205 protein-coding genes and 2 pseudogenes are annotated in these 209,367 nt (G+C 70.2%); 121 read left to right on the top strand and 86 right to left on the bottom strand.

Annotated elements, in window-relative coordinates; translation table 11 throughout:
- Positions 1-104 precede the first annotated feature (104 nt).
- The 3 genes from ACWCWD_RS23385 to ACWCWD_RS23375 all read right to left on the bottom strand — a co-directional run bounded on the left by ACWCWD_RS23385 (position 105) and on the right by ACWCWD_RS23375 (position 3,800).
- A complete protein-coding gene (locus tag ACWCWD_RS23385) occupies positions 105-1,244 on the bottom strand; it encodes an acyltransferase family protein (protein ID WP_450775212.1) in 1,140 nt (379 codons plus the stop codon).
- A gap of 223 nt (positions 1,245-1,467) precedes the next feature.
- Complete coding sequence (locus ACWCWD_RS23380; protein WP_450775178.1) at positions 1,468-2,820, bottom strand: alpha-2,8-polysialyltransferase family protein; 1,353 nt, start codon at positions 2,818-2,820, stop codon at positions 1,468-1,470.
- On the bottom strand, positions 2,817-3,800 hold the full coding sequence (locus tag ACWCWD_RS23375; protein WP_450775176.1) for a glycosyltransferase family 2 protein: 984 nt from the start codon (positions 3,798-3,800) through the stop codon (positions 2,817-2,819). The genes ACWCWD_RS23380 and ACWCWD_RS23375 overlap by 4 nt, the downstream gene beginning before the upstream one ends.
- A gap of 206 nt (positions 3,801-4,006) precedes the next feature.
- Between ACWCWD_RS23375 and ACWCWD_RS23370 the strand changes: the two genes are divergently transcribed.
- The 12 genes from ACWCWD_RS23370 to ACWCWD_RS23315 all read left to right on the top strand — a co-directional run bounded on the left by ACWCWD_RS23370 (position 4,007) and on the right by ACWCWD_RS23315 (position 18,214).
- Positions 4,007-5,389, top strand: a complete 1,383-nt coding sequence (locus ACWCWD_RS23370) for a DUF6716 putative glycosyltransferase (RefSeq protein WP_450775174.1) — start codon at positions 4,007-4,009, stop codon at positions 5,387-5,389.
- A gap of 20 nt (positions 5,390-5,409) precedes the next feature.
- A complete protein-coding gene (locus tag ACWCWD_RS23365; protein WP_450775172.1) occupies positions 5,410-6,696 on the top strand; it encodes a cytidylyltransferase domain-containing protein in 1,287 nt (428 codons plus the stop codon).
- 14 nt (positions 6,697-6,710) lie between these two features.
- Complete coding sequence (locus ACWCWD_RS23360) at positions 6,711-7,643, top strand: N-acetylneuraminate synthase family protein (RefSeq protein ID WP_450775170.1); 933 nt, start codon at positions 6,711-6,713, stop codon at positions 7,641-7,643.
- 11 nt (positions 7,644-7,654) lie between these two features.
- Positions 7,655-8,695 (top strand): hypothetical protein, encoded by a 1,041-nt coding sequence (locus ACWCWD_RS23355; RefSeq protein ID WP_450775168.1) that lies wholly within the window; start codon positions 7,655-7,657, stop codon positions 8,693-8,695.
- 289 nt (positions 8,696-8,984) lie between these two features.
- Positions 8,985-10,235 (top strand): amidohydrolase, encoded by a 1,251-nt coding sequence (locus ACWCWD_RS23350; protein ID WP_450775210.1) that lies wholly within the window; start codon positions 8,985-8,987, stop codon positions 10,233-10,235.
- Between the two features lie 371 nt (positions 10,236-10,606).
- Positions 10,607-11,674, top strand: coding sequence for a BMP family lipoprotein (locus tag ACWCWD_RS23345; RefSeq protein ID WP_450775166.1), 1,068 nt, complete (start codon positions 10,607-10,609; stop codon positions 11,672-11,674).
- A 268-nt stretch (positions 11,675-11,942) separates the two neighbouring features.
- Complete coding sequence (locus ACWCWD_RS23340; RefSeq protein WP_450775208.1) at positions 11,943-13,568, top strand: ABC transporter ATP-binding protein; 1,626 nt, start codon at positions 11,943-11,945, stop codon at positions 13,566-13,568.
- Positions 13,565-14,677, top strand: coding sequence for an ABC transporter permease (locus tag ACWCWD_RS23335; RefSeq protein ID WP_390960433.1), 1,113 nt, complete (start codon positions 13,565-13,567; stop codon positions 14,675-14,677). Before ACWCWD_RS23340 ends, ACWCWD_RS23335 begins: the two co-directional genes overlap by 4 nt.
- Complete coding sequence (locus tag ACWCWD_RS23330; RefSeq protein ID WP_450775164.1) at positions 14,674-15,942, top strand: ABC transporter permease; 1,269 nt, start codon at positions 14,674-14,676, stop codon at positions 15,940-15,942. Before ACWCWD_RS23335 ends, ACWCWD_RS23330 begins: the two co-directional genes overlap by 4 nt.
- Positions 15,939-16,340, top strand: a complete 402-nt coding sequence (locus tag ACWCWD_RS23325) for a cytidine deaminase (protein WP_266708370.1) — start codon at positions 15,939-15,941, stop codon at positions 16,338-16,340. The genes ACWCWD_RS23330 and ACWCWD_RS23325 overlap by 4 nt, the downstream gene beginning before the upstream one ends.
- A gap of 152 nt (positions 16,341-16,492) precedes the next feature.
- Entirely contained in the window at positions 16,493-17,770 is a 1,278-nt protein-coding gene (locus ACWCWD_RS23320; RefSeq protein ID WP_450775162.1) for a thymidine phosphorylase, read from the top strand.
- A 129-nt stretch (positions 17,771-17,899) separates the two neighbouring features.
- Positions 17,900-18,214, top strand: a complete 315-nt coding sequence (locus ACWCWD_RS23315) for an STAS domain-containing protein (protein WP_450775160.1) — start codon at positions 17,900-17,902, stop codon at positions 18,212-18,214.
- A gap of 59 nt (positions 18,215-18,273) precedes the next feature.
- Here the strand turns inward: ACWCWD_RS23315 and ACWCWD_RS23310 are convergent, their stop codons facing one another.
- From ACWCWD_RS23310 to ACWCWD_RS23300, 3 genes are all read right to left on the bottom strand, one after another.
- On the bottom strand, positions 18,274-19,350 hold the full coding sequence (locus ACWCWD_RS23310; protein ID WP_450775158.1) for a sigma-70 family RNA polymerase sigma factor: 1,077 nt from the start codon (positions 19,348-19,350) through the stop codon (positions 18,274-18,276).
- Between the two features lie 89 nt (positions 19,351-19,439).
- Positions 19,440-20,123: a L,D-transpeptidase family protein gene (locus tag ACWCWD_RS23305; protein ID WP_450775206.1), complete on the bottom strand. Its 684-nt coding sequence runs from the start codon at positions 20,121-20,123 to the stop codon at positions 19,440-19,442.
- Between the two features lie 271 nt (positions 20,124-20,394).
- Complete coding sequence (locus ACWCWD_RS23300; protein ID WP_450775156.1) at positions 20,395-21,780, bottom strand: MFS transporter; 1,386 nt, start codon at positions 21,778-21,780, stop codon at positions 20,395-20,397.
- A gap of 63 nt (positions 21,781-21,843) precedes the next feature.
- Here ACWCWD_RS23300 and ACWCWD_RS23295 point away from each other — a divergent pair, with 63 nt between their 5' ends.
- Positions 21,844-22,797 carry a LysR family transcriptional regulator gene (locus tag ACWCWD_RS23295; protein ID WP_450775154.1) on the top strand — a complete coding sequence of 318 codons (954 nt, stop codon included), beginning with the start codon at positions 21,844-21,846 and terminating at the stop codon, positions 22,795-22,797.
- Between the two features lie 161 nt (positions 22,798-22,958).
- Positions 22,959-23,639, top strand: coding sequence for a DUF2238 domain-containing protein (locus ACWCWD_RS23290; RefSeq protein WP_450775152.1), 681 nt, complete (start codon positions 22,959-22,961; stop codon positions 23,637-23,639).
- A gap of 25 nt (positions 23,640-23,664) precedes the next feature.
- On the opposite strand, the gene ACWCWD_RS23285 is transcribed toward ACWCWD_RS23290, so the two are convergent.
- Positions 23,665-24,450, bottom strand: a complete 786-nt coding sequence (locus ACWCWD_RS23285; protein ID WP_450775150.1) for an alpha/beta hydrolase — start codon at positions 24,448-24,450, stop codon at positions 23,665-23,667.
- Between the two features lie 103 nt (positions 24,451-24,553).
- Between ACWCWD_RS23285 and ACWCWD_RS23280 the strand changes: the two genes are divergently transcribed.
- Positions 24,554-25,708, top strand: a complete 1,155-nt coding sequence (locus ACWCWD_RS23280; protein WP_450775148.1) for an adenosine deaminase — start codon at positions 24,554-24,556, stop codon at positions 25,706-25,708.
- Positions 25,709-25,842: 134 nt separating this feature from the next.
- Entirely contained in the window at positions 25,843-26,142 is a 300-nt protein-coding gene (locus ACWCWD_RS23275; RefSeq protein ID WP_390960444.1) for a hypothetical protein, read from the top strand.
- A gap of 151 nt (positions 26,143-26,293) precedes the next feature.
- On the opposite strand, the gene ACWCWD_RS23270 is transcribed toward ACWCWD_RS23275, so the two are convergent.
- The 5 genes from ACWCWD_RS23270 to afsQ1 all read right to left on the bottom strand — a co-directional run bounded on the left by ACWCWD_RS23270 (position 26,294) and on the right by afsQ1 (position 30,163).
- Positions 26,294-26,509, bottom strand: a complete 216-nt coding sequence (locus tag ACWCWD_RS23270; protein WP_386891908.1) for a PspC domain-containing protein — start codon at positions 26,507-26,509, stop codon at positions 26,294-26,296.
- A gap of 92 nt (positions 26,510-26,601) precedes the next feature.
- Positions 26,602-27,153 carry a VanZ family protein gene (locus ACWCWD_RS23265; protein ID WP_450775146.1) on the bottom strand — a complete coding sequence of 184 codons (552 nt, stop codon included), beginning with the start codon at positions 27,151-27,153 and terminating at the stop codon, positions 26,602-26,604.
- 138 nt (positions 27,154-27,291) lie between these two features.
- Positions 27,292-27,936: a hypothetical protein gene (locus tag ACWCWD_RS23260; protein WP_450775144.1), complete on the bottom strand. Its 645-nt coding sequence runs from the start codon at positions 27,934-27,936 to the stop codon at positions 27,292-27,294.
- A gap of 20 nt (positions 27,937-27,956) precedes the next feature.
- Positions 27,957-29,489, bottom strand: a complete 1,533-nt coding sequence (locus ACWCWD_RS23255; protein WP_450775142.1) for an ATP-binding protein — start codon at positions 29,487-29,489, stop codon at positions 27,957-27,959.
- Positions 29,486-30,163 (bottom strand): two-component system response regulator AfsQ1, encoded by a 678-nt coding sequence (afsQ1, locus tag ACWCWD_RS23250; protein ID WP_266708396.1) that lies wholly within the window; start codon positions 30,161-30,163, stop codon positions 29,486-29,488. Before afsQ1 ends, ACWCWD_RS23255 begins: the two co-directional genes overlap by 4 nt.
- 201 nt (positions 30,164-30,364) lie before the next feature.
- Between afsQ1 and ACWCWD_RS23245 the strand changes: the two genes are divergently transcribed.
- The gene (locus ACWCWD_RS23245; RefSeq protein WP_450775140.1) at positions 30,365-31,153 is read left to right on the top strand and encodes a SigE family RNA polymerase sigma factor; all 789 of its coding nucleotides are present in this window, start codon (positions 30,365-30,367) and stop codon (positions 31,151-31,153) included.
- 220 nt (positions 31,154-31,373) lie between these two features.
- Here the strand turns inward: ACWCWD_RS23245 and ACWCWD_RS23240 are convergent, their stop codons facing one another.
- Complete coding sequence (locus ACWCWD_RS23240) at positions 31,374-32,015, bottom strand: uridine kinase family protein (RefSeq protein ID WP_450775138.1); 642 nt, start codon at positions 32,013-32,015, stop codon at positions 31,374-31,376.
- Positions 32,016-32,142: 127 nt separating this feature from the next.
- On the opposite strand from ACWCWD_RS23240, the gene ACWCWD_RS23235 reads away from it, so the two are divergent.
- Positions 32,143-32,559 carry a hypothetical protein gene (locus ACWCWD_RS23235; protein ID WP_450775137.1) on the top strand — a complete coding sequence of 139 codons (417 nt, stop codon included), beginning with the start codon at positions 32,143-32,145 and terminating at the stop codon, positions 32,557-32,559.
- Between the two features lie 93 nt (positions 32,560-32,652).
- Here ACWCWD_RS23235 and ACWCWD_RS23230 read toward each other — a convergent pair whose 3' ends face one another.
- From ACWCWD_RS23230 to deoC, 3 genes are read right to left on the bottom strand one after another with little or no spacing between them, the layout of a single operon-like run.
- Positions 32,653-33,594, bottom strand: a complete 942-nt coding sequence (locus tag ACWCWD_RS23230) for an aldehyde dehydrogenase family protein (protein ID WP_450775136.1) — start codon at positions 33,592-33,594, stop codon at positions 32,653-32,655.
- Complete coding sequence (locus ACWCWD_RS23225; RefSeq protein WP_450775134.1) at positions 33,587-35,023, bottom strand: aldehyde dehydrogenase family protein; 1,437 nt, start codon at positions 35,021-35,023, stop codon at positions 33,587-33,589. The genes ACWCWD_RS23230 and ACWCWD_RS23225 overlap by 8 nt, the downstream gene beginning before the upstream one ends.
- 5 nt (positions 35,024-35,028) lie before the next feature.
- Positions 35,029-35,976: a deoxyribose-phosphate aldolase gene (gene deoC, locus ACWCWD_RS23220; protein ID WP_390960522.1), complete on the bottom strand. Its 948-nt coding sequence runs from the start codon at positions 35,974-35,976 to the stop codon at positions 35,029-35,031.
- A gap of 246 nt (positions 35,977-36,222) precedes the next feature.
- On the opposite strand from deoC, the gene ACWCWD_RS23215 reads away from it, so the two are divergent.
- Positions 36,223-36,849 (top strand): PH domain-containing protein, encoded by a 627-nt coding sequence (locus ACWCWD_RS23215; RefSeq protein ID WP_450775132.1) that lies wholly within the window; start codon positions 36,223-36,225, stop codon positions 36,847-36,849.
- Positions 36,850-36,944: 95 nt separating this feature from the next.
- On the opposite strand, the gene ACWCWD_RS23210 is transcribed toward ACWCWD_RS23215, so the two are convergent.
- From ACWCWD_RS23210 to ACWCWD_RS23200, 3 genes are all read right to left on the bottom strand, one after another.
- A complete protein-coding gene (locus ACWCWD_RS23210) occupies positions 36,945-38,597 on the bottom strand; it encodes a phospho-sugar mutase (protein ID WP_450775131.1) in 1,653 nt (550 codons plus the stop codon).
- Between the two features lie 158 nt (positions 38,598-38,755).
- Entirely contained in the window at positions 38,756-39,580 is an 825-nt protein-coding gene (locus ACWCWD_RS23205) for a purine-nucleoside phosphorylase (protein WP_327177648.1), read from the bottom strand.
- 159 nt (positions 39,581-39,739) lie between these two features.
- Positions 39,740-40,177 carry a gamma-glutamylcyclotransferase gene (locus ACWCWD_RS23200; RefSeq protein ID WP_275492381.1) on the bottom strand — a complete coding sequence of 146 codons (438 nt, stop codon included), beginning with the start codon at positions 40,175-40,177 and terminating at the stop codon, positions 39,740-39,742.
- Positions 40,178-40,451: 274 nt separating this feature from the next.
- Here ACWCWD_RS23200 and ACWCWD_RS23195 point away from each other — a divergent pair, with 274 nt between their 5' ends.
- Positions 40,452-41,891: an NAD(P)H-quinone dehydrogenase gene (locus tag ACWCWD_RS23195; RefSeq protein WP_450775128.1), complete on the top strand. Its 1,440-nt coding sequence runs from the start codon at positions 40,452-40,454 to the stop codon at positions 41,889-41,891.
- A 261-nt stretch (positions 41,892-42,152) separates the two neighbouring features.
- Positions 42,153-43,121, top strand: coding sequence for a DeoR/GlpR family DNA-binding transcription regulator (locus ACWCWD_RS23190; protein WP_450775126.1), 969 nt, complete (start codon positions 42,153-42,155; stop codon positions 43,119-43,121).
- Positions 43,122-43,139: 18 nt separating this feature from the next.
- Here the strand turns inward: ACWCWD_RS23190 and ACWCWD_RS23185 are convergent, their stop codons facing one another.
- A complete protein-coding gene (locus ACWCWD_RS23185; protein WP_450775203.1) occupies positions 43,140-43,718 on the bottom strand; it encodes a TetR/AcrR family transcriptional regulator in 579 nt (192 codons plus the stop codon).
- 292 nt (positions 43,719-44,010) lie between these two features.
- Positions 44,011-45,762: an acetyl/propionyl/methylcrotonyl-CoA carboxylase subunit alpha gene (locus tag ACWCWD_RS23180; RefSeq protein WP_450775124.1), complete on the bottom strand. Its 1,752-nt coding sequence runs from the start codon at positions 45,760-45,762 to the stop codon at positions 44,011-44,013.
- Between the two features lie 366 nt (positions 45,763-46,128).
- On the opposite strand from ACWCWD_RS23180, the gene ACWCWD_RS23175 reads away from it, so the two are divergent.
- Positions 46,129-46,647 (top strand): hypothetical protein, encoded by a 519-nt coding sequence (locus ACWCWD_RS23175; protein WP_450775201.1) that lies wholly within the window; start codon positions 46,129-46,131, stop codon positions 46,645-46,647.
- Here ACWCWD_RS23175 and ACWCWD_RS23170 read toward each other — a convergent pair.
- Complete coding sequence (locus ACWCWD_RS23170; protein WP_450775122.1) at positions 46,628-47,239, bottom strand: nucleoside triphosphate pyrophosphatase; 612 nt, start codon at positions 47,237-47,239, stop codon at positions 46,628-46,630. The two genes, ACWCWD_RS23175 and ACWCWD_RS23170, sit on opposite strands and share 20 nt — an antisense overlap.
- 191 nt (positions 47,240-47,430) lie before the next feature.
- Here ACWCWD_RS23170 and ACWCWD_RS23165 point away from each other — a divergent pair, with 191 nt between their 5' ends.
- The 4 genes from ACWCWD_RS23165 to ACWCWD_RS23150 all read left to right on the top strand — a co-directional run bounded on the left by ACWCWD_RS23165 (position 47,431) and on the right by ACWCWD_RS23150 (position 50,240).
- Complete coding sequence (locus ACWCWD_RS23165; protein ID WP_450775120.1) at positions 47,431-47,844, top strand: GntR family transcriptional regulator; 414 nt, start codon at positions 47,431-47,433, stop codon at positions 47,842-47,844.
- Positions 47,819-48,724: an ABC transporter ATP-binding protein gene (locus ACWCWD_RS23160; RefSeq protein ID WP_450775118.1), complete on the top strand. Its 906-nt coding sequence runs from the start codon at positions 47,819-47,821 to the stop codon at positions 48,722-48,724. The genes ACWCWD_RS23165 and ACWCWD_RS23160 overlap by 26 nt, the downstream gene beginning before the upstream one ends.
- Complete coding sequence (locus ACWCWD_RS23155) at positions 48,721-49,638, top strand: hypothetical protein (RefSeq protein WP_450775116.1); 918 nt, start codon at positions 48,721-48,723, stop codon at positions 49,636-49,638. The genes ACWCWD_RS23160 and ACWCWD_RS23155 overlap by 4 nt, the downstream gene beginning before the upstream one ends.
- Before the next feature lie 68 nt (positions 49,639-49,706).
- Positions 49,707-50,240 carry a hypothetical protein gene (locus ACWCWD_RS23150; protein WP_450775114.1) on the top strand — a complete coding sequence of 178 codons (534 nt, stop codon included), beginning with the start codon at positions 49,707-49,709 and terminating at the stop codon, positions 50,238-50,240.
- Between the two features lie 61 nt (positions 50,241-50,301).
- On the opposite strand, the gene mmpB is transcribed toward ACWCWD_RS23150, so the two are convergent.
- From mmpB to ACWCWD_RS23135, 3 genes are all read right to left on the bottom strand, one after another.
- Positions 50,302-50,430, bottom strand: a complete 129-nt coding sequence (gene mmpB, locus ACWCWD_RS23145) for a morphogenic membrane protein MmpB (RefSeq protein WP_450775112.1) — start codon at positions 50,428-50,430, stop codon at positions 50,302-50,304.
- A 102-nt stretch (positions 50,431-50,532) separates the two neighbouring features.
- Positions 50,533-50,742: an acyl-CoA carboxylase epsilon subunit gene (locus ACWCWD_RS23140; RefSeq protein WP_450775110.1), complete on the bottom strand. Its 210-nt coding sequence runs from the start codon at positions 50,740-50,742 to the stop codon at positions 50,533-50,535.
- Between the two features lie 40 nt (positions 50,743-50,782).
- Positions 50,783-52,363, bottom strand: coding sequence for an acyl-CoA carboxylase subunit beta (locus tag ACWCWD_RS23135; RefSeq protein ID WP_450775108.1), 1,581 nt, complete (start codon positions 52,361-52,363; stop codon positions 50,783-50,785).
- A 170-nt stretch (positions 52,364-52,533) separates the two neighbouring features.
- Between ACWCWD_RS23135 and ACWCWD_RS23130 the strand changes: the two genes are divergently transcribed.
- The 5 genes from ACWCWD_RS23130 (at position 52,534) to hutH (ending at position 58,790) form a co-directional block, all read left to right on the top strand.
- Positions 52,534-53,415 carry a biotin--[acetyl-CoA-carboxylase] ligase gene (locus ACWCWD_RS23130; RefSeq protein WP_450775106.1) on the top strand — a complete coding sequence of 294 codons (882 nt, stop codon included), beginning with the start codon at positions 52,534-52,536 and terminating at the stop codon, positions 53,413-53,415.
- Positions 53,416-53,726: 311 nt separating this feature from the next.
- Positions 53,727-54,932: an adenylate/guanylate cyclase domain-containing protein gene (locus tag ACWCWD_RS23125; protein WP_390960470.1), complete on the top strand. Its 1,206-nt coding sequence runs from the start codon at positions 53,727-53,729 to the stop codon at positions 54,930-54,932.
- A gap of 97 nt (positions 54,933-55,029) precedes the next feature.
- Positions 55,030-55,845 (top strand): enoyl-CoA hydratase/isomerase family protein, encoded by an 816-nt coding sequence (locus ACWCWD_RS23120; RefSeq protein ID WP_450775104.1) that lies wholly within the window; start codon positions 55,030-55,032, stop codon positions 55,843-55,845.
- 129 nt (positions 55,846-55,974) lie between these two features.
- The gene (locus ACWCWD_RS23115) at positions 55,975-57,129 is read left to right on the top strand and encodes a diguanylate cyclase domain-containing protein (protein ID WP_450775102.1); all 1,155 of its coding nucleotides are present in this window, start codon (positions 55,975-55,977) and stop codon (positions 57,127-57,129) included.
- 116 nt (positions 57,130-57,245) lie between these two features.
- A complete protein-coding gene (gene hutH, locus ACWCWD_RS23110) occupies positions 57,246-58,790 on the top strand; it encodes a histidine ammonia-lyase (protein WP_450775199.1) in 1,545 nt (514 codons plus the stop codon).
- 69 nt (positions 58,791-58,859) lie between these two features.
- On the opposite strand, the gene ACWCWD_RS23105 is transcribed toward hutH, so the two are convergent.
- Positions 58,860-59,168 carry a hypothetical protein gene (locus tag ACWCWD_RS23105; protein ID WP_450775100.1) on the bottom strand — a complete coding sequence of 103 codons (309 nt, stop codon included), beginning with the start codon at positions 59,166-59,168 and terminating at the stop codon, positions 58,860-58,862.
- A 244-nt stretch (positions 59,169-59,412) separates the two neighbouring features.
- On the opposite strand from ACWCWD_RS23105, the gene ACWCWD_RS23100 reads away from it, so the two are divergent.
- The 7 genes from ACWCWD_RS23100 (at position 59,413) to ACWCWD_RS23070 (ending at position 66,938) form a co-directional block, all read left to right on the top strand.
- The gene (locus ACWCWD_RS23100; protein ID WP_450775098.1) at positions 59,413-59,871 is read left to right on the top strand and encodes a hypothetical protein; all 459 of its coding nucleotides are present in this window, start codon (positions 59,413-59,415) and stop codon (positions 59,869-59,871) included.
- Positions 59,872-60,203: 332 nt separating this feature from the next.
- Entirely contained in the window at positions 60,204-61,472 is a 1,269-nt protein-coding gene (locus ACWCWD_RS23095; protein ID WP_450775096.1) for a L,D-transpeptidase, read from the top strand.
- Between the two features lie 210 nt (positions 61,473-61,682).
- Positions 61,683-63,167 carry an ABC transporter permease gene (locus ACWCWD_RS23090; RefSeq protein WP_450775094.1) on the top strand — a complete coding sequence of 495 codons (1,485 nt, stop codon included), beginning with the start codon at positions 61,683-61,685 and terminating at the stop codon, positions 63,165-63,167.
- Between the two features lie 49 nt (positions 63,168-63,216).
- Positions 63,217-63,900, top strand: a complete 684-nt coding sequence (locus ACWCWD_RS23085) for an ABC transporter ATP-binding protein (protein WP_450775092.1) — start codon at positions 63,217-63,219, stop codon at positions 63,898-63,900.
- Positions 63,901-64,297: 397 nt separating this feature from the next.
- Positions 64,298-65,677, top strand: coding sequence for an NADP-specific glutamate dehydrogenase (gdhA, locus tag ACWCWD_RS23080; RefSeq protein WP_450775090.1), 1,380 nt, complete (start codon positions 64,298-64,300; stop codon positions 65,675-65,677).
- A 241-nt stretch (positions 65,678-65,918) separates the two neighbouring features.
- Positions 65,919-66,389 (top strand): helix-turn-helix domain-containing protein, encoded by a 471-nt coding sequence (locus ACWCWD_RS23075; protein ID WP_450775088.1) that lies wholly within the window; start codon positions 65,919-65,921, stop codon positions 66,387-66,389.
- Positions 66,390-66,575: 186 nt separating this feature from the next.
- Positions 66,576-66,938 carry a DUF4190 domain-containing protein gene (locus ACWCWD_RS23070; RefSeq protein WP_450775086.1) on the top strand — a complete coding sequence of 121 codons (363 nt, stop codon included), beginning with the start codon at positions 66,576-66,578 and terminating at the stop codon, positions 66,936-66,938.
- A gap of 106 nt (positions 66,939-67,044) precedes the next feature.
- Here the strand turns inward: ACWCWD_RS23070 and msrA are convergent, their stop codons facing one another.
- The 4 genes from msrA to ACWCWD_RS23050 all read right to left on the bottom strand — a co-directional run bounded on the left by msrA (position 67,045) and on the right by ACWCWD_RS23050 (position 72,035).
- Entirely contained in the window at positions 67,045-67,710 is a 666-nt protein-coding gene (msrA, locus tag ACWCWD_RS23065) for a peptide-methionine (S)-S-oxide reductase MsrA (protein WP_450775197.1), read from the bottom strand.
- Between the two features lie 73 nt (positions 67,711-67,783).
- Complete coding sequence (locus ACWCWD_RS23060; RefSeq protein WP_450775084.1) at positions 67,784-68,908, bottom strand: hypothetical protein; 1,125 nt, start codon at positions 68,906-68,908, stop codon at positions 67,784-67,786.
- A 98-nt stretch (positions 68,909-69,006) separates the two neighbouring features.
- Complete coding sequence (locus ACWCWD_RS23055) at positions 69,007-70,758, bottom strand: M48 family metalloprotease (RefSeq protein ID WP_450775082.1); 1,752 nt, start codon at positions 70,756-70,758, stop codon at positions 69,007-69,009.
- A gap of 170 nt (positions 70,759-70,928) precedes the next feature.
- The gene (locus ACWCWD_RS23050; protein ID WP_450775080.1) at positions 70,929-72,035 is read right to left on the bottom strand and encodes a hypothetical protein; all 1,107 of its coding nucleotides are present in this window, start codon (positions 72,033-72,035) and stop codon (positions 70,929-70,931) included.
- A gap of 67 nt (positions 72,036-72,102) precedes the next feature.
- Here ACWCWD_RS23050 and ACWCWD_RS23045 point away from each other — a divergent pair, with 67 nt between their 5' ends.
- Positions 72,103-73,248 carry a cystathionine gamma-synthase gene (locus ACWCWD_RS23045; RefSeq protein ID WP_450775078.1) on the top strand — a complete coding sequence of 382 codons (1,146 nt, stop codon included), beginning with the start codon at positions 72,103-72,105 and terminating at the stop codon, positions 73,246-73,248.
- 210 nt (positions 73,249-73,458) lie between these two features.
- Here ACWCWD_RS23045 and ACWCWD_RS23040 read toward each other — a convergent pair whose 3' ends face one another.
- Together ACWCWD_RS23040 and ACWCWD_RS23035 are read right to left on the bottom strand one after the other, a co-directional pair.
- Complete coding sequence (locus ACWCWD_RS23040) at positions 73,459-73,656, bottom strand: DUF1059 domain-containing protein (protein ID WP_450775076.1); 198 nt, start codon at positions 73,654-73,656, stop codon at positions 73,459-73,461.
- Between the two features lie 51 nt (positions 73,657-73,707).
- Entirely contained in the window at positions 73,708-74,238 is a 531-nt protein-coding gene (locus ACWCWD_RS23035) for a MarR family winged helix-turn-helix transcriptional regulator (protein WP_450775074.1), read from the bottom strand.
- Positions 74,239-74,416: 178 nt separating this feature from the next.
- Here ACWCWD_RS23035 and ilvA point away from each other — a divergent pair, with 178 nt between their 5' ends.
- The 3 genes from ilvA (at position 74,417) to ACWCWD_RS23020 (ending at position 77,704) form a co-directional block, all read left to right on the top strand.
- Entirely contained in the window at positions 74,417-75,649 is a 1,233-nt protein-coding gene (gene ilvA / locus ACWCWD_RS23030; RefSeq protein WP_450775072.1) for a threonine ammonia-lyase, read from the top strand.
- Between the two features lie 151 nt (positions 75,650-75,800).
- Entirely contained in the window at positions 75,801-76,853 is a 1,053-nt protein-coding gene (locus ACWCWD_RS23025) for an ATP-binding cassette domain-containing protein (protein WP_450775070.1), read from the top strand.
- A 29-nt stretch (positions 76,854-76,882) separates the two neighbouring features.
- Positions 76,883-77,704 carry an ABC transporter permease gene (locus tag ACWCWD_RS23020; RefSeq protein WP_450775196.1) on the top strand — a complete coding sequence of 274 codons (822 nt, stop codon included), beginning with the start codon at positions 76,883-76,885 and terminating at the stop codon, positions 77,702-77,704.
- Between the two features lie 109 nt (positions 77,705-77,813).
- On the opposite strand, the gene greA is transcribed toward ACWCWD_RS23020, so the two are convergent.
- Together greA and ACWCWD_RS23010 are read right to left on the bottom strand one after the other, a co-directional pair.
- On the bottom strand, positions 77,814-78,311 hold the full coding sequence (gene greA / locus ACWCWD_RS23015) for a transcription elongation factor GreA (RefSeq protein WP_266708446.1): 498 nt from the start codon (positions 78,309-78,311) through the stop codon (positions 77,814-77,816).
- Positions 78,312-78,519: 208 nt separating this feature from the next.
- On the bottom strand, positions 78,520-78,933 hold the full coding sequence (locus ACWCWD_RS23010) for a DUF4307 domain-containing protein (protein ID WP_450775068.1): 414 nt from the start codon (positions 78,931-78,933) through the stop codon (positions 78,520-78,522).
- A gap of 118 nt (positions 78,934-79,051) precedes the next feature.
- On the opposite strand from ACWCWD_RS23010, the gene mca reads away from it, so the two are divergent.
- Together mca and ACWCWD_RS23000 are read left to right on the top strand one after the other, a co-directional pair.
- Positions 79,052-79,912 (top strand): mycothiol conjugate amidase Mca, encoded by an 861-nt coding sequence (mca, locus tag ACWCWD_RS23005; RefSeq protein WP_450775194.1) that lies wholly within the window; start codon positions 79,052-79,054, stop codon positions 79,910-79,912.
- Position 79,913: 1 nt separating this feature from the next.
- On the top strand, positions 79,914-80,180 hold the full coding sequence (locus ACWCWD_RS23000; RefSeq protein ID WP_450775066.1) for a hypothetical protein: 267 nt from the start codon (positions 79,914-79,916) through the stop codon (positions 80,178-80,180).
- Positions 80,181-80,346: 166 nt separating this feature from the next.
- On the opposite strand, the gene ACWCWD_RS22995 is transcribed toward ACWCWD_RS23000, so the two are convergent.
- The 7 genes from ACWCWD_RS22995 to ACWCWD_RS22965 form a co-directional block, all read right to left on the bottom strand.
- Positions 80,347-81,783, bottom strand: coding sequence for a hydrolase (locus tag ACWCWD_RS22995; RefSeq protein WP_450775064.1), 1,437 nt, complete (start codon positions 81,781-81,783; stop codon positions 80,347-80,349).
- A 318-nt stretch (positions 81,784-82,101) separates the two neighbouring features.
- The gene (locus ACWCWD_RS22990; RefSeq protein ID WP_450775192.1) at positions 82,102-82,545 is read right to left on the bottom strand and encodes a flavin reductase family protein; all 444 of its coding nucleotides are present in this window, start codon (positions 82,543-82,545) and stop codon (positions 82,102-82,104) included.
- A gap of 227 nt (positions 82,546-82,772) precedes the next feature.
- Entirely contained in the window at positions 82,773-83,996 is a 1,224-nt protein-coding gene (locus tag ACWCWD_RS22985; RefSeq protein ID WP_450775062.1) for an acyl-CoA dehydrogenase family protein, read from the bottom strand.
- Positions 83,997-85,058 carry a class I SAM-dependent methyltransferase gene (locus ACWCWD_RS22980; RefSeq protein WP_450775060.1) on the bottom strand — a complete coding sequence of 354 codons (1,062 nt, stop codon included), beginning with the start codon at positions 85,056-85,058 and terminating at the stop codon, positions 83,997-83,999.
- A 3-nt stretch (positions 85,059-85,061) separates the two neighbouring features.
- Entirely contained in the window at positions 85,062-86,264 is a 1,203-nt protein-coding gene (locus ACWCWD_RS22975; RefSeq protein WP_450775058.1) for a hypothetical protein, read from the bottom strand.
- A complete protein-coding gene (locus tag ACWCWD_RS22970) occupies positions 86,240-87,367 on the bottom strand; it encodes a hypothetical protein (RefSeq protein WP_450775056.1) in 1,128 nt (375 codons plus the stop codon). The genes ACWCWD_RS22975 and ACWCWD_RS22970 overlap by 25 nt, the downstream gene beginning before the upstream one ends.
- A gap of 39 nt (positions 87,368-87,406) precedes the next feature.
- Entirely contained in the window at positions 87,407-88,654 is a 1,248-nt protein-coding gene (locus ACWCWD_RS22965; RefSeq protein WP_450775054.1) for an ATP-grasp domain-containing protein, read from the bottom strand.
- An 817-nt stretch (positions 88,655-89,471) separates the two neighbouring features.
- Here ACWCWD_RS22965 and ACWCWD_RS22960 point away from each other — a divergent pair.
- From ACWCWD_RS22960 to ACWCWD_RS22935, 6 genes are all read left to right on the top strand, one after another.
- Complete coding sequence (locus ACWCWD_RS22960; RefSeq protein ID WP_450775052.1) at positions 89,472-90,161, top strand: iron-containing redox enzyme family protein; 690 nt, start codon at positions 89,472-89,474, stop codon at positions 90,159-90,161.
- 71 nt (positions 90,162-90,232) lie between these two features.
- Positions 90,233-91,516, top strand: a complete 1,284-nt coding sequence (locus tag ACWCWD_RS22955) for an ATP-grasp domain-containing protein (RefSeq protein ID WP_450775050.1) — start codon at positions 90,233-90,235, stop codon at positions 91,514-91,516.
- A gap of 270 nt (positions 91,517-91,786) precedes the next feature.
- Positions 91,787-91,966, top strand: a complete 180-nt coding sequence (locus tag ACWCWD_RS22950) for a hypothetical protein (protein WP_450775048.1) — start codon at positions 91,787-91,789, stop codon at positions 91,964-91,966.
- Positions 91,954-93,147: an ATP-grasp domain-containing protein gene (locus tag ACWCWD_RS22945; RefSeq protein ID WP_450775046.1), complete on the top strand. Its 1,194-nt coding sequence runs from the start codon at positions 91,954-91,956 to the stop codon at positions 93,145-93,147. The genes ACWCWD_RS22950 and ACWCWD_RS22945 overlap by 13 nt, the downstream gene beginning before the upstream one ends.
- Positions 93,144-94,262, top strand: a complete 1,119-nt coding sequence (locus ACWCWD_RS22940) for an arginine deiminase family protein (protein ID WP_450775044.1) — start codon at positions 93,144-93,146, stop codon at positions 94,260-94,262. Before ACWCWD_RS22945 ends, ACWCWD_RS22940 begins: the two co-directional genes overlap by 4 nt.
- Positions 94,259-95,296: a DMT family transporter gene (locus ACWCWD_RS22935; protein ID WP_450775042.1), complete on the top strand. Its 1,038-nt coding sequence runs from the start codon at positions 94,259-94,261 to the stop codon at positions 95,294-95,296. Before ACWCWD_RS22940 ends, ACWCWD_RS22935 begins: the two co-directional genes overlap by 4 nt.
- A gap of 241 nt (positions 95,297-95,537) precedes the next feature.
- On the opposite strand, the gene ACWCWD_RS22930 is transcribed toward ACWCWD_RS22935, so the two are convergent.
- Positions 95,538-96,104: a Uma2 family endonuclease gene (locus ACWCWD_RS22930; protein ID WP_450775040.1), complete on the bottom strand. Its 567-nt coding sequence runs from the start codon at positions 96,102-96,104 to the stop codon at positions 95,538-95,540.
- A gap of 171 nt (positions 96,105-96,275) precedes the next feature.
- On the opposite strand from ACWCWD_RS22930, the pseudogene ACWCWD_RS22925 reads away from it, so the two are divergent.
- Both ACWCWD_RS22925 and ACWCWD_RS22920 read left to right on the top strand, forming a co-directional pair.
- Positions 96,276-96,434: pseudogene (locus ACWCWD_RS22925) on the top strand (DUF255 domain-containing protein); the annotation flags it as partial.
- A gap of 57 nt (positions 96,435-96,491) precedes the next feature.
- A complete protein-coding gene (locus ACWCWD_RS22920) occupies positions 96,492-96,641 on the top strand; it encodes a hypothetical protein (protein ID WP_450775038.1) in 150 nt (49 codons plus the stop codon).
- 18 nt (positions 96,642-96,659) lie between these two features.
- Here the strand turns inward: ACWCWD_RS22920 and ACWCWD_RS22915 are convergent, their stop codons facing one another.
- Entirely contained in the window at positions 96,660-97,019 is a 360-nt protein-coding gene (locus ACWCWD_RS22915) for a hypothetical protein (protein WP_450775036.1), read from the bottom strand.
- A 725-nt stretch (positions 97,020-97,744) separates the two neighbouring features.
- Positions 97,745-98,194, bottom strand: a complete 450-nt coding sequence (locus tag ACWCWD_RS22910) for a hypothetical protein (protein WP_450775034.1) — start codon at positions 98,192-98,194, stop codon at positions 97,745-97,747.
- Positions 98,195-98,545: 351 nt separating this feature from the next.
- Here ACWCWD_RS22910 and ACWCWD_RS22905 point away from each other — a divergent pair, with 351 nt between their 5' ends.
- The 19 genes from ACWCWD_RS22905 (at position 98,546) to ACWCWD_RS22815 (ending at position 115,753) form a co-directional block, all read left to right on the top strand.
- A complete protein-coding gene (locus tag ACWCWD_RS22905; RefSeq protein ID WP_450775032.1) occupies positions 98,546-99,784 on the top strand; it encodes a hypothetical protein in 1,239 nt (412 codons plus the stop codon).
- Positions 99,785-100,249: 465 nt separating this feature from the next.
- Positions 100,250-100,987, top strand: coding sequence for a DUF2786 domain-containing protein (locus ACWCWD_RS22900; protein ID WP_450775030.1), 738 nt, complete (start codon positions 100,250-100,252; stop codon positions 100,985-100,987).
- 202 nt (positions 100,988-101,189) lie between these two features.
- Positions 101,190-101,654, top strand: coding sequence for a DUF6197 family protein (locus tag ACWCWD_RS22895; protein WP_450775028.1), 465 nt, complete (start codon positions 101,190-101,192; stop codon positions 101,652-101,654).
- A 93-nt stretch (positions 101,655-101,747) separates the two neighbouring features.
- The gene (locus tag ACWCWD_RS22890; RefSeq protein WP_450775026.1) at positions 101,748-103,523 is read left to right on the top strand and encodes a ParB N-terminal domain-containing protein; all 1,776 of its coding nucleotides are present in this window, start codon (positions 101,748-101,750) and stop codon (positions 103,521-103,523) included.
- Positions 103,524-103,589: 66 nt separating this feature from the next.
- A complete protein-coding gene (locus tag ACWCWD_RS22885) occupies positions 103,590-104,012 on the top strand; it encodes a hypothetical protein (RefSeq protein WP_450775024.1) in 423 nt (140 codons plus the stop codon).
- Positions 104,013-104,147: 135 nt separating this feature from the next.
- Positions 104,148-105,365 carry a hypothetical protein gene (locus ACWCWD_RS22880; protein WP_450775022.1) on the top strand — a complete coding sequence of 406 codons (1,218 nt, stop codon included), beginning with the start codon at positions 104,148-104,150 and terminating at the stop codon, positions 105,363-105,365.
- A gap of 539 nt (positions 105,366-105,904) precedes the next feature.
- Positions 105,905-106,759, top strand: a complete 855-nt coding sequence (locus tag ACWCWD_RS22875) for a hypothetical protein (RefSeq protein WP_450775020.1) — start codon at positions 105,905-105,907, stop codon at positions 106,757-106,759.
- 184 nt (positions 106,760-106,943) lie between these two features.
- Complete coding sequence (locus ACWCWD_RS22870) at positions 106,944-107,504, top strand: hypothetical protein (RefSeq protein ID WP_450775018.1); 561 nt, start codon at positions 106,944-106,946, stop codon at positions 107,502-107,504.
- A gap of 464 nt (positions 107,505-107,968) precedes the next feature.
- A complete protein-coding gene (locus ACWCWD_RS22865; RefSeq protein WP_450775016.1) occupies positions 107,969-108,601 on the top strand; it encodes a hypothetical protein in 633 nt (210 codons plus the stop codon).
- A gap of 61 nt (positions 108,602-108,662) precedes the next feature.
- Positions 108,663-109,025, top strand: a complete 363-nt coding sequence (locus ACWCWD_RS22860; protein ID WP_450775014.1) for a hypothetical protein — start codon at positions 108,663-108,665, stop codon at positions 109,023-109,025.
- A 126-nt stretch (positions 109,026-109,151) separates the two neighbouring features.
- Positions 109,152-110,042, top strand: coding sequence for a hypothetical protein (locus ACWCWD_RS22855; RefSeq protein WP_450775012.1), 891 nt, complete (start codon positions 109,152-109,154; stop codon positions 110,040-110,042).
- A gap of 120 nt (positions 110,043-110,162) precedes the next feature.
- Positions 110,163-110,585 carry a DUF6409 family protein gene (locus tag ACWCWD_RS22850; RefSeq protein ID WP_450775010.1) on the top strand — a complete coding sequence of 141 codons (423 nt, stop codon included), beginning with the start codon at positions 110,163-110,165 and terminating at the stop codon, positions 110,583-110,585.
- Positions 110,586-110,915: 330 nt separating this feature from the next.
- Entirely contained in the window at positions 110,916-112,316 is a 1,401-nt protein-coding gene (locus ACWCWD_RS22845; protein WP_450775008.1) for a DUF3560 domain-containing protein, read from the top strand.
- A gap of 72 nt (positions 112,317-112,388) precedes the next feature.
- Entirely contained in the window at positions 112,389-113,039 is a 651-nt protein-coding gene (locus ACWCWD_RS22840) for a hypothetical protein (protein WP_450775007.1), read from the top strand.
- Between the two features lie 60 nt (positions 113,040-113,099).
- Positions 113,100-113,528 (top strand): DUF6197 family protein, encoded by a 429-nt coding sequence (locus ACWCWD_RS22835; RefSeq protein WP_450775005.1) that lies wholly within the window; start codon positions 113,100-113,102, stop codon positions 113,526-113,528.
- Between the two features lie 44 nt (positions 113,529-113,572).
- Positions 113,573-113,971, top strand: a complete 399-nt coding sequence (locus tag ACWCWD_RS22830; RefSeq protein WP_450775003.1) for a DUF6181 family protein — start codon at positions 113,573-113,575, stop codon at positions 113,969-113,971.
- Positions 113,968-114,576: a DUF6349 family protein gene (locus tag ACWCWD_RS22825; protein WP_450775001.1), complete on the top strand. Its 609-nt coding sequence runs from the start codon at positions 113,968-113,970 to the stop codon at positions 114,574-114,576. Before ACWCWD_RS22830 ends, ACWCWD_RS22825 begins: the two co-directional genes overlap by 4 nt.
- 200 nt (positions 114,577-114,776) lie before the next feature.
- Positions 114,777-115,055, top strand: coding sequence for a DUF6211 family protein (locus tag ACWCWD_RS22820; RefSeq protein WP_450774999.1), 279 nt, complete (start codon positions 114,777-114,779; stop codon positions 115,053-115,055).
- Between the two features lie 44 nt (positions 115,056-115,099).
- Positions 115,100-115,753, top strand: coding sequence for a hypothetical protein (locus ACWCWD_RS22815; RefSeq protein WP_450774997.1), 654 nt, complete (start codon positions 115,100-115,102; stop codon positions 115,751-115,753).
- A 530-nt stretch (positions 115,754-116,283) separates the two neighbouring features.
- Here the strand turns inward: ACWCWD_RS22815 and ACWCWD_RS22810 are convergent.
- The 4 genes from ACWCWD_RS22810 to ACWCWD_RS22795 all read right to left on the bottom strand — a co-directional run bounded on the left by ACWCWD_RS22810 (position 116,284) and on the right by ACWCWD_RS22795 (position 119,205).
- Positions 116,284-117,030, bottom strand: coding sequence for a hypothetical protein (locus tag ACWCWD_RS22810; RefSeq protein WP_450774995.1), 747 nt, complete (start codon positions 117,028-117,030; stop codon positions 116,284-116,286).
- A 326-nt stretch (positions 117,031-117,356) separates the two neighbouring features.
- Complete coding sequence (locus tag ACWCWD_RS22805) at positions 117,357-117,812, bottom strand: PaaI family thioesterase (RefSeq protein WP_450774993.1); 456 nt, start codon at positions 117,810-117,812, stop codon at positions 117,357-117,359.
- Between the two features lie 54 nt (positions 117,813-117,866).
- Positions 117,867-118,538, bottom strand: coding sequence for an enoyl-CoA hydratase-related protein (locus ACWCWD_RS22800; protein ID WP_450774991.1), 672 nt, complete (start codon positions 118,536-118,538; stop codon positions 117,867-117,869).
- 55 nt (positions 118,539-118,593) lie between these two features.
- On the bottom strand, positions 118,594-119,205 hold the full coding sequence (locus tag ACWCWD_RS22795; protein WP_450774989.1) for a TetR/AcrR family transcriptional regulator: 612 nt from the start codon (positions 119,203-119,205) through the stop codon (positions 118,594-118,596).
- Positions 119,206-119,384: 179 nt separating this feature from the next.
- On the opposite strand from ACWCWD_RS22795, the gene ACWCWD_RS22790 reads away from it, so the two are divergent.
- The 3 genes from ACWCWD_RS22790 to ACWCWD_RS22780 are packed head-to-tail and all read left to right on the top strand — an operon-like array spanning position 119,385 to position 122,370.
- Positions 119,385-120,206 carry an MBL fold metallo-hydrolase gene (locus ACWCWD_RS22790; protein ID WP_450774987.1) on the top strand — a complete coding sequence of 274 codons (822 nt, stop codon included), beginning with the start codon at positions 119,385-119,387 and terminating at the stop codon, positions 120,204-120,206.
- Positions 120,207-120,253: 47 nt separating this feature from the next.
- A complete protein-coding gene (locus ACWCWD_RS22785; RefSeq protein WP_450774985.1) occupies positions 120,254-121,687 on the top strand; it encodes an aldehyde dehydrogenase family protein in 1,434 nt (477 codons plus the stop codon).
- A 47-nt stretch (positions 121,688-121,734) separates the two neighbouring features.
- On the top strand, positions 121,735-122,370 hold the full coding sequence (locus tag ACWCWD_RS22780; RefSeq protein ID WP_450774983.1) for an NAD(P)-dependent oxidoreductase: 636 nt from the start codon (positions 121,735-121,737) through the stop codon (positions 122,368-122,370).
- A gap of 69 nt (positions 122,371-122,439) precedes the next feature.
- On the opposite strand, the gene ACWCWD_RS22775 is transcribed toward ACWCWD_RS22780, so the two are convergent.
- Genes ACWCWD_RS22775 through ACWCWD_RS22760 form a run of 4 tightly spaced genes read right to left on the bottom strand, consistent with a single transcriptional unit; the run spans position 122,440 to position 127,527 of the window.
- Positions 122,440-123,687, bottom strand: coding sequence for a hypothetical protein (locus tag ACWCWD_RS22775; protein ID WP_450774981.1), 1,248 nt, complete (start codon positions 123,685-123,687; stop codon positions 122,440-122,442).
- Complete coding sequence (locus ACWCWD_RS22770) at positions 123,687-124,769, bottom strand: TniB family NTP-binding protein (protein ID WP_450774979.1); 1,083 nt, start codon at positions 124,767-124,769, stop codon at positions 123,687-123,689. Before ACWCWD_RS22770 ends, ACWCWD_RS22775 begins: the two co-directional genes overlap by 1 nt.
- Positions 124,766-126,790: a Mu transposase C-terminal domain-containing protein gene (locus ACWCWD_RS22765; protein WP_450774977.1), complete on the bottom strand. Its 2,025-nt coding sequence runs from the start codon at positions 126,788-126,790 to the stop codon at positions 124,766-124,768. The genes ACWCWD_RS22770 and ACWCWD_RS22765 overlap by 4 nt, the downstream gene beginning before the upstream one ends.
- Positions 126,787-127,527: a TnsA-like heteromeric transposase endonuclease subunit gene (locus ACWCWD_RS22760; protein WP_450774975.1), complete on the bottom strand. Its 741-nt coding sequence runs from the start codon at positions 127,525-127,527 to the stop codon at positions 126,787-126,789. The genes ACWCWD_RS22765 and ACWCWD_RS22760 overlap by 4 nt, the downstream gene beginning before the upstream one ends.
- Before the next feature lie 253 nt (positions 127,528-127,780).
- On the opposite strand from ACWCWD_RS22760, the gene mobF reads away from it, so the two are divergent.
- Positions 127,781-132,220: a MobF family relaxase gene (mobF, locus tag ACWCWD_RS22755; RefSeq protein ID WP_450774973.1), complete on the top strand. Its 4,440-nt coding sequence runs from the start codon at positions 127,781-127,783 to the stop codon at positions 132,218-132,220.
- Between the two features lie 318 nt (positions 132,221-132,538).
- Entirely contained in the window at positions 132,539-133,828 is a 1,290-nt protein-coding gene (locus tag ACWCWD_RS22750; RefSeq protein WP_450774971.1) for a helix-turn-helix domain-containing protein, read from the top strand.
- 149 nt (positions 133,829-133,977) lie between these two features.
- Here the strand turns inward: ACWCWD_RS22750 and ACWCWD_RS22745 are convergent, their stop codons facing one another.
- Positions 133,978-134,190, bottom strand: coding sequence for a DUF397 domain-containing protein (locus ACWCWD_RS22745; RefSeq protein ID WP_450774969.1), 213 nt, complete (start codon positions 134,188-134,190; stop codon positions 133,978-133,980).
- Entirely contained in the window at positions 134,187-135,056 is an 870-nt protein-coding gene (locus tag ACWCWD_RS22740; RefSeq protein ID WP_450774967.1) for a DUF5753 domain-containing protein, read from the bottom strand. Before ACWCWD_RS22740 ends, ACWCWD_RS22745 begins: the two co-directional genes overlap by 4 nt.
- Before the next feature lie 275 nt (positions 135,057-135,331).
- Here ACWCWD_RS22740 and ACWCWD_RS22735 point away from each other — a divergent pair, with 275 nt between their 5' ends.
- From ACWCWD_RS22735 to ACWCWD_RS22655, 17 genes are all read left to right on the top strand, one after another.
- A complete protein-coding gene (locus tag ACWCWD_RS22735; RefSeq protein WP_450774965.1) occupies positions 135,332-135,805 on the top strand; it encodes a hypothetical protein in 474 nt (157 codons plus the stop codon).
- Positions 135,802-136,248, top strand: a complete 447-nt coding sequence (locus ACWCWD_RS22730; protein ID WP_450774963.1) for an ATP-binding protein — start codon at positions 135,802-135,804, stop codon at positions 136,246-136,248. The genes ACWCWD_RS22735 and ACWCWD_RS22730 overlap by 4 nt, the downstream gene beginning before the upstream one ends.
- Before the next feature lie 17 nt (positions 136,249-136,265).
- A complete protein-coding gene (locus ACWCWD_RS22725; RefSeq protein WP_450774961.1) occupies positions 136,266-136,643 on the top strand; it encodes a hypothetical protein in 378 nt (125 codons plus the stop codon).
- A 165-nt stretch (positions 136,644-136,808) separates the two neighbouring features.
- The gene (locus tag ACWCWD_RS22720) at positions 136,809-137,666 is read left to right on the top strand and encodes a hypothetical protein (RefSeq protein WP_450774959.1); all 858 of its coding nucleotides are present in this window, start codon (positions 136,809-136,811) and stop codon (positions 137,664-137,666) included.
- A 104-nt stretch (positions 137,667-137,770) separates the two neighbouring features.
- A complete protein-coding gene (locus tag ACWCWD_RS22715; protein WP_450774957.1) occupies positions 137,771-138,388 on the top strand; it encodes a GntR family transcriptional regulator in 618 nt (205 codons plus the stop codon).
- Positions 138,389-138,459: 71 nt separating this feature from the next.
- Complete coding sequence (locus ACWCWD_RS22710) at positions 138,460-138,828, top strand: DUF6415 family natural product biosynthesis protein (protein ID WP_450774955.1); 369 nt, start codon at positions 138,460-138,462, stop codon at positions 138,826-138,828.
- Positions 138,825-139,307: a DUF6082 family protein gene (locus ACWCWD_RS22705; RefSeq protein WP_450774953.1), complete on the top strand. Its 483-nt coding sequence runs from the start codon at positions 138,825-138,827 to the stop codon at positions 139,305-139,307. The genes ACWCWD_RS22710 and ACWCWD_RS22705 overlap by 4 nt, the downstream gene beginning before the upstream one ends.
- A 256-nt stretch (positions 139,308-139,563) precedes the next feature.
- Positions 139,564-140,289, top strand: a complete 726-nt coding sequence (locus ACWCWD_RS22700; RefSeq protein ID WP_450774951.1) for a hypothetical protein — start codon at positions 139,564-139,566, stop codon at positions 140,287-140,289.
- 3 nt (positions 140,290-140,292) lie between these two features.
- Positions 140,293-141,225 (top strand): SAM-dependent methyltransferase, encoded by a 933-nt coding sequence (locus tag ACWCWD_RS22695; RefSeq protein ID WP_450774949.1) that lies wholly within the window; start codon positions 140,293-140,295, stop codon positions 141,223-141,225.
- Entirely contained in the window at positions 141,222-142,097 is an 876-nt protein-coding gene (locus ACWCWD_RS22690; RefSeq protein WP_450774947.1) for an SAM-dependent methyltransferase, read from the top strand. The genes ACWCWD_RS22695 and ACWCWD_RS22690 overlap by 4 nt, the downstream gene beginning before the upstream one ends.
- Positions 142,094-142,405: a hypothetical protein gene (locus tag ACWCWD_RS22685; RefSeq protein ID WP_450774945.1), complete on the top strand. Its 312-nt coding sequence runs from the start codon at positions 142,094-142,096 to the stop codon at positions 142,403-142,405. The genes ACWCWD_RS22690 and ACWCWD_RS22685 overlap by 4 nt, the downstream gene beginning before the upstream one ends.
- Before the next feature lie 29 nt (positions 142,406-142,434).
- The gene (locus ACWCWD_RS22680) at positions 142,435-143,073 is read left to right on the top strand and encodes a hypothetical protein (protein ID WP_450774943.1); all 639 of its coding nucleotides are present in this window, start codon (positions 142,435-142,437) and stop codon (positions 143,071-143,073) included.
- Positions 143,074-143,101: 28 nt separating this feature from the next.
- Positions 143,102-144,157: a GntR family transcriptional regulator gene (locus ACWCWD_RS22675; protein WP_450774941.1), complete on the top strand. Its 1,056-nt coding sequence runs from the start codon at positions 143,102-143,104 to the stop codon at positions 144,155-144,157.
- A gap of 63 nt (positions 144,158-144,220) precedes the next feature.
- Positions 144,221-145,528 carry an aminotransferase class III-fold pyridoxal phosphate-dependent enzyme gene (locus ACWCWD_RS22670; RefSeq protein ID WP_450774940.1) on the top strand — a complete coding sequence of 436 codons (1,308 nt, stop codon included), beginning with the start codon at positions 144,221-144,223 and terminating at the stop codon, positions 145,526-145,528.
- Positions 145,529-146,045: 517 nt separating this feature from the next.
- Positions 146,046-146,228, top strand: coding sequence for a hypothetical protein (locus ACWCWD_RS22665; protein ID WP_450774938.1), 183 nt, complete (start codon positions 146,046-146,048; stop codon positions 146,226-146,228).
- A 115-nt stretch (positions 146,229-146,343) separates the two neighbouring features.
- Positions 146,344-147,261 (top strand): hypothetical protein, encoded by a 918-nt coding sequence (locus tag ACWCWD_RS22660; protein WP_450774937.1) that lies wholly within the window; start codon positions 146,344-146,346, stop codon positions 147,259-147,261.
- A 26-nt stretch (positions 147,262-147,287) separates the two neighbouring features.
- On the top strand, positions 147,288-148,547 hold the full coding sequence (locus tag ACWCWD_RS22655) for a tetratricopeptide repeat protein (RefSeq protein ID WP_450774935.1): 1,260 nt from the start codon (positions 147,288-147,290) through the stop codon (positions 148,545-148,547).
- A 200-nt stretch (positions 148,548-148,747) separates the two neighbouring features.
- Here ACWCWD_RS22655 and ACWCWD_RS22650 read toward each other — a convergent pair whose 3' ends face one another.
- The 20 genes from ACWCWD_RS22650 to ACWCWD_RS22555 form a co-directional block, all read right to left on the bottom strand.
- The gene (locus ACWCWD_RS22650) at positions 148,748-149,200 is read right to left on the bottom strand and encodes a hypothetical protein (RefSeq protein WP_450774933.1); all 453 of its coding nucleotides are present in this window, start codon (positions 149,198-149,200) and stop codon (positions 148,748-148,750) included.
- On the bottom strand, positions 149,197-150,645 hold the full coding sequence (locus ACWCWD_RS22645; protein ID WP_450774931.1) for a type IV secretory system conjugative DNA transfer family protein: 1,449 nt from the start codon (positions 150,643-150,645) through the stop codon (positions 149,197-149,199). Before ACWCWD_RS22645 ends, ACWCWD_RS22650 begins: the two co-directional genes overlap by 4 nt.
- Positions 150,646-150,669: 24 nt before the next feature.
- Positions 150,670-150,936: a hypothetical protein gene (locus ACWCWD_RS22640; protein WP_450774929.1), complete on the bottom strand. Its 267-nt coding sequence runs from the start codon at positions 150,934-150,936 to the stop codon at positions 150,670-150,672.
- Positions 150,933-151,253, bottom strand: coding sequence for a DUF6238 family protein (locus ACWCWD_RS22635; protein WP_450774927.1), 321 nt, complete (start codon positions 151,251-151,253; stop codon positions 150,933-150,935). The genes ACWCWD_RS22640 and ACWCWD_RS22635 overlap by 4 nt, the downstream gene beginning before the upstream one ends.
- A 59-nt stretch (positions 151,254-151,312) precedes the next feature.
- The gene (locus ACWCWD_RS22630; RefSeq protein ID WP_450774925.1) at positions 151,313-152,749 is read right to left on the bottom strand and encodes an ATP/GTP-binding protein; all 1,437 of its coding nucleotides are present in this window, start codon (positions 152,747-152,749) and stop codon (positions 151,313-151,315) included.
- Complete coding sequence (locus ACWCWD_RS22625; RefSeq protein ID WP_450774923.1) at positions 152,746-154,272, bottom strand: SCO6880 family protein; 1,527 nt, start codon at positions 154,270-154,272, stop codon at positions 152,746-152,748. Before ACWCWD_RS22625 ends, ACWCWD_RS22630 begins: the two co-directional genes overlap by 4 nt.
- Positions 154,273-154,278: 6 nt before the next feature.
- Positions 154,279-155,907: a hypothetical protein gene (locus ACWCWD_RS22620; RefSeq protein ID WP_450774922.1), complete on the bottom strand. Its 1,629-nt coding sequence runs from the start codon at positions 155,905-155,907 to the stop codon at positions 154,279-154,281.
- A complete protein-coding gene (locus tag ACWCWD_RS22615) occupies positions 155,888-156,988 on the bottom strand; it encodes a hypothetical protein (protein ID WP_450774920.1) in 1,101 nt (366 codons plus the stop codon). The genes ACWCWD_RS22620 and ACWCWD_RS22615 overlap by 20 nt, the downstream gene beginning before the upstream one ends.
- A 192-nt stretch (positions 156,989-157,180) precedes the next feature.
- Positions 157,181-157,519, bottom strand: a complete 339-nt coding sequence (locus tag ACWCWD_RS22610; protein WP_450774918.1) for a hypothetical protein — start codon at positions 157,517-157,519, stop codon at positions 157,181-157,183.
- Positions 157,520-157,557: 38 nt separating this feature from the next.
- Positions 157,558-158,535 (bottom strand): C40 family peptidase, encoded by a 978-nt coding sequence (locus ACWCWD_RS22605; RefSeq protein WP_450774916.1) that lies wholly within the window; start codon positions 158,533-158,535, stop codon positions 157,558-157,560.
- A 10-nt stretch (positions 158,536-158,545) separates the two neighbouring features.
- A complete protein-coding gene (locus ACWCWD_RS22600) occupies positions 158,546-158,668 on the bottom strand; it encodes a hypothetical protein (protein WP_450774914.1) in 123 nt (40 codons plus the stop codon).
- A gap of 870 nt (positions 158,669-159,538) precedes the next feature.
- A complete protein-coding gene (locus ACWCWD_RS22595; protein WP_450774912.1) occupies positions 159,539-160,087 on the bottom strand; it encodes a hypothetical protein in 549 nt (182 codons plus the stop codon).
- Between the two features lie 72 nt (positions 160,088-160,159).
- Positions 160,160-161,263, bottom strand: a complete 1,104-nt coding sequence (locus tag ACWCWD_RS22590; protein WP_450774910.1) for a DUF2637 domain-containing protein — start codon at positions 161,261-161,263, stop codon at positions 160,160-160,162.
- Positions 161,263-161,649, bottom strand: coding sequence for a DUF6195 family protein (locus ACWCWD_RS22585; RefSeq protein ID WP_450775190.1), 387 nt, complete (start codon positions 161,647-161,649; stop codon positions 161,263-161,265). Before ACWCWD_RS22585 ends, ACWCWD_RS22590 begins: the two co-directional genes overlap by 1 nt.
- 11 nt (positions 161,650-161,660) lie before the next feature.
- Positions 161,661-162,011, bottom strand: a complete 351-nt coding sequence (locus ACWCWD_RS22580; protein ID WP_450775188.1) for a DUF4326 domain-containing protein — start codon at positions 162,009-162,011, stop codon at positions 161,661-161,663.
- Positions 162,011-162,694 carry an ATP-binding protein gene (locus tag ACWCWD_RS22575; RefSeq protein WP_450774908.1) on the bottom strand — a complete coding sequence of 228 codons (684 nt, stop codon included), beginning with the start codon at positions 162,692-162,694 and terminating at the stop codon, positions 162,011-162,013. Before ACWCWD_RS22575 ends, ACWCWD_RS22580 begins: the two co-directional genes overlap by 1 nt.
- Positions 162,695-162,741: 47 nt before the next feature.
- Entirely contained in the window at positions 162,742-163,587 is an 846-nt protein-coding gene (locus tag ACWCWD_RS22570; protein ID WP_450774906.1) for a hypothetical protein, read from the bottom strand.
- The gene (locus ACWCWD_RS22565; protein ID WP_450774904.1) at positions 163,584-163,946 is read right to left on the bottom strand and encodes a hypothetical protein; all 363 of its coding nucleotides are present in this window, start codon (positions 163,944-163,946) and stop codon (positions 163,584-163,586) included. Before ACWCWD_RS22565 ends, ACWCWD_RS22570 begins: the two co-directional genes overlap by 4 nt.
- 56 nt (positions 163,947-164,002) lie before the next feature.
- Positions 164,003-164,587 carry a WhiB family transcriptional regulator gene (locus ACWCWD_RS22560; protein ID WP_450774902.1) on the bottom strand — a complete coding sequence of 195 codons (585 nt, stop codon included), beginning with the start codon at positions 164,585-164,587 and terminating at the stop codon, positions 164,003-164,005.
- A 98-nt stretch (positions 164,588-164,685) separates the two neighbouring features.
- The gene (locus tag ACWCWD_RS22555; RefSeq protein ID WP_450774900.1) at positions 164,686-164,886 is read right to left on the bottom strand and encodes a hypothetical protein; all 201 of its coding nucleotides are present in this window, start codon (positions 164,884-164,886) and stop codon (positions 164,686-164,688) included.
- Between the two features lie 507 nt (positions 164,887-165,393).
- On the opposite strand from ACWCWD_RS22555, the gene ACWCWD_RS22550 reads away from it, so the two are divergent.
- Positions 165,394-166,266 (top strand): helix-turn-helix domain-containing protein, encoded by an 873-nt coding sequence (locus ACWCWD_RS22550; protein WP_450774898.1) that lies wholly within the window; start codon positions 165,394-165,396, stop codon positions 166,264-166,266.
- Positions 166,267-166,360: 94 nt separating this feature from the next.
- On the opposite strand, the gene ACWCWD_RS22545 is transcribed toward ACWCWD_RS22550, so the two are convergent.
- From ACWCWD_RS22545 to ACWCWD_RS22530, 4 genes are all read right to left on the bottom strand, one after another.
- Positions 166,361-166,987: an HAD-IA family hydrolase gene (locus ACWCWD_RS22545; RefSeq protein WP_450774896.1), complete on the bottom strand. Its 627-nt coding sequence runs from the start codon at positions 166,985-166,987 to the stop codon at positions 166,361-166,363.
- Positions 166,988-167,205: 218 nt separating this feature from the next.
- A complete protein-coding gene (locus tag ACWCWD_RS22540) occupies positions 167,206-168,429 on the bottom strand; it encodes an MAB_1171c family putative transporter (RefSeq protein WP_450774894.1) in 1,224 nt (407 codons plus the stop codon).
- Positions 168,430-168,569: 140 nt separating this feature from the next.
- Entirely contained in the window at positions 168,570-169,088 is a 519-nt protein-coding gene (locus ACWCWD_RS22535) for a hypothetical protein (protein ID WP_450774892.1), read from the bottom strand.
- Positions 169,089-170,270: 1,182 nt separating this feature from the next.
- Positions 170,271-171,914 carry a recombinase family protein gene (locus tag ACWCWD_RS22530; RefSeq protein ID WP_450774890.1) on the bottom strand — a complete coding sequence of 548 codons (1,644 nt, stop codon included), beginning with the start codon at positions 171,912-171,914 and terminating at the stop codon, positions 170,271-170,273.
- Between the two features lie 69 nt (positions 171,915-171,983).
- Between ACWCWD_RS22530 and ACWCWD_RS22525 the strand changes: the two are divergent.
- Positions 171,984-174,061: pseudogene (locus tag ACWCWD_RS22525) on the top strand (thioredoxin domain-containing protein).
- Positions 174,062-174,142: 81 nt separating this feature from the next.
- Here ACWCWD_RS22525 and trhA read toward each other — a convergent pair.
- The gene (trhA, locus tag ACWCWD_RS22520; RefSeq protein WP_450774888.1) at positions 174,143-174,829 is read right to left on the bottom strand and encodes a PAQR family membrane homeostasis protein TrhA; all 687 of its coding nucleotides are present in this window, start codon (positions 174,827-174,829) and stop codon (positions 174,143-174,145) included.
- Between the two features lie 372 nt (positions 174,830-175,201).
- On the opposite strand from trhA, the gene ACWCWD_RS22515 reads away from it, so the two are divergent.
- The 3 genes from ACWCWD_RS22515 to ACWCWD_RS22505 all read left to right on the top strand — a co-directional run bounded on the left by ACWCWD_RS22515 (position 175,202) and on the right by ACWCWD_RS22505 (position 179,637).
- A complete protein-coding gene (locus tag ACWCWD_RS22515; protein ID WP_450774886.1) occupies positions 175,202-177,028 on the top strand; it encodes a phosphoenolpyruvate carboxykinase (GTP) in 1,827 nt (608 codons plus the stop codon).
- A 297-nt stretch (positions 177,029-177,325) separates the two neighbouring features.
- A complete protein-coding gene (locus ACWCWD_RS22510; protein WP_450774884.1) occupies positions 177,326-179,083 on the top strand; it encodes an Ig-like domain repeat protein in 1,758 nt (585 codons plus the stop codon).
- A 155-nt stretch (positions 179,084-179,238) separates the two neighbouring features.
- Positions 179,239-179,637 (top strand): SCO4983 family protein, encoded by a 399-nt coding sequence (locus tag ACWCWD_RS22505; RefSeq protein ID WP_450774882.1) that lies wholly within the window; start codon positions 179,239-179,241, stop codon positions 179,635-179,637.
- Between the two features lie 102 nt (positions 179,638-179,739).
- Here ACWCWD_RS22505 and ACWCWD_RS22500 read toward each other — a convergent pair whose 3' ends face one another.
- Entirely contained in the window at positions 179,740-180,951 is a 1,212-nt protein-coding gene (locus tag ACWCWD_RS22500) for a pyridoxal phosphate-dependent aminotransferase (protein WP_450774881.1), read from the bottom strand.
- A gap of 418 nt (positions 180,952-181,369) precedes the next feature.
- Complete coding sequence (locus tag ACWCWD_RS22495; RefSeq protein WP_450774879.1) at positions 181,370-181,696, bottom strand: hypothetical protein; 327 nt, start codon at positions 181,694-181,696, stop codon at positions 181,370-181,372.
- Between the two features lie 198 nt (positions 181,697-181,894).
- Here ACWCWD_RS22495 and ACWCWD_RS22490 point away from each other — a divergent pair, with 198 nt between their 5' ends.
- Positions 181,895-182,827: a S1 family peptidase gene (locus ACWCWD_RS22490; protein WP_450774877.1), complete on the top strand. Its 933-nt coding sequence runs from the start codon at positions 181,895-181,897 to the stop codon at positions 182,825-182,827.
- Positions 182,828-182,991: 164 nt separating this feature from the next.
- Here ACWCWD_RS22490 and ACWCWD_RS22485 read toward each other — a convergent pair whose 3' ends face one another.
- Both ACWCWD_RS22485 and ACWCWD_RS22480 read right to left on the bottom strand, forming a co-directional pair.
- A complete protein-coding gene (locus tag ACWCWD_RS22485; protein WP_450774875.1) occupies positions 182,992-184,608 on the bottom strand; it encodes an N-acyl-D-amino-acid deacylase family protein in 1,617 nt (538 codons plus the stop codon).
- Positions 184,609-184,732: 124 nt separating this feature from the next.
- A complete protein-coding gene (locus ACWCWD_RS22480) occupies positions 184,733-186,094 on the bottom strand; it encodes an alanine racemase (protein WP_450774873.1) in 1,362 nt (453 codons plus the stop codon).
- A 278-nt stretch (positions 186,095-186,372) separates the two neighbouring features.
- Between ACWCWD_RS22480 and ACWCWD_RS22475 the strand changes: the two genes are divergently transcribed.
- From ACWCWD_RS22475 to ACWCWD_RS22465, 3 genes are read left to right on the top strand one after another with little or no spacing between them, the layout of a single operon-like run.
- Positions 186,373-187,413, top strand: coding sequence for a sugar kinase (locus ACWCWD_RS22475; RefSeq protein WP_450775186.1), 1,041 nt, complete (start codon positions 186,373-186,375; stop codon positions 187,411-187,413).
- Entirely contained in the window at positions 187,410-188,240 is an 831-nt protein-coding gene (locus tag ACWCWD_RS22470; RefSeq protein WP_450774871.1) for an IclR family transcriptional regulator, read from the top strand. The genes ACWCWD_RS22475 and ACWCWD_RS22470 overlap by 4 nt, the downstream gene beginning before the upstream one ends.
- Entirely contained in the window at positions 188,237-188,647 is a 411-nt protein-coding gene (locus ACWCWD_RS22465; RefSeq protein ID WP_386887679.1) for a RidA family protein, read from the top strand. The genes ACWCWD_RS22470 and ACWCWD_RS22465 overlap by 4 nt, the downstream gene beginning before the upstream one ends.
- A 148-nt stretch (positions 188,648-188,795) precedes the next feature.
- Here ACWCWD_RS22465 and ACWCWD_RS22460 read toward each other — a convergent pair whose 3' ends face one another.
- Positions 188,796-190,526, bottom strand: a complete 1,731-nt coding sequence (locus ACWCWD_RS22460) for a chitinase (RefSeq protein WP_450774870.1) — start codon at positions 190,524-190,526, stop codon at positions 188,796-188,798.
- A gap of 910 nt (positions 190,527-191,436) precedes the next feature.
- On the opposite strand from ACWCWD_RS22460, the gene ACWCWD_RS22455 reads away from it, so the two are divergent.
- The 14 genes from ACWCWD_RS22455 to ACWCWD_RS22390 all read left to right on the top strand — a co-directional run bounded on the left by ACWCWD_RS22455 (position 191,437) and on the right by ACWCWD_RS22390 (position 203,502).
- Positions 191,437-192,303, top strand: coding sequence for a hypothetical protein (locus tag ACWCWD_RS22455; protein WP_450774868.1), 867 nt, complete (start codon positions 191,437-191,439; stop codon positions 192,301-192,303).
- A gap of 105 nt (positions 192,304-192,408) precedes the next feature.
- A complete protein-coding gene (gene cpaB, locus ACWCWD_RS22450; RefSeq protein WP_450774866.1) occupies positions 192,409-193,116 on the top strand; it encodes a Flp pilus assembly protein CpaB in 708 nt (235 codons plus the stop codon).
- A gap of 6 nt (positions 193,117-193,122) precedes the next feature.
- Positions 193,123-194,406, top strand: coding sequence for an AAA family ATPase (locus ACWCWD_RS22445; RefSeq protein ID WP_450774864.1), 1,284 nt, complete (start codon positions 193,123-193,125; stop codon positions 194,404-194,406).
- Between the two features lie 249 nt (positions 194,407-194,655).
- Positions 194,656-194,991 (top strand): septum formation initiator, encoded by a 336-nt coding sequence (locus ACWCWD_RS22440; RefSeq protein WP_450775184.1) that lies wholly within the window; start codon positions 194,656-194,658, stop codon positions 194,989-194,991.
- A gap of 3 nt (positions 194,992-194,994) precedes the next feature.
- Positions 194,995-195,402, top strand: coding sequence for a TadE/TadG family type IV pilus assembly protein (locus ACWCWD_RS22435; RefSeq protein WP_450774862.1), 408 nt, complete (start codon positions 194,995-194,997; stop codon positions 195,400-195,402).
- Positions 195,403-195,478: 76 nt separating this feature from the next.
- Positions 195,479-196,816 (top strand): CpaF family protein, encoded by a 1,338-nt coding sequence (locus ACWCWD_RS22430; RefSeq protein ID WP_390963593.1) that lies wholly within the window; start codon positions 195,479-195,481, stop codon positions 196,814-196,816.
- A gap of 11 nt (positions 196,817-196,827) precedes the next feature.
- A complete protein-coding gene (locus ACWCWD_RS22425; protein ID WP_450774860.1) occupies positions 196,828-197,760 on the top strand; it encodes a type II secretion system F family protein in 933 nt (310 codons plus the stop codon).
- A gap of 13 nt (positions 197,761-197,773) precedes the next feature.
- Entirely contained in the window at positions 197,774-198,661 is an 888-nt protein-coding gene (locus tag ACWCWD_RS22420; protein ID WP_450774858.1) for a DUF5936 domain-containing protein, read from the top strand.
- Between the two features lie 62 nt (positions 198,662-198,723).
- A complete protein-coding gene (locus ACWCWD_RS22415; RefSeq protein ID WP_450775182.1) occupies positions 198,724-200,073 on the top strand; it encodes a sensor histidine kinase in 1,350 nt (449 codons plus the stop codon).
- Between the two features lie 14 nt (positions 200,074-200,087).
- Entirely contained in the window at positions 200,088-201,113 is a 1,026-nt protein-coding gene (locus ACWCWD_RS22410) for a response regulator (RefSeq protein ID WP_450774856.1), read from the top strand.
- A gap of 253 nt (positions 201,114-201,366) precedes the next feature.
- Positions 201,367-201,597, top strand: a complete 231-nt coding sequence (locus ACWCWD_RS22405) for a hypothetical protein (RefSeq protein ID WP_450774854.1) — start codon at positions 201,367-201,369, stop codon at positions 201,595-201,597.
- Positions 201,594-202,199 (top strand): pilus assembly protein TadG-related protein, encoded by a 606-nt coding sequence (locus tag ACWCWD_RS22400; RefSeq protein WP_450774852.1) that lies wholly within the window; start codon positions 201,594-201,596, stop codon positions 202,197-202,199. Before ACWCWD_RS22405 ends, ACWCWD_RS22400 begins: the two co-directional genes overlap by 4 nt.
- 29 nt (positions 202,200-202,228) lie before the next feature.
- Positions 202,229-202,843 carry a hypothetical protein gene (locus tag ACWCWD_RS22395; protein ID WP_450774850.1) on the top strand — a complete coding sequence of 205 codons (615 nt, stop codon included), beginning with the start codon at positions 202,229-202,231 and terminating at the stop codon, positions 202,841-202,843.
- 8 nt (positions 202,844-202,851) lie between these two features.
- Positions 202,852-203,502 carry an OmpA family protein gene (locus ACWCWD_RS22390; RefSeq protein WP_450774848.1) on the top strand — a complete coding sequence of 217 codons (651 nt, stop codon included), beginning with the start codon at positions 202,852-202,854 and terminating at the stop codon, positions 203,500-203,502.
- Positions 203,503-203,598: 96 nt separating this feature from the next.
- Here the strand turns inward: ACWCWD_RS22390 and ACWCWD_RS22385 are convergent, their stop codons facing one another.
- Complete coding sequence (locus tag ACWCWD_RS22385) at positions 203,599-204,147, bottom strand: hypothetical protein (RefSeq protein ID WP_450774846.1); 549 nt, start codon at positions 204,145-204,147, stop codon at positions 203,599-203,601.
- A 326-nt stretch (positions 204,148-204,473) separates the two neighbouring features.
- Between ACWCWD_RS22385 and ACWCWD_RS22380 the strand changes: the two genes are divergently transcribed.
- Together ACWCWD_RS22380 and ACWCWD_RS22375 are read left to right on the top strand one after the other, a co-directional pair.
- A complete protein-coding gene (locus ACWCWD_RS22380) occupies positions 204,474-205,145 on the top strand; it encodes a hypothetical protein (protein ID WP_450774844.1) in 672 nt (223 codons plus the stop codon).
- Positions 205,146-205,510: 365 nt separating this feature from the next.
- Positions 205,511-206,140, top strand: a complete 630-nt coding sequence (locus ACWCWD_RS22375) for a hypothetical protein (RefSeq protein WP_450774842.1) — start codon at positions 205,511-205,513, stop codon at positions 206,138-206,140.
- A gap of 30 nt (positions 206,141-206,170) precedes the next feature.
- Here ACWCWD_RS22375 and ACWCWD_RS22370 read toward each other — a convergent pair whose 3' ends face one another.
- Positions 206,171-206,548 (bottom strand): DUF192 domain-containing protein, encoded by a 378-nt coding sequence (locus tag ACWCWD_RS22370; protein WP_450774840.1) that lies wholly within the window; start codon positions 206,546-206,548, stop codon positions 206,171-206,173.
- Positions 206,549-206,678: 130 nt separating this feature from the next.
- On the opposite strand from ACWCWD_RS22370, the gene ACWCWD_RS22365 reads away from it, so the two are divergent.
- From ACWCWD_RS22365 to ACWCWD_RS22355, 3 genes are all read left to right on the top strand, one after another.
- The gene (locus ACWCWD_RS22365) at positions 206,679-207,551 is read left to right on the top strand and encodes a prepilin peptidase (RefSeq protein WP_450775180.1); all 873 of its coding nucleotides are present in this window, start codon (positions 206,679-206,681) and stop codon (positions 207,549-207,551) included.
- Positions 207,552-207,673: 122 nt separating this feature from the next.
- Positions 207,674-208,495 (top strand): class I SAM-dependent methyltransferase, encoded by an 822-nt coding sequence (locus tag ACWCWD_RS22360; RefSeq protein WP_450774838.1) that lies wholly within the window; start codon positions 207,674-207,676, stop codon positions 208,493-208,495.
- Between the two features lie 101 nt (positions 208,496-208,596).
- Entirely contained in the window at positions 208,597-209,034 is a 438-nt protein-coding gene (locus ACWCWD_RS22355) for a hypothetical protein (RefSeq protein WP_390963579.1), read from the top strand.
- The last annotated feature ends 333 nt before the right edge of the window (positions 209,035-209,367 follow it).

The raw sequence follows: 209,367 nt of genomic DNA, 5'->3' as shown, positions 1-209,367 counted from the left end.
CCTGATGCCCGGACTCCGCGACCCGCGCGAGATGTTCGCGAGCTGGACCCGGACATCATCCGGGTGCGCGAACGGCCCGCCGCGCGGGACGACTTCGAAAGGCCCTACAGCTTCGTCAGCAGCACCTTGCGCAGCTTCGGGGTGAACGGCCGCTCGATCAGGCGGTGGATCACCCACGCCAGGACGAGCATGCAGACCGTGGTCAGCGCCATCGTGGCCCAGGACGGAATGTCGAGCTTGCGGTGCAGCACGGTCACCACCACCCAGCCCAGGTGCTCGTGGACCAGGTAGAACGGGTACGTCAACGCGCCCGCCACCGTCAGCCACTTCCAGTTCATCCAGTTCAGCAGGCCCACCGCGATGGCCGCCACGGCGGCGAAGCCGAGTGTCACGATCAGGATGATGACCAGCGCCGACCGGTTGGAGAAGGCGTCGGCGCTGTACGGGCGCCAGAGGTCCGCCACCGCGTAGTGCTGGCCGAGCAGCAGGCTCACGCCCGCGATGCCCCAGCCCAGGGCGTCCCGGCGGTCGCGGTGGACGAGGTAGAGGCCCACGCCGCCGATGAAGAACGGGGCGTACTCCGGCATCAGCACCACGTCGAGGAGCTTGCTGTCGGCCGCGTCCGTCATCACCGCGGCGATCGTCCACACCGCGCTGAAGAGCACCACCCTGCGCCGGGTGGCTCCGGGCAGTACGACGCAGAGCGCGAACAGCGCGTAGAAGCGGATCTCCGCCCAGAGGGTCCAGCACACGCCGAGCACCCGGTCCGCGCCCAGCGGCAGCTGCATCAGCGTCAGGTTGAGCAGGCCGTCGCTGGGGGAGACGGCCTCGTACGTCACCATCGGCAGCGCCATGACGGCCGTCACCAGGATCACGGCGACCCAGTAGGCCGGCATCAGGCGGGACACGCGGGACGCGAAGAACGAGGCGAGCGGCCGTCCCCAGCCGCTCATGCAGATCACGAACCCGCTGATCACGAAGAAGATCTGCACACCGAGGCAGCCGTAGGCGAACCAGTTGTGCGCGGTGGGGAACTGCCAGTGCGGCGAACTGCCCCACGCCCTGGTGATGTCACCGCCGCGCCCGCCGTAGTGGTAGCCCGCGACCATCAGCGCGGCCACCAGGCGCAGCCCGTCCAGGGCGCGCAGCCGGACCTTCGGCGCGGGCCGGGAACCGGCGGGTCCCTCGGGCTCCGCCGCCGGGGACAGCGGACCGGTTTCGGCGGGGAGCGACGGGAAGGGTATCGAGGGGGCGCGGGAGGTGTGATCCGCGTCCGCGGGGGTAATGGTCAAGGCCACTCCAATTCAGCGTGTGCGCCGCGTCAGCGTAGGTGCGGAAATCCCGGACAGGGGCCCGGCCGTGCGGTGTTCACGCGGGCTTCGGGGTGAGTTCACCGACCGGGTGCCGCCGTTTCCCGTCAGGACGCCGGTCCGTAACCGGGGCGGCGTCCTGACCGGCCGGGACGGTTCAGCGGCGGGTGCCCCGCCGCAGCGCGCGCGCCCGCTTCGCCACGCGTCGCACCGTCGTGTTGCGGGGCAGGAAGGCCAGTTGGGACGGCACGCCGCCCGGCAGCGCGAGCGCGGTCAGCCGGCGGCGCTTGAAGTACCGCGAGGTCTCCTGCTTCAGGTGGGCGGAGAGATAGGCCGCCGCCTGGGGACGCAACTCGGCGTAGATCTCCGGCTGCATGGCGAAGCCCACCGCGCGGGTCAGCCCGAAGACCTCGGATCCGGTCCGCTCCCCGCCCCCTTCCCCGTCCCCGGGGGCTGTCGTGGACGGGGCGTCCTCGACGTCGGGCAGCAGCGCGTCCGCCAGGGTCACCGGGATGCGGTTGCTGTTCTGGTACGGCGCGAGGCGTTCCAGCAGCAGTTCGGTGCCGGTACGGGCGGTGGTCAGGCCGTAGAAGGTCTTCGCGGTGAACAGGGCGGTCGAGAAGCAGCCCACCACCAGGGCCGGACGGATCCGCTCGAAGAGCACCTCGGCGAGGACGGGAACGTCCAGGACGGTCAGTTCCGCCCCGAGCCGCTCGGCCTCCTCCTCCAGTGCCCGGCCGTAGCGCGCGGGAGCGGTCGGATGCGGCTTGAAGACCACCGCGCGGTGGCCCCGCCCGACGGCGCCCCGCAACATCCGCACGTGCAGGTCCTCCTCCTCCTCGGGCGTGAGGATGGAGAGCGCCGACAGGTACTGGCCGAGCAGCAGGGCGCAGTCGGAGGGCAGCGCGGGCAGCTCCGCGTCGGCGGTGCCGACCGTGCCGAGGACCTTCAGGAAGTCCGCCGCCGGGACGATCTCCGGCTCGACGCCGAACTCCGTCAGCAGCAGCGGCTCCAGACCGGGCACCAGGTCCAGGTGGAGCAGCCGGCGGACCCGGGTGCCGACCAGCGGATCGATCTTGAAGCGGGTGGGCCCGTAGCTCATCAGGCCGTCCGCGTACACGTCGACGGGGGCGACGGAGAAGATCTGGCAGACGGCGAGGGCCGGGTTGACCTGGATGGACTCCACGGCGAGCTCGACGTCGTCGTCACCGAGCTTCCACAGCAGCCGCAGATGGCGTTCCCACAGGGGGATGTCGTCCGGGCGCGGCGACCAGCCGCCGGGGTGGAAGGGCTCGATCGCCTCGTTCCAGGAGAGCACCTCGTCGAAGCGGTCCCGCAGGCGCTCGAAGCCCGGCATCCGGTCGAGCGGGGTGCTGACCTCGGGGTTGGCCGCGTTGTTGGAGACCAGCAGGATGCGCCGGTCCACCGGGGTGAACCGGTCGGCGTCCAGGGCGGCGGCGAGGGTGGCGACTCCGTACAGGGTGGAGGCGCAGAAGATCTGGGTGGTCATGCGGGTGCGGCCTCCGAGAGGGGGGCGGGCCGGCGGCGGAGCCGGCGCAGCCGGGACGAGCGCTCCAGGTCCATCGAGTCGAGTGCTTCGTCGAGGACGTCCTGGGGCAGTCGGCGCAGGGCCGCCGCGCTCATGGAGCGCAGTCTGCGTGCGACCGCGGGCTCGAACTTGTCGATGGTGTTCAGGTGGTGCGCGATGATCGCGCAGTAGGTGCGGACGGCCTTCGGGAGGAACAGCGCGGCATCCCGGTCCGCCTGGGTCTCCGCCACGACCTGGTCGAACGCGGGGATGAAGTCGAGCTGCCGGACGTCGCCGATCTGGGTGAGTGACGAGGTGACCCCGCGCCGGTAGAAGATGCCGAGCAACCGGCCGGCCACCGCGAAGGACTCGGCCTCCCGGTGCAGCCGCCAGATCCACGGCCGGTCCTCGGCGGTGTGCAGGTTCTCGGGGAAGTGCAGGAGACCCCGCTCGACGAGCCGGCGGTGATAGACGCCCGCCCACGAGTACGGATAGTCCACCGGCGTCGAACGGTTGCCCGGCAGGATCACGTCGCGCGGCGAGAGGACGGTGTCCCGTCTGCCGTACGGAACCCGGTGGACGACGCGTTCGGTGCCCGTGCACCGGACGTGATCGGTGCGCACGAAATCGCAGCCCAGTTCCTCGATGGACGACACGAGCCGCGCGAAATAGCCGGGCGCCACCCAGTCGTCGCCGTCGAGGAAAGTGAGGTATTCGCCGCGCGCGGCGTCGATCCCGGTATTGCGCGCGGCGGACACCCCGCTCTCCTCGCGCCGGATGAGGACGGCACCCGGCAGGTCTTCCGCGGCGCGTTCCAGGATTTCGCGCGTTCCGTCGCTCGAACAGTCGTCGACGAGGATGAATTCGAAGTCGTCACGCGCGTTCGCACGCAGACTCTTCAGGGCTTCGGGGGCATATCGCTGCACATTGAAGAAAGGCAGGATGACGGAGAGCTTGACCACGGCTGCACGCTAGATGCGGACCCGTCCCATTCCCCGTCCAGTGGGAAGACAGCGGGTGAACTCCGTGTGTCGGTACCGCGAACGGCCCCGAATTGACGGTGGGTTCGAGGCTATTCGAATCGCGACCCCAAGCGGCAGCGGGCTGTTAACCCTTTGTTGCCGTCGTGTTGGGCCGCTCAACGAAATGGCTTCCTACCTTCTAGGACGTGCCCCCACGTACCAATGACCAGGCCGAACCCGCAGCAGCCGCCGCGCACCCCGCGGCGCTCCGGGTGGCCGTCCTCGCCGACTCCGACACCCGGTGGAAATGGGGCGCGCTCACCGCGCGCCGCCTGACCGCCGCGGGCGACACCTCCGTCACGGAGCGCCCGGTCGAGATCAGCGGGCTGCTGCTGCGCGGCCGGGCCACCCCCACCGCACGCCAGCTCGCCGAGGTCGGCGACGTCGGCGTCGACGCCGGGCGGGTCCGCGAGGTCACCGCCGTCGAGTTCCTGCACACCGTGCGCGAGGAGGGGTACGACGTCGTCGTGCTCGCCCTCGTCGGCGGCGGCGTCCAGGCGATGCTGCACGGCCTCGCCGCCCTCGGCCTGCCCCGCAGGCCCGTGGTCGTCACCGGCTACGTCGGGGTCGTGTACGAGAAGCTCGCCGACGGGCTCCTGCTCCGCCACGGCGCCGACGTCGTGCTCGCCAACTCGGCCCACGACGCCGAGCGCTTCCGCGCCGTGTACGAAGGGGTGGGCGCCGACGCCGGCGCCGTCACCGAGGCGGCCCTGCCGTTCCTCGGCGGCGCCCCGCACGCCCCCGAACCCGGGCGCGACACCGTGGTGTTCGCCGCGCAGCCCTCCGTACCGGCGTCCCGCGCCGACCGTACGTACCTGCTGCGGCGGCTCGTCGAGCACGCCCGCAAGCACCCCGACCGCGAGGTGCTGCTCAAACTCCGCTCCAAGCCGGGCGAGCACACCACGCACATCGAGGAGCTGCCCTACCAGCGGCTCGCCGAGCGGCTGCCCGGCGGACTGCCCCCCAACTTCCGGCTGGTGTACGGGCACATGGGCGAGGTCCTCGACCGCACCGACCTGCTCGTCACCGTCTCCTCCACCGCCGCGCTGGAATCGCTGCACCGGTCCATTCCGACCGCGATCCTCAGCGACCTCGGCGTCCGCGAGACGCTCGGCAACCACCACTTCGTCGGCTCCGGGCTCATCACCTCCTGGGACATGCTCGACGAGGGCCTGCACCCCGTCCCGGACCCCGAGTGGCTCGCGGGCCAGGGCGTCGCCGCCGACGGCACGTACGCCACCGCGTACGACGGCGCCCGCGACAAGGTCGGCGCGCTGCTCGCCGCCGGTGAACTGCCGCCGCTCGCCCCCTACTACACCCCCGCCACCGCGCCGGGATACCTCCCCGGCATCCTCGCCCGCCACCACCTCGGCCCCGACGGCCGGCCGCTGCCCGGTGCGGCGGCCCCCGTCGCCACCGGCCGCATCAGGGGCGCGGTGCGCGAGACCGTCCGCAACGCGGCGCGCGGCGCCTACCGGCAGGGCGTCCAGCGCGTCGCCCCCGTGATCCGGCGGATGGGCGAACTGTGACCACCACTTCAGGAGCATCCATGACGACACCCACCGTCCTCGCGGTGATCCCCGCCCGGGGCGGATCCAAGGGCGTCCCCGCCAAGAACCTCGCCCAGGTCGGCGGCGTCCCCCTGGTGTCCCGCGCGGTCCGCGCCTGCCTCGGCTCCACCGAGGTCACGGACGTGGTCGTCTCCACCGACGACCCCGCCATCGCCGAGGCCGCCCGGATCGCCGGCGAGACCGCCGGTGCGTCCGGCCGGGTGCACGTGGTGCAGCGCCCCGCGGACATCTCCGGGGACACCGCGACGAGCGAGGCCGCCGTGCTGCACGCGCTCGACGCCTTCGAGGCGCTCGGCGGCCGCGCCGCCGACGTGGTGCTGCTCGTCCAATGCACCAGCCCGTTCGTCTCCCGCGAGGACGTCGACGGAGTGGCCCGCGCGGTCGCCCGGGAAGGCGCCGACACGGCCGTCACCGTCGCCCCGTTCCACGGCTTCGTCTGGCGCGACGGGGAAGCGGTCGAGGAGAGCAGCTACGGCGTCAACCACGACAAGGCCGTCCGCCCCCGCCGCCAGGACCGTCCGCAGGACCTCCTGGAGACCGGCGCCGCGTACGCCATGGACGTGGCCGGATTCCGTACCCACCGCCACCGCTTCTTCGGCCACACCGCGCTGGTCCGCACGGACCCGGCGCGGGTGCTGGAGATCGACGACCCGCACGACCTGGCCCGCGCCCGCGCGCTCGCCCCGCTGCTGGACCCGTCGCCGCTGCCGACCCTCGCGGACGTGGACGCCGTCGTGCTCGACTTCGACGGCACCCAGACCGACGACCGGGTCATGGTCGACCAGGACGGCCACGAGACGGTCGCCGTCCACCGCGGCGACGGCCTCGGCATCGCGGCCCTGCGCCGCGCCGGGCTGGACGTCCTCATCCTGTCGACCGAGCAGAACCCGGTCGTCGCTGCCCGCGCCCGCAAGCTCCAGGTCCCCGTACTGCACGGCATCGACCGCAAGGACCTCGCGCTCAAGCAGTGGTGCGACGAGCGGGGCGTCAGCCCCGACCGGGTCCTCTACGCCGGCAACGACGTCAACGACCTCGCCTGCTTCGCCCTGGCGGGCTGGCCCGTCGCGGTCGCGAGCGCCCACGACTCGGTACGGACCGCGGCACGCGCCGTCACCCGGACCCCCGGCGGCCAGGGGGCGGTGCGCGAGATCGCGGGCTGGCTCCTCGGCCCCGAACTGGCCCTCACCCGGGCCGGTGCACGCACTGCCACCACCCCCACAGGCACCACCCCCACCGTCAACACCCCCACGATCACCACCAAGTAAGGAACACCCTCACCATGAGCGACTCCCGTCTGCGCAGCTTCGGTACCCGCACCGCCGGCCCCGGCCGGCCCGTGTACATCACCGGCGAGATCGGTATCAACCACAACGGCGAGCTGGACAACGCCCTGGCCCTGATCGACGTGGCCGCCGACGCCGGCTGCGACGCCGTCAAGTTCCAGAAGCGCACCCCGGAGATCTGCACCCCGCGCGACCAGTGGGACATCGAGCGCGACACCCCCTGGGGCCGGATGACGTACATCGACTACCGCCACCGCGTCGAGTTCGGCGAGGCCGAGTACCACGCCATCGCCGAGCACTGCGCCAAGCGCGGCATCGACTGGTTCGCCTCCCCGTGGGACACCGAGGCCGTCGCCTTCCTGGAGAAGTTCGACGTCCCCGCCCACAAGGTCGCCTCCGCCTCCCTCACCGACGACGAGCTGCTCCGCGCCCTGCGCGCCACCGGCCGCACCGTCATCCTCTCCACCGGCATGTCGACCCCGAAGCAGATCCGCCACGCGGTCGAGGTCCTCGGCAGCGACAACATCCTCATGTGCCACGCCACGTCGACGTACCCGTCGGTCGCCGAGGAGCTCAACCTCCGCGTCATCAACACCCTGCAGGCCGAGTACCCGAACGTCCCGATCGGCTACAGCGGCCACGAGACCGGCCTCCAGACCACGCTGGCCGCCGTCGCGCTGGGCGCCACCTTCGTCGAGCGCCACATCACCCTGGACCGCGCCATGTGGGGCTCCGACCAGGCCGCGTCCGTCGAGCCGCAGGGCCTGGCCCGCCTCGTCCGCGACATCCGCACCATCGAGGCGTCCCTCGGTGACGGCGTCAAGAAGGTCTACGAGTCGGAGCTCGGCCCGATGAAGAAGCTCCGCCGCGTCGCGGGCGTCGTCGCCGAGGCCGAGAACGCGACGGCCGCCGAGCCGGCCGCGGTCTGAGACGACCTCCGGTGAATCTCGCCTTCGTCGAGAGCCCGGTCCAGCTCCTGAACGTCCTGGAGTGGACCCACGCCATGGGGGAGGAGGCGCCGGCCGTCACCACGGTCGTCGTCCTCCCCCCGGTCGACCCGATGTCGCGCGGCCAGCTGCGCAGGATGGCCGACCTGGCCCGCGACGAGGGCATCACCGTGCGCTGGCAGGAGGCGCGCGGCGAACAGGGCACCCCGCTCAAGACGCTGCGCGCCCTCGTCGGGCTGGTGCGCAGGGCCGACCACGTCGTCATCGGTGACCCGTTCTCCCGTTACGTACAGCTCCTGCTGAGCATCGTGCGGACGGAGCGGCTCACGGTGGTCGACGACGGCACCGCCACGATGGAGTTCGTGGCGCAGCTCGCCCGCGGCGAGCGGCTGGTGCGCTGGCACCGCAAGGGGAGCAAGGGACCGCGCGAGCTGCTGCTCGCGCCGGTCACCGCCTCCGCGCGCCGCCGGTTCGTCCCCTCGGACCGGCACCGCGTCGAGGTGTTCACCGCGATGCCGGTCGAGGCCCCCGACGGGGTCGAGGTCACCGCCAACACCTTCTCCTGGACCCGCGCCCGCTTCGGCCCGCCGCGACTGACCAAGGGGGCCGACATCGTGGGCACCTCCCTGGTGGAGACCGGTGTGGTCGACGCGGTGCCGTACCAGGAGGCGGTGGCGGCCCTCGCCCGTACGCACGGCGCCACCCGTTACTTCGCCCACCGCCGCGAGGCGACGGCCAAGCTCCACGCCCTGGAAGCCGCCACCGGCCTGGAGATCGTCCGCCCGGACCTGCCGCTGGAGCTCATCGCCCGGCGCGGCCCCATCGGCCGTACCGTGCTGAGCTTCCCGTCCACCGTGGTGCACACGCTGCCCCTGGCGCTGGCGGGAACCGGGGTCAGGGTCGCGGTCTGCGACATCGACCCCCGGTGGCTGCGGGACACGGCGTCCCCGCGTGCGCAGGGCTTCCTCTCGGGCGTCACCGAGACCGCCCGGGACGTGCACCGGCTGGCCTTCGCCCCGCCGGCGGGCACCTGACCCCGGCCCACCGACGCTCCCCGGCGCGGGAGATCCGGCCCCACGGCGTACGAGGCTCACCGCTCGTACGCCGTTCGTCGTACGGGCTCCCGGGCCCGGGCCCGTACGTACGCCGTACGGGCCCGCGGGCCCACCCGTACGGCGCAAACAGGAAAAACGGCGGAGTCTACCCACCGGGCGTGCGTCCCACACGTTTCCGCACCGTTTCATATTCATCCGAGGTGCTGAAGTTTTGTTGATCCACGTCCGATCGGGGGTCCGTAGGCATACCCTTCGATGGGTGAACCAGTTGAAGTCCCGCGCGTCCTTCGTCCACCCCGACGGTGAACCGGCCGGTGGCTCACCGGTCCGGGCAGCCTCTCTGCCCGGCACGCTCTCCGAAGAGCTCCGGGCCGAGCTGATCGCCTTCCGCCGCGATCTCCACATGCACCCCGAGCTCGGCAACCAGGAGTTCCGCACCACCGCCGCCATCAAGGCCCGGCTGGAGCAGGCCGGGCTCGCCCCCCGCGTGCTCACCACCGGCACCGGCCTGATGTGCGACGTCGGGCGGTGGGACGGCGAGACGCCGATGCTGGCCCTGCGCGCGGACATCGACGCGCTGCCCATCCCAGACGTCAAGACGGGCGTCCCCTACCGCTCGACCGTCCCCGACCGCGCGCACGCCTGCGGCCACGACGTGCACACCACCACCGTCCTCGGCGCCGGTCTGGTCCTCGCCGAACTCGACCGCCGGGGCGAACTCCCGCACGCGGTACGGCTGATCTTCCAGCCCGCCGAGGAGGTGCTGCCCGGCGGCGCCCCCGACGCCATCGAGTCCGGGGTCCTGGAGGGCGTCGGCCGGATCATCGGCGTGCACTGCGACCCCAAGGTGGACGTCGGCAAGATCGGGCTGCGGATCGGGGCCATCACCTCCGCCTGCGACCGGCTGGAAGTCACCCTGGACGGCGCGGGCGGACACACCGCGCGCCCGCACCTCACCACCGACCTGGTCACCGCCGCCGCCCGCGTCGCCGTCGACGTGCCCGCGCTGCTCGCCCGCCGGGTCGACGCCCGCTCCGGTCTCGCCGTCACCTGGGGCCGGCTGCACACCGGGCACGCCTGCAACGTGATCCCGCAGCACGCGGAGCTCTCCGGGACGGTCCGCTGCCTCGACCTCAAGGCATGGCGGGACGCCCCCGACCTGGTGCACGCGGCCGTCGACGAGATCGCGACGACGCACGGCGCCAAGACCGTCATCAACTACGTCCGGGGCGTGCCGCCCGTCGTCAACGACGCCGCCTCCATCGGGCTGCTCGACGCCGCGATGACCGAGCGCCGCGGACCGTACGCGATCGAGGACACCGAGCAGAGCCTCGGCGGCGAGGACTTCTCCTGGTACCTGGAGCACGTGCCGGGCGCCATGGCCCGCCTCGGCGTCCGGGCGCACGGCGACACCCGCGGCCTCGACCTGCACCGCGGCGACTTCGACGTGGACGAGGAGGCGATCACCGTCGGGGTCGAGCTGTTCACCGCCGCCGCCCTGCTCAACGGCGCGAGGTAGGGACCCGGGGCACCGGCCCCGGGTCCGACCGGCGGAGGGCGTGAGGTCCGCGTCGCCTCGCGTCCCCTTTCCGGGCGTTCCCGGCATGTTTCCCCCCGATGTCTCCCCGATGTCCACCGATGTCCCGATAGGGGGCCATCGGTGCTCGTCGGGGTCCGTCGGGAGCCCGCAGGTGCCCGCAGGAGTCCGCCGGGAGGGACATCCGTCCGAAATGTGTCGGAGTGTCAGGTGGTGCGATGTGACCAAAACTCTTCACGACGATCCGATAACGACCGGTGAACGTGTCTTTAACTGACATCTACGCGCGTTACGATCGCGGCGAACCCAGCGCCGGAGTGGCGCTTTCGGTCAGGTTTTTAAGGAGCCTCCCAGTGCGCCGGATCACCAGGATCGCCACCGTGGGCATTGCGTCCGCGGCTTTCGCGCTGTCCGTCACGGCTTGTGGCGGTAAGACGTCTTCCGAGGGCAGCAGCAGCAACAGCAGCAGCGGCTCGTCCTCCAGCGGCAAGACCGCCCTCGCCTACGACATCGGTGGCCGCGGCGACCAGTCGTTCAACGACGCCGCCTACGCGGGCCTGGAGAAGGCCACGAAGGAGCTCGGCTTCAAGGGCGTCGAGGCCGAGCCCTCCGAGGGCGAGAGCGACGCGGACAAGATCCAGCGCCTGACCGAGCTCGCGCGCGGCGGCAACAACCCGGTCATCGGTGTCGGCTTCGTCTACGCCAACGCCATCGCCGAGGTCGCCGCGAAGTTCCCGAACACCACGTTCGGGATCATCGACGACAGCTCGAAGCCCACCAAGAACACCGCGAACCTGGTCTTCAGCGAGGAGCAGGGCTCCTACCTCGCCGGCGTCGCCGCCGCCAAGGTCACCAAGACGAACACGGTCGGCTTCATCGGTGGTGTCGAGACCCCGCTGATCAAGAAGTTCGAGGCCGGTTACGTCCAGGGCGTCAAGGACACCAAGGCGGGCGTCAACGTCAAGGTCCAGTACCTGACCCAGCCGCCGGACTTCACGGGCTTCTCCAAGCCGGACCTCGGCAAGGCCGCCGCGCAGGGCCAGCTCGACGCCGGCGCCGACGTGATCTACTCCGCCGCCGGCCTCGCCGGTTCCGGCGCGATCGAGGTCACCTCGAAGGCCAAGAAGTGGTCCATCGGCGTCGACTCCGACCAGTACAACCAGGCGGGCCTCGCCGACTACAAGGACTACATCCTGACGTCGGTCACCAAGGACGTCGCCGACTCGGTCTTCAACCTGATCAAGTCGGTCAAGGACGGCAAGCCGGAGACCGGCGAGATCCGCGCCGGCCTGGACACGGACGGCGTGGGCCTGGCGGCCTCCAACCCGGCCTTCACCGCGATGACGGACGTCGCCACCGCGATCGACAAGGCGAAGGCCGACATCATCGCCGGCAAGATCACGGTCAAGACCACCCCGTAACGCTCCCACCCGTGACGGGGCGGCGGCCTCCGCCGCCCCGTCACGGGTGTGCCCGTACGTACGCGGGCGTGCCCGTCACGGGTGCGCCCGTCAGTGCCCGGGCGCGGAACCCTATGATTCCGGGACCGGGGAGAACGGTGCACGCCAACCTCCCCGGCCCCGGATCGCGTTCCGCCGTCCGGGATCTTTCTATTCGGCAACGCTACGCGTGTAGAGCACCCTCGGGCGCGGTAGCTTCGCCCCCGGCCCCTGCTCGTACGGCCCCGTCATCCCCGGCAGCCGTGCTCCGCTCCTTCCCCGCCAAGGAGAGTGCGTCATCAACGCGTCCAGCCCTCCTGCCGTAGAAATCCGCGGCATCACCAAGCGTTTCCCCGGCGTCGTCGCCAACCACGACATCGACATCACCGTCGCCAAGGGCACCGTGCACGCGCTCATCGGCGAGAACGGCGCCGGCAAGTCGACCCTGATGAAGATCCTCTACGGCATGCAGAAGCCGGACGAGGGCACCATCGCGATCGACGGCGAGACCGTCACCTTCAGCAGCCCCGCCGACGCCATCGCGCGCGGGGTCGGCATGGTGCACCAGCACTTCATGCTCGCCGACAACCTCTCCGTCCTGGAGAACGTCGTCCTCGGTGCCGAGAAGCTGCACGGCATCGGCGGCGCGGCCCGGAAGAAGATCCTGGAGATCTCCGACGCCTACGGTCTCAGCGTCCGCCCCGACGTCCTCGTCGAGGACCTCGGCGTCGCCGACCGCCAGCGGGTGGAGATCCTCAAGGTCCTCTACCGCGGCGCCCGCACCCTCATCCTCGACGAGCCCACCGCGGTGCTCGTCCCGCAGGAGGTCGACGCGCTCTTCGCCAACCTCCGCGAGCTCAAGGCCGAGGGCCTGACCGTCATCTTCATCTCGCACAAGCTCGGTGAAGTGCTCTCCGTCGCCGACGAGATCACCGTCATCCGCCGGGGCACCACCGTCGGCACCGCCGACCCGCGCACCGCGACGACCAAGCAGCTCGCCGAGCTGATGGTCGGCAGCGAACTGCCCTCGCCGGAGACCCGCGAGTCGACCGTCACCGACGTGCCCATGCTCACCGTCGACGCGCTGCGGCTCACCGCCACCGACTCCGACGGCGTGATCCGCGAGGTCCTCGACGGCATCGGCTTCACCATCCACAAGGGCGAGGTCCTGGGCATCGCCGGGGTCGAGGGCAACGGCCAGAGCGAGCTGATCGACGCGCTCACCGGCCTGCGCGACCCGGACGCCGGGACCATCACCCTGGACGGCGCCGACATCTCGCACGTCTCGACCCGCAAGCGCCGCGAGGGCGGCCTCGGCGTCATCCCCGAGGACCGGCACCGCCACGGGCTGCTGCTGGAGTCCCCGCTCTGGGAGAACCGCATCCTCGGCCACGTCACCGAGAAGCCCAACAGCCGGGGCGTGTTCCTCGACCTGAAGGCCGCCCGCACCGACACCGAGCGGATCGTGCGCGAGTACGACGTACGCACCCCCGGGATCGACGTCACCGCGGCCTCCCTCTCCGGCGGCAACCAGCAGAAGCTGATCGTCGGCCGCGAGATGAGCCACCGGCCGAAGCTCCTCATCGCCGCCCACCCCACCCGCGGTGTGGACGTCGGCGCGCAGGCGCAGATCTGGGACCAGATCCGCGAAGCGCGCCGCGAGGGCCTCGCGGTGCTGCTCATCTCGGCCGACCTGGACGAGCTGATCGGCCTGTCCGACACGCTGCGCGTCATGTACCGGGGCCGGCTGGTCGCGGACGCCGACCCCGCGAGCATCACGCCGGAGGAGCTGGGCACCGCCATGACCGGCGCGGCCTCCGGCCACATCGCGCACGACGACACCATCGCGCACGACGAGAACGGTGAGAGCCGATGAAGAAGTTCGACAGGGACCGGCTGCTCCTGGGCGTCGCCGGTCCGGCGCTCGCCCTGGTGGTGGCGTTCCTGCTCACCGCGCTGGTGCTGCTGCTCTCCGGCAACAGCCCCTTCGAGCCGTTCCGGCTGATGTTCGACAACGCCCAGTACGTCGACGTACAGGTGCTGATCGTCAACCAGACCGGCACCTACTACCTCGCCGCGCTCGCCGTCGCCGTCGGGTTCCGGATGAACCTCTTCAACATCGGCGTCGACGGCCAGTACCGGCTCGCCGCGATGATCGCGGCCGTGGTCGGCGCCTCGGTGACCCTGCCGGGACCGCTGCACATCCTGCTGATCCTCGTCACCGCGATGGCGGTCGGCGCGTTCTGGTCCGGCATCGCCGGCCTCCTCAAGACCCTCCGGGGCGTGAGCGAGGTCGTCTCCACGATCATGCTGAACGCCATCGCGACCAGCCTGATCGCCTGGCTGATCCTGACGGACAACTTCGGTGTCCAGGCGGCCGGCTCGAACGACCTCAACACCGGCGAGATCGCCTCCTCCGGCTGGTTCCCCGGCCTGGACGCGGGCGACGGCGGCACGATCTACGGCTTCACCTTCGTCGCCTTCGCGCTCGGCGTCGTCTACTGGTTCGTCCTCGGCCGCACCCGCTTCGGCTTCGACCTGCGCGCCACCGGCGCCAGCGAGAGCGCCGCCCGGGCCAGCGGTGTCGACGCCAAGCGGATGGTGCTGACGGCCATGCTGATCTCCGGCGCGGTCGCCGGTCTGGTCGGCATGCCGATCCTGCTCGGCCAGAGCCACACGTACAACCTCAGCTTCCCCGCCGGGGTCGGCTTCATGGGCATCACCGTCGCCCTGCTCGGCCGCAACAACCCGGTGGGCATGTTCTTCGCCGCCCTGCTGATGTCCTTCCTGGAGAAGACCTCCGCCTCCCTGGACCAGTACGGGTACCCGCAGGAGATCGCCATGATCATGCAGGGGCTGATCGTGATCTCCGTCGTCGTCTCCTACGAACTTGTCCGCCAGTACGGGCTCCGCCGACAGCAGCAGAAGGTCGGCGAGGAACTCGCCGCCCAGGCCCGCGAGAACCGTGAGGGAGCAGCGGCATGAGCACCGTCCCGACGACGTCCACCGCCACCACCGCGCCCGGCAAGAACGGCGGCCGGCGCAGGCTGAGCCTGCCGGTCGTCCTCCTGATCGCCGCGGCCGGTCTGGCGCTCTTCTCCCTGACCCGCGTCATCAGCGGCGCGAACGACCTGACCTCCGTCGGTCAGGTGTCCGGCGCGCTCCAGCTCGCCGTGCCGATCGGCCTCGCCGGACTCGGCGGCCTGTGGGCCGAACGCGCCGGTGTCGTCAACATCGGCCTCGAAGGCATGATGATCCTCGGCACCTGGTTCGGTGCCTGGGCCGGCTACCAGTGGGGCCCGTGGACCGGTGTCCTGATGGGCATCGTGGGCGGCGCCCTCGGCGGCCTGCTGCACGCCGTGATGACCGTGACGTTCAAGGTCAACCACATCGTCTCCGGTGTGGCGATCAACATCCTCGCGGTGGGCGTCACCCGCTACCTGTCGAACTACACCTTCGCCGAGGCGGAGGGCGGCTCCTCGAAGCAGTCCCCGCGCATCGGCGAGATCACCGACATCACGATCCCGGGGCTCTCGGACTGGATGGCCGACCTCCAGGCCAAGCACTGGTTCTTCGTCTCGGACCTCGCCGGGGTCATCGGCGGTGTGGTCACCAACCTGTCGCTGCTGACCGTGGTGGCGCTGCTGCTGGTCCCGGCCACCTGGTGGGTGCTCTGGCGCACCGCCTTCGGCCTGCGGCTGCGCTCCTGCGGAGAGAACCCGGTGGCCGCCGAGTCGCTCGGCGTCAACGTGTACACGTACAAGTACATCGCCGTCGCCGTCTCCGGCGGACTCGCGGGTCTGGCGGGCGCGTTCCTCGCGATCGTCTCCACCGGCATCTACCAGGAGGGCCAGACCGGCGGGCGCGGCTACATCGGCCTCGCCGCGATGATCTTCGGCAACTGGATGCCCGGCGGCATGGCGCTCGGCGCCGGACTCTTCGGCTTCACCGACAGCCTCAAGCTGCGCGGCGGCGCCGAGAACGTCCACGCGGTGCTGCTCTTCCTGGCGATCCTGCTGGTGGCCGCGGTGATCTGGCAGCTGGTGCGGCGCAAGTACATCGGCGCGGCGGTCTCGGCGGTCTTCTCCGCCGGGCTCTTCGTCTGGTACGCGCTCACCGACGAGGTGCCCAGCCAGTTCGTGGACGCCGCCCCGTACGTGGCGACGCTGCTGGTCCTCGCGCTCTCCGCGCAGCGGCTGCGGATGCCCAAGGCGGACGGCATGCCGTACTTCAAGGGCCAGGGCAAGTGACGACCCCGGCGGCCGCGGCCGACTGGGAAGGGCTGCGGAAGGTGGCCCGGGAGGCGATGTCCCGGGCGTACGCCCCGTACTCCGGCTACCCGGTCGGTGCCGCCGCCCTGGTCGACGACGGCCGCACCGTCGCCGGCTGCAACGTCGAGAACGCCTCGTACGGCATCGGCCTCTGCGCCGAGTGCGGGCTGGTCTCCGAGCTCGTCGCCACCGGCGGCGGCAGGCTGACCCACTTCACCTGCGTGGACGGCTCGGGCGAGATCCTGGTGCCGTGCGGCCGGTGCCGCCAGCTGCTGTACGAGTTCGGGGGCCCGGACCTCGTCCTGGAGACCCCGGACGGGCTGCGCACCCTCGACGAGATGCTGCCCCAGGCCTTCGGTCCGCAGAACCTGGCCTGAGGTCTCACCGCCTCAACTCCGGTGGCCCTCCCGTACGTCGGGAGGGCCATCTCCGTGTCTCACCTCTATGCGCGTAGAGTCGGGCGGGTCCGTCCTCTTGCCCCGCGCGACCCGCGCCCTCATGATCGAGCTCCCCTGCCGGAAGGAATCCCATGGACGCCATCTCCGTCATCCGCACCAAGCGGGACCGCGGCGAACTGACCCCCGAACAGATCGACTGGGTCATCGACGCGTACACCCGCGGCGAGGTCGCGGACGAGCAGATGTCCGCCCTGGCCATGGCGATCCTGCTGAACGGCATGAACCGTACGGAGATCGCCCGCTGGACCGCCGCGATGATCGCCTCCGGCGAGCGGATGGACTTCGCCGCGCTCTCCCGCCCCACCAGCGACAAGCACTCCACCGGCGGCGTCGGCGACAAGATCACCCTGCCGCTCGCCCCGCTGGTCGCCGCCTGCGGCGCGGCCGTCCCGCAGCTCAGCGGCCGGGGCCTCGGCCACACCGGTGGCACCCTCGACAAGCTGGAGTCCATCCCCGGCTGGCGCGCCCACCTCTCCAACGAGGAGATGCTGAGCGTCCTCGACACCACCGGCGCCGTGATCTGCGCGGCGGGCGACGGCCTCGCCCCCGCCGACAAGAAGCTCTACGCGCTCCGCGACGTCACCGGCACCGTCGAGTCGATCCCGCTGATCGCCAGCTCGATCATGTCGAAGAAGATCGCCGAGGGCACCGGGGCGCTCGTCCTCGACGTGAAGGTCGGCAGCGGCGCCTTCATGAAGACCATCGAGGACGCCCGCGAGCTGGCCTCCACCATGGTCGCCCTCGGCACCGACAGCGGCGTCCGCACGGTCGCCCTGCTCACCGACATGTCCACCCCCCTCGGCCTCACCGCGGGCAACGCCCTGGAGGTCCGCGAGTCCGTCGAGGTGCTGGCCGGCGGCGGTCCCAAGGACGTCGTCGCCCTCACCCTGGCGCTCGCCCGCGAGATGCTCGACGCGGCGGGCCTCAAGGACGCCGACCCCGAGAAGGCGCTCGCCGACGGCTCCGCGATGGACGTCTGGCGACGCATGATCTCCGCCCAGGGCGGCGACCCGGACGCGGCCCTCCCGGTCGCCCGCGAGCGGCACATCGTCACCGCCCCCGCCTCCGGCGTGCTGACCCGGCTCGACGCGTACGACATCGGCATCGCCGCATGGCGCCTCGGCGCCGGCCGCGCCCGCAAGGAGGACGCGGTGCAGGCGGGAGCCGGCGTCGAGCTGCACGCCAAGCCCGGCGACACCGTCACCGCGGGCCAGCCGCTGCTGACCCTGCACACGGACACCCCGGAGAAGTTCTCCTACGCCCTCGACGCGCTGCCGGGCGCCTACGACATCGCCCCGGCCGGTACGGACTTCACCGCGTCCCCCGTGGTGCGCGAGCGCATCGCGTAACGCGGGCCGGTTCACGGTACGGCGGCCCGCCGGCACGGATCTCCCCGTGCCGGCGGGCCGCCGTTCTCGTCGTGCGCGGGGGAGTCGGTCCGCCGCGCACCGATGAGTTGTGGCGGCGGGAACGGTCTCATGGGTGTGGAAGCCACACCCCCGATCACCCTCGTCGTCACGGGCCGGATCGCCCGCGCCGACGTACCCGCGCTCTGCGCCGCACTCGACCGGCTGCTGGCCGCCCCCGGGCGGGCGGCCGCCCCGGTGGAGTGCGACCTGACGGGCGTGGTCCGCCCCGGCCTCACCGTCGTGGAGGCGCTCGCCCGGCTCTCCCTCACCGTCCGCCGGGCGGGCCGGGGCCCGCTGCGGCTGCGCGGCGTGCCGCCCGAACTGCGCACCCTGCTGGACCTGGTGGGGCTGGCCGACCTGGCGGGCATCACCGACGCGCCCTGAGGCGCGCGGTCACTCCCCGGCCGGCCCGCGTTCCGGTCGCGGCCCGCTCTCGCGTCGGCTCACTTCCCGTCGGCGGCCTTTCCGTCGGCAGTGGTCCCGTCGGCGGCCTTCCCGTCGGCCGCCTTTCCGTCGGCGTCCAGGGTGTCCGGCAGCCCGAACAGCGGGAACCAGCGCGGGGTGTCCAGGAAGCAGTGCATCCCCGTGATCGCGCCGTCCTGGATGTCGATGATCTGCACCGCCCACGGCACGAACCCGGGCCCGTCCGGGTTCGGCTTGTAGTGGGCGAAGGCCGGAGTGCCGTTGGCGGCGGTCGCCACCAGCCGGGAGCCCGCGCAGCCCGCGCCGATGGAGAGCATGAAGCCGGTGATGTCGTCGTGCCCCCGGAGCCAGAGGTCGAACGGCGGCATGGTCATCACGGCGTCCTCGTGGAGGAGCGCGGTGAGCGCCTTCATGTCGTACCCCTCGAAGGCGGCGACGTACCGCTCCAGCAGTTTGCGCTGCTCCTCGTCGAGCGGGTCGGCGGTGTCCGGTCCGCGCTCCCCGGCCTCGGCCAGCGTGGCGCGGGCCCGCTGGAGGGCGCTGTTCACCGAGGCGACGGAGGTGTCGAGGAGCTCCGCGACCTCGGCCGCCTTCCACGCGAGCACCTCGCGCAGGATCAGCACCACCCGCTGCTTCGGGGGCAGGTGCTGGAGCGCCGCGACGAAGGCGAGCCGGACGGACTCGCGTGCCACGGCCGCCTCCGCCGGGTCGGCGGGGGACGGGAGGACGCGGCCGTCCGGCATCGGCTCCAGCCAGGTGTTCTCCGGCAGCGGGTTGAGAGCGGCCTGCGCGAGCGGGGTCGGGTCGGACAGGTCGACGGGCCGGGCCCGCTTGTTGCCCGCCGTCAGCATGTCCAGACAGACGTTGGTCGCGATCCGGTACAGCCACGAGCGCAGCGACGAACGCCCCTCGAACTTCTCGAAGTTGCGCCAGGCGCGGACCATGGTGTCCTGGACCGCGTCCTCGGCCTCGAACGCCGAGCCGAGCATCCGGTAGCAGTACCCGGTCAGTTCGACCCGGTGTCCCTCCAGCCGGCTCTCGACGCTCCCGGCCTCCGCGTCCCCGGTCGCGCTCTCCGCCACGTTGAGATCACTCATCGCCCTACCCCTGTCGCGCTGTGACACCGCCCCCGCCGTCAGGAAGCTACCGCAGCGCACGGACAGGCGGGCGGGAAGCGCACAAACGCTCAGGTCCCGGGCTTGCGCCCGTACACGTAGACGTCGTCGCCGTTCCTCAGCAGCTTCCAGTATGCCTTCGCGTCGGTGGGCCGCATGTTGACGCAACCACCCGATCCGGGCGGGTTCCACATGGACTTGGTCACCGAGTGGAACGCCTGGCCGCCGTCGAAGAACTGCGAGTACGGCATCCACACGTGGTAGATCGTCGACCAGTGCTGTTGATGCCGCCAGTAGATCTTCTTGGCGCCGGTGCGCGTCTCCGCGCCGTCGCGACCGGTCCGCACCGGCACCGGTCCGTAGACGAGCTTGGCCCCGTCCTGGATCCAGCTCAGCTGCCGGGTGAGGTCCACGCAGGCGATGCGCCCCTTGTTGGTGGGGCACTTCTTCGCCTTGTTCGGGTTCTTCCCCGCCGCCTTCTGGGCCAGCATGGTGCTCATCGTGCGCCAGGTGATGGGTCCGGCGTAGCCGATGGTGGGCGTGATCCCGTGCGTCCTCTGGAACTTCTGGATCGCCTTGCAGTCGGTGGCGGACTGCTTGCCGTCGACCGGCCGCCCGAGGAACTTCTCGACCTGCTTCTGGTAAGGCCCCTTCGACGTGGTGCACGAGGCGGCCTCGGCGGCCGTCCCCGTCGTGAGCACCAGCGCGGGGGCGGCCACCAGTCCGGCGACCGAGAGCGCCCCCACGCGCCGCAGCCGACTTCTTCCCCGCACGGCCACCGACGCCACCACCGGTACGGCGGCGGTACTCGTGGTGGGTGTGGTTCCTGATGTCTCCGTGCTCTCCATGTACGCCAACTCCCCTTCGCGCGCAACATGTTGGTCACTTGCTGGACGTTCGAAGGGGAGTCGGGGTTGTTCGCGGGACGGTCTCTTTACGGGAACGGCCTCTGGGAGAGGTGCTCTTGACGGGAACGGCCCCGGGGAGCCGGTCTCTTGACGAGAACGGCCCCGGGGGCAAGCCGGTTCAGCGCGCGACTGCCATCCCCGCGTGCTGCGGGTGGGCCTTCCGCTCGGCCCGCGCGCACTTCGATCCGTACAGCGTCACGGAGACGACACCGAGTACCGCGAGCAGTCCGAGCCCGACCGTGCCGGTCCAGCCGCCCGCGTGGAAGGCGACCGCGCCGAGCGTGCCGCCCGCGCTGGAGCCGAGGTAGTACGAGGACTGGTAGAGCGCCGACGCCTGGGCGCGGCCCGTGGTGGCCGTACGGCTCACCGAGGAGGAGGCGACCGCGTGGCCGGCGAAGAACCCGGCGGTGATCAGGACCAGGCCCAGCAGCACGGCGGCCAGCTGGTCGGCGAGCGAGAGCAGCAGCCCGGCGGCGGTGGTGGAGACCGCGAGGTAGAGCGCGCCCCGGCGGCCGAACCGGCCGACCAGACGGCCCGCCGCGGCGGAGGAGACCGTACCGACCAGGTAGACGAGGAAGATCGAACCGACCACGCCCTGCGGGAGGTTGAACGGAGCCGCCACCAGCCGGTAGCCGACGACCGTGTAGACGGCGCCGAACACCGTCATGAAGAGCCCGCCGATGAGGAAGAGCCGGCGCAGCAGCGGATCGGCCAGGTGCCCGCCGGCGGTCCGTACCAGCGCCTTCGGGTTGAGCGAGCCGGGGACGAAGTGCCGCGCCCGGGGCATCAGCAGGTGGAACGCGACCGCGCAGCCCACCGCCAGCAGACCGACCGCGCCGAGCGCGGCCCGCCAGCCCCAGAGCTGGGCGATCCAGCCGGTCAGGATGCGGCCGCTCATGCCGCCGATGCTGTTGCCCGCCACGAACAGCCCGATCGCGGCGACCAGCGCCTTGGGTCGGACCTCCTCCGCGAGGAAGGCCATCGCGGAGGCGGGCAGCCCGGCCAGTGCCGCACCCTGCACCGCGCGCAGGGCGATCAGCCAGCCGAGCGAGGGGGCGAACGGCACCAGCATGCCGATGGTGACGGCGATGGTCAGCGAGGCGGTCATCATCTGACGGCGGCCGAAGCGCTCGGAGAGCGCGCTCAGCGGCAGCACCGCGAGCGCCAGCGCCCCCGTCGCGGCGGAGACCGTCCAGCTCGCCTGCCCGGCCGTGGCCCCGAACGACGCGGAGACCGAAGGCAGCAGGGCCTGGGTGGAGTAGAGGAGGGCGAACGTCGCGACACCGGCGGCGAAGAGCCCGAAGCTCATACGGCGGTAGCCGGGGCGGCCGGGGTCGAGTCGCGTGTCGCCCGCCGTGGCGGTCGCGGCGGACGCCGAGGCGGACATCGCGGGCGAGGGCGACGCGGCGGCCGGGGTGGTGGCGGCCGGGGCGGTGGCGTGCGGAGCGGGCTGTGCGGAGGCACCCACCATGACGGTGGATGCCCCGGTATCGGCAGGAGGCATAGCAGCGACGGTAGGCCGGTGCGTTTGATGCGTCCAATGCATGAAACCGCGATAATCGTTCCCATGGTGCATGACCGCAGCTCACAGCCCCGACTGTCACCGAGCAGTTACGAAGAAGACATCCGCGCGGTCCTCGCGCCCCGGCTCGCGTACTTCGAGGCGGTCGCCCGCCACGAGCACGTCACCCGGGCCGCCCACGAGCTCGGGGTGCCCCAGTCCACGCTGTCGCGGGCCATGGTCCGCCTCGAAGAGGACCTCGGCGTGGCCCTGTTCGCGCGCCGGGGCAGGACCGTCTCCCTCACCCCCGCCGGGCGCACCTTCCTCGGCTCGGCGGAACGCGCCCTCGCCGAGGTGGAGAAGGCCGCCGACTCCGTACGGGCCGACGCCGACCCGGCCTCCGGCAAGGTCGCGTTCGGGTTCCTGCACACCATGGGCTCGGAGACCGTACCCGCCCTCATCCGCGCCTTCCGCGTCGACCACCCGGGGGTCCGCTTCCAGCTGGTGCAGAACTACGGCGAGGCGATGATCGAGCGGCTGCGCGCGGGGAAGCTGGACCTCTGCCTCACCTCACCGGTCCCGGACGCGCCCGATCTGGTGGCCCGCCGGCTGGACGAGCAGCGGCTGCGGCTGGTCGTCCCCGACGACCACCGGCTGGCGGGCCGCCGCCGGGTCCGGCTCGCGGAGGCCGCCGACGAGACCTTCGTGACCCTGGAACCGGGGTACGGCCTGCGGCGGATCACCGACGACCTCTGCGCGGAGGCCGGGTTCGTGCCCAGGGTCGCGTTCGAGGGCGAGGAGGCGGAGACCCTGCGCGGGCTGGTCGCCGCCGGGCTCGGCGTCGCCCTGCTGCCACCGCCCGCCGTCGCCCGCCCGGGGGTCGTCGAGCTGACGGTCACCGCGCCGCGCGCGGTCCGCGAGATCGGCGTCGCCTGGCTGGACGGCCACCCGGACACCCCGCCGGTCGCCGCCTTCAAGCAGTTCCTGATCTCCCGGCGCGGACACCTGCTGCCGGACTGAACCCCGGCGCGCCGGAAGCGACTTGGGGTGCCGCGTCGTGCGGTGACACCCTCCGCCCGCTCAACCAGGTAGAAAAGCAGAGCCGTTGAGTAGCCGCACTCAGGTGCGGGCCTCGCGTGGCGCCCAGGATGGCGGTACCGCCCAGACACGAGGAGCCCTTGATGTCCGCCACCCATCCGTCCGAGGACCTTTCGCCGGAGATCCTTTCGCCCGCCGGCCGCACCGGCCGCCTGCTGCCCGCCGTTCTCGCGCCCGCCGTCGCCGTGGCGCTCGCGGTGTCCGCCTGGGGCGCCAAGGAATCCGGCACCTGGGTGCTGGAAACGGTGTGGGTGATGCTGGGGCTGCCGGTCCTGTTCCTGCTGCGCCGGCGGTTCCCGCTGAGCGGACTGCTCTGCGGACTGCTGGCCGTCCACGCCCTCGTCCTCATGGTGGGCGGGCACTACACGTACGCCGAGGTCCCCGCCGGTGACTGGGTACGCGACTGGTTCGGCCTGGAACGCAACCCGTACGACCGCCTCGGCCACCTCATGCAGGGATTCGTGCCCGCGATCCTGGTCCGGGAACTCCTCGTCCGCACCTCGCCCCTGCGCGGCAGCCGCTGGCTCCCGGCGCTGACCGTGTGCGCCTGCCTCGCCTTCAGCGCCGTCTTCGAGATGCTCGAATGGCTGGCCGCCGTGGTCGGAGGGCAGGCCGCCGACTCGTTCCTCGCCACCCAGGGCGACGTGTGGGACACCCAGTGGGACATGTTCTGCGCGCTGATCGGCGCCGTCTGCTCCCTGCTCCTCCTCAGCCGCCTGCACGACCGCAGCCTCGCCCGCCTCGCGGTGCACCAGAAGCTCTGACGGCCGCGGCATCCCGCAACCCGCCTCAGTGCCGCAGCGATTGCCCGAAACCGGCGGCCAGCGGCATCCGCAGCCCCAGCGGCGGCGGCGCGGCCAGCGCGTCCTCGACCGGACGGGCGTAGGAGCGGTCGAAGAGCGAGCCCTGGACGAAGTCGGCGGCCAGCGCCACCACTTCGGCCCGGTGCTGGCGGAGCGCGTGCCCGTCCGAGTGGACCTCGAAGCGGCAGATGTCCCGGTTGGCCTTCTTGGCCCGGGAGGCCAGCCGGAAGGAGAGCTCGGGGTCGGTGCGGGTGTCGTTGGTGCCGTGCACGATCAGCACCCGGCGCCCGGCGAGCTGCTTCACCGGCTCGGCCGCCGTCTCCGGCCCGGTGTGCGCCGGGGGCCCGGCCTGCCCCGGCAGCCAGGGGGCCATCGCCAGTACGGCGGAGACCGCCGGGTGCCCGGCCGCCCGCAGGGCCGCCCGGCCGCCCATGCCGTGGCCGACGAGGCAGACCGGCACGTCGCCGTAGCGGCGTACCACCTCGTCCGCCGCCCACCCGGCGTCCGCCGCCGGGTCGGCGTCCTGGGCGTTCCAGCCGCGGTGGCGGTAGTGCAGGACGTGCACCGTCAGCCCGTCGTCCCGGCCGGCCCGCGCCAGCGCCCGCGCGAACGGAAGCTGGCCGGCGTAGGTGAACGGGGACGGTTTACGACGGGATTCGGCGGCTCCGTCCGGGAGCAGCAGGACGACACCACCGACCTCCGAGGACGGTCCCGCGGCCCGGACGGAGCGTCCGAGCCGTGCGGTGGGCAGGGGAAGCGCGCGCATGGCCATAACGGAACATTGTCAGAAGCGCGGGTGTACACCACCTGTCCTCACCATCACTGTTACGTATCTTCACTCGGTCATCTACGCGCGTAGGCGTTAGAGTGCGCAGATGACGAGCCAGCTCCGTGACGTCCCCGACGCCGACCAGATCCGCCGCGCCCCGAAGGTGCTGCTGCACGACCATCTCGACGGCGGCCTGCGCCCCGGCACCATCGTCGAACTCGCCCTGGCCCAGGGGTACGAGGACCTGCCGGAGGCCGACCCCGACAAGCTGGGCACCTGGTTCCGCGAGGCGGCCGACTCCGGTTCGCTGGAGCGCTACCTGGAGACCTTCGCCCACACCTGCGCCGTCATGCAGACCCGCGACGCGCTCTTCCGGGTCGCCTCCGAGTGCGCCCAGGACCTCGCCGAGGACGGCGTCGTCTACGCCGAGGTGCGGTACGCCCCCGAGCAGCACCTGACCGGCGGGCTCACCCTCGAAGAGGTCGTGGCGGCGGTCAACGACGGCTTCCGCGAAGGGGAGCGGCTGGCCCGCGAGGACGGCCGGCGCATCCGGGTCGGCGCCCTGCTCACCGCGATGCGGCACGCCGCCCGCTCGCTGGAGATCGCCGAACTCGCCAACCGCCACCGGGACTCCGGGGTCGTGGGCTTCGACATCGCGGGCGCCGAGGCCGGTTTCCCTCCCACCCGCCACCTGGACGCCTTCGAGTACCTCAAGCGGGAGAACAACCACTTCACCATCCACGCGGGCGAGGCGTTCGGCCTCCCGTCGATCTGGCAGGCCCTCCAGTGGTGCGGCGCCGACCGGCTCGGCCACGGGGTCCGGATCATCGACGACATCGAGGTCGCCGAGGACGGCACGGTCAAGCTCGGCCGCCTGGCCAGTTACGTCCGGGACAAGCGCATCCCGCTGGAGCTCTGCCCCACCTCGAACCTCCAGACCGGCGCCGCCCCCTCCTACGCGGAGCACCCGATCGGGCTGCTGCGCACCCTGCACTTCCGCGCCACGGTGAATACCGACAACCGCCTGATGAGCGGGACCAGCATGAGCCAGGAATTCGAGCGGCTGACCGAGACTTTCGGATACACGCTCGACGACATGCAGTGGTTCACCGTCAATGCGATGAAATCAGCATTCATTCCTTTCGATGAACGTCTCGCGATGATCAACGACGTGATCAAGCCGGGATACGCCGAACTGAAGTCCGCATGGCTGTTCAATCAGACCGCCGCGACCAGCGTCTCCTCGGTCGAACAGAGCTGAACGAGCGCGTTCCGAAAAGGGCCGGGGAACACATTTCCCGGCCCTTTTCCGTGTGTCGCGCCGTTTGCGGAGCGGGGAGCGGGGTGGCTAGTTTGCAGAGCCGCTCGCATCCCCATTCCCCAAGGATGAATGTCATGAAGCTCTCCTCCGCCCGCATCATCGGTGCCGCCGCTCTCGGCGCCGCCTTCGCCGCTGCCGCCGCCGGCAGCGCGTCGGCCGCCACGGCCCTCCCGCTCGACGCGGGCAGCTCCCTGCCCATCTCCACCGACGCGCTGGCGAACCTCGGTCACACCGCCCAGACCCTCCCGGTCAAGGAGACCACCGGCAGCCTCCTCGGCGGCAAGGCCACCGACGCCGCCAAGCCCGTCACCCAGCTGCTCGGCGGGCTGCCGACCAAGGGCCTGACCGCGAACGGTCTCCCGATCGGCGGCTGACCCGCCCGGCCTCCCCCGAGGGACGCCCGTACGCCAGTGGGGCACCCGGCCTGTCAGGCCGGGTGCCCCACCGCGTGCTCCGTGCTGTCCGTCGACGCAAAGGTCCGTCGACGTAGATACCGACCCCCGTTGTACCCCCGTCGTACCCGCGTCACCAGGCCGTCGCGGACGTGGTGCCCGACGAGGACTTCTCCCCGGGCAGCAGGATCCACAGCGCCAGATAGACCAGGAACTGCGGACCGGGCAGCAGGCACGAGACCAGGAAGATGACGCGCATCGTCGTCGCGGAGGTACCGAAGCGCTGTGCCAGCGCCGCGCACACTCCGCCGATCATGCGTCCGTCAATGGGGCGGACCAATCCGGCCATGGTGGGCTCCTCGGTGAACCGTCGGGGGAGCAGCCGCTGCGGCGCTCCCGATGTATCCATGGTCGCTCCACCGGCGCCGAAGGGGCCTCCCTCTACGGTGCGACCCCGACCCTGGTAATCGTCGGGGTCGCGCCCTGAGGGGTCCCACCGGCCGCGTCCACGCCCTCCGGCGCGGGGGCCCGGTGCCGCCGGCGGCGCAGCCGCGCCCGTACGAACGGCACCACCAGCAGGTGCGCCAGCAGCACCCCCACGGTGTTCAGCAGCAGCGAGTCGATGTCGACCACCTGCCCGGGCACCCCGGTCTGCCCGAGCTCGATGGCGAGGGATATCAGCGCCCCGGCGGCGGTCGTACGGACCAGCGACGCCCACGGGGAGACGGTGAGGCGCGCGTCGGCCATCGGCAGCAGGAACCCGAGCGGCGCGAGCAGCAGCAGCCCCGCGCCGATGCGCCGTACCGCGGCCCCCGGGCCGAGTGCGAGGTCCGCCTTGATGCCGTCCAGCGGGGTGAAGTTCGCGGCGCTGATCCAGGGGACGTCCAGGGGGCGCAGCGTCAGCCACCCGACGAGCACGAGATGCGCGAGGAGAAGCGTGAACCCCACCACGCGGAACAGGGTGACGGCCTTACCGCCGGGACCTTGACGCACGCCCCCGTAGACGCCCGGCCCTGAGGGAACGGTTCCGGGCAAACGGCTGGAAGTGGCGCAGACCACGGGACGCGCGCCCCCTGCGCGCCCCACCCGCCACGCGTCCACCGGCAGCACCAGCACTCCCGACCGTCGGGCTCAACGGGACGACGGCGACGGTGTGCTCACGGTCGGTACGTTCTGCGGCCGGGCCCTCGTCTCCGCCGTGCAGAGGTAACCGCGGGGGGCGTAGTCGTCGCTCGGCCCGCCCAGCAGCACCGCGCCGCCGGTGACGAGCGTGGTCTCCTCGGCGAACGTGCAGACCACCTGGGCCAGCGCCTCGGAGGAGAGGTCCTCCGGCTGGGCGCTCAGCCGCAGGGCGCCCGCCGGATCGTCCGGGGCGCCCTCCCCGACGCTCAGGTCCGAGGGGACGGCGGTGGTGAAACCGGCCCGCCGCTCCGAGGCGAGCGGCGACTGCCGGATCTGTGCGAGCAGCGCCCGCGCCAGGCCCAGGCGGCCGCTGCCCCGGTCGGTGCCGGCGATCGTCCGGTCGGCCGTCACCAGCTCCGACGCGCAGACCAGGTACACCCGCACCCGCTCGTCGGCGTCCCGCGCCCCGGAGTCCGTACCGCTGGTGCGGCACGGCACCCGGGAGGGCGCCGCCCCCGCGTCGACCGGCACCGAGGTGGGCCGGATGCCGCACCCGGCGGCCAGCGCGGCGGCGGCCACGGCGAGGACCACCCCGGTGAGCGGGCGCCGCGCGCCCACCCGGGTCCGCCGCCCGCCGGCCGGGTTCCGTCGCATGCCCGCCGGGCTCGTCCTCCTCACGACTCCTCGCCGTCCGCGCCGTCACCGGCGTCGTTCGCGTCGTGCGTGGCGCTCTCGTCCTCGGCGTGCGGGAGCCGCAGGACGAACACCGCACCGTCGCCGTCCGGGGAGTTGGCCGCCGAGATGGTGCCGCCGTGGATCAGCGCGTTCTCCATGGCGATCGACAGCCCGAGGCCGCTGCCCTCGGAGCGCGGGCGGGACGCGCTCGCCTTGTAGAACCGGTCGAAGACGTGCGGCAGCACGTCCTCGGGAATCCCCGGCCCGTGATCGCGTACCTCGATGACCAGTTCCTCGCCCTCGGTGCGTACGCGTACCCGCACGGGTGAACCGCCGTGCTTCAGCGCGTTGCCGATCAGATTCGCCAGGATCACGTCGAGCCGCCGCGGGTCGAGCCGCACCATCATGCCGCGCTCCGCGTCGAGTTCCACCGCGTCCAGCCAGGCCCGTGCGTCGATGCAGGCGGTGACCTGGTCGGCGACGTCCACCGTGTCCAGGACCAGCCGGGCCGTGCCCGCGTCGAAGCGGGTGACCTCCATGAGGTTCTCCACCAGGTCGTTGAGCCGCCGGGTCTCGCTCACCACCAGATGGACGGCCGGCGCGATCATCGGGTCGAGGCTGTCGGCCTCGTCCTCCAGCACCTCGGCCACCGCGGTGATCGCGGTGAGGGGGGTGCGCAGCTCGTGCGACATGTCGGCGACGAACCGGCGGCTGGACTCCTCCCGCGCGCTCATGTCCGCGACCTTCTTCTCCAGCGAACCGGCCGCCCGGTTGAACGTCCGGGAGAGCTCGGCGAGTTCGTCCGTACCGGAGACCACGAGCCGGGTGTCGAGCTTCCCCTCGCCCAGCTTGCGCGCCGCCTCGCCGAGCCGCTGCACCGGCCGCAGCACGGTCGTCGCCGCCGCCTGCGCGAGCAGCGCCGCGCCGATCAGCGCCAGCGTGGTGGCGATCCCCAGCGACCAGGCGAGGGAGTTGAGGTCCTGGCGCTCCTGGTCGAGCGACTTCAGCATGTACCCGGTCGGGCCGCCGCCGATGATCCGTGTCCCGGCCACCAGGTACGGGGTGCCGTCGATGCTCGTACGCTGCCAGAACAGGTGGTACTCGTACGTGTTGCCCGAGGTCAGCCGCTGCTGCGCGGAGACCTGGCGCTCCAGCGAGTTGGGCACGTCCACCTTGGTGAAGGAGTCCAGGTCGGAGTAGCCGACGATCGGCTTACCGCCGTCCCGCTCGTCCTCCAGCAGCACCGCGTACCCCGGCCCGCTGTCCGCCATCTGCACGGCGGCGGACTGGAGATCGTCCTTGGTCGGCTGCAACGGCAGCGACGCCGCCCGGTTCTGCATCTGCCGCCGGAAGTCCCCGAGCGCCGCGTCCTGCGTACGCGTCAGCACCGCCTCGCGGTTGAGCCAGTACGCGATCCCCGACGCGGACACCGCCGCCGTCAGGGCCACCAGGCCGAACACCACGACCAGCCGCAGCCGCAGGCTGCTCCAGCGGAGTCCCGCACGGACCCCGTGCCCGGCACGTCCACTCACTGAGGCGAGTCCAGCCGGTAGCCCACACCGCGGACCGTACGGATCAGCGTCGGCGAGGACGGCACGTCCTCCACCTTCGCCCGCAGCCGCTGGACGCACGCGTCCACGAGCCGCGAGTCGCCCAGGTAGTCGTGCTCCCACACCAGCCGCAGCAACTGCTGCCGGGACAGGGCCTGTCCGGGCCTGCGGCTCAGCTCCAGGAGCAGCCGCAGCTCGGTCGGGGTCAGCTGGAGATCCGCCCCGTCCTTGGTGACCGTCATCGCGGAACGGTCGATGACCACGTTCCCGAAGGTCGCCGAGTCCGTCGACTCCCGCTCCCCGCGCCGGAGTACGGCCCGGATGCGGGCGTCCAGCACCCGGCCCTGCACGGGCTTCACCACGTAGTCGTCGGCACCCGACTCCAGGCCCACCACGACGTCGATGTCGTCGCTGCGCGCCGTCAGCAGGATGATCGGCAACTGGTCGGTGCGGCGGATGCGGCGGCAGACCTCGAAACCGTCGATCCCGGGCAGCATCACGTCCAGCACGACCAGGTCGGGCCGCTGCTCCCGGAGGAGGTTCAGGCCGTCCTCTCCCGTCGCCGCGGTGGCCACTCGGTGGCCCTGGCGTGACAGCGAGAGTTCGAGGGCCGTGCGGATGGCGTCGTCGTCCTCGATCAGCAACAGGAAAGGCACGCGAGCCATTCTGTCCCATGGTGGTGCCCCAGTTCGACCGCCGGGGGCCACTTCCTGTGCGTGAGCGGCCCCAGTTGTGACGGTTACGACCCCACGGGGCCTGTGACAGCTCTGTGACAGTCGGCGGACAGTGCCATGAAACTGCCCCGCCAGACTCAATGGCACACGGTTCGAACGGACTCCACGACGGGGAGGCGCACGATGAACGCACTGCAACTGCAGCGCACCGGCTCAAGCGCGGTTGTCACGCGTCTCCACGACATCGGCCGGGGTTCCGAGAAGTCCGGTGCTGTGAACGGACGGGGGTGCGTTCGCGGCACCGGGCGTCAGCACCCGGCTCAGGCGCCGGTCACCGACGCCACGGGGGACGGACCGGGTACGTACGGGGGAACGTACGGGGGACACGGGGGAAGCGCGTACGGGGAGGGCATCACGGGGGAGCGGACGCCCCAGGCGCCGGTCGAGGACGCCGAAGCGGCGTTCACGGCCTACGTCCAGGAGCGCCGCGCCTCCCTGTACGCGACCGCCTACCACCTGACCGGCGACCGGTACGAGGCCGAGGACCTGCTGCAGAGCGCCCTCTTCTCGACCTACCGGGCGTGGGACAGGATCAGCGACAAGGCGGCCGTCGGCGGCTACCTGCGCCGCACGATGACCAACCTGCACATCAGCGCCTGGCGGCGCCGCAAGCTCAACGAGTACCCGACCGAGGAACTGCCGGAGACGGGCGGCGACTCGGACGCCATGCGCGGCACGGAGCTGCGCGCGGTGCTCTGGCAGGCGCTCGCCCGGCTGCCCGAACTCCAGCGCACCATGCTGGTCCTGCGCTACTACGAGGGGCGCACCGACCCGGAGATCGCGGCCATCCTCGACATCAGTGTCGGCACGGTGAAGTCCAGCATCTGGCGGTCGCTCCGCCGGCTGCGCGAGGACGAGGTCCTCAGCTTCGGACGTGACGAGAAGGAGTCCTTCGGCGAGCTGGTGGCCTGAGGCTACGGGGGAAACAACGGGGGCCCACGGGGGAAACGGGGCCCACGGGGGGAAACGGGGGAACGACGGAGCTCGCCGCTCCGGGGGGAAACGGCGAGCGACGGGGGAACGGCGGGGTCGTACGGGCTGGGGGGCCCGGTACGGCCCCGTTCGTCGTTCCCGCGGCGGGGTCGGGTCGGGCCCCGTTCGTCGTACCTCCGCGACCCGTCCGCCCGCCGTACTACGCCGCGCCGCTCCCCGCCGGGGTGCGGCGGCAGCGGCCCGCGGCCGCGGCGGCCAGGCGGCCGAGCGCCTCCTCCTTGCCGCACGGGTGGGCGCCGAGCGCCGCCTGGCGGGCCACGATCCGGCGCTCCGCGCGCATCAGCCGCCAGCCGCGCCGCAGCAGGAACGGCACCGACTTGCGGCCCTCGCGCAGATCCCGCAGCAGCCGCCGGCGGAACGTGGTCGACGGGCGCCCGCGCAGGCAGATCGCGTCGGCGAGCAGCCCCAGCTCCTGGCAGCGCGCGACGATGTCCGCCGCGAAGATCCCCTCGGCCACGAAGAGCGGCGAACGGTCGATGTGCAGCGCCTCGGTGCCCGTACGGGAGCTGGTGGCCAGGTCGTAGACCGGTATGCGGGTGCGGCCGGAGCGGCAGAGGTCCGCGATGGCGGCCACGGCGGCCTCGGCGTCCCAGGACTCCGGGGAGTCCCAGTCGATGTCCGTGCTGCCGGTGACCTGGGGCAGGGTCGGGTCGTTGCCCTCCTTGTAGAAGTCGTCCAGCCGCAGCATCGGAAGACCGGTGCGGGCGGCGAGGGAGGACTTCCCGGAGCCGGAGGGGCCTGTCAGCAGGACGACGCGCGTCGGGATCGGTTGGGAACTCACAGAACAAAAGTGTGAGGCATGACCCGAGCAGGGGACCCCTCGGAAGTCCTGTTGGTATCGAGCATCACATCTCCACTACTCTGCGCGCACGTACGACTACCGATACGAAGTCGATCAGGTGGGAAAAATGGCACGTCATGCACGAATCAAGCCCTCGCGGCACGTCCTGCTGCGCGCCGGGCTGACCGTCACCGCCCTGGGTGCCGCCCTCGGTGCGGGCGCCGCGTCCGCGCAGGCGGCCACGCCCGAGGCCGTGACCGAGGCGAGCGACAGCGCGCAGGCCGCCGTGTCGGCGGTGACGGACGCCGCCCTGCCCGCGGTGACCGGCGCGCTGTCGAACAGCCTTGCCCCCGTAACCGCGCTCCAGCTCGACCCGCTGGCCAAGACCGGGACCGACCCGCTGGACAACGCCGTCGGCACGCAGGTCGCCGACTTCAAGCCGGTCTCCACCGCCCTGGTCACCGACCACCTCACGGACGGCGGCGCGCTCCGCGACCTGCCCGTGGTGGGCCAGGTCACCGGGCTGATCACCGGGGCGCGTTGATCCGCTGACACACCGGCGGGGCCGGTCCTCCCGTCGTGGTGAGGACCGGCCCCGCCGGTGTGCGTACGCTCCGCCGCCCGTGGTGCGGGACCGTCAGTAGGACGATCCGGAGACGCCCAGCGCGCCCGTGGGGTGCCAGACCGTCTTGGTCTCCAGGAACGCCGTCAGGCGGTGCGTGCCCGGGTCGGCGGTCCAGTCGGGTTCGGCCGGGCCCGCTTCGCCGTCCACAGGCTGTGGACGCAGGACGCGCTTCAGATTGTCGGCCGCCGCGATCTCCAGCTCCTTCGCCAGTGCGGCGTCCGCGCCGGTGAGGTCGATGGCGTTGACGTCCTGGTGCGCGGCGAGCGGGGCCGCCAGCTCGGCGGTGGCGCCGGAGAGCACGTTCACCACACCGCCCGGCAGGTCCGAGGTGGCCAGCACCTCGCCCAGCGAGAGCGCGGGCAGCGGCGCGTCGGCGGAGGCGACCACCACGGCGGTGTTCCCGGTGGCGATCACCGGGGCGATCACCGAGACCAGCCCGAGGAACGACGAGCGCTGCGGCGCCAGTACCGCGACCACACCGGTCGGCTCCGGCGTCGACAGGTTGAAGAAGGGCCCGGCGACCGGGTTGGCCCCGCCCACGACCTGGCCGATCTTGTCCGTCCACCCCGCGTACCAGACCCAGCGGTCCACCGCGGCGTCCACCACGGCGGCGGCCTTGGACTTCGACAGCCCCTCCGCGTCCGCGACTTCGCGGACGAACTGCTCCCGGCGGCCCTCCAGCATCTCGGCGACGCGGTAGAGGATCTGGCCCCGGTTGTAGGCGGTCGCGCCGGACCAGCCGCCGAAGGCCTTGCGGGCGGCGACGACCGCGTCCCGCGCGTCCTTGCGGGACGACTGCGGGGCGTTCGCCAGCCACGTGCCCTTGGAGTCGGTCACCTCGTACACCCGGCCGCTCTCGGAACGGGGGAACTTGCCCCCGACGTACAGCTTGTAGGTCTTGAAGACGCTCAGGCGCCGCGGTGCGGAGCCGTTGGTCGATCCGTGCTCAGACATCGAGGTACGCCTCCAGGCCGTGGCGGCCGCCCTCGCGGCCGTAGCCCGACTCCTTGTATCCGCCGAACGGCGAGGTGGGGTCGAACTTGTTGAACGTGTTGGCCCAGACGACGCCCGCCCGGAGCTTGTTCGCCACCGCGAGGATGCGGGAGCCCTTCTCCGTCCAGATGCCCGCCGACAGGCCGTACTGGGTGTTGTTGGCCTTCGCGACGGCCTCGTCCGGGGTACGGAAGGTCAGCACGGAGAGCACCGGGCCGAAGATCTCGTCCCGGGCGACCGTGTGGGCCTGGGTGACACCGGTGAAGAGCGTCGGGGCGAACCAGTAGCCGGAGGACGGCAGTTCGCACGGCGCGGTCCAGCGCTCGGCACCCTCCGCCTCGCCCGTCTCCGCCAGCGCGGTGATCCGGGCGAGCTGCTCGGCGGAGTTGATCGCGCCGATGTCGGTGTTCTTGTCCAGCGGGTCGCCGAGGCGCAGCGTGGACAGCCGCCGCTTCAGCGCGTCCAGCACCTCGTCGTGCACCGACTCCTGCACCAGCAGGCGGGAGCCCGCGCAGCAGACCTGGCCCTGGTTGAAGAAGATGCCGGTGACGATCCCCTCGACCGCCTGGTCGACCGGGGCGTCGTCGAAGACGATGTTGGCACCCTTGCCGCCCAGTTCCAGGGTGACCTTCTTGTCCGTACCCGCGACCTGCCGGGCGATGGCCTTGCCCACGGCGGTCGAGCCGGTGAAGGCGACCTTGTTCACGTCCGGGTGCGCGACGAGGGCCGCGCCCGCGTCGCCGTACCCCGTCAGGATGTTGACGACGCCCTTCGGCAGACCCGCCTGGCGGCAGATGTCCGCGAAGAACAGGGCGGAGAGCGGGGTCGTCTCGGCGGGCTTGAGGACCACCGTGTTGCCGGCCGCGAGCGCCGGGGCGATCTTCCACGCCAGCATCAGCAGCGGGAAGTTCCACGGGATGACCTGGCCGGCCACGCCCAGCGGGCGCGGGTCCGTACCGAAACCGGCGTGGCCGAGCTTGTCGGCCCAGCCCGCGTAGTAGAAGAAGTGCGCCGCGACCAGCGGGAGGTCCGCGTCGCGGGTCTCCCGGATCGGCTTGCCGTTGTCCAGCGTCTCCAGGACCGCCAGCTCACGGCTGCGCTCCTGGATGATCCGGGCGATCCGGAAGAGGTACTTGGCGCGCTCGGAGCCCGGCAGCGCCGACCACTTCTCGAACGCCTTCCTGGCCGCCCGGACCGCGCGGTCCACGTCCGCCTCGCCCGCGCGGGCGACCTCGGAGAGGACCTCCTCGCTGCTCGGCGAGACGGTCTTGAAGACCTTGCCGTCGGCGGCCTCGGTGAACTCGCCGTCGATGAACAGGCCGTACGAGGGCGCGATGTCGACGACCGACCGCGACTCGGGGGCGGGCGCGTACTCGAATGCAGATGCCATGGGGATCAGTCCACCGTCACGTAATCGGGGCCGGAGTAACGGCCGGTGCTGAGCTTCTGGCGCTGCATCAGCAGGTCGTTCAGCAGGCCGGAGGCGCCGAACCGGAACCAGTGGTTGTCCAGCCAGTCCTCGCCCGCGGTCTCGTTGACCAGGACCAGGAACTTGACCGCGTCCTTGGTCGTACGGATGCCGCCCGCGGGCTTCACCCCGACCTGTACGCCGGTCTGGAGCCGGAAGTCGCGGACGGCCTCCAGCATCAGCAGGGTGTTCGCGGGGGTGGCGTTGGTCGCGACCTTGCCGGTCGACGTCTTGATGAAGTCGGCCCCGGCCAGCATCCCCAGCCAGGAGGCGCGGCGGATGTTGTCGTACGTGGAGAGCTCGCCGGTCTCGAAGATGACCTTGAGGCGGGCGGTGCCGCACTCGGCCTTCACGGCCGTGATCTCCTCGTACACCTTGAGGTAGTGGCCCGCCAGGAACGCGCCCCGGTCGATCACCATGTCGATCTCGTCGGCCCCGGCCGCCACCGCGTCGCGGACGTCCGCGAGCTTGACGTCGAGCGCCGCACGGCCGGCCGGGAAGGCCGTCGCCACGGACGCCACCTTCACGTCGGAGCCGGCCAGTGCGGCGACGGCGGTCGCCGCCATGTCGGGGTAGACGCAGACCGCGGCGGTGCGCGGGGTCGTCCGGTCGGTCGGGTCGGGATGCAGGGCCTTGGCGCACAGCGCCCGGACCTTGCCCGGGGTGTCCGCGCCTTCCAGCGTCGTCAGGTCGATCATCGAGATGGCGAGATCGATGGCGTACGCCTTGGCCGTCGTCTTGATCGACCGGGTGCCGAGCGAGGCGGCGCGCGCTTCCAGGCCGACGGCGTCGACGCCGGGCAGCCCGTGCAGGAAGCGGCGCAGCGCACCGTCGGACGCGGTCGCGCCGGAGAATGCGGGTGCAGTGGTGGGCATGGTCACCAGAGGAGCATATCTACGCGCGTAGCAGCCTGTACAGGGGGGTAAGGACCACCACACGCCCCGCGCGGGCGCCCCGCACGCCCGGTACGCGCGGTACGCCCCTCGGGCCGTGGGCCGTTGGGCCCTGGGCCGTGCGCCGCGACCCGGGCGGCCGCCCCGTACCTGAGCCACCCCGTACTTGAGCCACTCCGCACCTGAGCCACTCCGCGCCCGCCCCCGGGCGTCAGGCACAATCGGGCCATGACGAGCTCCACGCCCCCGGACGAGCCCACCTACGCCGACCGGACCTACCGGTCCACCCCCGCGGCGGTGGCAGGCGTCCTGCTGCTCCTGCTCATCGCCTGGCTGCTCGGCGACGCGCTCGTCTCCGGCGAGGGCCGTGCGCCCTGGCTGGCGCTCGCCGGAGCGGTGCTGGTGGCACCGCTGGTCGTCGCCTTCACCCTGCGCCCCGCCGTACTCGCCGGAGCCCGCCGCATCCTGATCCGCAACCCGTTCCGCACCATCGTGCTGCCGTGGTCGCGGATGGCGGACGTCCGCGCCGCGTACTCCACCGAGCTGTTCACCACGGACGGGAAGAAGTACCAGGTGTGGGCGCTGCCCGTCTCGCTGCGCGACCGCAAGCGGGCGGTGCGCCAGTCGTCCGCCGCCCGGCGCGAAGGCGCCGCGGCGAAGCAGGTGCGCCCCGCGGTGGCCGACCAGGCGGTCGGCGAGCTGCGCACGCTTGCCGAGGAGGACGCCGCCAACGCCGCCGGCCGGGCCGCCGCCGGTGCCCAGGAGGTGACCGCCTCGGTGCGCTGGGCGTGGGAGATCATCGGCCCCGCCGTCGCGGGCGGAATCGCTCTGGTGGTGCTCTTCGCCACGAAGTGACGCCCGCGCGTCACGCACGTACGAAGAAGAGCGGGCCGGCGCCTCCCACGGAGGTACCGGCCCGCTCTTCTCGTGCGTACGCCAGGGGCGGCGGGTCAGATGCCGGCCGCGGTGGAGAGGTCCCGCCTGATCCCGGCCAGCAGCTCGGCCGCCCGGGCCCGCGCGGCCGGCAGCCCGTCGGCCGAGGCGACCGGCACGACGACCTCCAGGTAGCACTTGAGCTTCGGCTCGGTCCCGCTCGGGCGGACGATCACCCGGGCGCCGTCGAGCCGGTAGCGCAGGCCGTCCGTGGGCGGAAGGTCGGCAGAGCCCTTGGCGAGGTCCTCGGCCGAGGTGACCGCCAGCCCCGCCAGCGCGGCCGGCGGCCGCTCGCGGAGCCGGTGCATGGCGTCGGCGATGACCGAGAGGTCCTCCACCCGGACCGACAGCTGGTCGGTGGCGTGCAGCCCGTGCGCGAGGGCCAGGTCGTCCAGCAGGTCGAGCAGGGTCCGGCCGCGCTCCTTGAGCACCGAGGCCAGCTCGGTGACGAGCAGCGCGGCGGTGATGCCGTCCTTGTCCCGTACGCCGTCCGGGTCGACGCAGTAGCCGAGCGCCTCCTCGTAGCCGTACCGCAGTCCGTCCACGCGGGCGATCCACTTGAAGCCGGTGAGCGTCTCCTCGTACCCGAGACCGGCGCGTTCGGCGATCCGGCCGAGCAGCGAGGAGGAGACGATCGAGGCGGCGAGGACACCCTCGGCGCCCCGGTCCACCAGGTGCGCGGCGAGCAGCGCGCCGACCTCGTCGCCACGCAGCATCCGCCAGCCGCCCCCGGCCGCCGGGTCCGGGACGGCGACGGCGCAGCGGTCCGCGTCCGGGTCGTTGGCGATGATCAGATCGGGGTCCGTCCGGCGCGCGGTCGCGAAGGCGAGGTCCATCGCGCCCGGCTCCTCCGGGTTGGGGAACGCGACGGTCGGGAACGCCGGGTCGGGCTCGGCCTGCTCGGCGACGAGCACCGGCGCGGGGAACCCGGCCCGCTCGAACGCGGCGGTCAGCACCGAGGTGCCGACGCCGTGCATCGCCGTGTAGACGGTCCGGGCGGTGCGCGGGGAGCCGGTGGAGAGCACGGCGTCGGTACGCGCGAGGTAGGCGTCCAGGACCTCGTCGCCGAGGACCTCCCAGCCGTCCTCGGGCCGGTCCACCCCGGCGAGCGGGCCGACCGCGGCGATGGCGGCGGCGATCTCCGCGTCGGCCGGGGGCACGATCTGCGAGCCGTCGCCGAGGTAGACCTTGTAGCCGTTGTCGCGCGGCGGGTTGTGGCTCGCGGTGACCTCGACACCCGCGACGGCACCCAGATGCCGTATGGCGAACGCCAGCACCGGGGTGGGCAGCGGGCGCGGCAGGACGGCGGCGCGGAGCCCGGCGCCGGTCATCACGGCGGCGGTGTCCCGGGCGAAGTCCTCCGAGCGGTAGCGGGCGTCGTACCCGACGACGACGAGCCCGTCGGTGTTCCCTTCGGCCTTGAGGTAAGCCGCCAGCCCCGCGGCGGCGCGGATCACGACGGCGCGGTTCATCCGCATCGGACCGGCGCCCAGCTCCCCGCGCAGACCGGCGGTGCCGAACTGGAGGGTGCCGGCGAAGCGCGCGGCGAGTTCGGCGCGGGCCTCGGGGCCGTCCGTGGCGATCAGCCGCCCCAGCTCCTCCCGCGTCTCGGGGTCCGGGTCCTCGGCCTGCCAGGCCCTGGCCCGTTCGAGGAGGTCGTCGTGGTGCACGGGGTCCACCTTTCGGGGATGACGGGGGTGACGGGGGTGCCGGTGGTGCGGGGAGTGCCGGGGAGCGGGTGGTGCCGGGGGAGCGGTTGGTGCGGGTGGCGGCCCGGCCGGGGCGGCCCGTCCCGTCGTGCGGGGCGGACCGCCACCGGACCGGCCGGTCAGATGCGTTCGAGCACGCGGGCCAGCAGGTCGCCCATGCGCGCGGCCGAGTCCCGGCCGGCCTGCAGGACCTCTTCGTGGTTGAGCGGTTCGCCGGACAGGCCCGCGGCGAGGTTGGTCACCAGCGAGATGCCGAGCACCTCCGCGCCCGCCTCGCGCGCGGCGATGGCCTCCAGCACGGTGGACATGCCGACCAGGTCGCCGCCCATCGCGCGGACCATGCCGATCTCGGCCGGGGTCTCGTAGTGCGGGCCGGGGAACTGCACGTACACGCCCTCTTCCAGCGAGGGGTCGATCTCCTGGCAGAGCGCCCGCAGCCGGGGGGAGTACAGGTCCGTCAGGTCGACGAAGTTGGCGCCGATGATCGGGGAGGTGGCCGTGAGGTTGATGTGGTCACCGATCAGCACCGGCTGGCCGGGGCGCATGCCCTCGCGCAGACCGCCGCAGCCGTTGGTCAGCACGACGGTCCGGCAGCCCGCGGCCACGGCCGTACGGACGCCGTGGGCGACGGCGGCGACGCCGCGTCCCTCGTAGAAGTGGGTGCGGCCGAGGAAGACCAGCACGCGCTTCTCGCCGATGCGGTACGAGCGGACCGTGCCGCCGTGTCCCTCGACCGCCGGGGGCGGGAATCCGGGCAGGTGCGTCACCGGGAACTCGGCGTCCGGGGTACCGAGCGCATCGCCCGCCGGCCCCCAGCCGGACCCCATCACGAGGACCACGTCGTGGGTCTCGGCGCCGGTCAGCTCCCGCAGCCTGGCGGCGGCCTCGGCGGCCACCGCGTGCGGGTCGTCCTGGATGTTGTCCGGAATAACAGATGCGTTCACCGGACGAGGGTAACCGCTGAATCCCTACGCGCGTAGATGGACCGGCACACCATCTGTCCGATCCTTTCGTATTTTCGTACGACGAGGGGGTCGGTGGGCCGGGAACCGGAGGGTGCCCGAGGGGCGCGTGAGACTCCTGGGGCAGGTGTGACCGCAGGGTCAGCAGGGGCGCTTGCGCAGCTCCATCACGTAGTCGTGCGGGGCCCCGGCGGACTCCGCCGCGTCGGCCACCTCGCCGAGGTAGCGGGCGGAGGGCAGCCCGCCCTCGTAGCCGTTGAGCACGTACATCCAGGCCGGCTCCTCGCCGTCCAGGGTGTGCACGCGCACCCGCATCCGCCGGTAGATGTCGAGGCCGACGCCCTCCCAGCGGTCCAGCGAGTCCTCGTCCATCGGCGCGACGTCGTACAGCGCGACGAACACCTGGGAACGCGGCGCTTCGACGACCGTCGCCAGCGCCCCTTCCCAGCCCATCTGCTCCCCGCCGAAGGTCAGCCGCCAGCCGTTGAGCCAGCCGGTACCGCGCAGCGGGGAATGCGGTGCGCGGCGCGTCATCAGCCGCGCGTCGAGGTTGCCGGCGTACGCGGCGTAGAGCGACATGAGTCCGAGGGTACGGGAGATGCGCGGCGACGCGCCGAACTCCTCGCAGGAACAGCCCGGGAGAGCGAACGGCGCACGGCCGCTCGGATGCCTCCCGGCCACCCCGCCCGAGCTGCGAGGACGGCCCCGCCGCCCGGATGGAGGGCCCCGGGGCGAAGCAGTTTGGCGGGTGCGGGACAATGGAGTACGTACTGCATTCCCCCGGGGCGATCCCCCGGACCCCGGCCGGGACGGCAGACGGCCGCGGGATGACACCACGCGAGGCGGACATTTCGTGACCAGGATCGTGATCATCGGCGGCGGCCCCGGCGGCTACGAGGCGGCACTGGTCGGCACCCAGCTCGGGGCAGAGGTCACCGTCGTCGACTGCGACGGCCTCGGCGGCGCGTCCGTGCTCACCGACTGCGTCCCCTCGAAAACCCTGATCGCCACCGCCGAGGTCATGACGACCTTCGACTCCTCCTACGAGGAGCTGGGCATCATCGTCGCCGACGACACCCCGGCCCTGGAGCAGGCCGCCCGGGTGGTCGGGGTCGACCTCGGCAAGGTCAACCGCCGTGTCAAGCGCCTCGCGCTCGCCCAGTCCCACGACATCACCGCCTCCGTCACCCGGGCCGGTGCCCGCGTGATGCGCGGCCGCGGCCGCCTGGAGGGCCTGCAGGCCGCCGACGGCTCCCGCCAGGTCGTGGTGACCGCCGCCGACGGCAGCGAGGAGCGCCTCACCGCCGACGCGGTGCTGATCGCCACCGGCGGCCACCCCCGCGAGATCCCGGACGCGCAGCCCGACGGCGAGCGCATCCTCAACTGGACCCAGGTCTACGACCTCGACGAGCTCCCCGAGGAGCTCATCGTGGTCGGCTCCGGCGTCACCGGCGCCGAGTTCGCCGGCGCCTACCAGGCGCTCGGCTCCCGGGTCACCCTCGTCTCCTCCCGCGACCGGGTGCTGCCGGGCGAGGACCCGGACGCCGCCGCCGTGCTGGAGGACGTGTTCCGCCGCCGCGGCATGAACGTCATGGCCCGCTCCCGCGCCCAGGCCGCCAAGCGCGTCGGCGACCGGGTCGAGGTCACCCTCGCGGACGGCCGGGTCATCTCCGGCACGCACTGCCTGATGGCGGTCGGCGCGATCCCGAACACCGAGGGCATGGGCCTGGAGGAGGCGGGCGTCCGCCTCAAGGAGTCCGGCCACATCAAGACCGACAAGGTCTCCCGCACCAGCGCCCCCGGCGTCTACGCCGCCGGTGACGTCACGGGCGTCTTCGCGCTGGCCTCGGTCGCCGCGATGCAGGGCCGGATCGCGATGTACCACTTCCTCGGCGACGCGGTGGCCCCGCTGAACCTCAAGACCGTCTCCTCCAACGTCTTCACCGACCCGGAGATCGCCACCGTCGGCTACACCCAGGCCGACGTGGACGCGGGCAAGATCGAGGCCCGGGTCGTCAAGCTCCCGCTGCTGCGCAACCCGCGCGCCAAGATGCTCGGCATCCGCGACGGCTTCGTCAAGATCTTCTGCCGCCCCGGCACCGGCATCGTGGTCGGCGGCTGTGTCGTCGCGCCGCGCGCCAGCGAGCTGATTCATCCGATTTCGGTCGCGGTCGACAACAACTTGACGGTGGAACAGATCGCGAACGCGTTCACCGTGTACCCGTCCCTGTCGGGTTCGATCGCCGAGGTCGCCCGCCAGCTGCACACCCGGAAGCTCGACGGCGAGATCTAGTCACCCCGCGCGACCGCCCCCGCGCGACGGCAACTGCCGTCGTGGCGGGGGCTGTTGGGATACGGGCGGATCGCATCTGACCGCTCCCCGACCAGTTGTGTGCGCGTTCCAGTCAATCCGGCGGCGACGGACGGCGACTCTGCGGGCAAGTCTGACAACATCGGGTTCGCGTATATCACTTGGTGACCCACTTCGTTGCCAACTTCTGCAATTCGGCCCAATGCGCTGAAAACGCGCGCGGGTCAGGTTACTGTCAGTTCTGTGTTCGCTGCAGAACGTCGTCAATTGATCCTCGAAATGGTGCGCGCCAACGGGGCGGTATCGCTCCGTGAGCTCGCCCGCGTCGTCCAGACCTCCGAAGTGACCGTACGGCGGGACGTGCGGGCACTGGAGGCAGAAGGACTCCTCGACCGCCGGCACGGCGGTGCGGTCTTGCCGGGCGGTTTTACGCGGGAGTCCGGCTTTCCGCAGAAATCCCATCTCTCGTCCGCGGAGAAGACGGCCATCGCCGACGCGGCGGCCGCACTGGTCGGTGAGGGCGAGGCCATCGTCGTCGGCGCCGGTACGACCACCCAGGAGCTGGCCCGCCGGCTCGCGCGGGTGCCCGGCCTCACCGTCGTGACCAACTCCCTGCTGGTCGCCCAGGCCTTGGCCCACGCCAACCGGGTGGAGGTCGTGATGACCGGCGGCACCCTGCGCGGGAGCAACTACGCCCTGGTGGGCAGCGGGGCCGAGCAGTCCCTCCAGGGACTGCGGGTCTCCCGGGCCTTCCTCTCCGGGAGCGGGCTGACGGCCGAGCGCGGACTCTCCACCTCCAACATGCTCTCGGCCAGCGTCGACCGGGCCCTGGTGCAGGCCGCCGCCGAGGTGGTCGTCCTCGCCGACCACACCAAGCTGGGCGCCGACACCATGTTCCAGACGGTGCCGACGGAGCTGGTCACCCGGCTGGTCACGGACGAACCCCCGCTGGGTGACGAGCGGGCCGCCGCCGAGATCCAGGCCCTGGCCGACCAGGGCGTGGAGATCACCCTCGCGGGTGGCGACGCCGGCTCCGGCCCCACCGGCGTGGAGAGCGCCCCGCCGAACGGCAGACCCCGGCGCGACATGCCGCTGCCGGGCCAGCGCCGCACCCAGAACGGCGGCCTGGGGCAGCAACTGCGCGGCGCCGCGGTGCTCGCCGACCCCGGCCCCCCGGAGCGCGCCCGCGTCGCGGACCTGCGGCGGCGCTGAGGACGACCGGGCCGGGGCTCAGGTCCCGGGCGCCGTCTCCGCCGTCTCCGGCCTGCTCTTGAGCCCCTGGAGCGTCAGCAGGAGCAGCCGGTCGGCCAGCTCCGGGTCCTCGGGGTTCTGCTCGGCGGCGAGCGCGATGGCGTTGGTCAGCCGCATCAGATCGTCGATCGACGCGTCCGCCCGCACGGCCCCGCTCTCCTGCGCCCGTGCCAGCAGCCGGGCCCCCGCCTCGCGCAGCGGTACGTGACAGGGGGCCAGGGCCGAGGTGTCGTCCCGCGAGGCGGTGAGCAGCGCCCGGGCCAGTCCCCGGTATTCGCCCGCGTGCCGGACGATGCAGCCGAGCCACTCCACCAGGGCATGGCAGGGCCGCTCGGCGCGCGCCAGGGCGTACGAGCGTTCGAGCAGGTCCGCCAGCGCGTCCTGGAAGACCGCGTTCATCAGCGCGGGCCGGGTGGGGAAGTGCCGGTACAGCGTGCCGATCCCGACGCCCGCGCGCCGGGCGAGGTCCTCCAGCGAGGCGTCGGTGCCCTGTTCGGCGAAGAGGGTGCGGGCCTCGCCGACCAGCCGGTCGTGGTTGCGGCGGGCGTCGGCGCGCATCGGCCGTCCGGGCGCGGGGGCGGGCACGGTCGAACCCGGACCGGCCCCGTCGGGGTCCGGATTCGGTGCCGTGCTCGGCGGCGTCACGCTGGCCATGGTGGGTCGTCCTCCCGGGTCTCCTCGGCTCCAGGATGCCACCGCCCCCCGGCGGGCCCGTCCCCGGACCGGGTTCCGGCCCTCGGGTGGTGTCCGGCCCCCGCGTCCGGGGCCGGTACGCACAAGGGCCCCGCCCGGTCCGTACGCGGTGGGCGTACGGACCGGGCGGGGCCCCGGCGGGAGCCTGTCCCGCAGGTCAGTCCTTGATCTCGCAGATCGCGGCGCCGGACGACAGCGAGCTGCCGACCTGGGCGGTGAGGCCCTTGATCGTGCCGGAGCGGTGCGCGTTGAGCGGCTGCTCCATCTTCATGGCCTCCAGGACGACGACGAGGTCGCCCTCCTTGACCTCCTGGCCCTCCTCCACGGCCACCTTGACGATGGTGCCCTGCATCGGGGAGGCGAGGGTGTCGCCCGAGGCCGCGGAGCCGGCCTTCTTCGCCGCGCGGCGCTTCGGCTTCGCACCGGCCGCCAGGCCCGTACGCGCGAGGCTCATGCCCAGCGACGAGGGGAGCGAGACCTCCAGGCGGCGGCCGCCGACCTCGACGACGACGATCTCCCGGTTGCCCTCGTCCTCGTCCGCCTCGGCGGGAGTGGTGAAGGGCTTGATCTCGTTGACGAACTCGGTCTCGATCCAGCGGGTGTGGATGCGGAACGGGTTCGAGGTGAACGCCGGGTCCACCACGACCGCGCGGTGGAACGGGATGGCGGTGGCCATGCCCTCGACGGTGAACTCGCCGAGCGCGCGGGCGGCGCGCTGGAGCGCCTGCTCACGGGTGGCGCCGGTGACGATCAGCTTCGCCAGGAGCGAGTCCCAGGCGGGGCCGATGACGCTGCCGGACTCGACACCCGCGTCGAGCCGGACACCGGGGCCGGTCGGCGCGTTGAAGGTGGTGACGGTGCCCGGGGCGGGCAGGAAGCCCCGGCCCGGGTCCTCGCCGTTGATACGGAACTCGAAGGAGTGACCGCGTACGGCCGGGTCGCCGTATCCCAGCTCCTCGCCGTCGGCGATCCGGAACATCTCGCGGACCAGGTCGAGGCCGGTGACCTCTTCGGTGACCGGGTGCTCCACCTGGAGGCGGGTGTTGACCTCCAGGAAGGAGATCGTGCCGTCGGTGCCGACGAGGAACTCGACCGTGCCGGCGCCGACGTAGCCGGCCTCCTTCAGGATCGCCTTCGACGCCGCGTACAGCTGGGCGTTCTGCTCCTCGGTGAGGAAGGGGGCCGGGGCCTCCTCGACCAGCTTCTGGTGGCGGCGCTGGAGCGAGCAGTCGCGGGTGGAGACGACGACGACGTTGCCGTGCTGGTCGGCCAGGCACTGGGTCTCGACGTGGCGCGGCTTGTCGAGGTAGCGCTCGACGAAGCACTCGCCCCGGCCGAACGCCGCGACGGCCTCACGGACGGCGGAGTCGTACAGCTCCGGGACTTCTTCGAGGGTGCGGGCGACCTTCAGGCCGCGTCCGCCACCGCCGAAGGCGGCCTTGATGGCGATGGGCAGACCGTGCTCCCGCGCGAACGCCACGACCTCGTCGGCGCCCGAGACCGGGTCCGGGGTACCGGCGACGAGCGGGGCACCGGCGCGCTGGGCGATGTGCCGGGCGGCGACCTTGTCGCCGAGGTCGCGGATCGCGTGCGGCGGCGGGCCGATCCAGGTCAGCCCGGCGTCCAGCACCGCCTGCGCGAACTCCGCGTTCTCGGACAGGAATCCGTACCCCGGGTGGATCGCGTCCGCGCCCGAGTCGGCGGCGGCGCGCAGCACCTTGGCGATGTCCAGGTAGCTGGCCGCCGGGGTGTCACCGCCCAGCGCGAACGCCTCGTCGGCGGCGCGGACGTGCAGAGCGTCCCGGTCCGGATCGGCGTAGACGGCGACGCTGGCGATCCCGGCGTCCCGGCAGGCCCGAGCGACGCGGACAGCGATTTCGCCACGGTTGGCGATGAGCACCTTGCGCACGATGACTCCCTCCTAGGAACAAGCTGAGTTTAGGGACTACCAACACGGCCGTACGACCCGTCCCCATTGGTGAGCTTGCCCACACGGAGCGTGATTCCGTGGCCTCCGGAGTCGCAAAATCCCTTGTCGGACCACGGTACGCCGCGATCCTTAACCGCACAGTAGCCACGAGGTGTGGTCCAGGTCTCTGTCCGTAGGCGCAACGACCGGTGGCTTTTCTTTGTCGGGTCCCCACGAATGAATGAAGAATTCCTTGCCGTACGGCCGAAGCGTGCCGACCGTGCGCATGCCCTTGTCCAGATGATTACCGATTAGTAAGGTCCGCGGTGTCGGACGTAACTAGGGGTAACAGGGGGTGGCGCCGTGGTGCGCAGACCGGTGGCCGTCGTGACCGCGCTCGTGCTCCTCGCCGAGGCCGCGGGGGTGGCGATCGTCAACACCGTCCTCGCCACCGTGGCGGAGAACCAGAACATGTCCCTGGCCGGACTGGAGCCCGGGGCCATGAGTACCGGCGCCTGGGTGATGGGCGGCGTCTCGGCGGCCCTGCTGGTGGTCGTCGCCCTCGTCGCGCTGACCGCCGCGATACGCGACCGCTCCCCGGGCCGGGTGGGCCGGTTCGCGCTGATCCTCACCGCGGTCGCGCACGGGGTGCTCGGGGCCCTGGCGGTGGGCCTGGTCGGCTGGTTCGCCTTCGGCTGCCTGATGGTCGCGCTGGCGCTGCTCGTCGGCACGCTGATCGGGTACGGCCCCGGGCGCCGGGCCCGCGGCGCCGAGGGTGACGGCGTCGACGGCTCCGGCGGTCTCGGCGGCCCGGGTGGCTTCGAGGGCCGGGCCCCTGTCGCGGGGCCCCCGGCTCCGCCTGTGATCAGTCCCACAACTCCGTGACGGAGACGCCCAGTTCGCCGAGGAGTCGACGCAGCAGCGGCAACGAGAGCCCGATCACGTTGGAGTGGTCGCCCTCGATGGAATCGATGAACGGGCCCGAGAGTCCGTCCAGGGTGAACGCCCCCGCGACGTAGAGCGGTTCGCCCGTGGCCACGTAGGCGGCGATCTCGGCGTCGGTGGGCTCGCCGAAGCGGACGACGGTGGACGCGGTCGCGGACGCCGTACGGCCGCTCGCCCTGTCGATCACGCTGTGGCCGGTCCGCAGCACCCCCGCGCGCCCACGCATCGCTCGCCAGCGGGCCGTGGCCTCCTCGGCGTCGGCGGGCTTGCCCAGTGCCTCCCCGTCCAGGTCCAGCACCGAGTCGCACCCCACGACCAGGGCCCCGGCCGTCTCCGGGAGCGCCGCCACCGCGTCGGCCTTCGCCCGCGCCAGTACGAGCGCCAGTTCGCCGGGGGTCGGTGCGGAGAGCGCGTCCTCGTCCACCCCGCTGACGATCTTCTCGGGGGCGAAGCCCGCCTGCCGCAGCAGGCCGAGACGGGCGGGGGAGGCGGAGGCGAGCACGAGCCGGCGCTGAGCAGTCATGCGGGACATCGTAGGTCCCGGGGCGGGGAGGGTCCCTGGTGCCGGGGCCTCCTCCGTGCGGCGGGTGGCGGGTCGCCGGGCCGTACTTCCTTACGTGCATGGGCACTTCCGCCATCCAGTCGTGGAGGAGGCGCCTTGACGTGCCCGGACCATTCAATGCATCATTCCACTAGTTCATTGGTCATACGGGAGGTGAGGCCATGGGGTTCGCCTTCCGGATCGACCGGCGCAGCGGCGTGCCGAACTACGTCCAGATCATCCAGCAGGTCCAGCAGGCGCTCCGGCTGGGCCTGCTGAAGCCGGGAGACCGGCTGCCCACCGCCCGGGCGGTGGTGGAGGCGACCGCGCTCAACCCCAACACCGTGCTCAAGGCCTACCGCGAGCTGGAGTCCCAGGGGCTGGTCGAGACCCGGCGCAGACACGGGACCTTCGTCACCGGCACCCTCGGCGCGTCCTCGGCCGACTCGCCCTGGCGGGCGGAGCTCGCGGACGTGGCCGCCCGGGCCGCCGCCGAGGGCGCCGAACGCGACGACCTCGCCGCCCTGTTCGCCGACGTGCTGGACGACCTCTACCCTCCGAAGGAATCCGATGCCCTGCCCCACCAGCAGCCCTGACACAGCGCTCGCCGCCCACGGGGTCACCCGGAGATTCGGGCGCAAGGGGCGCGACGTCCTCGACGGCTGCACCTTCGACGTCCCCGCAGGCGTCGTGTCCGCCCTGGTGGGCCCCAACGGTGCCGGGAAATCAACCCTGTTGGAGCTGGTGGCCGGTATGCGGCGGCCCACGTCGGGCACGCTCGACGTCCTGGGCGGGCCGCCGGGAGCCGGGCACCCCCGGGTCGCGTACCTGGCCCAACACCGGCCCCTGTTGCCCCGGTTCACGGTCGGCGAGATGCTGCGCCTGGGTGCCGTGACCAACGAGGCCAACTGGGACGCGGAGTTGGCCGGACGGATCGCGGAGCCCTTGGGCGACGACCGGGTCGGGACCCTCTCCGGCGGACAGCGCACCCGTCTGGCCCTGGCCCTCGCCCTCGGCAAGCGCGCCGACCTGCTGCTGCTGGACGAGCCGATGGCCGACCTCGACGTGCTGGCGCGCCAGGAGGTGATGGGGCTGCTCATGGCGCACGTCGCCGACACCGGCACCACCGTGGTGATGTCCTCGCACATCATCTCCGAGCTGGCCGACGTCTGCGACCACCTGCTCCTGCTCGACCGGGGCGCCGTCCGGCTCTGCGGCGACATCGACGAACTGACCTCCTCCCACGCGGTGGTGGCCGTACCCGGCGGCGTCGACCAGCTCGGCGGCCACACCGTCGTCGAGGCCCGCCCGGCCGGACGCGGCACCAGCGCGCTGATCCGCCCCGCCGGGCCGCTGCCCGCCGGGTGGGACGCGCGGACCCCCTCGCTGGAGGAGCTGGTCCTCGCCCACCTCACCCCCGCCGCCCCCGGCCACGCCGCCACCCCGACCGCCCTCAGCAAGGAAACCGCCGCATGAGCGCCACCACCGCCCCGACCGCCCGGCCCACCCGCCCCGCGTCCGGACGCCGCCTGCCGCTCGTGTACATCGCCCTGCGGCAGTACCGGTGGGTCGCGCTCGTCATCGCGCTCCTTGCCGCCCGCGTCTGCGCCGTGCTCCTGTCCCACTACGGCAGTTGGGCCGACGCCCTGGCCCTGCGCGACCGTGTCGGCGGCCAGGAGTACCACTTCGGGCGCTATGCGCACGACGCCCACCAGGTGACCGAGCAGCTCGTGAACGACGGCTCGTCCCTCGCCTTCCAGCCGGCCCTGCTCGCCGCGCTCGTCACCGCCGTGCTGACCGCGCGGGAGTGGGAGAGCCGGCGCGTCGTCCTCGCGCTGACCCAGTCGGTCACGCCCCGGGGGTGGTTCACCGTCCGCTGGGCGGTCCTGGCGGCGGTCCTCGCGGCGGTGACCATCCCCCCGGTGGTGCTCTACCGGATCAGCGTCGTGCACGGCTTCGGCCGGAACCTGCTCACCTTCGGCGCCGAGCGGCAGAACGCGTACTACACGATCGGCCCGGTGACCGTCGCCCACGTCGTCCTCGGGGTCGCTGCGGGTGCGCTCGCAGGAACGCTCCTGCGCCGCACCCTGCCCGCCCTCGTCGCGGCGCCCGTCCTCACCTGGGTGGTCGCCGGAGCGTTGGTCCGCTCCCGGGCCGTACTGCTGGTCGACTTCCCGCTCTTCTCCCAGGTCGACGGCTTCCACCCGGGCGGCATCGTCGGCCTCCAGTTCTACGACGCCCTCCCGCAGGACAGCTACCTCATGAACGCCCTGAAGCCCGGCGACTACTGGGGCTACCAGATCGCCTCCAGCGTGCTGGTGCTCGCCGCCGCGGCCCTGCTCACGGCTGCCGCACTCCGCGTACTGCGCCGCCGCACCGCCGCGTACTGACCGCGCCCGGCCGCGCGTCGCCGCCCGGCACCTCCGACTTCCGTCCACTTCCACCGAAAGCAGTCGCCATGAAGGCCCATGCCGCCGACCACCAGCTCGACCCGGCCGAACCGGGTGCCCCGGATGCCGTGGCGGGTGACCGGACGGACGGGGAGGCCCCCTGGTGGAGCAGCCCCGGCCCGATCGTGGGGGGTCTGGCGGCGGGCAGCCTGGTGACCGTCCTCAGCCGGCTCGCGTCGGGTGACGAGATCGCCGCCGTCGCCACGCTCCCCGTCTTCCTCCTGACCTTCGGCTCCGGCGTCGCGCTGTGCCTGTCGCCGTGGTGGAGCCGGACCCGCAGGGGGATCGCCCTCGCCTGGCTCCTGCTGCCGAACCTGTTCCTCGCCCTCGCGATCGGGGCCACCGACAACCGGGCCGTCCACATCACGCTGAGCGTCGTCTCGCTCGCCGTACGCGCCGGAACGCTCTGGTGGATGTGGCACAGCCGGACCGCCCCCGCCCCCGACCGCCACCGCTTCCCGCGCTGGGCCCGGGTGCTGAGCTGGATCGCGGTGGTGGCGGTGGCCGCGGGCGAGACCGTCCTGTGGGCCGTCACGCTGTAAGCACGGGAGGCCGTGCGTCACGCTCCGAGCGCGGTGCGAGGGCTCAGCGCGGTCCGACGGCTCAGCGCAGGCCGATCACGAACATCCCGATCACCATGGCCAGCGCGAGCAGGACCCCCGCGCGCCGCAGCATCTCCTGGGCGTCGCGCAGTTCCTTCGGCGGGCGGTCGTCGGGGTCGGACCAGAGCATGCGTCCGATCCTGCTCCGCCCGCCGCGGTCCTGCCTGAGTACGGGTACTCAACCACCCGTTTGCCGGGTCCGGTCACCCTCGGCGACCGGCCCCCTGGCCGCTCAGGCGGGCCAGTACGTGCGCGCCCAGGCCCCCGGCCCCGGCGACGGCCGGGCGGCGCGGGCGATCCGCGCCGGGTCGGACCACGGCGCGTGCGGGGCCGGGGCCCCGGCGTCCGGCACCGCCGCCGCCGAAGCGGCGCGCGCCCGGACCACCGCGAGGGCGGCGGCGAGTTCTTCGGGGGTCGGGTTGCCCCGTACGACCCTGATCATGGTCGGGCTCCTTCCGTGCGGCGGATGGCGTGCGTACGCCCTACAGCGGGATGTTGCCGTGCTTCTTCGGCGGCAGGGACTCGCGCTTGGTGCGCAGCTGCCGGAGCGCCTTCACCACGTGCTTGCGGGTGTCCGAGGGCATGATCACCGCGTCCACGTAACCGCGTTCGGCCGCGACGTACGGGTTGAGCAGCGCGTCCTCGTACTCCGCCATCAGCTGCGCGCGGGCCGCCTCGGGGTCCTCGGCGGCGGCGATGGTGCGGCGGTGCAGGATGTTCACCGCGCCCTGCGCGCCCATGACGGCGATCTGGGCGGTCGGCCAGGCGAGGTTGACGTCGGCGCCCAGGTGCTTGGAGCCCATCACGTCGTACGCCCCGCCGAACGCCTTGCGGGTGATGACCGTGATCAGCGGGACGGTCGCCTCCGCGTAGGCGTAGATCAGCTTGGCGCCGCGGCGGATGATGCCGCCGTACTCCTGGTCCACGCCCGGCAGGAAGCCCGGCACGTCGACGAAGGTCAGCACCGGCACGTTGAACGCGTCGCAGGTACGGACGAACCGCGCCGCCTTCTCGCTGGCGTTGATGTCCAGGCAACCGGCGAACTGCATCGGCTGGTTGGCGACCACGCCGACCGGGTGACCCTCCACGCGGCCGAAGCCGGTGATGATGTTCGGCGCGAACAGCGCCTGGGTCTCCAGGAATTCGGCGTCGTCCAGCACATGCTCGATGGCGGTGTGCATGTCGTACGGCTGGTTCGCCGAGTCCGGGATCAGCGTGTCGAGCTCGCGGTCCTCGTCCGTCGTCTCCAGGTCCGCCTCCTCCGGGAAGGCCGGCGGCTCGGAGAGGTTGTTCGAAGGGAGGTACGACAGAAGGGACTTGACGTACTCGATGGCGTCCTTCTCGTCGCCCGCGAGGTGGTGCGCCACACCGGAGGTGGTGTTGTGGGTACGGGCGCCGCCCAGCTCCTCGAAGCCCACGTCCTCGCCGGTGACGGTCTTGATGACGTCGGGTCCGGTGATGAACATGTGCGAGGTCTGGTCGACCATCACCGTGAAGTCGGTGATCGCGGGGGAGTAGACCGCGCCGCCCGCGCAGGGGCCGACGATCAGTGAGATCTGCGGCACCACGCCGGAGGCGTGCACGTTGCGCCGGAAGATCTCGGCGAACAGCCCGAGCGCCGCCACCCCTTCCTGGATGCGGGCGCCACCGCCGTCGTTGATGCCGATGACCGGGCAGCCGGTCTTCAGCGCGAAGTCCATGACCTTCACGATCTTCTCGCCGTACACCTCGCCCAGCGAGCCGCCGAAGATCGTGAAGTCCTGCGAGTACACGCACACCGGACGGCCGTCGACCGTGCCGTACCCGGTCACCACCCCGTCCCCGTACGGGCGGTTCTTCTCGATCCCGAAGTTGGTGGACCGGTGACGGGCGAACTCGTCCAGTTCCACGAAGGAACCCTCGTCCAGCAGCAGGTCCACCCGCTCCCGCGCGGTGAGCTTGCCCTTCGCGTGCTGCTTCTCGACCGCGCGCTCGGAACCCGCGTGCGTGGCTTCGCCGATACGGCGCTGCAGGTCCGCGATCTTGCCCGCGGTGGTGTGGATGTCGGTCTGCGGCTCGGACATCGGGTGGCGGCTCCCTGCCTGGTGACGGGACATGACGGGGGCCAGGTCCCGGGGACGGGCCCGGCACGCGCCCTCGGGAAGCCCTCGTTCCTGTACAGCTACTGCCCCGTAGCGTATCGGCGGCCCCACGGATCGGCAGTGCGTCCTTTGCCACACCTAGGGTTACTTGCATGACACCTCCGGATGCGCCTTCGAACCGCTGGTCGGACCTGGACCGGCCGCCCCTGAACACCACCGCGCTCCGCCGCGGACTCCTGCGGCCGGGCGCGCTGTGGACCTCGCTCGACGTGGTCGAGGAGACCGGCTCCACCAACACCGACCTCGCCGCCCGGGCCGCCGCCCCGGCTTCGGGGAGTCCGCTCGCCGAGGGCGCGGTGCTCGTCGCCGAGGTGCAGAACGCCGGACGCGGCCGGCTCGACCGGGTCTGGACCGCGCCGCCGCGCTCCGGGCTCTTCCTCTCCGTCTACCTCGCACCCACCGACGTACCCGTGGAGCGCTGGGGGTGGCTGCCGCTGCTCACCGGGGTCGCCGCCGCGACCGGCCTGGCCCGCGCCGCCGGGGTGGACATGGCGCTGAAGTGGCCCAACGACCTGCTGGTGACCGTCGACGGCGTGGAGCGCAAGACCGGCGGCATCCTCGCCGAACGCGCCGGGGACGGCGTCGTCGTCGGCCTCGGCATCAACGTCTCGCTCCGCGCCGACGAACTCCCCGCCCCCACCGCCGGCTCCCTCGCCCTCGCCAAGGCCGTCTCGCTCGACCGCGAGACCCTGCTGCGGGGCGTCCTGCGCTCGCTGGAGCAGTGGTACGGCGAGTGGCGCGCGGCGGGCGGCGACGCGGCCCGCAGCGGGCTCCAGGCCGCGTACGCGGCCGGCTGCGCCACGCTCGACCGCACCGTGCGGGCCGAGCTGCCGGGCGGCCGCTCGGTGGTCGGGCAGGCCGTCGCGGTCGACGGCGACGGCCGTCTCGTCCTCTCCACCGGCGACGGGCTCCAGCAGCCGGTCTCCGCGGGCGACATCGTGCACCTGCGCGGCGCGGCGGGCGGACTCGTCTGACGGCGTAGGCCCCGAAGGGGGGTGGGCGCGTGCGCGTGCTGGGGCGGACGTCCGGAGCGGGGGTGGGCGCGTGCCCGTGCGGGGTTCGTTCAGGTGTGCGTAAGGGGGCGCGCGGAGAGTGAACACGCGCCGCCCGGAAGGGTGAACGCGGCGCGCGCCGGAGTGCGAAAGCGTGAGTTGTCACGTCCGACGCACCCGTACCGGGCCATCGGGGACGTGAGCCAGGGCACACCTGCCGTATCGTTGAGGCGATCCAGCGACAGATCACAGATGGGCAGGGCAGTGCGCAGGGAACGGGCAGGAGGCGGGCAGTGACCGTCGGCGACACGGGTTCGGACGCGGGCGCGAGACCGCCGTCGGACCCCTCGGTCCATGCCACGCCCCATCACGAGGTCGATCACACGGCCGAACCGACCGACGACCCGCTGGCGATCCGGCTGGAACAGCTGATCCTCGGCGCCGAGCGCCAGTACACCCCCTTCCAGGCGGCCCGCACCGCCGGTGTCTCCATGGACCTGGCGTCGCGGTTCTGGCGCGCCATGGGCTTCGCCGACATCGGCCAGGCCAAGGCGCTCACCGAGGCCGACGTGCTGGCGCTGCGCCGCCTCGCCGGTCTCGTCGAGGCCGGGCTGCTCAGCGAGCCGATGGCCATCCAGGTGGCCCGCTCCACCGGCCAGACCACCGCCCGCCTCGCCGAATGGCAGATCGACTCCTTCCTGGAGGGCCTCACCGAGCCGCCCGAGCCCGGGATGACCCGCACCGAGGTCACGTACCCCCTGGTCGAACTGCTGCTGCCGGAGCTCCAGGAGTTCCTCGTCTACGTGTGGCGTCGCCAGCTGGCCGCCTCCACCGGGCGGGTCGTGCAGGCGCAGGACGACGAGGAGATGGTCGACCGGCGGCTCGCGGTGGGCTTCGCCGACCTGGTCGGGTTCACCCGGCTCACCCGGCGGCTGGAGGAGGAGGAGCTCGGCGAACTCGTCGAGGCCTTCGAGACGACCGCCGCCGACCTGGTGGCCGCGCACGGCGGCCGGCTGGTGAAGACCCTCGGCGACGAGGTGCTCTTCGCCGCCGACGACGCCGGTACGGCCGCCGAGATCGCGCTCCGGCTCATCGAGGCGATGTCCGCCGACACGACGATGCCCGCGCTGCGCGTGGGCATCGCCTTCGGCACCGTCACCACCCGGATGGGCGATGTCTTCGGCACCACCGTCAACCTGGCCAGCCGGCTCACCTCGATAGCCGCGAAGGACGCCGTCCTGGTGGACGGGGCGTTCGCCGAAGAGCTGATCCGTACGGGCGACTCGCCGGAGTCCGAGGCGAGGGCCGCCGAGGAGATCGCCGCGGCGGCCGAGCGGGCCCGGATCGCCGAGAAGGAGGGCCGGACGCTCACCGACGAGCCGCCGCTGCCCGCCTACCGCTTCCAGCTGCAGCCCATGTGGCAGCGGCCGGTACGCGGGCTCGGTGTGGTCGAGCCGTGGATGCTGACCCGGCGCGCCCCGCGCGAGGGCGGTCGCTGACCGGGCTCCCGTCCTGCCGGCCTCCCGCCGGACAGGTGGGACGTTCGGCGCAGCCCCTAAGCTCCCCCGGAACGCCACCACCGGAGGGATGGAACCCATGAGTGTCACGTCCGAGCAGCGGTTCGGGGAGTTCGTCGTCGTACGGCGCCACACGGAGTCCGGGTACGTCGCGGAGCTGGTGCTCGACCGCCCGAAGGCCATGAACGCGGTCTCCTCGGAGATGGCCCGGTCCGTCGCCGCCGCCTGCGAGGCGCTCGGCGCCGACCCGGACGTACGCGTCACCGTCGTCTCCTCCAGCAGCCCGCGCGCCTTCTGCGTGGGCGCGGACCTCAAGGAGCGCAACTCCCTCAGCGACGCCGAGCTGGGGCGGCAGCGGCCGGTCTCGCGCGCCGCGTACACCGGGGTGCTGGAGCTGCCGATGCCGGCCGTGGCCGCCGTGCACGGTTACGCGCTCGGCGGCGGCTTCGAGCTGGCGCTCTCCTGCGACGTGATCGTGGCCGACCGCACCGCCGTGGTGGGGCTGCCCGAGGTGTCGGTCGGGGTGATCCCGGGCGGCGGCGGCACCCAGCTGCTGCCCCGCCGGGTCGGCGCGGCCCGGGCGGCCGAGCTGATCTTCACCGCGCGCCGGGTGGAGGCGGCCGAGGCCCTGGCCCTGGGGCTGGTGGACGAGCTGGTGGCGGAGGGTACGGACCGGGACGCGGCGCTGGCGCTGGCCGGCCGGATGGCCGCCAACTCCCCGGTCGGGCTGCGGGCGGCGAAGCGCGCCCTGCGGCTCGGCCACGGGCTCGACCTGCGGACGGGTCTTGAGGTGGAGGACGCGGCCTGGCGGTCGGTGGCCTTCTCCGGCGACCGCGCGGAGGGCGTGGCCGCGTTCAACGAGAAGCGCACGCCCCGGTGGCCCGGGCTGGGGTGACCCGGCCGCGCCGCTCCCTACCGGGTGGGTGACGCAGCGTGACGGCGGCGCGGGCGGTTGGGACGTTCACCGACCCGGCCGGGACTTCTCGGGTGATCGCACCAGCTCATACGTACATAAGCTGGTGTGATGGATGGTGACGATGTGCGACTGCGAGCGGTGGTGTCGCTGGCGCAGACCATGGCGGCGGCCTACACCGCGAAGGAGTCGTGGCGGGCCGCGGCCCTGGGCGCCTGCGAGGCGCTGGGCGGCTCCTTCGCCGCGCTCTCCGTGTGGGAGCGCGACCGGGGCAGGCTCCGCGTCCTGGTGAACGCGGGGGAGCGGGCCGAAGGGGAGGAGGAGTTCCCCGAGGAGGAGGCCTACCCCGTCCACCGGTTCCCGGAGATCACCGAGTTCCTGCACGAGCGCTGGGCGGGCGGCGGTGAACCCGACGCCTGGGTGGAGACCGCGGAGGGGCATCCCGGCGGCGACGCACCGGCCCGGGGCGCCCGCCCGTTCTGCCACCAGCGGGTGGCCGCGCTCCAGCGGCGCGGCCGGGGATGCTGCGTGGTCGCGCCGATCGTGCTGCACGGCCGGGCCTGGGGAGAGCTGTACGTGGCCCGTCCGGCAGGGGCGCCCGTCTTCGGCCGGGACGACGCCGACTTCGCGACGGTGCTCGCGGCCGTGGTCGCGGCGGGCATCGCGCAGACCGAGCGGCTGGAGGAGGTGCGCAAGCTCGCCTTCACCGACCCGCTGACCGGCCTCGCCAACCGCAGGGCCGTGGACATCCGGCTGGACGAGGCGGTGGAGCGGCACCGGGCCGAGGACGTCGTGGTCAGCCTGGTGGTCTGCGACCTCAACGGGCTCAAGGCGGTCAACGACACCCACGGCCACGCGGTCGGCGACCGCCTGCTGGAACGTTTCGGCTCGGTGCTCTCGCGGTGCGGGGCCATACTGCCGGACGCCCTCGCCGCCCGGCTCGGCGGCGACGAGTTCTGCCTGATCTCCGTGGGCCCCGGGGCGGACGAGGTGATCCGGGTCGCCGGGGAACTGTGCGAGCGCGCCGCCGCCCTGGAGCTGGGCGACGGAGTGGCCTGCGGGGTCGCCTCGACCGGCGACCCGATCGGGCCGGTCCACTCGGCCCGGCGGCTCTTCCGGCTCGCCGACGCCGCGCAGTACCGAGCCAAGGCCGACCGCGCGGTGGGCCCGGTGGTGGCCGGGCGGGACGGCGAGGTGATGCGGCTCGCCGACTCGCCGCCCACCCCGGCCCACGACCGCCGGAGGCTGCGGGGGAACCTGCCGTGAGGAGGGCCGGGGGGAGAGCCGGATCGGTGACGGGCCGGTAAGGGGTCGGTAAGGGGTCAACCCGTCGAGCACTGGTGACACAGTAAGTTTCACTGCGTAGGGTCCTGAATATGGATATGCACACTGTCGTGGTGGGGACCTCCGGAACCACCGCCGAGGACGTCCTGGCCGTGGCCCGTGAGGGTGCGCGCGTGGTCCTGTCCCCGGAGGCCCTGGACGCCCTCGCCGCCGCCCGCAGGACCGTCGACGCGCTCGCCGCGCGCCCCGAACCCGTCTACGGCGTCTCCACCGGGTTCGGTGCCCTCGCCACCCGCCACATCAGCCCCGAGCTGCGCGGACGCCTCCAGCGCAACATCGTCCGCTCGCACGCCGCGGGCATGGGCCCGCACGTGGAGCGCGAGGTGGTGCGCGCGCTGATGTTCCTCCGGCTCAAGACGGTCGCCTCCGGCCACACCGGCGTACGCCCCGAGGTCGCGCAGACCATGGCCGACCTCCTCAACGCCGGCATCACCCCGGTCGTCCACGAGTTCGGCTCGCTCGGCTGCTCCGGCGACCTCGCCCCGCTCTCGCACTGCGCCCTCGCGCTGATGGGCGAGGGGGAGGCCGAGGGACCGGACGGCACCGTGCGCCCCGCCGCCGAACTCCTCGCCGAGCACGGCATCGCCCCCGTGGAGCTGCGCGAGAAGGAGGGCCTCGCCCTGCTCAACGGCACCGACGGCATGCTCGGCATGCTGGTGATGGCCCTCGCCGACCTGCGCGCCCTCTACACCAGCGCCGACATCACCGCCGCGCTCTCGCTGGAGGCGCTGCTCGGCACCGAGAAGGTCCTCGCCCCCGAGCTGCACGCCATCCGCCCGCACCCGGGCCAGGGCGTCAGTGCCGCCAACATGCTGCGGGTACTGGAGGGGTCCGGCCTCACCGGCCACCACCAGGACGACGCGCCCCGGGTCCAGGACGCCTACTCCGTACGCTGCGCGCCCCAGGTCAACGGCGCGGGCCGGGACACCCTCGCGTACGCCGCCACGGTCGCGGACCGGGAGCTCGCCTCCGCCGTCGACAACCCGGTGGTGCTGCCGGACGGGCGGGTGGAGTCCAACGGCAACTTCCACGGCGCCCCGGTGGCGTACGTCCTCGACTTCCTGGCGATCGTCGCCGCCGACCTCGGCTCCATCTGCGAGCGCCGCACCGACCGGCTGCTGGACAAGAACCGCTCGCACGGGCTGCCGCCGTTCCTCGCCGACGACGCCGGGGTGGACTCCGGTCTGATGATCGCTCAGTACACCCAGGCGGCCCTGGTCAGCGAGATGAAGCGGCTGGCCGTGCCCGCGTCCGCCGACTCGATCCCGTCCTCCGCGATGCAGGAGGACCACGTCTCGATGGGCTGGTCGGCCGCGCGCAAGCTCCGTACCGCCGTGGACGACCTCTCCCGGATCGTCGCGGTCGAGCTGTACGCGGCGGCGCGCGCCGTCGAACTCCGCGCCGCCGGAGGGCTGTTCCCCGCCCTCGCCTCCCGCGCCGCCGTGGAGGCGCTGCGCGAGGCGGGCGCCGAGGGGCCGGGGCCGGACCGTTTCCTCGCCCCCGACCTGGCCGCTGCCGACGCGTTCGTCCGTAGCGGCGGGCTGGTCCGGGCCGTGGAACGGGTCACCGGACCACTGGACTGACGCACCCGGCCCGCCCGGCCCGCCCGTCCTCCGGAACCGGAGGGCGGCGGCCGGGCGGCGGCCGTCATGTCACGCGGGCGAGGAGGACCGGCGGTCCGAGCGCGCGACGTACCCCGCGCCGAGTCCCAGCAGGACCGTGCCGCCGATCAGATACGGCGTGGCGTCCGTACCGGAGCCGGAGCCCGCCTGGGCGAACTCCCGGCTCGACGAGCCGTACGACTCGTCCGTCCGCCGCACCGGAACGGTGGCCGCGGTTCTCGCCGACGCGGCGTCCGTGTGCGTGTCGGCCGTGGTCTTCGCCGACGGTACGAAGCAGAGCGCGCCCAGCACGATGCCCGCGGCGGAGACGGTCAGCAGTGTGCGACGAGTGATGGTCACAGATTCGATCCCCTGACGACGACCTTGAGTTGACCCCCGTGGGCCGATGGTACGACCTTCATCAAGGAGCCCCGACCGGCCCCGGCGCGTCCGGCCCCCCGGGCACGTAACCGCTCGCGCGAACGGGGTCGTACCGCTCGCGCGAACGCGGGGCCTCCCCGAGCGCGCGGACCTCCCCGCGAACGGGAGCCGCCCGCAGCGGGTCGCTGGAACCCGCGGGAACCGGAGCCCTACGCTCCGGCCTATGAGCACTTCCGAGAGCACGTCCGAGAGCACGTCACAGAACATTTCCCGGGGCCTGGCCCGGGACGCGCGGGAGTCGGCCGCCGAGGACGCTCCGCAGCCCGCGTACGTCCGCCTCCAGGTGGAGCTGGTGGTGGAGGTCACCGACCTGGAAGCCCTCACCGGCACCGCCCTGGAAGCGGTCGCCGCCGAGTACGAGGACGCCCTCCCCGACCCCGACGACGACGGGGCGGACCAGGAGCGCAGGCATGCCGAGTCCCTTGTCCGGGCAGACGCCGCAGAGGCGCTCGCTTCGCTGATCGACCCGTTCGACCTGGTCAGCGCCGTACCCGGGATCGAGCTCGCGCAGGCATCGTGGAGCAGCGAGGCCGTCGAGCACGACGCGTACGACGGTGAGGACGACGACGCGGACGCCTACGAGTACTACGACGAGGACGACGAGGAGAGCGGGAGGGAGTAGCCGGTGCCCGGCCCCGGCTCCGCACCGGGGCCGGGGCCGGGGGCGGCCGCAGCCGAGGAGAATGGAAGGGACGACCACGCGGGCAGCCGTCCGCCGCGACCGTTCCGACCAGTGAGGACGCCGTTTCCGGGCCGCGCGCCGGCCCGGACCGGAACCGCACCGGGCCGGACACGCGGAGGCGGGAACCAAGGCCGCCGGGGACGCGTCGATGAGTGGTGTTCCCCACATCCCGTACGGATGTGGAACGGATCGCCACCGACCGGGGTTCTGGAACATTGACGGGGACCCGCATCTGGCGGCGCCGTTACGGGGATTTTGGGGAATTGGCAACGATGGAGAAGCGTGTGATCACGGACAGCAAGCGGCGCAAGGGCCTCATGGCCGCGTCCGCCCTGCTCGGCGGCGTGCTGGTGCTCTCGGCGTGCAGCGGCGGCGACGATTCGAGTCCCACGGGTGCCGGCAGCTCTCAGAAGTCCCAGACCGCGGTCGACGAGGCCGCCGCCCAGGACGTGTCCGAGGCCCAGATATCGATCGAGCCGAAGAACGGCTCCACCAACGCCAGCATCAACAACGCGGCCAAGGTCACCGTCGCCAAGGGGACGCTGACCACCGTCACCATGACGACCGCCGCCGGGGACCCCGTCGAGGGCACGCTCGCCGCGGACGGGAAGAGCTGGAAGCCCTCCGCCCAGCTGGAGCGCTCGACCACGTACAAGGTCATCGCCTCGGCGAAGGACTCCCAGGGCCGTGAGGCGCACGAGAACGGTTCCTTCACGACCGTCTCGCCCGACAACAGCTTCATCGGGAACTTCACCCCCGAGGACGGCTCCACCGTCGGCGTCGGCATGCCGGTCTCGATCAACTTCAACAAGGCGATCACCGACAAGGCGGCCGTCCAGGCCGGTATCACGGTCACGTCGAGCAGCGGCCAGGAAGTCGAAGGCCACTGGTTCAACTCGCAGCGCCTCGACCTCCGCCCCGAGGACTACTGGACGAGCGGCTCCACCGTCACGCTGAAGCTCGCGCTGGACGGTGTCGAGGGCGCGGACGGCGTCTACGGCGTGCAGCAGAAGACGGTCACGTTCAAGGTGGGCCGCAACCAGGTCTCCACCGTCGACGCCAAGGCGCACACCATGACCGTCACCCAGGACGGGAAGACGATCAAGACGATCCCGATCTCCGCCGGTTCGCCCGACAACCCCACGTACAACGGCCAGATGGTGATCTCCGAGAAGTACAAGGAGACCCGGATGGACGGCGCCACCGTCGGCTTCACCGACGACGACGGCAAGGGCGAGTACGACATCAAGGACGTCCCGCACGCCATGCGGCTCTCCAGCTCCGGCACCTTCGTGCACGGCAACTACTGGGGCAGCTCCAGCATCTTCGGCTCGGCCAACACCAGCCACGGCTGCGTCGGCCTCCAGGACGTCAAGGGCGCCGGCGACGCCGACCAGCCCGCCGCGTGGTTCTACAACCACTCGATCATCGGCGACGTCGTCATCGTGAAGAACTCCCCGGACAAGACCATCGCCCCCGACAACGGTCTCAACGGCTGGAACATGAGCTGGTCGGAGTGGACCGCCGACTCGGCGGCCTGATCCCCGGCCCCCCGCTTCTCCCCCCACCCGAGGGCGGTGGCACCCCGGTCCGCACGGACCGCCAGTGCCACCGCCCTCGGGCGTTGGTGGGGGTTCCTGATGCTTCGCGAAGCTTGCGTACCGGCCCCGGAGTTCCCGGCCCGACAGGTTCTCATCCTGCTCTCATGATGGCCTTAACTCACCATCACGCCCGGTCCATAGGTTCGCGGCATGTTCTTCACCTACCTCCGGCGCGAGCTGCGCCGTCGCAGAAAGGCGGCGCTCGTCGTCGCCTCGGGGCTCGCCCTCGGCATTGCGCTGGTCATCGTCGTCAGCTCGGTCACCGCCGGGATGGGCAAGGCCCAGGACAAGGTCCTGGAATCGCTGTACGGCCTCGGCACGGACATGACCGTGACCAAGGCCGCCGCCGCCCAGGGCACCGCGGGCGCCCAGGAGCGCCCGAAGTTCAACTTCGACGCCAAGGACAGCGACGACGACGCGACGCAGAGCACCGACCGCGTCATGGTCCAGGGCTTCCAGACCCTGGCCGACTCCACCGTCACCAAGGTCGGGCAGCAGTCCGGCGTGGCGACCGCGGTCGGCGGACTGAGCCTGAACGTCCTCAAGGTCGACGGCCAGTTCAAGCGCGGCGAGTTCAAGCAGGACCAGTCGTCCGGCAGCGGCGGCGGCCAGGGCGGCTTCGGCGGCCAGGGCGGCGGCGGTGGCGCTCCGCAGGGCCGTGTCGAGGGCGGCGGCGCCTCCTTCGACGTCAACTCCTTCACCGTGTACGGCACCGACGTCGCGCACCTGGACCTCGGTCCGCTGACCTCCTCCGAGATCACCAAGGGCCGTACCTTCAAGTCCACGGAGACGAACGGCAAGGTCGCGATCGTCGACGCCTCCTACGCCAAGGAGAAGTCGCTCGCGGTCGACAAGACCGTCACCATCTCCGGCACCAAGTTCACGATCATCGGTGTCTCCACCGCCAGCAGCGGTGACGCCGCCGCGAACGTCTACATCCCGCTCCAGCAGGCCCAGACGCTCTCGGACTCGAAGGCCAAGGTCACCACGGTCTACGTGAAGGCCAAGGATTCCACGGCCATCGACAGCGTCAAGTCGGCCATCCAGAAGAACATCTCGGGTACCACCGTCACCACCTCCGCCGACCTGGCCGACACGGTCTCCGGCTCCCTCTCCACCGCCTCCGACCTGGCTTCCAGCGTCGGCAAGTGGCTCTCCATCGTCGTCCTGATCGCCGCCTTCGTGGTGGCCGGCCTGCTCACCTCCTCGGCGGTCAGCCGCCGCGTCCGCGAGTTCGGCACCCTGAAGGCCCTCGGCTGGAAGAGCGGCCGGGTCACCCGCCAGGTCGTCGGCGAGGCGCTCGTCAACGGCCTCATGGGCGGTGTCCTCGGCATCGCCGTCGGCCTGGCCGGCGCGTACATCGTCACCGCGATCAGCCCCACCCTCACCGCGGAGCTCGGCTCCGGCGGTGGCGGCGGTGGCGGCTTCGGCGGCATGGGCGGCGGCGGGATGGGCGGCCCCGGCCGTCAGTCCGCGGCGAAGACCCTGGACATCGCGCTGACCGCACCGGTCTCCCTCTCCACCATCGTGATCGCTGTCGTACTGGCCGTGGCGGGCGGGCTCATCGCCGGCGCGTTCGGCGGCTGGCGCGCCTCCCGGCTGCGCCCGGCCGACGCCCTGCGCCGCGTCGAGTAGTCACCGGCTCCACGACCTCAACTTCCGTACGTACAGCAGGAGTCCACACGTGTATCAGCTCAGAGGCGTCACCAAGCGCTACATGCGGGGAAAGACCAAGGTCGACGCGCTCGCCGGGGTCGACCTGACCATCGAGGACGGCGGCCGGCTCGTCATCCAGGGCCCCACCGGCGGCGGCAAGTCCACCCTCCTCCAGATGCTCGGCGGTCTCGACCGGCCGACCGAGGGCACCATCGAGCTCGACGGCGTCGACCTCGCCAAGCTCTCCGAGGCGAAGCTCACCAAGGTCCGGGCCGAGTCCATCGGCTTCGTCTTCCAGAGCTTCAACCTGATCCCGACGCTCACCGCCGCCGAGAACGTCGAGACCGCCCTGGTCCCGCTCGGGATCGGCGCCAAGCTCCGCCGCGAGCGGGCCATCGAGGCGCTGGAGTCGGTCGGCCTCGGCGACCGCCCCACCCACCTGCCGAGCGAGATGTCCGGCGGGCAGCAGCAGCGCGTCGCCATCGCCCGCGCGCTCGTCAAGAAGCCCAAGGTGCTCCTCGCCGACGAGCCGACCGGCAACCTCGACGAGTCCATGCGCGACGAGATCATGACGCTGCTCGAAGGGCTCTGGAAGGAGCTCGGGCTGACCTTCGTCATGGTCACCCACGACAGCTCCCTCGCCCGCAAGGCCCCGCGCCTCGCCACCATCCGCAAGGGCAAGGTCACCATCACGGAGAACGCCGCCGCCTGACCCGGCCGACCCGTACCAAGGACGCGCCGACCACCTCCGGGTGGCCGGCGCGTCCGCGTGTGCGGGACCGAAGCCGGCCCGGCACATCCTCCGCGGGAGCCGCCCCCGTGATTCCGGTCACGTCGCGGGCCGGGCGCACGGGTGGCGGCAAGCCGGTGATCCTTCGGAACCGTACGGCTGTTCGCCGGACCGGTCGGGCAGCGGCCACCGCCCCCGGGTGGCCACTATGTGGATGATCCGGAGGGTGCGCGCCTTCCGGGAGGACACTTGAGCCATACACCGGTTCTGTTCGTCCCCCGCGCGCGACCGCACGCACACGAGGGGCGGCGAGGGCCGGGTGCGCTCTCGGGACGGGCGCGCACGTATCTGCCACTGCTCCATGGAAGGTCTTGATCAGATGTCGGTATCTTCTGAATCCGCGCTCTCGCCCACCGCCGAGAGCCGCGTCATCGAGCCGCTCTACGCGGAGGTCCTCCGCCGCAACCAGGGCGAGAAGGAGTTCCACCAGGCCGTCAGGGAGGTCCTGGAGACGCTCGGCCCGGTGCTCGCCGCACGCCCCGAGTTCGTGGACGCCCGGATCATCGAGCGGCTGTGCGAGCCGGAGCGTCAGCTCATCTTCCGCGTGCCGTGGTCGGACGACAACGGCGACATCCACGTCAACCGCGGCTTCCGCGTCGAGTTCTCCAGCTCGCTCGGCCCGTACAAGGGCGGACTGCGCTTCCACCCCTCGGTCAACCTCGGCATCGTCAAGTTCCTCGGCTTCGAGCAGATCTTCAAGAACGCCCTCACCGGCATGCCGATCGGCGGCGGCAAGGGCGGCTCCGACTTCGACCCCAAGGGCCGTTCGGACGCCGAGATCATGCGCTTCTGCCAGTCCTTCATGACCGAACTCCACCGCCACCTGGGCGAGTACACCGACGTTCCCGCCGGTGACATCGGCGTCGGCGGCCGCGAGATCGGCTACCTCTTCGGCCAGTACAAGCGGATCACCAACCGCTACGAGTCCGGCGTCCTCACCGGCAAGGGCCTCGGCTGGGGCGGCGCGCAGGCGCGTACCGAGGCCACCGGCTACGGCTGCGTCATGTTCACCTCCGAGATGCTGCGCGTCCGGGGCGAGTCGCTGGAGGGCCAGCGCATCGCCGTCTCCGGCTCCGGCAACGTCGCCATCTACGCCATCGAGAAGGCCCAGCAGCTCGGCGCCACCGTCGTCACCTGCTCCGACTCCAGCGGCTACGTCGTGGACGAGAAGGGCATCGACCTCGACCTGCTCAAGGAGATCAAGGAGCAGGACCGGGGCCGGGTCTCCGACTACGCCGAGCGCCGCGGCGCCTCCGCCACCTTCGTGGCGGGCACCGGCCTGTGGACCGTGCCGGTCGACGTCGCGCTGCCCTGCGCCACGCAGAACGAGCTGCACGAGGAGGACGCCCGCGCGCTCGTGCGCAACGGCGTGAAGGCGGTCGCCGAAGGCGCCAACATGCCGACCACCCCGGAGGCCGTCCGCGTCTTCCAGGAGGCGGGCGTCGCGTTCGGCCCCGGCAAGGCGGCGAACGCCGGCGGCGTGGCCACCAGCGCGCTGGAGATGCAGCAGAACGCCTCCCGCGACTCGTGGAGCTTCGCCCACACCGAGGCGCGCCTGGAGGAGATCATGCGGCACATCCACGACTCCTGCTACACCACCGCCGAGCGCTACGGCAGCCCGGGCAACTACGTGGTCGGCGCCAACATCGCCGGCTTCGAACTGGTCGCCGAGGCGATGCTGGCCCAGGGCCTCATCTGACGGGTGACGGCTGACGGGTGGCGGGTGACCGTTTCCCGGCCGGGGGCCGGTTCCGCGCGTGCGTGTGCGCGTGGAACCGGCCCCCGGTGCTTGGACGGTGAGGCGGCGGCCGGGTCGGGCGCGGACGGTGCGAGGGGGCCTCGGAGGCCCCAGGGGGTTGCACTGTTTCTCCGTCAGCAGATCCGCCGAGGGCACAGCGCTGTACGCCCCACGGGCGCGGCGCCGCTCCTACGCTTGAGCGATGACGAACCGAGCGAGGGACACCAGCCCGTACGAACCCGGCCTGCGCCGCCTCCCGCGTGGCGCCCGGGTGATACCCCTGCGACCGGTCCCGGCGACCCCGCCGTCCGTGACCCGGCCGTCCGCGACGCCGGCTCCCGCGCCGGACGCGCCCCGGGAGCCGCTGCTGCGCGACCTCGTCGGGGAGGTGCTGCGCCAGGAGCGCCTCTCCCAGGAGCGGACGCTGAAGGACGTCGCGGACGCGGCGCGGATCTCCTTCGCGTACCTCTCCGAGCTGGAACGGGGCCGCAAGGAGGCGTCCTCCGAGGTGCTCGCCTCCGCCGCGCACGCCCTGGGGCTCGGCCTCGCCGACGTGCTCGGCCGGGCGGCGTCGGAGCTGGCCCGCCGGAGCGCCTTCCGTGCGGCGGCGCGCGCGACCGGGCTCGTACCCTCCCGCGCGATACCCAGGACGCAGGTGCGGCTGGCCGCCTGACGGGGCGACGGCTCGTCCGCCGCCGAGGGCGTCCCGGGCGGCACCGTAAAATCCCGTGGCGAGCGAGCACGGAGATCACGGGGGACGGGGCACATGGGCGACAGCGCGGACGGCATACCGGCGACGGCCGGGGGACCGGCGTCGGATCAGGCGCAGGTATCGGATCAGGTACAGGTATCGGATCCGGTGCAGGCGTCGGATCCGGTGCAGGCGTCGGAGAGTTCCTCCCCGGCCGCGCCCAGGAACCGGGCGGCGACGGTCAGCGGGTTCTTCGCGCTGGGCGCCGTCGGTGCCATCGGGAACTTCGCCACCGGCATCGCGCTGATCAACCCGCCCGTTTTCATCGCCCTCGCGGTCCTGTGCGCGCTGATCGCCATCCCCGCCGGACACGTGGGCCGCTCCCGGGGCAAGCGCCTGGGCGGCGCCGGGCGCGGGGTCGCCCTGGCGTCGGTCCTGACGGGCTGGCTGGTGCTGTTCCTCTGCCTGCTCGGGCTGCTGGCCCTCGTCGGCCTCGTCGCCGGATTCGCCGCGCTCACCGACAACGGCTGACCCGTTCCGGGCAGTTCTCCCGGAACGACGAAGAGGGGCGCCCGTGGTGGACGCCCCTCGTCGAGGAGGACTGCCGGACCGGACCCGGGGCCCGGCACGGCCGGGATCAGCTGTCCGCGCGGGCCACGCCGATCGGGCAGGAGACTCCGGTGCCGCCGATACCGCAGTAGCCGCCCGGGTTCTTCTCCAGGTACTGCTGGTGGTAGCCCTCGGCCGGCCAGAAGGTGCGGCCCTCGGCGGGCAGGATCTCGGTGGTGATCGAGCCGTATCCGGAGCCCGTCAGGACCTTCTGGTACGCCTCGCGGGACGCGGCGGCGTCCTCGGCCTGCTCGGCGGAGTGGGTGTAGAGCGCGGAGCGGTACTGCGTACCCACGTCATTGCCCTGGCGGAAGCCCTGGGTCGGGTTGTGCGACTCCCAGAACAGCTTCAGCAGTTCGGTGTACGGGACGACCTCGGGGTCGAAGACCACGCGCACGGCCTCCGTGTGACCGGTCTGGCCGGAGCAGGTCTCCTCGTACGTGGGGTTCTCGGTGTAGCCGCCCTGGTAGCCGACGAGCGTCGTCCAGACGCCCTCCGTCTGCCAGAACTTGCGCTCGGCGCCCCAGAAACAGCCCAGCGCGAAGTCGGCGACCTCCAGGCCCTCCGGGTACGGGCCCTGCAGCGGGTTGCCGAGCACGATGTGACGGTCGGGCACCGCGAAGGTCGGGGTCGGGCTGCCCTTCAGGGCCTGCTCGGGGGTGGGGAGCACGGGTGTACGGCCGAACAACATGATCGGTCCTCCTTCTGCGGGGCGGTATGGGGGACAACATCTCCGTACCGCCCCGCATTCCTCACCGCCGGGCGGCTCAGGAGGCCCGTGCCGCCGCCTTCACGGACAGGTCGCGGAGGTGGCAGTAGCTCGCCGCCGGGTCCCCCCGGTACGACCACGGCAGCGAGCCGACGTACCCGTCCACCAGCTTGAACTGCTCCACCGCCGCCTCGTCGCGGTCCTGGAACGAGAGGAAGTACGCCAGCACGTGACGGACCTCCGCGAGGCGCGGGTGGTCGGGGTCGGCGGCGGCGGCGTCCGCGAGCGCGGCGTCCACGCGGGCGAGCACCTCGGGCGTCTTCGTGAAGCCGCCGTCGGAGGTGTCGTCGTGCTCGAAGTGCGCGATCAGCGGGAACACCTTCAGCAGGCTGCCCAGCGGCGCGTTCGAGGCGGCCTCGGCGGCGAAGGCGTGGGCCAGCTCCTCCGAGCCGCGCCACTTCTTGCACCAGTACTGGAGCGCCGAGAAATGCGCCTCGTAGTGGTGGGGCGCACGGGCCGTGATCTCCGTCCAGAGCCGGTCCATCTCCGCGTGCGGGTAGCCCAGCCCCAGCCCGGTCCAGATCTCGGTGATGTACGGAGTGGGGTCGGCGGGGTTCAGCTCGGCGGCGCGGGCTATCTCCTCGCGGGAGCGGGCCAGGACGGTGTGGAACCCCTGGAACTGCTCGCCCGTCGTGTACTCGGCCCGCTTCGCGCCCCGGATGTTCCAGGCCAGCGAGACGGTGCTGCGCGCCCGCACCACCGCCGCGTCCGGGTCGTCGGGACGCGCGGTCTCCCAGGCCAGCAGCCAGGCGTCGTCCTCCGCCGCCTTGTCGCCCAGCGTGTACGCGAACGCGGAGCGGCGCTCCCAGTCCTTGGCCTCGGCCGTCTCCCGCATCAGCTCGGCGGCCGGCTGCCAGTCACCGGCCACCGCGGCGGTGAGAGCGGCGGTCACCACTTCGGGCTGCGGGCCGGGCGCGGTCTTGTCCAGCTGGTCGCGGGGGAGCAGGCCGAGCGCCGCACACTCCTCGGGCAGTTCGTACGCGTCGGCGTCCGCCTTGGCCTTCGCGTTCACCTCGCGCCAGCCCTCGGCGGCTCCCGTCGCGATCGCCTTGCCGAAGAAGAGCACGATGGCCAGGGCGAGAAGGACGATGAGGGTCAGGACGACCCAGAGCAGTGTTGTCACGTCATGTCTCTCTGTGAATCCGTACGGTGATCAGAAGTGTGGGATCCGGGGCAGGCTGCCGGGCAGGCCGGGTACCGGGGTCGTTCAGCCCTCGGCCTTCAACCGGCGGTACCGGCGGCCGGCGAGTCCGGGGAATCCGGCAGGTCCGGTGACCCCGGCAGGTCCGGCAGGTCCGGTGCCCCGGGCGAGTCCGGGGCGTCCGGCGAGGCGGCGGACGACGGCGCCGGGGCGAGCAGGGCGCGCAGTGCGGCCGTCTCGGGGATGTCGGCCACCGCGGCCTCCACGGCGGCCTCGACGTCGGGCTCGGTGCCGTCCGGAAGCGGGACGACACGCGCCGCGGCCGGCTCCGACCAGGAGAACTCCCAGGTCAGCCGGGAGTCGGCGGCGAGCTCGGCCAGCGTCATCGCCTTCACGCCGCCGAGGAGGGCGGGCCGCGCGAACTCGCGGAAGGCCCGCCCCTTGGCGGCGGCGGCCTGCTCCGAGAGCGGCAGCCGCCGCGCCAGCTTCCAGAGCTGACCGTCCTCGATCACCTTCAGCAGCGCGGCGAGCGTCGGCGGCGCCTGCGTGTACATGGCCAGTGCGCGGTGCACGGGGGAGTCCGCCGAGTGCAGCCGCGCGTCCATGGACGCGTCCAGCAGCTCCTGCCAGCCGGCCGCGCGCGGCAGCGAGCGCACCCCGTCGACCAGCGCCACGTCCTCCAGGGCCGCCAGCGTCCGGTCCCTGTCGGCGAGCAGCCCGGACGCGGCGCCCTTGCCCTCGTCGGTGCGGTTGTCGGGGGCCAGCGCCTCGACGCGGCGCACGCGCTCCTGGACCGGCGGGTGCGAGTCGTAGCGGGAAGCGGCCCCGGCGGGCAGTCCGGCGGGCAGTCCGGCGGGCAGTCCGGCGCGCATCGAGGCGAGTTCCAGTTCGCGCGCCGCCAGCATCCTGTCGAAGCCGCCGAACACCTCGCCGCGCGGCGGCAGCAGGTCCGCGGGCAGCCCGAGCGTCGCGTACCGATCGAGGTAGAAGTCGTGGGCGGCACGCAGCCCGGGGATCTCGCGCAGCGCCGACGCGGTGGCGTCGCGCCCCGTGATCCGGGCCGCCGCCGCGTCCGCCGCGAACTCCTGGCGGCGGGCGCCCGCGAGCGTCGCCCAGAAGTAGAACCGGGCGTACAGCCCGTACACCTTCGCCATCGCGCGGAAGCTGATGCCCGCCCGGCCCGGGTCGGTCTCCGTGCGCTCCTTGCCCTTGGCGACAGCGCGGTCGGACTTCTTACGCAGCCGCGCGCGCTCGCGGTCCGCCGTCCTGCCGGCACGTTCCTCGAACCGGGCGATGGTACGCAGCACCTGGGTACGGCCCCGGACGGTGATTCCGGCCAGCCGGGTGTCGGCGTGCGAGTAGTGGCCGAGTTCGTGGGCGAGCACCGAGCGCAGCTGCGCCTCGCTGAGTCCCTGGACGAGCGGGACGCCGAGGTGGAGGGCGCGCGGGCCGGGCAGCATGCCGAGGAAGCGGGAGCGCTCGGAGACGGCGGCGCCGACGTCTCCGGTGAGCACGATCCGGTCCGGGGCCCGGGTCCCCACGGCGTCGGCGAGCTCCCGCACCGTACGCCAGAGCGCCGGCTCCTCGGCGTCGGAGACCTCCAGCCCGACGGGTTCCTCGCCGTGCGGTGTCCGGAGCATCAGGAAGCCCTGGACGATCGGCGCGGCCACCAGCGCCGACAGGAGGTACGCCTTCAGCAGGTTGGGACCGCGCAGGCCGGCCAGGGCGAGGGACACGTCGGCGGCGAGGATCGCCGAGAGGAGCAGCAGCCCGAAGACGTAGAAGCCGGCGAGCAGGACGAGGGCGCGCAGCGCGCGCAGGGTTGCGCCCACGGAAATGGTTCCCCCCACGGGAATCGGGCATCAGCAGCTGAATGTGACAGACCACGAACAACGACAGAGTGCGAGGTCAAAAGGTTGTGGGGGGTAAACGGATCGTGTCCCACCGGTGATCTGACAGGTGGGACACGATGCGGTGCCGGAGAGTCGGTGGGCGGCGGTCCCTACCCGAGCAGTCGCGCCGGGCTGCCGCCGTTCGCCTCGTAGCCGGCCACCGCGAGCGCCCGGTGGACCGCGTACGCGCCGGCCGGGTCCTCGGCCTCGGTCCAGGGCAGCGCCCCGACGTACCCGTCGACGCGGACGAACTGGTGCATCGCCTCGGACCAGCGCTCCATCCGGACCAGGAACAGCACCAGCAGATGCCGGACATGGGCGAGCATCGGGTCGTCCTGGCTCGCCGAGTGCACCGCGAACAGCGCCCCCTCGACGGCCTTCGTCACCGCCGCGCTCCGGTAGAAGCTGGGCGTCAGGTTCACCTCGGGCAGGTTGTCGTAGAGCGAGAACAGCGGCAGCGCGGCCAGCAGCGAGCCCTCCGGCGCGCGCGCGGCGGCGGAGGTGGCGAACCGGTCGGCCAGCTCGCGCGAGCCGTGCCACTTCGTGGACCAGAAGTGCAGCGCCGCCAGATGTGCGCCGAAGTGCGCCGGGGCGCGGTCGACGACCTCGGCCCAGAGCCGGTCGAACTCCTCGGGGGCGTACCCGAGTCCGCGTGCCACCGCCAGCTGCGTGAGATACGGAACGGGGTCGCCCGGCGCGAGCGCCGACGCCTCACCGGCGACCGCGCGCGCCTCGTCCAGCAGCACCCGGAAGTCCTCGCTGCCCACCGCGGCGGACCGCCACGCCCGCTGCACCAGGAAGTCCGCGTGCACCGCCGCCGCCCCCGGGTCCTGCGGCGCCTCGGTACGCCACGAGCGCAGCCATGCACCGCCCACACCGGGCCGTTCGCCCAGTTCGAGCGCGGCTGCCCCTGCGAACGCCTGTACCCGCTGCCACCGGATCTCGCCCTCCTCCGGTGTACCGGCGAGCAGTTGGGCCGCCGCCCGCCACTCCTGGGTGGTCTGCACCTTGCGGAGCACGTCGACCAGATCCTGGTCGGGGCCGGGCAGCCGCCCGTCCAGCAGCTCCTGCCGTACGAAGCCGTACGTCTCCGGGTCGGCCGCGTCCGGCGAACCGGGCGTCGCGAGCCGGATGCCGCCGCCCCGGCGGCGCCACAGGAACGGGCCGAGCACCGCCGTGATCATGCAGAGCACGAGCAGCAACCACAGAATCTCCATGGACCCATTGTCCCCGTACGGCGGAGCGTCCGGTGCGGGCCCCCGCGACGAACTACGCTCGGGCCTCATGACCGACCAGCACAGCTTCGAGACCCTCGCGATCCACGCGGGAAACACCGCCGATCCGCTCACCGGCGCCGTCGTTCCGCCCATCTACCAGGTGTCCACGTACAAGCAGGACGGTGTCGGCGGACTGCGCGGGGGATACGAGTACAGCCGCAGCGCCAACCCGACGCGCACCGCCCTGGAGGAGAACCTGGCGGCGCTGGAAGGAGGCCGCCGCGGACTGGCCTTCGCCTCCGGACTCGCCGCCGAGGACTGCCTGCTCCGCACGCTGCTCACCCCCGGCGACCACGTGGTGATCCCCAACGACGCCTACGGCGGCACCTTCCGGCTGTTCGCCAAGGTCGCGTCGCGCTGGGGCGTGGAGTTCTCGGTGGCCGACACCTCGGACGTGGCCGCGGTGCGTGCCGCGATCACCCCGCGCACCAAGGCGGTCTGGGTCGAGACGCCGTCCAACCCGCTGCTCGGCATCACCGACATCGCGGCCGTCGCGGACGTGGCCCGCCAGGCCGGTGCCCGGCTGGTCGTCGACAACACCTTCGCCAGCCCCTACCTCCAGCAGCCGCTGGCGCTGGGCGCGGACGTCGTGGTGCACTCCACCACCAAGTACATGGGCGGCCACTCCGACGTGGTCGGCGGTGCGCTGATCGTCGACGACGCCGGTCTCGCCGAGGAGTTGGCCTTCCACCAGAACGCGATGGGCGCGGTCGCCGGTCCGTTCGACGCCTGGCTGGTCCTGCGCGGCATCAAGACCCTCGCCGTGCGCATGGACCGGCACACCGAGAACGCCGGCCGGATCGCCGAACTGCTCACCCGGCACCCCGAGGTGACGCAGGTCCTCTACCCCGGACTGCCGGACCACCCGGGCCACGAGGTCGCCGCCAAGCAGATGCGGGCGTTCGGCGGGATGGTCTCCTTCCGCGTGCGCGGCGGCGAGGAGGCGGCCGTGAAGGTCTGCAACCGCGCGAAGCTGTTCACCCTCGGCGAGTCGCTGGGTGGCGTCGAGTCGCTCCTGGAGCACCCGGGCCGGATGACCCACGCCTCCGCCGCCGGCTCCCCGCTGGAGGTCCCCGCCGACCTGGTGCGGCTCTCCGTCGGCATCGAGAACGGCGACGACCTGCTGGCCGACCTCGCCCAGGCGCTCGGCTGACGCACAACTCCGTTACGGCGAGGAGGCGTTGCCCGTCACCTCGCCGTCCTGTGCGACGGGGGGTGTTGCCCGCCCTCCCGCGCGACGCCCGTCGGTACGACCGGTGCCGGGGAAGCCTTTCCCCGGCACCGTACTCCCGGACACCCGCAGACACCGCAGAACATCCGGCAGGCCCCCGGGTCCGAGCGGATCCGAGCAGCTCTCGCCCGCTCAGACGGCGGACTTCACGTCCTCGTCGTCCAGCGAGGCCCTGATCTGCTCACGCAGTTCGGGGCCGTCCTTGTGTTCGTGCACCGAGACGGCGTGCTCGGCCGCTGCCCGGACGACCTCGTTCTCCTCGCCGGAGATGGTCAAGGAGCAGCCCGACACGCTCGGATACTTACGGCAGTCGGCGACTTTCCTGGTCATGGCGGCCTCCTCGTTCTTCACGTGGGCCTGTGGTTCCAGGGTAGTTCCCGGTCAGTCGCCCTGCTGCTGGTGAGCCGCCTGCCGGAGTGCGAGAGCACCGTTGAAGCGCGTCAGCAGCGTGCAGAAGGTCTCCCGCTCCTCCTCGCTCCAGTCGCCCGTGACCTGCGACATCAGATCGCGGCGGGAGGCGCGCACCTCTTCCAGGCGGGCCTGTCCGCGCGGCGACAGCTGGAGCACGACCGCCCGGCCGTCCTCCGGGTGCGAGGTCCGCTTGACCAGCCCGGTGTCCACGAGCGGAGCGACCTGACGGGTCACCGTCGAGGAGTCGATCCCCATGCCCGCGGCCAGCGCCTTCACGCCCATCGGGCCTTCCCGGTCCAGCCGGTTCAGCAGCAAGTAGGCGGCCCGGTCCATCGAGTTGCGGACCTTGCCGATGCCGCCGAGACGGGTCTGCTCGGCACGCCGGGCGAAGACCGCCACCTGGTGCTGGAGCGTGTCGAGGACGACGGGGTCGGAACCCTGTGAAGGGGAGACGTCGTCCCCGGAAGGAGACGCAGCATTCGTCATGTCCTGAGGGGGCATGGCCAATAGCTCTCTTCGTGCGGTGTCGGATGGGTGGAGGACACAGTACGCGGCGATGCGGGCGGGTGTGTCCACGGTGGGCAAATCCGACGATCCGAGAACAGGCGGGGTGCCGGGGCGGGCGGGCCGCCGGACCACTCGGCGGGCGGCACGGCGGCGAGCTGCGAGACTGGCGGTCATGAGCTTCCGTACGTCCGCACCCCACCCGCCGCTGATTCTCGACGACGTCCGGGGCGCACAGAAAATACTGTCCGGTGTGGCCAGAACGACCGTGATGGAGGGCAGCCGTCACCTGTCGGAGCTCGTCGGCGCCCCCGTCCAGTTCAAGTGCGAGAACCTCCAGCGCACCGGCTCCTTCAAGCTGCGCGGCGCCTACGTACGCATCGCGGGCCTCACCCCGGAGGAGCGGGCGGGCGGAGTCGTCGCCGCGAGTGCCGGAAACCATGCGCAGGGTGTCGCACTCGCCTCCTCTCTGCTCGGCGTACGCTCCACGGTCTTCATGCCGGTCGGCGCCCCCCTCCCCAAGGTGGCCGCGACCCGCGAGTACGGCGCCGAGGTCCGGCTGCACGGCCAGGTCGTCGACGAGACCCTCGCCGCCGCCCAGGAGTACGCCGAGCGGGCCGGGGCGGTCTTCATCCACCCCTTCGACCACCCCGACATCATCGCGGGCCAGGGCACCGTCGGCCTGGAGATCCTCGAACAGTGCCCCGAGGTCCGCACCATCGTCGTCGGCATCGGCGGCGGCGGACTGGCCGCCGGCATCGCCGTCGCCGTCAAGGCGCTCCGCCCCGACGTGAAGATCATCGGCGTGCAGGCGGCGGGCGCCGCCGCGTACCCGCCCTCCCTCGCCGCCGGGCACCCGGTCGCCCTGGAGACGACGCCGCAGACGATGGCCGACGGCATCAAGGTCGGCCGCCCCGGCGACGTACCGTTCGGCCTGATCCAGGAGCTGGTGGACGAGGTCCGCACCGTCACCGAGGACGAACTCTCCAGCGCCCTGCTGCTCTGCCTGGAACGGGCCAAGCTCGTCGTCGAACCCGCGGGAGCCAGCCCCGTCGCCGCGATCCTCAGCGACCCGAAGTCCTTCCGGGGGCCGGTCGTCGCCGTGCTCTCCGGCGGAAACGTGGACCCGCTGCTCATGCAGCGCACCCTCCGTCACGGCATGGCCGCGGCCGGGCGCTATCTGAGCCTGCGGGTGCGGATGGTGGACCGGCCCGGCGCGCTGGCCGCCCTGCTGGCCACCCTCTCCGGCGCCGACGCGAACGTGCTCGACATCAGCCACGTACGGACCGAGCCGCGCCTCGGCCTCACCGAGGCGGAGGTCGAACTGCACCTGGAGACCAAGGGCCCCGAGCACTGCGAGGAGGTCGCCTCGGTCCTCCGCGCCGCCGGGCACCTCATCGTCGAGTGAGGCGGGGCCGCCTTCGGACAGGGCCGCGCCCGGCCGTCCCCCTCGGGTGTGAATTGTCCGTAACGCCCTAGGATGCGCATCGTAAGGATGTGAACGGACAACCGGTCCGTCCGACAGCCGACGGTCCCACAGCAGACGGGGGGTACCTCCTGTGCCAGGTGCGATCCACGCGGAAGGTCTGGTCAAGACCTTCGGCGACGTACGAGCGCTGGACGGCGTCGATCTCGACGTCCCCGAGGGAACGGTCCTCGGCCTCCTCGGCCCCAACGGCGCGGGCAAGACCACCGCGGTACGCGTCCTCACCACCCTGCTGCAGCCCGACAGCGGCCGGGCCGAGGTCGCGGGCATCGACGTCCTGGCCAAGCCCAACGAGGTACGCCGCTCCATCGGGCTGTCCGGGCAGTTCGCCGCGGTCGACGAGTACCTGACCGGCCGCGAGAACCTGCAGATGGTCGCCCGGCTCTACCAGATGCGCGCCCGCGACGCGAAGAAGCGGGCGGACGAGCTGCTGGAGCGGTTCCACCTCACCGACGCGGCCGACCGGACCGCCAAGACGTACTCGGGCGGCATGCGGCGCCGGCTCGACCTCGCGGCGGCCCTCGTGGTCCGGCCGCCGGTCATGTTCATGGACGAGCCGACCACCGGCCTCGACCCCCGCAACCGCCAGCAGCTCTGGGAGGTCATCGAGGAGCTCGTCGGTGGCGGAACGACTCTGCTGCTGACCACGCAGTACCTCGAAGAGGCCGACCACCTCGCCCACGACATCTGCGTCATCGACCACGGCAAGGTCATCGAACGCGGCACGTCCGACCAGCTCAAGGCCCGTACCGGGGGCGAACGCGTCGAGGTCGTCGTGCACAGCCCGGAAGAGATCGAACCCGCCCGCGAGGCGCTCTCCCGGTACGGCAAGGGCGAGGTCACCGTCGTCCGGCACATGCGCAAACTCACCATCCCGGTCACCGGCGGCGCCAAGCTCCTCGCCGAGGTCATCCGGGACCTGGACGGCCGGAACGTCGAGATCGACGACATCGGGCTGCGCCGCCCCACCCTGGACGACGTCTTCATCTCGCTCACCGGCCACGCGGCCGAGGCCGAGGCCGGGAACGGCGGCGGGGGCGGGGAGAACGGACAGAGGCGCAACGGAGGGGGCGGCTCGACGGCGGCTTCCGCCGGGCCCGGGAACACGAAGGAGGACGCACGGTGACCACCCGCACGGAAGAGGTCCGGACGAGCCTGGCCCCCCGCCCGTCCGGCGGCATCGTCCAGTCGGCCGGCGACTCCCTGGTGATCGCCAAGAGGAACCTCATCCGGATGACCCGCATCCCCGAGGTGGTTCTCTTCGGGCTGATCCAGCCGATCATGTTCGTGGTGCTGTTCAGCTACGTCTTCGGCGGCTCGATGAACGTGGGCGGCTCGACCTCGCCGGAGGTCTACCGCAACTTCCTGATGGCCGGAATCTTCGCCCAGACCGTCACCTTCGCCACGGCGGGAGCCGGTGCGGGCATCGCCGACGACATGCACAAGGGCCTCATCGACCGGTTCCGCTCCCTGCCGATGGCCCGGGGCGCGGTCCTCACCGGGCGTACCATTGCCGACCTCGTACAGACCACCTTCACCGTGATGGTGCTGGTGGTCGTGGCCCTGCTGGTCGGCTGGCGCATCCACGAGGGCATCTGGAAGGCCCTGGGCGCGTTCGGCCTGCTCCTGCTGCTCGGGTACGCCTTCTCCTGGATCGGCGCCCTCATCGGGCTGACCGTACGCACCCCCGAGGCGGCGACCTCCGGTGGCCTGATCTGGCTCTTCCCGGTGACCTTCATCTCCAACGCCTTCGTGGACTCCAGCCAGATGGCGTCCTGGCTCCAGCCGATCGCCGACTGGAACCCGTTCAGCGCGACGGTGCAGGCGTGCCGCGTGCTGTTCGGCAACCCGGGCGTCTCCCCGTCCGACGCCTGGCCGATGCAGCACCCCGTCTGGGCCTCGCTGATCTGGTCCGTCGTGATCACCGTGGTCTTCCGCACGCTGGCGGTCCGCAAGTACCGCCGGGCGGCCGTCTGAGGCCGGCGCGGCCCGCGGGACCTCCTCACGCGAAAGCCCCGGCCGGCGGACTCCTCGGGAGTCCGCCGGCCGGGGCTTCGTGCGTCGCGGCGCGACGCGGGAGGCCGGCTCAGCCGGTGTACGGCTTGGCCGAGAGGATCTTCACCGCGGCCTTCTTGCCGTTGGGCAGCTCGTACTCCGCGTCGTCGCCCGTGCGCTTGCCGTTGACGCCCCTGCCGAGCGGCGACTGCGGCGAGTACGTCTCGATCTCCGTGCTCGCGTACTCACGGGAGGCGAGCAGGAAGGTCACCGTGTCGTCCTCGTCGCCGTCGAAGGCGATCGTCACGACCATGCCGGGCTCGACCACACCGTCGTCGGCCGGCGCCTCGCCGACCTTCGCGTGCTCCAGGAGCTGGGTGAGCTGGCGCACCCGGAGCTCCATCTTGCCCTGCTCTTCCTTGGCCGCGTGGTACCCGCCGTTCTCGCGGAGGTCGCCCTCCTCACGGGCCGCCGCGATCTTTACGGAGATCTCCGTGCGCGCGGGACCAGACAGGTACTCCAGCTCGGCCTTGAGCTGGTTGTACGCCTCCTGCGTGAGCCAGGTGACGTTTTCGCTGGTCTGGGTCACAGGTGCTCCTCGTCGGTGCTGGGAATACAAAGCATCGCCCTACCCCGAGCTTGTTCCCTCACGGGTGGGCGAAACCACGAGCCTAACAATTTCCCGGGCAAAGGGGGAGAAGGTTACCCGGTGCCGATGGAGGCGTGGCGGACAGTACGGGCGGCACGGAGTGCGGGGGACACGCGGGGCGGTCCGCGGCGAGCGGAACGCCGGGGGCTCAGCCCGCCGAGCCGCCGCTGGTGCAGCCCACCAGCTCCACCGCGCTGGCCCGGGCCGTCGTGCGCAGCGCCACGACCTCGTCGATGCGGCCCACGTGCTGGTCGAAGCGGAAGTCCTTGCGGGCCACCTCGCTGCCCGCCGCGTCCAGGGCGCGCACCGTGCAGAAGCCGCCGGAGTCCTTGTCCTTGTGCACTTCGAGATGGGCCTCGGCCCGCTCGTCGGAGACGACCTTGGACTTGATCAGCTCGGCGCTGATGTCCGTACCGCCGATGTAGTCCACACCGATCCAGACGATCACGCCGACCAGTGCCGCACCGAGGACCGCGCCGATCACCCGCAGCTTGCGGTCGGCCTGCTCGTCCCGGCTCCGGCCGTACCGGCCCTCGGGTGTGGCCTCGCGCAGCGCCGTCATGATCGTTCCTCCTGTGCAGGGAATCGAGGAATTTTCCACCTTCCCGTTCGGTCACTATAGGAGTTGCCCATCGCGACAAATAACTGAGGACCGAGTCTTGACCGAGCAGCTGCGCCTGATGGCCGTTCACGCCCACCCCGACGACGAGTCGAGCAAGGGCGCCGCCACCATGGCCAAGTACGTGTCCGAGGGGGTGGACGTCATGGTCGTCACCTGCACCGGCGGCGAACGTGGTTCCATCCTCAACCCCCGTCTCCAGGGAGACGCGTACATCGAGGAGAACATCCACGAGGTGCGCAGGAAGGAGATGGACGAGGCCCGCGCGATTCTCGGCGTCCAGCAGCAGTGGCTCGGCTTCGTCGACTCCGGCCTCCCCGAGGGCGACCCGCTGCCCCCGCTTCCCGAGGGCTGCTTCGCGCTGGAGGACGAGGAGACCGCCGCGGGGCGCCTCGTGGCGCAGATCCGGTCGTTCCGCCCGCAGGTCGTCACCACGTACGACGAGAACGGCGGCTACCCGCACCCCGACCACATCATGACCCACAAGATCACGATGATCGCGTTCGACGGTGCGAACGACAAGGAGCGCTTCCCCGAGGACGAGTTCGGCCCCGTCTGGGAACCGCTGAAGCTCTACTACAACCAGGGCTTCAACAAGCCCCGCACCCTCGCCCTGCACGAGGCGCTCCTGGCGCGCGGCCTGGAGTCCCCGTACGGCGACTGGCTGAAGCGCTGGGAGGAGACGCAGCACACCGAACGCACCCTGACCACGCACATCCCGTGCGCGGACTTCTTCGAGGTGCGCGACCGTGCGCTCATCGCCCACGCCACGCAGATCGACCCGGAGGGCGGCTGGTTCCGCGTGCCGATGGACGTACAGAAGGAGGTCTGGCCGACCGAGGAGTACGAGCTCGTGAAGGCCGGCGTCGATACCTCCCTCCCCGAGAGCGATCTCTTCGCGGGCATCCGCGACAATGCCTGATATGTACTCCACCCAGGCACTGACGCATCTCGTCCCGCTGGCCGCCGACGAGCTCGACAAGAACAAGGTGACCCCCGGCGTTCTCGGCTTCCTCGTCTTCGCCGCGCTCGCCCTCGGCGTGTGGGCCCTGATGAAGTCCATGAACCGCCACATGGGCCGGGTGAACTTCGAGGAGACCCCGGACGAGGCCGGGGCGGCCGCCGGGACGGGTGCCGAGGCCGGTGCCGTTCCGGGCGCCGCTTCCGCCGGAGCCCGCGGGAAGCAGTAACCGGGCGCCCCGCCCTCGGGGCGACGCCCCGACCCGCCCCGCGCCAGGTCCGTACGGCGCGGGGCGCGCGGTCGTACCCGGGGCGCCCGAGGGTGTGCGGGGCGACCGGGGGTGTCCGGGCCTTCGCCGGCCGTGCAGGAGCCGCTCCACGGGGGCGGGTGCCGGATCACACGTTGAGCCTCACCGCTTCGAACCACTTGTCGTTGTCATAGGCGCCGGCGTAGGTGAGTGCGAGCTGGTCGCCCGGCTTGTCGCATGCGTAGGCGAGCCAGTCGCCGTCGTGGATGTACGCGCTCTGACAGACGGTGCTCTGGCCCTTGTCGACCTGGATGTTGAACCCCCGCATGAAGGGGGCGTCCTTCTCGGTGCTGCCGAGGTAGTGGTCGGCGCCGTCCACGGCTTCCGACCAGGGGTCGGGGAAGTACGGCTCGGTCCCGGATCCCGCGGGGTTGTAGACCATGGCTCTGCCGGCCGTGCCGTTGATCCCGGACACCGCTATGTCGACGGAGGTGATCTGCTCGCCCGAACCTTCGGTGCCCGCGGTATCGCCGTCGCACTCCACGTCGGACCAGCCGTGGTCCCTCGCGTAGAGGCGATAGCAGATGTGCGCTTTGCCCGAGTCCTCCGCGGCCTTCTGCCGCACCACGGTCGCCGCGGTCCGCTCCTGGGCGTCGGTCTCCTTCTCCGCGGAACCGCCGCTCTCCGACCCGCCGTCGCCCGCCTCCTGCGTCGCGGCGGCGGCCGGGGGCGCCGTGGCGGGCGCGGCAGGCGTTGTGGGAGCGGCCTTCGGCGCCTCGGGGGCCGGCGAGGGAGGAGGCGTCAACGTGCCGGCGGCCTCCTGGAGCTTCTCGGTGGTGGTCGAGGCGACGTGGGGCTTGTAGGTGAGCCAGATCATGACGAACGCGATCGTCAGTGTGAGGAGAAGGCTCACGAAGGCCGCCAGCCAGCGGGGCAGGACGCTCCGCTGCACGTAGGTGCCGGCCACGTCCAGCGGTGTGGCACCCGACCGCTGCACCGCCAAGGTGTACGGCCGGTCCTCCTTGGACCCGAACCATTTGATCTGCCGCGGCTTCAGCGTCGCCTTCAGGAACGCCGCGCGTCCCGGCTCGATCTGCACATTGCTCGGATGGATGTCGTACGACAGCTGGTCACCGTTGTCGCTGCCGCGCACCGACGCCGTCAGCTTGGTGTTGCCCAGGTTGTCCACGGCCAGCCTGGGCCGTCCGCGGAAACGGCCCTTCACCGTCGGCGGCACCAGCTCCGCCCGCATCTCCGTGAACGGGGTGACGGTGAGGTTCCCCTCCGGAACCGTGGTGGCCTGCGGATGCTCCGTCGGCGTGACCTTCACCGCGTAAGGATGAGGACCCGCCGCCGCGTCCGGCGTGCGCGGAGGGGAGAACCTCAGCTCGACCTCCCCCGTCGTCCCCGGGAACAACCGCAGTGACGGCGGCTCCACGAGGGCCCAGGGGGCGAGTGAGCCCACCACCTCGAAGCGGTACTCGTCCACCACGTCACCGGTGTTGCGCAGACGCAGCCGCACGGTCGTGCTGTCACCCGGGTCCACAGTCGCGGAGGCGGGTTCGAGAGAGGTCCAAAGGGTCACCCATGGACGCTAAACGCACCGGCGGTGCCGAGTCAGGAAGCCACGGGGCACGATCGGGTGCCCGAAGGGGCGGAGCCGGTTGCCCTCTGCCCGGACGCCGGCCGATCGCCCCTGACGCCATGGCCCCGGTCCGCGGGAGTGGCCTCGGGGGTGTCGAACCGCCGTGCAGGAAGCGGAACTTGAGGGCCCGCTCGCCTGTGCCGGTGGCTGGACCGAGTCCGTTCGGTTCGTGGCGTCGGCCCGGACTCGACCGATGCCGCTTCTCCCGGCCGTCGTCCGGTGCGGCACCAGTGCAAGCACGCGGTGCCGGCGGGTGACTCAAGGAGTGAGCGAGTGGAAGCACCTGTCGTACCAGACGAGCGGACTGCCGCCGCCGGTCACGGTCTCCGCCACCCGGCCCACCAGGATCGTGTGGTCTCCCGATTCGTACTGTGCGTGCGTCTCGCATTCGAGGGTGCACAACGCGCCACGCATCAGGGGCGTCCCATGGCCGGTGCGCACGACGGCGACATCCTCGAACTTGTCGTCCGACGAGCTCGCGAAGCGTTTCGCCAACGCCCCCTGGTCGGAGGCGAGAATGCTCACCCCGAAACGGTGCTCCCGCTGGAATGCCGGGTGACAGCGTGCGCTCCGGGCTATGCAGACCAGCACCAGCGGAGGATCGAGGGAAACGGACGTGAACGAACTCGCTGTGAAACCGTGATCCGTGCCCTGTCTGTCGGACGTCGTCACAATGGCGACTCCCGATGTGAATCGGGCCATGGCGGCACGAAACTCCTGCGAGGTCGCTACGGAGGGTGCGGTCATCAGAACGGTCCCCTTCTTGCATGACGCGGGCCGATGGGGGCAGTGGAGTCGGCCCGGTGGAACGGGAGTTGGCGGGTGTGGTGGTGCCGCGCACCGGCAGGGCGCCGTGCCCGTCGGCACCCTCGCCGAGGGTGCCGACGGGCACGACGTGGAGAGCACGTCCTGTCCTGACCGGAATGAGTTCAGTCCGAAGTCGTCTTCGCCGGGGAGGGAGCTCCCACCTGCCAGTCGACCGGCAGCGGAGTGCCGTTGAGAAGCCAGTCCCCGATGGCCCGCTGCTTGAAGATCACCGGGTTGTGACTGGCGACCGTCCTCGAGTTGCGCCAGTGCCGGTCGAGATCGCGACCGACACTCGTCGCCGAAGCGCCAAGTGCGTCGAACAGCAGGGTCGCCGAGCGGGGTACCAACTCGGAGAGCATCACCTGTGCCTGCTCGGAGCGGATTTCCGCCACAAGATTCGCCTGACGATCCGCCTCCGAATCACGGCCTGCGAGGCCCGTCTCCGAGGCCCGCTGCAACGCCTCCGCCACCCCGCGGGTCAGAGCCCGCGCCGTGTAGGCGATGGCGGAAATCTCCCCCACGACCGATTGGATGTTGGGGTCGTCCTTGGCGAGCGTGGCGGAACTGTGCGAGTAGTTGCGTTGGCGGGTGCGCACCGCCTCGGTGATGTCCCGCTCGACGGCCACCGCGATTCCTGCCTGCACCACCAGCAGAATCCACTGGTAGAGCGGCGTCTGATAGCGAATGCGAGCCTCGAAGGGGGAGACGTCGCGAGGGTCGACCTGGGCCTCGTCGAAGAGCAACGTGCCCGTGCCCGTGGTGCGCTGGCCGAATCCGTCCCAGTCGTCGTGAACGGTGATGCCCGACTGGTGCATCGAGACGAATCCGCCGACGCTCTGGCCCTCGTAGATTCCCGATACGTCCGCCCAGTCCGCGAAGATGGACCCGGTCGTGTAGTGCTTCTTGCCGGAGACCGTCATCCCTTCGCCCCGCCGGGTGAAGAGCGTGTTCTTCTTCCCCATCGCGATCGGGCCCGCCTCCGCCCAGGCGTTGCCCACCACCTGCCCGTCAAGAAGTCGGGGCAGCCACCGCTTGCGATAATCCTCGTCGGGTCGGTGTACCACGTCCTCCACGAAGGCGATGTGGCCCCGCAGGATCTGGGCGATGTTGGAATCGGCCGCGGCCAACTCGATGAGCACGTCTCCCCATTCGGGAATCGTGAGCCCGTCGCCGCCCCATTCCTTCGGTATGCGCAGACGACTGAAACCAGCCTCCGCCACAGCACGCACTTGCTCTCGCGGCAGCTCTCGGTTGCGATCACGTGCGATCGCGCCCTCGGCGATGTCCTTCACCACCGCCAGCACACTCGCCTCGGCCGATGCGGTGCCCGGGATCTCGGATGTCATTTAGCTGGCGTCCTTCCGGGGCTTCCGCACTACCTGCAATGTCGAGTTGCCGAAGGCTTCCGTGTCGGTGTCGAGGCGCGCGAACTCTTCAAAGCCCGCAGCGGTCAACTCGGAGAGCATCGATTCCGGGGAACGCTCGGAGTAGTGCAGCACCTCAAGATCGATGGGCTTGCGCTCGCCGTCGATCTCGACGTACCGGGTGATGGTGCGCCCCGGCACCAGGTCGGCAGCGACCTCGTCGTAGTTCTTGATGGTGTGGAAGCCGCGACCCCATTCCGAGGTGCAGTGATCCACGATGAAGTGGCCACCGGGGCGCAGCACGTCGAAGACGCGGGCGATGTGACGCGCCCGGTCCTCCGGCCGGTCGAGCATGTGCAGTGCACCCATGTTGAGGGCCAGATCGAAGGACTCCGCGGCCACGTCACGCAGGAAGATGATGTCCTTCTCGATGAACCCGTCGGCGGGAAGCCCGTTCTCCCGCGCACGCCGGCGCGCGTTTTCCAGGGCGCTGTGCGACACATCGAAAGAGGTCACGCTTCGACCTATTCGACTGCTCAGCAGGAAGAAGCTGTCGCGCCCTTCCCCTGTTCCCAGGTCCACGATGTCACCCTCGAATATCTCCGGGTGCTGCGCGAGGATCTCTCGCAGGCTCGCGTTCTCGGAGAACGGCTCCCAGGATGCCGCGCCGCTCTCGTAGACCTTCGCGTAACGGTCTTCGTAGCCGAAGTAGTAGCCCTTCTCCGCGACGTATTTCTGCATCGCGGAGACGATCGGGTAGCTCGCCGGAATGGTGCACTGCTGCGGCTCCGCCGTGCTGTCGCTGCTGTACTGCGTGTCCGGCAGTACGGCCGTCAGCAGCAGCTTCTCTCCCGCCCCTACGCTGATCTTCTCGCCGACGCCGACGACCGTCACACCTTCGCGCAACTCCTCCTCGGAATAACCACTGTCAGGTAGACAGTAGAAACCGAGGCGGCCCTGTTTGACGGTTAGCGATGCGGCCTCCGGAAAGTCGAGCTGCACGACTTCCTTCGTGTCCGGGACGACAGTGATCTTCTGAGCCATTGTTCATTTCCCCGATCGTGCGTGGATGTGAGAACTGAGGGCTTCGCTGGGATTGCTGCCGCGGAGATAGGCATCGGCCGCATTCGCGGTCCAGTGGAAGATGCTCTGCTGTACCTTGCTGCCGCCGATACGCAACTGCTCCCGCTCCAGGGCCATGCGCATGACCCGTGCGGAGGTCGCGTAGTCCCGCTGCGCGAAGGCTGCAATACCCTCGAAGAGCGGCCGGTACACCGAGTGGAAGAACTCCGGTGATTCCCGTTCACGGCAGGAAGCCACGATCCTGTCGAAGAGCTGGTATTCCTCAGCCTTCGCGAAGGCCATCGCGGCGTGCAGATCGTTGAAGACGTAGTGGGGGTCCGCCGCGTAGGCGGCCCAGTCGTTGGCTAGCGCCATCCATTGAGGCGCCAGCATCTCGGAGAACTCCTGTCCTCCCAGCATTTCCAGCCGCCACAGCAGTGCGACCGCGTCGAGGTCTTCCCAGGCTCCAGCCCTCGACTTGCGTCGTATCTCCAGCTGGTAGCAGCGCAGGGCCTCGTCCAGTTCACGCTCGCCGAGCAGCCCTATGGCGAAGTGCCACCACATGTGGATGCGCATCGGCTCCGCCGGTCCCCACCCGTTGGTGTGGCGTGAGATGGACTCCTTCGCCGCCCCGTAGTCGCGCAGCCTCTGTAACACGTGCACCTTGGCGTGCAGTGCGTAGACATCATCAGGATTGATGCTCAGCGCACGCTCGGCGGAGGAGATCGCGTCGGAGAACTCTCCGCATTCCTCCAGAGCGAAGGCGAGAAGGCCGTCACTGAGGCCGGCGGCGCGGCGGGTCATCGTGGGGCGCAGCTCGCTGAGGAGGCGCCCGGTCTCAAGCATTCCCTGACTGTCGCCCAGGGAGAAATCGGCCATGTGCGCGAGGAAGCCGGTGAGCAGTGCGTGCTCCCCGCTGGAGTTCCGCAGGCTGCCCGCCAGCATCTCGCGAGCACCCGGTAGATCCCCTTGTGCCCAGGTCAGCACCGCCGCTCGGGTGGTGCGGAACTCGGGGGCGAGGGAATGAGGCGCAATTGCTTCGAGGGTTTCGATTGACTCACGACATCGTGCCGCCTCCATATTGGTGACGCCTTCGGCGGCGGCCACCAGGCCATGTCGTGGGTCGGTTTTTCGAACGGTGCGGGGGTCGAGGCGCAGGGCCACTAGATCTTCAACGATGCTTTCCATGTCTGCATCCCTTGGAATGAGCACGACATTACGATGACAAGCAGGAACGGCGCGATCCACACCAGCGTTTGCGCCGCGCCGAAGACGAGGAAGACGAAGGCCAGGATGGGAATCGCCGTGGCATTGCCGAAGGCGACCGCATGGCCGGTGACGGCGGAGTCGTAGTGGGTGGCGGTGTACTCCCGCAACCCGATGCGCAGCGAGCCGAAGCCGGCCCCCAGCGCGAAGGTGGAGAGTGCCATCGCGACCAGAGTGACCCCACCACCTGTCGGCAGCGCCCACATCACCCCGCCCAGTGCGGTGCAGGCGATCACCAGTTTCGAGAGCGCCGCGGAAGACAGCTTCGCGCGGGCCGACAGCACACCTGCGGCGATGACACCGATGCCCAGGCAGGCGTCGACGACGGCGACGGCGACAAGGCCCGCGCCGCGATTGCTGACCTGGAGCGGCAACATGAGGTTGAACGCGCCCAACACTGGCCAGACGAGCGCGAACGTTGCGATCAGACGTGGCGGAGCCCCAGGCTTCGCCGCTGTGCCGGTTTCGGCCTCGTCGTGCGTGTCGGCGACCACGGCAGCACCCGCTCCCGCCCAACTGACCGCCGCGACCAGTACGAAGCCCGCCGCCAACGACTGCACGATGCCGCGGGTGCCCACCAATTCGATGATCGCGGGGGCCAGCAGCGGACCGATCATCAGGGCCGCCTGATTGCCCGACATCGTGACAGAACTGGCCCACGGCACGTCCTGTCGACGCTTCTCCTCGTTGAACCAGCTTTCCCAGCTCGCCTCCAGGGCGAAGAAACCGATCCACATGAAGAGATTGGCCATGACCAGCGCCGTGGGGTTCTCCACGAGGAAGCCGACCACGAATGAAATCATGGCCACATACAGCAGCGACAGCACCGTCAGGTACTGCCCCGATATGGTGATGCGGCGGATCACGAGGGGCACCGCCAGCGCCGGCAGATACGACAGCAGCGTCGAGACCACCAATCGCCAGTAGCCCCCGCCGTCCGCTGTCGCGATCTGCCAGTTGACCACGACGAGGAAAATTCCGGCGAAGAGGCGATAAGAAGTCGAAACGATGGCGTAGCGGATCATGGCTGCCGACTGGACCTTCCGGGTGCTTTCACTGTCCGATCAGCCGAAGGTTTCGTTCGAAAGCGTTTCCGCGATCTTGACGGGCGTCAGGGTGCGCTCGGTGAAGATCTCGTCCCACACCATTTCGACCACGCCGTCCCGGGTGCTCCAGTCCGCGACAGGGATCGCGACGTCGCCAGGCTTCTTGGACACGTGGAAAGAGACCACGCTCTCGGGAAGCTCCTCCGGAATCCTTACCGAGGCGATCTCCCCCGGCTGTGCCTTCAGGAAGGCTACGGCGCTGCTGCGGGCGGGTTCGCTCCGCACCAGGGGGAGAGGATCAATCCCCAAATACGAGGCCACGTGCAGGGTGTAGGGGTTGTACCCGTAGGCACGCTCCACCTGGTCCATGATGCCGTCACCGCCGGGACGAGCCGCCGCCTCGATGAGCCACGGAGCGCCCTTGCTGTCGAATTTGATCTCGACGTGCGCGATCCCGCGATCGATTCCGAGGGCCTCGCATGCTTTCTCCGCCAGAGTCCTCAACGCCGTATCGCCCGTACGGTGACTGGGCACGAGGTGCCCCACCTCGGCAAACACGGGAGGCTCCGAAAGGAACTTCTCGGTCACCGCGAGCGTCGTGCGCCGATCGCCGTGGCAGAGCACCTCGACGGAGACCTCTTCCTGCGAGTCGACGTACTGCTCGACCAGGTAGTGGGTGCCTTCGATGGGGAAGTCGTCGCGGTAGCGCTCGATGTGTTCCACCGACGCCGCGAATGCGGCAATCGCTTCAGCGCGCGTATGGGCGAGGCTGACCCCGCCACTGCCGCTGAAGTCGGCGGGCTTCAGCACGACCGGGTACCCGATCTCTCCGGCCGCCGCGAGCATCTCTTCCTCGGAGGTGACGGCAATGGAGCGCGGGGTCGGCAGATCGGCCGCCTCGAAACGTGCCTTCATCGCGTATTTGTCGCGTGTGACATGTGCCGAATCGGCGGACAGCCCAGGCAGTCCGTACTTCTTCGCGACGGCACTCGCCGTCGGCACGCCCCAGTCGTTGATCGGCACAACTGCGGCCAGATTCCAGCCGCGCTGTTCCCAGTCGGCCACCGCCGCGAGCACGGAATCGGCGTAGCCGTCGTCCGCCTCTATCACGCGGTCGAAGAAGCGCTGCGGGGAACGCAGTGGATCGATCGCTGTTACCCACACGGGCAGGGAGCTTGCGTCCTTGGCGCCCGAGAATGACCGTTCGCGCAAGAAGTAGCGCGTACCGAGCCCTAAGAGAAGGACATAAGTTCCTGACGTAGTCATGCGGTTACGCTAAGCGCGCCCGGGGCGGGGTGTCAATGGACGGCCCAGCGAGCGGGTCCGGCCGATTGCGTTCACTTGTATACGTTCTGCCGATGGCGTTGGGCGCTGTTGTCCCAAGGGCGAGATGGGCCTTTTGGAGGTGTTCGGTCTGCCGCCCGGCCGATGCCGGAGCCGGCCCGGCGCGGGTTGGTCGTCGGCGGGCGATGGCTACGTACGGTGAAGTTCCGCCGGGTCCCTTCCTGTTCGTGGCTCCGGGTCCTGGTCCCGACGTTTTCGGACATAGCGGCTCTCGTCGGTCGGCACCCAATTGGGCAGTTATGAAGCGAAGTTGCCACCATGTGCGACATTCGGGCCGCTGTGATCTGTGCCACAATGAGTGCAACCACTTTCGCGATTCTTCTTGCGGGTGATCTCATTTGGGCGACCACCGCGTTACCCGGAGTGAAGCCGGGGCGGGGAATTCGTAGACCCGCAGGGGTCGACTCCCTTACGATCAGTGCGACGGCACAGCGAGTCGATGTGGGCCGGTGCATCTCGGCCCATGAACCATTCCGTGACCTCACGAACCGTTCCATGACGACATACGCGGCCCATCGAAGGCCGCCGATCTCCTGCGGTTGCCGGCAGGGATGCCGGTCGCTCCGCACGCCGAATGCTTTCAGTCGGGTTGCGTGTCCGAGGAAGGTTCAGAAGGTCCCGGGGGCAAACGAGTCCAAGACCGAAGTCATGCCTGCCCGGAACGACGCGCCCTCTTACGGATAGCGCCGGTGTCATCTGCGGCGCGCCGAGGGTGTCAGAAGATCCTCACCATCGAGCGATGAAAGGCACTTCTATGTCACGCGAACGCCTCGAGAAGCTGGCTGCTGAAGGAATGGAGCGGCTCTTCGAGAAGGTTCCGAAGGCACGTGAATTCCACGCCGCCGAGTGGTCGGACCCCGACTATTACCGCCGTCACCTCGTCGAGACCGTACTCCGGATTCGCCTCAACAACGAGGTGGATGCATACGGCCTCTACAAGGTGGGCTACAAGGACCACCGGCTTGCCGCGACGCTCGCACGGTACCTCTCCGAAGAGAACAACCACGAGGGGATGTTCCTGCGGGACCTGAAGGAGTTCGGTCTCACCAAGGACGACCTGGACGCGACCCGTCCGCTGCCGTCGACCGAGTACCTCATCGGGTACATGTACTTCTCCATCAACCAGGAAGGGCCGCTCCCGACCACGGTCTGGAACTGGTTCGTCGAGTGGTACTCGGACCGCTACAACCCGGGCATCACCAAGCACGCGGCCGAGGTCTACGGCCTGGAGAAGGTCAAGGGCTCGCAGGCCCACATCGACTACGACGAGTCCCACGACCACGACGAGCTGATGTGGAGCACGGTCGAGCGCGCCATCAAGGGCTGGGGTTCCCTGGAGGACGCGGAACGGCACCTGGTCAACTTCATCGACCTGATCGGGCTCTACTTCACCGAGCTCTACGAAACCACGGCCGGCCGCAAGGCCTGAGCCGTCGCGAAGCCCTGGACCGCTCGCGGTGCCCGCACCGCGTCATGCCATGCCGACCGTAAGGATTCGCCGTGCCCGATGAGACCGTCCTGATACTCGAACCGGAGTCATCCGGCACCAACCTCATCCCGGCGGCGCTCGCGCTCGGATTCGGTGTCCATGTAGGTGACCGTCGGGCTCTCCACGAACTGCCCACCGCGGTAAGGGATGCCGTCTCCGCGGGCACGGCGACCCACCTCCAGGTGGACACGCGGTCGGCCGGGGCCGTGGCCGACATGGCCGCGGCCCTGGCGCGGCGGACCGAAGTCGTGGCGGTGGTACCGGGGTTCGAGTACTCCATAGCCACCGCCGCGGCCGTGGCGCAGCGCCTCGGCGTTCGGGGCATCACCCCCCGGGCCGCCGAACTGCTGCGGGACAAACGCAAGATGAAACAAGCGCTCGCGGCCGGTGGGGTACGGGTGGCCTACGGCGTTCCGGTCGCCGTCGAACGGGCCGACGACTCCCTGCTCAAGGACGTGGCCCGCAAGGTCGGATTCCCCGCGGTCGTCAAGCCGGTCAACGGCTCCGGCAGCCTCCGGGTGCGCCGTGTCGAGGACTTCGAGGAGCTCTGCGGCGAGGTGGAGCTGTCCCGCCGCGACCCCATCGACGACTTGGGCCTCAGCATCGGTGGCCGGCTCCTCGTGGAGTCGTACGTGGCGGGTCCCGAGGTGAGCGTCGAGGGTTACGTCGCCGAGGGCACCGTCCATGTCGTGGCCGTGACGGAGAAGCAACTCGGCCCCGAGCCGGACTTCGTGGAGATCGGGCACATCGTGGACGCCGGGCTCGAACCGGCGGCGCGGGCCGAGGTGGAGCGGGTGACCCGGGCCGCCGTCCAGGCCCTCGGCCTGCACGTCGGAGCCTTCCACCTGGAGGCGCGGCTGAGTCCGTCGGGCCCCGTGGTGATCGAGGTGGCCGCGCGTCTGGGCGGTGACCGGATCCAGGACCTGATCGCGGCCTCGCACGGATTCGACCTGCCCCGGGCGATGATCCAGGCCCTGGCCGGGCTGCCCGTCACACCACCGGACGAGGGCAGGCGGCGACGCGTCGCCGGTGTGCGCTTCTTCAGCGTCCCGCACCCGGCCGTCCTCGGAGACCCGGATCGGCTCGCCCGGCGGATATCCGCCGTCACCGGGTGCCAGGAAACCTCGGTCGACGAGGTGGAGGGCGCTGCGCTGCGGCCCGCCACCGACTTCCGTGGCCGCTTCGGGCATGCCGTCCTCGTCGCCGACGACCGGCAGCAGCTGGACACCGCGCTCGCTCAAGTGGACACACTCGTCGAGCAGTCCGTGAGGAGCGCCGCGGCGTGGGCGTCCTGACGGGCGACCGCCACGGCGGCGGCCTTTCCGGCCACGGGGGCAAGCACGTCGGTGACGCAGCGGTCGGTCGACCCGGCGGTGCGGGGCGTCACCGTGCGGTGCGACGGGCCTGATCCCCGAACGCGTGCGAAGCCTGCCGGCCCTGCGCGGGCGCCCTCGTACGGCGCCGGCTCCGCGAGGGCGCCCTCGTACGGCACCGACTCTGCGCGGTGCCCTCGTACGGCGCCGGCTGACAGCACCACCCACCGAACAGAGCGAGGAAGGATGCGTATGTCCACCCAACGGGCCGTGCCGGAGGGCCGCCATCAGCCCCACCCCCTCCACGAGGTGATCCAGCAGCGCCCGCGTGCACCGAGACGGCCCGACGCCCGGCACGGCGCGGGTGTCTCGTACCGGCCCGACGCCCCGGTGGACAAGGCGACGGGAGGGACCGCGGCATGCGCCTTCTGATTCTCAACCGGCACAGCGACCGCTTCGCGGAGTACGACCGGTACGTCGACCACCAGGAGCACGAGGTCTCCTACGTGACGGTTCCGGACCACGTGCCCATGGCCCCGGAGTCCAGCCGCCACGTGGAGGTGCTGCCCTCGCTCGTCGACGAGCAGCAGGTGCTCCGTGCGGCCGAGCGGTGCCACCGGGAAGCCGGTCCCTTCGACGCCGTGTTCGCCCAGTCCGAGTTCGACCTGCTGACCGCTGCCGCCGTCCGCGAACGGCTGGGCGTACCCGGTCCTGGAGTGCGGGCCACCCAGCTGTTCCGGGACAAGTCCCGTATGAAGGAGGCCGTCGTCCGGGCCGGCCTCCGGGCCCCGCGGTTCAGCTCCGTCACGTCGCTCGCGCAGGTCGAGGAGTTCGCCCGTACCTGCGGGGGAGCGGCGGTGGCCAAACCGCGCAGCGGCGCGGCCTCCCACGGAGTCGTCGTGATCGAGCCCGGCACCGACTCCGCCGCGGCACTCGCCGGTCTCGACCTGGCCGACTACGAGGCCGAGGAGTACGTCTCCGGGCCGATCTGGCACGTCGACGGCCTGCGCCACCGGGGCCGCACGCGCTTCCGGCTCAGCTCCGAGTACATCGGCACCTGCTACGGGTTCACGCGCGGCGAGCCGCTCGCCTCCGTGGTGCGCCTCGACGAACAGGCCGAGCTCATCGGTGCGTTCGCCGACCAGTGCCTGGACGCGCTGGACCTGCGCGACGGGCCGTTCCACCTGGAGGTCATCGAGAGCGCCGACGGGCCCGTATTCCTCGAAGTCGGAGCACGAGTCGGTGGCGGTGAAATAGCGTTCGTCCTGGAGGACGTCTACGGGGTGGACCTCGTGGGCGACTGGCTCCGCGTCGTGATGTCGCAGGCTCCGCGAACACTGCCCGAGGGCACCCCGCGTGAGCACGCGGGTTTCCTCATGCTGCCGGAACCGGCGGGACTGACCCTGGTCTCGCGGCAGAGCCCGATGGAACGAGTGGAGTGCCTGTACGCCGAGGAACTGCCCGAGCCGGGCCACCACTTCGACGGCGCCGGTGGCTACGACGAGCTCCTCGGACGGTTCCGCTACCGCGCACCGTCCGCGAAGCACATCGCCGACGCGGTCGCCGAGACGCTGCGGACCTACCGCTACGTGCTGACGGAGGAGGGACGATGAGCCGCACCGTCTTCTTGATCCAGAACCCCGGCGACGTCATGCCCGCCGAGATGGCGCTGTTCATGGGCGAGGACCCGCCGTACGACCCGGGTCGCGCCGCCGAGGAGTCGGCAGCGCTGCGGGAGACCCTGATCGGCCGCGGGGCCGAGTGCCTGAATGTCCGTCAGCTCCTGACGGAGGTCCCCCGGGAGACGCTCGTCGGCCTCGCCACCGGTGCGGTCGGTACCGACGACCCGGACCGCTGGCCCGGCATCCGGTCGGCTTTCGACAGCTGGAGCGGCAAGGACCTGGCGGACATCGTGATCCGCCGGCCGCACCTGCGTACGCAGGCCGATCCCCAGCTCGCCGAGATCAGCCCCGACGCCTCCTACGAGTCCTACGAGATCCGCCCCCTGTTCGGCTTGATGTTCCCCCGCGACCACTACGTCGATCTGGGGGAGTCGGTGGCGCTCGGCCGGCTGCGCCGGCAGGACCGGGCACGGGAGACCGCGGTCGTCGGGGCGGTTCTCGAACAGCTCCGGGGCAGGCCCGTCGAGCTCACGACCGAGGAAGGCCACTGGCTGGAGGGCGGGGACGTCGCGGTTTCGCCCGCCCTCGCCGTGCTCAGCGGCGGATTCCGGAGCAGCCCGGAAGCGATGGACCGGCTCCGCGGGCAGCTGTCGACCGGGGAGCGCGCCGTCATCAGCGTGCGTGACGGACGCAGGCGCCCCCACGAATTCCACCTCGACCACTGGCTGGCCCTCGGCCACGGCATCGCCCTCGTGGCCGAGGACCGGCTCGACGACGCCGAGGTGTCGGCCGTCGTCCATCGGGACCCGGACGGATCCGGCACCGTCGCGACGACCCTCCGCGAGGCGCTGCACGCGACGGGCACCGAGGTCATCCCTCTCCCGGCCGCGCAACGGCACCCGTTCGCCGCCAACAGCTTCTTCCTCCCCGACGGGCGGACCGTCCTCACCTCGACCGCAGCGCACAAGGAAGTGGCGTCACTCCTGGAGCCGCGGGGGATCGAGGTGGTGAGTCTGCCCTTCGACGAACACCACAAGCTCTTCGGCAGTGTTCACTGTGCACTCAACACCGTTCGTGTTCCGGAACAGGAGATCGAGACCTCATGAGGAAGGCACCCGTGACGGGTCCGCACGCCACACGGTCCGAGCATGTGCGAGGGCGAATCGCCCTCGCGGGAAGCGTCGTGGGGATCGGCTCGGCCTTCATCTTCGTGCGCCTGAGCGATGTGGACCCCACCGCGACGCTCACCCTGCGCATGCTGGCCGCATCGATGCTGCTCGGGGCGGTTCTCGCACCACGGGGCGCCGCCGTGCGTGTGCGGGACATACGCGGCCGGGACATGGGACTGCTCGTGCTGGCCAGCATCGTCTCCGGGTTGGATCTGCTGGCCAACCAGTGGGCGGTCAACTACACCACGGTGGCCAACACCGCGTTCCTGATGAACACGTCACCCGTGTTCGTGCTGCTCTTCGCCTGGCTGGCGTTCCGCGAGCGCGTCGCCCTGATGAAGCTGGCGGCGGTGGGCATCGCCGTGGCCGGGGGCGTGCTCGTCGTGGCGGGCGGCGGGGACCAGGCGCCGGGCGACCTGCACGCACTCGGTGACGGTCTCGCTCTGACGTCGGCGGCGCTGTACGCCCTGTTCCTCCTCATGACCAAAAGCCTGCGCGAACGCATCCCCACGCTCGTCATCATGCTCACGAACTCGCTGGTCATCATGGTGATGCTGGCGCCGGTGGCGGTCCTGACGAGCGACCCGCTGCTGCCGAACAGCTTCTCGGGCTACGCGCTGATCTTCGGCTACGCGCTCGTCAGCCAGCTGCTCGGGCACGGGCTGATGACCTATGCGCTGCGCACCGTCGACCCCGCCCTCGCCTCGATGTCCGGGCTGCTGCGCCCCGTCGTGGCTGCCGTCCTGGCGTGGCTGATCCTCGACGAGGGCATGGACTCGCTCCAGTTCCTGGGCGGGGCCGCCATGCTGCTCGCGCTCTACTGCTTCCAGCGGGCGGACTCGGGCGCCGCCGCCCCCTCGTCCGCCCCCACCGAAGAGGAGCAGCCGCTCCTCAATTCTGCCGATCAGACGGGGAGTTCAGCCACGAAACCGCAGAGAGCGGCCGCCGATGCCCCTTCGGGTGATGTCTGAGAGCGTCGCGACGAACGGGGGCCTCTGCTCGACGAGCAGAGGCCCCCGGCGTTCGCCGGTCGGGGACGCGGCGACGCGTTACCGGTGCGGTGGCGCGTTCCCAGTGCGGTGGCGCCGGCCTATCGGCGACGGGGACGCCGTCCTCGGTGGCGGTGCGGGCGGCTGCCCCGATCGGCCCGCGAGGCACCACGACGCGAGCGCCGACGGCCGAGTGTCGGCAGCGGGGCGACTTAGCGGTTCCCTACCGGACCTCAAGATCAATCGTGACGGAGAAGGGTGCGGTTGCCTTCACCGTGCCCGTGAACATCTCGCCGTCCCTGTAACCCTTGGTGGCGGGGTCGAGGACGTACGTGTAGACGATGGGGACACCGGTGGCGGCCTGCTCGACCCGCCAGTAGAAGGGGATGCCGGCCTTGGCGTACTGGTCCACCTTCACGATCCGGTCGGTGGTCTCCGAACCGGGTGACACGACCTCGACGACCAGCAGCACGTGCTCGGGGCGGGTGGGCGTGAGGTCGATGCTCTCCGCCCGGTAGACGATGACGTCAGGGTGGCGGTTGGTGAGCGGAACGTCCTGCAGGCGGACGTCGAAGTCCGTGTCGGCGTTCCAGTCCGGGCCCGCGGCGGTGTCCAGGGCGTTGGCCAGGATGCGGGCCAGCCGGTTGTGGCGCTTGGAGGCGCTCGGACTGGCGACGACCATCCCGTCCACGACTTCGATGCCGGCGCACTGCTCCTCGGGCCAGGAGTCGTACTGCTCCGCGCTGATCTGCTGGTGCATCCACGCGGGCGCCACCATCTCGGCGGTCATGGCGTGCCTCCTTCGAAGTGCTTCCACAGTTTCGGCGCTGCCGGACTCAGCCTATTTCCCGGTGCTGTCCGGCCGCCCGGGATCGGTAGTCCCGCCCATGCCTCCTGCCCGTACGCGCCCAGCCCCCGTGGCGCTGGCGCGTCGTGGGGACCGGTACGCAAGGATTGGGCCATGGTCAACCGACTCGCGCACACCACCTCCCCGTACCTCCTCCAGCACGCGGACAACCCGGTCGACTGGTGGCCGTGGGGGCCGGACGCTTTTGAGGAAGCCAAGCGCCGTGACGTACCCGTCCTGCTGAGCGTGGGGTACGCCAGCTGCCACTGGTGCCAGTGACTGAACACAACCAGGTAGTCCTGACCTGGGATGTTTACAGGGAGCATCAGTATGGACACGTACGATCAGGAGCTGAAGCACAAGATCGACGCTTGGGTCCGGGAACAGCTGACGGCATCACCGGAGTGGGAGCCAGAGCGGTACACCACCATCAGGCAGCATCTTGAGGGCGACGCCCCGTCCCGGGAATCGGACTCGTAAGCACGACTCTGTCGGTGATCAAGCAGCGGGTTGGCAGGGCGCCGTCCACAGCGTGGCCGCGACCTGCGTCCAGCCGTCATCGGTACGCGCATCGGAACGTGCAGCTGTCGCGACCACGAACCCGTGGTCCTTCAAGTTTTGGACGGCTCGCTCCCGGGGGAGCACCGGCACGTCGCCGTCGATGGCGATCAGGTACCGCCCCGGATCGTCGGGACTCGCCACCGTCACGACGTCCGCAGGTCCGAGGTCGACATTGAACCCCGCCACGACTTCGCGACCGGGGCCGATGACCGACATGGTCCACCGGCCGCGATAGCTGGTGACCTCGGCGGTGTACAACGACGGCATGTCGCTGTGTCCGGGGTGCGCATCGGCCACGAGGCCACTCCTCTGAGTCGTACACGCCCGCAACCTGCGGCGCGATGCTTTGACGGTAACCGACAGGGGTGACATACCCCGTGCTGTCGCGGAGCAGGTGTCACCACAGGCTCAGCGGCCTGCCCGCCGAGATAGCTGCTCTGATTCGGGCGCGTACCGTGAGCTCGCCTTCGCCGCGGTCCTGGCCGGCGCGGATCGCGGCACCGATGGCACGCGATCGTCCGGCTGGGCCGCGAAGGTCTGCGAGCGGGCTACCCGGGTCTCTGCGGCGGGCTATCCATTCGGCTCGGTTCTCCGCCGCTGTCCCCAGTCGCAGGTGCGTCGGCTGCTGGCAGGAGTGGTTGTCGCAGGTGTGGCAGACGGTCGGGCTGTCCGTTCCCCAGCCGAGTCGGGGGATGACGCCGTGCGCAAGCTGGTATCCGTACAGATGCCCCGGCACCGTGCCTGTGCGTGTCCTGCCCGGCCGTGAAGCAGCCCTGAAACTGGCGTGGCCGGTGCTTGAGATCCCGCCGAGAAAGAACCAGCAGTCCTCGGTGGAGGAAGTCTGGTAGACCTTCGCCCAATAACGGCCTTGAACGGACTCGTCGGTCAGCCACCTCGTCCACTCAACAGCCGGTATGCGGACGGGCGTTGGCTCGCCGATGAGTGAAAGTTGCTCATCAACTTGAACGGGCCCGACCCCGTTCACCGCCGAGAGCGGGAAGAGGCCGGGCCCGGAGCTGTTCTCAGCCGGCATCAGCCCGGCCGTCATCCGTCGTGATGACCGGGGTCGGAGCGGCCGAGGCCGAGGAAGCCGCGCCGGCCGCATCCGATCGCTGCTTACGGGGCCGGGGGGAGCGGGGCCGCTCGGCGCGGATCTGTAGCTCTTCGATGATTTCCTTCGCCCGAGCGGCGGTAACAGGCTTCGCCTCGCGTTCCAGCTCCTCCGCGGGGACGTCCAGGAGTTCCGAGACCAACTCGGCGTCGTTGCCGAACAGCCGCAGGACGACGGCGGCAGCTTCCCGTGCCGCGACATCGGCCTCCTCCTTCGTCCGGGCCGCCTTGGCTGCGGCCTCGCGTGCGGTCAGCGCGTTCGCGGCGGCCATCTCCCGCGTCTTCGCCTTCAGTGCCTCAGCAGCGCGGACCCGCCTCCGCAGCTCCGAAGCGCTCACCGGTCCTGCCGAATTGGTGCTCACCCCGTGCCCTCCGTTCTGTCCGAAATCAGTGCTCGTCGCGCGCACCGTAGGCACAGGTCCGCGGACATCTCGAACCAACGGGAGCTGGGTGATCTATCAGCCTGGTCAAGGCGTCAGCCACTGCACGTGCGTTGATCTGACCTTGAGGCACGTGCAGCGTGGCCGGGACGGGCTGACGCAGTGGGGGCGGACTGTCAGTGGTGGCTGAGAGGCTTGGTGGGGAAGCGACAGTCCCTCACCGTTGGGTTGCTGCGGCCAACATCCAGTGGGCGGCCGTGAAACTCCTTACCAGAGAGGCCGTTTGCACCGCTACATTGGTCTAAGTGGTCCTTGTGAAGTGAGGCGACCGTTGTGAAGCAGCCCGATTCCACCCCCGCATGGCAGTCTCAGTTTGCGTCCTATGTCAGCGGCATTGAACCATCGCGACTTCGCGTTCTGCGTCTTGATGAAAGCACCATTTTTGTAGCTGAGGTGCTTGTTTCTATCTGCAAGGTGATCTCCGACGAAAGTAATTCTCAGCAGTGGTTCGACCGGATTGGTGAATATTTTGATGATTTGGAGAACTCGCCTCTAGGGGGTCTTCTCGAAAAAATGATGGAAGACTTTCAGGAGGATGAGGCGAAGACGTGGTTGGGCAAGGCTCTAGTGGGCATGCAGGATGGTGAAGCTCAATCTTGGGTAGACAAATATAAGGCCGGTGGGTATAAGAGGTTTGCTCTGCGTCTACTTGGGGCGGCGCAATATAGAATTCTTGTGCGTGCATTGAATGAAGACGCCGCTGTCGTCGCTCTGGCGCTCAGACGAATCATCCGCTCTCTGATGCCATTCGCTATCGCATGGAGTGATTCCGTGGGCATGCTCACAAAAGATCAACTCAAGGCAGCAGGGCGAATCGAACTTGCGGGTATAAATGCGGTAAGTGTGCTCATCGAAGTTGATAAACTTTTTGGTGACAAAGTCCTTTCTAGGCTCCCAATGGAGATTACTGCTGCGAGTGGAACAGACCTTGTGGCCTGGACTCCGGACGGTGCGGCAGGGCTCATGGGTCAGTTCCGGCTCCTTGTCAGGGAAGCATCGGCGCGGCGTGTCGAGCGTGCTAACAGTCCGCTGCTCAGGAAAATCCAGGGGGCGCGAGCTGCCCTTCAGTACTCGGAGGACGGGACGTCACAGGCGGCAAATTCACTCATTGAGCTGATCGACAGGATCATGCGCGAAAGTTTTTCGCCGCAAGTGGTGCTCGATTGGATCGATGTAAATATTCCAGAGTATCCGGAAGTCAGTTACATGGACAAAGGATGCAGGAAGCCGACCAAGCTGGGTGAGGCCCTCTGCTTCATCTACGGTGGAGGGCCTACAGCTCGTATTGCGAATCAGTATGATGACGGTGTAGGGCCGTCAGTGGTCCACGAGCTGGTCGCCCGAGCATTTGTCTCGACTCGCAACAAGCTTCAGAAAATCAAACACGCAGACATTGGTACCCCAGAGGAACGTGAGCAGCTTCTCACCCTATTCTCTGCCCTCGAAGGTGCGCTCATGCTCGGGCTGTCGATTGCGAAATACTCCGCGGGGAGCGAGCAGTCTGCCGCATAGTGCCTGGCTGTCTGCGCCGGCTGGAAGGTGTCTTGCCTCCGGCGGGTCCTACTCGGAGGGGGTGGGGCTGGTTGGTCGGGTGCGGGAGCGTCGTGGTGCGGGTGGTGGAGGCGGGGTTCCCTCCTCGGCCGGACACCCCAAGGGGCGTACCAGGAACCCGAACACGGCGTCCAGGCCGAGCCGCTTCGCGGTCGCTGCGCGAGCCCGGACACCGCGCCCGGAACCCTGGTACGGCGGAGCTGTCCGACCGAGGAGGGAACCCCGCCCAGGCCCGTGGTGGGCGCGGCCCGGCGGGCGGGTGCGGGGCGGTGGTGGCGAGAAAAGGCCAGGTCAGGGGTGATGGTCGGGTTGACCCAACCCCAATAACGTGGTTTAATTAGTGATGTCGGAAGGGGAGGGCAACCCCCGACCGGCACCCGGCAGGCCGACCGGCCACCGACACCCACTCTCACCAGGAGAACGCACGTGAGTACCACGAAGGCCCCCGAAAAGCTCGACACCATCCGCGCTCTGCTCGCCAAGGCGGAGGACCCCCGTACGCCCGAGCCGGAGGCGGAGGTGGCTCGGAGGCGGGCGTTCGAGATGATGGCGAAGTACGGGGTCGAAGAGGCCATGCTGAGCGACGGGCAGCCTTCGCGGGACGCGGTCATGGCGAAGTATGTCGACCTCCCCAACCCGTGGGCCATGTCCCGTGTCCGGCTGATCTGCTTCATCGCTCAGAGCGTTGGGTGCAAGGCCGTGCATATGGGGATGTGGGGCAAGGGGCGCCGCGTCCATATCGTCGGTCATGAGTCCGACATTCAGCGCGCCGAAGTCCTGTACGCCTCCCTGCTGATCCAGATGCTCGGCGGGCTCAGTGCGCAGGTAGTCCCGTACGGCGTCCGCAGTGCGCGAGCATGGCGCAACTCGTGGACCCTCGGGTTCATCGGGCGCGTCATAGAACGGCTTGAGGCGATCGAGCAGGCCGCCCGCGCCGCCGCCAGCGGGGAGACGTCGGCCACCGGCCGTAGCGGTGAACTCGTGCTGGCCGACCGTGACGCGATGGTGGATGCCCTCTTCCGTGAGGAGCACCCGCACGTCCGGCACACGCGCGGCTCGTACAGCGGCAGCGGGTATGGCGACGGAGCCGCCGCAGGCAGCCGCGCCGACATCGGAGGCAGCCGCCGCATCGGTGCCCAGACCGCCGGAGCGCTCGCAGCCTGACCGCCCATCCCGGCCGGGGCGGCAGCCTGCCGCCCCGGCCCCCGCTCGAAGCGTCGAGGGACCTCGCATGTACATGGACTCGATCATCTGCGTGGCCAGGGGGCAGTGGCAGACGCCGTGTCACGGCGTCGAGTGCAATCACGGCTAAGCCCGTACAGAGCGCCACTACTTGACCGCAAATGACCACCGTCAGGAGAACTCGATGCCGTCCCGGAAGCCGCACGCCACCCCCGCCCGTATCCTCACCGCCGCCGCCGACCACATCGAACGCGTCGGGCTTTACCAGGGTGACCACCTCTGGCAGCCCGGCCGGATGGGCGACACCGCCCCGTGCACCGTGCTGCACGCATGGGAGCGCGGCGTGCGCTCCGCCCGGCCCGGCTGGTCCGTTCGCGGTGAACCGTGGGACATCTTCCAGCGCGCCCTGTTCGACTCCCTCGTGGTGCTCAGCAACCAGGTCAACGGCCGTCCCGTGTCCGGGGTCCGGTGGCGCAAGCTGGGGCTCACGGAGGACGCCTACCGGCGCACGCTCCTGTGGTGCTGGGGGGACGAGCCCGAGCGCACCACCGCCAAGGCCGCAGCCATGATCCGCACCGCCGCAGCACTACACCCGAGTGACGGCGATCACATCATCGCCGGTTGCCCCACTCTCAAAAACATGGTTTAATTAATGATGTCGGAAGGGGGAGGGCAACCCCCCGACCGACACCCCACCGGGCCGAACGTCCCGACGAACTCTCACCAGGAAGAAGAAAGACCGATGGCGAACACCAAGACCCAGGCCGGCGTCCAGGCTGCCCCTGCCCTGTGGCTGACCCTCGCGGTCGCCGAGCTGGCCGCGCACCCCGGCAACGTCCGCGACATCGAGGCCCCGGCCGATCTGCTGGCCGACGTGAAGGACAACGGCGTCGTGGAGCCGCTGTACGTCGTGCGCACCAACGGCGACGTGCCGCAGGTCATCGACGGGTTCCAGCGACTGGCCGCCGCCGTCGCCGCAGGGCTGGAGACCGTGCCGGTCACCCCGCGCCCCGTCATCCGGCTCGACGCGCTCACCCCGCACCCGAAGAACGCCCGCGAAGACCTTGACCTGAACGCGTCGTTCGTGGAATCCCTCCGTGTCGAGGGGTGCCGCATCCCCGTCAAGATTCAGCGACTCGACGGCGGAGTCCTCCAGGTCAACGACGGGAACCGCCGCTACCACGCTGCGACGGACGCGGGTCTTACCCACCTGCCGTACGAGTGGGAGGACGACGATCGCGACGCGGCCGGACAGTTCCTCGACATGATCACGACCGCTCAGCACCGTAAGAGCCTCACCAAGACCGAGGTGAACCAGGCCATGTTCAGCGCGGCCGAGGCGGGCGCGCAGGTGGGCCGCATCGCCAAGGCCGCAGGCGTGCGGCACAAGGACGTCAAGACGCTGGTCAAGGTCCGGTCCGACGAGAAGCTGTCGGCCGCCGTCAGCGGCGCGAGCAGCTACGAGTGGACGTTCGAGCACCTGGCCGCGCTGTCGGAGTTCGCGGATGACGCCGAAGCGCTCGCCGCGATCACCGAGGCCGCCGCCGACGACGACGCCGACGAGGGAGACGTTGACTGGGCCATCGCGGTCGAGCGGACCAAGCGCGACAAGCGGACCAAGGCCGAGGCCCACCGCGCGGAGCTGGAGGCGGCCGGGCAGAGGGTCAGGGACACCGAGGAGCTGTCCGAGCGCGCCATGCCCGTATGGCGACTGCGCGGCATCAGTACCGAGGAGCACGCCGAGTGCAAGGGGCTGGTGTGGGTGTTCGACGAGCGGCGGGCGGACCGGTATGAGCCCTACTGCTCCGCCCCGGGGCTGTACGGGCACACGGTGCCCGAGGCCAGCAGCGGAAACGGCGGTGGCACGAAGTCCGCCACCGAGGTGGAGGCCGAGCGCGCCGCCCGCGCCGCCGTCAAGAAGGGGAACATCGACTGGGACGCGGCCGAGGCCCTGCGCCGGAAGTGGATCACCGACCTGATCAAGCGGCGCAACCTCCCGAAGGCCATGAGCAACACCCTGATCGGGCACGTGAACAACGCCCTCTTGGACGGAAGTTGGGGGATCTGTGACGACCTGAACAAGGAGCCGACGACGGAAATCCTGGCTGTCTTCCTGGGGCTGAGCACCGAGCAGGCCAAGGACCGGGGCAGCTTCGCCGGTCACGTCGCCAAGGACCCCCGCAGGTCCCCGCAGCTCCAGTTCGCCGCCATTGCCGCCGTACGGGAGAAGTGCGCGAACCGGTCCGCGTGGAGGACGGACAGCCAGCGCGCCCCGTGGACGCGGACGCCCACCGGCCGGTGGTTCCAGGTGCTCGCGGCACTCGGGTACCCGCTCACGCCCATTGAGCAGTCGGTCGTGGACGACGAGCCGTACGACCCGTCGAAGAAGAAGCCCCGCGTCATCGCGACGGGCAGTGAGCCGGAGGTCGAGCAGGAGACCGGCACCGACGAGGAGGAGGGCGAGCCGGACGCCGAGGAGGCCGACGACCCCGCCAGCGACGACGAAGCCGCCGCCTAACCACCTCAGCCGCCCGACGCCGGGGGCGGGAACACCCCCGCCCCCGGCCGCCCCAGGAGCCCCACAGTGACCCGTACAGCTCTGTTTGAGACCCGCGCCGACGACCACGGTTGCGGATGCGTCCCCGCTCCCGCCGAGCCCGACCCCAGCACCACCGCCGACATCATGCAGGCCCGCGCCATCGCGTCCGGTCTCGCGGAGTTCGGCATCGGGGCCCGCCGCTGGTCTGCCGCCTACGACCACGAGGCCGCCGCCGTTGTCCTGCGCGTGGACACCCCGCGCGGACTGTACGCGCTCGCCATCCCGGCCCCCGGCGCAGCGTTCCCCGTTCACCACCGGGGCGAGCGCATCGGTGCACTGGACTGCCGCCGCACGTACGGCACCGCCGACAGCTACACCGCCGCCCTGTTCGCCGCGTTCCTCCGCGACCGCGCCGCACTAGACATCCCCGGTCGGGACGCTTGCCCCATGGCTCAAAACATGGTTTAATTAAGCGTGTTGGAGGGGGAGGGCAACCCCCCTCCAACACCACGGTCCGCCAGCCAGACCGCCCCGGCCGAATGCGGAGGGCAACCCGCCCGGCCGGGCCCGCGAATTCCTCTCTCACCAGCAGGAGCACCCACGATGACCAGCGCAGCCATGCGTTTTTCCATCCCCGCGACCGCTCAGTCCCGCGTCCGGCAGCTTGTCGAGGCCACGAACGCGCGCGCCGCAGTCCACCACCTCAGCGCGTACAAGCTCGACATCTGCGAGCCGTTCCTTGCCGACTACCGTGACCTTGACGGCCGCGTGATCGGAAAGCGCCCCACCGTCACCGTGACGATCTCCGGCGACATCCCCCGTCACCACGGCTGGACCGTCATAGCCCGCCTGGACCACGACGAGGAGGGCGAGACGATCACCAGCCATTTCCCCGGTCTGCCCGAGCAGGACGCCGAGGCCGCGCGCCAGTACCGCGCCATCGAGAACTTCTGCCACGGGTGCGCCGTCGCCAGGCACCGCACCGCCACCTACCTTGCCCGCCACGAGAACGGCGAGATGCGGCAGTTGGGCACGACGTGCGTCGAGCCGTACACCGGCCTGCCGATCAAGGGTCTTGAGGCCCTGTGGCGGTTCGGCACGCTCAAGGACGCCGATTGGGACGCCGAGGGGGGCGGCATCCCGGCCGACCTCCGCGTCCCGGTGATCGAGGTCCTGCGGGTGACCGCCGCCATCGTCAAGGAGGAGGGCCGGTTCTACAGCCGGTCCGAGCAGTGGAAGGACGCGTCTCCGACCGCCGACGGCGTCGAAGGGTACTTCTTCGACCGCAAGGCCCCGCAGGAGTGGAAGGACGCCATTGACGCCGACCCCGACGCGCCGACCACCGCCGCCGCCGTCCGGGCATGGGCCGTCCAGGGATACGGCAGCCTCTCCGACTATCGCCACAAGGTGGGGCAGCTCGCCAAGGGTGAGACCGTCGACCCGCGCCACCTGCCGACGCTCGTGTCTGCCATCGCGGGTTGGTACCGCGACCAGGGGAAGGAAGCCGCCGAGCGGGCCGCCCAGAGCAGCAAGCCTCAGGGCACGGTGGGCGAGCGGATCACCACCACCGCCACGGTCACCACCGTGATCGAGCTGGAGGGCCGGACGTACGGCTACACCACCCAGCGCCGCCGACTGGTGAAGTTCCAGGACCCGAGCGGGAACGTGTTCATCTGGTTCAGTTCCGCAGCCGACGTCCCCGACCAGGGCGACGAGGTTGAGCTGACCGGCACGGTCAAGGACCACAGCATCTACGGCGAGACCGCACAGACCGTGCTCACCCGGTGCCGCGTCGCCGCACGCGAACCGGTCGCCGCGTAGCAGCCGCAGCCCCGGCCGGGCGGGAGCCACCGCCCGGCCGGACCCCGGCCGCCGGGCCGTGGGGTGGACGGCATCGAGCCGCCCACCCCACGCTCCGCCCACCGCCGCCCGGGCCTGCCCGCGTCGGCGGCCAGTACTGAGTACCGGCTCCTGCGCGAAGGGCGTCCCTCCGGGACGGCTCAGCTTGGCCCGGCTCGCAGCCGGCCGGAACGTCCGGGCCGCGGGCGGCCCTCCCGCCCCGTCCGGACGCCGGGCCAACGGACGTGCCCTGCGGGCACGACGGAACTCTCCGTCGCGCTCTGCGCGACCACGGCGGCACCCCGACGTTCGGGCGCCGGCCGCCCCCGACCGCACCACCGAATCCACGAGGACCACCCATGCCCACGCTCACGCACGCTCCCTCCCCTTTCGGAGACCCCTCGCCGCAGACCTGCTTGCAAGTCGCTGCGGTAGCTGCGTTGTTGGCCGTTATTGCCGCAGACGACGCCATGGTCGCCGTTCGCCGAAGCCGCTCCGGGACCACGAGGCTGGAAGCTGCCATGCACGCGGCCCACCATGAAGCCGTCGAAGCCGCCCGGCATGCCGACCGTGCCGAGAAGTACGCCGACGACCCCGAGATGCCTGCCAGCGCGCTCGCGTACTGCGCCCGCGAAGCCGTCCACCACGCCGTGCTCGCTCAAGCCGCCGCCGGAGCCGAGACGACGGCCGAGGATCTGCGGGCCGAGCTGGAACGGAAGCTGACGGCGGCCGAATACGCCGAGCGGGAGACCAAACGGCGTCGGGAAGAGGCCGAGCGGGAGGCCGAGGAGCGCGCGGCCACTGGCATGGACGCGGACAACCGGGACCGGGCGGTGAGGAACCGGTATCTCGCCGAAGGCCACGTTGCCGAACTCGGTTGGACGGCGGGGCACGTCCGTGTGCTGGAGGCCGCCGAGTCCGGGCGCCTGTACTGGCGAGACGGAACGGCCCGGCAAGCGGCCCAGCGCGGTGTGTGGTCCGGTGGCCGGCGGGTCAGCCGCGACCGGACCGAGGCCCTGTTCGCCGCACGGTTCCTCGTCGCCGTCCGCCAGGACGACGGCACCCCCGTACTGACCCCCAGCCCGATGGGGCAGGTCGCCCTTGAGCTGGCGCGGCTCCACCCCGCCGGACTCCACGACAACGACCGCGACGCCTACGAGTCGCGGTTCGCCCGGGTCCGGCGGCGCCACAAGCGCCGTGACGACCAGAAGGCCGCAGCCCGCGCGCTCCCGCCGCTCGACTCCAGCGCCCGGAACCTGTACCGAAAGCCGGTCACGCTCAACGAACAGCGGGCCCGCGACGAGCGCGACGCCGCCGACCGATGGGAGGACGAGGGCGGCCGCTACCCCGGCGCGCATACGCCGAGCCCGCGGTGAACTCCGTCACGAGCCCGTCCGTCCGGCTCATCCCGCCTCGGGCACGGCCATACCGTCGTGCAGCCCGCTTTGTGGTGACGGCGGGCGCGGTGGCGGTGGCCGGACCGGCCGAATGCTGCTCGATCCCTCGGACACCGCAGACCCCCGCGGCAGGGGGCACAGCCGGAGTTGAGAGAGTGTAGTCATGAGCGAGTGGGGGGTGGCGCTGATCGCGGCTGGATCTGCGATCGCCGGCAGCGCAGTGACAGGCTGGTTCACGCGTAGTGCAGGTCTGCGGCAAGCATCTGCCGCGCGAGTGGCTGGCGAGGAGCAGGCCGCGGCTGCACGGCACGCTGGCGAGAAACAGGCCGAAGCCATCGTGGCGACTGTGCATCAGACCTTGGAGTCGCAAGTGCGAGGGCAGCAGCTCAGCATCAAGCGCGACGCATACGTCACCTTCCTACAAGCAGCCCATGCTCTTGCCGAAGACCGCAAGCGTGATCGAGGCGCGTTGGACGAAGCACTTCTTGCAGAGGCCAAGCGGGCGTATCAGGTCCTATGGCTGGAGGGCACAAACGCCGTCACGGCACACGCACAGTTCTTCATGCGGGCCGTGGAAGATTCCCTCACGGATAGTTCCGTCGGCATGGATCAGATCGACCGCTGCCTTCTTGACTACGTCACCGTGGCGCAGCACCACGTGCAGGAACCCTGGACTTGGATGCGGCGGAGCCGCAATTCCTGGATCGCAGGCCAGAGTACATAGACTCTTCGCCCGTGACCTGTAGTTCCTTGTTGCCTCCGGCGGGTCCTACTCGGAGGGGGTGGGGGCCGGGTTGGTCGGGTGCGGGAGCGTCGTGGTGCGGGTGGTGGAGGCGGGGTTCCCTCCTCGGCCGGACACCCCGGGGGGCGTACCAGGGTTCCGGGCACGGCGTCCAGGCCGAGCCGCTTCGCGGTCGCTGCGCGAGCCAGGACACCGCGCCCGGAACCCTGGTGCGGCGGAGCTGTCCGACCGAGGAGGGAACCCCGCCCAGGCCCGTGATGGGCGCGGCCCGGCGGGCGGGTGCGGGTCGGTGGTGGCGAGAGAAGGCCAGGTCGGGGCTCATGTCGGGGTTGACCCAACCCCTAAAACATGGTTTAATTAGTGATGTCGGAAGGGGAGGGCAACCCCCGACCGGCACCCGGCGGGCCGACCGGCCGCCGACAGTCACTCTCACCAGGAGTCAAGCGATGAACGTTCCTCCGACCGTCACGGAGCTCGCCTACCCGATCGCGCTGGAGCTCGGCGGGAACTGGCGCCCGCAGCCTGCGCGCCACGGCGTTCGAGAACTGGATCACGCCGCCACCTTCACCCACCTGGACGGGCGGCAACTCCATCTCTCCGAGCGGTTCGATGACCCCGGGCACCTGCACATCCGGGGTGCATTCCCTGCCACCGACTACCCGTTCCGGAAGGGCGAGCGCGACACGATCCGCGTCGTCATGTCTGAGGACCCGGCGAGCATTGCGGCTCGGATAGCCGCCGACCTCATCCCCGTCCACCAGGATGTTCACGAGCGGGTGACCGACCACAACCGCGCACAGGCAGAGACGCGGCGGGGTGTCGAGGAGACCGCGCGCGATCTCTCCGCCCGTCTCCCCGGAGCCCGTACCCGTATCGACGGCACAACGGCTTTTGTCTACATGAACCTTGAGCCGGGAGAGGTTCGTATCGGACTCGACGGTGAAATGGTGAGCCTCGCACTCAATGATGTGCCCCGAATCATCGCCGACGCCGTGGTTTTTGCGGTGAGCCGTTTTCTCCCCAGCGTGCAAACTCCTGACGATGAGTTGGGCTGCTGTGGCGACGGATGCGCCCTCTAATTTCCGCATGCACTCGGGGCGGTGCGCTTCCGTGGTGCACCGCCCCGCACAGAAAGGCCCCGTGGTGAGCGCCGATATATTTATCATCGAGCCACAATGGACCGTCCAGGCCCCATACCTCCGGTGCACCCTCAAGCGCGCCCTTGCGCTCCAGTCCGCACACAACGTGTGGTCCGGTACTGAGCACATCAACAACGCCGTTGCGATGGCCTATGGCGATCAACTCCCGGATTCCCGCCGATGGGAACTGACTCGCTCCCAACTCCGCACACTCAAAATCGCCATTGAATGGCGCCGGGCCACGCGCGCGGCCAGTGACAAGACGACCGCTCCCGAAATCCTCGAACGCTGGATGCGAATAGAGGACGAGGTCATGGGCGCATACCGCGCCACGAGCAACGAAACGGGCTCGTACTGGATGTAGGGTTGCCGACCATCCAGAAACATGGTTTAATTAGTGATGTCGGAAGGGGGAGGGCAACCCCCCGACCGACACCCCCGGAGGGCCAGTCGGCCCCGAACGCCTATCTCTCACCAGGAGGACTGCGACATGCCCCGTAAGCCGAAGATGACCGACGAAGAGCGCCGGGCCTACTCCGCCAAGATGCGCGGTGACCTCGAAGCCGTCATGGATCGCGCATATGGTGCGATGGTCGCGCGCGAGGACTTCTGGGCCGCAGTCATGCGCACGGCTGCGAACCTCACTCACACGGACCGCGACGACCGCAGCCCCACCAACTGCATCGCCGTCGCCGCCCAGCACCCCAACGCCACCCACATACTCAGCTCGGGTGACTGGCGAAAGATCGGACGCTTCCCGACCAAGGGCTCCACGTCTCTCCGCATCTGGACGCCGATCAAGCGGCGGCCGGAGGAGGGGCAGGAGGGCGCGGCGGCACCTTCCGACGGCGGCCAGCAAGAGGCCATCGACAAGACCACCGAAGGCGCACCGCGCAGGGTGTCCGGCTTCAAGGCCGGGCCGGTTTTCGACATCAGTCAGACCGACGGCGACGCATACGAGCCGCCCGCCGCCACCCCGCTCGCCGCCGAGGTCGTTCGCGATGTCCTGGTGAGCCAGTACCGCGACCAGTACCACGAGGACCCCGAGCAGGCCGGAGGCTTCGACTTCACCCAGCGGGCACCCGACAACGCCGTGCGCATCCTGCTGTACGGCCACGCGTGGCGGCGCATCCCCGAGGCGGATGCCCCCCTTCCCGGCCAGCACGCAGCCGAGGTGGCTTCGGCCGCCCACGTTGCCGCGCTCATCCTCGGAATCCCCCCGGGCCCCGCCGTCATGCCGCCGCTCGCGGGCATCATCACTCAGGACAAGCGGCCCCCGGTTCATGAGGCTGCCGTACGAGTCATCGAGACCGGCCGCGCCATCGCCCGCGCCGCCAGGGCTGCCGCCGAGCGTCGACGTGAACTTGTCGCGGCCGGTTGACCAGAACCGGAGAACATGGTTTAATTAATGGTGTCGGAAGGGGGAGGGCAACCCCCCGACCGACACCCCCGCCGGGGCCGACCGGCCCCGGCGGACTCTCTCACCAGACAGGGATACGACATGCTCACCACCGACCAGACGCCCACTGTCCAGGACTTCCCCACCGCGACGCTCGTGATCGCCGGACCCTGGTTTCGGGGCCACCAGCTCGACACCCGCCCGGCCGTCGTCGTCGGCCCGTTCGGTGGGCCGGAGTTCGCGGAAGAGGCCACCATGTCCGTGGTCTGGTTCTTCACCCTCGGTGCCCCGCAGCCGGGCGACAGCGTCCAGGCGATGTTCCCGCACGAGCTGACCCCGCTCGACGACACGCTCACCACGATGCACCCGGACGTGTTCCGCGACATCGCCCGCAGCCTGCGCCGGGGCCGGTTCGCCTACGACGACGGAGACGCGCTCCGCACCGCCGTCCGCCAGGCATGGCGCGAGCGGACCGGACTGGCCGACGCCGACCCGGCCGCCCGCCAGACGCTCCACCGCAGCTGACACCCAGGCCCGCCGGTCCGGGGGAGGGCAACCCTCCGGACCGGCAGGCCACCAGCAGCCCAACGGACACCCCTTCGGGGCGGCAGGACAGGTCCGGTGCGTTCACCGCCGCCGGCCGACTCCGCCGCAGGCGGCTCCGCCGACCGACGACGGGCACCGGACCGCAGCGGACGCGCCCCGCGGGGGCGCGACTGCCCCTGTCGTCGCGCAGGCGCGACGACCCGCGAGCCGATCGTCCCTCACGGCCCGCGCCGGTGGCGCAGCGCCGCTGCCAACGCACGGTCCGCCCTGCGGCCGGACCACAAACTCTCACCAGGAAAGACCAGTTCAGTGACTATCGAGATCACCCACACCCGCCGCGAAGGAACCCTGATCGAGGGGACCAGCCGGGGCGACGGATCGGCCGAGATCCTGCGACTCCGTGAGTACGGTCGCACCCAACGCCAGCCCTTCCGCTGGAGCAGGAACCTTGATTGCTGGTACCTCCCGCACAGCCGCGACCACGCCACCTACACCCCCTCGCTCGAACTCCTCGCGCAGCGACTCCGGGAGAAGGGGTTCGAGGTCACCTTGACCGTCGACAACGCCGACCGCCGGAGCTTCAGCGAGGCCGAGGAGGAGCGGGAGGAGAAGGCCGAAGGCCGCGCGGACCGGTTCGGGGGGTACGCCGCCAGCGCTGCCCAGTCCTCCGAGGCCACGCGGAAGAAGAGCCACGACATATCCGAGCGGTTCGCCTTCGGTCAGCCGATCCTCGTCGGTCACCACTCCGAGGGCCGTGCCCGCCGCGATCACGCGCGGGTGGACGACGCGATGCGCAAGAGCATCGGCGAGAGTGACCGCGCCTCCCACTGGAGCGGCCGGGCGCAGGCCGCCGCGAATTACCAGCAGGTCAAGAAGGACCCCGGCCGCACGCTCCGTCGTCTCGACAAGCTGCGGGCCGATCTCCGCGCGGTGGAGAAGTGGCAGCGCGGCCAGTCCGCCAAGGGGTTCTCCCGGAACCCGGCTGACCCGGAGCTGGAGATCGAGCGCCAGGAGTTGACCGAGGAGATTGCCCACTGGGAGAAGGTCATCAAGGACGCCGAAGCCGATGGCTTCAAGGTGTGGTCGCGGGCCGACTTCAAGCGCGGTGACTTCGTGCTCTACCGCGGAACCTGGTACGAGGTCCTGCGGGTCAACCCGAAGTCCGTGACCATCCCGCACATCCACAACGGCGTCGGCAAGCGCATCGTCCGCGCCACCGGCAACCAGTACGACGACTGGACATGGACCGCCCCCTACGACGGTGTGTCCGGGCGCAAGAGCGCCGCCGAGATGCAGCAGCCGCCCCAGGCCCCGGCCACCGAAGCGCAGGAACCGGCCGAGCAGTCCACGGCGGTCGAGGAACCGGTGCCGGTCGTGAAGCCGACCGCCGCAGCGGCCCCCGCCGCAGGTGCGAACTGGCTGGACGGAATGGCGCTGGTGCTGATCGCCTCGAAGGGCTCCAGCCGCTCCCGCAAGCGGCGCGCCTTGTGGGCCATGACCCGCCGCGAGGCACAGGCCGTATGCGGCGACCCCCGCACCTCCGGCCGCTCCTACATGCTCACCTGGACCGACCGGCCCGGCACCGAAGGCGCCGACTGGGAATGGGTCCCGGACAACGGCAGCCACGCCCCGGTCCTAGACGAGCTGGGCATTACCCCGCGCCGCGAGTGGACCACCGCGCCGCAGGCCCCGGCCTCCGAAGCCGCGTAACGACGCCCCCGCCCGCCCCGGCGGCCGAGCGCGCCGGGGCGGGCCCCTCTCTCACCAGACAAGGGCACCACCATGACCACGCAACTCCTCGAACGACCCGCGACCATCACCGTCCCCGACACCGAAGCGGGCAGGCTCATCGTCCCCGCGACCGAGGGCAGCACCACCGTCCCGACGTACCGCGTCGGCGCCCCCGACATCCAGTGCCGATACCCCGTGATCGTCGGCGAAGACCAGGTCATCGGCCGCGCCTACAGGTGGCACCGAGACTGGCTCGTCCTCACCACCGAGGGCGAACGCAACCTCCGCCGCCCGCCCAAGGGGACCCCCGGCACCGATATGGCCGCTGCCCATCTCGCGGAGGAGTACGCCGCCGGTCGGATCGGCGCCGTGCCCCTGGACCAGGTGCTCGCCGAGGCCCCCACGCCGTTGTGCGGGCCGGTGCCCCTCCTGCACCCGCGGATGCCGGTCAACGATCGCAACACCGAGGGCGCGCAGGTCGCGTTCGCGGGACTCCTGGCCCACCACTGGCGGGCAGTGCTCACCGGGTTCCCCGGCAGCGATAACCACTGGTTCCTCAGCTGCGAATTGTGTGACTGGCAGGGCCCGAAGTTCTGGAGCCACTTGCGCGGGCGCAACGGAGAGCCGCCGAGCGCGCGCCGTCACAAGGGTGGGTGCATCGGAGAGGACAAGGTTCGCCGACTGATCCCCGCCTACCACTAGCAGCCGACCGAGGGGCGGCGGCAGCGCGCCGCCGCCCCCGCGCTCCCGAAGGACAGCACCGTGCCGACCCGCCACACCCCCGAAAGCATCGTCATCGCGGACACCCCGGCCGCGATCCTGGAATGGGCCGCCCGCCACATCGAACACGTCGGCATTCACCAGGGCCCCCGTCTGTTCGCCGGTCCGGGCCGTACGGCCACGTTGCCGTGCTGGCCGCGCGGCGCCCTCGAAGTCGCCGCCGGCCACGGGCGGGGAGCCGCCGGCCGGACGTACGACTGGGACCGCATTGACCGTGCCCATGATCAGGCGTTCGCCATCCTCGCGGAAACCCTCACCGGTCACCCCGTCGACGCCGCCGACCCCGCCGCTGCCAAGGCCCGGCACCGCGAGGCCATCGACCGGTGGAGCAGCGAGCCCGGCCGTACCGCCGCCGACGCCGCCCACGCGTTCCGCACCGCCGCCGCCCGCGTCGAACACGCCCTGTTCTGACCCCCGCCACCCGCCAGCATCCCGAGTCATCGAAGGCCCACACGATGGACGAGACGACAGAAGACCGAAGCACCACCAGGACGCCGAGCCGCCGAGGAGCCGCCACCCCCAGCCGGGACGGCATCCACCGGCTCAGCGTTCCCCTCCACCCCCGGCTCAGCGCGACCGAGCTGATCCGCGTACTCCTCGCGGCCCCGAGGGCAAACGACCTCTCCGCCCTTGACCCGGTTCAGGTCCGGTCGCTCATCGCAGACGTGCTCACCCAGCACGGCTATGACGTGCTCGACCGGTCGCCGTACTACCCGGAGCTCGACCGTCACCAGGACGCCCGCCGCGCGGTGCGCCGTGCGTACGGGACGCGGTTCCTCGATGCCCCCGACGAACAGGCCGCGCTCGCGGACCCGCTCCGCGAAGTCCTCGCCGTCGGAAGCAGGAAACCGTGACCGCCACCGTCGTCGAGCCGACTGGAGCACGGGCACGGCAGACGTACTACTGGAGAGTGCGCAACGCGCGGACGCGCCACCGCCCAGAGAGCGCCGGGCAGGCGTGGCACATCCAGGCCGGACACCCCGGCGGCGCGTACAGCGACCTCGGCCACGAACTGGACACGCCCGCACACCACACCCCGACCCTGCTCTCCCGGAGCCGGCCGACCAGCCGCCGGGGGGAGAAGCAGGAGTTCCGTGGCGGGTGTCTCGCGTGCCCGTGGGAAGGCCCCGTGCACTGCGGGGACGGGTTTGGGGGTGGTGACAACGTGGCGGTGGAGCAGGCACACGACCATGCGTTCCCCGGCTGGAGGACGTTGCCGCCGATCCCCACCGTCGAGGACCGATGGGCAGTGCCGCGGAGCCGGAGCCGCTGGGCCCAGTTCACCGCCAGCTACCCGGCCGGTTGGATCGACCAGGGCGCCCCCGTCGTGGCGTGGAGCCGGTACCGCCGCGAAGCCCACGCCCCTCCGCACGCGGGACGTCCCCGCTACGAACTCCGCGTTCCTCGGCCGCCCGTCGGCCGGGGCCAACGCTCCGAAGATCAGGGGGCCCTCTTCTGATGAGCGCCGTCGTCCGGATCAGGGCCCCACCCCACCCAATCCAAAGGTGGTTTAATTACTCCGCTGACGGCGGAGCGGGCAACCTCCGACCGGCCGCGTGCCCCGCGGGCACGACACACCCCAGACAACAGACGACGGCCAGCGCACAAGGGCAACAAGGCGCTGGCCGTCAGTGTCCTCTCACCAGAAAGAACCCCACCATGCTATGCGACCGACACCCCGACTGTCCCCAGCCCGGCGACGTCGCCCAGCTCATCACGGGTAACAGCATTGATGCCGACCCGAACGACACCTTCGTCATCGTCGAGGACTTCCCCCCGACCGGCCGGCACATCGTGCTCAACTTCCCCGTCGACCACCCCGGCCGTGCCGACTGGGCCGCCGCCGTCCCCCTGGCCGACATAGCCACCCTCACCCGACTCGAATCGGCGGGCAGCCGTACATGGGCGCCGGCCCCCGACCCGGACGACATCCCGTAACCACACAACGCGGTCACGACCGCGACCGAGAACAGGAGGCGAGCGTGTCCCCGAAGACCGGCCGCACGCTTTACTCGCGCGCAGACCTGCGCAAGGTCCACGGCATCAGCGAGCCGACCCTTCAGAACCTCTGGACCGACCGGGAGAACAACGGGCACCCGCCCGTCGCGGACACCATCAACGGCGTCATGCACTGGGACGGCGACGCATGGGCGACGTGGCACCACGAGCTCCAGCGGCAGCGTGCCGCCGCCGCCACCACCAATCCGCCGAAGCTCGACGGCGACCCCGAAGAGATGGTGGGCCCCGCCGAAGCCGCGAAAATCTGTGGATTCGCCGACTCCGCCACCGTCTCCCACTACGTCAAGAACCCGCCCGAGGGGTGGCCCGAGCCCGATGACTGGGACGAGCTTCCGACCCGGCGGCGGCCTAAGTGGAAGCGGTGGAGGCTGTGGCACTACCTCGCGGAACGCAAGGGCCGCGGGCACGCCGGAGGGCGCACCGCGGGCCGCAAGGGCCTGGCCTACCCCTACCAGGGAGACGAGCGGCTGACCCTCGCCCGGCAGGCCATCGCGGCGAACCCCGGCGCGAAGAACGCCGACCTGATCCCCCAGCTCCAGAGCCAGACGGAGAAGACCTACTCCCGCCCAACCTGGAACCTCATCCTCAAGTCCGCCCGCGAGCACCCCGAGGAGTGACCCGTGCCCGACACCCCCTGTCCGCGCTGCGGCGGCCCACTCGGTGAACGACCCGCCCGATCCCGGATCACGGTTGATCGTGACGTTCGAATCTGCGCCGCTTGTGGGACCGAAGAAGCTGTTCGGGACGCAACTGGGCAGACACCAGTACCGTTCGGCGATTGGCCGGTGAAGTAGACGGTGCACATGGGGAGGGCCCCCACCCCTCAGAGGGGTGGGGGCCCTCCCCATGTGCGTGTCCGGTCAGGGCCGTGGGTGCAACGGAGTGGCCGGGGGAGCGCCGTCCGGGGCGTCGTCCGTGGGGGGCTCCGTCAGCCAGCGCCACAGCCGTCGCCGCAGCGCGGCGAAGGCCCGTCGCTTCAAGCGTGCCGCCCATGACCGGATGTGTCGCGCACGTCGGCGAATTCGTGGGCCGTAGTGCGAGAGGAGCACGGGCATTAGCAATAGGGAGAGAAGCAGCAGGTAGAGGAGCAACCAGTGGGACATCATCACGATCAACCTCACGCGGGTCTCGGTACCCCCGCGCGAAGCTATGCAGCGAGGGTGAACTCGGTCGGGCCGGGAACCGGACCCGCTCCGGGAGCGCGGGGCACGCACGGTACGGCCAGCCGCAGGACACCGCATGGCGAGGACTCGTTGGGCGGGACAGCGGCGAGGTGATCGAAGAACTTGCCGCCACCCATCAGAAGGCGCTGCGCGAGGACCAGAAGCAATCCGGAGAGCGCGGACGCGGCATCAGCAAGGTGTCGAAGCTCAGCCCAGTTCGGAACATGTCCGCCCCGACTGAGGTCATCAAGTCGATGACTGAACTGGTCGATCAGGTCAATGATGAAAGTCGCGGTCTTACCTGCGCCGGCCGAGTGCCAAACGATGGACTCCAGCCCCGCGAGCCGATGCTGTCCATCGGCGACGTACTGCTGGGCGGGAGGTGGCGCATCGGCAAGCCCATGGAGGAGCCCGGATGTGCTGCTCGGGAGACCCAAGGTCTCCTCCGCCGTCCGGAGCAGGAGGCGTGCTACATCCTCAGACTTTGGGGAGTTGGAGAAGTCCTTCGCCAGGAAAGCCCAGAACTGCCCCCAGTCACCCAAACGGGCGCTGGCCAAGTTCAGAGCGCCGACGCGGTCGAGGTCGACTCCGTGGGACAGCATGCTGGTCGCCAGGATCATGTCGACGTCCTGAACAGGCTGAACAGCTGTCTTGTGTGCCCAGGACCCCGTCATCAGCTCTGGCAGCGTGGGGAACCACGCTGCGGGCATGATCGGAAGAGGGTCGGTCACGTCGGGAAGCCTACTCCGCCCGACTCCAGCTCTGTTCGGTTCCGCCCTTATGCGACCCGTCCTCATCAGAGCCACCCACACCTATCGGCAGGTAACAGTCACATCAGCGATCAGGCGACCAATCACCGATTCACCGGAGTCACATCCCTGTTGGATGTCCGTTGCACTCGAAGGTTGCGCATCCGACCGGCGGTGGCCAGCGCGACGAAACCTTTGTCGTCGCATCGCGCGCCGAAGGTGCGCAGACCTACCTTGCGTCTGCACCGGCCCAGGGCACGTGAATGCGACGACTCCCGTGCCCGGCAGTCGTCGAACCTACCCGCGGGTCAGGTTGTGCTCTGGAGGATGAGGCAGGTGGTGGTGGCGTGGGCGATGAGCTTGCCGTTGTCGTCCAGCACCTTGCCTTCGGCGGTGGCGGTGCGTCGGCCGGTGTGGATGACGGTGCCGGTGGCGGTGAGTTTCTGGTCGTCGGTGCGGGCGGCGCGAATGTAGTTCACCTTGAGTTCGAGGGTGGTGTAGCCGGTGCCTGCGGGGAGGGTGGTGTGGACGGCGCAGCCCATGACGGAGTCGAGGAGGGTGGCGGCGATCCCGCCGTGGACGGTGCCGAGGGGGTTGGCGAAGTCGGGGTTGGTGTTCAGGGACATGACGATGCGGCCGTGCTCGACCTCGTCGAAGTGCATGCCGAGCAGGCGGCGTATGGAGGGAACGTCGTCGCTGTCGGTGCTCTTCACCCAGCGCAGCAGCTCCAGGCCGGTCATGGCGGCGGGGTCGGCGGTGGTCACGCTCGTACTCCTTGATCGTGTGGTTCAGGGGCGGGTGGGGGCGTGCGCCGGCGGTCAGCCCAGGGGGTTGGAGGAGTCGCGTAGGGCGGCCAGGGCAGGGGCGTACATGCGGGCCTTGATGGTGGCGAGGGTGTCGCCGGCCTTGGCCGCGTTGGTGCGGGCGAGGTCGACGGCGGTGCTGCGGACGGCGTCCTCGGCGACCGCGTGGTCGACGATGCGGGCGGCTGCGGCGTCGGTGCCGCCGTAGCGGTGGCCGGTGAGCATCGCTTCGTGGGCGGTCTGCGGGTGCAGGCGGGCCTGGACGAGGGCGGCCATGCCGGGGGTGAAGGGGATGTGGATGTCGACTTCGGGCAGGCACCAGAAGCCGCGGTCGGCGCGCATGACCCGGAAGTCGTGGGCGAGGGTGAGCATCGCTCCGGCGGCGAAGGCGTGTCCCTGGACGGCGGCGACGGTGATCACGGGCAGGGAGAGCAGGCGGGCGAAGAGCCGCTGGACGGAGACGATGTAGTCCCGGTACTGGTCGGGGTTGGCGGCGAGCCAGTCCAGATCGAGGCCGTTGGAGTAGAACTTGCCGCGCGCCTCGGTGACCAGGGCGCGCGGTCCTTCCGTCTTCTCGACCTCGTCCAGGGCGGATTCCAGGGCGGTGATCCAGTCGGGGTGGAAGCGGTTCTCCCCGTCGCCGAGGTCGAGGGTGAAGACGTTGTCCTGGCGCTCCAGCGTGGGCATGGCGGCTCCTTCGGAGTGGACCGTTCGGGGTCGGCGTGTTCGGTGTCGCTGCGGTTTACCGGCCAGTACTGTCGCGGGTGTCGGGCCGGTCGGCAAGGGCGTGGACGAGCAGTGCGTGGATCTCGGCGGCGGCGTCCTCCATGGGGGCGGTGCTTTCCTGAGCCCGGCACATCACCACGGCGCCCTCCTCCGCGGCCACGATCAGGGCGGCCAGGCGGCGGCTGCGCTCCTCGGACAGGCCGTGCCGTTCCAGGAGAGCGGTGAACGCCCGCTGCCAGCGCAGGAAGACCTGGCCTGCGGTGTGGGCGAGTTGGGGGGCTTCGTCGTTGGCCTCCACCGCCACGGCGACGATCGGGCAGCCGGACCGGAACCCGCTGTCCTTCACCTGGTCGCGCCAGCGTGCGAAGAAGTCGTCGACCGCCCGGATCGGGTCTTCGGTCTGCGCGAGGGTTTCGATCATGCCGGTCATCAGGTCGCCGCCGAGTGTGACCGCTTCCTCGATCAGCTGGGTCCGGCCGCCGGGGAAGTGGTGGTAGACCGAGCCGCGTGGGGCTTTGCTGTGGGCGAGCACCCGGTCGATGGTGGTCGCGCTCGCGCCGTACTCGCGCAACAGGGTCATCGTGGAGCTCACCATGCGCTCACGGCTGTCGCTCTTACGGGGACTCATCGCGCCCCTTTCCTCGCCTGGCGGGCCGCCGCCTGCCTGCGGGACGGACCGGATGGTGCTGATGTGGTACTTGGCCCTGTTTGCGGACCCGGTCCCGGCATTCTATGGTCTAAGACATAGAACATACAAGGGAGTGGCCGGCCGCCCGGCCACCCCGCCGCCGAAAGGATTTGTTCGTCATGGCCTCCGCGCTTTACTTCAACGTGTTCAACGCGCCCGAGAAGCCGATCGTGGGCGACCGGCCCCATGCGCTGGGGGCGCCGATGGCCTGGGATCCGATGGCCCCGGTCCTGATCTACGGGGAGCACGACGCGGTTCTTGTGGACCCGCTGACCACCGTGCCCGAGGCCGAGGCGCTGGCCGCCTGGGTCAGGCTCCACCACCGCAATCTCACGACGATCTACATCACCCACGGCCACCTGGACCACTTCGCCGGGCTGAGCGTGCTCCTGCGGCACTACCCCGACGCCAAGGCCATCGCGACGCCGAAGGCGGTCGAGTTCGCGCACACCCAGTCCGCGGCTGCCTACCGCAAGCTCCTGCCCGGGCAGATGCCCACGGCGATCGCCCTGCCCGAGCCCTTTGCCGACAGCTCCTTCGAGCTGGAGGGCCACGAGCTGCGCATCATCGAGCAGGGCCGCACCGACGCGCCCGACAGCACCTCGCTGTACGTGCCCGCTCTCGACCTCGTGGTCGGCGGCGACGTGGTCTACAACCAGTGCCACCAGTACGTCGCCGAGCTCACCGACGACATCCGCGAGAACTGGATCGCCGCGCTGGACCGCCTGGCGGCGCTGAACCCGAAGACCGTCGTCGCCGGCCACAAGAAGCCGGGCGTCCCCGACACTCCCGAGTGCATCGAGTGGACCAAGCGCTACCTGAACGACTTCGCCCGCCTGAAGAAGGAGACCTCCGGCGAGCGCGAGCTGTTCGACGCCATGGGCGAGCTGTACCCCACCTGGGCCGCCCGCCAGTCGTGGCTGATGTTCGGCCTGGCCTGACCCCGAACCCCGGCACCTCGAACCCACCCCATGTCCCAGGAGACACCATGACCACCACACCCGCTGCCGCACACGTGTTCGGCATGCTGATAGACGGTCGGACCGTTCCCGCCGAGGGCACCCCGCTTGAGGTGATCAACCCGGCGACCGGACAGGTCATCGGCCACGTCCCGGACGCCACCGACGCCCAGCTGGACCAGGCCGTCGACGCCGCCGCCCGCTCCTTCGCCACCTGGCGGACCGTGCCCGTCGAGGAGCGCCGTACCGCGGTCCGCTCACTCGCGCAGGTGCTGCGTGAGCACCGCGAGGAGCTGGCCGCGCTGCTGACCGCCGAGCAGGGCAAGCCGCTCGCCGCGGCGCGCGGCGAGATCAACGCCGCAGCCGCCTACTGCGAGGGCACCGCCGCGCTCGACTTCCCCGAGGAAGAACTGCGGGAGGACGCCACCCACCGGGTGCGGATCCGGCACATACCGCTGGGCCCGGTCGCCGGCATCGTGCCGTGGAACTTTCCCGTGGCGCAGGCGTTCTGGAAGATCGCCCCGGCTCTGCTCACCGGCAACACCCTCGTCCTCAAGCCCGCTCCCACGACGCCGCTGACGACCGCCCGCATCGGTGAACTGCTGCACGACGCGCTGCCGGCCGGCACACTCAACATCGTCACCGGCGGAGACAGCCTCGGCCCGCGGCTGACCGAGCACCCGGGCATCCGCAAGATCGCGTTCACCGGGTCCACGGCCACCGGCCGCAAGGTCATGCAGTCCGCCTCGCACCACATGGCCCGCCTCACCCTCGAACTGGGCGGCAACGACGCCGCGATCGTCCTCCCGGACGCCGACCTGGACACCATCGCCGACAAGCTCTTCTGGGCCTCGTTCAACAACACCGGCCAGGTGTGCGTCGGCTCCAAGCGCATCTACGTCCACGAAGACATCTACGACGCCTTCGCCGAGCGCTTCGCTGCGGTGGCGCGGCAGGTCCGGGTCGGAGACGGTGCCGAGGACGGCGTGCAGCTCGGCCCGATCAACAACCGCGCCCAGTACGAGCGGGTCGTCGCCCTCATCGAGCAGAGCCGCAAGGACGGACTGTCCTTCCTGGTTGAGGGCGACATCCCCGACGGGCCCGGCTTCTTCGTCCACCCCACCGTGGTGGACAACCCGCCCGAGGACGCGCCGATCGTCACCCAGGAGCAGTTCGGTCCCGTGGTGCCGCTGCTGAAGTGGCGCGACGAGGACGAGGTCATCGCCCGCGCGAACAACTCCGAATACGGTCTCGCCGGCTCCGTATGGGGCACGGATCTGACAGCGGCCGAGCGGATCGCCGGGCGGATCGAGTCGGGCACCGTCTGGGTCAACGAGTCCCAGCGCTACTCACCCCAGCTCCCCTTCGCCGGCCTGAAGGACTCCGGCATCGGAGCCGAACACGGCGTGGAGGGCCTGCTGCACTTCACCGACGTGCAGGTCACCTCCGTCCGCAAGGGCTGACAGCACCCGCCCCGCAAACTCCCCGATCAGTACGTGACAAGGTCATCATGAACATCGTTCTCTACGCCGCGACCGGCCGGGCCGGAAGCGCCATCCTCCAGGAACTCATCAGCCGCGGACATCAGGTGACGGCCGCAGTCCGCCACCCGGAGAAGCTGCCCGCCGGCCTCGCTGACACCGTGAAGACGGTTCGCGACGACCTGAGCAGCACCGACCGTATTGCCCAGGTCGTCGCCGGCGCGGACGCCGTCGTGAGTGCCTACGGGGCGCCGCTCGACGACACCGATCAGCTGGTCGGCGTCACCGAGCGTCTGATCGCCGCCGTACGGCAGGCGGACGCACCCCGCCTGATCGTGGTGGGCGGTGCCGGTTCGCTGGAGTACTCGCCCGGCGTCACGGTCCTCGACTCCGGCCACTGGCCCGAAGCCTGGGCCCCCATCGCCCGCTCCCACATGAAGGCGTTCGCCGCCCTGTGCGCCTCCGACATCAACTGGACCTACTTCAGCCCGCCCCTGCTGATCGAACCCGGCGCGCGCACCGGCACCTTCCGGCTGGGCAAGGACGCCCTCATCCAGGACGAGCAGGGCAACAGCCGGATCTCCTTCGAGGACTACGCCATCGCCCTGGTCGACGAACTCGAAAAGCCGGCACACCAGCGGTCCCGTTTCACCATCGGCTACTGAAACCGGCGCCTCTCGGCTGCGGCGGCACCCTCACCCGGACCGATGCCCTACGTCTGCACCTCGCCGACGTCATCGTCCAGGGCCTGATCCACTGGGACATCTGGCCTCGGCCCCGCCCGCCCGAGGCCCCCGCTCCAGGCACCATGCACGGTCACACCGACCGCTGGTGTGGCAGGCGAGAGTCTGTTCCTTCGAGGCTGCGGCGCGCAGTTTCGCGGCCGATTCCACCATCTGGTCATCAGTGCGTGTGCTGTGCCAGATGGTGCCTTCCCACTTCACGTACTGAGGTTCGCCGTCACGGAGGAGGACCGGTTTGAGGTGGCCGTGGAATAGGAGGGTGCGGCCCTGATCCCGGCGGCTGCGGCTGAACCACATCGCGCTCTTCTCGTGGCGGGCGCGTCGGTTCGCTGCGATGCCGGGGAGGGTGCCGCGGACGCGGCCGGGTGTGTAGGTGGCCAGGGGCCGACTCGGTGGCCGCCAGGAGTCGGCGAGCGCCCAGTGCGCGACGGCGTCGCCGCTGCGGCCTGGCGGGCTGTAGGGGTAGGTGACGCGGCCCGCGACCTCCGCGAAGAACCGGGCCTGCTCGGCCTCGGTGCCGCCGGCCAGCCGTCGCCAGTGAGACGAGGCAATCAGCGGGGCCAGGGCGACGGCTTCGGGATAGACCGCGGCGAACAGCCGCGAGGTGCTGTAGTCGACGTAGTCCTGCTTCTCCCGGTCGAAGGGGATCAGGATGTCGAGTCGGTCGTCCCAGGTGTCCCAGGAGCCGAAGGGCGACGGGCGCCCGTCCGCGGACCAGATGTGCGCGCAGATCATGAGGCCGGTCAGCACCGCGTCGTAGGTGGCGGCCCAGCCGTAACGCCGCAGCACGAGCAGGTGGCGCCGCTGTGCGTCGATGATGTCCGGGAGCCGGGCGAGATCGACGGCGCCATGGTCGATGTCGGGCGGGCCGATCCAGGTGCCGTGCCGCAGGCAGACGTAGGTGTGGTGAGGCAGGAGCCGGACCACCCGGCCGCCGGGATGGCGGGCGTCGCAGAGGTGGCAGCCGGTCTGCGGCTGGTGACGGAACATCTCCCAATTCGATAGCGGGTCGCGCAGTTCCGGCATCGCTCCGGCCAGGGCGTGGACGCTGCGTCCGGTCAGTGCGGCGAGTCGTTCGGGAACGACGATGCGGCGCCCGGCCCCCGGATAGGCGGGCTCGGTGACCTGCAACCACAGGCCGTGGATGTCCAGGCCGTGCAGGGTGGCCAGGCGGCTGACGTAGGACAGGGGGATCTCATGCCGGGCGGGCGGAACAGGGTCGGGCAGCGTACGCAGCATCAGGCCACGTGCCTCCGACGCCCCGTCGACTTGGCCGGAGCGGTGAGCCGTTCGGACTGCTCGGCGGCGAAGTCGATCGGGACAATTCCCAGCAGCGCTTGGGTGATGGCCTCGCTGCCGTCCTCGATGGCCAGCACGGCGGCGCCGCGGACGAGCTGCGACAGGCTGCCGATCATGCCGCCGGTGCGGTGGAAGAGGTAGTCGCTCATCGCACTCAGCGTGCCCGGCGCGTGCTCGTGCAGGCGGAGCATGGATTCCAGCGTGCCGACCAGGCCCCTCCACGCGTCCTTGTCCGCGGTGGTGGCATAGGGGAACGGGGCGGCGGGGATGACGACGAACCGCCCGGCGATCTGCCGTCCCCGCGTGCCGGCGAACAGCCCCCGGCTCTCGATGTCGATGCCCGCGTAGCCGAACGTGGCAGGCAGCCGCTCGGCAAAGTACTTCAACTGGTCGGCGGCTTCCGCCCCGGCCCGGGAGCCGAGGTTGAGGTTGTGCAACTCGTCCACCAGGACCAGGTCGACGTGGATGTGCGCGGCGGTGGCGCAAACTGCGTCGACGACATCGATGTGGGTGGCCCGGGCCGGGAAGGTCAGCCCGAAGAACCGGGCGAATTCCATCGCGAGCATTTTCGGTGTGGCCGCGGGCGGGACGGTCACATAGACGACCGGCAGCCGGGACCGCTCGTGCGGGTGCCGCTTGCGAGTGGCCAGCTCGTGCGCGCGGCCCAGCTGGGTGAGCGCGGTCGTCTTGCCCGTGCCGGAGGCGCCGGAGAGGATCACACCGCGGCGGGCGGAGACCTGGTGGCGGTTGAGCTGGATCAGCAGCCGGGCGGTGGAGATCACCTTCCGGATCGTCGGGGTGTTCACCAGCGGCAGGTCCGCGTGATACTCCCGCCGCCGGTCGTCCATCCGGTCTCGCTCCCGCGCGGTCAGCGAGGCCCGCTCGGCGGCGGGCAGCAGCTTCGGCGGGACGGTCTCGTGCTCGACGTAGCGGCGCCAGCCCTCCTTGGTGGTCAGTGGGGAGTCCGGCGGCGCCTGCTCGCCGGTCTCCGGCTGCGGCGCTGCAGTCGTGGGTGTGCTCATAGCCACCTTTCGGCTTCGGCGTGGGCGTCGAAGACTCCGAAGGGCACCACCTCCGCGGACGGGGAGGCCGCCGCGGAGTCGGGCGTGTTCTCGGTCTCGGGTGCCGTCCCGGGCGAGGGGAGGGCGGCGGCGGTGCGGGTGCGGCCGATGACCCGCGCGGAGCGCAGGTCCGGTCCGTGCTCGGCCCGGGTCAGCAGCGCGTCCAGGACGCGCGCGACGTCGGCCTCGTTCGCGTCGTCCAGGCCGGCCGCGGCGGCCAGGCGCCGGGCGTGGTCCCAGGTGAAGTCCGCGAAGGGGGCGTTCACCAGCGGCAGGTGGGCCCAAGGCGCGGTGATCCAGCCGCCGGTGGTGCGGACGAAGACGCGGGTCAGGTCGTAGGGGTCGTAGTGCACCTCCCACAGGCCCCGCTTGGCCGCGTGGCCTGAGTGCTGGCGCCGCCACGGCCCCAGCTCCGGTGCGTCGTAGGTGCGGTAGCCGATGCGGATGCCATAGTCGTTGATCGCCCGCCAGGCCACCGGTAGCAGCTCCAGGTAGTCCTCCCCGCGCAGCACCAGGGGCAGGTAGCCGGCCGCCGCGACCAGGGAGGCGTACTTGTCGTTCGGCGACATCGCCTTCCCCGGCCGGAACGGGTCGCGCAGGGCGTCGTGCGGCCTCATCTGCCACCCGGCCAGCAGCCACTCCTCCAGCAGGCCCTGAAGTTCGGGGATCGTCCAGACGGCGGCCTGCTCGACGCGCTCGCCGCGGCGGGTGACGTCCCGGCCGGTGTAGCCGGCCAGGTGCTGGCCAAACAGCGTGTTGATCGCGGAGAACGTCGCCTCCACGATCGCCTTGTCCGTCGGCGTGCGCGGACGCGCCCGCTGGACGGAGATGCCCAGCCGTTCGCAGGCCCGCAGGAAGGTGTCGGAGATGAACACCTTTCCGCCGTCGATGACCACGGTGTCCGGCACGATCACCGGCTTCGCGGCAGCCTGCTCCATCCGCGCGTCGATGCCGAGCAGCTGCCGGTGCGGCATCCGCGAGGCCGCCATCCGCAAGCTTGCAGACCAGCCCGGCCGCATCGGTTCCGGGACCAGCATCCGCGCCAGCAGCAGCGAGGCGTCCACCGCCTTGGTGCCCACCGGCCGCAGCACCGCCGCGCAGATCGTGCGGGTAGCGACATCGACCGCGATGGTTAGATCCGCCCGCGCGGTCACCCCCGAGTCCAGGATCACCATCACATCGAGCGGGGTGGAGTCGATCTGCACCTGTTCCCCGGGTCGGTCGGCGAACGTCGGTGTGAACGGCCCCGTCGGCCGGTTCGCCGTCTGCCGCCGCGTGACCGCCGAGCCGAAGGCGTGCCGCCCCGTGGCGAGCGTGTCGATGAGCTTGTAGAGGGTGCGCGTGCTCGGCAACGGCACCACCCCTTCGCCGTGCGCGGCCTCCACCGTTTTGATCACGCGGCGGATCAGCCGCGAGCGGGTGCCGGTCGAGACGTTCGTCTCGCTGTCGAGCACCTCGCGGATCGCCGCCACCAGCCGGGCATCCGCCCGGCCAGTCGCCTCCCACCGCCGCGTCGTGCGCTGATCCACCAGCCCCCAAAGGCCCTGCTTAAGGTAGCGCGACCGCTTGCCCTCCACCGTCCGCAGGCTCACGTCCAGCTCGGCCGCCTTCGCCTGCATCCGCTCGGTCAGCGACCGCGTCGCCGGGTCGTACTCCGGCCGCGCGGGTGTTCCCGGCTCGGCGCCGGGCGGCAGCCCGGTCTCCACCTCCACCACATGCCGCTGCCACTCGACCGCCGCCGCTCGCGCCGCGTCCGGCAGCGTCTCCAGCAGACCGAACGGCTCCAGCTCCGGCAGCGGCTCGGCGCCGGTAACAGCGAAGTCCGGCGCAGCCATCAGAAACGAGGCCAGCACCACCGATTCCGCCCCGGCAGCGGACCGCAGCCGCACCGCCGTCCCGGCCAGGGCCACCACCTGATGCTCATCGCTGTCGAAGGTCACCCAGTCGCCCGGCCGCAGCACCGAGCCCCCGCCCGCGGTCACCGGCCCGTCCCCGGCGAGACCAGCGAACCGCCGTGCAGCGGCACCGACACATCCACCGTCAGCTCGTGCGACCACAGCAGGTGGAACAGCACCGGCAGCACCGCCAGCGGCTCACCCGCCGTCGCGGCCCCGACCATCAGCGGCAGCGGCTCGGCGAACACCTCCCGCAGCCGCGAGGCGGCCGGCTCCACGCCGTGCCGGGGGTGCCGGTAGCCCGCCAGCCACCGGACGTTGCGGACCACGACGGCATCCGGGGCGCCCAGCAGCCGGAACTCCCATCCCACCTCGGCGCAGGCTGCCGCCGTCGTCTCGAACTTCGCCACGTCCCGCGGGCCGCGGCGTTCGGCCGGGCGGCAGTCGACGACCACGGCCGTCCCGTCGTCGCGGCGGGCGAAGTAGTCCGGCGCGTGCGAGACCGGCCGCCCGTTCGCCGCCGACCAGAACAGCCAGAACGGCTGCGAGGAGATCCCCACCACCGCCGGGTCGAAGTCCAGCAGCATGACCTGGTCGCGCTCCAGCCAGGACTCGTAGCCGACGTGCCCGCCCGTCGTCGCCGACCACCACAGGCCCGGCAGGTTCCGCTGCCGGCGGTACGACGCGAAGGCCCGCACGGGAAGGGCGTGCTCGAACGGCACGGCCCACACCTCTGGTAGCGGGCGCCGTAACTCCATCCCGTCCGGGGCGACGTACGCGACCTCGAACCCAGACGCCGACGGCCCGGCAGAACCGCCGGGCATGACCTCTAACGTACGGACCACGTCTGCCTAACCCCACCCGTCACCGCAAGGTAACTCTTCGACCCGCAAGATCCCCCGCAATGTACAACTTCAATCCGCAGCCTCCGAAGTCACAGGACATTGGATCTTGAGATCCCCGTCCCCGCGCGCAGCGATCTCAGAATCAGAGGACCAAGGTATCGTCACTCCGTGACGATACAATCAGCCAAGATGACCGAATCTGACCGGTCGAAGGCGGGGGGTGAGCGGGCCGATGGGATGGGTGACCATGATCGGCCCGTCCGACGAGCAGGTTGAGTACCGCCTTACCGGCGGCCACGGATGCGGGAAGTCCGTCGCGGTCGACGCCGAACCCCTTATCGCCGCCATCGAGGCCAAGGCTGCGGTCGCCGGTGTCCCCGTCGCCTCCCTGCTTGCGAACCGTGAGGCCAAGCGCGCTTTCTTCCGCGCCCGCGGAGCCGTCCGCAGCAAGGGCGCTGCTCGGTTCACCGGGTTCGACGCCGTCGAAGTCGCTGCCGCAGCCGGGCTCGACGCCCGCGACCTCTACGGCGAACACGCGCTCCCCGCCCGGAGCGCGGACGGACAGGTGGACTACCACCTGGACGCCAGCGAACGGCCCCTGGTCTGGATCGGTGGCGGGCTGAGCGAGTTCGGCATCGTGCCCGGCAGCGTGCTCGCCCCGGAGCAGTTCCCGGCTGCCCGGCGCCTGATGCTCGGGGAAGACCCCCGGACCGGGCAGACCCTCGTGGACCCCAAGTTGGCCATCGCGCAGGCCGCCAAGCTCCCCGCCGCCCCGCTGGCCCGCGCCATCCGCCGTACCGCCGCCGAGCGCAGCGTGAACCCGGTTTCCCTGCTCGACTCCAAGCGCAAGCAGGACGCCTTCCGCCGGATGGAGAACCAGATCCGGCGGTTCGGAGAGTCGCACCGCGTCCCCGTCTCAACGGTGTTGAAGCTCGCCGACGCGGTCGGGATCGATGCGGCCGGCCTCTACGGCGAGGACGTGGTGGAGAAGGCGGTCACCGCCGAAGCGGGCGGCCGACTGGACGCCCGCGCGCTTCTGCGCGCGGTCGAGGCCCGCGCCGCCGAGTCTGGACAACAGCCCGCCGACCTGTTCGACGCCGCGTCGATGAAGCGTCGGTACGTGCAGACCGAGGGCGAAGGCGCACGCCGTCTTCGGGATCTGCCGATGGACGTCCGCGAGGCCGTCTCGATGGCCAGGGCCGCGGGGCTCACGCCCGAGGACGTGTGGGACGCCGAGGAGATCAAGGCCGCGCTCCTCGAAGGTCGCGTGCAAGTCGGCAATCGCGGCGCGGACGTGACCCTGGACTTGTCGAAGTCGAAGTCCGCGTTCCTCGCGTACGCGCCCGAGGAGATCGCCGCCCAGGTCGAGGGCATCTACACGGCCGCCGGCCGGGAGTCCATCGGTGCGCTGGAGCGGTGGACCGCGTACGCCATGCGCGGCCACCACGGCGACGGCGAAGAAGCCGAGACCGTGAAGACGAGCGGGTTCTCCGGCTGGATGATGGTCCACCGCGCCGCCCGCCCCGTCGATGGCGCCCCGTACGGAGACCCCCACTTCCACCTGCACTTCACCCTCGCGAACATGGTCAAGGGCACCGACGGTAAGTGGTCCACGATGGCCAGCGGAGGCCGCGACCTCCACCGGCACACCCGGGCGACCCAGTCCCTCATGAATGCCCGCATTCGCCGGGAGTTGACCGACACGTTCGGCATCAGCTTCCGCCGCGAGGAGCGGACTGGCGCGTGGGAGATCGCAGCGATCCCCGAGGCCACGATCCGGCTGTTCAGCAAGCGCGACAGCCAGGTCCGGGACCTGCTGACGAAACTCGGCATCGACTACGACAGCGCCACGACCCGCGAGCGCACCGCCGCTTCCACCGCGTCCAAGGCCGCGAAGAACGGCGAGGCCGCCGGGGTCGGGGACGATGTTCTCCGTGCCTACTGGCAGGCCGAGGGTCGCGCGGCTGGAGACGACCCCGACGCCATCGCAGCCAGCGCGATGGAACGGGACCGAGCGGACCAGAACCCCACTCTGGACGAGCTGTGCGCCCAGGTCTTCGACCCCAAGACCGGCCTGACTGCGCACGCCAAGGAGTTCACGCACGCCGCCGCCATCTCCGCCGTGCTTGACGCCCTCCCGTACGGCGTCGCGGACGCCGCCGAAGCCGAACAGCTCACCAACTCCGTACTCCGGCACGCCGGATACGCGGTCCAGCTCAACCCGAAGGGGGGCGCCCAGCACTTTGCGCACGCCGACCGGTACACCACGGCGGATGTCGTGGCGGCCGAAGCGCTGATCGTCTCCGAGGCCACGAACCGGCTCGGGACTCAGGTCGCCGTCGTCAGCAGCGGCACGGTCGAGATGACGCTGTCCACCGTCGAGGCTCAGCACGGTGGCAGCTTCGCGTTCTCCGGCGAACAGGTTGCCGTTCTCGACCGGCTACTTACGGCCGGACACGGAATTGACGCCGTGGTGGGCATCGCGGGGGCAGGCAAGACCACGATCATGGCCACCGCGCGCCAGGCATGGGAAGCGCACGGTCTCGTCGTCGCCGGGGCGAGCACGGCCGCCGTCGCTGCCGCGAACCTGAAGGCTGAGGCGGGCATCGAGTCCCGCACCCTGGCGTCGTGGCTCACTGGCATCCGCGCCGGAGGCCCCGGCCTCACCGGCGTGGACGTGTTGGTCGTGGACGAAGCCGCGATGTGCGATGACCGCGACATCGCCGGACTCCTCACCCACGCCGCGAAAACCGGCACGAAGGTCGTCGGCATCGGCGACCCCAAGCAGCTCCACTCGCCCGGCATCGGCGGCAGCTTCGCCGCCGTGCACCACCTCGTGGGCGGACTCACCCTCAGCCAGAACTTCCGCCAGAAGGACATGGTCGAACGCCGGGCCCTCGAACTGTGGCGCGACGACAACCGCGTGGAATCGCTCCGTACCTTCGCCGGAACCGGCCGCGTGCACGCTCTCGCGGACAAGGACACCACCCTCGCCGCGATGCTCACCGTCTGGGCCGACAAGCGGGCCGCGCACACCGACGACCACACCGCCGTGCAGCAGCTCCTCATGCTCGCCGCCACCAACGAGATCGTGGAAGAGCTGAACACCGGCGCCCGCGCACTGCGGAAGGAGAACGGCGATCTCACCGGCCCCGAGCACGTCTACGCGCTGCCCGGTGGCGGCGAGCTGACCCTGTCCGTCGGCGACCAGGTCCTCCTACGGGTCAACGACTACCGAGGCAAGAAGAGCCGAGGCGCGAGCGAAGACGTCCTGAATGGTTTCCGCGGACTCGTGCGAGCCGTGGACGAGGACCGCCGGCTGCTGGTCGAGTGGCGGGAGAAGACCGAGGACGGCCATCGCGCCGTTGCCGAATGGGTGGACGCCGACTACATCGCACAGGGCGGGCTCAGCCTCGGATACGCGATCACCGGCCACAAGTCGCAGGGACTCACCGTCCAAGAGGCTCTGGTCTACGGACCCGGCGCCCAGGCGAACGCCCTTTACACGATGATGAGCCGCGACAAGATGGAGTCCCACCTCTTCCTGCCGCTCTCCGTCTACGAGACCGACGCTGACCGCGCCCGGCACGGCGACGCACTCACCGAACAGGAACAGCTTGACCGCGCCGTCGCGGGCCTCATCCGCGAGATCGAGACCGGCACCGAGGAACGCATGGTCCTCACTGAACTCCCGAAGGACGCGGTCCCCGCCCACGTCCGTCAGGTTGTAGCGGACATCCCGATCCCGCGCGCCCCCAGGGTCGATCAGCCCCACGACGCAGACACTTGCGTAGAGGCTCCGGAGCAAGAGGACCGTCCCGCACCGGCGGACGCCGAGCAGACCATGGCATCGGCCACACCCGCGAACGCCACGCCGACAGCTGACCGTCCATACGCCCACCTCGGTAACTCGGCACTGCGCGACGCCATGCGCAAGGCCGCCATCGCTGCCCGCGCCACAACGACGGCGGCCGATCAAGCGGAAGCCGACGCCGATCGTGCCGAACAGAGGGCCGCTGCCGGTACAGGTCCCAAATCGCTCGGGCTCGAACGTCACCGTCAGCATGTCGCCGAACGGGCAGTGTTCATCCGCGAAGTTCGAGCGTTGGACGCCACGATCGCGGAATGCACCGCTCGACTGAACGGCACGGTGGCCCGTATCGAGGGCCTTGAACAGCAGCTGGCCGCGACGGGTCGTTTCGGACGGGCGACCTTCCGCGGCGACGAGCGTGCTGCGGTCGAGGCGGACCGGGAAGCACTCCTTCGGGTCCGTGAGGAGACGGTTCAGGAGCTGGAGCAGACGGCCAGACGGCTCCAGGAAGCCACCCGGCAGGCCGGACCGGTCAACGAGCATGAAGCTGTGCTGAGGGAAGCGGGTGTGCCGGCGCAGGAACACGCCGTGTCTCAGCGACGGGCCAGGGAGAAGGACCACGGTGACGCTGCGAGGCTTCGGACGGAGGCCGTCACGAAGCGGAGCACTGCGGGTGGCGCTGCCCACCGCGAAGCTGGACTCCGAGCCGAGTTTGCGTTGCGTGCGGAGGGGAGCCTTGGCGCTGGTGAAGCTGCGGCGCGATCCACGTCAGATGCGCGTCTCTCATATGCCGATCGCACCACGATGCAGTTCTCGCCCCAGCCATTGACAGAACCGGCTTCGGACGAGCTGTCCTACTAGGCGGTCGATCCGCGATTCGTAGCCGTCGTGGGCCAAGCGTGCGGCCAGTCTAGGCGTTCAAGGACTGCCGACCCTGTGCCCAGTGGTGGGTGCCGACGGCTGACCCCTGTGGCGGAAGCATTCGCGAGGCGTGAGTGACGTTGCCGGGTGTTCCGCGAGAGTGGGATTCCGTTGCGGGCTGCTGGACGAAGAGTCCCCGCGTAACGAGCAACTGGCCTGTTTCGCAAGGGCCTTTGCACGCTACGCAAGCATGCTCGACGGTACGGCTGCGTAGCCGTACGGTGAGGGCCCCGTTTGTGCGGCGTGGGAGGGGGCCTTGTGTCAGGCGACCCATGGAACAGCGCTCAGGCTCGCGAGTTAGCCGAACAGAGGCGCCCCGGCGCGCTCATCCGGCTCGGGCGCGAAAACCACGAATGGACGCTCGTGGCACTCGGAGCCCGGCTCGGTTGCTCGGCGGCGACCGTGTCGCGGCTGGAGCGGAGCAAACGTGTCGTCGACCTAGCACTTGTGCACCGTGCTGCGCTCGAAGTCGGGGTCCCGCGACACATCTTGGTGCATTCGCTGGCGCCTCCCGCCTCGAATGCCTCGACGGCCACTAGAGTGACGGCCAGTCTCCACGTCGAGGAGGACCCGATGCGCCGCCGTACGCTGCTCGCTGCCTCGGTGGTCGCCGGGCCGACCACCATGTTGCTGGGGATGGACGAGGCCCTGGCCACCACCCCGTCCCCAACGAGCAGTGGGCGCCTGGACGGACGAATCGCCGCCGCGCGGGGCCTGTTCGACCGTGGCGCTCACAGCCGCCTCCTCGCCGAGCTGCCCGGCCTCATCGGTGACGGCCACGCCGCTGCGTCTTCGCGCCGCACCCTTGATCAGGCCCGGCTCTCCGCGGTCTACAGCCTGGCCTCATCGGTACTGAGCAAGGTCGGCTCCTACGATCAGGCCCGGCTCACCGCCGACCGCGCCCGCACGTGGGCCGAAGTCTCCGGCTCGCCGCTCGCCTCGGCAGCCGCCGCTCGGGAACTCGCGATCGTCCTGCGCCACCAGGATCGAACCGCCGAAGCCCAGACGCTCTTGACCACGGCCGCGGCCGACGTGGAGGCGACGGGACTGCGGACCGACGCGTCGAAGTCCGCGTACGCACAGATGCTGTGCACCCTGGCGTACACCGCCGCCCGCGGCGGCCACCGCGCGGACGCCCTGGCAATGACCGAGGAAGCACGGCGCGCCGCCCGTCGGCTCCCGGCGAGCGCCCCGTCCGGCCGCCTTTTCGGGATCACCCCGGCCGCAGTCGACCTGTACGCAGTCGGTGTCCACTGGGCTCTCGGCGATGCAGGGGCAGCGCTGGAGGCCGGCAAGAACCTGCGGCCTGAGCACTTTCCGACCGCCGAGCGACGGGCGCGGATGGGCACGGATATGGCGAGGGCCTGGTGGGCGTGGCAGCGACCCGAGCAGACAGCTCAGAGTTTGTTGACCGCGTTCCGCGCCAGCCCCGGGGAAGTCCGGGACCGGGCCGCGATCCGGAGCATCGTCATCGGCCTGGCCGAGCAGCATCCCCGCACCCCGGGGGTACGAGATCTCCGCGCTGCGGTTCTGCGGCCGGCGCGATAGCACTGGCCCCGATGACGTCCTGCACTTCGGCGCTTCCTACGGGCGATCGCAAGGGAGTACGCTCACCAGCCCTCGGGTAGTTCTGTGCAAAAGGCTGGCTTCCCCCCTCACTGGTCGTGGGGGGGAGCCAGCCTTTTGAGCTCAGTGACTCAGACAGCAGAGGACGCGGCGAACCGCGTAAACGCCGTGAACTTAGCTGCCCTGAAGGCAAGCGCGGCGCCTCCGGGATTCTTGGAGTCGCGAACGTAGACGGCGTCGGTCCCCTCGGCGATCTCCACGCACTGTCCCTGCTCCCCGCCGCTGTAGGAACTCTTTCGCCAGGTCAGACCGGCAGGTGGACCGAGAGCGGTGTTGTTGGTCATTCGAACCTTTCCTTCAGGTGAGTGTTGATAAGGTCCCGCGATTCATCTTCAGGAAGCGCGAGGTCAGCAATCCTCTCGAACATGTCCGAGAGGTCGTTCACGGCGTCCGGGCCATCCAGGAAGTTCCCGCCGAGCGAGTTGTCGATGGAGATGGCAGCCGGCCAGGGGTGGACGAATCCCATGATGGTCATCGCCTGGTTGGCGGCAGCGTAGGCAGGGACGTCGGCCGGCACGATCTGGATTTTGATGTTGGGCTGCTTCGAATCATCGGCCAGCTTACGGAGTTGATCTCTCATCACGTCGGGAGCGCCCGGGAAGCGGTGAAGCAGAGCGGTTTCCGAGATGAGGGCGTGCAGCTCCGCCCGACCGGAAGGGCGATGCAGAACTTCCTGACGGGCGATACGGATACTGCTGAGCATGTTCGAACGGTCGCGGTTGTCCGGGTGGAGGGGACTGTGGAAGACCTCCCGGATGTAGCCCGTCGACTGTAGGAGGCCGGGGATGATCGCCGGGTGCTGGACCTGAATTCTCTTCGCCTTGGACTCCAGGATGATGAAGTCGAGCAGGGCGCGAGAGATCAGATCGACGTATGGGCCCCACCACCCACTGGCCGCTGCCTCGTTGAAGGCTGCGGCAATCTCGCGGACCGCGTCTTCATCCTCGATGCCGCACACCCTCAGCATCGCGCGGACGTCGTCAGCGTTCATCCTGTAGATGCCGCGTTCGAGTCGACCCTGCCGGGTGGTGTCCCAACCGAGCAGCTTGGCCGCCGCACCGGGCGCCAGGCCAGCCGCTTCGCGGTACGTGCGCAGCAGGCTTCCGGCGCGACGCCTCATGACGGGCGGAGGGGACTTCGGGGTGCTCATGGGGAGCATTCTGACAGTCACCAGGGAGAGTTGGCCATGGGACGCCTGTTCCCTCGAATCGAGAATTCTGTCCTCGATGTTGCGCGAGCGTGCTCGATGACGGCATTCTAGTGCCCGCGAGGTGACGCCGCGTCGTTCCTTGATCACTTAACGGCGCGCGCCCCTCTCCTGTGTGACCTGCAGCGTCTCGACGACGTCAGGCAGTCACCCAGCTCGCATGGACCAGGCATCCCCCATCGAAGCCGAGGCACCAGATGCGTAGATCCCACTCTTGGATGGACGAGGAGCGCGCCCTCGCGGAGCGGTTCGACCAGTGGCGCGTTCGTGTTCAGCCTGACCCGTACCTCGCGATAGGGGCGGGCCGGCGGGAGCAGATGCAGCGGGTGGTCACGCGAGTTCACGCCCGGGGGCGAAGCCCGCGCGTCTGCCGTTACGCCCTCTCCTCCGGAGGGGTGTGGCCTGCGGACTCCCTTACCTCGCTCGCACACTTCGCGATGCAACAGGGCTGGGTGGTCCCGGCGAACGGTGGGTTCACGGACATTGATGGCCTGTCCGATGAGGCCCGCCCCGGTTGGAACCTGGTACGGCAGCAGGTCCGCGGTGGCTATGTCGACGGCGTTGTGGTCTTGACTGCGTCGGCGATCAGCGAACATCCCGCCGATTACCAGAGCGAGCTCAACTGGTTCGCGGAGCACCTGGCGTTCATCGCGATGATCGTCCCGGAGGCTGCTTCCAGGAGGCGCACGTGAGTACCACCGTGCCCGGCGCGGCCAACCTCCCGGAACCGCACGCGTGGAAGCGGGACTTCTTCGTCGAGACGCGCTTCGACGCCGATCCGGCACGTCTCCAGGGGTTACGCCGCGTGGCCCGTTCCCTCCTGGAGAGCCGCGACGCGTCCCAGGAATGCGTCGACTCCGTGCTGCTGATCGTCTCGGAGCTGATCACCAACGCCATCATCCACGGGCAGGGGCCGGTCTGCATGCGGCTCACGCTCATGGGCGGCGACCACCTCTTCATCGAGGCTGCCGGGGAGAACCCCGTGCACGCCCAGGTGCTCACACCGCCCCATTCGTCCGAGAGCGGCCGTGGGCTGCTCCTCGTCGAGAGCCTGTCCGACTTGTGGGGCATCAGTGCAGATGGCATGACCACCTGGGCTACGTTCCGCCTCCCGTCCGCACAGGCGAGGTCGTGATGTCGAGGATCACCACCATGATCGCCGAGACCCCTCCGGTCGAAGAAGTGATCGCCGCCGACCTGCTCACTGCGCTGGACGAGATTCTCAACGACGCGCCCTCCGCCGCCACGGCGAGCAGGCGACCGTCCCGCGGCTTACGGTCTCGGCACTCCTCGCCCGCCGCCTTGTCCGGGGCGGACGCGGCCCGAATCCGCGCCTGCTTCGACCGGTCCGTCCGCCCGCTCCTCCACGCGGCCTCCCAACGCATCGCCCCATACCCGACCGCAGAGCTGCACCGTATGGCGTCTTTCGCCCACAGGCAGCCGGCGCCGGGCGAGCAGCAGCTTCCGTACCTGCGCCGATTCGGCCTGGCGATCCTGGCTGTCCTCGACCTCCTGGGAGATGACGAGTGACCCCGCTCGCCTCCCGCCCCCGCACGTCGGGCCGCACTGTCCCCCCTGCGGCCCGACCCCCCCGCCCGGCGCACGGCGACCTCGGTCCCGTGCCCCCCCGACGTGGGACCCGTGCGTCCCGGCGCCGGGCGGATCTACCAAGACGAAGCCCCGACAGGAGTTCCCATGCCCCAAACCATCCGGCCCGACGTAACCGTCACGCCGGGCCCGAGCGTGTCCGAGATCAGGAAGGCCGTTCGCGCGGCCATCGTCGGCGGCACCTACTTGCCGGGCGCTCTACTGAGTGTTGGACGTGTAGCGGCTGACGCGGGGTGCGGGCGGCACCGCCTCGACCGGGTGCGGCTCGCTTTGGCTGATCTGCAGTCCGACGGGCTGTGCGCCGTCGCCGAATCGGCCGATCATGTGCGGGTGGCCGTTCGCCGTCCGGCTCCCGCCGCGACGGAGCGGATCGCCGGATGGCTCCACGAGTTGATCCGGGCTGGCGTCCACCCGCCGCACTCGGCCCTGCCGGAGCGGCAGAAACTCTCTCTGGCCATGGTGGCACCTGTCGCTGTGGTCACCAGCGCTCTGCGCCTGCTGGCCAACGAGTCTGTGATCGTCATGGACGGAACGCAGCGCCCGACGGTCACCTGGGCGCCCGACCTGCCAGGTGCGCCGGATCTCCGCAGCCTCCTCAGCCGCCTGGCCGAGATGAAGTTACCCCGCGCCGCCCTCGACCTTTCCGACATCCGGAAGGCATGCAGCCTGACGCACAACTGGTGGCACACGCGCAACGTGCCGGACCCCGACAAACACCTTCAGGTCTTTCTCGGCCTTGCGGCAGCCGCGGAGCATTTGCTCCCTTTCGCCGCACAGCGACACCCGCGCAATCCCGAAGTGCTCCCGATTCTGCGGCGTGCGGCCGTCACCGCGCTGGCCGACCGGCCTGTGGACCCGTACGAGCAGGTATGGCGCACCGCGTTGCTGGGCGCGGCGGTCCGCGAGGTCAGCAAGCTCGCCCTGGGGCCCGGGCGAACCGCATGACGGCGACACCCACACAGCCGGGCGAGCCCTCCTCTCCACCCGCCCCCACATCACCGGCGTCCCTGCTCGGGCACGACCGCAGCACGACGCCGAGGGGCGAGACCATGAACATCACCGGCAGGTCCACGTCCTCCGAGCGCCCGAGGGAAATTGCCGACTGGCTGATTACCTTGATCCGCGCCGGCGTGTACCCGCCCATGTCCCAGCTGCCCTCGCTGGCAACGCTGGCCACGGCCATGGTGTCCGACCACGTGGCAGTAGCCAGAGCCCTCCGCCTGTTGGACCAGCAGGACTTCATCGCCGTTCGGCACGGCGTGCGGCCGGTCGTGCTCGCGACCGTGCCCGTACCCGTGCTGGCCCCGGCAGACCTGAGTCGCCTGCTCACGCGGTTGAAGCCGCTGGTCCTGCCCGACACGGACCTCAGTGGAACCGGCATCGCGGAGATGTGCCGCCGAGCCAGGGCTCGGTGGGCCACCCGGAGTTTCGCCCTCGCCCGGGAGCAGGCCGAGATCTTCGGGGCTCTTGCCACCGCCGCGCATCACCTGATCCCCCTCGCCGCCGAGAAGCATCCGCACCATCCCGATGTGCTCACCCCTCTGCGGAGGGCGGCGGTCACCGCTCTGGCCGAAGACCCGCCGACCGTTGCGGCGCGGTCATGGCGCACGGCCTGCCTCGGGGCCGCGGTGCGCGAAGTGCTGGTGCTGGCCGGTGTGGCGTGCTGACACCTGCCTCGCCGTTACCCGGCAACCTTGCCCCGCTGCCGCCAGCCGGCACCAGCGCTCACCAGCTGGTCGTGGACGGCATACGCGCAGACGTCGACCGGGTCCTCGCCTGGGACCTCACGCGCCCGAGCACCGACCTGGCGGCCCTCGACGTCACGGAGGGGCTGCTCGACGACCTCACGTCCCACGCCCGGACGCTGGCCGCACGCCTCGACTTCGACTACCGGACGCTGCCGCCGACCTCGCACGCCGTGCCCACCGCGCGGGCCGTCCTGGGGGAGGCGGCCCGCCGGCTCGACCTACCGTCCCCCGCTCACCCACGGGCCATGGCGGTACGCGCGCAGAACGTCGCGCGCCTCGTCCACGCCCTGCTCCGCGCTGACGATGCCGTCCGCGCGCAGGCACCGCACACCCCTCACCCGAAAGGCACACACCAATGACCCAGCGTCTCTCGAACGCCCTGCTGCTCACCCTCGCGGCCGGGACCCTCGCCAGCACCGTGGTCAGCGTCGTCCGCCTTCTCCAGGACAAGGTGCACCACCAGGAGACCAAGCGCATCGCGCTCGGTCACCTCCAGGACCTCCACCTCTCGGACCTGATCCACCACCCCGACCAGGCCGCGCTGTCGAAGCCGGACGACCTGACCGTCGAGCAGTACCTCCCCCTCCTGTCGGCCAACCGCCAGATCTGCTCCACCAGCACCCACTTCCTCGCCGGCAACCTCTCGTACGAGCAGATGGTCGAAGTCGCCGAGCAGTTGATGGAGAGGGCCAACGTCCGCGCTTACTGGAAGCGCTACGGGAACTGGCGGTTCAAGGAGTCCGAGGGCGACCGGGGCCTGACGACCTTCAACAGGCTGATGGCGAACGCCGCCGACACGTACCCCACCCCGGCCCCCACCCGGAACGCGGGCGTCTGACCTCGCGTACCTACCCGGTGCGCGGAAACGCACCCGGGGCCTCCTGCCAGTGACGAACCGCCGGAAACGTTACCGGCCGTCCTTCTCCCGCGCAGGCAGGAGGTGGCGCCTGAACGCGCCCCGGCCGATCCCCGTGCGGTGCCCGGCCGGGGCCGCTCGACACCCGCCCGCCGTCCGGAACACGGACTGCTGCTCCGGACGGCGGGCGGGGCACACCGACCAACATCTCGGAGGTACGTAGAGGATGACGAATCGCATGGCTGCTCCCGTCGAGCAGCCTGAGGCGCGGGCCGCCGCCGACGCCGTACGCGGGCTGGAGGAAGCGCTGAAGTTCAGCGGCGGCTACTTCGTGTTGGAGCAGAACGCCCCGCCCGGAGGCTGTGAACTCCGGCTGATGCCCTCGGACGCCCAGCCCTGGACGCAGGGCGACGTGCAGGGAAACCTGCAACGCGAAGGGATCATCGCCGGGGTGAGACTGGTGGAGACCCCGTGGCTCGACCCCGGCCCGCTGGTCTCGGTCGAGCTGCCCACTCCCCGGGACATCATCAACCTCGGGCGTCTGGTGGAGACCGGTCTCACCGCTCTCCAGAACGCCGGGCTCCAGCTCCACCACGCTCTCCTCGGAGCCGGCGTCCAGCAGCCCGTGAAGGTCCGGACCCGGGTGATCGAGCTCGACCCGTTCACCCCGCAGGACGCCTTGCGTATCTATCGGCGTCTCGGCGGCGACTCGATGGCGCTGGTAGACCTCGATCTTGACGACTGGGCCGACCACAAGAGCTTTACGTCCGCGTTCGAAAAGCTCCTGCGTGCCAAGACCGAGCGCCCGTTTCTCGCGACGTCGGAACCCACGTGCAGGCCGTGTCGACCAGTCCACGGCAGGAACAAGCTGGTCCTCGACCTGCTGGACACCGATGACGCCCTCGCGCTCGCCGCAGCACTGAGGGACCCCCGGCCCGCGCCGCTCCCTTCTCCGGAGGCTTGACCCGTGGACCTGAACGACAAGGAAGCCCAGATGGACCGCATGCGCGAGGAGTGGGAGCACAACCGCGCCGCGTACGGAACGGCGTGGGCCCCCGCGACACCCGTGCGGCGTGTCCCGAAGGACTGGCACAAGATTCCCGCCAGCGCACGGCTGTACAACTTCCTGGCCGGTGGCGACGACCACTACCAGTGCGACCGCGCCGTGTTCCAGGACCTCCCGGTCGAGGACATCACCCTGGCCAAAGCCGCCGCGGACATCAACCTCGAACACAACAGCCTGGTGGCCGCCGTGGTGGCCGGCCACAGCTGCGAGCAGTTCCTCGACCTCGGCTGCGGCTATCCGCAAATGACCCGCCGCCCGCACCGGCCCGACGTGCACGACGCGGTCCTGGGTGTCCGCCCCGGCGCCAAGGTGATCTACGTGGACATCAACACCCAAGTCATCGCACACCGGCGTATGGCGACCGAGACCTTGGGGGTCGGCTTCGTCCAGGGCGACCTGCGCGATATGGAAACGCTGTTGGCATCGGACCAGATCGCCAGCCGGCTCGACCTCAGCCGTCCCGTCGCGCTCCTGATGCACGACGTCCTGCCGTGGATCGCCGATCCGGACGCCACGAAGGCCATGCAGGTCCTTCGGGACTGGGCCCCGGGTGGCAGTTGGCTCTCGATCACGCACGCCTCCGACATGGCGCCCAGCATGCCGTCCAAGCTCACGCCGATCCTGCGCGAAGTAGCAGACACGTATGAGGACGCCGACATCACCTACCGCCCCCGCTCCCGCGACGACATCGCCGCGTTCTTCGGGGACTGGTCGCACCTGTCCCCCGGACTCGTCCCCACCCACCGATGGCACCGTGACCACCCGCACCGCACCGACGCCCCCCACCTCGCCGGCGCATACGCGGGCATCGCACTGAAGAACTGGGACGCATGAACCGGCCCCACCACCCCGACGCGGACCGGCCGCGGATCACCATGCGGGTGGACAGAGCCGGCAGCGCGCGAATCTCGAACCTCCTGGCGGGCGGAAAGGACTGGTACGAAGCCGACCAGCACGTGGCACGCCAGCTGAACGCCGCCGCGCCCCAGTTCTCGTCCACGGTCCTGATCAACAGCACGCACAACCACCTGACCGTGCGCATGTTGGTGCGAGAACTTCGTGTCCGGTCCATCCTCGACCTGGGCGCCGGCCTCCCGACACTCCGTCGCGGACTCCCGGACACCGCGGCCTCGGCGCAGAGCGCCGCCCCGGACACGAAGGTCGTCCAGGTGGACCGCGACCCCATGGTCGAAGCCCACCTCCGCATGTGCTCCGCCGGCCGCGCCGGGCAGAACACCAGCGTCCTCGCCGACCTGGCCGACATCGACGCCGTCCTGGCCCATCCCGCCGTGGAGGCACTCAAGGAGAATGACGGCCCCGTCGGAGTCCTCCTGCACGACGTCGCGCCGTACCTGACCAACACCGTCGCTGACCGCGTGATCCGCTCCCTACAGACGTGGTTGCCTCCCGGCAGCGCCATCTCCCTCACCCACGCCACCCGCGACCTCCACCCGGAGGTCATGGGAACAGCAGCCGAGATCCTGCGCACCGCCGGACTCCCGTACCAGCCACGCACCCACGGCCAGATCCGGGCGCTGCTGGAACCCTGGCCGCTCCTTCCGCCGGGGCTCGTCCCCACCGGCCGCTACCACCCCGGCCGCCCGCACGCGCAGCTCCCCGACTTCCACTCCGGGGCCTACGCCGCGATAGCCGTCCACCCCCGCAGCACCGTCACGGGGCACCCCGAAGGGCACGTTCAGCCGTGATCTCACCTGACCAGCCGTCACGCGCACTGGCCATCGCGACCGGGGCACTGCTCACGCCCCTGGTGATCCTCTACGTGGCCGCGGCCTACTTCCTGTACCTCGCCCTGACCATCCGCCCGGACGGCCCGTGGGACCACGCGGCGGCTTCCGCCGCCGTTCTCTCGTGCTTGCTCACCGTCGTGAGCACTGCGGTGGCGAGCATGTACTACACGTTCCTGGTCCGGCCCGAGCGGGCCACCCGGCTGTGGCTGGTGCCCGCGCAGGTACTCGGAATCGTGGCGGCCATGCGCTGGCTCACCCTCAACTGACCGCTCAGGGACCCACGGAGGAGCCTTTCGTGATCACCCAGTACTACGTGAAGACGCCCACGGGCAGGGTCCGGGTGCCGTACATCGCACCGTACGAGGGTGAGACCCCGGACCTGAGGAACCTGATGTGGCAACCCGGGAGCGGGCCCGGCTCCGGGTTCCGCTACTCCGACGAAACCGGAGCGGACCGCGACCGGGGAGTCCTGTGCACCCGCCAGCTCCGGGCCAGAGGGATCGGGAGCCCTGAGCTGGCGGGCATCCACTCCCCCCGACAGCGCAAAACGATGGCGACCCTCTCGTGCCAGATCTGCGGCACGGACACGGACGAGGACTTCACCGCGTTCGGTGAGCGGTACCTCTTCCTCTCCTCACGGACGACCCCGCTCACCGAAGGCGCGCGGACGGCCTCTCCGCCGGTCCACCGCGCGTGCGCGCTCGAAGCCCTGGCCGACTGCCCGCGCCTGCGCGCCGGTGCCCACCTGGCCCTGGTCAAAGCCCCGTTCCCCTGGGGCGTGGTGGGACTGGTCCACCACGCAACCACCGGTGCGCCGATTGCCGAAAGGTCCGTCGAGTACGGCGACGAACGCCTCCGGCACACCATCGCGCTCCGCACCGTCGTCGCTCTGCACGGGTGCTCGCCCATCACCGCACACGACCTCAAAAACTGACCGCACTCAGCCAGAAGGGACCACACTCATGAGCCGACCCAGCGTGGAGTTCGCCGCCAAGACGTCCCCGAACCCCCCGGGCACCGGCAGCCGAGAACCCCACGCCCGCAGCCAGGAAATCATCGACAAGCTGATCGCCCTCCTCGCCGACAGGACAGCCTTCCCGCCGGGCAGCCGGCTCCCGAGCCGCAGAGTGCTGCGGCTCCGGTTCCAGGTGTCGACGAATGCCCTTGAGGCAGCCATGGCGGACCTGAAGGCGAAGGGCCGCATCTCCGTCACCCATAACGGCACCTTCGTCCCCGGAGCCGCGGGTACGGCCCCGTCGAAGGGCAGACACCCCATCGTAGAGACGCATCAAGCCCGGCTGAAGAAGGTCAGACACCGCATTACCGAGACGGTGCGAGCCCGAATCGCAGACGGATCGATACGGCCGCGCAAGCCCCTGACTCGCAACCTGGCCGTCGAGTTCACCGTGAGCGACGCCACGGTGCGCACCGCGCTCCGCCCGCTGATCGCCGAAGGGCGGCTGGGGGTGCACAGCCTCCTCGGTATCTGCGTGCCGGGTCCGCCTCCCCCGCCCGCAGCCCGCAGAAAACGCCAGCTCGGGAACGTACCGCTGCCGGGCACCCCCAGTCGCACGGTCTACGACGGACTGCTGAGCCTGCTCTCCCAGGAGAACCAGTACGGGCCCGGCAGGAGGCTCCCGTCGTACCAGGAGCTGGCCCTCCAGCACGGTGTGTCGCTGTACGCGGTGAGGGGCGGGGTGAAGCCGCTGGAAGCCCAGGGCCGAATCCACGTCTCGTCGCGGGGGGCCATCGTGCTGGGAGAGGGCTACTCCTTGGAGCCGCCCATCGCCCGCGTGGTGCGGGACCGGATCGCGGCCGGACGGATCAAGCCGATGCGGAACATCGTCCACGACCTGGTGGCCGAGTTCCGCACCCGCGACTGGAAGGTCCGCGCCGCGCTCAAGCCGCTGGTCGAAGAAGGGCTGCTGGTGTCGAGCCGGGGGTTGGGGACAGTCGTGCCCCGCCCCCGCAAGGGCCCATGCGAAGCCTGCAACGTGCGTGCAGGACTTGACCGGTGACCAGCCCGAGTAGTCGGACCGGTGATGACCTCGTACCAGCGAACGAGAAACGGAGCACTTCCCATGGATGAATACCTGCGCCGCCGTAGCCGACTGCTGACCTCGGTTCGACCTATGCCGGACTTCGAGGTCATCGGCGCCGACGGACCATGGCTCGTGCGAGCCGACGGAGAACGGATCTTTGACGGATCCAGCGGGCTCCTCCGCGCGAACGTGGGCCAGAACAGCCCCAGGGTGCTGTCCCGGATCAGGAAGCAGTTCACCCGGTACACCTTCGGGGACGCCGCAGTTGCCCAGCCCAACATCCAGATGGAGCTGATGGACCGGCTGTGCCAGGCCGTGGGCCGCCCCCACGACTCTGTCGCGCTGACCAGCAGCGGGACGCTCGGCGTCGAGGTCGCGATCAGCCTCGCGCGGAACATCTCCCGTGCTCAGGACGGGAAAGAGCGGGGAGACATCCTCACATCCACCCTCAGCTACCACGGGACCTCCGCGCTCACACTGGCTCTGGCCGGGAATCACGCCCTACGGCCTCGTCACGAGGACGCACTCGCCCTCGGCCCCGCCTTCCCCGCGCCCTACCCGCCGACGCACCCCCACGAGGCCGGCACGTGCGAGGCATCGTGCGCTGACGAGGTCGCGGCGGCGATCGACGCGAGAGGCCCCGAAAACGTGGCCGCCGTCCTCATCGAACCCGTCAACGCAACCACTGGCGGCGCGATGATCCCCCCGGAGGGATACCTCCGTCGCGTCTCGGAGATCTGCCGGGACCGGAACGTGCTCGTCATCCACGACGAGGTCCTGACGGGTCTGTGGCGTACCGGCCTGCCCCTCGCCAGTGACCACTGGATCGAGGCTGAACCGGACATCTGCGTCCTGTCCCAGGGCTTGGGGGCCGGGTACACCGGCATTGGGGCCGTGCTGGTTTCACCGGAGATCGCACATGTGCTGAGGTCCGAGCGCGCCGACCCGCTGCCCGCGATGGGCACGATGGCCACGCATCCGCTCCAGGCGGCAGCATGCCTGGGCGTGCTCGACGAGCTGGAGTCCATCGACCTCGACGCGTTCGGGCGACGCGGAGACTTCCTCGGTGCCGCGCTGCGAGACCTGACCGCGACCGGGCCGGTCCGAGACGTCAGGGGGTTGGGGCACCTGTACGGCATCGAGTTCGAGCCCGGTCACGGTCTCCTCTGGGCGTTCATGGAGGAGGCCGAGAAGCGCAACGTGCTCTTCTCTCCCTTCACCGGGGCCGGCCACCCGCGCAGCGAAGGCGTGGTCATCGCTCCGCCGCTGAACTCGGAGGACGACGAAGTTCGTTTCCTGACGGCCGCGGTCACCGACGCGGTGAGCGCTCTGAACAGCATCTGCTGACCGGTCGCCATGTCCCGGGGCGGGCGTGCACGCGGGCCGCCCGTTACGGCGGCGGCCCCGCATGCCCCGCGCCCACGTCCTCGTTCACCTCTATAAAGCCCGGCCCTTGATCGCCGAAGGGTTACCGGTCCGCCTTCCGACATCGGCATGCATTCGCCACGCCCTACCGTGCAGCGCTCAAATAAACGACACCAAGTCATTTATTCCGGATAGGCCCTCACGCAGTTCACACACACACACACACACTCCTTGCCCGTATTCACAGTTCAGCTGGCTATGGGCACCCCGACGACATTCAATGGAACCCTATTGCCCGACGGCATAGGGGAATTTGCCATGCGCGCATTATGAATTATTGGGCCGGATTGCAATCTTTGAAAAACTCTTCTCGGGGGCTTTCCTGGGTGCCGCGCCATGGGCTACGTTAATTGCATTCGAGGAAATGCCCTCCGCCCCGGAGTGAGCGATCTCGAATTCCCTGCCGACTTTCGGTAGGGAACAAATGAAAGGGGAACACATGTCCTCGTCCAGCACCCCGAGCACCGGGTCCGCCCCGGCGATCGCCCCCCTGACCCGCCGCCTGGACCACTCCGTCCCGGACGACTTCGCGCCGGCGCCCTCCGTGGCCGTGGGCACCCTGACGCGCCGCCTGGACCACTCGGTCCCGGACGACTTCGCGCCGGCCGTCGCCCAGAGCTGACCTGCTTCAGCTCGCAACAGACGCCGTCGAGATGACGGCAGGCGGGCCGGCTCGGTATCGACATCCGGGCCGGCCCGCCGCGGTGCACCGTCCATTCCGACCCAGGAGAGTCCGCATGAACATCGCCACCAGCGTCCAGCCCGGCTCATTTTTCGACCTCGCCCGCGCTGATCAGGGCCTGATGGCCCTCCGGCACGACGGCGTCCCTCACGTCGCACCGTTCGTTCTGATGGAACAGCTCGTGAAGAACGGCATTCCCTTCGCCGAGCACGCCCGTGTCCTGCACCGCGACACCGTGTCCGTGTCCGGAGTGGACTTCGACTGGTTCGACGGCAAGCTGCCCGACCAGATCGCCACCGAGATCAACTTGTCGGACTACGACATCGTGGAGCACAACGACGACCGCCGTACGGCGCTGTCCCACGCCTTGGAGCGCCTGGCCAACGTCCACCCCGAGGGTTTCGAACGTGTCGGGGCGTTCGTCCGGGGTCTGCTCTGGGTGGCCCACAAGCCCGGCGTCCGGGCCTCCTCGCTGACCAGTTCCAGCGACCCGGCGCTGCCCTACATCATCGTCTTCTCCGACAAGGCCAGGCACCACATCCCGCCGAACACCGTCAGCGAGCAGCCCTCGCACCTGTTCCTGGCGGAGAACATCCTGCACGAGGGCACCCACCAGTCCGTCAGCTTCCACGTTCTCCTGAACCAGGTCTTCTCCGAGGAGTACTCCTCTGCGACCTCCCCCAAGATCGAGATCGCGTGGCGATCCCAGAGCTCCCAGCGCAACCAGGCGTGGGAGGTGGACAGGGCCTTCCACGCGACCGTGGTGTACAACCAGTTGATCCGGTTCCGCCGGGTCGAACTCGGTCGTGACGACCTGACCGACCACGAGCGGGCCTGCTTCCAGTCCGCCTACGACGAGGGCCTGCCGGCCGTCCGCTACCTCATGGACCGGCTCGATGAGGTCCGTCACCTGTTCACCGAGCACGGCCAGGACCTCCTGGCCACCCTGCGCGAACAGACCGATCAGCTCTAGCGCACCCGAGCAGAGAGCGAGAACTCATGCTCCAGCACCTGACCACCCAGAATGACGACCTGCGCATGATCCCCACGAACCGCGCCGAACTCGTCGCCGCGGTGGGGGAACTCCGCGAGGAACTGCGTGGGCTGCCTACCGACGCCGATCATGACCGGCGTCGGGTCATCAACCGGTGGATCGGCATCGGTCTGCTGACCCTCGGCGACTACCCCGAGGCCCTTGGCCATCTCAACCAGGCCCTCAGCCTGGCCGTGGCGAGCGGCAACGGGCGCGCGGTCATCGCCGCCGAACTCAACATCGGCGACGCACACCGGTACGCCGGCGCGACAGAGGAAGCCGAAGTGCTGTACCGCAAAGCCCTGGCGGCGGCGCGCGAACAGCACCCCGAACTCGTCGACTTCGCGCTCCAGCACTTCGGCAAGCACCTCATGGAGGAAGGCAACCTCCAAGGGGCTCGCGCCCGCCTGCAAGAGGCCCTGGCTCTGCGCCAGTCCAAGAACGACGCCACATTGATCGAGTCCACGCAGGCCGCACTCGACCGCGTTGACCTGCTGATCAGCCGAACCGGTGCAGGATCGCCAGCGGCAGGCGAGGAAGCGTCAAGACGGTGGAGCAGCGAATGGACGGCGTGGCTGCGGTCCCGCACCTTCGTCGACAGGCCGTCGCAGTGGGGCAGGGACTTTCCCTCCCTGCAAGAGGGTGTCTGGGCTCTCGCCGATCACCGGCGGGTACTGCCGCGACACTTGCGGGACCAGCCCTTCCCCCCTGAGTTGATCGCCGCCATGGCGGAGGAGGCCGAGCAGTTCCTGACCGACGGCCGGGGATACCTCCACAACGGCAAGTGGAACGCCGCGGTTGGTGAGGCTGCGAGCCGGTTCGCCGCACAGATGGATCTCGCCGCCGCAGTGGAGCTGACCACGGGCATCGCAGTCGAACAGCCTCACACGGCTGTGTACTTGGCCTACCAGGAGAAAGGACAGAAGCTCGACTTCCACGTCGACAACCCCGATTTCGGTGTCGCCAACGTGATCCTGTGCCTCCGACACACCCTCCCCGCTGATGCGCCGCGAGCGAGCACCACCGTCTTCATCACCGGCGGCGGCTACATTCAGTACAGCCTCAGGCCCGGTGAATACCTTGTGTTCGACGGCGTGCTCGCCCCCCACGGCCGAACGCCTCTCTGTGCCGGTGAGCGCGTGCTCCTCGTCAGCTTCGGGTTCCACGGGCGTGGTGCGAGCCCTCGCACGGCCGCAGAACTTCCTTCTGCCCCTCTGCAACTCTGACGGGTTCGCGTCAGTGTTCCGTGCCGGGGCCTCTCCTGAGGCCCCGGCACGGACATTGGAGGATCCAAGTGCTCAATTTGGTGGACTTCCTCCGGCAGGACACAGCGGGCCTATGAAAGTAATCGAGGGGCGCGTTCATCCAATCGGCTTAATGCGGGGGCGGCACCGGCCCCCTCAACCTGCTGAGCAGGCTCGGTTGATCAAGAGGGCCATGCAGCGAGTTGGAAGCGTGCCGGGCAGTCTTCGTGCTGACCGACTCGGCATTCGTTGGCCGCCAGGCCCAGGAACTTGTTCATCCGTGTGAAGAACCGGTCAAGGTGTTCATGCCAGATCACGGATGATCCCGCATCGGCGTAGGCATCACCTCTGGCGAAGGCGAGGGCTGCGATGTCGTAGGCCAGCCCCCCGTGCTTTGCCCAGCAGGGCGGGATGATCTGCTGTGGCTGCCATGCGTATGTCCGGTTCAGCCAGCGGCACACGGAGTCCAGCCAGGGGGTCATCGGCTCGGTCAGCTCGGCGGAAAGGGCTCCGAGGTCCCACGGCGCGGGGCCGTCGGCGGCTACGGAGTCTTCCGTGCTCCGTTCGGCGATGTACTCCAGGATCAGCGGGGGCGGCTCGGGGAAGGGCTCGAAGTGGGTCAGGGTCTCGGTCATGCGGCAGCAGCTCCTTCGCGGCTGGCCCACGCTGCGGCGTGGGCCTTCGCCTGATCCCTCTTCTCGGTGGCGCGCCGGTTCCGCTCGGCTTCGTTGGCAGCTCGCAGGTCCCGGACGTGCCCCTCGATCTCGGGCCAGGAGTCCCAGGTCCACATGCCGTCGAGCCGGGTGACGACCGGCGGGAGGTTGTCCGCGAGGAGCAGAGCGTGCCCTTCGGGCAGCCCCCTGATCTCGTCGCCTCGAAGGACGGGTTCGAGGACCCTGTGTGTGGCTGTCGAGTGGCCGCCGCGGCCCCCGCTCGACGTGGTCTTCGTCGTGCGCTCGCGCTCTACCTGACCGCACAGGTCGGACATGTCCTTCAGGAAGGCAGGGTCCTTGTCACCGCTGAAGACCACGACGTTGTTGGTGAAGGCCGCCAGCTCCTTGGCCGTGTCCTCACCGAAGCGGGCGACAGCTGACGCCCACGCCTGGAGGCCGTAGACGACCGTGATGCCACGGGCCCGGCCGTCGGCGACGCGTTGGCGGAGGCTCGGGATAGGCGCGATGTTCGGCGCCTCGTCCAGGGCGGCGAGGAGAGCGGGGTCGAGCTGTCCGGCCGGGGAGGCGAGGGCGTGTGCTTCTGCTAGGTCCAGGAGGTCTTCGGCTATCGCGGTGGTGAGCGGCGCGACGCTGTTGACCTCCGAGTCCTTGCCGAGGAGGTAGAGGGTACCGCCGGCGTCGAGGAACGCGCCGAAGTCCGTAGGGTCCTCGCCTGTTCCCTGAAGGGCGTTGATCACCGACTGGTGCATGAAGGGTTCGAGCGCCGCGTCCAAGGTGCTGGCCGTGTTGCCGACGGTGCGACTGTCGCCGGTGGTCGCCGTGCGGAGCATGTCCGCCCAGCCGGGACCGGCGCCGGGGTGTGCGTTGAGGATGCCGAGGGGTGCCGGGTCGGTCAGCTTGCGGGCCCACCGCAGCACCCAGTCGAGGGACGCGCCGTCGAGGGCGGCGGCGTGGAGGAAGGCAGCGAGGATCTTGGATGCCTGCCCCTTGTAAAAGGCGCTGCCTTCGCTCGACTGTGCCGCGCTGTTTGGGGTGCGCGAGCCTGCGACGAACGACCGCCCGCGCATCATCGCCACCTCTGTGTCGGCTGCGCCGTTGATCGGCGTCCACCGGAATTTCGGGAGGCTCGGCGCGATGTTCTGCGGGTCGAAGACCGCGACGGGGCGGCCGTCCCGTCGCCGGGCGTCGAGGGTCAGTTCGACCAGATCGGGCTTGGTCGAGGTGGCCAGCACCGGCCCGGCCCAGCCGCGGACGAGCGGGGCGAAGAAGCGCAGCGTCTTTCCGCTGCCCATCGGGCCGATGACCCGGCACGCCTTGTCGGCGCGGGACCAGAGATCGACACCCTTCGGACGCTGCGAGACGCCCAGCGAGTAGCCGAAATCGTGTGGATCGAGGGGGTGGTGCATGACGTGCTCCGGAGGAGAGGGGAGTCAGCTGGCTGCGGAGCGCTTCTTCGCGGGGCTCACCCCGGGTGTGCCGCTGCCATGCCCGTCGTCGCTGGTGAGGGAGGGCCTGATCTCGGTGGCCTTCAGTACTGCCTTGGCCGACATCTGGCGCTTGAGCTGTGCCTTGCTCGCAAATCCGGTGTCGCGCCGTCCGCGGTTCAGCAGGACCAAGAGCATTACCACGGTCACTGCGCACACTGCCGTCACGGCGTACAGGGCGGGGGAGGGACCGACCGGCATGATGCCCATCACGCGGACCTCCGAGCGACGCGAGCCGCCAGGTAGCGCATCCGCCGGCCGCACAGTCGCGAAATGGACGCATCGGGCCCGGCACAGCGCGGGGGCGCTGTGTGAAAGGCGCTGTGCAGGTCCTCGGCGGCTCGCCAGATGTGGGCGACGGCCGTACGAACACGTCCTCCGGCGGCGGCATGATCGCCGTGGTCCAGGACGAGGGCCAATTCCTGCGCACGCAGGGCGAGGCCGAGAGCTTCGGCGTGCAGCTGGTCGATGTCCTGCCGGACCGTGCGTTCGTCGGCGCGGAGAGTTGAGTGGTTGGTGGTGATGGCCATGGGCAGGGCACGTTCCGTATCTGCGGGGAAGGGGGCGGCGGAGAGGGGGCGGTGGCCGCTCATTCGGTGTCCGGGGAGGTGCTGGTCAGGTCGGTCATCGAGCCGGAGGAGAAGCAGAGGTGCTGTTCGGCTTCGACCAGGAGGTGTTGGACGCCGGGGTAGATCACTTCGCCGACCTTCCACAGCGCGATCCCGCGGCGCAGGCGCATGATGTGCTCGGCCGTCCAGGACGGCAGGCCCAGTCGCGCCACTGTCGCTTCCGCTTCGGCCTTCTTCTGGCTGTAGATCACGATGGTGTCGGCCATCTTCAGCGCCGCTTGGGTCTCCGGGCTGTCGTCGATGTCGGAGAGGTGATGGACGATGAAGATGCAGGACAGGCCGTATCCCCGGGCGAACTTGAGGAACTTCTCCAGCAGCAAAGCGAGTTGGGGCGTCCCGAGGATGTGCCACGCCTCCTCGCAGACCAACATCCGCTTGCGCTGCGTGTAGCGGCGGCACCCGGTGTTGCGGTTCGGCCCCAGCTCCCAGGCCCCGGAGTTCGCGTCGACCACGATCCGGTCATGGGCTCCCGGCTCCGTGCCGCACTCGCACAGCGGCCGAAGCCAGACCTCTTCGAGGAACACGCTGATGACAGCGACGAGGATGGTCATTGCCACGCCGCCGGACGGGACCTTGGTCAGGTCGAAGACGATCATGTCGGCGTCGAGGTCCACGCCGAGGCTGGTCGGGCCGTCGAGCATCCCGGTGAGGTCGCCGGTCGCGTCCTGCTCGCTTCCGCAGAGCCGGTCCAGGACGTAGGACGCCTCCAGGCCGTCACCGAGGAGTTCGGCCCGCGTGCGCTGCTTGGCCGTCGCGTCGGACTCCTCCGGGGAGCGCAGCGCGGCGGCGACGTCGGCCAGGACCGGGGGCCGGCCGAGGTCACCGGCCCGCTGATGTGCCCGGCGGATCGCGATGCGGAGCGCGGAGCCGGCGAACTCATCCAGGGTCTTCCCGAGACCGAGTTCCACGATCGTACGCACCAGCTCGACCTGCCGTTTGCCCGCGATGGCGGGGTCCATCGGGTTGATGCACGAGGCACCCCGGCCGCCGCCGGGCGCGAACCGCACCGGGGCCTTGCCAGTCAGCGAGCGGCCGAGGGCGGCCCACTCGCCTTCCTCGCGCTCCTTCTGCTCCTTGGTGTCCAGGACGACGACCTGACGGCCAAGGCGGATCTGCCGGGCGGCGTATGTCTTGGTCAGGGCCGACTTTCCCCGGCCCGTGTCCCCCATGACGATCATGTTGCCGCCGGGCAGGCCGTCCCCGAAGGCCGAGAAGGGGCAGTAGATGAACGCCTTGCCGCTGTACAGCTCGCGACCGATGATCGCGCCCGCCGTACCGAGGGTCGGCGGGGCGATGGGCAGGTACAGGGCCTGGCTGGTGGTCGTCTCGGTGTAGAGGGGACGGCGCACCGTCTCGTGCATCGGCGACAGCGGGGCGAGGTCGAGGAGGTCAGTCACTTGATGCCTCCGGCGAGGGGAAGGGTCGTGGCGAAGGCGCGGGCGTGTTCGAGGTCGAGCCATTCGATCCGCAGGTGCGCGTTGCGGGCGCGGGAGGCGGTGGTGCGCTTGGTGCGTTCCAGCTCTTCGACGCTGCGCGAGGAGATGGTGATGTAGCCGACGACGGCGGAGCCGGCCGCGCCGGAGGACGCCAGGTTCATGCCGCGTGATCCGGTGGCGGTGGCGGCGATCTGGTCGCGCGGGTCGATGGTCTTGCCGCGCCTGAGGTTGCGGTCCATCTCGGCTCGGTTGTTCGTGTCCTCCGCGAGCATCCGTTCCACGGCCTTTGAGTTCGGTTCGAGCTGCTGCGTGATCGAGATGGTGCGGATGACGTCGGGCATTCCGATGAGCAGAGGTGAGAGGAAGTCCGGGCCGACGGGGATGGTGGGCCATCCGACGACGGCGGCCGTGGCGTGGTACCAGCTCTCGGTGGAGCCCGCCGCGCGGGTGGAGAGGTGGGCGCCGTCGCGGACGTCGACGTTGCGGGGGAAGGCGTGCGCCTGCCGGAGGTCTGTGTCCCAGATCGCGTGGTCGGGGTCGTAAGAATTGCGGATGAACGCGGTCATCCGGCCCGCGTCCAGGGGCGCGATCACGGAGAGGTCGGCGTCCTCCGCGCGGGACCACAGCTCATCCAGGTACGCGGCCATCGCGGCGGCGATCCCCTCGTCACCGGTTCCGCGGGCGGCGCCCTCGGCCGCCAGGTCGCGGGTGAACTTCGCGTGGATGGTGATGTAGTAGCGGTGCTCCTCCGCGCTGGTCGATACGGCGCGGGCGAGCACGTCGTAGCAGTCCTTCAGCCACTGCGGCGCGTCCGCCGTCGCGGCCGACTCGTCGCGCTGCGCGATGAACCGCTGATGTGCGTAGGGGTCGCTCTTCATCTGCCGGGCGAGGACCTGAATCCGCTTCACCGGGTGCTCTTCCACGTTGCCGAAAGCGTCCAACAACTCGCCCCAGCGCTCCAGGGCGACGACCTGCTCACCGACCTCCTTGCCGCCGAGACCGGGCGAGGCGATCTCCAGCGTGGCCGTGACGCAACCGGCCTCCGGCTGGAGGACCACGACGGCCTGCTGCCCGCGGACCGTGACCGGCACCCACGTCATGCCCGCGATGCCCTCCGGCTCCACGAGGGCCGCGTCCGGCGGCGTGCCGTTCGCGCGCACGCCGGCCTCGACAGCCGGGGACACCCACACGCCGCCGGTACGGCGGAGAGCCTTGCGGTGGTACCGGTCGATCCGCCACCAGCGGTACAGCGTGCGCCGCTGGGATGTGCCCTTGGGCCGGTACGGGGCGTACACGATGACCAGGGCGAGCAGGATCGGCAGGGCCAGGCCCGTCGCGGCGACGGCCGTGACACGCTGAAAGAGGTAGCCGAACAGGATGCCGGTGACGGCTCCGCCACCGAGGACGACCTGTTCGCCGAGGTCGCGGCGGCCCACCAGCCCCGTGGGGCGGTGCTTTCCGAACTGGTACGTACGAGTCGACATGGTGTGTCACTGATCCTTGCTGGGGTTCGGTCGTCCGTGTGCCTGGCCGCCCGAGGGCCGCGACGGCGGCGGGGACGTGACGGAGGGCCCGGAGCCCGAAGTGGTTCCTGATGTGGAAGAGGGGGCGCCGGACGGCATCGGACTAGTGCTGGACGGCGGCTGCTGGGGCGTGTCCCGCGTACCGGTACCTCCTGGCGGGCGTCCGGCAGACGCGTGCATGCTGGCAGCGGACCAATCCGGAGGAGAACCGACCATCGGACCGGAGGACGTTCCCTGGGGACGAGCGGAAGCCGGTGCACTGGCCGGATCGGCGGCGCCGCCTCCCTGCTGGCTTTCGCGCGATTCGTGCCTTTCGCTGTCTGCTACGTCGCTGCTCTGCGCGCCCGGGAAGTTGGTGGCTCTGCTCTTCGCCATGCTGGCTCCGGCCTTGGCGAGGGCCAGTCCAGCTGCGACCGGTCCGGCCGCAGCGGTTCCGCCGCCCATCCTGGCGCCAGCGGTCTTGGCGCCAGCAGCCGTTGAGCCAGCAGCCTTTGAGCCGCCGACCAGCGAATCCTGGACGTGGGTGCCCATCGCACGGTTGGCATGCTGGGCCGGGCCGTCGATCGCGGCGGCCGGGCCGGAGGACTGGGCGCTTTTCCGGTCGTGGTGGAGGCTGGCCATCTCGTCGCCGAAGGCCGGTACCCACCGGTAGACCGTGGCGGACGCGAAGACCGAGAGCAGGAGGATCAGCGCACCGACGAGGATCTTCGAGACGGCGTCGGACATGCCCCCCGACGTGTCGCTGAGGATTGCACCGCCAAGCCCCAGGAGGGCGAAGAGGATCGGCTTGCTCAGCCCCAGAGCGAAGATGGCGCCGAACCACTTCTTGCTCTTCTTCCACAGATCGTGATCGACCAGCCCCGCGTTCACGACGGGCCCGAGCGCCACGGCTACGTAGATGGCTGCGCTGCGAATCAGCAGCTCGATCCACATCAGTAGGGCCCCGCAGAGCATCACGAGGTTGACGACCAGCAGCACGCCCACGCTGTCCCCGGGGTCGACAGCAACCATGACCTTGAGGACGCTCTCCAGGAAGGGCTGGAAGTTGCTCGTCGCGTAGGGCTCGAATACGGCCGTGACCTCGTCAAGAGCCTTCATCAGGAGCGCGAGCGCGCCCGGAGTCATGGCGTTGACCACGAACTGGAGAAGCAGAAAGCCGATCGCTTCGGAGACTGCGGTCACCAGCCCGACTCCGCGAACCGCCCGTTTGGCGACAGCGACCAGCCAGAGCGCCACGGTGAGCAGGCTGGAGGCCGCGAAGATGATCGCGTACTGCTTCAGGAAGCCGGGGCTGGTGAGGTCGATCTTCGTCGTGCCTTGGATCAGCTCCAGCATCTTGCGCAGGAACCACACGTCCGCCTCTGTCAACTTCTGCAGCAGGAAGCCCAACGGGTCCTGGACGAAGTCGATGGCCGCCTTCGCTTCGCAGACCATCGGGATGTAACAGAAGGGGTTGGCCACGGCCGAGGGCACGAACACGAATGCGATGAACACGCCGGCCATCGCTATCGCGTGAAGACGACGACGCCAGTGTCCCGGGGTTCCTCGCTCGACGGCCAGCAGGCCGGGGGCGTCGTCACGCAGTCGCAGGCGCATTGCCGACACCTCCCACCGTCGCGAAGCTCTCGGCCGAATCCGCTTCCTGCATGGACGGAGGCGAGGGAACGAGCGGTGCGGACGGTGTGACGGCCGTTGTCCTCCAGGTGCCGTTCTCCCAGACGAGGTCGACGGTCATCCGCAGGAAGGCGACCTGCGGGCGCTGCGTCTCGTCCGGCCCGGCGATGCCGCCCACGGACGCAGTCCAAAGCTCGATGCTCGCAGCCTGTTCGGCGTAGGAGACCGAGCGGGCGGCGAGCACGGCGGTCCGCGTGATCAGTTCGCTGCCGTCGGCGGTCGTGCCGTCCGCGCCGAGCCCCCGGTTCTCCACCACCAACTGGGTCGTGGAGTCGGTCTCCTCAGTGGCCGAGCGCAGCACGCTCGATGAAGCCGTGGCCGCCAGCATCCGGTGCCGCCAGTCCTCAACGGTGAAGAACCGCGGGTCGCCGTAGAGCATGGTGGCACTGACCGCTGCTGCACGCGCGCCGCGCGCATCGTGTGAGTACGGCAGCGGGAAGCCGCGCTGGTCGACGGCACCGCTCAGCACGGGGTCTTCTGCGGCGGCCGGAACGTAGTCCGAGAAGTCACCGGGAAGGCTGGATGCCTGCCGCACGTCGATCGGCGCGACCAGCCCTGTAGAGGCTGAACTAGCCTTCATTTTCCAGTCATTGGACTCCCACACCAGCGTGACGGTCACGGAGTCGAAAGCCATCTTCGGGGTGACCCGCCCAGCTGCACTGCCTCGAACCGTCGTCGTCCACAGCCGTACCACAGCCTCGTGGGCGTCGAAGCCCAGGACGCGAGCCGACAGGACGCCGGTGCGGGCAATGGTCATCTTGGCGGAGCCCTCGGAGGCGTTGCCCAGGAGGGAGTCGGCAGCGGCACCGGCGACGAGGTCGGCTCTCTTCACCGCAGCCGGGACCGCATCCTTGGCCGCCATGGCGGCCACCGCGTGGTGCCGAGCGCTCTTGTCCGTGAGATAGAGCGAACTGCCAGCAACCGTGGTGAAGGTGGCTGCGGCGGCCTTGGCCCCAGAGCGCGTGTGCGGGTAGCCGACGGGGACACCGTTGAGGTAGTGCACGCCGTTGCCGCTCTCCTGCGGAGCCGAGTGAGCTGGTGTTGACGCAGAGGGGGTCGTCGCCGACGGGGTGCCGGTCGCCAGGCTGATGACCACCCCGGCCGCGGTGACCAACGCCGTGCCGGTGGCGGCAACCCCCCAGAGCGTGGCCGACGGGCGGCGCGCAGCGCTCCTCTTGGAACGGGAAGCCACGGGTCACACACCCATGCCGTAGGTGCTGGCGAAGATGGTGCCGAATGACGCGACGAGGAAGACGACGGTCAGACCGCCGACCATCATGCCCTTGCCCCGCGAACTGTCCATCGTGGAATGGCCATCACCGAACCACCCCTTGGATTTCCCGACGCCGACGAGGAAGACGCCGGCACCGACGGCGAGGACGACTGCCGCGATGACGCCGAGGAGCACCTTCGCCGTGCCGCCGATTTTCGTGAACGGGCCCCAGTCGGGCTGCACGCCGGAGACCACGTCGATTCCGGAGGCGAGGGTCGAGTGCAGGGTTGGATCGGCGGTAGCAGAGAGGAAATTGTGCATTGTGAGCCCTTTAGTTCAGTAAGTGGTTCTTGGTGTGATCAGCCGACGTGTCGCATCGCGATGATCTGCGGGGTCCAGTACGCGATCGGTTTGATCCGCACCTGAGCGCCGGTGTGCGGGGCGTCGATGACCTGTCCGTCACCGATGTACATGCCGACGTGTTCCGGACCAGCGCTGCCGGGCACGCTGAACAGCAAGTCACCCGGCCTGAGTTGGGAAGCGGCTTCGACCGCGGTTCCCGCGTGGACCTGGTCGTATGTGGTGCGAGGCAGATTCACTCCCGCCGCTGACCAGGCCATCTTGGTGAGCGAGGAGCAGTCGCAGCCGCCAGCGCCTTCGTATGGCATGACGCAACTGCCACCCCAGCGGTACCAGGTGCCCAGAGCTGTCTTCGCGGCCGAGATCGCGCGGGCGGCGCCCTTGCCGGCCGGTGCGTCCGGATTGACTGCGTCCGTCCACTTCGAGGCGAGAGTGCGGATGGTGCGGACGTAGTCGCGGGTCTCGGGGTACGGGGGGACGCCGCCGTACTTGATCACCGCGCCTTCGCCCGCGTTGTACGCGGCCAGCATGTTGTCCGTCGAGTCGCCCGGCACCTTCTTGACCGCAGCGGCCAAAGTGCAGTCGTAAGCGGCCTGTGCGGCGATGGCATCGGCAGGGTTGCGGACGTCCTTGATCCCGTCGCCGTCGCCGTCCTTACCGTGCTGGGCCCAGGTCCCTGGCATGAACTGAGCGATACCGACGGCGCCGACGGGCGAGGTAGCGCCTGAGTTGAAGTGGCTCTCCGTGTAGAGCTGAGCCGCCAGGAGCGAGGCTGTGACCTGCGGGCACTCGCCTGCATGCGGGTTGATCAGCTCGCGGACCCAGCCCGGCACGGGGGCGTCCGTCGTGATGCCGCCCCCCGGACCGGCCTCTTGCGCAGAGGCACCGTCGGCTCCTCCGAACGTGGTCAGCAGGGTGACACTGGTGATGAGCCCTGCCGTGACGAGTCCCAGGCCAGCTTGCGTGCCCTTGTTCATCGTGGTCCCGTCAGGCCCAGGGCAAGGCAGTGACGCGCCAGCCCTGGGAGGTGTGCTCCAGACGGAGCGCGATCTGTTCGCTGCTGCTGCGCAGGGGGCCGGACTTGGGGGTGGTCGTGAGGGTGTAGTTCACACGGACTAGAGCGGCGGTGGCCGTCACCGCCGGTGCGCCGTCGGGGACCAAGGCGGCAGTGATCTTCGCCGTTTGGCGAGCCTTCTCGGCCCGCAGGGCGGCCCAGGCGGCATCCTGGCCCGGACGCTTCTGGGCGAGTACGCCCGCGAGTTCCCCCGAGGCGAGCCGGGCGGCCCGAGCGCCGGCATCCGCGTACGAGCTGTCGGCACCGTCGCGGGCGTCGTGCTCCGCGTAGGACGTGGCGAAGGCCCGGGCTGCCCGCTCAACATCTGCCGGGAGAAGAGAATCTGGCGGGGCTGCGACAGCCCGGCTGCGCGACGGCGATGCGTTGGGGGAGCCCGCCGTGACGGATCCCGGACGCGTGGACGTGGTCGAGGTCGCGGAGGTGCCGCCATTCGAGCTGGAGCAGCCAGCCGACAGAAGAACCAGGGAGCCAGCCACACATATTGCAGATGATCTAGGTATGGAACGTGTGTATCGAAGCATGGGGGAAACGACCTTGGTGCAAGGGATTTCGGAAGTGCGAGCGGTGCCCCCTTACGAGGCGGTGGGGGCGCCGCCGCAACGCAGGAAGAATAGGATTCTCCTGCGGGCTTCACCGGCGAGTGTTGAAAAATAGAAATGCGGCCCTGAAAGGGGCGCACGTCACCTCGCGTCTATGAAGCGGGGGAGCTGCCGACTCATATCAAGGCCATCAGTCCCTACTTGATTCGAAGGAGATCTTGAATGGATCTCCATGGCCGAAAAGCCTTGTGGCGATGGCCGTGTCTGAATCCTTGCAGGAGTCTGCGGACAGTTCGAATCAATAAGAAAGCCGGAACTCAATTCTATGAATTGAGTTCCGGCTTTGGGTGGAGCGGGTTACGGGACCTACGCGGAGATGCGGCGCAGGTGCTCGATCGCCACGCCGAGCCACGGGGCGGCCGATCCGCTCAGGAGCAGGGGCGCGCAGGTGCTGTACGAGAGCACCACGGCGGGCGCTTCAACGGTGGCCCCGGTAAGGAGAGCATGGTCGAACGGCATCCATTCGCGAGTTCCCACAGGCAGGAGCCGTACCCCGGCCGAGGTGAGCACCACCCGGGCGCTCGTGTGATCGCGCCACTGCGGACGGGCGGCGTGCTCTGCTTCGTGTCGGCGGCGGGCGTCGAGACGGCCGTTGCTCACCCACCGCCGACCGAAGGTCGGATGGTTCTCGAAGTAGCCGGCCGAGGTTGGGTAGACGACCGTCGTTCCGTAGAAGCGGGCGGCGGAGCACGCCACGTCCGCGAAAGCGACCTCTCCGGCCGCCAGGACAAGGTCGTCCGTCTGGATCGGCGTAAAGCTGCCACCGCTCCGGAGGTGGGCCGCGAGGGTGAACGCTGCCTGTACCGCGTTAGCACGTGCGGCGTCATGCGCCAGGTCGCGCTGACGAGACCACATTGTCGGTCCTTCCTGGTCAAGCCAGCAGGCCGGGGTCTGTATGGCACACCCCGGGCCCGCCATGAGATGAGATCACCACAGGGCGCTGGAGGCGGTGACGGGTTCCTCCGCCACCTCGTCGCCCTCTTCCTTCAGCCGGGCCAGCAGCAATCCGAGGCGGTCGTTGCTGATTGCCCGGTGCCTGCGGACGGCTTCGCCGACAACCTCACGACTGGTCCGTCCGGCCCGCTCGGCTGCGGCCCGTGCGATCGGCAGCAGCTCTGCCGCCCAGTCGTCGTCCGCCTCCCGGTCCTGGGGGCGATCCGGGACGGACGGCTTCTCCTCGTCCGCCGGGACGCGGTCCGCCTTGGGCACAGAGGATTCCGTGCTCTCCGGGACTGCCGTGGACGGTACGCCGTCCGGTCCGTCGCAGTCCGGTCCGTTCGCGCTCTCGCTCGCGTTCTCCCGTCCGTCCGCTTCTACGGACGGACGGGCCGCAGCGACCTCCGCACGCCCTTCCTGGCAAGGCAGGAAATCGGCTTTCCGCAGGTCAACGAGTTCTGCGGCAGAAGACGGCGGCACGGACGGACCGGCCGTCAGAGGCCGGGGAGGCACGGGTGCCGACGCTTCCGAGGTGAAAGGGCGGTGCTGGGCTGCGACGTGTTCGAGCGCCGGGGACATCTCGCGGACCGGTCCCGGACCGGTATCAGCGCGGTCCGGGACCGCTCGCTCAGCCGTCCGCGCCATCAGAATGTAGAGGTGGACCGACCCCGCCAGCGCGAGAGGCGCGAGCATCGACAACCCCCCGACGACGCTGTCCGTGAGGTGCAGCGCGGACCGTCCGGCTTGCGGGGAGTCGTTCAGCGTGACTGCGTGCAGCGAGTTCGCCCCGAGACTCGCCCCGGTCGCCGCGAGGAACAAGAACCACGCGTAGAGCCGCGCCGCGAACCGCTGATGCCGAAGCAGCACGATGGCCCGCACGCCGTAGGCGATGAACCCGTCGACGAACACGGGGAACAAGAATGACAAGGACTCTCTCGCGTGGATCGCGAGGGCGATCTGACGCAGAGCGTCGTACGAGAAGACGAAGCCGGCCGCGCCGAGCAAGACGATCGCACTGCGGTCCCAGAAGGTCATCTCGCGCAGGCTGCCCTGCGGTTCGGTGCTCTCCGTTGTGTCTATGCGTGCGTATGACATCAGAGGTTCCCTCCGTGACGAGGGCTGATCTGTGAGAGGAGTAGCCCCAACTGCTCCAGGGACGTGACCTTGTGGACCTGCTGACTCGGACAGCTCACGCACGACACCCGCAACGAGATTCGTTCCGTGCCGCCCTGGTCGGAGTAGTACAGCTCCAGGTGCTGGCCCCCTATCGTGTCGAGCGACGCGAAGGCTTGCAGGTGCTCCTCGAAGCCGAGAAGCCCCAGCACTTCCCACCTGAGCGTCACTGCGGCTTCCCCGAGGAGAGCGCGTGCGTACCTGGACGCCGCGGTGGTCGACCTCGGCCCCCAAGTCCTGAACGCAGCGACCCTAGCGGTCTTTCGCCACTCCTCCGCGGTGGCGAGGTGCGTGGCCGCGGCAGCCATGATCGGGTGAGTCATCGGGGGCCTTCCAGAGGATCAGGGGTGATCGGCGCGTTGCTGTCGCCGAGCTCGTTAGCGAGGCGGAGAAGGACGTCCGCGTGACACGGGGCGCCAAGAGGGCAGGTGCACATCAGGTCGAGCCCGCGCAGCGCTCGGGCGAAGCGAACGGCGTACTGGCGTCCGACGGGCCCTCGGAGCGTGGCCTCGAAGAGGTCTACCGACTCTGCGGCGTCCATCGGGGGACCGAGCGGGGAACGGACCCCGGCGGTGAACGGGTTCGAGTACTGGCTGCAAGGGCCGACGTATGCACAGGCTGTGGGCAGCACTGCGGCATCTCGGAGCGCTCCACAGAGGCGGACTGGCATCACGCCACCCTCCCGCCACGGCGCCGGTCGGCGCCGATCATCGGAACGAGGGTCGTGACCATCTCGGCCAAGCGGCTGGCCACACGCGCCCCGACGTAGTCGGTCAGGTCCGGCCCGTTCTCATCGCGGGCAGGAAGGTTGCTCGTGATGATCGTCGGCAAGCAGTGGTTGTACCTGAAGTTGACCAACCGGTAAGTGATTTCCTCAGTCCACTCGGTCGTCTTCGCCGTACCGAAATCATCGAGGAGTAGGTATTGAACCCGGCAGAGCCGTTGCAGCTCGTGCTCTGCGGAACCCATGACCTGTGAAGGGCGCAGACTGCCGTACATGTCCGCGCTGTTCACAGTGATCAACTCGAACTGGTTTGGTCCGCCGGCCGCAATCCTCCGCAGGGCCCCGAAGGCCTCGTGCGTCTTGCCCGTTCCGGTGAGGCCGGTGAGAAGCAGAGCTCCAGCCTCAACGTTGTCCTTGAGTGCCCGGTCGGCCCAGCCGATCACTTCTGGCAGCGTGGCCTCAGCATCCTGGAACCGGGGAGGCGTTGCCGTTTGCCAGCGGTTCAGGGCGTAGTCGGCCCGCACCCGGGACTGCCACCCGCGGATTCCTTCCTTCTCTCCGGACGCCTCGTCGGAGGAGTCGGACTCTGGCACGACTTGAAGTCCTTTCGCGGCGAGTATTCGTTCCATTGCGCGCATCGTCCTTGCACTGCCCGCACGTTCCGGATCGGCCACCATCAAAATCCGTTCTGGTAAGCGCTGTGAGCAGCGGTGTTCTGAAAGGGAACGAAGCCGTGAGACGGCCGACGCAACTGCACGACGTTCCCGGAGGAAAGTTCTGTGGGAACGTGGGAAGGCAGATCCGCCCAGATGCGCAGCAGATAGCGGGCGGACTGCGGAGGACGGTCCGCGTTCCAGCGGCGGCCCACCAGTTCGACCAGCCGTTCGCTTCCCCAACGGGCCGCGAGAGCTGTTACCCGACCCCACTCGGCGCCGGTCAGCCGCCAGCCAACGATCATTCCGGCGTTGGTCATCGCCGCCACGAGCTCCTTGGAGCCCTCGGGAACCTCAACTGAATCTGACTCGGTCGAGGGTTCTCGGAGATTCGAACCAGCAGAGCTAGCTTGCTTTTGAGTGGTAATACTCCCGTAGGGAGTATTACCACTATGCGTACGTGAGGAAGAAACTTCCGAGTCGTTCTGAATCAACTTCCACTTTGCGTTCGCCGCAGGGGGGTTCGGGGAATGTTCTTCCTGGAAGTTCCTTCCGGAGGGCGAAGCGGGAAGTTCCACCTTTTCGAGCGCTGCGGCGGCGCCGGCCTGGTCCACGAGGAGAATCAAGTAGCTGTTGGGATGGGCGGCGCCGCCTCCGCGCTCGCGGCTGAGCTCTCCGAGCGATGCCAGGTCGCGGAGGCACGACGTGATGGCGCGCACCGTGAGTCCGGTCAGTCGTGACACCTCGTTCAGGGTCAGGGCGACCCTGCCCTGGTCGTCTGCCTCGCGGGCGAGAGCGAGCAGGACTAGCCGTGAACCACGGCGCGACTTGGACTTTGACCAGACCACGGCAGTTGCTATCTCGCTCATTCGCAGATCCCGTTGAGTATCGCTATCCGCCGTTCCGGTGCGAGGCCGAAAGATTTGTCGTCTTCAGGGACGTACCCGTTCTGGTACGGCGCCGGGGTGAGATAAAGTTCTGTGGTCGGAAGGTAGAGGTCATGAGTGAGGCGCCAGTCCGCGACGCCGCCAAAGGTTTGGCGGATCAGTCGCGCCACGCCTTCTTCGGTTTCGCGGTCGAGAAACACGCGATAGAAATCCGGCTCGAACAGATGAGCTGAGGCTTGTCGCTCTGGGAAGACGCGGACAAGCACGACAGTGCTCGAAATTCCACCAATCGCCTCGCCAAGGTTTTTCCGTGTCGAAGCGGTAAGGTTATTTTTGGTCATAGTGGCTCCCGGAAGGAAAGGGATTCCCTGCTGGAAAAGACTGGTGCTCGCAGCCGTCAGGCAGCGTTAGCATCTCGTGGCGGCGCGGCCATTTCGGCGTGGCACTTCTGGCGGTAGATCCGTGCGAGCTTCAACAGGTAGTCGTGCGATACCCCGAGGCCCCTGGCTACGGCGGCAGCGTCAATCGAGGGGTCCGTTGCGAACCGAGCGATCACTTCACTGCGCTCAGCCTTGCTCAAAGTCGCAGTGGAGCCGCGTAGCGCCCGTTGAATGGCTGCCTCGTTGGTACGCGTCCGCCAGCTGAACCGCAGAGCGGAGCGCTCCGATGCCATCAGACCTCCGCGAATCCCGAACGCCTCGTCGTTCCGTATGGAATCGATCAAGCACCTGGCAGCTGTCGTCAGCGGACAGTTCGCGCACAGGTTCAGTGGCCGGACCAGGGAAAGACCCAGACGTTCCGCCGTTTTCTCGGGGTCGGATTGCGGGCCGTCCCCGCTCGGGAAGAACATGCTGGTGTCCCGCCCGACGCAGGCCGCGTTTTCGGCCCAGTGCTTTCCTTGCGACTTCTCCGATGCCGATATAAGAGGGCCCCAATCGCCCCTCAAGGCTGCTCCGGCGAGGTCGGATATTGTGGTTCTCATTTTGCCTCATGGTTTAATCAGCGCGCGGAGCCTTGTTCTGACTGGCACTGAAGAGGAATCCGAGAGCTTTCTGAACTCACGGAAGTGGGAGGCGCGAGCTACGCAGCTTTGCCGTCGGCCAAGATTTCGTTGGCAGGATTTGGGAAGCTGTACACGTGCGCATCGCCAGGGACCGAGAACTGGACGTCGAGGATCTTCCCCAGCGTCTCCCACTTCTCGTGGTCCCAGTCCGGAGAGGCGTCGAGTTGTGTCTGCACCCACGCATCAATGGAGGCGTCGAGGTCGTCCGTGTCGGCCACAGCAGCCTTCACGCTTCGGGCCGGAGAAGCGCAGCCGGATGTGCCGCCTCCCCAACAGACGTGAAGGATCGCAGACGTTGGGCTGCCGCTTCGGTACAGAGATCGCGCCCGACGGCCCGCGTAGCAGTGCTGCCACGCCGGGAAGAGAGGCGGAGAGCGCGTCCGACGACGCGGTTGAGCTGCTGCTGTCGGCAGTCAGCAACGGGGGAATGGATTCCCTTCGGCATGACGAGCATGCGATACTCCATGGCTGCTAGAAACGCGCGCAGCGGCCTCTCGCCAAAGATGTTCCGCTGCCGCGTTGTAGTGAATCGGCGCCCCTCGGGGTGCTGGCCAGGCGTCCAAGGGTTCGTAGCTCTTGGACGCCTGGCACCATAGAGAGGGCGAAGCCCGACCAACGGGCTCGATACAAAAACGTACACTATTTTCGTGAATGTATCAACCCTGGACTACGGTTGCCCCTAGCGTCACCCTGACCTGCCCGATCGTCCCGCTGCTGGAGTTCATGTGCCACGTCAATTCGACGGCAAGCGCGTACGTGTCGTCCGGCGGGGCGAAGACCTGAGCCAGGGCGAGCTGGGCGCCAGGGTGGGCGTCAGCGGTGCCTCCGTTGCGCGGTGGGAGAACGGCGACGATCACCCCAAGGGTGAGAAGCTGCCGGCGATTGCCCGGGCGCTCGGTCGGCCGCTCGCTGAGCTCTTTCCTCATGACGGCCCCGCGGACTTGCAGCTCTTGCGCTGCGACGCCGGCCTCAGCGTGGCTCAGGCCGCCGCAGTTATCGGCACGAGTCGTGTGCCGGTGAGCAACGCGGAGAGTGGTCGGCGCCGACTGAATGACGCGTACGTGCCACAGCTTGCAGAGGCGTATGGGGTGACCCAAGCGGTCCTCTTGGCCGCCCAGGACTACTCATTCGGGCTCCGCCCCGCCGCCTCGGCTGGAACCCGCGCGTCGGCCCCCCGCGCGATCGGAGAAAAGATCAACTATCTCCTGGAGCACGGGTACGGGGACCAGCGGGCACCTTCGGATGAAGAAATCGCACGACGCGTGAACGATCATGCGGGCGGCCAGGTCGTAACCGTCGAGGGCATCGTCGCCCTTCGCGCGGGCGCGGCGACGGAAGCTTCCGATGCGGTGCGCGCTGGCTTGGCCGCAGCCCTCCAGGTCGACGTCGCGCTCTTCCAGGACGATGCCGATGTCACGCCCGCGGCCCGAGAATTCCTTGAGGCGATCCGCTTCCTCGGTTCGATCCAGCAGGGCCAGATTCTTGGACTCGCTGCTCGTGGTAACGGCCAGGGCCTGTCCGCCGAGATGATGGCCAAGATCAATGATCTTGTTGAGGAGTTGAAGGGCAAGCTGCCAGAAGTGCCAGACGAGGACTGACCCTCTCGGCTGCCCACGACGCGAAGGGACTGCGGCGTTACCCCCGTTGGGTAACGCCGCAGTCCCTTCGCTCTTCCTGACTCCCAGGCGTCGGCTACGACGCGGTGAGATCCACACCTAGCAGGTCGGAGAGAGCGTCCACCGTCTGCTGGGGGTCCCGGTTGTGCACCCCTGCGAGGCCTAGCTGCTCGGCGGCTCGTACGTACGCTTCGGTGTCGTCGACGAAGATGCACTCGCTCGCCGGCAGGTCCATGAGCTTGAGCGTGATCTCGAAGAGCCCCTGGTCAGGCTTGCGCATCAGATGGTGCTCTGAGATCACCACGACGTCGTACAGCTCTTCAAGGTTATAACCGGCGTAGAGATCCCACGGGGTGAGTCCGACGGAGTTGGACAGGATACCCACCTTGATCCCCGCGCGCTTCGCGGCGGCAGCTGCGTTGATCAGCAGTGGCTCGGGGCGAAGGTCGCCGAAGATGCGGCCCATCAGGCCGTCGGGGGAGACCCCCAGCATCTTGCCCGCGAAAAGGTTCCACTCCGTCTGGGAGACCGCTCCGCGCTCAAGGGCGCTGGTAATCTCGACACCCTTCTCGTCCTTGTACAGCGCCGAGAGACAAGCGCCCTGCGGAAGGCCCTCACGTTGCTCGAACGCGAGCACCGCGGGCAGCAGGGGTGTGGTGAGCACTCCGCCGAAATCGAGGATGAGGCCAGTGCGGGTAGACATGCATGAACTCCCATTGATTTGCTGAGATTCGGACATCGGTCCAGACAGGACAGCGTCCAGCCCCGGCTACATATGGTGACGACATTTGCTGTATGTCGCAGACCAGGGTGCACAGGTTGGTGGATAAAAGCCTATGGTCCGCCCAACTCACGGTACCAAACCAGTTCACGTGGCGGAGGGTGCCGAATGTCACTCGCCCGTCGCAGTCGCTGAACCGTTTAGAGCTCCCCCCTTACCGCGCACGCGAGAAGATCCTGTGCCTGATTTTCGGTAATGCTTGAATAAGCTGTGCTGACTCGCGCCAGCCAGGCTGCCTCGCCATCGGTATCGACGAAGGGTTTCTCGCGTAGTGGAGCGGGGGCCTCGATGCTTGATGGATTAGCATCAACGGTTTTGAGTGCGGCCTTAACCCAATATGCCTCTGCGGCTGGCTCCGGGTCAGAATGAGAGGAAGTGGCGTCCTCTGCGGCGAATATGAGCTCCCGCGGAGCGTAGTAACGCAGGCGTTCGCAAGCGTCGGCGATGTCCTGGGTCCACCGGTCAAGGCGGACGTCGATGGGTACGCGCATGAGCACGATTTCTGTAATTCGCCCCCCCGGGGGGTAGAGGCTTGTTCCCGGAAACGCGTCCACCAGATCGAACCAAAGCGGGTAGATCCTGTTTAGGGTGCGCCACGTCTTCCATCGGACCGCTGCCGCGCGAGTGGTAGGAATACTTGCTCCAGCTGCGACGATCAGGAAGAGAAGGTCCATCCATATAGATTCGGCATCCACGACGAACCGCACCGTCGAGCGGGTCAAGTTGAATGCTACTGCGATCCACATGAGGCCGATGCGGGCCAGTGAGTGAACGAGGCCCATCCACATCGCAATTGCCATCAGGCCCAGCCCGATACGCATACTCGTGCTTTCCGCCTGCCGTGCTGCCCGTGTCCACTGGTAACCGCACACCGTGGCCGTCACCAAGGGAAAGAAATAAAAGACGGTCATGTAGACCGCCACGCCCACCTGTCCTGCGTGGTCTACGAGGAAGTCTTGACTCTGCTCCTTCCGTTGGACGACGGAGAAAAATAGAGCCGTGAGCAGAATTACGCCTACTGCTCCCGCCGTTGGGGACACGCGAGCGATCCAGCGGGAGACCGCTACATGACGGGGCACGACTGCCTTCGTGCTCTTCCCGTAACTGGTGGCGACGTAGGTCAGGGCGGCGATGGTTGCCGCAGTGCTGGCGAAGTGCCTCAGCAGGGCGTCCAAGTCGACCACGGGAATTCGATCTGAAGCCGACATGACCGCTGGCGTGTAGAGCCACAGGGCGACTGCGAATCCGGCATAGCCGCCCCAGAGTGCCCGACGGTGAAAGTCACCATAGCGAACTGCCGGGAATCTCCATACGGCGATGGCGGTGATTACCAGCGCGGTCATATACTTGAAATAGTCGGACATCGAACCGTGGCTAACTGGGTGAGCCGGGTATGCCCGCCCCGGAGGCCGGCTTACCACAGCATTAAACGTGACTAGTTGGACAGGGGGGGGAAACTTATGAGACCGAGGAACCCTCATCAACGAGTGTCTTCAAATCGCATCTATCGTCTGCGCCGTGGCGGAGCTACCGGGTGAGCAAGCGAAGATTCCAAAAGGCTGACCATGTCATCGCCTGCGATCGACTGACGGCGCGCCAGTCGCTTGATCAGTGAAGCCGAGAGTTCAGCTTGCTTTTCCTCGGGGCTATCGAAATCCACCCGCCCCTGAACCACAGCTGACGGAAATCTTCGGATAACTTCCTGGCGAATGCGATCTGGGACGTAGCGTTCGATCTCGATGGGCGTCAGAGTGGTCCCATGGTCAAGCCATTCGTGCGCCAGCTCGTGCAGAATGATGTGTTCAGTTTGATTTCGACTCGAACGGCGACGGTAGAGAATCAATGTGAATTCCGGCGCTTTGACCCGAAGGCCACATGCCGAGCCCAGCCCTCCGTCGGCGTCATCCAGCGGAACTAGCCGTATCTGCCGATCCAGGGCTCGCTCCATATTGCGCACTAGCGCCTCAACGCTGAAAGGAGCGGGGATGGGGAGGTCGGTGAGAAGCCTCTCGCATTCCTTCATGAGTGCGCGCTGTGAGGGGTCTCTACGCCAACGCATATTCGCTCCATTGGAATGCTGGTGTTCGTCGCCAGTCTCACACCGGGTCGTACGCGAGGTGCTGGTGGTCAGGAGATTGGTGGGCTCCGGGTGTGCAAGGGTCGGTCGATTGGCGGCCGTATCCACAACTGATCGTACAAGGAGGGAAGTGTGGCTAAGTGCGATATGCCCGGACTGGCCTTGTTGTTAATGTCACGCGAGCCACCAATTCCATGATCAAAATTGGGCGACAGGGCTCTAAGTGATCTTTGATCCCTTGTGCTGTCGCGAACATGACCTCGGTCGCCTTTCGGCTGGCGGGGCCGGGCCTGCGGCCGCGCCCGAACGCCGTCGAGCACTGGCCGTGGCGAGGAGTTCTCGGTGCACGACGGGGGATGGCGCTGACGCGCAGGGTTGGACCTGGCCGCGCCGCATGGTGACGCCTTGGCAGTGTCTGGGGCGGAACTGCCGGCCGTCGGCCGTGTGCTCGGGCTGATGTGCAATCTCCGTCGAGGTGGCGAGCATCCCGGTGATCGTGGTGAATCGGCTGGACCCGGCAGGCGTTACGGCTGGGCGTGTAGGTCGTTACGGCGTACACGTCGCACATCTGCGTGGCCGCGCTCCAGACAAGTTCCTCGCCAGGGCTCGCCGCCACGGACCGCGAGCGGGTCAGAATCCCCGACATGGACGACGGACTTCGACTCCGCGCCGCCCTCCGAAACCTACGGGCGGATCAGAACCTGCACGTTCAGCCGTAACGGCCTCAGCGACCTGCACGTCCAGACGTAACGCCTGCCGGGTCCAGCCAATTCACCATGATCAGCAGGGTGCTCAGCGCCCCGACGGGGACCTGGCAGCAGGAGATCGGCGGAGGGCGTGCGGATCGCGCCGCAGCTGATGCCGCAGGCCCGCGCGAGCGTTGGGTGGCGATGGACCGCCCAGGGTACGCGGTGCGTACGTCGTCGGTCGTCGTGGCCGCAGGGTGGGCCCCGCCCATCGCACCCTTGGCCTCGGCGGCGCGTAGTCCGTCGTAGGCCAGCTCGCGTTGGAGTGCACCAACGGTAGAAAGGACCCACCATGAACTTCAAGGTGGCCCGCAGTTCTCCGGTGCGCGGGTGGCGGGCGGTAAGCCCCATTGTGGAGGGGGGCGCTATCGGCGCAAAACTTCTACTTCCACACTGGGGTGATTCTCTTGGGGTCCGGGGTCTTACTCCCCTTCCTGCCGGGCTGAACTTGTACAGCCGCGAAAATCTCGAACATTACCTTGCGCTTCTGTGAAAGGTCATATTCGCCGGCAAGCCATTTTCTGGCGACGTCGTTAGGTGCCTCGTTCTGTGTCTGTGTGGCCAGTTCGAAGGTGGCTCGCTCGCGGCGAAGCTTTTTAATTTCCTTTTCCAATGGAATTGCCAGGCGGTAGAACATGTCGGCAGGGATTTCGTCGTCCTGCCACTTACTTTCCAACCCGGCGAGCTTGTCCGCCTTCTGCTGGAGTTTCTGCTCGTCAGGCCACGTGGCGCGGATCGGAATATAAGTTGACTGCGCCTTTTTCAGCTTCTCCAGCACCAGGCGCTGGAGCTGTCCGTCCACCATCGGTCCCGAGATCGAGTTGTGCGAGCAGCTTCTGCACGTGTAGACGTACGGGCTGCGCTTGCTGCTCGCTTTCGTTCCACCCATGGGCCCGTTGCACACGCGCGTCTTCACTGCACCGTCGATCTCCACCTCCAGGGGGAACTGGCAGCGAAGCAGTGTTGAACCCAAGTACTTGATGGTCTTCGGGATTCCGGTGATCCTCGGCGTGCCGCTGCCGCGACCGAGGTAGGTGCTTCCCGCTTTGAAGGTGGCGCACACCGCCTGCCACTTCTCTGGGGTGGTGACGGTTTCCCATTTCCCCACAATTGGTGAACCGTCGTCATCCAGGCAAAGTTCGCCACGGTTCGCGCGATACCCGCATACGCGCGGAGCCGTCATCATTTGTGTGAGCGTCTGCGGCCCGATGTCAACTCCACGAGTTCCCGTCAAACCTTGCCGCTTCGCCTCAATGCAAAGGACTCTCACCGCCTTTCCCCTGATGCGCTCGTCGATAGACCATGCCAGGAACTCTGACTCGATTGGCCGAAGCGTCTCCCGGTCCTCCTCCCAGCCGAACGGCCGAGGGCCACTGTGAGGCAGGCCGTCAAGTATTCGGTCCTGGTGCCAGTCACGAATTCGACGCTTCTTCTTCATCGCCTCGGCCTTGTTGACCACTGCCATGATGCCCGTCTTGATGATCTCGCTTTCCTCGGTGAGATCCATTGGCCCCGACGGGGTGTAGAAGCGCCGGCTCGGGTCGAGTGTGATCGCCTCGACAAAGTCCTCCCAGTCCCGGTCCGTGCGCTGGACGCGGTCTTGGTCAACGCAGATGACCCCGTGGATCGGGTAGCCCTCTGGGGTGTGCCCTCGCTGGAGGTCTCGAAGCATCGCTTGGAAGTCCGGCCGCACGACATCCCGCTTGGAGGCTGAAAGGTCATTGTCGGTGTACCTGTGAACGACCACAGCATCGTGGCGCGCTGCGTACTTGTCGTTGCGGCGATGCTGGTTGGCCACCCCCTTGCCTGCTGACCACGCGGATCTCGCGGCCTTCTTCTTGTTGTGTTTGCGCCAGTCGTCGGAGATGCGGGAGTACGCGATCAGGAAGGCTGTGCGGGGGTGGAGGAGGGCGAGCTCGTCCGGAGGGGCGAGGCCGGCCGGCCTGCCCCGCAGCTCAAGATCGCTGAGGTCCGCGTCGTCGGGCGCGGTGAGCGCGACCACCTTGTTGTTAGGTGCTGTGTACATCTTGTAACTCCTGGCTCGACCCCTGTGGATGTCGAGGCTGGACGCTTTGGATCGTGCAACGATGCCGGTATGAACAGACTGGCTAACGCACAGTCGCCCTACCTACTCCAGCATGCCTCCAATCCAGTGGACTGGTGGCCATGGGGAGAGGAGGCGATGACGGAAGCTAAGCGGCGGGACGTGCCCATTCTCTTGAGTGTGGGCTATGCGTCCTGCCACTTATGCTTCTGATAATTTACTGGTGCCACGTCATGGCGCACGAATCCTTCGAGGACGAGGACACGGCCGCGTACCTCAACGCCCACTTCGTCCCGGTGAAGGTGGACCGGGAGGAGCGGCCGGACGTCGACGCCGTGTACATGGAGGCGGTGCAGGCGGCGACCGGGCAGGGCGGGTGGCCGATGACCGTGTTCCTGACGGCGGACGCCGAGCCCTTCTACTTCGGTACGTACTTCCCGCCCGAGCCCCGGCACGGCATGGCGTCGTTCCGGCAGGTGCTGGAGGGCGTGTCCGCCGCGTGGACCGAGCGGCGCGGGGAGGTCGCCGAGGTGGCGGGGCACATCGTGGCGGACCTGGCCGGGCGGTCGCTGGCGCACGGCGGGCAGGGCGTGCCGGACGAGTCGGACCTGGGGCGGGCGCTGCTGGGGCTGACCCGGGACTACGACGACACGCACGGCGGGTTCGGCGGTGCGCCGAAGTTCCCGCCGTCGATGGTGATCGAGTTCCTGCTGCGCCACCACGCCCGTACCGGCTCCGAGGGCGCCCTGCAGATGGCCGCGGACAGTTGCGCGGCGATGGCGATGGGCGGGATCTACGACCAGCTCGGGGGCGGGTTCGCACGGTACGCGGTGGACCGGGAGTGGACGGTTCCGCACTTCGAGAAGATGCTCTACGACAACGCGCTGCTCTGCCGGGTGTACGCGCATCTGTGGCGGTCGACCGGGTCGGACCTGGCCCGCCGGGTGGCGCTGGAGACGGCGGACTTCCTGGTCAGGGAGCTCCGGACGACCGAGGGCGGCTTCGCATCGGCGCTCGACGCGGACAGCGAGGACGCCGCGGGCCGGCACGTGGAGGGCGCGTTCTACGTGTGGACGCCCGCCCAGCTCCGCGAGGTGCTCGGCGAGGAGGACGGGGCGTTCGCCGCGGCCCGCTTCGGGGTGACCGAGGAGGGCACCTTCGAGGAGGGCTCCTCGGTGCTTCGGCTCGATGCCGGTACGGCGGCGGACAGTCCCGACGGCGGTCCCGACAGCGGTCCCGACGGCGGTGACGCCGACGCCGAGCGGGTCGCCTCCGTCCGGGCCCGGCTGCTGGTCGCCCGTGAGCTGCGGCCCCGGCCGGGGCGGGACGACAAGGTGGTCGCGGCCTGGAACGGTCTGGCCGTCGCGGCGCTGGCCGAGACGGGCGCGTACTTCGACCGGCCCGACCTGGTGGAGCGGGCCACCGAAGCCGCCGACCTGCTGGTCCGCGTCCACCTGGGCGAGAACGGCCGGCTCTGCCGCACCTCGATGGAGGGGCGGGCCGGGGAGAACAGCGGGGTGCTGGAGGACTACGCGGACGTCGCCGAGGGGTTCCTCGCGCTGGCGTCGGTGACCGGCGAGGGGGTCTGGCTGGAGTTCGCCGGGCTGCTGCTCGACGTGGTGCTGACCCGGTTCGCGGGGGAGGGCGGGCAGCTGTACGACACGGCGGACGACGCCGAGAAGCTGATCCGCCGCCCGCAGGACCCCACCGACAACGCCACCCCGTCCGGCTGGACGGCGGCGGCCGGGGCGCTCCTTTCGTACGCGGCGCACACCGGCTCCGAGCCGCACCGCACGGCGGCCGAGGGCGCGCTCGGAGTGGTGAAGGCGCTCGGGCCGCGCGCCCCCCGGTTCGTGGGCTGGGGGCTGGCCGCCGCCGAGGCGCTGCTCGACGGGCCCCGCGAGGTGGCGGTGGCCGGGCCGGTCGGCGGTGAGCTGCACCGTACGGCGCTGCTGGGACGGGCGCCGGGCGCGGTCGTCGCGGTGGGGGAGCCGGGCGGCGGGGAGTTCCCGCTGCTGGTGGACCGGGCGCTGGTGGGCGGGGAGCCGACCGCGTACGTCTGCCGCCACTTCGTCTGCGAGACCCCGACGACGGACGCCGAGGAGCTGAGCCGCCGGCTGGGCGGCTGAGCGCGCCGGTCCCGGAGACGGCTGTGGCCGCGGCCTCGAAAGGCCGCGGCCACAGCCGTCCTGGCGTCCCTGCGGAAACGATCAGCCGTGCTGGTAGGCGACGAGCGAGATGCCCACGTAGTGGGCGACGAACGCGGCGAGGGTCAGCGAGTGGAAGACCTCGTGGAAGCCGAAGAACCGCGGTGAGGGGTTGGGCCGCTTGAGGCCGTAGATCACACCGCCCGCACTGTAGAGCACCCCGCCGACGACGACGAGGACCAGGACGGCGACGCCGCCGGCCCGCATGAAGTCCGGCAGGAAGAAGACGGCCGCCCAGCCCATCGCGATGTAGCAGGGCGTGTAGAGCCAGCGTGGTGCGCCGACCCAGAACACCCGGAACGCGATCCCCGCCAGCGCCGCCGCCCAGACCGCCCACAGCAGGGGACGCCCGGTGGAGTCGGGCAGCAGGAGCAGGGTGAGCGGGGTGTACGTGCCCGCGATGATCAGGAAGATGTTCGCGTGGTCCAGCCGCCGGAGCACCGCCTCGCCGCGTGGGCCCCAGGTGCCGCGGTGGTAGACCGCGCTCACGCCGAAGAGCAGGCAGGCGCTGAGGACGTACACCGCGCAGGCGATCCGCCCCTTGGTGCTGTCCGTGAGCGTGATGAGCGCCAGCCCCGCGACCAGAACCGCGGGGAACATTCCGGCGTGCAGCCAGCCGCGCATCCGTGGCTTGAGCGGCACTGCGTCCAGGACGGCGGATTCGGGTGCGGACGCACCGGCAGCAGTCATGTCCGCATGCTACCTACGCCTCCGTAAGTACCGCCTATGGGTGGCGGTGTTCACGCTCCGGGCGGCGGTGTTCACGCTCCGGGCGGCGGTGGCCGTGCTCCGGAGCGTGAAGGAGTTCCCGGATTCTTCCGACGATTTCCGATGATTCCCGGAGCTTCTGGGCCTGCGGGGAGTCCCTTCCGAGGGTGTCGAGGCGGACACGGCGAGTGGTGATGCTCACATGTGAGGCCCCCTGGACAGATGGGCGCCTGCGGCGGATGATCAAATGAGTGCGGTCGGCACCGGATGAGCGCCAGGGATGACGCAGTCGAAGCGTCCGGGTCGAAGCCCCCACGGGGCATCAACGAAATCCACCCTCGACAAGGAGCGATCGTGGCGCGCGACATCGCAGCTCCCTCCCCTCTTCCCACCCGGCACCAGGAACTCGTCTCCTGGGTCGACGAGATCGCGGCCCTCACCCAGCCGGACCGTGTGGTCTGGTGCGACGGATCCGAAGCCGAGTACGAGCGCCTGTGCGAGGAGCTCGTCGCCAAGGGCACCTTCACGAAGCTGGACGCGACGCTGCGCCCGAACTCCTACTACGCCGCGTCCGATCCGAGCGACGTCGCCCGCGTCGAGGACCGCACCTTCATCTGCTCCGCGAAGGAAGCGGACGCGGGCCCGACCAACCACTGGAAGGACCCCGCCGAGATGCGGGAGATCTTCTCCGGCGAACAGGGCGTCTTCCGGGGCTCGATGCGGGGCCGCACCCTCTACGTCGTGCCCTTCTGCATGGGCCCCGTCGGCTCCCCGCTCTCCGCGATCGGCGTGGAGCTCACCGACTCCGCGTACGTCGCCGTCTCCATGCGCACCATGACGCGGATGGGGCGGGAGGTCCTCGACGAACTCGGCACCGACGGCTTCTTCGTGAAGGCGGTGCACACCCTCGGCGCCCCGCTCGCCGAAGGCCAGGCGGACGTACCGTGGCCGTGCAACACCACCAAGTACATCTCGCACTTCCCCGAGGACCGCGAGATCTGGTCGTACGGCTCCGGCTACGGCGGCAACGCCCTGCTGGGCAAGAAGTGTTACGCGCTGCGCATCGCCTCCGTCATGGCGCGCGACGAGGGCTGGCTCGCCGAGCACATGCTGATCCTCAAACTCACCCCGCCGCGCGGGGAGTCGCGTTACGTCGCCGCCGCGTTCCCGAGCGCCTGCGGTAAGACCAACCTCGCGATGCTGGAGCCCACCATCTCCGGCTGGAGCGTCGAGACCATCGGCGACGACATCGCCTGGATGCGCTTCGGCGAGGACGGCCGGCTCTACGCGATCAACCCCGAGGCCGGCTTCTTCGGCGTCGCGCCCGGCACCGGCGAACACACCAACGCCAACGCCATGAAGACCATGTGGGGCAACTCCGTCTTCACCAACGTCGCCCTCACCGACGACGGCGACGTCTGGTGGGAGGGCATGACCGAGGAGCCGCCCGCGCACCTCACCGACTGGAAGGGCAACGACTGGACCCCCGCGTCCGGCGTCCCCGCCGCCCACCCCAACGCCCGCTTCACCGTCCCGGCCGGCCAGTGCCCGATCATCGCCCCCGAATGGGAGGACCCGAAGGGCGTGCCGATCTCGGCCATCCTCTTCGGCGGCCGCCGCGCCACCGCCGTACCGCTGGTCACCGAGTCCTTCACCTGGCAGCACGGCGTCTTCCTCGGCGCCAACGTCGCCTCAGAGAAGACCGCCGCCGCCGAGGGCAAGGTCGGCGAGCTGCGCCGAGACCCGTTCGCCATGCTGCCGTTCTGCGGCTACAACATGGGCGACTACATGAACCACTGGATCAAGGTGGGCGCGGACAAGCCCGACCAGTCGAAGCTGCCGAAGATCTACTACGTGAACTGGTTCCGCAAGGACGACGCGGGCCGGTTCGTCTGGCCCGGGTTCGGCGAGAACAGCCGGGTGCTCAAGTGGATCGTGGAGCGGCTGGAGGGCAAGGCCGAGGGCGTCGAGTCGCCGATCGGCATCCTGCCGGCCAAGGGCTCGCTCGACACCGACGGACTCGGGCTCTCCGAGGCGGAGTTGGACTTCCTGCTCACCGTCGACAAGGAGGTCTGGCGCGAGGAGGCGGCGCTGGTCCCCGAGCACCTCAACACTTTCGGGGACCACACGCCGAAGGAACTGTGGGACGAATACCGGGCGTTGGTGCAGCGCCTGGGGTGAGGCCCGACGCATCCCCTGGAGTGAGAGCGTGAACGGCCCCCGGAACCCGCATGGTTCCGGGGGCCGCGCCGTTCGGGGCGCCGGGTGTCTCGTCGGTCGCACCGTTCCGGGAGGTCGGGTGTCTCGCCGGCCGCACCGATCCGGGGGTGCCGGGTGTTTCGCCGGTTGCGCCAACTCGCGCGTGACACGCCGGTTTTCAGTAATCTCTTGCGTCTCCGGCATTCACGGGAGTTATCTGTTCCCTGCACGCCTCCGGGAGCCGCCCGGAGCCATCAACACGTGTGTGGGGGAAGTACGTTGAGGAATTCGAAGCTCCGTCTGCGGACCGCCGCCGCGGTCGCCGCGCTCTCGCTCGGTGTCGCGGGAACGGCCGTACTGGCCGCGCCCGCCGCCCAAGCCGCCGAGACCGGCACCGGGACGGCCAGTGAGCAGGTCGTCAAGCTGCCGATCAGCTCGTTCGGCTCGCTGGTCGTCGACTCGGTCCACGAGCGCGTCTACGTCGGCGACGACCGCAGGACCAGCGGTACGGGGTCGGTCCAGGTCTACGACTTCGGCGGGGAGAAGATCACCACCCTGGCGACGGACGACGTGCCGTCCACCCTGGCGCTCAGTTCGGACAGCTCGACGCTGGAGGTCGGCCAGACCTCGGGCGTGGTCTCGTTCGACACCATCACCTACGCGCGTACCGGCCGGGTGTACGGCACGTACGACGTGTACTGCCCCCGGGACGCCGGGTTCGCGGGCGGCCGGGTCTGGTACACCGGGACCAACAACGACAGCGACTGCGACAACCGGACGTACACCGTGTACGGGGCGGCGGCCGACGGCACGAACAACACCTCGACCGGCTGGAACGACACCGGCAGGCTGCGGCTCTTCAGCACCCCGCAGACCCCGGACCGGCTGCTCATGGCCCAGCCCCGGGGAACCGCCGTGACCGACCCGTACCTCGCCGTCTTCGACGCGAGCGGCACCAGCCTGGTCCGTACCGCCCAACGCCGGTTCGCCGACGGCACCGGCCAGGGCGGACTCGACATGCGGGACGTGGCCGAGTCCGCGGACGGCAGCCTGATCGCCGTCGCGGACGCCCGTACCGGCACCCGGCTGCTGAACGCGGGCGACCTCTCGGACGCCGCCACGACCTATCAGCCGCTCCCCGAGGGCGCTGTGGCCAGTGCGGTCGCCTTCAGCGGCGACGGGAAGTACCTCGCGCGCGGTGCCGCCGCCACCGGCTCCACCGCGGACCTGGTGGTCCAGGCCGCCGACCCGGCGGACGCCACACCCCCGCTGGAGTTCGCCTTCGAGGGCGCGCTCGACGGGAACAAGGTCGCGCCGCGCGGGCTCGCCTGGTCCGAGGACGGCTCCCGCCTCTTCGCCGTCACCGGCGGCGGCAACGGATACGAGTACTGGCTGCACATCATCCAGCCGCCCGCCGCCCAGTACGACACCCGTTTCACCGGCACGCTCTCCACGAGCGCGGCGCACCCCGTGGTCGGCGAACCCCTCGGCATCCGGGGCCGGCTGGAGATCGACGGGCCCGCACCGGCGCAGCCCGTCGAGGTGACGGCCGTACGCCACGACGCGGGCGGCGACCGTACGCTCGCCCCCGCCGAGGTGGACGCCGACGGGACGTTCACCGTGCTGGACGTGCCGTCGGCGGTCGGCCCGGCCACGTACACCGTCTCGTTCACCGGTGACCTGACCCACCGCCCGACCGAGGACATCGCCCTGGAGACCGAGGTGGCGAAGGCCCCGACCTCGATCACGCTGACCGCCCCGGCGGAGGGCACCAAGGGCGTGGGTCTGCGGATCACCGGCACGCTCACCGGCCAGGGCCGCGCGCTGCCCGCCGGGATCACGCTCTCCGTCGTGCGCACCGACAAGAAGGGCACCGGCACGCTGACGTCGGCGGCCGTCGCGGCGGACGGCACCTTCACCATCGACGACATCCCCGGCGCGAACGGTGAGGTGACGTACGAGGTCGGCTACGCGGGCGACGACCTGCACCTCGCCGACACCGCCACGGCGACCGTCCGGGTCCGCAAGCCGGTCTGAGCCGGTCTGGACGGGGTGGATACCGGGCGGGGGGTGACCGGCGAGCGGGCCGGTCACCCCTCGCCCGGACGGGAGTGCGGCAGCCGCGAGATCGCGCACAACTTTAGACTGATTCCAAGATAGGATGGTCTTCCAGCAGAACCTGGAGGCCACCCATGTACGAGCCGATCCGCACCCCGTCGGTCCACACGCCGGCCGACACCGCCGGATTCCCGCACCGCAGCCGCGAGGAGGAGCTGGACATCCAGCTCGCCGGTCACCTCGCCGCGCTGCTCTCCGTCACCGACGAGCTGGGGCTCGACGCGGCCGGAGACCGGATCGCCGAGCAGGTGTCCCGGCTGCGCGGCACGCCCCCCGCCCGGCACGCCGGGCTGATCGACGCCCCGCCCGCGGCCCTGCACCGCCGCGCCCACACCCTCGCCGGCCGGGCGCTCGTGGTCGCGGCGTCGCGCGCCGACACCGCCGCGGCGATCCTCGCGGCGGAACGGATGGACGCGCACGCCGAAGCGCTGTCGACGGCCGCCGGAACCCCGCGCCTGGTCCCGACCGCCTGAGGCGGAGGGTCGCCGAGGGCGCCGGATCGGACCGCCCCGGCGCGCTCACGGCCGAGCCCCTCGCGGCCGACGCCGACGTTCACCGCCGACGGCGGCTCTCGCTCACGGCTGGCTGTAACCGTCCAGGAAGTGCGCGATCCGCGTCACCGCGTCCCGGAGGTCCTCCGCCGAGGGCAGGGTGACCACCCGGAAATGGTCGGGTTCCGGCCAGTTGAACCCGGTGCCGTGCACCACCATGATCTTCTCGGCCCGCAGCAGGTCCAGCACCATCTGCCGGTCGTCCTTGATCTTGTAGACCTTCGGGTCGAGCCGGGGGAAGAGGTACAGGGCGCCCTTCGGCTTCACGCAGGTCACCCCGGGGATCTGCGTCAGCAGGTCGTACGCCACGTCCCGCTGCTCCAGGATCCGGCCGCCCGGCAGCACCAGATCGTCGATCGACTGCCGGCCGCCGAGCGCCGTGGCCACCGCGTGCTGGGCCGGCATGTTGGCGCAGAGCCGCATGTTGGCGAGGATGGTCAGCCCCTCGATGTACGAGGAGGCGTGCTCCTTCGGCCCGCACACCGCCATCCACCCGGAGCGGTATCCGGCCACCCGGTAGTTCTTCGACAGACCGTTGAAGGTGAGGACCAGCAGGTCCGGGGCGATCGCCGCGGTCGGGGTGTGGGTGGCGCCGTCGTAGAGGATGCGGTCGTAGATCTCGTCGGAGCAGACCACCAGGGAGTGGCGGCGCGCGATCTCCGTCAGCCCGCGCAGCATCTCGTCGTCGTAGACGGCGCCGGTCGGATTGTTCGGGTTGATGATCACGATGGCCTTGGTGCGGTCCGTGATCTTCCGCTCGATGTCGGCGAGGTCCGGCATCCAGTCGGCCTGCTCGTCGCAGCGGTAGTGCACCGCCGTACCGCCCGCCAGCGAGACCGAGGCGGTCCAGAGCGGGTAGTCGGGCGCCGGTACGAGGACCTCGTCGCCGTCGTCCAGCAGCGCCTGCATCGACATCTGGATCAGCTCGGAGACGCCGTTGCCGAGGTAGATGTCCTCGACATCCAGCGGGATGCCCTTGGTCTGGTAGTGCTGCATCACAGCCCGGCGCGCCGACAGCAGGCCCTTCGCGTCGCCGTATCCGTGCGCCCCCGCGACGTTGCGCAGGATGTCTTCGAGGATCTCCGGCGGGCACTCGAAACCGAACGCCGCCGGGTTGCCCGTGTTCAGCTTGAGGATGCGCTGACCGGCCGCTTCCAGCCGCATCGCCTCCTCCAGCACGGGGCCCCTGATCTCGTAGCAGACGTTGGCGAGCTTCGTGGACTGGATGACCTGCATGACCGCGAGCTTACGGCGGTGTTTCGCGTCGTGCTCGGGACTTGCGGCCCCGCGGTTCCTCCGCGGACGGCCCGGTCGGCCGCCGAGGCTTCCATCGCCATGCGGCCGGGCGGGTGAGCCGTGGGAACGTCCGGTCGTGCCGGTGGTGCGGCTTGGAATGCGCGTGTGTCGCAGCCGTGGGTGAGATGCGCCACGCGGGTCCCCCGCTCGTACGTGAGTCCGCCTGGACGGGTGTGGTGCGGACGGGCGTACGGAACGCGGGGGCGGCGGGGTTTTCGCGCGGCTTCCACCGGCCCTCGGCGGTCCTGGCTTCGGCGGTCCTGCCTTCGGTGGGCCTGCCTCGGTGGGGCTGCCACCGGCGGGTCTGCCCCCGGTGGACCGGCCCTCAGTGGGTCTGCCCCCGGTGGACCCGCCCGGTTCAGGCCCCGGCCGCGGCCGCCTCCCTGGCGTAGGTCACGGCCTGAAGGAGCGAGAGGCCCGGCTCGGCCTTGCGCAGCGCCCTGATCGCCTCGGTGGAGTCGGCGGGGCCCGTGTGACCGGCCGCCGCGAGCCGCTCGCGCACCCAGCGGACGCGCAGCTCGGCCTCGGGGCGGCCGGTGTAGGAGCCGACGAGAGCGAGCGCGCGTTCCAGGCCCGGCCGGTCGGCCGCGGGTGCCGCCGCCAGTTCCTCGCGGAGCGCGTCGAGGATGCCGGTGGCGTCGTGCAGGACGAGGACGGCGAGGTGGTTCTTCGTGAAGAGGCTCATGGCCGCACTCTTCCCGGGGGGCCCGGCCCCGAGGCGCGGGTTGAGCAACATCTGAGGCGCGGCTGGATTCCGTCCCTTGTGGGGGTTTCTCCGGTGCGTGACCATGCTCATGCCAAGGCCGGAAGATCTCCGGCCACGCGTGCGCGGGCCCGCACAACCCGGCGTGTCCGCGCACCAGGTCATCGGAGGGGACCCCCCATGAAAAAGCCTCTCGTCGCCGCGCTCCTGAGCGCCCTTCTTCTCGGCGCCGGTGCGGTGCCCGCGCTTGCCGCGACCGACTCCGGGACGACCGCGTCCCCGGCGTCCGCGTCCGTGGCGTCCGTCGGCAAGTCCGCGCCGACCGCCGGTGCGCCCGCCGCCCCGGCCGTCGCCGGTGTGCGGGCCGTCGCCGGTGTGCAGGCGGTCGGCTTCGCCGGAACCGTGGCGCTGAGCAACTGTTCCGGCTCCGTCGTCCGTACCCCCACCGCCCTGCCCACCGATCCCGCGCTGGTCCTCTCCAACGGCCACTGCCTGGAGACGGGCTTCCCGGCCGCCGGACAGGTCATCGTGAACCGCGCGTCCACCCGCTCCTTCACGCTGCTCAACGCGTCCGGCACCGGCGTCGGCACCCTGCGCGCCAGCAAGATCGCCTACGGCACGATGACCGACACCGACATCTCGATCTACCAGCTCACCCGCACCTACGCCCAGATAGAGAGCAGTTACGGCATCAAGGCCCTGGAGCTCTCCGCCGCCCACCCCGTCCAGGGCACCGCGATCACGGTCGCGTCCGGTTACTGGAAGCGGACCTACTCCTGCGCCGTCGACGGCTTCGTCTACCGCCTCAAGGAAGGCGCGTGGACCTGGAAGGACTCGGTCCGCTACACCTCCGCCTGCCAGACCATCGGCGGCACCTCGGGCTCCCCGGTGATCGACGACGCGACCGGCAAGGTGGTCGCCGTCAACAACACCGGCAACGAGGACGGCGAGCAGTGCACGGAGAACAACCCGTGCGAGGTCGACGCCAACGGCACGGTGACCGTGCGCCAGGGCATCAACTACGCCCAGGAGACCTACGGCATCGTGCCCTGCGTCGGCCCCGGCAGCGTGATCGACCTCACCCGCAGCGGCTGCGCCCTGCCCAAGCCGTAACGCCGGGACGGCTGTTGACGCTCTCCCGGGCCGCCGTCCGCGCGCGGTCCCGGGAGAGCGTGCGGCCCGGTCGGTACGCGGCCCGTCGGTGCGCGGACCCGGGGAGCGTGCCTCGGGTCGGCGTACCCCGGGTCGGCGTACCCCGGGTCGGCGGGTACCCCGGGTCAGCGTGCGGTCGAGCGGACCGAGCGGCCCGCCAGTACCTGGGTCCTGTGGCCGTCCTCGATGACGAACCGGCCGTCGATCAGCACGTGCGGGATGCCCACCGGAAGGGCCCGGGGCGCTTCGAAGGTCGAACCTGCCGCAACCGTCGAAGGATCGAAGAGTACGAGGTCGGCGCGGTATCCGGCGCGGACCAGCCCCCGGTCCGCCAGCCGCAGCCGTGCCGCCGGGCGGGAGGTCAGGTGCGCGACGCACTCCTCCAGGGTGAGGACGCCCAACTCCCTTGCGTAGCGCCCGAGATAGTGCGGGAAGGTGCCGTACGCGCGCGGGTGCGGCTTGTCGCCCCGCAGGATGCCGTCGCTGCCGCCGGTGTGCACGCGGTGGCGCATGATCCGGCGGACGTTCTCCTCGTGCCCCACGTGCTGGAGGATCGTGGAGCCGAGGCGGTCCTCGGTGAGCAGCCGCCGGGCGGTGGCCCAGGGCTCCTCGCCGTGCTCCCGCGCCGAGGCGGCGACCGTGCGGCCCACGTACCCGGAGAGCCCGGCGGAGGTGACGCCGGAGATCTCGATGGTGTCCCAGTCGATCGGCACCCCGTGGCAGCCGTCCGATCCGGTGACCTCCAGGTCGTGGCGTATCCGCGCCGCGTCGACGGGGTCCGCGAGCCGCGCCAGGGTCGCTTCGGGGCCGCCCTCGTTCGCCCAGCTCGGCAGCATCGCCACCAGCGTGGTGCACCCGGGGGTGTACGGGTACGTGTCCAGCGAGATGTCGGCGCCCTCGTCCAGCGCCCGGTCGAGCAGGCCGAGCAGCTCGGGCGCCCGGCCCTCGTTCACCCCGAAGTTCATGGTGGCGTGGGCGAGATGGAGGGCGCACCCCGCCTTCCGGGTGAGCCGCACCATCTCCTCGTACGCCTCCAGCGCCCCGGCCCCGTACGAGCGGTGGTGCGGGCACCAGTAACCGCCGTGGTCCGCCACCACCCGGCAGAGTTCGGTGAGTTCGGCCTCGTCCGCGTACATCCCGGGGGTGTAGGTCAGCCCGGAGGACATGCCGACCGCGCCCTCCCGCATGCCCTGGGCGACGAGCTCGCGCATCCGGTCGAGTTCGGCTCCGGTGGCGGGACGGTCCTCCCAGCCCACCGCGTACATCCGGACCGTGCCCTGCGGGACGAGGTAGGCGGCGTTGACCGCGATGCCCTCGCCGCCGAAGTTCCGGTCGAGCCGGTCGAGGTACTCGCCGACCGTGCGCCAGTCGAAGTCGACGTCCTCGCCGTCGCCGTTCCACCCGGCGATGGTCCGGCGGACCTCGGCGAGCGTGCGGTCGTCGACGGGGGCGTACGACAGGCCGTCCTGGCCCAGGACTTCGAGCGTCACGCCCTGGGCGGCCTTCGCGCTGTGGTCGGGGTCGCGCAGCAGCGCGAGGTCGCTGTGGGCGTGCATGTCGATGAAGCCGGGGGCCAGCGCGAGGCCGTCCGCCTCCAGGGTGCGGCGGGCGGTCGGGCGCCGGCCCGGGGAGCCCTCCGGATGGATCGCGGCGATCCGGCCGCCGTCGACGGCGACGTCCGCCCGGAAGGACGGGCCGCCGCCGCCGTCGATGACGCGTGCGTCGCGGATGACGAGGTCCATGGCGGCCCTCCCGGGGCTCTGGTGTGCGGGTTCGGACGGGTGCGGCGGGCTGAAGCGTGTTGCGGAAGTCCCGCCTGCCCTCCGGGCGGACGGCGCCACTTTCGCAACACGCTTCAGGGCGGTCTCAGAAGTAGGTGCGCAGGTACTCGGCCACCGTGCCGTCCTGCCGCACGACGGGGATCAGCTGCCACTTGTCGAAGGAGGTGCACGGGTGCGAGAGCCCCAGGCCGACCCAGTCGCCGACCTCGAGGCCGGTGCCCGGCTCGGTGGCCAGCCAGCCGTGCTGGTCGGAGAGGCCGGTCACGGTGATCCCGGTCGCCGGCCGCACCGAACCGTCCCGGGCCGAACGGACCACCTGGGCCTCGGGGAGGTGGAGGTCGTAGGCGGCGTCCCGCTTGCCCGCGTTGACGAACGCCTGGCCGTCCGTGGGGCGCGAGACGACCTGCGTCCACAGCCGGAAGGCGGGCTGCAACTCTCCTTCTTCCGGGACCCGGTTGAAGGGAGTGAGATTGCGGTACTGGCCGTCGTCGTGCGAGACGTACGCGCCCGAACGCAGCAACTTGCAGACCGGGCGGCTCAGTTCGGGGATCGCGGCGAACACCTCGGCGACCACGTCGAACCAGGCGCTGCCGCCCGCGCTCACCAGAATTTCCTCGTCCCCGGAGAGTCCGCCGAACCGGCCCGCCTTGTCGAACTCGGCGGCGAGCGCGACGAGTCGGCGCAGCCAGTCACCGACCCGCCCGGTCGTGGCCCCCGGCACCTCGCCCTCGTAACCGGCGACCCCGACCAGCCGCAGCGTGGACACGGCGGCGACCGCCTCCGCGACCGCCGCGCCCTCCGCCTCCGTACGTACGCCGGTACGGGCGCCCTCGCCCGCGCCCAGCTCCACCACCACGTCCACCGCACGGCGGGCGCCCGCCGCGCGCAGCGCCTCGTCCATCAGCTCGACCCCGCGCACCGAGTCGACGTAAACGACGACGGTGAACTCCGGGTCCGCGTCCAGCTCGCGCGCCAGCCAGGTCAGCGCGACCGGGTCCACCACCTCGTTGGCGAGGAAGATCCGCCGGATGCCGTGGTCGCGGTAGACCCGGGCCTGGTGCGGGACGGCGGCGGTGATCCCCCAGGCCCCGTGGCGGAGTTGGCGGGCGAAGAGCTGCGGGGACATCGAGGTCTTGCCGTGCGGCGCGAAGGCCAGCCCGTGCCGCTCGGTGTACGTCTCCAGGAGCGCGAGGTTGGCGTCGAGCGACTCGGCGGAGAGCGTCAGCAGCGGGGTGGTGAACCCGCCGGAGAAGAGGGGGCGGGCCTCGGCGGCGAGGGCGCCCACGGTGAGCCCCTCGGCGTCCGGCGGCAGGCCCTTGAAACGGGAGTCGATCCGCTCGTCGGCGAGCGCGGCGGCGTACCGCTCCGCGACCGCCACCGCGTCCTCGGCCGCGCCGGCCGCCGTGGTGCCCGTGTTCCCGCTACCGGATGTCGCGTCGGCTGCCATGCGGATCCCCTTTTCCCGTTTCCCGGATTCCCGGAGCGTTGCATTCTCTGCAACGCTCATTGCGTATGTCGCTCCTGGCTGTCTAACATCCGAGCCGACGCCGGGTCAACGACGGGCCGGCGCCGACGGCAGCCCCACAGACAGTGACCAGCGACCAGCGAGGAGCCCAGGTGCCCGGAACCGGAACGGGAACGGCCGACCCCGCGGACGCCGGTGCCTCCGAGCCCGCCCGGGCCGCTGCCCCCGGCGCCGTCGACGTCGTCTGCCTCGGCGAGTCGATGGTGACCTTCCACCCCACCGGGCCCGGCCGCCTCGCCGACGTACCCGGCTTCCTGCGCGGAATCGGCGGCGCCGAGTCCAACGTCGCCTGCGCCCTGGCCGGGGCCGGGCACCGGACGGCCTGGGTCGGCCGGGTCGGCGACGACGGCTTCGGGGACCACCTCGTCGACGCCATCGCCGGACACGGCGTCGACACCTCCGCCGTGCACCGCGACCCCGACCGCCCCACCGGCGTCTACTTCCGCACCGCCGCCGACCGCTCCGACCCGGACCACGAGGTCGCCTACTACCGCGCCGGGTCCGCCGCCTCCGCGATGTCCCCGGCGAACGCCCCGTACGACGCCCTCTTCGCCGGCCGCGTCCTCCACCTCACCGGCATCACCGCCGCGCTCTCCGCCGACTGCCTCGCCCTGCTGCGCACGCTCACCGCCCAGCGCCCCGGCCGGCCCCTGGTCTCCTTCGACATCAACCACCGCCCCCGCCTCTGGCGCGGACACCCCGCAGGACCCGGCGTCCTGCGCGACCTGGCACGCGGCGCCGACGTGGTGTTCGTCGGCGAGGACGAGGCGGCGGAGGCCTGGGGCGTGCACGGCCCCGACGCCCTGCGCGCCGCCCTCCCGGAACCCGCCGTCCTCGTCGTCAAGCAGGGCGCGGACGGCGCGACGGTCCTCGCCCGCCCCGACGGCACCCCGCCCGGCGCGGGGACGGACGAGACCACCACGGTCCCGGCCCCCCGCGTGGACGTGGTCGCCGCGGTGGGTGCCGGCGACGCCTTCGCCGCCGGCTTCCTCTCCGCGACCCTGCGCGGTCTGCCGGTACGCGACCGGATCCGCCACGGCCACCTGCTGGCCGCAGCCGTCCTCACCGTCCCCGGCGACCTCGCCCACCCCCCGGCCCGCGCCCACGTCGACCGGCTCGCCGCGCTGGACGACGAGGCATGGGGGACACTGCGACTCGGCCCCGGATGGGCGGGGCGCGACGCGGGTGAGCCCGTGGACGGGGGACGTACGGGAGCGGCGGCGGAAGGAGTCACCGGATGAGCCAGACCGTCGACCGCGCGCTGAGCATCCTGCCGCTGCTCGCCGAGGGCCCCGCCGACCTGGGCCGCGTCGCCGACCGGCTCGGCGTCCACAAGTCCACGGCGCTGCGCCTGCTGCGCACCCTGCGCGAACACGGACTCGTCTACCGCCAGGAGGACCAGCGCTACCGGCTCGGCGCCCGCCTCTTCGCGCTCGCCCAGGAGGCCGTCGAGAACCTCGACGTCCGCGAGATCGCCCACCCGCACCTCGTGGAGCTCAACGAGATCTGCGGACACACCGTCCACCTCGCCGTGTACGAGGAGGGCGAGGTCCTCTACATCGACAAGGTCGACAGCCGCTACCCGGTCCGGATGTACTCGCGCATCGGCAAGACCGTCGCCATGTCCGTCGCCGCCGTCGCCAAACTGCTCCTCGCCGACCTCCCCGAACCGGAGCGCCGGTCCGTCGCCGAACGGCTCGACTACCCCTCGTACACGTCCCGTTCGACGCCCAACGCCGCAGCGTTCCTCCGCGAACTCGCCACCGTCCGCGAACAGGGCTGGGCCACCGACCTCGGCGGCCACGAGGAGTCCATCAACTGCGTCGGCGCCCCGATCCGGGGAGCCGACGGACGCGTGGTCGCCGCGATGTCGGTCTCCGCGCCGAACGTCCTGGTCACCGCCGAGGAGTTGCTCGCACTGCTGCCGCTGCTGCGCCGCACCGCCGACGCCATCAGCCGGGAGTACTCGGGCACGGCCGTGCCCGCCGTGACCGCCGCACCCGATACGAACACCGCACCGTCGAACACCGCACCGTCGAACACCGCACCGTCGAAGGACACCCCATGACCGAGAAGACCGCTCTCACGCCCAGCACCCACACCACCCCGCCCGCGAAGTTCTCGCACGGGGTGAAGAAGGGGAACATCCTCCAGGTCGCCGGCCAGGTCGGCTTCCTCCCCGCCGTGGAGGGCCAGGCCCCGACCCCGGCCGGCCCCACCCTGCGCGAGCAGACCCTCCAGACCTTCGCCAACGTCAAGGCGATCCTGGAGGAGGGCGGCGCGAGCTGGGACGACGTGATGATGATGCGCGTCTACCTCACGGACGTGGACCACTTCGCCGAGATGAACGAGATCTACAACGCGTACTTCGAGGAGCAGGGCCTCAAGGCCCCCGCCGCCGCGCGCACCACGGTCTACGTCGGCCTGCCCAAGGGCCTGCTCATCGAGATCGACGCGCTCGCCGTACTCGGCTGAGCCCGCGCACCCCGCCGTACCTCCACCGCTCCCCCGGAACGCCGAAAAGCGCCACCGGGGGAGCGGTGACGCTTTTCGACGGTGTGGCTCCGGCCTTCAGCTCACGGCCGGTCGCCGATTTCTGGCGGTCCGATTTCCGTCGGGCCGGTTACGGCAGGGCGTGGACGCTCGCGCCGACCGCGCTCGACCAGGCGTTGCCCGCGGTGGCGTCCCAGTTGGTGGACCAGGTCATCGCGCCGCGGATCGACGGGTAGGTCTTGGACGGCTTGAACGAACCGCAGTTGGTGCCCTTGGCGAGGCAGTCGAGCGCCGCGGTCACGATCGACGGGGCGACGTAGCCACTGCCCGCGCCGCGGGTCGAGGCGGGAACTCCGAGGCCGACCTGCGAGGCGTCGAGACCGCCCTCCAGCTGGATGCAGGCGAGCGCGGTGAGGAAGTCCACCGAGCCCTGCGAGTACACCTTGCCGTCGCAGCCGAGCATCGAACCGCTGTTGTAGTACTGCATGTTGACGACGGTCAGGATGTCCTTGACGTTGAGCGCCGTCTTGAAGTACTCGCCGGACGTCGACTGCATGTCGATGGTCTGCGGGGCCATCGTGATGACCAGGCCCGAGCCCGCCTTGGTGGAGAGCGCGCGCAACGCCTTCGTCATGTAGGTGGAGTTGAGGCCGTTCTCCAGGTCGATGTCGACGCCGTTGAAGCCGTACGTCTGCATCAGGGAGTAGACCGAGTCGGCGAAGGCGGTGGCGGAGGCGTCGCTGTTGACCGCGACCGAGCCCTTCTCGCCGCCGATCGAGATGATGACGTTCTTCCCGGCGGCCTGCTTGGCCTTGATGTCGGCCTTGAACTGGTCGACGGTGTAGCCGTTCAGACCGGCCGAGTCCAGCGTGAAGGAGACCGCGCCCGGCGTGGACGTGGCGTCCGCGAAGGAGACCGCGATGATGTCGTAGGCGGCCGGCACGTCACTGATCTTCTGGACGGTCGCGCCGTTGTTGAAGTTCTGCCAGTAGCCGGTCACCGCGTGCTTCGGCACCGTGGTCGACGGAGGCGGGTTGGTGGTGCCCGAGGTGGACGTACGGACACTGAGCGCCGCCGACTTGGCCGACTCGCCGGCCGCGTTGGTGGCGCTGACCGCGAAGGAGTACGCGGTGTCGGCGGAGAGCCCGGAGATGGTCGTCGAGGTCCCGGTCGAGGTGGTGGCCTTCGCGCCGTCCTTGTAGACCGTGTAGCCGGTGGCCCCGGAGACGGAGTTCCAGGAGAGCGACACGGAGGACGAGGTCTTGGAGCCCGAGGTGAGACCCGCCGGAGTGGCCGGGACCGTCGGGGCGGGGTCGGTGCCGCCGCCGCCGTCCGGGCCGGTGACCGCGATGTCGTCCGCGTAGTAGGCGGGCTGGCCGTACCAGCCGTGGGTGTAGACGGTCACCGAGGTGGTGGAGGCGCCCGTCGTGAAGCTCGTCGCGAGCTGCGACCAGCTCGTGGCGCTCGGCGTCCAGGTGGAGACGTCCGTGGTGCCGGTGCCGCTCACGCCCAGGTAGACGTAACTGCCCTGCACCCAGGAGGAGAGGGAGTACGTCGAGTTGGGCTTCACCGCGACGGTCTGGCTGCACTGCGCGTTGTCCAGCCCGGCGGGGGTCGCCTTGAGCGCGGAGCTGCCGCCGTGCACGGGGGAGGAGACGGTGGCTCCGCTGCCCGCCGTACAGGTCCAGTTGGTGAGGCCCGACTCGAAGCCCGCGTTCTTGGCCACGTTGACGTCGGCGGCCTCCGCGTTGCTCACCATGCCGGTGAGGGTCAGCGCGCCCGCCGCGACGACCGCCATGGCGGCGCCGAGTGCGGGACGGGTGTGGGGCCTTCGGTGCCTGCTGCCTGCGGTGCGTTCCACTGCATCCTCCGGGGGGAGTCGGGGTGGTGGCGGGGGTGCGCCGGGGAGTCCGTGCGGGTCCGTGCGGTTTTGCGTGGGAGTCGCCGCGGGAGGGCGACGAGGGGGGACGGTGGCCACCGCTGGCCGATAAACTGGTCCAGACCAATCAAGTTGTCAAGACCCTTGTTGTTCATTCACTCGTCCTAGCGGTTGTGCGGGAGCCCGGACGACGCACCGTTTGTCCGGTCCGGGCCGATCCGTGCGCTGAGTACGAGTCCCTCCGTGTCCCGGCCCGCAGGGCGGCGGCCGGAACCTTTGCGACCGTGTGGGTCCGCGCGCCGATGTCAACGCGGCGCGCTCGTAGGGCTGTTGCCGAGGTCCGGCGAGATCGGGCTACCGCCGGCCGGACCGATCCGGTCGCCGCCCCGTCACCCGGGCCGACGGCTGCGGGACGAGGCGCGGGACCTCGGGCGGGGTCCGGCTGATGCCGCCCCGGTCCGACGGCCGGGCCGGTTGCCCCGTGACCCGGATAAAATGGCGTGTGCAAAGAAGGGTTGGCGGCCGCGCCGATGGGCATCATGCGGACGCACAGGGGAGCGGGTGGCGTCAATGAGTTCTCGTACTCATCAATTGCCGTACGCGGGCGCGGCCGACGATGCGTGAAACCTCAACGTGCGCCCAAGATCAGCGATTTGGTGAATGGCCGGGAAAACGCCGGATAAACCTCCTCGGCGTCCCGAATTCAACTACCGCCGCCGCGCGCTGATATGGGACCCGCGGCGGCGCCGTGTTCCCGGTATCCGTCTCCATATTGATTCCTGAAGACGGTTTCCCGCCTGGTAGGACGTGACTACAGTGCTGTCGGAGAACCACGGACAGGAGCGATTGCGGTCGGCGGTGCGATGCCGACCGGAGCCGAACGGGGAACAGCGTGCCGATCGCCATTGCAGTAACCAGCGCTGACCTGGTGCTGCCACCGACCGACCAGCAGACACCGACCGCCGCCCTGCTGCACGCACCGGAGGATCAGGCGCTGGAACTCGCCGTCGGCGACATCCATCTCCTGCTGGAGCAGCACGGATACGTGATCGCCGTGTACCCGTCCTCCCTTCCGCCCGCCCACGAGCGACGGCTGTACGCCATCCGTTCGGTGCTGGAGAGCGACCGGATCGCGCTGCTCAAAGTAGATCTTCCGCCGCTCGGAATCGCCGTACTCGTACGGCAGTTGAGGCAACTCTCCATCTGTGACTTCAGCCCCGGCGTGGTCGCGTCCGCCGTCCGGCTGCTCGCCCACTACATCCACGCCGGAGCCCTGCTGAACTCCGTGGCCAAGCTCGACCGCTTTCCGGTCAGCCTCAAGGAGCACGCCAAGTCATGGGTTCCCGGAGCCCAGTTCGCCGCACTCGCCGGAGCCGGGGCGCGACTGGTCAGAGTACGGCCCACGATGGAGCCGCTGCCCGGACCGGATTTCGCGACCCATCTGCTGATCGCCAAGGGCCAGGCCCCACAGGAATGGGTACGGGAGCGGCTGGCCGCGGACTGGAAGGTCCAGGCCATTCACGAGGCGGCGCTCCCCGCCGACTCGGTCCGCTGGTGGGGCACCTCGAAGCTGGTGGAATTCGCCTCCTACCTCCCGGACATCTCCGTGCTGTACCAGCTGGTGGCTTCGGTACGGCGGGAGAATTGCCACTGGTGCGGCATGGAACTCATCGGAGACCGCTGCGGGTTCTGCTCGTCCCCCCTCACGCAGCCCGAGAACCGCACCCACGGCTCGGTCGTGCTCGCCCGCGAAAGGTAGCGACCCGCCGCCGGCTCCTCCGCCCCTCGCCGCGCACCCCGCACCGCGCACATCCCTCCCTGTCCGCCGCCCCACGCATCCGATCCGAACGAGGTTGTCCGGTCCATGAACTCCCGCCAGCGCCGTGGCGTCATACTCCTGCTCCTGTCGGTCCTGTGCGCCTTCGGCGCCTTCGCAGGAGTGCTCTCCGTGATCAGTGACGTCAACTCGAAGGTCGGACCCGAGGTCACCGCGTACCAGCTCAAGACCAACGTCGCCCCGTACACGGCGCTGAACAGCGGCCAGTTCGAGAAGATCTCGATGCCGGAGCGGTGGCTCTCCGCCAACGCCGTGACCGATCTGCGCGAGGTGCAGGGCAAGATCGCCGTCACCCAGCTCCGCGAAGGCTCCCTGCTGCAGACCGACATGATGGTCGCCAAGCCCGAACTCCGTGCGGGCGAACAGGAGATCGCCATCATGATCGACGCCGCGACCGGGGTCGCGGGGAAGATCACCGCGGGCGCCACGGTGAACGTCTACGCGACCTTCGCCGGTGAACGCGACGGCGACCCGGCGCAGTCGAAGGTCATCGTCGCCAACGCCAGGGTGCTCGACGTCGGCAAGCTCACCGCACTCGAACCGGACCGCAGCAGCACCTCCTTCCAGATGACGCAGGCGGTGCCGATCACGTTCGCCCTCAACACGCTGGACACCCAGCGCATCGCGTACGCCGAGTCCTTCGCGGAGCACGTACGGCTGGCGCTCGTCGCCCCCGGCAGCGACGGAACCATCCGTCCGGGCGACCGTACGTACCAGCTCGACAAGGACAAGTGAGGACGGATGACCATCAGAATCCTCCCGGCCGTCGGGGACATCGACGCGGCCAGATCCGTCACCACCCTGCTCAGCCAGCTGCCCGACGCCGAACCGGCCACCCCGGTCGGCGACTCCACCCAGCTCATCGACACCCTCGCCCGACTGGCGGGAGAGGCCTTCGACGAGCTGCCGGAGGTCGTCCTCGTCCACGAACGCATCGGCCCGGTGCCCGCCCTGGAGCTGATCCGGGAGGTCTCGCTCCGCTTCCCGGCGGTCGGGGTCGTCCTGATCACCACCGACGCCGGCCCCGCGCTCTTCGCCGACGCCATGGACTCCGGCGCCCGCGGCATCGTCACGCTCCCGCTCAGCTACGAAGAGCTGGTCAACCGCATCCAGGCCGCGGCCCAGTGGGCCTCCGGCGTGCGGCGCCACCTCTCCTCGGGCAACGAGGTCTTCACCGGCCCCGGCGGCATGGTCGTCACCCTCACCGGCGCCAAGGGCGGCGTCGGCTGCACGGTCGCCGCCGTACAACTCGCCCTCGCGGCGCAGGCGTCCGGGCAGACCGTCGCCCTCGTCGACATGGATCTGCAGACCGGCGACATCGCCTCCTACCTGGACGTGCAGTTCCGCCGTTCGATCGTCGACCTCGCCCTGGTCTCCGAGATATCGCCGCGCGTCCTCACCGACGCCGTCTTCTCCCACTCCACCGGCCTCGCCCTGCTGCTCGCGCCGGGTGAGGGGGAGCGGGGCGAGGAGGTCAGCGACCGGTCCGCCCGCCAGATCGTCAGCGCGCTGCGCTCCCGGTACGAGGTCGTCGTCGTGGACGGCGGCAGCCAGATGAACGGCGCCAACGCGGCAGCGGTCGAGATGGCGGACGTGGCCGTGCTGGTGACGACCCCCGACGTCGTCGCGGTACGCGGAGCCAAACGCATCGTACGGATGTGGGACCGGCTGCAGATCCGCAAGGCGGAGGAGACCCTCACCGTCGTCAACCGCTACACCCGGAGCACGGAGATCCAGCCGCCGCTGATCCAGAAGATCACCGGCACCCGCGTCGCGGGCGTTGCCGTGCCCGCCAACTTCAAGGAGCTCCAGGGCGTCGTCGACGCCGGACGGCTCCACGAACTCGACGCCAAGAGCACGGTCAAGCAGGCGCTCTGGGGACTGGCCGGGGAGATCGGGATCGTCAAGCCCCGGCCGGGGGAGAAGAAGAACGGCAAGGTGCGCAACGACCGGGGCTCGATCGGAGGCCCGCGCGGACGGCGCGGCACCGACGCGGGCCGGGGACGGACCGAGGGGACACGTTGACCGATGACCACCACGCTGACGCACGACACCGACATAGGGAGGAGGCGCCCCGGCGCCTCCTCCCGGAACGGCAGGCCCGCCCGACCCACGCGTGACGGGAGCGGGGGGCGGCCGCTCGACGCCTTCCGCGGGACCGGGCCGCGGCTCCGTACCGCCGGTGGGCCGAGGGCGCGGCTCCGTACCGCCGGTGGGCCGGGGCCGCGGCTCCGTACCGCCGGTGGGCCCGGGCGCGACCGGGGGCAGACCGCGATCGAGTTCCTGGGCATGACGCCGTTCATCATCCTGATCATGCTGGTGCTCTGGGAGCTCGCCCTCGTCGGCTACACCTTCATGCTCGCCGGGAACGCGGCCGACAAGGGTGCGCGGGCCGGGGCCGGCGCCGAATTCGGTTCGAGCTTCGCCTGCCGGCAGAAGGCCCGCGAGAACCTGCCCGACGCCTGGGAGGGCAACGCCGTGATCAGGTGCAGCAGCGGCTCCTCCCTCTACCGGACGAAGGTCACGCTCAAGGTTCCCGTCCTGGTGCCCGGCCTCTTCGACCTGAACGTGCACATCGACGGCGACGCGGCCTCGCCGCAGGAGGGCTGAGCGATGACGACCACCACCGTCCCCGCCCCGGTGTCCGCTCCCGCCGCCTCCGGAGAGGCCCGGCGCGACCGGGGCCAGGTCGCCATCGAGTACCTCGGCTTCCTCCCCCTGCTGCTCCTGGTCGGGATGCTCGCGCTCCAGCTGGGCCTCGCGGCGTACGCGGCCAACCAGGCGGGCACCGCCGCCCGGGTCGCGGCCCGCAGCGCCAGCCAGGACTACCCGCGCGGGGACGCCGAGCAGGACGGCCGCGACGCCATCAGCGACTGGCTCACCGGCTCCGACGAGTTCGACATCGACATGTCCGGCGGAGCCGACGAGGTCACCGCCACCGTACGGATCAAGGTCCCGAGCGTGGTCCCCGGCGTCGACTGGTCCTGGGCCCGACGCAGCGCCACCTTCCCCCGGGGCTGACCGGGCCGTCCCCGCACCCCGTACCCCCTTCCCCGCCCGCGGCACCGACCGGACAGCCAGAGAGAGAGTCACGCACATGAGCCTGCGGGCACGCATCACCGCTCCCGAGGAGAACGGCGGGGCGCGCGAGGACGGCCACATGGTCGCCCTCTACCGCGCCAAGCTCCTGGAGGAGATCGACCTCGCGGAGATGTCCTCGCTGGCCGCCGCCGACCGGCGGGTCCGGCTGGAGCGTGTACTCGGCCACATCATCAGCCGCGAGGGCCCCGTCCTCTCGACCCTGGAGCGCTCCCAGCTCATCCGCCGCGTCGTGGACGAGGCCCTCGGCCTCGGTATCCTGGAGCCGCTGCTCGAGGACGCGTCCATCACCGAAATCATGGTCAACGGCCCCGACCAGGTCTTCGTCGAGCGCAGCGGCAAGGTCGAGCAACTGCCCCTGCGTTTCGGATCGCACGAACAGCTGATGCAGACCATCGAGCGCATCGTCTCCACCGTCAACCGCCGCGTGGACGAGTCCAACCCGATGGTCGACGCCCGGCTCCCCAGCGGCGAGCGCGTCAACGTGATCATCCCGCCGCTCTCGCTCACCGGCGCGACCCTCACCATTCGGCGCTTCCCCCGCTCCTTCACGCTCCACGAGATGATCGGCTTCGGCTCGCTCGACGAACAGATGCTGGTGCTGCTCGCGGGGTTCGTCCAGGCCAAGCTCAACATCATCGTCTCCGGCGCCACCGGCACCGGGAAGACCACCCTGCTCAACGCGCTCTCCGGGCTGATCCCGAACAACGAGCGCATCGTCACCATCGAGGACTCCGCAGAGCTCCAGCTCCAGCAGAACCACGTGATCCGGCTGGAGTCCCGCCCCGCCAACGTGGAGGGCAAGGGCCAGATCACCATCCGCGACCTGGTCCGCAACTCCCTGCGTATGCGCCCCGACCGCATCGTCGTCGGTGAGGTCCGAGGCGGCGAGTCGCTCGACATGCTCCAGGCGATGTCCACCGGCCACGACGGCTCGCTCGCCACCGTCCACGCCAACAACGCCGAGGACGCGCTGATGCGCCTCCAGACCCTCGCCTCGATGTCCGAGATCAAGATCCCGTTCGAGGCGCTGCACGACCAGATCAACAGCGCCGTCGACATCATCGTCCAGCTGACCCGGCACGCCGACGGCACCCGCAAGATCACCGAGATCGCCGCCCTGGACTCCCACGGCCGCGACCCGTACCGCATCGTGAGCGTCGCCCGCTTCAACGCGCAGCCGATGGCCGCGGACGGCAGGATCTACGGCCAGTTCCAGTACCTCCCGCTGCCCCGCCGCATCGCCGACCGCCTGTACATGGCCAGCCAGCCCATCCCGCAGGCCTTCGGCGTCGCCATGCACTCCGACCAACTCGCGACCCGAGAGGCCATGTAGGTACCCCCGCCATGAACTATCTCCCTCTGATCACGGTCGGCGTGACGCTGCTCTGCGGCGTACTCGGCGTCTGGGGCCTGTACGCCTACACCGGCGGCAAGGCGGACCGCGACGCACTCGTGGAGCGGCTGTCGTACGCCGGACACGCCGCCAGGAGCAACAGACGCTTCGCCGGTGTGGACCGGCGGCTGCGGACGACCAAGCTGGGCCGGAAGCTCGAACTCAAGCTCGGCGCGACAGGGTTGGAGGTGACGCCGGGCGAGTTCCTGGTGTACGCGATCGCGGCGATGGCGATCCTCTGGGCCGTGGCGTCCGCGATGCTGGCGTCCTTCTTCGGGCCGGTGGCGGCGCTGATCGGGCTGTGGGCGACTAATGCTTTCCTCAACTGGCAGCGCAACAAACGGATCGAGCGATTCATCAACCAGCTGCCCGAACTTTCCAGGGTTCTCGCCAACGCCACTCAGGCCGGCCTGGCACTCCGTACGTCACTCGCCATGGCGGCGGAAGAGCTGGAGAACCCGGCCGGAGAGGAACTGGCCCGGGTGGCGCGCCGACTCGCGGTGGGAGAGTCCCTGGACGACGCCCTCAGCGAACTGACCGACCGGCTCCCTTCCCGTGAACTCTCCGTTCTCGTATCCACGTTGGTGCTCTCCAACCGGGCCGGTGGCACCGTCGTGAGCTCTCTGCGCAACCTCACCGAGACGCTGGAAGAGCGCAAGGAGACCCGGCGCGAAGTCAAGACCCAGCTCTCCCAGGTCACGGTCACCGCCTACGCCGTGCCCGTCTTCGGCCTCGGGGCGATGCTCCTGATGAACGCCGTGATGCCGGGAGCTCTCGACCGTATGACCGGAGCTTTTCTCGGTCAGGCCGCCGTGGTGGTCTCCATCGCCCTGTACACGATCGGATTCGTCGTGATCCGTCGCATGTCCCGCATCGACGTCTGAGGGAGGAACCGACATGGACTTGTTGCTCGCTGTGGGCGCGGGACTCGCGATCTACGGAATTCTGTACGGCTACCGGATGTACCGCGCGGACGCCAAGCTCCCCACCGACCTCGCCGTGGCCCTCGAAGTCGGCTCCACCCGCACCTCTGCCGTGGGCTCGGGCGTCGACCGGATCGGCATGCGGTGGGCGCCGACGGTGCTGCGGATGATGGGCGAGAAGGCCGTCAACAAGAAGCGCCGCCAGATCGACATGGCGGGCAACCCCGGCGGCCTCACCATCGACCGTTACGCGGCCCGACGCGCGGTCTACGGCGCCCTCGGGCTGTTCGGCGCCTTCGCGATGCTGCTCCGCGGCCAGGTCTTCTTCGCCCTGCTGATGGTCGTCTTCGGGCTGTTCTGGGTAGAGGCAGGCATCTGGTCGGCGGTCCGCGCCCGGCGAGAGCACATCGAGCGCACACTCCCGGACTTCCTCGACGTCCTCGCGGTGGTGGTGTCCGCGGGGCTCGGTTTCCGGCAGGCACTGGGCCGGGTGGCGGAGAAGTACGAGGGGCCCTGGGCCGACGAACTCCGCATCACTCTCCGGCAGATGGACATGGGTGTCAGCAGGCGCCAGGCCTTCGACGAGCTGCGCAAGCGCAACGACTCCGAACAGGTCGCCATGTTCGTCACCGCTCTCCAACAGGGTGAGGAGCTGGGTGCCCCGATCGTCGACACCCTGATCCAGATCGCCAACGACATGCGGCGCACCGACGCCCAGAACGCCCGCCGGAAGGCCGCGCGTGCCGTGCCTAAAGCGACCTTCGCCGTGACGACGTTCCTCCTGCCGGGGACGCTCGTCCTGCTGACGGTCGGGTTCGTGTACGGGGCCAACCTCGACCTGGGCTTCGTCTCGGGGAAGTGAGAGAGAACAGGGTGCCAACGTGGGGAGGAGGTGATGCTGTGAGGCTTCAGTTGCGCCGGTCACTGGTCGACAGGCCGGATGGGGCTCGCCCCGGGGGCGAGTCTCCGGCACCTGAACCCACGTTGACCATCCAGGTCAACGCGTTGCAGGCCATGTGCCGTCAGGTGTTCGGTTTTCGGCTCGCGATGATCGCCGTCGCCACTCCCTTTGCCATTGGCGGAGCGGCTTCGGGTGCCGCCGGCTGGCTCGTCGGTGGAGCGATCCTGGTCACCTTCATGGGCTCATACGCCTTGTTCCGCGACTGGGAGCGTTTTGGGCCGCAACTCTTGAGACACCGCTGGGTTCTCGCCGTGGACGTCAGCCTGGGCGCACTGCTGCTCATCACTGCCACCCCTGATTCGACGCTCGCCTACGTCACGGTGTGCACCCCGCTGCTGGCGGGACTTGTCTACGGCTGGAGGGGATCCGCTGTCTTCGCGGCGCTTCAGATCGTGATCGTCCTCGGGGTGTACAACACCGTGCCCGGTCTTCGGAACGGCGACGACACTGGAGTGTTGCTGCTGCCAGGGTTCTGCGTGATCGCAGGCGCGATGGGGGTTACGCTGCGTAACCTTCTGCTTCGTTTCGGTGCGGCCAGCCAGGCGCTCACCGAAACGAGAGCGCGTCTTGCCGTGAACGAAGCGGTGGAAGGTGAGCGCACCCGGCTTGCCAGGGAGATGCACGATTCAGTGGCCAAGACGTTGCACGGCCTCGCTCTGGCGGCAGAGGGACTCTCTGGGTCCGTCGACCAGATGGATCAGCCCACCATCCGGAGCCAGGCCGGACTTGTTGCCCGTGCCGCGCGCCGCGCGGCCACGGAGTCCCGTGAACTCCTCACCGACCTGCGCCGCGAGTCGGGGCTGGACGGAGGGGTCGATGTACTCAGCGAACTTCGCTTACGTACGCAGGACTTTACTCAACAGCACGCCGTGGTCGCGTCCTTCCGACTGCTGAGTGACGCTCCAGCACCGGCAGTTCCCCACGTGGTGGCGCGGGAACTGCTCACGGTGGTCGCAGAGGCGATGGAAAACGCTCATCGGCACGCCGACCCGAGTCATCTCGCCGTGCTCGCGGGAGTAACTGGCAACGTCCTGCGTATCAGCGTTTGTGACGACGGGCGTGGCCTGCCGATCGGAACATCGCTGGAAACGCTCCGCGGCGCCGGCCACTTCGGCCTCGTCGGCATGGTCGAGCGGGCGGCGTCCATTGGCGCGCGGATCCGGATCGGCCAGGGGGAGGCCGCGCGAGGCACGGAGGTCCGTCTCGAGCTGCCGCTTGCCGCTCTTCACGCCACGGCAGCGGGGCGGGATCGGACGGGACCCTGCTCGCCCGAGACCTCCTCATCCCCCACCCAGCCAACCGATGCGATCTGAGAGGAGCTCGCGGCGTGCCGGACGACAGCTCCCGCCCGCAAGGGCGGCGCGACACTCAAGAGCAGAGCAGCCCCCAGTACACAGCTGAACAGCACGGACGCGGGATCCCTGTTCCCCGGCCAAGCGTGGGCCCCGGGGGCCTTCCTCCGCAGTCGCCGTTTCCCCCGGCCGTCGGGCGCCGGACTCCGATGAGAGTAGTTGTGGCCGATGACAATCCTGTGGTCAGGGCAGGACTTGGCGCCTTGCTCACAGGGCGTCACGACATCGAGGTTGTGGCGCAGGCCGCGAATGGCAGGGAGGCCTACGAGGCGGCACATTCCCACCGCCCCGACGTCGTCCTTCTGGACGTGCGGATGCCTTTGGTGGATGGCATCTCCGCTCTGCCCCACCTGGTTCCGATCGCACCGGTACTGATGCTGACGTACAGCCGCGAGAGTGCGATCGTCAGGGAAGCGCTCCGGCTGGGTGCGAGCGGCTATCTGGTGCACGGTGAATTCAGTTCCGACCAGCTCGTGCAAGCGGTGCGGGACACGAGGGACGGCCGGGCCCACTTTTCGAGCACGGCGGCCAATGCCCTGCTCGCTCACATGCGTCAGGACGTTCTTACGGATCCGACCCCTTTGCCCGATGGCCTGGGCATGGCGATCACGTCGAGTCCGATACAGGAGGGGTACGTTGCGGCCGGGCCTCTCGCGGAGGCCACAGGCTTCCCCGCTGAGACATATCCACGTCGACAGGCGGAAGGGCTTTCGCAGGTGCAACCTCTTGTGGGACAGTCCTCAGTGGTGGGTCGAGTACCCTTGAACGTCAATCACCTTGACCATGGGCTCAGTTCGCGGGAGGTGGAGATCATGGAGTTGATTGCTTCCGGAATGAGTAATCAGCAAATCGCCGCTACCTGCTTCATCAGCGAGAAGACGGTCAAGAACCACATCAACCGCATCTTCACCAAGCTGCAGAGCCGTAGTCGCAGCGAGGCCATCGCGCGATGGCTCGGCACGGCACCTCCCACAGGTCTTGGCCCACAGGGGAGGCAGTAGGTCATGGGTGGCCAACAGCTGATCCGGTGGAGGGTTCCTCGATCCTGTGTGCGATGCGAGGGCAACCTCTGGGCAGGCAGCGAAATTTGGGCCCAGGAATGGGCCCTGAGGCCCTCCGGTGGAGGGTCTCCCGCGCCGTATGTTTCTCGTGTCGAGGACGGCATCGGCCGGGAGGAAGCCGGTGCCGAACGCGACGCAGAAGCTAAGTGCGAGTCGGCCGGCAAGCGGCTGACCGGACCAGGAGGGGACCCCCATGTCGAACGCTTCCCTGAAGAGCACCATTCGCGTCAACGGTTGGGCCAGCACGGCGGTTTCGGTGATTCGGAAGCGCTACGCGGCGAAGGATCGGGGGCAGACGGCGTTCGAGTACCTGGGCATTATCCTGGTGGTCGTCGCGATCATCGGTGCGATCCTCGGCACGGGCATCGGCGGGGATATCTCCGAGCGAATCACCCAGTTGGTCCAGAACATCGTCTCGGGATGACGCCCGTCCGGTCCCGGAGCGAGCGAGGGCAGGCCTTCCCCATCTACGTCATGATGGTGGCGGGCCTGCTCTTCCTTGCGTTGGCTTTCTTCGCGGTCGGGAAGGCGTCGGCTCTCCGCAACGGCGCCCAGGGGGCTGCGGATGCCTCCGCGCTGGCTGCGGCCCAGACGGTGCGGGAGGAGTTCGAGGTGCCATTCATCGCGGCCCTCTGGACAAACTCGATCGAACAGTTCCTCAACACTCCCTTTGCCGCGGCCTGCGGTGCCGCACGCAGCCTTGCCTCCGAGAACGACGCCACGCTCGAAGACTGTTATTCGCGCTATGGCCGCGACCGTGACTCGATGACGACCAGGGTGCGGGGCTCGGACTCGGTGAACTCGTCGGTCCTGCCAGGATCCGACAGCACGCGGGCGACAGCTGAAGCCACCGCTGTGATCGACTTCGGGTGCGAATGGACCTCCGTGGACCTCAATGACGACGGTGTTCAGGACGTCTACTTCTTCACGTGTCCGAACGGGGCGCTCGAGATTAGGCCAAGCAGTCCCCCGCCGTGGTCCAGAGTGAGCAAAATTCTCTTCGACGTGCACTTGGTCGACAGATGACAGCGAACGACGAGTAGAGGATTCGACCCATGAGCATTCGGCGCACGATGACATCCCTGAGGACGGTGTCCGCCGCCTCGGCTGTGGCGGCCCTTATCCTCACGCTCTCCGCCTGCGGCGGGGACGACGGAGGTGGGTCCGTCGACGAGGGCGCGTCCCAGACGTCCGCGTCCACCGCCTCCCCGTCGGAGGACAAGGGGCAGCAGCAGCCCGACACCGCTGCCGGTGAGAACGTGGATCCCGATGTCAAGCTCGCGGAAGTTCAAGGTCGGAACGGCGTCGTCATGACGATCAACCAGGTTCTACGGGACCCCGGCGGATTCGTGACCGTGCAGGGCGTCATCAAGAACAACGGCGACACCGCGGTCAATCCCTCCTCCTGGGTGGGAGGCGAAGAGGGCATCGTCGGTGCCAACTTCAACTCGGTGGCAGGGGCGACTCTGGTGGACAAGGTGGGCAAGAAGCGGTACTACGTCCTGCGTGACACGGACGCCCGATGCCTCTGCACCACAAAGATCGCCGGGCTCCAGCCTGGGGACAGCACCTCCGTCTTCATGCAGTTCCCCGCCCCGCCCGCCACGACCACCGAGGTCGACTTCACCCTCCCGACCTTCGCCACCACGTCCCTCAAGATCTCCGGGTGAGTGCGCGGATGGCTGACACGCGACTGACCCCGGCACGGCGACGGCACCTGGCCATCCCGGTCGCCTCGGTGATGCTGATCGCCGGCGTGACCCTGTTCGGTGGCACGCCCGCCCTGGCCGACGACGGGCCCTCCGTCCCTCCCGGCACCGAGGCCACCTCCGAGGCCCCCGTCCCCCTCGACGCCAACGACCCCGACCTCCGGATGCCCGAGGGCGGCACGCTCGCCCCGGGGAAGGTTCTCGACATCGTGCAGGTCGTCGAGGACATGGGGGGCGAGGAGCGGCGGGAGGACTCGAACCAGTCCATCAAGTTCGCGCTCCAGGCCGAGGTGCTCTTCGGCAAGGACAGCGCGAAGCTCAGCCCGCAGGCGAACTCCCGGATCGAGGCCATCGCGGCCGAGATCAAGAACCAGAACGCCACCCAGATCCGGGTCTTCGGCTTCACCGACAATCTGGGCTCCTCGGCCCACGGCGACGTGCTCTCCAAGCAGCGCGCGGAGGCCGTGCACGCGGTGCTCTCCGAGCAGCTCGGCGCGGAGGTCACCTTCGAGATCCGCGGGTACGGCGAGGAGTACCCGATCGCGGACAACAGCACCGAGGAGGGCCGGAAGAAGAACCGCCGCGTGGAGGTCTCCTTCCCGCGCGGCGCCACCTCCTGAGGCTCTGATCGGCCGAACCGCCGGGCCCGGGTCGCGAGCACCTCGTGACCCGGGCTCCGCCCGTTCCGGCCCGTCGCCCAGCCCGCGGGGTCGTCCCTACCGGTCGCCCCGGGCCCGCCAGTCGTGGCCGCCCGTCCTGCCGCCACCGTCGTGCCGCCGGTCGTACGGGTACGAGGGCGGCGGCACCGGCGCCGTGGCGCGCTCCTCCAGCAGCCGGTCCACCGCGATCCCCACGGCCGCACCGGTGACGAGCGAGGCGGCCGGCATCAGGACCCCCTCGATGTCCGCCAGGTTCCAGGAGACGGCGTAGCCGTGGGCGAGCCGGGCCAGCGGGACGGCCAGGCAGCCGAGTGGGTACAGCACGCGGGACGCGAGGTGGCTTTCGGGGAGCAGCCGGGCCGCCGCCAGTACGGCGCACACGGTGACGGCGAGGCCGGGCAGGTGGAGCAGCCCCAGGCGCCAGCCGAAGTCGTCCAGGCGTTTCGGGGTGCTCAGCGTCACCTCCAGCGCCCGGCCGACCATGAAGCCGGCGGCCAGTTGGACGAGCGCGCCCGCCATCCAGCTGCGGATCAGGGGGAGGAGCCTGCCGGTACGTGGCCCGGAACCGGCTTCGACCCGCTCTCCGTCCCAGCCGCCACCGCTCACGGTCCACCTCTTCTCGGCGTACGCCCATGGCCCCTCCGTGAGCGTAGGCGGCGTACGGGCTCCAGGCACGGGTCCCCAGCCCCAATCGCGGGCCCAAGTCGCGCGGATTGAATGCCTGTTGGGGTGTTCGGGCGGCCGGACGGCGGGCGGTACGCATGAGCCGCTCCCGCGCGGGCTTTCCCGACGGGCGGGATCTTGGGCCCTCGCTGAGCCCAGGGGCCCAAGACCCGGCTCCGTAAGGGAGTTAGCGTCGGACTCGTAGATCACGAGACAGCGATCCGGCGCTCCCCCCACTGTGCCGGGCTGCACGCCGACGGGAACCTGCCGTGAAATTACTGGAAAGTGTGCGCAGTCTGGTCTTCCTGGGGAGCCTTCCGCAGGCCAGGGCCTTCGCCGCCGGCTGCGCGGAACGCACCTCCGTGGTGCTGCTGCGATCCCTGGACCTCGCCGGGCGCGCCGACGACCTGGCGGCGTGTCGGGCCGCCGTTGACCTGCTGTGGAGTCCGCACCCGCGGCCCGCCGCCGTCCCCGGGCTGCTCCGGCACCTGCATGCGCTGCCCGAGCTGCACGGTCCCGGAGCCGTCGCCGGTCTCGACGTGCTGGCGAGGACCGGCGCCCGCGCGCTGTACTCCGCGCTGGTCCTCGCCGCCAGCCCCGAGGACCGCGGCGGGCCGGGAGGAGCGGTGGAACCGTCCTTCTTCGCCCGGGACTTCGCGCGGGAGCTGTACTTTCATGGGGCGAAGCGGCTCCCCGCCGAGGAGGACGGTGCGCAGAACCGTGACGTGTCGCTGATCATGTCCTTGCGTGCGGCGGAACTGCCCTCGGCACTGGTGTCGTTACGGGCGAAGGCGGTGGAGGAGGGGCGCTACCGGCTGACCCTGGCCGTCACCGGGTGCACGTCCCACGCGCCCGGCGCGACGTCCCAGGCGCCCGGCCCGGCGACCCAGCCGTCCGGCGCGGCGGACCGTAGGAGGGGCGGCCTGCGGCGCTCCGCCTGATCCCGCGCCCCGCCTGTCGTCGCGCGGCTTCCCGCGACATGCAAGCGAAACGCGGGACGTGCAGGGTGGAGACACGACGGACGGGACGGACAGGGCGGGCACCCCGATACGGGTGTGCACGGCGGAGAACGGACGGTGGGCGCATGCGAAGTCGGCCCGGACGCACGGCGGGTGCGCTTTCCGCCGTCGCGCTCTGCCTGGTGGCGGGAGCCTGCGCACCGGACGGCGAAGTGGCGGATCGGGCGAGTTCGAGTCCCGGGACCGCGAGTCCGCGTCCGGGGAGTGCGAGCCCGGCGACCGTGGCCCTCGCGCCCGACGCCGGAACCACCCCGCCTGCCGGACCACCCGCTCCCACACCGGCCGAAATGGTGCTGAAGGGCGGCGAGTTGAAGGGGTACGAGATCACGCCCCTGCGGTACGAGGAGGTGCGCGGCACCGAGCAGTCCGAGGACCCCGCCTGCGCCCCGCTGGTCGACCTGGTCAACCTCGCGCCTCAACCAGCCCCTGCGGCAACCGTGTTGCGTACCGCTGTCGATGCTTCCCGTGCCGGGCGGGACGATCAGACCGTGGTGACCGTGCTGTTGGCCGAGTACGCCCGCGACGACGGGGCGGCGTCGCTCATGGACCGGGTGCGGCGGGCCGTCGCCGTCTGCGCGGGCGGCTTCCGTACCCGGGGCGGCGACGGGCCTGCCGCGTACACCACTGTCACCGCGCTCCCCGCCCCGCGCGCCGGCGAGGACACGTTGGCCTTCCGGATGATGTGCGGCAGGGGCGGACAGCCGAGCCCGCTGGTGTTCACCGTCGTACGGAGCGCGGCCGCAGTGGTCGTCTTCGGTGCGGCCAACTACCTGGACGGCATGATTCCCGCCATACCGTCCGAGCTCGTCACCGCGCAGGCCGGGAAACTCCCGCAGGCCGGGAAACTCCCGCAGGCGGGGAAACTCCCGCAGGCGGGGAAACTCCCGCAGGCCGGGAAACTCCCGCACGCCCCGTGAGACCCGAAGCGCTCTCTCCCGTGGGGGAGTTCAGTCGGCTGCAGGCCCCGCCAGGTTCACCGTCACCCGGACCCCCGGCCGGAGTCCCCATTCGGCCATCGCCCCGGCCTCCGACTCCACCGCGTGGCGGGCGCGCAGCCGGGGGAGGCCGAGTCGGCCCGGCCTCATCGTGCGGACGGCGACGACGTTCGACTTCCGGTCCAGATAAGCCACGTCGATGGCGAACCGCATGCGGAAGGTATGGACGCTCGAACAGGGCGTGAGCAGCAGCGCTCCCTCGATCCCGTCCTGCCCGAGCAGCCCCCGGGTACGCGCCCGGTACGAAGCGGCCACCCGCAGCGGGACCACCCGCGCCTCGCCGCCCGTACCCACGGTCAGTGTTCCGTCGCCATCACGCCATCTGCCCATGGGCACCGACCGTAGCGCCCGCCGGAACGGCCCGTGCCCTGTCGGACAAAAGATCAAGCAGTCCCGCCAGTGGGCCCTCAGGCCCAAGACCGGTGCGGGGGAGTGCGATTAGGGTCGGGCCGTGGACGACATCCGGATCGCCGTCGTGACCTTCGCAGCCGTCTGGGGCGCTGCCACCGGGCTGCTGCTCCCGCGCGCCGCGTACCGGTTCTCGGTGGAGCCGGAAGAGGAGTGGCGCGACGCCTGCCCCGCGGGACATCCGTTCACCGGCAGTACGCGCAGTACGCGCAGTGCCGCCAGCACCGGCAGCAGCTTCGCCCGTGGCTGGCTGGGCCCTGCCCGCTGCCCGCACTGCGTACCGGGCACGACAGACACGCCGGGCGCCACCGGCACCACGGGCGCGACAGGCACCACCCCCGGCACCACGGGCGCGACGGGCACCCCCACCCCAGCAATCACCCTCACCCCGTACGCGCCCCAGCTCGCCCTCCCCGTGGTGACCGCACTGGTCTGCGCCCTGCTGGCCGCCGCGACGGGGGCGCGTCCCGAGCTCGCCGTCTGGCTGCTGCTCGCCCCCGTCGCCGTACTCCTCGCCGCCGTCGACCACCGGGTCCACCGGCTCCCCGATCAGCTGACCCTGCCGCTGGCCGGAGCCGCCGTCGTCCTCCTGGGCGCGGCGGCCCTGCTGCCGGAGCACGTCGGCTCCTGGACCGGGGCGCTGCTCGGCGGGGCCGCACTGGGCTGCTTCTACCTGGTCCTCTACCTGATCAACCCGAACGGGATGGGCTTCGGCGACGTGAAGCTCGCCCTCTCCCTCGGCGTGGTGCTCGGCTGGTACGGCTGGCCCGTGCTGGTGGCGGGCGGGTTCGCCGGGTTCCTCTTCGGCGCCGGGTACGGCCTCGGGCTGCTGGTGCTGCGGCGCGCGAACCGTCGTACGGGCATCCCGTTCGGCCCCTTCATGATCGCGGGCGCGCTGACCGGCGTCGTCCTGGGCGCCCTGTGACGCCCGGCGACGGGCAGGCCGGGGCGACGGTACCGTCGGCTCCCGGAACCGACGGCCGAACCCCACGACGCAGGCGCTCAAAACCGTTCGCGGTCGCGGCGCCGTCCTGCGACCCTGCGGACATGTCAGAGCAACCCGAGAACCCCGCTGTCTCCCCGCCTCTCACCGGGACGTCCGCCGAACGCTTCGCCGCACTGGTGGCCGAGGCCGAGGCGGCGCCGATGGACGGCTGGGACTTCTCCTGGCTGGACGGGCGGGCGACCGAGCAGCGGCCCTCCTGGGGGTACGCCCGCGCCATGGCCGACCGGCTCGGCCGGGCCACCGCCGCGCTCGACATCCAGACCGGCGGAGGCGAGGTACTGGCCTCGGCCCCCGTACTCCCGCCGCTCATGGTGGCCACCGAGTCCTGGCCGCCGAACGTGGCCCGCGCCACCGGCCTGCTCCACCCGCGTGGGGCGGTGGTGGTCGTGGACTCCGACGAGCCGCCGCTGCCGTTCGGGGACGGCGCCTTCGACCTGGTGACCAGCAGGCACCCGGTCACCACCTGGTGGCAGGAGATCGCCCGGGTCCTGGCCCCCGGGGGAACGCACTTCTCCCAGCAGGTCGGGCCGGCGAGCGTCTTCGAGCTCGTCGAGTACTTCCTCGGCCCGCTGCCGCCCTCGGCGTACGCCGCCCGCGACCCCGAGCGGGCCCGCGCCGAGGCCGAGGCGGCGGGGCTCGTGGTGACCGACCTGCGGGCGGAGTCGCTGGACACCGCGTTCTTCGACATCGGGGCCGTCGTCTACTTCCTCCGCAAGGTCATCTGGATGGTGCCGGGCTTCACGGTCGACGCCTATCGGCCACAACTGGAGTCGCTGCACCGGCGGATCGAGACCGAGGGCGCGTTCACCGCCCACACCACGCGTTTCCTGATCGAGGCGCACAGGCCGACCGGCGCCCCGTAGAACGGCTTTCGGTGAGGAAATCATTAACCTCCCTCCCCTTGTGCCGTCTTGTACCGCAGAGTGCGATCCTGGACGAGTTGTACGGAGAGAGGGAGCGTGTCGTGGGGAGCGAGCAGTCCGGGGGGACGGCCGGCCGGCACCGCTCGGGCAGGTCCGACTGGCTCCGGGGCGCCCGGATCATCGGCGTCCACGGTGTCTTCTACCGCCCGGACGGCCGGGCCGGCGGCGCCGAAGCGGTCGAGTTCGTCCTCGCGGACGACCGGTCCGTCCTGATGACCTGTGCCACCGACTGGACGCTGCGGGTGACCGCCGGCACCTGGCCGCACCTGCCCGAATGGTGTGTGCCCGCGGGGCTGTGGCTGCACGGCCCGCTGAACAGCGTGCCGCCCGCGCCGTACGGGGGAGGCTGGACGGTCACCGGAGCGCGGGAGAGCAGGGACGAGAACGACGAGGTGCGCGAGGCCGTCATCCACTGTGAGAACGGCGACTTCGTGGTCGCCGCCGGGGACGCGCTCGTCATCCGCTTCCACCCGGCCTGATGCCAGCCCTGAAACCGTCCCAGAAACCGGCCCTGAAACCGGCCTGGCCCGGCCTTGACCCCGGTCCCGGCCCCGGCCCTGCCGCGTCCCTGCCCCGGCCCGACACGCCCTCGAACCCGCACCCGTCCCAGGCGTCCCACACGCCCCGGAATGCCGGATTCCCTGCCCGGAACGGAGTCCGGCGAATCCGGAGAGTAGTTGTGGAGTGGCGCGGCAGGCGAGAACGCTCACGAAGGGTTAGGGTGGGACTCCCCCCCTCGGGCCGGGGGGGGGGGGCGGCGGCCCCCCCCCCCCCCCCACCCCCCACCCGCGCAGAGAGAGGGGGCGACGACG

It is taken from the genome of Streptomyces sp. NPDC001493 (assembly GCF_053597235.1).
This window is presented reverse-complemented; position numbering and strand designations above follow the sequence as displayed.

Coding starts and splice junctions, on each gene's coding strand:
- ACWCWD_RS23380 (WP_450775178.1), bottom strand. CDS start 2,820: ATGACCACCCAGATCTTCTGCGCCTCCACCCTGTACGGAGTCGCCACC.
- ACWCWD_RS23365 (WP_450775172.1), top strand. CDS start 5,410: ATGACGACACCCACCGTCCTCGCGGTGATCCCCGCCCGGGGCGGATCC.
- ACWCWD_RS23360 (WP_450775170.1), top strand. CDS start 6,711: ATGAGCGACTCCCGTCTGCGCAGCTTCGGTACCCGCACCGCCGGCCCC.
- ACWCWD_RS23335 (WP_390960433.1), top strand. CDS start 13,565: ATGAAGAAGTTCGACAGGGACCGGCTGCTCCTGGGCGTCGCCGGTCCG.
- ACWCWD_RS23330 (WP_450775164.1), top strand. CDS start 14,674: ATGAGCACCGTCCCGACGACGTCCACCGCCACCACCGCGCCCGGCAAG.
- ACWCWD_RS23320 (WP_450775162.1), top strand. CDS start 16,493: ATGGACGCCATCTCCGTCATCCGCACCAAGCGGGACCGCGGCGAACTG.
- ACWCWD_RS23315 (WP_450775160.1), top strand. CDS start 17,900: ATGGGTGTGGAAGCCACACCCCCGATCACCCTCGTCGTCACGGGCCGG.
- ACWCWD_RS23310 (WP_450775158.1), bottom strand. CDS start 19,350: ATGAGTGATCTCAACGTGGCGGAGAGCGCGACCGGGGACGCGGAGGCC.
- ACWCWD_RS23300 (WP_450775156.1), bottom strand. CDS start 21,780: ATGCCTCCTGCCGATACCGGGGCATCCACCGTCATGGTGGGTGCCTCC.
- ACWCWD_RS23295 (WP_450775154.1), top strand. CDS start 21,844: ATGGTGCATGACCGCAGCTCACAGCCCCGACTGTCACCGAGCAGTTAC.
- ACWCWD_RS23290 (WP_450775152.1), top strand. CDS start 22,959: ATGTCCGCCACCCATCCGTCCGAGGACCTTTCGCCGGAGATCCTTTCG.
- ACWCWD_RS23285 (WP_450775150.1), bottom strand. CDS start 24,450: ATGGCCATGCGCGCGCTTCCCCTGCCCACCGCACGGCTCGGACGCTCC.
- ACWCWD_RS23280 (WP_450775148.1), top strand. CDS start 24,554: ATGACGAGCCAGCTCCGTGACGTCCCCGACGCCGACCAGATCCGCCGC.
- ACWCWD_RS23275 (WP_390960444.1), top strand. CDS start 25,843: ATGAAGCTCTCCTCCGCCCGCATCATCGGTGCCGCCGCTCTCGGCGCC.
- ACWCWD_RS23270 (WP_386891908.1), bottom strand. CDS start 26,509: ATGGCCGGATTGGTCCGCCCCATTGACGGACGCATGATCGGCGGAGTG.
- ACWCWD_RS23260 (WP_450775144.1), bottom strand. CDS start 27,936: ATGCGACGGAACCCGGCCGGCGGGCGGCGGACCCGGGTGGGCGCGCGG.
- ACWCWD_RS23245 (WP_450775140.1), top strand. CDS start 30,365: ATGAACGCACTGCAACTGCAGCGCACCGGCTCAAGCGCGGTTGTCACG.
- ACWCWD_RS23235 (WP_450775137.1), top strand. CDS start 32,143: ATGGCACGTCATGCACGAATCAAGCCCTCGCGGCACGTCCTGCTGCGC.
- ACWCWD_RS23230 (WP_450775136.1), bottom strand. CDS start 33,594: ATGTCTGAGCACGGATCGACCAACGGCTCCGCACCGCGGCGCCTGAGC.
- ACWCWD_RS23225 (WP_450775134.1), bottom strand. CDS start 35,023: ATGGCATCTGCATTCGAGTACGCGCCCGCCCCCGAGTCGCGGTCGGTC.
- deoC (WP_390960522.1), bottom strand. CDS start 35,976: ATGCCCACCACTGCACCCGCATTCTCCGGCGCGACCGCGTCCGACGGT.
- ACWCWD_RS23215 (WP_450775132.1), top strand. CDS start 36,223: ATGACGAGCTCCACGCCCCCGGACGAGCCCACCTACGCCGACCGGACC.
- ACWCWD_RS23200 (WP_275492381.1), bottom strand. CDS start 40,177: ATGTCGCTCTACGCCGCGTACGCCGGCAACCTCGACGCGCGGCTGATG.
- ACWCWD_RS23185 (WP_450775203.1), bottom strand. CDS start 43,718: ATGCGCGCCGACGCCCGCCGCAACCACGACCGGCTGGTCGGCGAGGCC.
- ACWCWD_RS23170 (WP_450775122.1), bottom strand. CDS start 47,239: ATGTCCCGCATGACTGCTCAGCGCCGGCTCGTGCTCGCCTCCGCCTCC.
- ACWCWD_RS23165 (WP_450775120.1), top strand. CDS start 47,431: ATGGGGTTCGCCTTCCGGATCGACCGGCGCAGCGGCGTGCCGAACTAC.
- ACWCWD_RS23160 (WP_450775118.1), top strand. CDS start 47,819: ATGCCCTGCCCCACCAGCAGCCCTGACACAGCGCTCGCCGCCCACGGG.
- ACWCWD_RS23155 (WP_450775116.1), top strand. CDS start 48,721: ATGAGCGCCACCACCGCCCCGACCGCCCGGCCCACCCGCCCCGCGTCC.
- ACWCWD_RS23150 (WP_450775114.1), top strand. CDS start 49,707: ATGAAGGCCCATGCCGCCGACCACCAGCTCGACCCGGCCGAACCGGGT.
- mmpB (WP_450775112.1), bottom strand. CDS start 50,430: ATGCTCTGGTCCGACCCCGACGACCGCCCGCCGAAGGAACTGCGCGAC.
- ACWCWD_RS23140 (WP_450775110.1), bottom strand. CDS start 50,742: ATGATCAGGGTCGTACGGGGCAACCCGACCCCCGAAGAACTCGCCGCC.
- ACWCWD_RS23135 (WP_450775108.1), bottom strand. CDS start 52,363: ATGTCCGAGCCGCAGACCGACATCCACACCACCGCGGGCAAGATCGCG.
- ACWCWD_RS23130 (WP_450775106.1), top strand. CDS start 52,534: ATGACACCTCCGGATGCGCCTTCGAACCGCTGGTCGGACCTGGACCGG.
- ACWCWD_RS23120 (WP_450775104.1), top strand. CDS start 55,030: ATGAGTGTCACGTCCGAGCAGCGGTTCGGGGAGTTCGTCGTCGTACGG.
- ACWCWD_RS23115 (WP_450775102.1), top strand. CDS start 55,975: ATGGATGGTGACGATGTGCGACTGCGAGCGGTGGTGTCGCTGGCGCAG.
- hutH (WP_450775199.1), top strand. CDS start 57,246: ATGCACACTGTCGTGGTGGGGACCTCCGGAACCACCGCCGAGGACGTC.
- ACWCWD_RS23100 (WP_450775098.1), top strand. CDS start 59,413: ATGAGCACTTCCGAGAGCACGTCCGAGAGCACGTCACAGAACATTTCC.
- ACWCWD_RS23095 (WP_450775096.1), top strand. CDS start 60,204: ATGGAGAAGCGTGTGATCACGGACAGCAAGCGGCGCAAGGGCCTCATG.
- ACWCWD_RS23090 (WP_450775094.1), top strand. CDS start 61,683: ATGTTCTTCACCTACCTCCGGCGCGAGCTGCGCCGTCGCAGAAAGGCG.
- gdhA (WP_450775090.1), top strand. CDS start 64,298: ATGTCGGTATCTTCTGAATCCGCGCTCTCGCCCACCGCCGAGAGCCGC.
- ACWCWD_RS23075 (WP_450775088.1), top strand. CDS start 65,919: ATGACGAACCGAGCGAGGGACACCAGCCCGTACGAACCCGGCCTGCGC.
- ACWCWD_RS23050 (WP_450775080.1), bottom strand. CDS start 72,035: ATGGAGATTCTGTGGTTGCTGCTCGTGCTCTGCATGATCACGGCGGTG.
- ACWCWD_RS23045 (WP_450775078.1), top strand. CDS start 72,103: ATGACCGACCAGCACAGCTTCGAGACCCTCGCGATCCACGCGGGAAAC.
- ACWCWD_RS23040 (WP_450775076.1), bottom strand. CDS start 73,656: ATGACCAGGAAAGTCGCCGACTGCCGTAAGTATCCGAGCGTGTCGGGC.
- ACWCWD_RS23035 (WP_450775074.1), bottom strand. CDS start 74,238: ATGCCCCCTCAGGACATGACGAATGCTGCGTCTCCTTCCGGGGACGAC.
- ilvA (WP_450775072.1), top strand. CDS start 74,417: ATGAGCTTCCGTACGTCCGCACCCCACCCGCCGCTGATTCTCGACGAC.
- ACWCWD_RS23010 (WP_450775068.1), bottom strand. CDS start 78,933: ATGACGGCGCTGCGCGAGGCCACACCCGAGGGCCGGTACGGCCGGAGC.
- mca (WP_450775194.1), top strand. CDS start 79,052: ATGGCCGTTCACGCCCACCCCGACGACGAGTCGAGCAAGGGCGCCGCC.
- ACWCWD_RS23000 (WP_450775066.1), top strand. CDS start 79,914: ATGTACTCCACCCAGGCACTGACGCATCTCGTCCCGCTGGCCGCCGAC.
- ACWCWD_RS22990 (WP_450775192.1), bottom strand. CDS start 82,545: ATGGCCCGATTCACATCGGGAGTCGCCATTGTGACGACGTCCGACAGA.
- ACWCWD_RS22985 (WP_450775062.1), bottom strand. CDS start 83,996: ATGACATCCGAGATCCCGGGCACCGCATCGGCCGAGGCGAGTGTGCTG.
- ACWCWD_RS22980 (WP_450775060.1), bottom strand. CDS start 85,058: ATGGCTCAGAAGATCACTGTCGTCCCGGACACGAAGGAAGTCGTGCAG.
- ACWCWD_RS22975 (WP_450775058.1), bottom strand. CDS start 86,264: ATGGAAAGCATCGTTGAAGATCTAGTGGCCCTGCGCCTCGACCCCCGC.
- ACWCWD_RS22970 (WP_450775056.1), bottom strand. CDS start 87,367: ATGATCCGCTACGCCATCGTTTCGACTTCTTATCGCCTCTTCGCCGGA.
- ACWCWD_RS22965 (WP_450775054.1), bottom strand. CDS start 88,654: ATGACTACGTCAGGAACTTATGTCCTTCTCTTAGGGCTCGGTACGCGC.
- ACWCWD_RS22960 (WP_450775052.1), top strand. CDS start 89,472: ATGAAAGGCACTTCTATGTCACGCGAACGCCTCGAGAAGCTGGCTGCT.
- ACWCWD_RS22950 (WP_450775048.1), top strand. CDS start 91,787: ATGTCCACCCAACGGGCCGTGCCGGAGGGCCGCCATCAGCCCCACCCC.
- ACWCWD_RS22945 (WP_450775046.1), top strand. CDS start 91,954: ATGCGCCTTCTGATTCTCAACCGGCACAGCGACCGCTTCGCGGAGTAC.
- ACWCWD_RS22940 (WP_450775044.1), top strand. CDS start 93,144: ATGAGCCGCACCGTCTTCTTGATCCAGAACCCCGGCGACGTCATGCCC.
- ACWCWD_RS22935 (WP_450775042.1), top strand. CDS start 94,259: ATGAGGAAGGCACCCGTGACGGGTCCGCACGCCACACGGTCCGAGCAT.
- ACWCWD_RS22930 (WP_450775040.1), bottom strand. CDS start 96,104: ATGACCGCCGAGATGGTGGCGCCCGCGTGGATGCACCAGCAGATCAGC.
- ACWCWD_RS22920 (WP_450775038.1), top strand. CDS start 96,492: ATGGACACGTACGATCAGGAGCTGAAGCACAAGATCGACGCTTGGGTC.
- ACWCWD_RS22895 (WP_450775028.1), top strand. CDS start 101,190: ATGCCGTCCCGGAAGCCGCACGCCACCCCCGCCCGTATCCTCACCGCC.
- ACWCWD_RS22890 (WP_450775026.1), top strand. CDS start 101,748: ATGGCGAACACCAAGACCCAGGCCGGCGTCCAGGCTGCCCCTGCCCTG.
- ACWCWD_RS22880 (WP_450775022.1), top strand. CDS start 104,148: ATGACCAGCGCAGCCATGCGTTTTTCCATCCCCGCGACCGCTCAGTCC.
- ACWCWD_RS22875 (WP_450775020.1), top strand. CDS start 105,905: ATGCACGCGGCCCACCATGAAGCCGTCGAAGCCGCCCGGCATGCCGAC.
- ACWCWD_RS22870 (WP_450775018.1), top strand. CDS start 106,944: ATGAGCGAGTGGGGGGTGGCGCTGATCGCGGCTGGATCTGCGATCGCC.
- ACWCWD_RS22865 (WP_450775016.1), top strand. CDS start 107,969: ATGAACGTTCCTCCGACCGTCACGGAGCTCGCCTACCCGATCGCGCTG.
- ACWCWD_RS22855 (WP_450775012.1), top strand. CDS start 109,152: ATGCCCCGTAAGCCGAAGATGACCGACGAAGAGCGCCGGGCCTACTCC.
- ACWCWD_RS22850 (WP_450775010.1), top strand. CDS start 110,163: ATGCTCACCACCGACCAGACGCCCACTGTCCAGGACTTCCCCACCGCG.
- ACWCWD_RS22840 (WP_450775007.1), top strand. CDS start 112,389: ATGACCACGCAACTCCTCGAACGACCCGCGACCATCACCGTCCCCGAC.
- ACWCWD_RS22830 (WP_450775003.1), top strand. CDS start 113,573: ATGGACGAGACGACAGAAGACCGAAGCACCACCAGGACGCCGAGCCGC.
- ACWCWD_RS22820 (WP_450774999.1), top strand. CDS start 114,777: ATGCTATGCGACCGACACCCCGACTGTCCCCAGCCCGGCGACGTCGCC.
- ACWCWD_RS22800 (WP_450774991.1), bottom strand. CDS start 118,538: ATGCCCACGCTGGAGCGCCAGGACAACGTCTTCACCCTCGACCTCGGC.
- ACWCWD_RS22795 (WP_450774989.1), bottom strand. CDS start 119,205: ATGAGTCCCCGTAAGAGCGACAGCCGTGAGCGCATGGTGAGCTCCACG.
- ACWCWD_RS22790 (WP_450774987.1), top strand. CDS start 119,385: ATGGCCTCCGCGCTTTACTTCAACGTGTTCAACGCGCCCGAGAAGCCG.
- ACWCWD_RS22785 (WP_450774985.1), top strand. CDS start 120,254: ATGACCACCACACCCGCTGCCGCACACGTGTTCGGCATGCTGATAGAC.
- ACWCWD_RS22780 (WP_450774983.1), top strand. CDS start 121,735: ATGAACATCGTTCTCTACGCCGCGACCGGCCGGGCCGGAAGCGCCATC.
- ACWCWD_RS22775 (WP_450774981.1), bottom strand. CDS start 123,687: ATGCTGCGTACGCTGCCCGACCCTGTTCCGCCCGCCCGGCATGAGATC.
- ACWCWD_RS22770 (WP_450774979.1), bottom strand. CDS start 124,769: ATGAGCACACCCACGACTGCAGCGCCGCAGCCGGAGACCGGCGAGCAG.
- ACWCWD_RS22760 (WP_450774975.1), bottom strand. CDS start 127,527: ATGCCCGGCGGTTCTGCCGGGCCGTCGGCGTCTGGGTTCGAGGTCGCG.
- mobF (WP_450774973.1), top strand. CDS start 127,781: ATGGGATGGGTGACCATGATCGGCCCGTCCGACGAGCAGGTTGAGTAC.
- ACWCWD_RS22745 (WP_450774969.1), bottom strand. CDS start 134,190: ATGACCAACAACACCGCTCTCGGTCCACCTGCCGGTCTGACCTGGCGA.
- ACWCWD_RS22740 (WP_450774967.1), bottom strand. CDS start 135,056: ATGAGCACCCCGAAGTCCCCTCCGCCCGTCATGAGGCGTCGCGCCGGA.
- ACWCWD_RS22735 (WP_450774965.1), top strand. CDS start 135,332: ATGGACGAGGAGCGCGCCCTCGCGGAGCGGTTCGACCAGTGGCGCGTT.
- ACWCWD_RS22725 (WP_450774961.1), top strand. CDS start 136,266: ATGATCGCCGAGACCCCTCCGGTCGAAGAAGTGATCGCCGCCGACCTG.
- ACWCWD_RS22720 (WP_450774959.1), top strand. CDS start 136,809: ATGCCCCAAACCATCCGGCCCGACGTAACCGTCACGCCGGGCCCGAGC.
- ACWCWD_RS22715 (WP_450774957.1), top strand. CDS start 137,771: ATGAACATCACCGGCAGGTCCACGTCCTCCGAGCGCCCGAGGGAAATT.
- ACWCWD_RS22705 (WP_450774953.1), top strand. CDS start 138,825: ATGACCCAGCGTCTCTCGAACGCCCTGCTGCTCACCCTCGCGGCCGGG.
- ACWCWD_RS22700 (WP_450774951.1), top strand. CDS start 139,564: ATGGCTGCTCCCGTCGAGCAGCCTGAGGCGCGGGCCGCCGCCGACGCC.
- ACWCWD_RS22690 (WP_450774947.1), top strand. CDS start 141,222: ATGAACCGGCCCCACCACCCCGACGCGGACCGGCCGCGGATCACCATG.
- ACWCWD_RS22675 (WP_450774941.1), top strand. CDS start 143,102: ATGAGCCGACCCAGCGTGGAGTTCGCCGCCAAGACGTCCCCGAACCCC.
- ACWCWD_RS22670 (WP_450774940.1), top strand. CDS start 144,221: ATGGATGAATACCTGCGCCGCCGTAGCCGACTGCTGACCTCGGTTCGA.
- ACWCWD_RS22665 (WP_450774938.1), top strand. CDS start 146,046: ATGTCCTCGTCCAGCACCCCGAGCACCGGGTCCGCCCCGGCGATCGCC.
- ACWCWD_RS22660 (WP_450774937.1), top strand. CDS start 146,344: ATGAACATCGCCACCAGCGTCCAGCCCGGCTCATTTTTCGACCTCGCC.
- ACWCWD_RS22655 (WP_450774935.1), top strand. CDS start 147,288: ATGCTCCAGCACCTGACCACCCAGAATGACGACCTGCGCATGATCCCC.
- ACWCWD_RS22650 (WP_450774933.1), bottom strand. CDS start 149,200: ATGACCGAGACCCTGACCCACTTCGAGCCCTTCCCCGAGCCGCCCCCG.
- ACWCWD_RS22645 (WP_450774931.1), bottom strand. CDS start 150,645: ATGCACCACCCCCTCGATCCACACGATTTCGGCTACTCGCTGGGCGTC.
- ACWCWD_RS22635 (WP_450774927.1), bottom strand. CDS start 151,253: ATGGCCATCACCACCAACCACTCAACTCTCCGCGCCGACGAACGCACG.
- ACWCWD_RS22625 (WP_450774923.1), bottom strand. CDS start 154,272: ATGTCGACTCGTACGTACCAGTTCGGAAAGCACCGCCCCACGGGGCTG.
- ACWCWD_RS22620 (WP_450774922.1), bottom strand. CDS start 155,907: ATGCGCCTGCGACTGCGTGACGACGCCCCCGGCCTGCTGGCCGTCGAG.
- ACWCWD_RS22610 (WP_450774918.1), bottom strand. CDS start 157,519: ATGCACAATTTCCTCTCTGCTACCGCCGATCCAACCCTGCACTCGACC.
- ACWCWD_RS22605 (WP_450774916.1), bottom strand. CDS start 158,535: ATGAACAAGGGCACGCAAGCTGGCCTGGGACTCGTCACGGCAGGGCTC.
- ACWCWD_RS22595 (WP_450774912.1), bottom strand. CDS start 160,087: ATGTGGTCTCGTCAGCGCGACCTGGCGCATGACGCCGCACGTGCTAAC.
- ACWCWD_RS22590 (WP_450774910.1), bottom strand. CDS start 161,263: ATGTCATACGCACGCATAGACACAACGGAGAGCACCGAACCGCAGGGC.
- ACWCWD_RS22585 (WP_450775190.1), bottom strand. CDS start 161,649: ATGGCTGCCGCGGCCACGCACCTCGCCACCGCGGAGGAGTGGCGAAAG.
- ACWCWD_RS22580 (WP_450775188.1), bottom strand. CDS start 162,011: ATGCCAGTCCGCCTCTGTGGAGCGCTCCGAGATGCCGCAGTGCTGCCC.
- ACWCWD_RS22575 (WP_450774908.1), bottom strand. CDS start 162,694: ATGGAACGAATACTCGCCGCGAAAGGACTTCAAGTCGTGCCAGAGTCC.
- ACWCWD_RS22570 (WP_450774906.1), bottom strand. CDS start 163,587: ATGAGCGAGATAGCAACTGCCGTGGTCTGGTCAAAGTCCAAGTCGCGC.
- ACWCWD_RS22565 (WP_450774904.1), bottom strand. CDS start 163,946: ATGACCAAAAATAACCTTACCGCTTCGACACGGAAAAACCTTGGCGAG.
- ACWCWD_RS22560 (WP_450774902.1), bottom strand. CDS start 164,587: ATGAGAACCACAATATCCGACCTCGCCGGAGCAGCCTTGAGGGGCGAT.
- ACWCWD_RS22545 (WP_450774896.1), bottom strand. CDS start 166,987: ATGTCTACCCGCACTGGCCTCATCCTCGATTTCGGCGGAGTGCTCACC.
- ACWCWD_RS22540 (WP_450774894.1), bottom strand. CDS start 168,429: ATGTCCGACTATTTCAAGTATATGACCGCGCTGGTAATCACCGCCATC.
- ACWCWD_RS22535 (WP_450774892.1), bottom strand. CDS start 169,088: ATGAAGGAATGCGAGAGGCTTCTCACCGACCTCCCCATCCCCGCTCCT.
- ACWCWD_RS22530 (WP_450774890.1), bottom strand. CDS start 171,914: ATGTACACAGCACCTAACAACAAGGTGGTCGCGCTCACCGCGCCCGAC.
- trhA (WP_450774888.1), bottom strand. CDS start 174,829: ATGACTGCTGCCGGTGCGTCCGCACCCGAATCCGCCGTCCTGGACGCA.
- ACWCWD_RS22505 (WP_450774882.1), top strand. CDS start 179,239: ATGTACGAGCCGATCCGCACCCCGTCGGTCCACACGCCGGCCGACACC.
- ACWCWD_RS22500 (WP_450774881.1), bottom strand. CDS start 180,951: ATGCAGGTCATCCAGTCCACGAAGCTCGCCAACGTCTGCTACGAGATC.
- ACWCWD_RS22495 (WP_450774879.1), bottom strand. CDS start 181,696: ATGAGCCTCTTCACGAAGAACCACCTCGCCGTCCTCGTCCTGCACGAC.
- ACWCWD_RS22490 (WP_450774877.1), top strand. CDS start 181,895: ATGAAAAAGCCTCTCGTCGCCGCGCTCCTGAGCGCCCTTCTTCTCGGC.
- ACWCWD_RS22485 (WP_450774875.1), bottom strand. CDS start 184,608: ATGGACCTCGTCATCCGCGACGCACGCGTCATCGACGGCGGCGGCGGC.
- ACWCWD_RS22480 (WP_450774873.1), bottom strand. CDS start 186,094: ATGGCAGCCGACGCGACATCCGGTAGCGGGAACACGGGCACCACGGCG.
- ACWCWD_RS22475 (WP_450775186.1), top strand. CDS start 186,373: ATGGTGACCTTCCACCCCACCGGGCCCGGCCGCCTCGCCGACGTACCC.
- ACWCWD_RS22470 (WP_450774871.1), top strand. CDS start 187,410: ATGAGCCAGACCGTCGACCGCGCGCTGAGCATCCTGCCGCTGCTCGCC.
- ACWCWD_RS22465 (WP_386887679.1), top strand. CDS start 188,237: ATGACCGAGAAGACCGCTCTCACGCCCAGCACCCACACCACCCCGCCC.
- cpaB (WP_450774866.1), top strand. CDS start 192,409: ATGAACTCCCGCCAGCGCCGTGGCGTCATACTCCTGCTCCTGTCGGTC.
- ACWCWD_RS22445 (WP_450774864.1), top strand. CDS start 193,123: ATGACCATCAGAATCCTCCCGGCCGTCGGGGACATCGACGCGGCCAGA.
- ACWCWD_RS22435 (WP_450774862.1), top strand. CDS start 194,995: ATGACGACCACCACCGTCCCCGCCCCGGTGTCCGCTCCCGCCGCCTCC.
- ACWCWD_RS22430 (WP_390963593.1), top strand. CDS start 195,479: ATGAGCCTGCGGGCACGCATCACCGCTCCCGAGGAGAACGGCGGGGCG.
- ACWCWD_RS22425 (WP_450774860.1), top strand. CDS start 196,828: ATGAACTATCTCCCTCTGATCACGGTCGGCGTGACGCTGCTCTGCGGC.
- ACWCWD_RS22420 (WP_450774858.1), top strand. CDS start 197,774: ATGGACTTGTTGCTCGCTGTGGGCGCGGGACTCGCGATCTACGGAATT.
- ACWCWD_RS22405 (WP_450774854.1), top strand. CDS start 201,367: ATGTCGAACGCTTCCCTGAAGAGCACCATTCGCGTCAACGGTTGGGCC.
- ACWCWD_RS22400 (WP_450774852.1), top strand. CDS start 201,594: ATGACGCCCGTCCGGTCCCGGAGCGAGCGAGGGCAGGCCTTCCCCATC.
- ACWCWD_RS22395 (WP_450774850.1), top strand. CDS start 202,229: ATGAGCATTCGGCGCACGATGACATCCCTGAGGACGGTGTCCGCCGCC.
- ACWCWD_RS22390 (WP_450774848.1), top strand. CDS start 202,852: ATGGCTGACACGCGACTGACCCCGGCACGGCGACGGCACCTGGCCATC.
- ACWCWD_RS22375 (WP_450774842.1), top strand. CDS start 205,511: ATGGTGCTGAAGGGCGGCGAGTTGAAGGGGTACGAGATCACGCCCCTG.
- ACWCWD_RS22370 (WP_450774840.1), bottom strand. CDS start 206,548: ATGGGCAGATGGCGTGATGGCGACGGAACACTGACCGTGGGTACGGGC.
- ACWCWD_RS22360 (WP_450774838.1), top strand. CDS start 207,674: ATGTCAGAGCAACCCGAGAACCCCGCTGTCTCCCCGCCTCTCACCGGG.